This is a genomic window from Microbacterium sp. Root280D1 (assembly GCF_001428975.1).
In the GTDB taxonomy this organism is placed as follows: Bacteria; Actinomycetota; Actinomycetes; order Actinomycetales; family Microbacteriaceae; genus Microbacterium.
The window spans coordinates 56131-281391 of record NZ_LMJK01000003.1 but is presented as its reverse complement, the minus strand read 5'-3'; the positions used below and the strand labels follow the sequence as shown (position 1 = coordinate 281391).

General features: G+C 67.1%; 224 protein-coding genes, 1 tRNA gene and 3 pseudogenes (2 of these 228 cut by a window edge). 106 read left to right on the top strand and 122 right to left on the bottom strand.

Annotated features, from left to right (window positions below):
* The 7 genes from ASE34_RS17925 to ASE34_RS13780 form a co-directional block, all read left to right on the top strand.
* Positions 1-147, top strand: partial view of a Rho termination factor N-terminal domain-containing protein gene (locus ASE34_RS17925; RefSeq protein ID WP_056279581.1) — the 3' portion only. The gene continues 120 nt to the left of window position 1, outside the view; only the last 147 of its 267 coding nucleotides appear in the window; its start codon lies beyond the left edge, outside the window; its stop codon occupies positions 145-147.
* Positions 148-157: 10 nt separating this feature from the next.
* On the top strand, positions 158-1228 hold the full coding sequence (locus ASE34_RS13805) for a YbdK family carboxylate-amine ligase (RefSeq protein ID WP_056279579.1): 1071 nt from the start codon (positions 158-160) through the stop codon (positions 1226-1228).
* A gap of 38 nt (positions 1229-1266) precedes the next feature.
* Positions 1267-2673: an MFS transporter gene (locus tag ASE34_RS13800; RefSeq protein ID WP_056279577.1), complete on the top strand. Its 1407-nt coding sequence runs from the start codon at positions 1267-1269 to the stop codon at positions 2671-2673.
* 61 nt (positions 2674-2734) lie between these two features.
* Positions 2735-3430 carry a DUF899 family protein gene (locus ASE34_RS13795; protein WP_056279575.1) on the top strand — a complete coding sequence of 232 codons (696 nt, stop codon included), beginning with the start codon at positions 2735-2737 and terminating at the stop codon, positions 3428-3430.
* Between the two features lie 32 nt (positions 3431-3462).
* On the top strand, positions 3463-4245 hold the full coding sequence (locus tag ASE34_RS13790) for an endo alpha-1,4 polygalactosaminidase (protein ID WP_414855536.1): 783 nt from the start codon (positions 3463-3465) through the stop codon (positions 4243-4245).
* 37 nt (positions 4246-4282) lie between these two features.
* On the top strand, positions 4283-4984 hold the full coding sequence (locus tag ASE34_RS13785; protein ID WP_157538273.1) for a hypothetical protein: 702 nt from the start codon (positions 4283-4285) through the stop codon (positions 4982-4984).
* A complete protein-coding gene (locus ASE34_RS13780; protein WP_056279570.1) occupies positions 4981-5538 on the top strand; it encodes a hypothetical protein in 558 nt (185 codons plus the stop codon). The genes ASE34_RS13785 and ASE34_RS13780 overlap by 4 nt, the downstream gene beginning before the upstream one ends.
* A gap of 350 nt (positions 5539-5888) precedes the next feature.
* Here ASE34_RS13780 and ASE34_RS13775 read toward each other — a convergent pair whose 3' ends face one another.
* On the bottom strand, positions 5889-7172 hold the full coding sequence (locus ASE34_RS13775; RefSeq protein WP_056279568.1) for a hypothetical protein: 1284 nt from the start codon (positions 7170-7172) through the stop codon (positions 5889-5891).
* 39 nt (positions 7173-7211) lie between these two features.
* On the opposite strand from ASE34_RS13775, the gene ASE34_RS13770 reads away from it, so the two are divergent.
* Together ASE34_RS13770 and ASE34_RS13765 are read left to right on the top strand one after the other, a co-directional pair.
* Complete coding sequence (locus tag ASE34_RS13770; protein ID WP_230100416.1) at positions 7212-7802, top strand: hypothetical protein; 591 nt, start codon at positions 7212-7214, stop codon at positions 7800-7802.
* Positions 7799-8779 carry a cation transporter gene (locus ASE34_RS13765; protein ID WP_056279566.1) on the top strand — a complete coding sequence of 327 codons (981 nt, stop codon included), beginning with the start codon at positions 7799-7801 and terminating at the stop codon, positions 8777-8779. Before ASE34_RS13770 ends, ASE34_RS13765 begins: the two co-directional genes overlap by 4 nt.
* Positions 8780-8892: 113 nt before the next feature.
* Here the strand turns inward: ASE34_RS13765 and ASE34_RS13760 are convergent, their stop codons facing one another.
* Complete coding sequence (locus ASE34_RS13760) at positions 8893-10245, bottom strand: cytochrome P450 (protein ID WP_056279564.1); 1353 nt, start codon at positions 10243-10245, stop codon at positions 8893-8895.
* A 175-nt stretch (positions 10246-10420) separates the two neighbouring features.
* On the opposite strand from ASE34_RS13760, the gene ASE34_RS13755 reads away from it, so the two are divergent.
* On the top strand, positions 10421-10858 hold the full coding sequence (locus ASE34_RS13755; protein ID WP_053097622.1) for an SRPBCC family protein: 438 nt from the start codon (positions 10421-10423) through the stop codon (positions 10856-10858).
* A gap of 62 nt (positions 10859-10920) precedes the next feature.
* Positions 10921-11745 (top strand): CPBP family intramembrane glutamic endopeptidase, encoded by an 825-nt coding sequence (locus tag ASE34_RS13750; protein ID WP_056279562.1) that lies wholly within the window; start codon positions 10921-10923, stop codon positions 11743-11745.
* 3 nt (positions 11746-11748) lie between these two features.
* Here ASE34_RS13750 and ASE34_RS13745 read toward each other — a convergent pair whose 3' ends face one another.
* A complete protein-coding gene (locus tag ASE34_RS13745; protein ID WP_056280245.1) occupies positions 11749-12933 on the bottom strand; it encodes an alcohol dehydrogenase catalytic domain-containing protein in 1185 nt (394 codons plus the stop codon).
* Positions 12934-13125: 192 nt separating this feature from the next.
* Here ASE34_RS13745 and ASE34_RS13740 point away from each other — a divergent pair, with 192 nt between their 5' ends.
* Together ASE34_RS13740 and ASE34_RS13735 are read left to right on the top strand one after the other, a co-directional pair.
* Positions 13126-13470 carry a hypothetical protein gene (locus ASE34_RS13740; protein ID WP_056279560.1) on the top strand — a complete coding sequence of 115 codons (345 nt, stop codon included), beginning with the start codon at positions 13126-13128 and terminating at the stop codon, positions 13468-13470.
* Positions 13471-13536: 66 nt separating this feature from the next.
* Positions 13537-14940 carry a threonine/serine ThrE exporter family protein gene (locus tag ASE34_RS13735; RefSeq protein WP_053097625.1) on the top strand — a complete coding sequence of 468 codons (1404 nt, stop codon included), beginning with the start codon at positions 13537-13539 and terminating at the stop codon, positions 14938-14940.
* 19 nt (positions 14941-14959) lie between these two features.
* Here ASE34_RS13735 and ASE34_RS13730 read toward each other — a convergent pair whose 3' ends face one another.
* From ASE34_RS13730 to ASE34_RS13680, 11 genes are all read right to left on the bottom strand, one after another.
* Positions 14960-15304: a cupin domain-containing protein gene (locus ASE34_RS13730; RefSeq protein WP_053097626.1), complete on the bottom strand. Its 345-nt coding sequence runs from the start codon at positions 15302-15304 to the stop codon at positions 14960-14962.
* 60 nt (positions 15305-15364) lie between these two features.
* Positions 15365-16453 (bottom strand): alkene reductase, encoded by a 1089-nt coding sequence (locus tag ASE34_RS13725; protein ID WP_082297876.1) that lies wholly within the window; start codon positions 16451-16453, stop codon positions 15365-15367.
* A gap of 62 nt (positions 16454-16515) precedes the next feature.
* Positions 16516-17151, bottom strand: a complete 636-nt coding sequence (locus ASE34_RS13720; RefSeq protein ID WP_056279558.1) for a DUF1684 domain-containing protein — start codon at positions 17149-17151, stop codon at positions 16516-16518.
* 32 nt (positions 17152-17183) lie between these two features.
* Entirely contained in the window at positions 17184-17759 is a 576-nt protein-coding gene (locus ASE34_RS13715; RefSeq protein WP_053097629.1) for an NADPH-dependent FMN reductase, read from the bottom strand.
* Between the two features lie 92 nt (positions 17760-17851).
* Positions 17852-18325 carry a MarR family winged helix-turn-helix transcriptional regulator gene (locus ASE34_RS13710; RefSeq protein WP_056279556.1) on the bottom strand — a complete coding sequence of 158 codons (474 nt, stop codon included), beginning with the start codon at positions 18323-18325 and terminating at the stop codon, positions 17852-17854.
* Between the two features lie 84 nt (positions 18326-18409).
* Positions 18410-19357, bottom strand: a complete 948-nt coding sequence (locus ASE34_RS13705; RefSeq protein WP_053097631.1) for an ABC transporter substrate-binding protein — start codon at positions 19355-19357, stop codon at positions 18410-18412.
* Positions 19354-20124, bottom strand: coding sequence for an ABC transporter permease (locus ASE34_RS13700; RefSeq protein ID WP_056279554.1), 771 nt, complete (start codon positions 20122-20124; stop codon positions 19354-19356). The genes ASE34_RS13705 and ASE34_RS13700 overlap by 4 nt, the downstream gene beginning before the upstream one ends.
* Positions 20121-20855, bottom strand: a complete 735-nt coding sequence (locus tag ASE34_RS13695; RefSeq protein ID WP_056279551.1) for an ABC transporter permease — start codon at positions 20853-20855, stop codon at positions 20121-20123. The genes ASE34_RS13700 and ASE34_RS13695 overlap by 4 nt, the downstream gene beginning before the upstream one ends.
* A 124-nt stretch (positions 20856-20979) precedes the next feature.
* The gene (locus tag ASE34_RS13690; protein WP_053097635.1) at positions 20980-21435 is read right to left on the bottom strand and encodes a MarR family winged helix-turn-helix transcriptional regulator; all 456 of its coding nucleotides are present in this window, start codon (positions 21433-21435) and stop codon (positions 20980-20982) included.
* Between the two features lies 1 nt (position 21436).
* On the bottom strand, positions 21437-23158 hold the full coding sequence (locus tag ASE34_RS13685) for an MDR family MFS transporter (protein WP_082297877.1): 1722 nt from the start codon (positions 23156-23158) through the stop codon (positions 21437-21439).
* A 107-nt stretch (positions 23159-23265) separates the two neighbouring features.
* Positions 23266-24156: a helix-turn-helix transcriptional regulator gene (locus tag ASE34_RS13680; RefSeq protein WP_053097636.1), complete on the bottom strand. Its 891-nt coding sequence runs from the start codon at positions 24154-24156 to the stop codon at positions 23266-23268.
* Between the two features lie 102 nt (positions 24157-24258).
* Between ASE34_RS13680 and ASE34_RS13675 the strand changes: the two genes are divergently transcribed.
* Complete coding sequence (locus tag ASE34_RS13675; protein WP_056279549.1) at positions 24259-25503, top strand: multidrug effflux MFS transporter; 1245 nt, start codon at positions 24259-24261, stop codon at positions 25501-25503.
* Positions 25504-25544: 41 nt separating this feature from the next.
* Complete coding sequence (locus ASE34_RS13670) at positions 25545-26570, top strand: zinc-dependent alcohol dehydrogenase family protein (RefSeq protein WP_056280243.1); 1026 nt, start codon at positions 25545-25547, stop codon at positions 26568-26570.
* Positions 26571-26635: 65 nt separating this feature from the next.
* Here the strand turns inward: ASE34_RS13670 and ASE34_RS13665 are convergent, their stop codons facing one another.
* The 4 genes from ASE34_RS13665 to ASE34_RS13650 all read right to left on the bottom strand — a co-directional run bounded on the left by ASE34_RS13665 (position 26636) and on the right by ASE34_RS13650 (position 28839).
* Positions 26636-26992, bottom strand: coding sequence for a hypothetical protein (locus ASE34_RS13665; protein WP_056279548.1), 357 nt, complete (start codon positions 26990-26992; stop codon positions 26636-26638).
* 95 nt (positions 26993-27087) lie between these two features.
* Positions 27088-27900: a DUF1206 domain-containing protein gene (locus tag ASE34_RS13660; RefSeq protein ID WP_053097639.1), complete on the bottom strand. Its 813-nt coding sequence runs from the start codon at positions 27898-27900 to the stop codon at positions 27088-27090.
* Entirely contained in the window at positions 27897-28571 is a 675-nt protein-coding gene (locus tag ASE34_RS13655; RefSeq protein WP_056279546.1) for a phosphatase PAP2 family protein, read from the bottom strand. The genes ASE34_RS13660 and ASE34_RS13655 overlap by 4 nt, the downstream gene beginning before the upstream one ends.
* A gap of 7 nt (positions 28572-28578) precedes the next feature.
* A complete protein-coding gene (locus tag ASE34_RS13650) occupies positions 28579-28839 on the bottom strand; it encodes a DUF6458 family protein (RefSeq protein WP_053097641.1) in 261 nt (86 codons plus the stop codon).
* A 116-nt stretch (positions 28840-28955) separates the two neighbouring features.
* Here ASE34_RS13650 and ASE34_RS13645 point away from each other — a divergent pair, with 116 nt between their 5' ends.
* Both ASE34_RS13645 and dinB read left to right on the top strand, forming a co-directional pair.
* Entirely contained in the window at positions 28956-29618 is a 663-nt protein-coding gene (locus tag ASE34_RS13645; RefSeq protein WP_321163941.1) for an ArsR family transcriptional regulator, read from the top strand.
* Between the two features lie 60 nt (positions 29619-29678).
* The gene (gene dinB, locus ASE34_RS13640) at positions 29679-30875 is read left to right on the top strand and encodes a DNA polymerase IV (RefSeq protein ID WP_056279542.1); all 1197 of its coding nucleotides are present in this window, start codon (positions 29679-29681) and stop codon (positions 30873-30875) included.
* Positions 30876-30885: 10 nt separating this feature from the next.
* On the opposite strand, the gene ASE34_RS13635 is transcribed toward dinB, so the two are convergent.
* Genes ASE34_RS13635 through ASE34_RS13620 form a run of 4 tightly spaced genes read right to left on the bottom strand, consistent with a single transcriptional unit; the run spans position 30886 to position 34418 of the window.
* Positions 30886-31179, bottom strand: a complete 294-nt coding sequence (locus tag ASE34_RS13635; RefSeq protein ID WP_053097644.1) for a hypothetical protein — start codon at positions 31177-31179, stop codon at positions 30886-30888.
* Between the two features lie 16 nt (positions 31180-31195).
* Entirely contained in the window at positions 31196-32521 is a 1326-nt protein-coding gene (locus ASE34_RS13630) for a glycosyltransferase family 2 protein (RefSeq protein WP_235567512.1), read from the bottom strand.
* The gene (locus ASE34_RS13625; protein ID WP_056279538.1) at positions 32518-33492 is read right to left on the bottom strand and encodes a hypothetical protein; all 975 of its coding nucleotides are present in this window, start codon (positions 33490-33492) and stop codon (positions 32518-32520) included. The genes ASE34_RS13630 and ASE34_RS13625 overlap by 4 nt, the downstream gene beginning before the upstream one ends.
* Positions 33489-34418: a WcbI family polysaccharide biosynthesis putative acetyltransferase gene (locus ASE34_RS13620; protein ID WP_056279536.1), complete on the bottom strand. Its 930-nt coding sequence runs from the start codon at positions 34416-34418 to the stop codon at positions 33489-33491. The genes ASE34_RS13625 and ASE34_RS13620 overlap by 4 nt, the downstream gene beginning before the upstream one ends.
* A gap of 85 nt (positions 34419-34503) precedes the next feature.
* Here ASE34_RS13620 and ASE34_RS13615 point away from each other — a divergent pair, with 85 nt between their 5' ends.
* From ASE34_RS13615 to ASE34_RS13595, 5 genes are read left to right on the top strand one after another with little or no spacing between them, the layout of a single operon-like run.
* Positions 34504-35604, top strand: a complete 1101-nt coding sequence (locus tag ASE34_RS13615; RefSeq protein ID WP_056279535.1) for a glycosyltransferase — start codon at positions 34504-34506, stop codon at positions 35602-35604.
* Positions 35601-36740 carry a glycosyltransferase gene (locus ASE34_RS13610; protein ID WP_056279532.1) on the top strand — a complete coding sequence of 380 codons (1140 nt, stop codon included), beginning with the start codon at positions 35601-35603 and terminating at the stop codon, positions 36738-36740. The genes ASE34_RS13615 and ASE34_RS13610 overlap by 4 nt, the downstream gene beginning before the upstream one ends.
* Complete coding sequence (locus ASE34_RS13605; RefSeq protein ID WP_056279530.1) at positions 36737-37747, top strand: glycosyltransferase; 1011 nt, start codon at positions 36737-36739, stop codon at positions 37745-37747. The genes ASE34_RS13610 and ASE34_RS13605 overlap by 4 nt, the downstream gene beginning before the upstream one ends.
* Entirely contained in the window at positions 37744-38586 is an 843-nt protein-coding gene (locus tag ASE34_RS13600; protein WP_056279528.1) for a galactosyltransferase-related protein, read from the top strand. The genes ASE34_RS13605 and ASE34_RS13600 overlap by 4 nt, the downstream gene beginning before the upstream one ends.
* Positions 38587-38638: 52 nt before the next feature.
* The gene (locus tag ASE34_RS13595; protein WP_233277240.1) at positions 38639-39166 is read left to right on the top strand and encodes a hypothetical protein; all 528 of its coding nucleotides are present in this window, start codon (positions 38639-38641) and stop codon (positions 39164-39166) included.
* 7 nt (positions 39167-39173) lie between these two features.
* Here the strand turns inward: ASE34_RS13595 and ASE34_RS13590 are convergent, their stop codons facing one another.
* A complete protein-coding gene (locus ASE34_RS13590) occupies positions 39174-39776 on the bottom strand; it encodes a TetR/AcrR family transcriptional regulator (protein WP_053097652.1) in 603 nt (200 codons plus the stop codon).
* Between the two features lie 154 nt (positions 39777-39930).
* Here ASE34_RS13590 and ASE34_RS13585 point away from each other — a divergent pair, with 154 nt between their 5' ends.
* Positions 39931-40647: an SDR family oxidoreductase gene (locus ASE34_RS13585; protein WP_056279526.1), complete on the top strand. Its 717-nt coding sequence runs from the start codon at positions 39931-39933 to the stop codon at positions 40645-40647.
* A gap of 80 nt (positions 40648-40727) precedes the next feature.
* On the opposite strand, the gene ASE34_RS13580 is transcribed toward ASE34_RS13585, so the two are convergent.
* The 3 genes from ASE34_RS13580 to ASE34_RS13570 form a co-directional block, all read right to left on the bottom strand.
* On the bottom strand, positions 40728-41723 hold the full coding sequence (locus tag ASE34_RS13580) for an NADP-dependent oxidoreductase (protein WP_056279524.1): 996 nt from the start codon (positions 41721-41723) through the stop codon (positions 40728-40730).
* An 87-nt stretch (positions 41724-41810) separates the two neighbouring features.
* A complete protein-coding gene (locus ASE34_RS13575; protein ID WP_053097655.1) occupies positions 41811-42431 on the bottom strand; it encodes a cyclodeaminase/cyclohydrolase family protein in 621 nt (206 codons plus the stop codon).
* 17 nt (positions 42432-42448) lie between these two features.
* Positions 42449-42841 (bottom strand): hypothetical protein, encoded by a 393-nt coding sequence (locus ASE34_RS13570; protein WP_053097656.1) that lies wholly within the window; start codon positions 42839-42841, stop codon positions 42449-42451.
* Between the two features lie 109 nt (positions 42842-42950).
* Between ASE34_RS13570 and ASE34_RS13565 the strand changes: the two genes are divergently transcribed.
* From ASE34_RS13565 to ASE34_RS13555, 3 genes are read left to right on the top strand one after another with little or no spacing between them, the layout of a single operon-like run.
* Entirely contained in the window at positions 42951-43220 is a 270-nt protein-coding gene (locus tag ASE34_RS13565) for a hypothetical protein (protein WP_056279522.1), read from the top strand.
* A 1-nt stretch (position 43221) separates the two neighbouring features.
* Positions 43222-43950, top strand: a complete 729-nt coding sequence (locus ASE34_RS13560; protein WP_072591776.1) for a histidine phosphatase family protein — start codon at positions 43222-43224, stop codon at positions 43948-43950.
* Entirely contained in the window at positions 43934-44797 is an 864-nt protein-coding gene (locus ASE34_RS13555) for an NAD(P)H-hydrate dehydratase (protein WP_056279519.1), read from the top strand. Before ASE34_RS13560 ends, ASE34_RS13555 begins: the two co-directional genes overlap by 17 nt.
* Positions 44798-44800: 3 nt before the next feature.
* Here ASE34_RS13555 and ASE34_RS13550 read toward each other — a convergent pair whose 3' ends face one another.
* The 6 genes and pseudogenes from ASE34_RS13550 to ASE34_RS13530 form a co-directional block, all read right to left on the bottom strand.
* Positions 44801-46465: an alpha-amylase family protein gene (locus tag ASE34_RS13550; protein ID WP_056279517.1), complete on the bottom strand. Its 1665-nt coding sequence runs from the start codon at positions 46463-46465 to the stop codon at positions 44801-44803.
* Positions 46462-47427 carry a TIGR03885 family FMN-dependent LLM class oxidoreductase gene (locus tag ASE34_RS13545; RefSeq protein WP_056279514.1) on the bottom strand — a complete coding sequence of 322 codons (966 nt, stop codon included), beginning with the start codon at positions 47425-47427 and terminating at the stop codon, positions 46462-46464. The genes ASE34_RS13550 and ASE34_RS13545 overlap by 4 nt, the downstream gene beginning before the upstream one ends.
* A gap of 93 nt (positions 47428-47520) precedes the next feature.
* Positions 47521-47946, bottom strand: coding sequence for a LuxR C-terminal-related transcriptional regulator (locus ASE34_RS13540; protein ID WP_230100435.1), 426 nt, complete (start codon positions 47944-47946; stop codon positions 47521-47523).
* Between the two features lie 217 nt (positions 47947-48163).
* Positions 48164-48379, bottom strand: a pseudogene (locus tag ASE34_RS18365) (DUF5979 domain-containing protein); the annotation flags it as partial.
* Between the two features lie 81 nt (positions 48380-48460).
* Positions 48461-48934: a BLUF domain-containing protein gene (locus tag ASE34_RS13535; protein WP_056279513.1), complete on the bottom strand. Its 474-nt coding sequence runs from the start codon at positions 48932-48934 to the stop codon at positions 48461-48463.
* A complete protein-coding gene (locus ASE34_RS13530; RefSeq protein WP_056279511.1) occupies positions 48927-49187 on the bottom strand; it encodes a hypothetical protein in 261 nt (86 codons plus the stop codon). Before ASE34_RS13530 ends, ASE34_RS13535 begins: the two co-directional genes overlap by 8 nt.
* A 99-nt stretch (positions 49188-49286) precedes the next feature.
* Between ASE34_RS13530 and ASE34_RS13525 the strand changes: the two genes are divergently transcribed.
* Positions 49287-49604, top strand: coding sequence for an NIPSNAP family protein (locus tag ASE34_RS13525; protein WP_056279509.1), 318 nt, complete (start codon positions 49287-49289; stop codon positions 49602-49604).
* A 67-nt stretch (positions 49605-49671) separates the two neighbouring features.
* Positions 49672-50025 (top strand): hypothetical protein, encoded by a 354-nt coding sequence (locus ASE34_RS13520; RefSeq protein WP_056279507.1) that lies wholly within the window; start codon positions 49672-49674, stop codon positions 50023-50025.
* Positions 50026-50042: 17 nt separating this feature from the next.
* Here ASE34_RS13520 and ASE34_RS13515 read toward each other — a convergent pair whose 3' ends face one another.
* The 3 genes from ASE34_RS13515 to ASE34_RS13505 form a co-directional block, all read right to left on the bottom strand.
* A complete protein-coding gene (locus ASE34_RS13515; protein ID WP_056279504.1) occupies positions 50043-50555 on the bottom strand; it encodes a GNAT family N-acetyltransferase in 513 nt (170 codons plus the stop codon).
* Between the two features lie 32 nt (positions 50556-50587).
* Entirely contained in the window at positions 50588-51448 is an 861-nt protein-coding gene (locus ASE34_RS13510; RefSeq protein ID WP_056279502.1) for a CPBP family intramembrane glutamic endopeptidase, read from the bottom strand.
* Between the two features lie 130 nt (positions 51449-51578).
* Positions 51579-52229 (bottom strand): hypothetical protein, encoded by a 651-nt coding sequence (locus tag ASE34_RS13505; protein ID WP_056279501.1) that lies wholly within the window; start codon positions 52227-52229, stop codon positions 51579-51581.
* A gap of 141 nt (positions 52230-52370) precedes the next feature.
* Between ASE34_RS13505 and ASE34_RS13500 the strand changes: the two genes are divergently transcribed.
* Both ASE34_RS13500 and ASE34_RS13495 read left to right on the top strand, forming a co-directional pair.
* The gene (locus ASE34_RS13500; protein WP_056280240.1) at positions 52371-53738 is read left to right on the top strand and encodes a D-alanyl-D-alanine carboxypeptidase family protein; all 1368 of its coding nucleotides are present in this window, start codon (positions 52371-52373) and stop codon (positions 53736-53738) included.
* Between the two features lie 163 nt (positions 53739-53901).
* A complete protein-coding gene (locus tag ASE34_RS13495; protein WP_157538271.1) occupies positions 53902-55509 on the top strand; it encodes an MFS transporter in 1608 nt (535 codons plus the stop codon).
* 6 nt (positions 55510-55515) lie between these two features.
* Here ASE34_RS13495 and ASE34_RS13490 read toward each other — a convergent pair whose 3' ends face one another.
* Positions 55516-55818: a hypothetical protein gene (locus tag ASE34_RS13490; RefSeq protein ID WP_056279497.1), complete on the bottom strand. Its 303-nt coding sequence runs from the start codon at positions 55816-55818 to the stop codon at positions 55516-55518.
* 995 nt (positions 55819-56813) lie between these two features.
* On the opposite strand from ASE34_RS13490, the gene ASE34_RS13480 reads away from it, so the two are divergent.
* Entirely contained in the window at positions 56814-59597 is a 2784-nt protein-coding gene (locus tag ASE34_RS13480) for a DUF4365 domain-containing protein (RefSeq protein ID WP_056279493.1), read from the top strand.
* A 131-nt stretch (positions 59598-59728) separates the two neighbouring features.
* Entirely contained in the window at positions 59729-62557 is a 2829-nt protein-coding gene (locus ASE34_RS13475) for a TrlF family AAA-like ATPase (protein ID WP_414855538.1), read from the top strand.
* Positions 62558-62595: 38 nt separating this feature from the next.
* Here ASE34_RS13475 and ASE34_RS13470 read toward each other — a convergent pair whose 3' ends face one another.
* Both ASE34_RS13470 and ASE34_RS13465 read right to left on the bottom strand, forming a co-directional pair.
* Positions 62596-63735 (bottom strand): site-specific integrase, encoded by a 1140-nt coding sequence (locus tag ASE34_RS13470; protein ID WP_056279489.1) that lies wholly within the window; start codon positions 63733-63735, stop codon positions 62596-62598.
* On the bottom strand, positions 63735-63962 hold the full coding sequence (locus ASE34_RS13465; protein ID WP_056279487.1) for a helix-turn-helix transcriptional regulator: 228 nt from the start codon (positions 63960-63962) through the stop codon (positions 63735-63737). The genes ASE34_RS13470 and ASE34_RS13465 overlap by 1 nt, the downstream gene beginning before the upstream one ends.
* 1990 nt (positions 63963-65952) lie before the next feature.
* On the opposite strand from ASE34_RS13465, the gene ASE34_RS13460 reads away from it, so the two are divergent.
* From ASE34_RS13460 to ASE34_RS13410, 11 genes are all read left to right on the top strand, one after another.
* A complete protein-coding gene (locus ASE34_RS13460) occupies positions 65953-67122 on the top strand; it encodes an endonuclease NucS (RefSeq protein WP_162253864.1) in 1170 nt (389 codons plus the stop codon).
* A gap of 180 nt (positions 67123-67302) precedes the next feature.
* Entirely contained in the window at positions 67303-67587 is a 285-nt protein-coding gene (locus ASE34_RS17840) for a hypothetical protein (protein ID WP_056279483.1), read from the top strand.
* A 330-nt stretch (positions 67588-67917) separates the two neighbouring features.
* Positions 67918-69006 carry a GIY-YIG nuclease family protein gene (locus ASE34_RS13450; protein ID WP_056279481.1) on the top strand — a complete coding sequence of 363 codons (1089 nt, stop codon included), beginning with the start codon at positions 67918-67920 and terminating at the stop codon, positions 69004-69006.
* Positions 69003-69269, top strand: coding sequence for a hypothetical protein (locus ASE34_RS13445; RefSeq protein ID WP_056279479.1), 267 nt, complete (start codon positions 69003-69005; stop codon positions 69267-69269). Before ASE34_RS13450 ends, ASE34_RS13445 begins: the two co-directional genes overlap by 4 nt.
* 518 nt (positions 69270-69787) lie before the next feature.
* Positions 69788-70960: a hypothetical protein gene (locus tag ASE34_RS13440; protein WP_235567511.1), complete on the top strand. Its 1173-nt coding sequence runs from the start codon at positions 69788-69790 to the stop codon at positions 70958-70960.
* A gap of 447 nt (positions 70961-71407) precedes the next feature.
* Complete coding sequence (locus ASE34_RS13430) at positions 71408-72337, top strand: ATP-binding cassette domain-containing protein (RefSeq protein WP_056279474.1); 930 nt, start codon at positions 71408-71410, stop codon at positions 72335-72337.
* 215 nt (positions 72338-72552) lie between these two features.
* The gene (locus ASE34_RS17920) at positions 72553-73179 is read left to right on the top strand and encodes an ABC transporter permease (protein WP_162253863.1); all 627 of its coding nucleotides are present in this window, start codon (positions 72553-72555) and stop codon (positions 73177-73179) included.
* Between the two features lie 20 nt (positions 73180-73199).
* Positions 73200-74441, top strand: coding sequence for a sensor histidine kinase (locus tag ASE34_RS13420; RefSeq protein WP_162253862.1), 1242 nt, complete (start codon positions 73200-73202; stop codon positions 74439-74441).
* Positions 74441-75130 (top strand): response regulator, encoded by a 690-nt coding sequence (locus ASE34_RS13415; RefSeq protein WP_056279468.1) that lies wholly within the window; start codon positions 74441-74443, stop codon positions 75128-75130. The genes ASE34_RS13420 and ASE34_RS13415 overlap by 1 nt, the downstream gene beginning before the upstream one ends.
* 295 nt (positions 75131-75425) lie before the next feature.
* Positions 75426-75713 carry an MGMT family protein gene (locus tag ASE34_RS17650; RefSeq protein ID WP_082586657.1) on the top strand — a complete coding sequence of 96 codons (288 nt, stop codon included), beginning with the start codon at positions 75426-75428 and terminating at the stop codon, positions 75711-75713.
* A complete protein-coding gene (locus tag ASE34_RS13410; RefSeq protein ID WP_321163940.1) occupies positions 75643-76296 on the top strand; it encodes a uracil-DNA glycosylase family protein in 654 nt (217 codons plus the stop codon). Before ASE34_RS17650 ends, ASE34_RS13410 begins: the two co-directional genes overlap by 71 nt.
* A 471-nt stretch (positions 76297-76767) precedes the next feature.
* Here the strand turns inward: ASE34_RS13410 and ASE34_RS13405 are convergent, their stop codons facing one another.
* The 4 genes from ASE34_RS13405 to ASE34_RS13390 all read right to left on the bottom strand — a co-directional run bounded on the left by ASE34_RS13405 (position 76768) and on the right by ASE34_RS13390 (position 78718).
* Positions 76768-77082 (bottom strand): hypothetical protein, encoded by a 315-nt coding sequence (locus ASE34_RS13405; RefSeq protein ID WP_056280235.1) that lies wholly within the window; start codon positions 77080-77082, stop codon positions 76768-76770.
* A gap of 56 nt (positions 77083-77138) precedes the next feature.
* Positions 77139-77687, bottom strand: coding sequence for a DUF488 family protein (locus ASE34_RS13400; protein ID WP_056280232.1), 549 nt, complete (start codon positions 77685-77687; stop codon positions 77139-77141).
* Positions 77688-78017: 330 nt separating this feature from the next.
* Positions 78018-78230: a hypothetical protein gene (locus ASE34_RS17835; protein ID WP_157538265.1), complete on the bottom strand. Its 213-nt coding sequence runs from the start codon at positions 78228-78230 to the stop codon at positions 78018-78020.
* A 281-nt stretch (positions 78231-78511) separates the two neighbouring features.
* Positions 78512-78718, bottom strand: coding sequence for a hypothetical protein (locus tag ASE34_RS13390; protein WP_056279464.1), 207 nt, complete (start codon positions 78716-78718; stop codon positions 78512-78514).
* A gap of 526 nt (positions 78719-79244) precedes the next feature.
* Between ASE34_RS13390 and ASE34_RS13385 the strand changes: the two genes are divergently transcribed.
* The gene (locus ASE34_RS13385; RefSeq protein ID WP_056279462.1) at positions 79245-79574 is read left to right on the top strand and encodes a TraR/DksA family transcriptional regulator; all 330 of its coding nucleotides are present in this window, start codon (positions 79245-79247) and stop codon (positions 79572-79574) included.
* Between the two features lie 778 nt (positions 79575-80352).
* Positions 80353-82758, top strand: coding sequence for a right-handed parallel beta-helix repeat-containing protein (locus ASE34_RS13380; RefSeq protein ID WP_162253861.1), 2406 nt, complete (start codon positions 80353-80355; stop codon positions 82756-82758).
* Between the two features lie 81 nt (positions 82759-82839).
* Here the strand turns inward: ASE34_RS13380 and ASE34_RS13375 are convergent, their stop codons facing one another.
* Positions 82840-84219: an ROK family transcriptional regulator gene (locus ASE34_RS13375; protein WP_157538261.1), complete on the bottom strand. Its 1380-nt coding sequence runs from the start codon at positions 84217-84219 to the stop codon at positions 82840-82842.
* Between the two features lie 610 nt (positions 84220-84829).
* On the opposite strand from ASE34_RS13375, the gene ASE34_RS18170 reads away from it, so the two are divergent.
* Positions 84830-85114: a hypothetical protein gene (locus tag ASE34_RS18170; protein WP_056279456.1), complete on the top strand. Its 285-nt coding sequence runs from the start codon at positions 84830-84832 to the stop codon at positions 85112-85114.
* 234 nt (positions 85115-85348) lie between these two features.
* On the opposite strand, the pseudogene ASE34_RS18360 reads toward ASE34_RS18170, so the two are convergent.
* From ASE34_RS18360 to ASE34_RS13345, 6 genes and pseudogenes are all read right to left on the bottom strand, one after another.
* A pseudogene (locus tag ASE34_RS18360) lies at positions 85349-85486 on the bottom strand (winged helix-turn-helix domain-containing protein); the annotation flags it as partial.
* Between the two features lie 162 nt (positions 85487-85648).
* Positions 85649-88672: a glycoside hydrolase family 2 TIM barrel-domain containing protein gene (locus ASE34_RS13365; RefSeq protein ID WP_162253859.1), complete on the bottom strand. Its 3024-nt coding sequence runs from the start codon at positions 88670-88672 to the stop codon at positions 85649-85651.
* Positions 88665-90041 (bottom strand): alpha-L-fucosidase, encoded by a 1377-nt coding sequence (locus ASE34_RS13360; protein WP_056279452.1) that lies wholly within the window; start codon positions 90039-90041, stop codon positions 88665-88667. Before ASE34_RS13360 ends, ASE34_RS13365 begins: the two co-directional genes overlap by 8 nt.
* Positions 90041-90916, bottom strand: a complete 876-nt coding sequence (locus tag ASE34_RS13355; RefSeq protein ID WP_056279450.1) for a carbohydrate ABC transporter permease — start codon at positions 90914-90916, stop codon at positions 90041-90043. Before ASE34_RS13355 ends, ASE34_RS13360 begins: the two co-directional genes overlap by 1 nt.
* Positions 90916-91908, bottom strand: coding sequence for a carbohydrate ABC transporter permease (locus tag ASE34_RS13350; protein ID WP_056279449.1), 993 nt, complete (start codon positions 91906-91908; stop codon positions 90916-90918). The genes ASE34_RS13355 and ASE34_RS13350 overlap by 1 nt, the downstream gene beginning before the upstream one ends.
* Before the next feature lie 64 nt (positions 91909-91972).
* The gene (locus ASE34_RS13345) at positions 91973-93373 is read right to left on the bottom strand and encodes an ABC transporter substrate-binding protein (protein WP_056279447.1); all 1401 of its coding nucleotides are present in this window, start codon (positions 93371-93373) and stop codon (positions 91973-91975) included.
* Between the two features lie 376 nt (positions 93374-93749).
* On the opposite strand from ASE34_RS13345, the gene ASE34_RS13340 reads away from it, so the two are divergent.
* The 5 genes from ASE34_RS13340 (at position 93750) to ASE34_RS17830 (ending at position 97504) form a co-directional block, all read left to right on the top strand.
* Positions 93750-94961, top strand: a complete 1212-nt coding sequence (locus ASE34_RS13340; protein ID WP_056279446.1) for an ROK family transcriptional regulator — start codon at positions 93750-93752, stop codon at positions 94959-94961.
* Between the two features lie 186 nt (positions 94962-95147).
* Positions 95148-95360: a uracil-DNA glycosylase family protein gene (locus ASE34_RS18355; protein ID WP_082586652.1), complete on the top strand. Its 213-nt coding sequence runs from the start codon at positions 95148-95150 to the stop codon at positions 95358-95360.
* A 190-nt stretch (positions 95361-95550) separates the two neighbouring features.
* The gene (gene rarD, locus ASE34_RS13335) at positions 95551-96456 is read left to right on the top strand and encodes an EamA family transporter RarD (protein WP_268778173.1); all 906 of its coding nucleotides are present in this window, start codon (positions 95551-95553) and stop codon (positions 96454-96456) included.
* A gap of 78 nt (positions 96457-96534) precedes the next feature.
* Positions 96535-96822, top strand: a complete 288-nt coding sequence (locus ASE34_RS13330; protein ID WP_157538259.1) for a hypothetical protein — start codon at positions 96535-96537, stop codon at positions 96820-96822.
* Positions 96823-96850: 28 nt separating this feature from the next.
* The gene (locus ASE34_RS17830) at positions 96851-97504 is read left to right on the top strand and encodes a hypothetical protein (protein ID WP_056279440.1); all 654 of its coding nucleotides are present in this window, start codon (positions 96851-96853) and stop codon (positions 97502-97504) included.
* A gap of 147 nt (positions 97505-97651) precedes the next feature.
* Here the strand turns inward: ASE34_RS17830 and ASE34_RS13320 are convergent, their stop codons facing one another.
* The 3 genes from ASE34_RS13320 to ASE34_RS13305 form a co-directional block, all read right to left on the bottom strand.
* The gene (locus tag ASE34_RS13320; RefSeq protein ID WP_082586649.1) at positions 97652-98959 is read right to left on the bottom strand and encodes a signal peptidase I; all 1308 of its coding nucleotides are present in this window, start codon (positions 98957-98959) and stop codon (positions 97652-97654) included.
* 37 nt (positions 98960-98996) lie between these two features.
* The gene (locus ASE34_RS13310) at positions 98997-99611 is read right to left on the bottom strand and encodes a hypothetical protein (protein WP_056279434.1); all 615 of its coding nucleotides are present in this window, start codon (positions 99609-99611) and stop codon (positions 98997-98999) included.
* Between the two features lie 142 nt (positions 99612-99753).
* Positions 99754-100521: a universal stress protein gene (locus ASE34_RS13305; protein ID WP_082586648.1), complete on the bottom strand. Its 768-nt coding sequence runs from the start codon at positions 100519-100521 to the stop codon at positions 99754-99756.
* A 145-nt stretch (positions 100522-100666) separates the two neighbouring features.
* On the opposite strand from ASE34_RS13305, the gene ASE34_RS13300 reads away from it, so the two are divergent.
* Together ASE34_RS13300 and ASE34_RS13295 are read left to right on the top strand one after the other, a co-directional pair.
* A complete protein-coding gene (locus ASE34_RS13300; protein ID WP_056279430.1) occupies positions 100667-102181 on the top strand; it encodes a GAF domain-containing sensor histidine kinase in 1515 nt (504 codons plus the stop codon).
* Entirely contained in the window at positions 102178-102825 is a 648-nt protein-coding gene (locus ASE34_RS13295; protein WP_056279427.1) for a response regulator, read from the top strand. Before ASE34_RS13300 ends, ASE34_RS13295 begins: the two co-directional genes overlap by 4 nt.
* Positions 102826-103076: 251 nt before the next feature.
* Here the strand turns inward: ASE34_RS13295 and ASE34_RS13290 are convergent, their stop codons facing one another.
* Together ASE34_RS13290 and ASE34_RS13285 are read right to left on the bottom strand one after the other, a co-directional pair.
* The gene (locus tag ASE34_RS13290) at positions 103077-103571 is read right to left on the bottom strand and encodes a hypothetical protein (protein ID WP_157538257.1); all 495 of its coding nucleotides are present in this window, start codon (positions 103569-103571) and stop codon (positions 103077-103079) included.
* 94 nt (positions 103572-103665) lie between these two features.
* The gene (locus ASE34_RS13285; protein ID WP_056279422.1) at positions 103666-103977 is read right to left on the bottom strand and encodes a hypothetical protein; all 312 of its coding nucleotides are present in this window, start codon (positions 103975-103977) and stop codon (positions 103666-103668) included.
* 176 nt (positions 103978-104153) lie between these two features.
* On the opposite strand from ASE34_RS13285, the gene ASE34_RS13280 reads away from it, so the two are divergent.
* Both ASE34_RS13280 and ASE34_RS13275 read left to right on the top strand, forming a co-directional pair.
* The gene (locus ASE34_RS13280; protein WP_056279420.1) at positions 104154-104492 is read left to right on the top strand and encodes a hypothetical protein; all 339 of its coding nucleotides are present in this window, start codon (positions 104154-104156) and stop codon (positions 104490-104492) included.
* A 114-nt stretch (positions 104493-104606) separates the two neighbouring features.
* The gene (locus ASE34_RS13275; RefSeq protein ID WP_056279417.1) at positions 104607-104894 is read left to right on the top strand and encodes a hypothetical protein; all 288 of its coding nucleotides are present in this window, start codon (positions 104607-104609) and stop codon (positions 104892-104894) included.
* Positions 104895-105147: 253 nt separating this feature from the next.
* On the opposite strand, the gene ASE34_RS13270 is transcribed toward ASE34_RS13275, so the two are convergent.
* Complete coding sequence (locus tag ASE34_RS13270; protein ID WP_157538255.1) at positions 105148-105516, bottom strand: hypothetical protein; 369 nt, start codon at positions 105514-105516, stop codon at positions 105148-105150.
* Positions 105517-105935: 419 nt separating this feature from the next.
* Positions 105936-106316 carry a cupin domain-containing protein gene (locus ASE34_RS13260; RefSeq protein WP_056279408.1) on the bottom strand — a complete coding sequence of 127 codons (381 nt, stop codon included), beginning with the start codon at positions 106314-106316 and terminating at the stop codon, positions 105936-105938.
* A gap of 824 nt (positions 106317-107140) precedes the next feature.
* Between ASE34_RS13260 and ASE34_RS13255 the strand changes: the two genes are divergently transcribed.
* Positions 107141-107323, top strand: a complete 183-nt coding sequence (locus ASE34_RS13255) for a hypothetical protein (protein WP_056279407.1) — start codon at positions 107141-107143, stop codon at positions 107321-107323.
* Positions 107324-107391: 68 nt separating this feature from the next.
* Here ASE34_RS13255 and ASE34_RS13250 read toward each other — a convergent pair whose 3' ends face one another.
* Positions 107392-108009: a TetR/AcrR family transcriptional regulator gene (locus ASE34_RS13250; protein WP_056279405.1), complete on the bottom strand. Its 618-nt coding sequence runs from the start codon at positions 108007-108009 to the stop codon at positions 107392-107394.
* A gap of 157 nt (positions 108010-108166) precedes the next feature.
* On the opposite strand from ASE34_RS13250, the pseudogene ASE34_RS13245 reads away from it, so the two are divergent.
* The 3 genes and pseudogenes from ASE34_RS13245 to ASE34_RS13235 form a co-directional block, all read left to right on the top strand.
* Positions 108167-109840, top strand: a pseudogene (locus tag ASE34_RS13245) (amidase); the annotation flags it as partial.
* Between the two features lie 419 nt (positions 109841-110259).
* On the top strand, positions 110260-113142 hold the full coding sequence (locus ASE34_RS13240) for an aminotransferase (protein ID WP_056279401.1): 2883 nt from the start codon (positions 110260-110262) through the stop codon (positions 113140-113142).
* A gap of 60 nt (positions 113143-113202) precedes the next feature.
* Positions 113203-114231 (top strand): agmatine/peptidylarginine deiminase, encoded by a 1029-nt coding sequence (locus tag ASE34_RS13235; RefSeq protein WP_082586695.1) that lies wholly within the window; start codon positions 113203-113205, stop codon positions 114229-114231.
* A gap of 228 nt (positions 114232-114459) precedes the next feature.
* On the opposite strand, the gene ASE34_RS13230 is transcribed toward ASE34_RS13235, so the two are convergent.
* From ASE34_RS13230 to ASE34_RS13200, 7 genes are read right to left on the bottom strand one after another with little or no spacing between them, the layout of a single operon-like run.
* The gene (locus ASE34_RS13230; RefSeq protein WP_056279396.1) at positions 114460-115182 is read right to left on the bottom strand and encodes a substrate-binding domain-containing protein; all 723 of its coding nucleotides are present in this window, start codon (positions 115180-115182) and stop codon (positions 114460-114462) included.
* Positions 115179-116153: an aldo/keto reductase gene (locus tag ASE34_RS13225; RefSeq protein WP_082586647.1), complete on the bottom strand. Its 975-nt coding sequence runs from the start codon at positions 116151-116153 to the stop codon at positions 115179-115181. The genes ASE34_RS13230 and ASE34_RS13225 overlap by 4 nt, the downstream gene beginning before the upstream one ends.
* A complete protein-coding gene (locus tag ASE34_RS13220) occupies positions 116150-117103 on the bottom strand; it encodes a Gfo/Idh/MocA family oxidoreductase (protein WP_056279395.1) in 954 nt (317 codons plus the stop codon). Before ASE34_RS13220 ends, ASE34_RS13225 begins: the two co-directional genes overlap by 4 nt.
* Positions 117100-118473, bottom strand: coding sequence for a protocatechuate 4,5-dioxygenase subunit alpha/beta (locus tag ASE34_RS13215; protein ID WP_082586646.1), 1374 nt, complete (start codon positions 118471-118473; stop codon positions 117100-117102). The genes ASE34_RS13220 and ASE34_RS13215 overlap by 4 nt, the downstream gene beginning before the upstream one ends.
* Positions 118474-118475: 2 nt before the next feature.
* A complete protein-coding gene (locus tag ASE34_RS13210) occupies positions 118476-119426 on the bottom strand; it encodes an amidohydrolase family protein (protein WP_056279393.1) in 951 nt (316 codons plus the stop codon).
* A 2-nt stretch (positions 119427-119428) separates the two neighbouring features.
* A complete protein-coding gene (ligK, locus tag ASE34_RS13205; protein WP_056279391.1) occupies positions 119429-120121 on the bottom strand; it encodes a 4-carboxy-4-hydroxy-2-oxoadipate aldolase/oxaloacetate decarboxylase in 693 nt (230 codons plus the stop codon).
* Positions 120122-120134: 13 nt separating this feature from the next.
* Entirely contained in the window at positions 120135-121166 is a 1032-nt protein-coding gene (locus ASE34_RS13200; protein ID WP_056279389.1) for an amidohydrolase family protein, read from the bottom strand.
* A gap of 106 nt (positions 121167-121272) precedes the next feature.
* Here ASE34_RS13200 and ASE34_RS13195 point away from each other — a divergent pair, with 106 nt between their 5' ends.
* The gene (locus tag ASE34_RS13195) at positions 121273-122190 is read left to right on the top strand and encodes a LysR family transcriptional regulator (RefSeq protein WP_056279387.1); all 918 of its coding nucleotides are present in this window, start codon (positions 121273-121275) and stop codon (positions 122188-122190) included.
* Here ASE34_RS13195 and ASE34_RS13190 read toward each other — a convergent pair.
* Positions 122187-122843, bottom strand: a complete 657-nt coding sequence (locus ASE34_RS13190) for a nucleotidyltransferase domain-containing protein (protein WP_056279384.1) — start codon at positions 122841-122843, stop codon at positions 122187-122189. The two genes, ASE34_RS13195 and ASE34_RS13190, sit on opposite strands and share 4 nt — an antisense overlap.
* Before the next feature lie 103 nt (positions 122844-122946).
* On the bottom strand, positions 122947-123408 hold the full coding sequence (locus ASE34_RS13185; RefSeq protein ID WP_056280225.1) for a MarR family winged helix-turn-helix transcriptional regulator: 462 nt from the start codon (positions 123406-123408) through the stop codon (positions 122947-122949).
* Between the two features lie 104 nt (positions 123409-123512).
* Here ASE34_RS13185 and ASE34_RS13180 point away from each other — a divergent pair, with 104 nt between their 5' ends.
* From ASE34_RS13180 to ASE34_RS13165, 4 genes are read left to right on the top strand one after another with little or no spacing between them, the layout of a single operon-like run.
* Entirely contained in the window at positions 123513-124442 is a 930-nt protein-coding gene (locus ASE34_RS13180) for an SDR family oxidoreductase (protein ID WP_056279382.1), read from the top strand.
* Between the two features lie 4 nt (positions 124443-124446).
* The gene (locus ASE34_RS13175; protein WP_056279380.1) at positions 124447-125331 is read left to right on the top strand and encodes an amidohydrolase family protein; all 885 of its coding nucleotides are present in this window, start codon (positions 124447-124449) and stop codon (positions 125329-125331) included.
* A gap of 49 nt (positions 125332-125380) precedes the next feature.
* On the top strand, positions 125381-125833 hold the full coding sequence (locus ASE34_RS13170) for a MaoC family dehydratase (protein WP_056279378.1): 453 nt from the start codon (positions 125381-125383) through the stop codon (positions 125831-125833).
* A gap of 37 nt (positions 125834-125870) precedes the next feature.
* Complete coding sequence (locus ASE34_RS13165) at positions 125871-127379, top strand: acyl-CoA synthetase (protein ID WP_056279375.1); 1509 nt, start codon at positions 125871-125873, stop codon at positions 127377-127379.
* Positions 127380-127381: 2 nt separating this feature from the next.
* Here the strand turns inward: ASE34_RS13165 and ASE34_RS13160 are convergent, their stop codons facing one another.
* Together ASE34_RS13160 and ASE34_RS13155 are read right to left on the bottom strand one after the other, a co-directional pair.
* Positions 127382-128365, bottom strand: coding sequence for a PDR/VanB family oxidoreductase (locus ASE34_RS13160; protein ID WP_056279373.1), 984 nt, complete (start codon positions 128363-128365; stop codon positions 127382-127384).
* Positions 128366-128367: 2 nt separating this feature from the next.
* Positions 128368-129456, bottom strand: coding sequence for an aromatic ring-hydroxylating dioxygenase subunit alpha (locus ASE34_RS13155; RefSeq protein ID WP_056279371.1), 1089 nt, complete (start codon positions 129454-129456; stop codon positions 128368-128370).
* Between the two features lie 125 nt (positions 129457-129581).
* Here ASE34_RS13155 and ASE34_RS13150 point away from each other — a divergent pair, with 125 nt between their 5' ends.
* The 3 genes from ASE34_RS13150 to ASE34_RS13140 all read left to right on the top strand — a co-directional run bounded on the left by ASE34_RS13150 (position 129582) and on the right by ASE34_RS13140 (position 132252).
* A complete protein-coding gene (locus ASE34_RS13150; RefSeq protein WP_056279369.1) occupies positions 129582-130160 on the top strand; it encodes a PadR family transcriptional regulator in 579 nt (192 codons plus the stop codon).
* A gap of 60 nt (positions 130161-130220) precedes the next feature.
* Positions 130221-130973, top strand: coding sequence for an IclR family transcriptional regulator (locus ASE34_RS13145; RefSeq protein ID WP_056279366.1), 753 nt, complete (start codon positions 130221-130223; stop codon positions 130971-130973).
* 97 nt (positions 130974-131070) lie between these two features.
* The gene (locus ASE34_RS13140; RefSeq protein ID WP_056279364.1) at positions 131071-132252 is read left to right on the top strand and encodes a 4-hydroxybenzoate 3-monooxygenase; all 1182 of its coding nucleotides are present in this window, start codon (positions 131071-131073) and stop codon (positions 132250-132252) included.
* Positions 132253-132504: 252 nt separating this feature from the next.
* On the opposite strand, the gene ASE34_RS17825 is transcribed toward ASE34_RS13140, so the two are convergent.
* The 14 genes from ASE34_RS17825 to ASE34_RS13070 all read right to left on the bottom strand — a co-directional run bounded on the left by ASE34_RS17825 (position 132505) and on the right by ASE34_RS13070 (position 148830).
* Positions 132505-133041, bottom strand: a complete 537-nt coding sequence (locus ASE34_RS17825; protein WP_157538253.1) for a MarR family winged helix-turn-helix transcriptional regulator — start codon at positions 133039-133041, stop codon at positions 132505-132507.
* Positions 133042-133099: 58 nt separating this feature from the next.
* Positions 133100-133558 carry a DUF3237 domain-containing protein gene (locus tag ASE34_RS13130; protein ID WP_056279360.1) on the bottom strand — a complete coding sequence of 153 codons (459 nt, stop codon included), beginning with the start codon at positions 133556-133558 and terminating at the stop codon, positions 133100-133102.
* A 95-nt stretch (positions 133559-133653) separates the two neighbouring features.
* Positions 133654-135291 carry an amidohydrolase gene (locus ASE34_RS13125; RefSeq protein WP_056279357.1) on the bottom strand — a complete coding sequence of 546 codons (1638 nt, stop codon included), beginning with the start codon at positions 135289-135291 and terminating at the stop codon, positions 133654-133656.
* 33 nt (positions 135292-135324) lie between these two features.
* Complete coding sequence (locus tag ASE34_RS13120) at positions 135325-136743, bottom strand: alpha/beta hydrolase domain-containing protein (RefSeq protein ID WP_056279355.1); 1419 nt, start codon at positions 136741-136743, stop codon at positions 135325-135327.
* Between the two features lie 126 nt (positions 136744-136869).
* Positions 136870-137655, bottom strand: a complete 786-nt coding sequence (locus ASE34_RS13115) for an ABC transporter ATP-binding protein (RefSeq protein WP_056279353.1) — start codon at positions 137653-137655, stop codon at positions 136870-136872.
* Entirely contained in the window at positions 137652-138635 is a 984-nt protein-coding gene (locus tag ASE34_RS13110) for an ABC transporter ATP-binding protein (protein ID WP_056279352.1), read from the bottom strand. The genes ASE34_RS13115 and ASE34_RS13110 overlap by 4 nt, the downstream gene beginning before the upstream one ends.
* A complete protein-coding gene (locus ASE34_RS13105; protein ID WP_156784795.1) occupies positions 138632-139531 on the bottom strand; it encodes an ABC transporter permease in 900 nt (299 codons plus the stop codon). Before ASE34_RS13105 ends, ASE34_RS13110 begins: the two co-directional genes overlap by 4 nt.
* Positions 139528-140532 carry an ABC transporter permease gene (locus tag ASE34_RS13100; RefSeq protein WP_082586645.1) on the bottom strand — a complete coding sequence of 335 codons (1005 nt, stop codon included), beginning with the start codon at positions 140530-140532 and terminating at the stop codon, positions 139528-139530. The genes ASE34_RS13105 and ASE34_RS13100 overlap by 4 nt, the downstream gene beginning before the upstream one ends.
* A gap of 102 nt (positions 140533-140634) precedes the next feature.
* A complete protein-coding gene (locus ASE34_RS13095; protein ID WP_056279345.1) occupies positions 140635-142176 on the bottom strand; it encodes an ABC transporter substrate-binding protein in 1542 nt (513 codons plus the stop codon).
* A gap of 525 nt (positions 142177-142701) precedes the next feature.
* Positions 142702-143853, bottom strand: a complete 1152-nt coding sequence (locus ASE34_RS17915) for a flavin reductase (RefSeq protein WP_162253857.1) — start codon at positions 143851-143853, stop codon at positions 142702-142704.
* Positions 143854-143959: 106 nt separating this feature from the next.
* Positions 143960-145681 carry a CocE/NonD family hydrolase gene (locus ASE34_RS13085; RefSeq protein WP_157538251.1) on the bottom strand — a complete coding sequence of 574 codons (1722 nt, stop codon included), beginning with the start codon at positions 145679-145681 and terminating at the stop codon, positions 143960-143962.
* Complete coding sequence (locus ASE34_RS13080) at positions 145656-146963, bottom strand: LLM class flavin-dependent oxidoreductase (RefSeq protein ID WP_056279341.1); 1308 nt, start codon at positions 146961-146963, stop codon at positions 145656-145658. The genes ASE34_RS13085 and ASE34_RS13080 overlap by 26 nt, the downstream gene beginning before the upstream one ends.
* Positions 146964-147059: 96 nt before the next feature.
* Positions 147060-147596 carry a nuclear transport factor 2 family protein gene (locus ASE34_RS13075; RefSeq protein ID WP_056279339.1) on the bottom strand — a complete coding sequence of 179 codons (537 nt, stop codon included), beginning with the start codon at positions 147594-147596 and terminating at the stop codon, positions 147060-147062.
* A 670-nt stretch (positions 147597-148266) separates the two neighbouring features.
* Positions 148267-148830: an aldehyde dehydrogenase family protein gene (locus ASE34_RS13070; RefSeq protein ID WP_230100475.1), complete on the bottom strand. Its 564-nt coding sequence runs from the start codon at positions 148828-148830 to the stop codon at positions 148267-148269.
* Here ASE34_RS13070 and ASE34_RS17630 point away from each other — a divergent pair.
* Both ASE34_RS17630 and ASE34_RS13065 read left to right on the top strand, forming a co-directional pair.
* Positions 148814-149005 (top strand): substrate-binding domain-containing protein, encoded by a 192-nt coding sequence (locus tag ASE34_RS17630; protein WP_082586642.1) that lies wholly within the window; start codon positions 148814-148816, stop codon positions 149003-149005. The genes ASE34_RS13070 and ASE34_RS17630 overlap by 17 nt on opposite strands.
* A gap of 196 nt (positions 149006-149201) precedes the next feature.
* The gene (locus ASE34_RS13065; protein ID WP_056279336.1) at positions 149202-149738 is read left to right on the top strand and encodes a hypothetical protein; all 537 of its coding nucleotides are present in this window, start codon (positions 149202-149204) and stop codon (positions 149736-149738) included.
* A gap of 98 nt (positions 149739-149836) precedes the next feature.
* Here the strand turns inward: ASE34_RS13065 and ASE34_RS13060 are convergent.
* Positions 149837-149926, bottom strand: a tRNA-Ser gene (locus ASE34_RS13060).
* 147 nt (positions 149927-150073) lie between these two features.
* Between ASE34_RS13060 and ASE34_RS13055 the strand changes: the two genes are divergently transcribed.
* Positions 150074-150850, top strand: a complete 777-nt coding sequence (locus tag ASE34_RS13055) for a hypothetical protein (protein WP_056279334.1) — start codon at positions 150074-150076, stop codon at positions 150848-150850.
* A gap of 292 nt (positions 150851-151142) precedes the next feature.
* On the opposite strand, the gene cydC is transcribed toward ASE34_RS13055, so the two are convergent.
* The 5 genes from cydC to ASE34_RS13030 form a co-directional block, all read right to left on the bottom strand.
* Entirely contained in the window at positions 151143-152816 is a 1674-nt protein-coding gene (gene cydC / locus ASE34_RS13050) for a thiol reductant ABC exporter subunit CydC (RefSeq protein ID WP_082586641.1), read from the bottom strand.
* Positions 152813-154480: a thiol reductant ABC exporter subunit CydD gene (cydD, locus tag ASE34_RS13045; RefSeq protein ID WP_056279332.1), complete on the bottom strand. Its 1668-nt coding sequence runs from the start codon at positions 154478-154480 to the stop codon at positions 152813-152815. Before cydD ends, cydC begins: the two co-directional genes overlap by 4 nt.
* Before the next feature lie 106 nt (positions 154481-154586).
* The gene (gene cydB / locus ASE34_RS13040; RefSeq protein WP_056279330.1) at positions 154587-155609 is read right to left on the bottom strand and encodes a cytochrome d ubiquinol oxidase subunit II; all 1023 of its coding nucleotides are present in this window, start codon (positions 155607-155609) and stop codon (positions 154587-154589) included.
* A 14-nt stretch (positions 155610-155623) separates the two neighbouring features.
* The gene (locus ASE34_RS13035; protein ID WP_053097727.1) at positions 155624-157039 is read right to left on the bottom strand and encodes a cytochrome ubiquinol oxidase subunit I; all 1416 of its coding nucleotides are present in this window, start codon (positions 157037-157039) and stop codon (positions 155624-155626) included.
* A 93-nt stretch (positions 157040-157132) separates the two neighbouring features.
* On the bottom strand, positions 157133-157813 hold the full coding sequence (locus ASE34_RS13030; RefSeq protein WP_056279328.1) for an ArsR family transcriptional regulator: 681 nt from the start codon (positions 157811-157813) through the stop codon (positions 157133-157135).
* 100 nt (positions 157814-157913) lie between these two features.
* Between ASE34_RS13030 and radA the strand changes: the two genes are divergently transcribed.
* Entirely contained in the window at positions 157914-159281 is a 1368-nt protein-coding gene (gene radA / locus ASE34_RS13025) for a DNA repair protein RadA (protein ID WP_056279326.1), read from the top strand.
* Positions 159282-159594: 313 nt separating this feature from the next.
* Here the strand turns inward: radA and ASE34_RS13020 are convergent, their stop codons facing one another.
* From ASE34_RS13020 to ASE34_RS13005, 4 genes are all read right to left on the bottom strand, one after another.
* A complete protein-coding gene (locus tag ASE34_RS13020) occupies positions 159595-160005 on the bottom strand; it encodes a hypothetical protein (RefSeq protein WP_053097730.1) in 411 nt (136 codons plus the stop codon).
* 279 nt (positions 160006-160284) lie between these two features.
* Positions 160285-160944 (bottom strand): hypothetical protein, encoded by a 660-nt coding sequence (locus tag ASE34_RS13015; RefSeq protein ID WP_056279324.1) that lies wholly within the window; start codon positions 160942-160944, stop codon positions 160285-160287.
* Between the two features lie 9 nt (positions 160945-160953).
* Positions 160954-161457 (bottom strand): amino-acid N-acetyltransferase, encoded by a 504-nt coding sequence (locus tag ASE34_RS13010; protein WP_042539928.1) that lies wholly within the window; start codon positions 161455-161457, stop codon positions 160954-160956.
* A 124-nt stretch (positions 161458-161581) separates the two neighbouring features.
* Entirely contained in the window at positions 161582-164107 is a 2526-nt protein-coding gene (locus tag ASE34_RS13005) for an ATP-dependent Clp protease ATP-binding subunit (RefSeq protein ID WP_053097733.1), read from the bottom strand.
* A gap of 226 nt (positions 164108-164333) precedes the next feature.
* On the opposite strand from ASE34_RS13005, the gene ASE34_RS13000 reads away from it, so the two are divergent.
* From ASE34_RS13000 to ASE34_RS12980, 5 genes are all read left to right on the top strand, one after another.
* Positions 164334-164954, top strand: a complete 621-nt coding sequence (locus tag ASE34_RS13000; protein WP_056279323.1) for a DUF2975 domain-containing protein — start codon at positions 164334-164336, stop codon at positions 164952-164954.
* 2 nt (positions 164955-164956) lie between these two features.
* Positions 164957-165592 carry a hypothetical protein gene (locus ASE34_RS12995; protein WP_056279321.1) on the top strand — a complete coding sequence of 212 codons (636 nt, stop codon included), beginning with the start codon at positions 164957-164959 and terminating at the stop codon, positions 165590-165592.
* A complete protein-coding gene (locus ASE34_RS12990) occupies positions 165589-165819 on the top strand; it encodes a helix-turn-helix domain-containing protein (protein ID WP_053097736.1) in 231 nt (76 codons plus the stop codon). The genes ASE34_RS12995 and ASE34_RS12990 overlap by 4 nt, the downstream gene beginning before the upstream one ends.
* 128 nt (positions 165820-165947) lie before the next feature.
* On the top strand, positions 165948-166286 hold the full coding sequence (locus ASE34_RS12985; RefSeq protein ID WP_053097737.1) for a hypothetical protein: 339 nt from the start codon (positions 165948-165950) through the stop codon (positions 166284-166286).
* Positions 166287-166427: 141 nt separating this feature from the next.
* The gene (locus ASE34_RS12980) at positions 166428-167855 is read left to right on the top strand and encodes a dicarboxylate/amino acid:cation symporter (protein WP_056279319.1); all 1428 of its coding nucleotides are present in this window, start codon (positions 166428-166430) and stop codon (positions 167853-167855) included.
* Between the two features lie 63 nt (positions 167856-167918).
* Here the strand turns inward: ASE34_RS12980 and ASE34_RS12975 are convergent, their stop codons facing one another.
* Both ASE34_RS12975 and ASE34_RS12970 read right to left on the bottom strand, forming a co-directional pair.
* Positions 167919-169649, bottom strand: coding sequence for a cation:proton antiporter (locus tag ASE34_RS12975; RefSeq protein WP_056279316.1), 1731 nt, complete (start codon positions 169647-169649; stop codon positions 167919-167921).
* 75 nt (positions 169650-169724) lie between these two features.
* Positions 169725-170009 carry a MerR family transcriptional regulator gene (locus ASE34_RS12970; protein WP_053097740.1) on the bottom strand — a complete coding sequence of 95 codons (285 nt, stop codon included), beginning with the start codon at positions 170007-170009 and terminating at the stop codon, positions 169725-169727.
* Between the two features lie 123 nt (positions 170010-170132).
* Between ASE34_RS12970 and ASE34_RS12965 the strand changes: the two genes are divergently transcribed.
* From ASE34_RS12965 to ASE34_RS12920, 10 genes are all read left to right on the top strand, one after another.
* Entirely contained in the window at positions 170133-170555 is a 423-nt protein-coding gene (locus ASE34_RS12965; RefSeq protein ID WP_053097741.1) for an Hsp20/alpha crystallin family protein, read from the top strand.
* Between the two features lie 65 nt (positions 170556-170620).
* Positions 170621-170857: a DUF2795 domain-containing protein gene (locus ASE34_RS12960; RefSeq protein ID WP_157538249.1), complete on the top strand. Its 237-nt coding sequence runs from the start codon at positions 170621-170623 to the stop codon at positions 170855-170857.
* A gap of 63 nt (positions 170858-170920) precedes the next feature.
* Positions 170921-171961, top strand: a complete 1041-nt coding sequence (locus tag ASE34_RS12955; RefSeq protein WP_157538247.1) for an LLM class flavin-dependent oxidoreductase — start codon at positions 170921-170923, stop codon at positions 171959-171961.
* A 176-nt stretch (positions 171962-172137) separates the two neighbouring features.
* The gene (locus ASE34_RS12950; protein ID WP_053099248.1) at positions 172138-172347 is read left to right on the top strand and encodes a hypothetical protein; all 210 of its coding nucleotides are present in this window, start codon (positions 172138-172140) and stop codon (positions 172345-172347) included.
* Between the two features lie 108 nt (positions 172348-172455).
* Positions 172456-173688, top strand: a complete 1233-nt coding sequence (gene glp, locus ASE34_RS12945) for a gephyrin-like molybdotransferase Glp (protein WP_056279309.1) — start codon at positions 172456-172458, stop codon at positions 173686-173688.
* Positions 173685-174422, top strand: a complete 738-nt coding sequence (locus ASE34_RS12940; RefSeq protein ID WP_056279308.1) for a molybdenum cofactor guanylyltransferase — start codon at positions 173685-173687, stop codon at positions 174420-174422. The genes glp and ASE34_RS12940 overlap by 4 nt, the downstream gene beginning before the upstream one ends.
* Positions 174419-174703 carry a DUF6457 domain-containing protein gene (locus tag ASE34_RS12935; protein WP_056279307.1) on the top strand — a complete coding sequence of 95 codons (285 nt, stop codon included), beginning with the start codon at positions 174419-174421 and terminating at the stop codon, positions 174701-174703. The genes ASE34_RS12940 and ASE34_RS12935 overlap by 4 nt, the downstream gene beginning before the upstream one ends.
* A gap of 125 nt (positions 174704-174828) precedes the next feature.
* Positions 174829-176220: an MFS transporter gene (locus ASE34_RS12930; RefSeq protein WP_056279305.1), complete on the top strand. Its 1392-nt coding sequence runs from the start codon at positions 174829-174831 to the stop codon at positions 176218-176220.
* 2 nt (positions 176221-176222) lie between these two features.
* Positions 176223-177767 carry an FAD-dependent oxidoreductase gene (locus tag ASE34_RS12925; protein ID WP_056279303.1) on the top strand — a complete coding sequence of 515 codons (1545 nt, stop codon included), beginning with the start codon at positions 176223-176225 and terminating at the stop codon, positions 177765-177767.
* Positions 177764-179860, top strand: coding sequence for a molybdopterin oxidoreductase family protein (locus tag ASE34_RS12920; RefSeq protein WP_056279300.1), 2097 nt, complete (start codon positions 177764-177766; stop codon positions 179858-179860). Before ASE34_RS12925 ends, ASE34_RS12920 begins: the two co-directional genes overlap by 4 nt.
* Here the strand turns inward: ASE34_RS12920 and pheA are convergent.
* The gene (gene pheA, locus ASE34_RS12915) at positions 179838-180788 is read right to left on the bottom strand and encodes a prephenate dehydratase (RefSeq protein WP_056279298.1); all 951 of its coding nucleotides are present in this window, start codon (positions 180786-180788) and stop codon (positions 179838-179840) included. The genes ASE34_RS12920 and pheA overlap by 23 nt on opposite strands.
* A gap of 62 nt (positions 180789-180850) precedes the next feature.
* On the opposite strand from pheA, the gene pgm reads away from it, so the two are divergent.
* The gene (gene pgm, locus ASE34_RS12910) at positions 180851-182494 is read left to right on the top strand and encodes a phosphoglucomutase (alpha-D-glucose-1,6-bisphosphate-dependent) (RefSeq protein WP_056279296.1); all 1644 of its coding nucleotides are present in this window, start codon (positions 180851-180853) and stop codon (positions 182492-182494) included.
* A 486-nt stretch (positions 182495-182980) separates the two neighbouring features.
* Here the strand turns inward: pgm and ASE34_RS12905 are convergent, their stop codons facing one another.
* The 7 genes from ASE34_RS12905 to ASE34_RS12875 form a co-directional block, all read right to left on the bottom strand.
* Complete coding sequence (locus tag ASE34_RS12905) at positions 182981-184081, bottom strand: glycerate kinase (RefSeq protein WP_056279295.1); 1101 nt, start codon at positions 184079-184081, stop codon at positions 182981-182983.
* The gene (locus ASE34_RS12900) at positions 184078-185136 is read right to left on the bottom strand and encodes a LacI family DNA-binding transcriptional regulator (RefSeq protein WP_082586640.1); all 1059 of its coding nucleotides are present in this window, start codon (positions 185134-185136) and stop codon (positions 184078-184080) included. The genes ASE34_RS12905 and ASE34_RS12900 overlap by 4 nt, the downstream gene beginning before the upstream one ends.
* Before the next feature lie 71 nt (positions 185137-185207).
* Complete coding sequence (locus ASE34_RS12895) at positions 185208-185966, bottom strand: sugar phosphate isomerase/epimerase family protein (protein ID WP_056279287.1); 759 nt, start codon at positions 185964-185966, stop codon at positions 185208-185210.
* Between the two features lie 569 nt (positions 185967-186535).
* A complete protein-coding gene (locus ASE34_RS12890; protein ID WP_056279285.1) occupies positions 186536-187399 on the bottom strand; it encodes a sugar phosphate isomerase/epimerase family protein in 864 nt (287 codons plus the stop codon).
* On the bottom strand, positions 187396-188568 hold the full coding sequence (locus ASE34_RS12885; RefSeq protein WP_056279283.1) for a dihydrodipicolinate synthase family protein: 1173 nt from the start codon (positions 188566-188568) through the stop codon (positions 187396-187398). The genes ASE34_RS12890 and ASE34_RS12885 overlap by 4 nt, the downstream gene beginning before the upstream one ends.
* Positions 188569-188570: 2 nt before the next feature.
* The gene (locus tag ASE34_RS12880; RefSeq protein WP_056279281.1) at positions 188571-189734 is read right to left on the bottom strand and encodes a Gfo/Idh/MocA family protein; all 1164 of its coding nucleotides are present in this window, start codon (positions 189732-189734) and stop codon (positions 188571-188573) included.
* 259 nt (positions 189735-189993) lie between these two features.
* Positions 189994-190947 carry a LacI family DNA-binding transcriptional regulator gene (locus tag ASE34_RS12875; RefSeq protein ID WP_056280219.1) on the bottom strand — a complete coding sequence of 318 codons (954 nt, stop codon included), beginning with the start codon at positions 190945-190947 and terminating at the stop codon, positions 189994-189996.
* A 158-nt stretch (positions 190948-191105) separates the two neighbouring features.
* Between ASE34_RS12875 and galT the strand changes: the two genes are divergently transcribed.
* From galT to galE, 3 genes are all read left to right on the top strand, one after another.
* The gene (gene galT / locus ASE34_RS12870) at positions 191106-192326 is read left to right on the top strand and encodes a galactose-1-phosphate uridylyltransferase (protein WP_056279279.1); all 1221 of its coding nucleotides are present in this window, start codon (positions 191106-191108) and stop codon (positions 192324-192326) included.
* Positions 192323-193519 carry a galactokinase gene (gene galK / locus ASE34_RS12865; protein WP_056279277.1) on the top strand — a complete coding sequence of 399 codons (1197 nt, stop codon included), beginning with the start codon at positions 192323-192325 and terminating at the stop codon, positions 193517-193519. Before galT ends, galK begins: the two co-directional genes overlap by 4 nt.
* Before the next feature lie 93 nt (positions 193520-193612).
* Complete coding sequence (gene galE / locus ASE34_RS12860) at positions 193613-194590, top strand: UDP-glucose 4-epimerase GalE (RefSeq protein ID WP_053097760.1); 978 nt, start codon at positions 193613-193615, stop codon at positions 194588-194590.
* Between the two features lie 6 nt (positions 194591-194596).
* Here the strand turns inward: galE and ASE34_RS12855 are convergent, their stop codons facing one another.
* The 3 genes from ASE34_RS12855 to ASE34_RS12845 are packed head-to-tail and all read right to left on the bottom strand — an operon-like array spanning position 194597 to position 197963.
* Entirely contained in the window at positions 194597-195922 is a 1326-nt protein-coding gene (locus ASE34_RS12855) for an MFS transporter (protein ID WP_056279275.1), read from the bottom strand.
* Entirely contained in the window at positions 195919-196827 is a 909-nt protein-coding gene (locus ASE34_RS12850) for a polysaccharide deacetylase family protein (RefSeq protein WP_056279274.1), read from the bottom strand. The genes ASE34_RS12855 and ASE34_RS12850 overlap by 4 nt, the downstream gene beginning before the upstream one ends.
* A complete protein-coding gene (locus ASE34_RS12845) occupies positions 196824-197963 on the bottom strand; it encodes an ROK family transcriptional regulator (RefSeq protein ID WP_056279272.1) in 1140 nt (379 codons plus the stop codon). Before ASE34_RS12845 ends, ASE34_RS12850 begins: the two co-directional genes overlap by 4 nt.
* Before the next feature lie 157 nt (positions 197964-198120).
* On the opposite strand from ASE34_RS12845, the gene ASE34_RS12840 reads away from it, so the two are divergent.
* Complete coding sequence (locus tag ASE34_RS12840; RefSeq protein ID WP_056279270.1) at positions 198121-198408, top strand: hypothetical protein; 288 nt, start codon at positions 198121-198123, stop codon at positions 198406-198408.
* A 14-nt stretch (positions 198409-198422) separates the two neighbouring features.
* On the opposite strand, the gene ASE34_RS12835 is transcribed toward ASE34_RS12840, so the two are convergent.
* The gene (locus tag ASE34_RS12835) at positions 198423-199856 is read right to left on the bottom strand and encodes a gamma-aminobutyraldehyde dehydrogenase (protein ID WP_053099251.1); all 1434 of its coding nucleotides are present in this window, start codon (positions 199854-199856) and stop codon (positions 198423-198425) included.
* Positions 199857-199956: 100 nt separating this feature from the next.
* On the opposite strand from ASE34_RS12835, the gene ASE34_RS12830 reads away from it, so the two are divergent.
* Genes ASE34_RS12830 through ASE34_RS12820 form a run of 3 tightly spaced genes read left to right on the top strand, consistent with a single transcriptional unit; the run spans position 199957 to position 202218 of the window.
* Positions 199957-200424 (top strand): Lrp/AsnC family transcriptional regulator, encoded by a 468-nt coding sequence (locus ASE34_RS12830; protein ID WP_053097765.1) that lies wholly within the window; start codon positions 199957-199959, stop codon positions 200422-200424.
* 28 nt (positions 200425-200452) lie between these two features.
* On the top strand, positions 200453-201859 hold the full coding sequence (locus tag ASE34_RS12825; RefSeq protein WP_056279268.1) for an NAD(P)/FAD-dependent oxidoreductase: 1407 nt from the start codon (positions 200453-200455) through the stop codon (positions 201857-201859).
* The gene (locus tag ASE34_RS12820) at positions 201856-202218 is read left to right on the top strand and encodes a cupin domain-containing protein (RefSeq protein WP_230101256.1); all 363 of its coding nucleotides are present in this window, start codon (positions 201856-201858) and stop codon (positions 202216-202218) included. Before ASE34_RS12825 ends, ASE34_RS12820 begins: the two co-directional genes overlap by 4 nt.
* Here the strand turns inward: ASE34_RS12820 and ASE34_RS18290 are convergent.
* Entirely contained in the window at positions 202206-202337 is a 132-nt protein-coding gene (locus ASE34_RS18290; RefSeq protein WP_268778170.1) for a hypothetical protein, read from the bottom strand. The genes ASE34_RS12820 and ASE34_RS18290 overlap by 13 nt on opposite strands.
* A gap of 24 nt (positions 202338-202361) precedes the next feature.
* Between ASE34_RS18290 and ASE34_RS12815 the strand changes: the two genes are divergently transcribed.
* Genes ASE34_RS12815 through ASE34_RS12800 form a run of 4 tightly spaced genes read left to right on the top strand, consistent with a single transcriptional unit; the run spans position 202362 to position 204404 of the window.
* The gene (locus ASE34_RS12815; protein ID WP_157538245.1) at positions 202362-202922 is read left to right on the top strand and encodes a hypothetical protein; all 561 of its coding nucleotides are present in this window, start codon (positions 202362-202364) and stop codon (positions 202920-202922) included.
* A gap of 7 nt (positions 202923-202929) precedes the next feature.
* Positions 202930-203343, top strand: coding sequence for a hypothetical protein (locus tag ASE34_RS12810; protein WP_056279265.1), 414 nt, complete (start codon positions 202930-202932; stop codon positions 203341-203343).
* A gap of 23 nt (positions 203344-203366) precedes the next feature.
* Positions 203367-203978: a hypothetical protein gene (locus ASE34_RS12805; RefSeq protein ID WP_056279263.1), complete on the top strand. Its 612-nt coding sequence runs from the start codon at positions 203367-203369 to the stop codon at positions 203976-203978.
* Positions 203979-203996: 18 nt separating this feature from the next.
* On the top strand, positions 203997-204404 hold the full coding sequence (locus ASE34_RS12800; protein ID WP_056279261.1) for a hypothetical protein: 408 nt from the start codon (positions 203997-203999) through the stop codon (positions 204402-204404).
* Positions 204405-204428: 24 nt separating this feature from the next.
* Here ASE34_RS12800 and ASE34_RS18350 read toward each other — a convergent pair whose 3' ends face one another.
* The 14 genes from ASE34_RS18350 to ASE34_RS12730 form a co-directional block, all read right to left on the bottom strand.
* A complete protein-coding gene (locus ASE34_RS18350; protein ID WP_056279259.1) occupies positions 204429-204680 on the bottom strand; it encodes a PASTA domain-containing protein in 252 nt (83 codons plus the stop codon).
* An 81-nt stretch (positions 204681-204761) separates the two neighbouring features.
* Positions 204762-205145, bottom strand: coding sequence for a hypothetical protein (locus ASE34_RS12790; RefSeq protein WP_056279257.1), 384 nt, complete (start codon positions 205143-205145; stop codon positions 204762-204764).
* Between the two features lie 149 nt (positions 205146-205294).
* The gene (locus tag ASE34_RS17625) at positions 205295-205720 is read right to left on the bottom strand and encodes a VOC family protein (RefSeq protein WP_082586638.1); all 426 of its coding nucleotides are present in this window, start codon (positions 205718-205720) and stop codon (positions 205295-205297) included.
* A 12-nt stretch (positions 205721-205732) separates the two neighbouring features.
* Positions 205733-206284 (bottom strand): GNAT family N-acetyltransferase, encoded by a 552-nt coding sequence (locus tag ASE34_RS12785; protein ID WP_056279255.1) that lies wholly within the window; start codon positions 206282-206284, stop codon positions 205733-205735.
* 820 nt (positions 206285-207104) lie between these two features.
* Entirely contained in the window at positions 207105-207971 is an 867-nt protein-coding gene (locus ASE34_RS12780) for a WD40/YVTN/BNR-like repeat-containing protein (protein WP_082586637.1), read from the bottom strand.
* Positions 207972-208030: 59 nt separating this feature from the next.
* Positions 208031-208621 (bottom strand): DUF305 domain-containing protein, encoded by a 591-nt coding sequence (locus tag ASE34_RS12775; protein WP_056279253.1) that lies wholly within the window; start codon positions 208619-208621, stop codon positions 208031-208033.
* Positions 208622-208703: 82 nt separating this feature from the next.
* The gene (locus ASE34_RS12770; RefSeq protein WP_230100905.1) at positions 208704-209165 is read right to left on the bottom strand and encodes a DUF6153 family protein; all 462 of its coding nucleotides are present in this window, start codon (positions 209163-209165) and stop codon (positions 208704-208706) included.
* A gap of 51 nt (positions 209166-209216) precedes the next feature.
* Positions 209217-211319 carry a heavy metal translocating P-type ATPase gene (locus ASE34_RS12765; RefSeq protein ID WP_235567510.1) on the bottom strand — a complete coding sequence of 701 codons (2103 nt, stop codon included), beginning with the start codon at positions 211317-211319 and terminating at the stop codon, positions 209217-209219.
* Between the two features lie 55 nt (positions 211320-211374).
* The gene (locus tag ASE34_RS12755; RefSeq protein WP_056279247.1) at positions 211375-211704 is read right to left on the bottom strand and encodes a heavy-metal-associated domain-containing protein; all 330 of its coding nucleotides are present in this window, start codon (positions 211702-211704) and stop codon (positions 211375-211377) included.
* Between the two features lie 31 nt (positions 211705-211735).
* Positions 211736-212017, bottom strand: a complete 282-nt coding sequence (locus ASE34_RS12750; RefSeq protein ID WP_056279245.1) for a metal-sensitive transcriptional regulator — start codon at positions 212015-212017, stop codon at positions 211736-211738.
* A 273-nt stretch (positions 212018-212290) separates the two neighbouring features.
* The gene (locus ASE34_RS12745) at positions 212291-212863 is read right to left on the bottom strand and encodes a GNAT family N-acetyltransferase (protein ID WP_056279243.1); all 573 of its coding nucleotides are present in this window, start codon (positions 212861-212863) and stop codon (positions 212291-212293) included.
* Positions 212864-213038: 175 nt separating this feature from the next.
* Entirely contained in the window at positions 213039-213713 is a 675-nt protein-coding gene (locus ASE34_RS12740; protein ID WP_162253855.1) for an acyl-CoA thioester hydrolase/BAAT C-terminal domain-containing protein, read from the bottom strand.
* Positions 213714-214004: 291 nt separating this feature from the next.
* Complete coding sequence (locus ASE34_RS12735; protein WP_082586635.1) at positions 214005-214472, bottom strand: GNAT family N-acetyltransferase; 468 nt, start codon at positions 214470-214472, stop codon at positions 214005-214007.
* Positions 214473-214710: 238 nt separating this feature from the next.
* Positions 214711-215280, bottom strand: coding sequence for a TetR/AcrR family transcriptional regulator (locus tag ASE34_RS12730; RefSeq protein WP_056279238.1), 570 nt, complete (start codon positions 215278-215280; stop codon positions 214711-214713).
* A 146-nt stretch (positions 215281-215426) separates the two neighbouring features.
* Here ASE34_RS12730 and ASE34_RS12725 point away from each other — a divergent pair, with 146 nt between their 5' ends.
* From ASE34_RS12725 to ASE34_RS12690, 8 genes are all read left to right on the top strand, one after another.
* Positions 215427-217085 (top strand): CocE/NonD family hydrolase, encoded by a 1659-nt coding sequence (locus ASE34_RS12725; RefSeq protein ID WP_056279236.1) that lies wholly within the window; start codon positions 215427-215429, stop codon positions 217083-217085.
* Entirely contained in the window at positions 217082-217516 is a 435-nt protein-coding gene (locus ASE34_RS12720) for a DUF3237 domain-containing protein (protein WP_056279234.1), read from the top strand. The genes ASE34_RS12725 and ASE34_RS12720 overlap by 4 nt, the downstream gene beginning before the upstream one ends.
* Positions 217517-217589: 73 nt before the next feature.
* Entirely contained in the window at positions 217590-219239 is a 1650-nt protein-coding gene (locus ASE34_RS12715; RefSeq protein WP_056279232.1) for an ABC transporter substrate-binding protein, read from the top strand.
* A gap of 30 nt (positions 219240-219269) precedes the next feature.
* Positions 219270-220217 (top strand): ABC transporter permease, encoded by a 948-nt coding sequence (locus ASE34_RS12710; protein ID WP_056279229.1) that lies wholly within the window; start codon positions 219270-219272, stop codon positions 220215-220217.
* The gene (locus ASE34_RS12705; protein WP_056279225.1) at positions 220214-221077 is read left to right on the top strand and encodes an ABC transporter permease; all 864 of its coding nucleotides are present in this window, start codon (positions 220214-220216) and stop codon (positions 221075-221077) included. Before ASE34_RS12710 ends, ASE34_RS12705 begins: the two co-directional genes overlap by 4 nt.
* A complete protein-coding gene (gene nikE, locus ASE34_RS12700; RefSeq protein WP_056279224.1) occupies positions 221074-222771 on the top strand; it encodes a nickel ABC transporter ATP-binding protein NikE in 1698 nt (565 codons plus the stop codon). Before ASE34_RS12705 ends, nikE begins: the two co-directional genes overlap by 4 nt.
* On the top strand, positions 222768-223235 hold the full coding sequence (locus tag ASE34_RS12695; RefSeq protein ID WP_056279221.1) for a DUF3237 domain-containing protein: 468 nt from the start codon (positions 222768-222770) through the stop codon (positions 223233-223235). Before nikE ends, ASE34_RS12695 begins: the two co-directional genes overlap by 4 nt.
* A gap of 4 nt (positions 223236-223239) precedes the next feature.
* Positions 223240-224916, top strand: a complete 1677-nt coding sequence (locus ASE34_RS12690; RefSeq protein WP_230100898.1) for an amidohydrolase — start codon at positions 223240-223242, stop codon at positions 224914-224916.
* 42 nt (positions 224917-224958) lie between these two features.
* Here ASE34_RS12690 and ASE34_RS12685 read toward each other — a convergent pair whose 3' ends face one another.
* Positions 224959-225261, bottom strand: the end of a protein-coding gene (locus ASE34_RS12685) for an ABC transporter ATP-binding protein (protein ID WP_056279219.1). The gene runs 1281 nt beyond the window's last position; 303 of the gene's 1584 nt are visible here — the last part of the coding sequence; its start codon lies off the right edge, out of view — the gene reads right to left on this strand; its stop codon occupies positions 224959-224961.

Below are 225261 nucleotides of genomic sequence, written 5' to 3'. Positions count from 1 at the left end.
AGCACGGTCGGGCGCCGAGGCGGCGAGCACGGCGACTACGAGGACTGGACCGTCGACGAACTGCGCACACGCGCCAAGGAGATCGGCCTCACCGGTTACAGCGGCAAGCGCAAGGCCGAGCTCATCTCGGCGCTGCGCGATCATTAGGTCCGCGTCTGTGGCCCGGTTCGGTGTCGAGGAGGAGTTCGTCCTCCTCGACGAGCAGACACTCGTGCCGTCGGCCATGAGTCCCGAGACGCGCGAGCGCATCCTCGACGCGGCGGGCGCCGGTCTCACCCCTGAGTATCTGACCTGCCAGCTCGAGTCGGCGACCGAGCCGTGCGTCACGCGAGCGGATGCCGAGGGGCAGCTGCGTCGCACGAGAGGGATTCTCGGCGAGGTCGCTGCGAAGCAGGGATCGATCGTGGCCGCCTCCGGCACCCCCTTCATCTCGCCCAACCGCCTCGTGGTCTCGTCGTCGCCCCATTACGACGCGGTGTCCGCCCAGCTCGTCGAGATCACGCGTGAGCACGAGGTCAACGGGCTGCACATCCACGTCGAGGTGCCGGACGAGGAGGAACGCGTCCGCGTGGTCAACCGCGTGCGGGCCTGGTTGCCTCCGTTGCTCGCCATCACCGGCAATGCGCCGTTCGCGCACGGGCGGGATTCGGGCTACGCGAGTTGGCGCAGCATCCTGATCCGTCGACTTCCTGCCTCGTGGAGTCCTCCTCTCTTCCAGGATCTGGGCGACTACCGCTCGCACGTCGATCAGCTGGTCTCGATGGGGGCCATCGCCGAAGCCAGCTCGCTGTCATGGACCGTCCGCCTGTCCGAGAGGTTCCCCACCGTCGAGGTGCGCGTCTTCGATGCGCAGCTGACGGTCGACGACACGCTGCTCGCCGTGGCCCTGACTCGCGCGCTGCTGGTGAGCGACGCCCTCGACGACTGTCACGGTCTGAGCCTCGACGCGATCGACGCCTCGCTGTGGACCGCGGCCAGATACGGCACGGATGCTCGCCTCGTCGACCCGGTGGACGGATCGATCGAACCGGCCTGGACGATCGCCGACCGGCTGCTCGAACGGCTGCGCCCGGCGCTCGCCCAGCTCGGCGACGACGATTTCGTGGTCGACGGCCTCGCCCGCCTCCGATCCGAGGGCACCGGCGCCCAGCGCCAGCACCGCGCCTACGCGGATGACGGCGCCGCCGGACTCCGCGAGCTGTATCGGACGAGCACCGCGACCCGCTGACCGCCCCGGAGGTCTCCTGGCGGCAGTAGTGTCGCCGTGTGGCATCCTCTCGCTTCGCGCCGCTGCAGCGGCTCGTGATATCCGTCGCCGTCCTCGCGTCCTTCGTGACCTTCCTCGACGGCACCGTGGTGACCGTCGCCCTGCCCGCGATCAGCCGAGAGCTCGGCGGCGGCATCACCACTCAGCAGTGGGTGGTCGACGCGTACCTCATCACCCTCAGCGCGCTGATCCTGCTCGCGGGGTCGCTGTCGGACGCCTACGGCCGGGTGCTCGTCATGCGCATCGGCCTGATCGCCTTCGGCGTGGCATCCGTCGCGGTGGCCGCCGCACCCGATCCCCTCATCCTGATCATCGCGCGCGCGGCGCAGGGCGCCGCGGGTGCGCTGCTCGTGCCCAGCTCGCTCGCGCTGATCACGGCGACGATGCGCGCCGACGTGCAGTCGCGGGCGATCGGCGTCTGGACCGCGTTCACGACGGCGGCACAGCTGGTCGGCCCCCTGCTGGGCGGGCTCTTCGTCGACTTCCTCTCGTGGAGATTCGTCTTCCTCATCAACGTGGCGCCGATCGCCGTCACGCTCGTGCTGCTCTCGCGCCTGAAGCTGAAGGAGCACCCCAGCGGTGTGCGGGTCGACTGGCTCAGCGGGGCGCTGTGCGCGATCGGTCTGGGCGCTGTGGTCTTCGCGCTGATCGAGCAGCCGAACCTCGGGTGGCAGTCCCCCGCGATCTGGATGCCCGGCATCGCCGGAGCGGCGCTGTTCGCCTGGTTCCTGGTGCGCCAGCAGCGCTCGGCCTCCCCGCTGATGCCGCTGTCGCTGTTCCGGGTGCGCGACTTCGCCTGGGGCAACCTCGCCACCCTCTTCGTCTACGCCGCACTGTCGCTCAACGGCTTCGTCGTCGGCGTCTACCTGCAGCAGGGCGCAGGTCTCAGTGCCACGGCGGCCGGCCTCGCGAGCCTGCCGATGACGATCCTGATGATCCTCGTCAGCTCGCGCGCCGGATCCTGGGCCGGTCGTTTCGGGCCCCGCATCTTCATGACCGTCGGTCCGCTCATCATGGCGGTCGGCGCGCTGATGCTGCTGCTCGTCCGCGAGGACTTCGACTACTGGTGGCAGGTATTGCCGGCGATGATCGTGCTCGGCCTCGGGCTCTCGCTCACCGTGGCTCCGCTCACCTCGGCGATCCTCGGCGCCATCGACGAATCCCGCTCGGGCATCGCCTCCGCGGTCAACAACGCGGTCTCCCGCGTCGCCGGGCTGCTCGTCGTCGCGATGCTGTCGACCATCATCGGCGGCACGCTCGATCTCGCGGGCTTCCACAACGCGGCCTGGGTCACCGCCGCGCTGCTCGTGCTCGGCGGTGTGGTGTCGTGGATCGGCATCCGCCGCAATCCGGCCGAGGAGGCCGAGGCTCCGGCCGTCGACGGGGCACCCTCGCCGATCGGTTGACGATGTCGGTGGTCGGGCGCACACTGGGGGCATCGTCCTACCGAGCACCCGGAGGTCCACCGTGAGCACGCCCCAGACGCCCCTTCCGCCCGTCGTCGACGTCGACACGTGGCGTCGCGAGCTCGACGCACTGCGCGTGCGTGAGAAGGCGGCGACGCGAGAACTCGATGCGATCGCGGCACAACGACGACGACTGCCGATGGTCGAGCTGCCCGACTACACGCTCGTCGGCGAAGACGGGCCGGTGCGGCTGCCCGAGATCTTCGGCGAGCACCGCCAGCTCATCGTCTACAACCACATGTGGACCGACGGCAATGAGTGGCAATGCCCCGGCTGCACCGGCTTCACGTCGCAGTTCACCCGCCTTGACTTCCTCGAGCGCTACTACGACGCCCGCTTCGTGATCGTGACGAACGGACCGATCGATGAGGCACTGGCCTACCGCGACAGGGTGGGCAACCGCATGACCTGGTATTCGACCGCCGACAGCACCTTCGGTGCCGACATGGACGCCGGGCCGAACGAGGGCTTCGGCGTGAACGTGCTGCTCCGCGACGGCGACACGGTCTATCGCACGTGGCACACGAACGGCCGTGGCACCGAGCGCATGAGCCAGCTGCAGGGTCTCGTCGATCTGCTGCCCTTCGGCCGACAGGAGGAGTGGGAGGACTCCCCCGCCGGCTGGCCCCAGCATGAGACGTATTCTCAAGGGATGGGTTCGAAAGAGATCGCCGCACTGTACGGGGCCGGCCACTGAGGCGCGCGACGGTCGCGGTCGCCGCCATCGCCGTGCTGGTCCTCACGCTCACAGGGTGCGTCACGACCATCTCCGACCCTCCGGCGCAGTTCGCCCTTCCCCCCGCGGGGGCGACCCCCGACTATCAGCTCGGCGGCGGCTACGACCCCGCCGACGGAGTCGGCATCGTCGGCCGGGACCGCTCGGATGAGCCCGCCGACGGGCTGTACTCGGTCTGCTACGTGAACGGATTCCAGACCCAGCCGGGCGAGCTCGACACCTGGCCCGACGACCTCGTGCTGCAAAGCGACGGCGAGCCGGTGTTCGACCCCGATTGGCCCGATGAGGCTCTGCTCGACACGTCGACGGACGCGCGCCGCGAGCGCATCGCCGAGATGGTCGGACCGTGGATCGAGGGGTGCGCCGAGTCGGGATTCGACGCGGTCGAGTTCGACAACCTCGACTCGTACACCCGCTCGGACGACGCGCTCACTCTCGACGACAACCTCGCCCTCGCGGCGCTGCTGGTCGACGTCGCCCACGACTCCGGACTCGCGGCCGGGCAGAAGAACGCCGCCGAAGACGCACCGGTGCTGCGCGAGCGCGCGGGATTCGACTTCGCCGTCGTCGAGGAGTGCAGCGTCTTCGACGAGTGCGGGGCGTTCACCGACGTCTACAGAGACGCCGTGATCGACATCGAGTACTCCGACGAGCTGCCGCGGTCGTTCGACGAGATGTGCGCCGACGACGACGCCCCCTCGTCGATGGTGCTGCGAGACCGCGACCTCGTCACGCCGTCAGACGACGGGTACGTGTTCGAGACCTGCGATCGCTGACCGTCGCCTCAGCAATGCACATCGATATGCTGGCCCCGTGAGCATGACGGGGGATCACGGTGGCGCCACGCCTGCGGCCGCGCGCCCGGTGCCCGCGCAGGTCGTGCGGCACGCTGTCTCCCGGTGGACGCGCGGGATCGCCGAGCTGCCCCGATGGATCTGGTTCGCCGCAGTCGCAGTCGCCGCCGTGGCCATCGTCGTCGCGGCGATGGGCGGGTTCACCCGTGCAGAGGCTTCGCCGACGCTGCTCGGCGCGGATGAGGAGGTGCGCACCTCGCAGTACGCGATCACCGTGCTCGACGCCGAGTTCGTCACCGAGGTCGAGTCGGAGTATCTCGAGGCGGAGCCCGGCGAGAAGCTGCTCGTGATGAGCACGCGCATGGAGAATCTCTCGGATGCTCCGATCGGAGTCGGCACCACCGTCGACCGCATAAGCACCGGGTTCGTCAACACCGGCCGTCCGCTTCTCGACCTCGCAGGCGTCCCCGCGAGTGACTCGGTGGCGGTCTGGCGAGCGGACGGGTCATCCGGCCAGGTCATCCTGCAGCCGGGCGTCCCCAGCCAGGTGACCTTCGCCTGGACCATACCCGAGGACGCGTTCCTCGACGGTTCTGTCGCGCTCGACGTGCACGAGGTGCAGATCCAGCGTGGAGCGGTGATCCTCTCCTCACGAGCGGTCACGTGGCGCCCCGCCGCCCTCAGCGCACGCATCTCGGTCACCGCCCAGGAGACACGATGAGACGCGCGACCCCCTGGCTGGTCGGCGCTGCGCTGGTGGTCGCGGCCGGCGTGCTGACCGCCGTCACCCCGAGCGATGACGACGTCATCGGTCCGACCGTAGTGCGTGGCGCCTTCGGCGACCCCGTCGCATCCCGCACTCTGATCGCGGCAGCGACGGACGCGACGTTCGCGGACAAGGTGGCGGTGTCCGGTGGCGACTGGAGCGCGGAGGGGAACTGGCTCGTCGTGACGGTGATCGCCTCGGCGCCCCGCACGGAGGTGGATGCCGCCATCCAGCTCGCGACGCTGACGATCGACGATCGCGTGTTCCAGGCCAGCGAGCGACCCGACGCGACGCTGACGTCGACCCCGCTGCGACTCGGCATCGACACGGTCGGGACGCTGGCCTTCGAGCTGCCACCGGATCTGACATCGGGGCAGGCGGACCTGCGTCTCATCTCCTCGTACTTCACCGCCGAGCTCGACGACGTGATCGCGATCGCGGTCGAACTGGACGACCTTCCTCGCACGCCGAGTCTCGAGCTCGATGACCCCGAACTGCGGATCCCATGAGCTGGTGGCGGACGCAGCGGACCGGGCTGATCGCGTTGGCGATCGCGGCCGTCGCGATGGTCAGCGCCGCGGCATGGCTCGACATCGCGCCGAGCATCCGGCCGACGGATCGGGTGATCGACGCCGACACGACGGTCGACATCGCCGGACAGACCCTCACGCTCGGGCCCACGGAATGGGCGGAGTTCGAGGCGCCTGCGGGGACCCGCACCCTCAGCGTCCGACTGTCGTCGAGCGGCGGATCCGCGGCATCGCTCTGCGGACAGACGACGCTCACAGAGATCGACGCCGATCGCACCTGGCTCAGCTCTCGCGCAGACCTCGATGTGCCCTACGACGAGGGCGAGAGCTCATGCATCGCCGAGCCGGCGTCGTACCGCATCCTGCTGACCTTCCTGCTTCCCGACGACGCCGATGGCCCGTTCCTGCTCGATATCGAGGGCAGTGACGACGACCTCGCCCGCTTCCGTATCGAGCCCTGACGGGCGGGTGTCGAGGCCAGACCGGGGCCGGCCGATGACGGCGTCATAGGCCGTGGCGACGATCGCCACCCTGAGCGGTTCGGCGACGGCACCGATGGCGACGGTGACGAGCGGGAAGAACCCCGCCCAGAACGACGATTCGTGGCCCCCGATCAGCAGCAGGACTCCCCGGGTGCCCGCCTGCTCGGCGAAGCCCCACGCGGCGTAGGCCAGTGCGTAGACGCCGAAGAGCAATGGCCCGCCACGCCAGATCACCGCGACGGCAGCCCAGAGGCCCTCGAGTCGCATCACCAGCGTGCGCGCGATGCTCAGGGCCGCCCCTCGCGCCGCTCCCCCGCCGACGCGTGCGAACGGCGGAGTCGAGTCGAAGGTCGTGCCGAAGATCACACCGGCGACCGTGAGCCAGGCCGCGGGGACGAGGAGTGCGGCGACGAGGATTCCGGCCAGCCAGGTCGCCCCTTCCCATACGGCGGCGATGGGTTCGATGTTCACCGAGAACCAGTCGCCGAGGCTCTGCAGCCACCCGGCCGCCTCTCGTTCACCGAACCAGTCCAGGACGCTGACCCACCACCGTGCGACGAGTGTGAAGAGCATGAAGGTCCACAGCACCTCGGCATAGGTGGCCAGGATGATCGTCCACCGCGGCAGCCGGTCGGCGAAGCGCGTGAAGAGCAGTCGTGCGATCAACGCGATCACGAGCACCGTCACCGGCAGCACGCCGACCGCGATGACACCACCGCGATCGCCCATCTGGACGAGGTCGTACCCGGAATCGGCCAACGCGATCGCGCTCGCGATCTGGAAGAACTCGATCTGGTCGGCATCGAGCAGACCCCACGCGGTGTAGAAGGCGAAGAACGGCAGGATCGCGGCGAGAGTCGCGGAGGCGAACTCGCGGAGGCCGCCGGCATCCTCCCTCCGGCTGTGCGGCAAGGAGGGGCGCACAGTGAGATACATCGCGACGTACGCGACGAGTCGGGCGGCGACCGCCAGCGGCAGCAGCAGCAGGCCCCCGAGCGTGGTGTGACCGCCGACGAAGCCGGCGAGCTCGATCAGTACGCGATGCAGCGCCTCGCCCCCGAGATACCAGGCCATGAGCGCAGGCCAGTGTCGGGCGAGGATGCGCCCGAACGTGCGGAGGGCCTGTGACATGTGCCCTACCGTACCGGTGGATCACCGTCGTCGAGCGGCATGAGGACACCGACCCCGGCTCACGCCAGCGGCATACTCCGCGCCACATCGGGCGTCAACCCGGTTCTCACCGCCGCCCTGCGGGGGCACCATGGCGTCGTGAACGCATCGACGTGGACTCCCCGCCGCGCGGTCTCGGCCGCAGTGGCGCTGCTGCTCGCCGCCGCACTCTCGGGCTGCGGCCTGACCATCCCGGCCGACCCGGACGGCACTCTCGCGTCGGCGACCGGCGCTGACCTGAGGGTCGGCGTCTCGGCCGATCCCGGGCTGGTCGACACTGATCGGGACACCCCCACAGGAAGCATCGCCGACCTCGTGACAGGCTTCGCCGACAGCATCGACGCCGACATCGACTGGACCTACGGCTCGGAGGAGACGCTGGTCGGGATGCTGGAGCGCGGCGACCTCGACCTCGTGGCGGGCGGCTTCACCTCTGACACCCCCTGGATCGACAAGGCCGGGGTCACCCGCGGCTATCCCGAGATCGACGGAGCCGACGGTCGCGAGATCGTGATGCTCGTGCCACTCGGCGAGAACGCGTTCCTCAGCACTCTCGAACGTCACCTCGACGAGGCGGTGGGGTCGCGATGACCGTGCAGCGGATCGGCCGCACCGAGCTGCCAGACGAGCAGCGCACAGCGCTCCGCCGAGCGATCGGGTGGGAATGGTTCACCATCGCCTACACGTCGGTGACGATCGCGGTGATCGCCCTGGTCGTCGGCAACTCGCAGGCGATGCGCACCGCGTGGATCGAGGACATGCTGTCGCTGATCCCGCAGATCGCCTTCCTCGTCGCGCTGATCTTCATCCGCAAGCGCCCCTCGGTCAAGCATCCCTACGGCCTGCACCGCGTGATGGGAATCGGACACCTCGTGGCGGGCGTCGCCCTGCTGGCGGTCGGACTCAATCTGGCAATCGAAGCGGTGACCGGGCTCATCGCCCGCGAGCACCCGACCATCGGCACGGTGCAGCTGTTCGGGCAGACGATCTGGCTCGGCTGGCTGATGGTCGCCGTGATGGCCGTGGTCATCGTCGGCCCGGTGTTCTTCTACGGACCGGCGAAGGCGAAGCTCGCGCCCGTGCTTCACAACAAGCTGCTCTTCGCCGACGCCGACATGGCCAAGGCCGACTGGCAGACCACGGTCGCCTCGATCGTCGGCGTGCTCGGTGTGGGCGCCGGCGTGTGGTGGCTCGACGGCGCTGCGGCTCTCGTGATCTCGCTCGGGATCGTGTGGGACGGCTGGCGCAACACCAAGACCGCCGTGATCGATCTCATGGACCAGCGCGCCAGGACGTACGACAGCAAGCACCCGCATCCGCTCGCCGGTGACGTGATCTCGACCATGCGCTCCCGCCCCTGGGTCACGGAGGCGGGAGTGCGGATGCGGGATCAGGGGCAGGTCTTCCACATCGAGGCGTTCGTCGTCCCGCATCGCGGAAAGGTGTCGATGGGCGACGTCACCGACCTCGCGACGCGCATCACCGACCTCGACTGGAAGGTGCAGGATGTCGTCGTCGTCCCGGTGGAGGAGCTCCCCCAGGGCGTCGACACCTCGGGCCGCGACTGACCGTGCTCGGAGCGAGACCCCGGACGGCAGGACGCCCACCGCACCAGTTAGGGGGAGTCCGTGCCGAGGCGGAGCAGCCGATGCGCGCCCCTTGACAGAACGCGCTCACCCACTCAGTGGAAGGGGCACCCACGGGACGCGGGTGCCGATGCCGATACGGATGCCGCCGAGCGCACCGCGCCGCCGGACCGCGGCTTGGTGGGCAGCCGACGCCGGTCGACGTCGAGCCCTTCGTCGAGGATGCGCAGGTCGGGGTCGCTGAGCACCGTGATCGCCGCGGCCAGCCCTGCGATCGCGAGCTTCTCGCCCGGGCAGCGGTGCCCCGTCGGGACGTCGGCGCCACCATGAGGAACGAATGCGGCGAGCGCTTCGTAGTCCTCGATGTCACGGAAGCGCTCGGGGTCGAAGCGCTGGGGACGCGCCCAGAAGCGGTCGTCCGTGTTGGTGCCCTGCAGGTCGAGGACGACGCGTCCTCCGGCATCCACCGTCTGACCGTCGATCTCGATGTCCGCGGTGGCCCAGCCGGGAAGCATCGGCACGAAGGGAGAGGTGCGACGGATCTCCTGCGCGAACATGATCGACAGCGGTCCGCCGACGAGCGACCCGCGCTCGACGGCCTCGGCGGCGATGCGCTCGCGCCAGTCGGGACGCTCGTGCAGCTCCTTCGCGGCGAAGGCCACGAACCGGGCGACTGCGATCATCGGACGGATGCTGTTCTGCAGCTCGACACCGGCGACGCGCGCCGGGAGCAGTTCGCCGTCCTCGTCGCGGTGATGCGCCCACACCTCGAGCGCCGTGCCCGGTTCGGCGCGCAGCGAGCCGTGCCGCACCGCCTCGATGAGCCGAGCGGAATGACGGTCCGACCACCACCGGTTCGCCAGGGCGGCGATGTACACCGGCGAGTACGGCGAGCCGAAGCCGTCGACGATCTGGGCGAGCCGCGCCGCCCATCGGGTCTGGGCCGCCGGCGTGCCCGGCACACCCGCCCAGCCCATGATCGCCCGGCCCAGCGCGCCGACGGCCGCGTCGTAGGCGCTGCGGGTGCCGCCGTCGAGCCACGCCCGGCGCTCGCTCTGCCATTCGCGCTCGAGCCAGGGCGTGAGTCGTGCGAGCTGCTCGTCCTCATAGAGGGCGCCGACGAAGGCGGCTTTGCGGTGCCGGTGGGCTGTGCCGTCGAGGCTGTGCACGGAGCCGTGCCCGAACAGGCTCTCCTGCACGATCGCGGGCATGGCTCCGGAGCGCGCGATGCGGGTCTCGTCGTAGAAGAGCTCGACCCCCTCCACTCCCCTGACGAAGACCGCGTCACTGCCGAGCAGCCGCATCGGCGCCGATCTCGCACCCGGCGCCACCCGTCGCCAGATCCGTGCCCCGAACCCGTAGCCGCGGGTCAGCAGGGTGGGAGCGTCGTCCTGTGCCAGTGCGCCGAGCTTTCGCGCCGCACGCGCGGGGATGTCGATGAGTGCCATGCTGCGACGTTCGCAGAGACGTGGTCGCCGAACCAGGGGGAGGCGCGAGCGGGGCCTCTGTGCTAGTGCCTCACTCGTGCGGCGCTACCCGCACTCCCCCGCGCGCGGTCGTCAACCCCCTGTCTGCGAATCGGAAGCCACGCGATCATCGTCACGACGCGAGAGGAGTTCCGACATGGCGAAGAACGTGCGCACGATGGACTGTCAGCCCGACGATGTCTTCCGGGTGCTGGGCAACGGTTGGCTGTACCCGGCGTGGGTGGTGGGCGCCTCGCGCATGCGCGACGTCGATGAGTCGTGGCCGCAGCCGGGCGCTGAGCTGCATCACTCGGTCGGCGTCTGGCCCGCTCTGCTCGACGACACGACCGTGGTGGAGGAATGGTCGCCGCCGAACCGCATGGTCATGCGCGCGAAGGGTTGGCCTATCGGCGAGGCCCGCGTCACTCTGCGGGTGCGGTCGTATGACGGCGGCACGATGGTGCGCATCGACGAGGAACCCGTGAACGGCCCCGCCACGCTGCTGCCCGGGCTGCTGACCGCTCCCCTGCTGCGCTGGCGCAATTCCGAGACCCTGCACCGCCTCGCCTACCTCGCGGAGGGGCGCGCGTCCTGACCCGCTCCTGCCCATATATTGGGTCGTGAGCCGCGACCTCCGCGGATGCGGAGGGTTGCACGATGACCGATGTGACGCAGTCCGCCTGGCGACGCTTCTGGGAACAGGGCGGCTGGTGGCGGGCCGTCATCCTCGTGGTCGTCTACTTCGTGCTCTACAACGGGCTGTCGCTGCTGTTGACCCCGTTCGCGGCTCAGATCGAGGATCCGCAGAGCGCGGCGGGGATCCTCGTGTTCTACGCGATCCCGGTTCTCGTCGGCTGCCTGCTGCTCATCGGCTTCGCGGCATCCGTCGGCTGGCTGGGTGAGATCTTCCGTCCGCAGCCGATCCGCGGACGCGGATGGATGTGGATCGCGGTCGCCGTCGTGCTCCTCTTCAACGTGCTCCACCTGTTCGCCATCGACTACGGAGCGGCCGGATTCGAGGTCGTCGCGACCTGGCTCCTCGCCGGACTGTTCATCGGCTTCGCCGAGGAGGTGCTGACGCGCGGCCTCGTGGTGAACCTGCTGCGCAAGGCGGGTCAGCGCGAGCTCGTCGTCGCGGTGATCTCCTCGGCCCTGTTCGCCCTGCTCCACGCCGGCAATCTGCTCACCGGCCAGTCCCTGTTCGCGACCCTCATCCAGCTGGCCTACACCTTCGCGTTCGGCATCTGCATGTACCTCGCGATGCGCGTGACCGGGACCATCGTCGCGCCGATCCTGCTGCACGCCAGCACCGACCCGAGCATCTTCCTGCACACGACCTACCCGGCGGAGAGCGCGTTCGGCTCGATCGCGAACCTCGGCAACATCGTGGTGATCGTCGTCGGCGTGATCTGCCTGTTCTTCATCCGCGGTCGCGTCGAGCAGACGCAGGCGGCGGCCCCGGGTGTCGGGGCCGCCGCCTGACCCTCACGCGGCAGACGGTCGCAGCACGACCTTGATGCAGCCGTCCTCCTTGCGCTGGAAGGTGCGATACAGCTCCGGCGCATCCTCGAGCGGAGCATCGTGGGTCATCAGATCCATCACGCCGAGGGGGTCGGAGAGGTCTTCGACGAGCGGCATCAGATCGTCGGTCCAGCGCTTCACGTTGCACTGGCCCATACGGATGCCGATCTGCTTGTCGAACAGGGTCTTCATCGGCAGGATGTCGGCATCGCCCGCGTAGACGCCGCTGAGCGACACCATGCCACCCCGGCGCACGACGTCGATCGATGCGTACACGGCGGCGAGTCGGTCGATCCCGGCCTTGTCGAACACGGCGCGGGCGGCCGGATCCGGCAGCAGTCCGACGGCCTTCTGCACGAGGGCGACGCCGGCGTTGCCGTGCGCCTCCATGCCCACGGCGTCGACCACGGAATCCGCGCCGCGCCCGTCGGTGAGGTCCCGCAGCTCGGCCACGACGTCATCCGTGAGGTCGAAGACCTCGACTCCGTGGCGTGCCGCCATCTCCCGGCGTTCCGCGACCGGGTCCACGGCCAGCACCCGGTATCCGCGGTGCGCTCCGATGCGGGCTGCGAACTGCCCGACGGGGCCGAGCCCCATCACCGCGAGCGTCCCGCCCTCCGGCACGTTCGCGTACTCCACACCCTGCCAGGCCGTCGGCAGGATGTCGCTGAGGTACAGGTACCGCTCATCGGGGAGATCGGACGCGATCTTGATGTGGTTGTAGTCGGCGAGCGGGACGCGCAGGTATTCGGCCTGCCCGCCCGGCACCTGGCCGTAGAGCTTGGTGTAGCCGAACAGCGCGGCGCCGCTGCCGTACTCCTTCACCTGCGTCGTCTCGCACTGCGACTGCAGGCCGCGCAGGCAGAAGAAGCAGTGCCCGCACGAGATGTTGAAGGGGATGACGATGCGATCGCCGACCGCGAGGTCGCGCACACCGCTGCCCACCTCCACCACGACCCCCATCGGCTCGTGGCCGAGGATGTCGCCCTTGTCGAGGAACGGTCCGAGCAGTTCGTAGAGGTGCAGGTCGGAACCGCAGATCGCCGAGGAGGTGATCCGGACGATCGCATCGGTGGCGTGCTCGATGGTCGGATCCGGTACCTCCTCGACCGCCACGTTGCGCGTTCCCTGCCAGGTGAGTGCCTTCATCGTCATCCTCCTCGTTACGTGTCGAAGGGCCACCCTCCATCGACGGCGCGCGAAGGGACAGAGGGTTGACAGGCGGTTCCTGAACGTTCGACAGTCGCGGTGCACATCGGAATATGGGAAACTGGACCCACCATCGGTGATCATTCGATACGCCTCGTCTCGCGGGCACTGTGGCGTACTGGGGAGATCATCATGGGCAAGTTCATCTACGAGGGCACCGTCAAATCGGACATCGAGGACAGGGCGCTCACGCACCTGCAGCTCGTGATGACGGCGAAGCTCAGGAGAGGCGAGCCCTTCTCGTTCTCCTGGCGCGAGGACATGACTGTCGGCGGCGGTCGGACGACTGTCTGGGTGCACGCCGGCAGCTCCCTCGTCTTCAAGTACAGCGGGAGCCGTCAGCCGCAGATCAACCGCGCGTGGATCGAAGCGCTGGCATTCACGGCGAACGCCCCCGGCGGTCTGCGCCTGGTGAGCGAGCCGGCCGAAGGCACGGCGCCGCCGGTCGAGCGCGTCGAGGTTCCGGCGCAGGCCTGACGGATCTTCTCCTCCCCAGTCCTCGCGGCGTCGGATGCACCGGTCGCGAGGAGGAAGAATGGGATCGTGTCCCCGAATCCCCAGCGGCGACTGCTCGCCTCCGTGCGCAGGATCCTGCACACCGACCCCTCATCCGTCGCCCACACCGAGGCGATGCCGATCATCGACGAACGCACCGTGCCGCGTGTGCTCGACCTCGCGACCCGCATCGGCGAATCGATGTTCGGGGTCGGCGCCTCGGCGCACGAGGTCACGCTCGCCATCACCCGCATCTGCGCCGCGTACGGCATGCGGGACGTGCAGGTCGATGTCACCTACAACTCGATCACGGTCTCGTTCCACCTGAGCGGCGAGGTCTGGCCCGAGACGCTCGTGCGGGTCGTGCGCGTCGCCGCCCCCGACCACGCCAAGCTGCAGAGAGTGCAGGCCCTGGTCGCCGACATCGACGACGGACTGGATCTCGAATCGGCCCGCTCGACGTTCCGCGCCCTGCGGCGCGTGCCCTTCGGCTACCAGCAGCCGGTGGTCATCGTGGCACGAGCGCTGCTCGCCGTCGGAGTGAGCATCATGCTCGGGGCCTCGCCGCTCATCGTCGGGCTCACGTTCATCGCGGCGCTCTGCGCGGCGTTGACCCAGGCCGGCCTCGCGCGCGTGCGCGTTCCGCTGTTCTTCAGTCAGATCGCCGGAGGGTTCGTCACCACGGTCGTCGCGGTCGCCGTCTCGGCCCTCGGGGCCGCCGGCATCGAGCCCTTCGTCGGCATCCGACCATCGATCATCGTCGCGTCGGGAATCGTGCTCATGCTCGCCGGACTCACCGTGGTGGGGGCCGCTCAGGATGCGATCGACGGATTCGCGCTCACCGCAGGCGGACGCATCCTCGATCTGACGATGCAGACGCTCGGAGTCGTGATCGGCATCCTCGTCGGCCTCGAACTCGGCAGCGTGCTCGGCTTCACGATGGGTCTGCCCGATGACCCGGCCCCGTTCGGTCCGCTCCTGAACCAGTTCGCGGGGGCGATCATCATCGCGATCGCCGTCGCCGTCTTCAACGGCGCGGGTCTTCGGATCATCCTCGTCAGCGCGCTGCTCAGCGCCGTCACCATCGCCGGCTATTCGACGATGGTCGGTCTGAACCTGCATCCGGCTGCGGCGAGCGCGATCGGCGCCCTGCTCGCGAGCTTCATCGGGATGCTGATCGCGGTGAAGCTGCACGTCCCGTCGGTCGCGGTCACCACGGCCGCGATCGTGCCGCTCGTGCCCGGTGTCGCGGTGTTCCAGGGCCTGCTCGAGATGATCCACGCGGCAGGGTCGGCATCCGGGGTCGTCGGCATCGGCGGCTCTCTGGTCGATGCCGCGGTGATCGGAATCGCACTGGCTTCGGGCGCATCGCTCGGCCTGTATCTAGGAACGCCCGTGCGCGCCACCCTCAGCAGCGTCGCGAAGAACCGGGCGCGGGTCGTCCGGCGCTGAGCCGAACGACGCGCGCGCCTCAGACCTGGGGTCCGAGCGCGCCGCCGCCGGGCTCCCCCGCGGCGTCGCCCTTCAACTCGACGAGGATGGTGTGCGTCGACGTCGCCCCCGTGTTCTCTCCCCAGTGGCGTTGGGCCGGCAGCCAGACGGCCTGACCCGCGGTCAACGACGTGTCGAAGGTGCGCTCCCCCGCTGACAGACGGCGCGAGAAATCGCTGAGGGTCACCATCACGCTGTTCGGATGATCGTGAGGAGTCGTGCGGTCGCCCGGCTCATCCGTGTACTCGAGCACGCGCACGAGATCGTTCTCCCAGAGCGTGCGGTAGTGATCGGGGTTGGTGACAGTGGGATCGTCGGTGACCATGCGGTCACAGTACGCCCCGATATTCCGCGCCGACAGGGGTACTTCGCGCAGCCGCGCGCGTCAGGCGTCGGCGCGCACGGTCTCGAGCGACGGGTAGTCCGTGTATCCCTCGGCCGTGCGTCCGTAGAACAGCGCAGGGCGCGGCTCGTTGAGCTCGGCGTCCTGACGCCAGCGCTCGACGAGGTCGGGGTTCGCGATCACCGGACGACCCGCTGCCACGGCGTCGGCCCATCCCTCCGAGACGAGCATCTCGGCCTCGTCGCGGGTGGTCTGTGCGGCGAATCCGGAGTTGACGATCAGCGGGGCACCCGCCGTGCGGCGGATGCGCTGCACGAGCTCGCTGGTCGGCACGGCACTGAGCACGTCGATGAATGCGAGGCCGAGCGGTGCGAGGCCCTCGGCGACGGCGAGGTAGGTGGCGAGTGCGTCGGCGTCGTCCTCCTCGAGGACGCCCTGGATGTTGTGCTGCGGCGACAGACGGATGCCGGTGCGGTCGGCCCCGACCGCCTCAGCCACCGCCGACGTGACCTCGATCGCGAACCGCGCGCGGTTCTCGGGCGATCCGCCGTACTGATCGTCACGGATGTTCGACACCGGCGAGAGGAACTCCTGCACGAGGTAGCCGTTCGCGCCGTGCACCTCGACGCCGTCGAAGCCCGCGGCGATCGCGTTGCGTGCGGCCTGCACGAACTGCTCGACGACCATCGGGATCTCGTCGAGCGTGAGAGCGTGAGCGACCGGCATGTCGACCTTGCCGACCGGGGTGTGCGTCTGGCCGGGGGCGGCGAGCGCGCTCGGGCCCACGACACGCGGCTCACCGGAGATCTCGGGGTGCGAGACGCGGCCGCCGTGCATCAACTGCATGACGATCGTGCCGCCGGCCTCGTGCACGGCGTCGGCGATCCGCCGCCATCCGTCGATCTGCGCGGGAGTGACGATGCCGGGCTGCCCGGAGTACGACTTGCCCTCGGCAGCCGGCCACGTGCCCTCGGAGATGATGAGACCCTGGCCCGCGCGCTGGCGGTAGTACTCCACCATCGTCTCGGTGGGCACACCGTCGTCGTCCGCACGGGTGCGGGTGAGCGGCGCCATGACGACGCGGTTGGACAGCGGGAGGGCGCCGAAGACGGCCGATTCGAAGAGGGTCACGCTCAGGGACAAGCGCCCTGGGGTGCCGAGTATTCCCCTGCGGAGATATGCAGACCGGATGCTCAGTCGGCGACGCGGCCGTACATCTCCCCCACGGGCACCGCGACCTCGAGCACATTGCCCGGCTGGGCGAGCGGGCAGGCCCACGCCGGGTCGTAGGCGCACGAGGGGTTGTAGGCGAAGTTGAAGTCGAGCACGATCGTGCCGCGCTCGGCATCCGACCCGAGGTCGGCGCCCTTGATCGTGTCGATCAGATAGCGGCCGCCTCCGTAGGTTCCTCCCGGACGACCGGCGAGAGCGTCGCGCACGGGGATGAAGATCCCGCCGCCGTAGGTCGTCAGACGCCACACGTCGAGCGACCCGGTGTCGGGGACCTCGACCCTGCCGATGCGCTCGAAGGGAACCACGCCGTCGGTGCCGGTCGCGAACTCGAAGCCCCCGGGCTCGGCCTCGAGGATCGGCAGCTCGAAGCGCCACTGCGGATCGTACGACGCGATCGGGAGCCCTTCGAACAGCGGTCGATCGTCGGCCATCAGCGGGGTCGCCGCATGGTGCAGCAGCAGGTCGTCGCGCTCGATGCGCCAGAGCTCGTGCGCGTCTTCGGCGGAGTCCGCCCGACGCACGGCGTCGTAGAGGGCGAAGACACGGCGTCGCCAGTCGACGACCTCTGCGGCGGTGCGGGCTTTCGTGAGCGTCATGTGGTTCAGGCTACGCGGCTCGCGCCCCGGGTTCACACGTCGGTGTCGCGCGGCAGCACCGTGAGCACGCGTTCGATGTGGTCTCGGAACTCGACCAGGTAGTCGCGGAGGAAGGTCGCGGTGCCCTCGTTGTGGACCGTCCCGTCATCGGCGAAGGTGTCGGGCGAGAACTGGATGTAGGCCTCGGGCGCCGTCATCTGACGGGCGTTGCAGAAGCTCAGCACCCCGCGCAGGCTCTGCTGGGCGACCGCCGTGCCGATCGCGCCCACCGAGGCGCCGATCACCGCGGCGGGGATGTGGTCGAAGGAGTTCTGCCCCCACGGCCGCGACGCCCAGTCGATCGCGTTCTTGAGGCCGCCGGGGATCGAGCGGTTGTACTCGGGCGTCACGAAGAGCACGGCATCCGCCGATGCGATGGACTCCTTCAGATCGACGGCCACCGCGGGGTAGTCGGCGTCATAGTCCTGGCTGTAGAGGGGGAGGTCTCGGATCGGGATCTCGAAGAACTCGAGATCATCCGGCGCCAGCCTGATCAGCGCCGTCGCGAGGATGCGGTTGATCGAGGTGGACGAGAGGCTTCCGACGAAGTATCCGACCCTGTATGCCATGACTGTTCCTCATTCCCGTAGTCGTGAGATCAGTCTCGTCCGGGCTCGCGTCTGCGTCCAGCCCCCGTGGCGAACGGTCCGCCGCCTTCGGCTCAGTCGCCGAAGGCGGCGAGCAGCTCCGCGAAGTGGTCGAGATCCTCGGCCGTCCAGCGGCGCAGCCTCTCGCCGAGGCGCTCTTCGTACCGAGCGCGGGCGAGGGCCACCCGCTCCTGCGCCAGCTCCGTGGCGACGAGCACCCGCGCGCGGCGATCGTCCGGGTCGGGGACGCTCTCGACGAGACCGAGCTGCTCGAGTTGGCGCACGTGCCGGCTGACGGCCGACTTGTCGGTCTGCAGGCGCTCGATGATGGCGCCGGCCGAGGTCGCCTTGCCGGTGGCGATCGACGTGAGCACCTGGTATCCGAGAGGTTGCAGGTCGGGATGCACGGTGGTCGCGGCTTCGCGCCAGCTCACCCGGATGCGGGCGAAGAGCCTGCCCAGCTCGTGCTCGACCCTCGAGATCGCCCGATCGAGGTCAGGGGTTGCGGCGCCGTCTTTCGGGGCGACTTCGTCGGACGAGGCACTCATGCTCGCCAGCTTACGATGAAGCCCCGCCGGCGCTGTGCCGGCGGGGCTTCGATCAGATCACCGACTCGTGATCCGTCCGCACGATCACTTGTCGAGCAGACCTGCGGTGGTGAGCCATTCTTCCGCCGCGGTCGCAGCCGACGCCTTCTCGTCGCCCTCGACCCGTTCGCGCAGATCGATCAGGTCGTCGGTGGTGAGCTTCGCGGAGATCGCATTGAGCACCTCGGCGAGCTTGTCGGTGTAGATGTCCTTCGAGAGCAGCGGGATGACGTTCTGCGCCGAGATCATGTTCTCCGGGTCCTCGAGGACGACGAGGTCCTCGGACTTGATCGCCGGCGACGTCGTGTAGATGTCGGCCACCTGCACCGTGCCGTCGACGAGCGCCTGCACCGTGTCGGGACCGCCGAAGTCCTCGTACGGGACGAACGTGACCTGTCCCGCTTCGACGCCCACGCCGTAGACGTCGCGCAGCCCCGGGATCCCGTAGCCGAGTTCGCCGAACTGCGGGTTCGACGCCAGGGAGAACGGCTCGAGAGCCTTCAGGTCGCCGATGGCCGTCAGGTCGTTGTCCTCGGCGGTCTTCTTCGTCACCACGTAGGCGTCCTTGTCCTCGGCCTCGGCCGAGTCGAGCACCTGCAGGTCGTCCGCGCCCACCGCATCCGGCAGCGCCGCATCGACGTCCTCGGTCGTCCGCTCCTCGTACGCCGTGTCGTAGTACGCCAGCAGGTTGCCGTTGTACTCCGGGATGAGGTTGATGGACCCGTCCTGCAGCGCGGGGATCGTCTGCTGGCGCGGACCGATGTTGAACTTGGTCGAGACGTCGAAGCCCTCGGCCTCGAGCGCCTGCGCGTAGATCTCGCCGAGGATCTCGCTCTCGGGGAAGGCGAAGGAGCCGACGACGATCGCGTCGCCCTCGGCGGCGTCACCGCCCGAGGACGTCGGGTCGGCGGTCGCGCAGCCGGCGAGCGCGACGGTGGTGCTGACGGCGAGCAGGCAGGCCGTCAGCCAGGTCTTACGGGCTCGAGAGGTCATGCGGGGGTCCTTTCGTCGACGATCGGCGCCACAGCGGCCTCCGACCTGTTTCGCTGCACACTGCGGAGGGGACGGCTCGTCTGCCCCCGAGTACGGGTGAGGCGCTGGAGGAGCGCGAAGACGCCGTCGACGCTCAGCGCGAGAACGGTCACCAGGAGCGCCCCGCCGAGGATCACGGTGTAGTCGTTGAGGCCGATGCCCGACGAGATGATCCGCCCGAGGCCGCCGAGTCCGACGTACGACGCGATCGTCACGGTCGCGATGACCTGCAGCGTGGCCGAGCGGATCCCGCCGATGATCACCGGCAGCCCGAGAGGGATCTCGACCTTGCGGAGGATCTGCATCTCGGTCATCCCGATCGCGCGCGCCGCATCGATCGACTCGCGGCTGACGCTCTCGAGCCCGGCGTAGGCGCCGGCGAGCAGCGACGGGATCGCCAGCAGCACGAAAGCGATGACGGAGCCGACGAGCACGGCCGGAGTGGTGCTGAGACCGGAGCGCAGCACCATCGTGAGGAAGAACAGGAGCCCGAGCGTCGGGAGAGCGCGCATCGCACCGGTGAAGCCGATCACGAACTGGCGACCGTGCCCGGTGTGCCCGATGTAGAAGCCGAGCGGCAGAGCGATCAGCATCGCGATGACGAGCGAGACGCCCGAGTAGATGAGGTGCTCGACGAGTCGGTCGCCGATGGGCAGCGGGCTCTGCGAGCCCGGCACCCAGTTGGCGGGGTCGAGGATCCAGGCGATGGCGTCGAGGAAGAAGTTCATCGGACACCGGCCCCCGGGGGCGCGAGCACTCGACGGGTGCTGACACTGTCGGTCGCGGGGTCGGGGTCGGTCGGTGCGCCGCTCTTGCCGCGCACGCCGGCGGCGCGGCTCCAGGGCATGAGGACCCGCCCGATCGCCACGAGGATCAGGTCGAAGACGAGAGCGATGAGCAGGCTCATGACGATCCCGACGACGACCTCCTCGAGGATGCCGCGCTGCTTGCCGTTCTGGAAGAGGTAGCCGAGATTCTCCGAGCCGATGATCACGCCCACCGAGACGAGGGCGATGGTCGACACGGAGACCACGCGGAGGCCGGCGATCAGCACGGGCCCGGCGAGAGGGAACTCGACGCGCCAGAACCGGCCGCTGCGCGAGAAGCCGATGGCCTTCGCCGACTCGATGATCGACCGATCGACCGATCCGAAGGCGTCGGTCGCCGAGCGCAGCATGATCGCGACCGCGTAGATCGTCAGCGCCACGACCAGGTTCGTGTCATCGAGGATCCGGGTGCCGAGGATGACCGGCAGGATGACGAAGAGCGGCAGGGACGGGATCGTGTAGAGCAGGCTGCCCGTCGTGATGATGAACGTCCGGGCGACGCGATTGCGGCTGGCCACCCAGCCCAGCGGCACCGCGATCAGGAAGCCGAGGATGATCGGGATGATCGCCAGACGCACGTGGTTGATCGTCAGATCGACGATCAATCCGAGGTTGGAGGCGATCCAGTTCATCCGAAGTACCGTTCTTTACGGTCTTGGGACGCCGAATCGCGAAGTCAAGACATTCGACTGAACCACAGAATATCGCTCTCGACAACCCGGGCCGACACGTCGCGTGATCGGCCCGGGCTCTCGGTCAGACCTCTGAGAGCAGACGGAACACCTTGGATGCCGCGTGGATCTCGTCCTGCGTGAGCTCGGCCACGACCGTGCGCAGGCGCGAGGCGTGGTCGCTGCGCAGCTCGGTGAGGGCGGAGCAGGCCGACGGCGTCGCCGTCAGGACCCGCAGCCGGCCGTCACGCTCGTCCGGCCTCGACTCGATCAGGCCCAGCTCCTCCAGCATCCGCACCTGGCGACTGATGACGGACTTGTCCATCTCGAAGCGCTCGGCGAGCTCGTGAGCGCTGGCGGAGCCCGCCCGATCGATGAAGGTCAGCAGCTTGTAGCCGCCCACCTGCAGCTCGGGGTCGATGCGCGCCGCCGACTCCCTCCAGAGCGTCCGAGTCCTCGCGAAGATGAGGTTCAGATGCGTCTGGAGGTCGCCGAGGGCGGTGTCGACGTCGGCGGGCGCCGCCGCTTCGGAGGTGACCATGTCAGCGCCCCGACTCCCGCTCGTCGCGCTCGAGCACGGTCGTCACCGAGCCGGTCGAGGGTGAGGCGGACTCGGTGCCCGAGATGCGGATGGCTCCGGTCGACATGGTGGCGCCGACCTCGGCCTCGGAGACCTCGAGAACGGACTCCTCGGCCTGCTCGCGCAGCTGCTCGGCGGCGTTCTTCGTCGACAGCGGCTTGTTCTTGATGAACGCGATCGCGATGATGGCGATCACTGCGAGCGGGATGGCGATGATGAACGCATCCGCGATGCCGTGGCCGTAGGCTCCCTCGACGATCGTGCGGATCGTGTCGGGCAGCTGCGTGACCTTGGGCACATCGCCAGAGGCGAGGTGCTTCAGCGCGTCGATCTCATCGGGCGTCGTGGGAGTGAATCCCTCGAGCGCGTCGGAGATGTAGTTGCCGACGCTGGTCGAGAGCGAGGCACCCATGACCGTCACGCCGATGGTGCCGGCGATCGTGCGGAAGAAGTTGACGTTCGACGAGGCGGCGCCCAGCTGCTGCGGCGCGGTGTCGTTCTGCACGATGAGCGTGAGGTTCTGCATGACCATGCCGAGACCTGCGCCGAGCACGAACATGTAGGTCGCGACCAGCGGGAACGGGGTGTCGTAGCGCAGGGTCGCCATCAGGCTGACGCCGATCGTGGTCAGCACGGAGCCCGTGAGCATCCATCCCTTCCACTTGCCGAAGCGGCTGACGAGCTGGCCGATGATGATCGACGCACCCATCTGTCCGACGATCATCGGGATCGTCATGAGGCCGGACTCGGTCGGTGTGGCACCGCGGGCGAGCTGGAAGTACTGGGCGAGGAACACCGAGGTCGCGAACATCGAGACGCCGATGGCGATCGACGCGATGACCGACAGCGTGAAGGTGCGGTTGCGGAACAGCGACATCGGCACGATCGGTTCCTTGACGAAGAACTCGACGGTGATGAACGCGGCGATCGCGACACCCGCGGTGACGGCGAGCATGATGCTGGTCGAGGAGTCCCAGTCGAACTGGCTGCCGCCCATCGAGACCCAGATGAGCAGGGTCGAGACGCCGACCGCGAGCAGCACGATGCCGAAGTAGTCGATCGACACCTTGCGGTCGCGCTGGGGCTTGGGCAGGTGCAGGGTGAACTGCAGCAGCACGAGGGCGAGGATGGCGAAGGGCACGCCGACGAAGAAGTTGGAGCGCCAGCCCCAGACGTCGGTGAGGAGTCCGCCGAGCAGCGGGCCGCCGATGGTGCCGAGGGCCATGATTCCGCCGACGACGCCCATGTACTTGCCGCGTTCGCGCGGCGAGATGATGAGGGCGACCGCGATCATCACGAGCGACATCAGTCCGCCGACGCCGATGCCCTGGATCACGCGGACCGCGATGAGCATGTTGGTGTCGGTCGAGAAGCCGGCGATCACGGTGCCGACCGTGAAGATGATGAGCGACAGCTGCACGAGGATCTTGCGATCGACGAGGTCGGCGAGCTTGCCCCAGATGGGGGTCGAGACGGCGGTCGCGAGGAGGCTGGCGGTGATGACCCAGGTGTACTGCGACTGGGTGCCGCCGAGGTCGGCGATGATGACCGGCATGGAGGTCGACACCACGGTGCCCGAGAGCACGGCGACGAACATGCCGACGACGAGGCCCGAGATCGCGGTGAAGACCTCGCGAGGCGAGCGCACCGCGTCGCCTGAGGAGGTGGGTGAGATGTGTGTCACAGTGGAGAGCTCCTGTGTAGAAAGTTGATAAGAGTCAACTATACGCCTATTGGTTGCGAAAGTGCAACTGTAGACCGGAGGCAACCATCTGTCGATGGAGTGGGGCGCTAGCCGCGGCTCTCGTCCCTGGTCGGCTCGACGACGCGCTGGTCCAGGGACCACGACGCGAGCAGCGCGAGACGCTCGGCCGAGGGCGAGCCCGGCTCGGCCGAGTAGATCAGCAGCACGTTGCCCGGCTCGGCGGTGATCGCGAGCTCCTCATACGCCAGGGTCAGCTCGCCGACGAGCGGATGCCGGAATCGCTTCGTGCCCGCGCCGTGGATGCGCACATCGTGCGCCGCCCACAGCCGGCGGAACGTCTCGCTGCGCGTCGACAGCTCGCCGACGAGATCCTGCAGACCCTTGTCGTGCGGATCCCGCCCGGCTTCGGCTCGCATGATCGCGACGCACATCTCGGCGAAGAGATCCCAGTCGGGATAGAAGTCGTGCGCTGCCGGGTCGAGGAACTGGAAGCGCGCGAGATTCGGGGTGCGGCCGCCGTCGCCGATCACCGGCGAATAGAAGGCTCGGGCGAGATCGTTCGTGGCGACCAGGTTCTGGTGGGGGTCGCGGACGAACGCGATCGCATCGGTGATCGACGACAGCGCCCACTGCAGGCTGGGTCGTGCAGCCCCGGGCTTCGCCGACCGGCGACGCGAGCGGCCGCTCGACGGGATGCCGTCGGCGGCGCGGGCGAGATCGAGCAGATGCGCGCGCTCGGCGTCGTCGAGTTGAAGGGCTGACGCGAGCGCGTCGAGCACCGCGGCGGAGGCGCCGGCGATCGCGCCGCGCTCGAGCTTCGCGTAGTACTCGACGCTGACTCCGGCGAGCGCTGCGGCCTCACTGCGCCGCAGGCCGGCGACACGTCGGTTCCCTCCGGCCGGGATGCCGACCGACTCGGGCGCGACGCGCGCGCGGCGGGTCATCAGGAACTCGCGGACCTCGGATCTGTTGTCCATGCTCAGGACGCTACCCCCGACCGTGCTTCGCAGGGAGGTTCTCGCAGTACACCCCTCGACAGGGACTCCCTCGGAGCACCCGACAGGCGCAGAGTGGACAGCATGACATCCGCAGCCCGCCCCTCCGTCGACCGGGTGCTCCCCGCCCTGCTGCTTCTGCTGACCGTCTTCGGGCCGATCTCGATGGACCTCTATCTGCCCGCTCTTCCGGCCCTCACGGCAGCGCTGGGCGCCGCCACGTCGGTCGCGCAGCTCACCGTGACCGCCTGCCTCATCGGTCTGGCGGCCGGTCAGCTCATCGCCGGGCCGGTGTCGGATCGATACGGCCGCCGCGGCGTCCTGCTCATCGGCATCGTGGCGTACATCGTCACGTCGATGCTGTGCGCGATCAGTCCGACGGTCGAGCTGCTGATCGCCGCCCGATTCGTGCAGGGACTCGCCGGCGGCGTCGGCATCGTGATCGCCCAGGCGGCCGGGCGTGACGTCTTCTCCGGCGGGACGCTGATCCGCTTCTACGCGCGGCTCACCGTCGTCGGCGGCTTCGCGGCGATCGTCGGCCCGCTGCTCGGGGGCCTCCTCAACACGATCATCGACTGGCGGGGACTCTTCGTCTTCCTCGCCGTCATCGGCGCCGTCATCCTGATCATCGCGCTCGCGCGGTTCGGGGAGACCCTGCCGATCGAGGCACGGACGACCGGCGGTCTGACCCGCACCCTGAGCGACTATCGGACGCTCCTGCGAGACCGCGTCTTCGTCGGCGCCGTCCTGAATCAGGGGCTGATGTACGCCGCGCTCTTCGCCTACCTGTCCGGCGCGACGTTCGTGCTGCAGGACATCTACGGCCTGTCGCCCCTCGGCTACGCCCTCGCGTTCGGCGCGAACTCCGCGGGATTCATGGTCTTCGGCCACCTGGCCGGCCGATTCTCCGAACGAGGGCACGTACACGCCGTCCTCGCCGCCGGTGTCGTGGTCGCGACCGCCGGTGCTCTCGGCCTGCTCGCCGCCGGACTCACGACGATGCCGCTGTGGGTCGTGCTCGCGTCGCTGTTCGCCCTCGCCGCGGGCGTCTCCATCTCGTCTCCCCCGGCCACCACCCTCGCTCTGGTCGGATACCCGCAGATCGCCGGCACCGCCTCGTCGCTTCTCGGGATGGTGCGGTTCGGCTTCGGGGGCATCGCCGCCCCGCTCGTCGGCGTCGCCGGTGCCTTGAGCATCCTGCCGCTCGGCGTGGTCACCGTCTCCGCGACCGTGCTCGCGGCCGTCACCCTGGTGCTGATCGGCACCGCACGCGGGCGCACGCCACGGCACTCGCCGCACCCGACCTCATCCGCCGCCCTCACCCACTGAAGGAGAACATCATGAGCACAGACACCGTCAGCACCCGCACCATGCGCGCCGTCGTCATGCACGCCCCCGGAGACGTCCGCGTCGAGGAGGTCCCCCGCGCTTCCGTCGTCGAGCCGACGGATGCGGTCATCCGCGTCACCGCCGCCTGCATCTGCGGCTCGGACCTCTGGCCCTACCGCGGCATCGAGCCGGTGGACCACCCCACACCGATGGGTCACGAGTACATCGGCGTCGTCGAGGAGGTCGGCGACGAGGTCCGTGACATCGCGGTCGGCGACTTCGTCGTGGGATCGTTCGTCGCGTCCGACAACACGTGCGAGATCTGCCAGGCGGGATTCCAGTCGCGCTGCATCCACCAGGTCATGATGGGCGGCGTCGGCACCCAGTCCGACTACGCCCGCATCCCTCTCGCCGACGGCACTCTCGTCGCCGTCGAGGGCGATCCGACCCCCGCGCAGACGCGCAGCCTGCTCGCGGCATCCGACGTCCTGGGCACCGGATGGTTCGCCGCCGTGGCCGCCGAGGCGGGGCCGGGCAAGACCGTCGCCGTGGTCGGCGACGGAGCCGTCGGCCTGCTCGCGATCCTCGCGGCGAGGCAGCTCGGAGCCGAGCGGGTCATCGCGATGTCCCGCCACGCCGACCGTCAGGCTCTGGCGACGAAGTTCGGGGCCACCGACATCGTCGAGGAGCGCGGCGACGCAGGCGTCGCGAAGATCAAGGAGCTCACCGGAGGGTACGGCGCCCACTCCACCGTCGAGGCGGTCGGCACCCAGGAGTCGATGATGCAGGCGATCCACGCCACGCGTCCGGGTGGACACGTGGGGTACGTCGGCGTGAGCCACGGCGTCGAGCTCGACGGCCTGGACCTGTTCTTCTCGACCGTCAGCCTTCTGGGCGGGCCGGCGCCGGTGCGCCGCTTCCTGCCCCAGCTGATCGACCTCATCATGACCGATCAGATCGATCCGGGGGCCGTCTTCGATCTGACGCTGCCGATCGAGCAGGCGGCCGAGGGCTACAGGGCCATGGACGAGCGTCGCGCCACCAAGGTGCTGCTCACCACCGACTGATCGGAACCCCGACGGCGGCGGGCACCTTTCTCGTGCCCTCCGCCGTCGGCGAAGGAACCTCGCGGTCAGCGTGCCGTCGCGGCCGACCCGTCGAGGTCGAGGTCCACATCGACGTACCAGTCGCTGTGGCCGCCGTGCTCTCCCGAGTCCGGAGAATCGGGATAGAGGCGGTGCGCCTGCAGCTTCGCCGCGTGCTCGCTGAAGTCGGGCTCGTCGTCATCGAACTCGTGCGGCCCGACCAGCAGGTCGTTGCCCACGCCGATCACGAGGTCGGCGCAGTCCTCGCGCCCGCCGACGAGGATGGGGATCTCGACGGCGTCGGCCTCCCCCTCTTTGGCGACGGCTGCGGCGAGAGTCACGAGAGAGTCCGCCACGTCATCCGTGGTCACCAGCTGCTGGCCTGCGTACGAGACGATCTTCATGGATCCATCCTGGCCGACTCGGCCGATCCGCGGTGCAGGGTTGCGCGGCGGCGCACGGTTCGATATGCGGGCGAAGCCCGACCGGCGGGATCAGCTCACATCCGGGCGTAGCGGGCGCGGGCGAAGCAGAACAGGCCGTACAGAGCGAGGCCGGCACCGACCACCCACAGGATGACGGCGCCGAACGGGAGTCCGGCCAGAGCGCGCAGCGCCGAGTCCAGGCCGCCGGCGGTCTCGGGGTCATGCGTGAGCGCCGCGATGACGAACAGCACACCCGCGACGCCGACCGCGATGCCCTTGGCGACATAGCCGGCCGTTCCGAAGGCGGCGATGCCGGATCGCGCTTTTCCGGACGGCACGGACAGATGCTCCATGAACGCGCGAGTGATGCCCCGGACGACGAAGGCGACGCCGACGGCCGCCACTCCGAGTCCGACGAGCACGAGGAGCACGACGCCGGCCGGCACCGCGAGCAGCTTCGCGCTGAACGACTGGGAGGATTCGGACGACTGCGACTGGCCCCCGAGCGCATAGACCAGAGCCGTCGCGCCGATCGCGAGATAGGCGACAGCCGTGCCGAGGAACTTCGCCCGGTGCGCCCACTTCTTCTTCGCGTCGGGATCGCGCTCGACGACCGCCTCGGCGATCTGCCAGATCGCGAGAGCGAGCAGGCCGAGCACGATCAGCCACAGCAGGAACACGCCGGCGGGAGACTCCTGGATCTGCTGCATGGCACCGCCCTGATCGGCGTTCTCGCCGCCACCGCCGGTCGCGATCGAGATCGCGATGCCCCCGATGAGGATGTGCAGGATGCCGAGCACGACGTAGCCGACGCGCGCGAGGACGCGGAAGGCGGTCGAGTCCTGGGCGGCTCTCGCGGTGGAGGCGGCCGAGTCGCGAGTGTTCATGGGTTCACGGTGCTTTCGATCGGTTCTTCGGAGGTGTCGGGAGTGGGGGTCGCAGACGCGAGGCGCCGCGCACGGATCGCCTCCATGCAGGCCCAGACGAATGTCGCGACGGCGACGCCCTCGAGCATTCCCGCGACGACGTCGCTCAGCCAGTGGGCATGCAGGTAGGTGCGGCTCCACATCATGAGGAGCACCCACACGACGCCCACGACCCAGGCCCATCGACGACGGAGCACGAGTGCGAGGACGACCACGACGGTCGTGGCGACAGCCGTGTGCCCGGATGGGAAGGACGTCGCGACGCTCTCGGCGAGCGAGTCCGCCGGTCGCGTGCGCCCGATCACTGCCGCCATGGTCGCGCCGATCGCCACGACGGCGACCATCGCGATCGCCAGCGTCGCGGCATCCCACCGCCGACCGCGCCAGATGAGCGCAGCGATCAGCAGCGCTCCGACGACGATCATGCCGATGGTGCCGCCGACCACCGCCGGGACCCAGGCGACGACGACCCAGATGTCGCTGGTCAGCGCGACCATGAGGTCGTGCCACCAGACGTCGATCGCGAGCGGCTCGTGACCGCCGAGGGCGACCACCGCCCGCAGCACGACGAAGGCGAGGGTCGCCGCGGCACCGACGACGATCGCGCCGGTGCCGCGCTGCACCTCGGTCACGCCGACATCAGGCGAGGGGCTCGTTGTCGCGCATGCTGCGACGGGTCACGCGGTCGCCGGTCGCCGGGTCGACGGCGGTGCGGTCGACGGTCTCGGTGCGACGGCTGCGCATCGTGAGGATGAGGCTGATCAGGAAGACGACGACTCCTGCGCCCATGAGGATGTAGCCGATCAGATCGAGATCGACGTAGCCGCCGGTGTCGATGTTGAGTGCGAAGACCAGGATCGCTCCGATGACGAAGAGCGCGATGCCGCTGCCGATGCCCATATGTCCATTCCTCTCCGAGACCGCGTCCACGGTCTCGCGACGACCAGAATATGGTCAACACCGATTGAGTCAATACCCGTGGACACGTCCGTCATCCCGTGATATGGATGGGAACGATGACTGATCTCGAACGCCGCGTGGCGATCTTCGCCGCACTCGCCGATCAGACGCGCCTGCGCATCGTCGACCTGCTCACCCTGGGCGACCTCTCGTCGTCGGAGATCGGCACGACGCTGGACCTGAGATCGAACCTGATCGCCCACCATCTCGGCGTCCTCGAGTCCGCGCGCATCATCACGCGCACGCGCTCGGAGTTCGACAGGCGGCGCAGCTACATCGGGCTCCGCCCCGAGGTGTTCGACACGCTCGCACCGCCGAGCGTCGCTCCCCCGCGCCGGGTGCTGTTCGTGTGCACCGCGAACTCGGCACGATCGCAGCTCGCCGAGGTCATCTGGCGCGACATGAGCGCGATCGACGTGGCCTCCGCCGGCACCCAGCCCGCCTCCGCGGTGAACCCCCAGGCGCTGGCGACAGCCGAACGCCACGGGCTGATCATCGACCCGGCCCGGCCACCCCGCCACGTCGACGAGGTGCGCACCGACGACGACCTGGTGATCACGGTGTGCGACGACGCGCACGAGCGGATGCTCACGGGCGACGACCTGCACTGGTCGGTGCGGGATCCTGCCAGGGTCGGCACGGCCGCCGCCTTCGAGAGCGCCTTCGACACGCTCTGCCAGAGGATCCGCGCGCTGTCGTCGCGGCTGATCGCGGCCTGACAGCCCCGGCCCGGATGTCCCCGGCCCGTGCGACGATCTGCACGTCGACGGGAGAACACGATGCGGGGCGAAGCCACCGTGCTGCACGCCGATCTCGACGCGTTCTACGCCTCGGTCGAGCAGCGCGATGCGCCTGCTCTGCGCGGCCGGCCCGTCATCGTCGGCGGCGGCGTGGTGCTGGCGGCGAGCTATGAGGCCAAGGCCCGAGGGGTGCGCACCGCGATGGGCGGCCGCCAGGCGCTCGAGCTCTGCCCGGATGCCGTGGTCGTCCCGCCGCGCATGGAGGCGTACTCGGCGGCGAGCAAGGACGTGTTCGCGATCTTCCGCGACACGACCCCGCTCGTGGAGGGCCTCTCGATCGACGAGGCCTTTCTCGAGGTCGGCGGGCTGAGGCGCATCGTCGGCACCCCCGAAGAAGTCGCAGTGCGGCTGCGGAATCGGGTGCGCGCGGAAGTCGGCCTGGCCATCTCGGTGGGCGTGGCGCGCACCAAGTTCCTCGCCAAGGTCGCCAGCGCGGTCAGCAAACCCGATGGGCTGCTCGTGGTCGAACCCGACCGGGAAGAGCAGTTCCTGCTGCCGCTGCCGGTCGAGCGCCTGTGGGGCGTCGGGGCGGTGACGGCCGAGAAGCTGCACCGCTACGGGGTGCACACGGTCGGTCAGCTGGCGGAGCTCGAAGCGGCGACGGCCGAGCGGGTGCTGGGCAAGGCTGCGGGCTCGCACCTGCACGCCCTCGCCCGCCTGCGCGACCCGCGCCCGGTCGACACGACCCGGCGCCGCGGCTCGATCGGCTCGCAGCGCGCCCTCGGCTCGCGCGCCCGCACAGCGGACGAGCTCGACCTCTTCCTCACGCAGATCATCGACCGGCTCGCCCGCCGGCTCCGCGACGGCGAGCGCGTCTGCCGCACGGTCGTGCTGCGCCTTCGCTACGGGGACTTCGCCAAGGCGACCCGATCACGCTCTCTCCGGGCGCCGACCGATCGCACCGCGATCCTGCTCGACGTCGCGCGGACTCTGCTTGCCGCGGCCTGGCCCGAGATCGAGGCGCGGGGCATCACCCTCATCGGGATCTCGCTGTCGCAGCTCGACCGCGCCGAGAACGCGCCACCCGAACTGCCGATCGACTGGGGCGACGACGAACGACTCGACACGGTGCTCGACACCCTGCGCGGTCGCTTCGGCGCGGCATCCGTCTCGCGCGCCGCTCAGCTGGGGCGCGACCCGGGGTGGTCGAGTCCGATCCTCCCCGAGCACGAGTGAGCGCTCGACGTCAGAGCTGGTCGAGCACCAGTTCGCCGCGCGAGTTCAGCTGATCCATCATGTGGGCGACCCGTTTGGGGTCGATCGCGGGCATCGTCGGGTCATCGAACTCGAGCACCAACGGGATACTGGGGTGCACCCAGATGGTCATGCGGCCGGACGATGCCTCGGGCTTCGAGAGCCAGGTCATCATGAAGCTCTCATTGCGGCGCAGCTTCGTGCCGATCACGATCTTCACGTGCGCCAGAGTGGCGTCCTCGATCTCGATCGCGGGCCGCGAGCTGTTGTACTCCAATTTCCCCATGATGAGAACTGTACGCTCAGCGAAACCGATCGGGACCGCCCCACCCTCCGACCCATGCCTCCACGTGCGGGTTCGAGCGCAGCAGATGCACGCCTTCCGCACGGACGGTCAGGGTCTCGAATCCCTCTGCCGTGCCCCATCGCGCGGCTCGCCGCAGCGCTCGTCGCGAGTGCAGCACACCGGCGGACGAGCCGGCGGAGTCGACGAGATCGACGGTGCCGACGTCACCCGCACCGAGGCCCGCGACGATCTCGGCGATCCCTGCCGACTCGAGGACCACGACCGGGCGGTCGAGTTCCCAGAGCACCCTGGCCTCGGGCTCGTCGCCGTCGCCGTCGCCGTCGCCGTCGCCGTCGATCACGATGCGCGGGTCGTCGATGTCGAGTCCGGACGTCGCATCGAGCATCACGCGCGACCGCGGGAACGCGGTGAGGATCGAGTCCACCGCGATGAACAGCGCCTCCCGGGTGTGCGTGCCGCGCAGCCGGACGACGAGATCCGGGACCGCCGACAGCAGTCCCCGCGGAGCCGAGCCGTCGACCGGGATCGACGAGACGAGTGTCATGGTCTGGGCGTTCGCGCGCTCGAGCCCGGAATCCGTGCGCTCGGCCCACTCCGGCCCGTCGTGCCAGGCCACGGCCGTCGGCACGTGCGCCAGCACGGCGCCGGCCTGCCACATCCGATGCGCCCACTCCCAGTCCTCCCCGCCGTAGGTCGAGAACGACTCGTCGAAGCCGCCGGTCTCCTCGAACAGGCGACGCGAGCAGGCGATCACCGCGCCGATGACGAACCGGTACGAGCGGTCGTCGGCGTCGAGCAGGTCACGGCTGCGCGCGTACTCCTCGGCGAGCCAGGCCGGCTCCGGGAGCTCACGGCCGATCACCGCCTCGATCACGGGCGTCTCCGCATCGATGCCCGAGAAGTCGGCGTGGCGACGCCGTCCGACCGTGACCGCCTCGGGAAGCAGCGCCGGAAGACGGGTGAGAGCCCGCACATACCCGGGTTCCGGGGCGGTGTCGGCATCCAGAAAGCAGAGCACGTCCCCGGTGCTCGCTCGTGCGCCGAGATTGCGTGCAGCGGCGAGGCGGAAGCCCCGGTCGTCCTGCCGCACGAGGGTGACCCCCGGCGGCACGAGGACATCCCCGGCGGAGCCGTCGTCGGCGACGACGATCTCGAGGAGTTCGCGCGGATAGTCCTGCGTCGACAGCGCCGACAGCGTGCGGGCGAGCTCCCCGGGCTGCTCGTAGTGGGCGACGATCACCGACACTTTCGGCAGCGTCTGCGGCCGGACCCCGTCGAGCGAGTCCCACCTGTTGCCGACGACCCACGGGCGCCGTGTCACCACGCCAGCCCGCCCCACCAGCGCACGTAGGCCTCCGCCGCGTCCGGCCACGACATCGGCAGCCGAGTGAGTCCGTGCCAGGTCGTCTCGGGTCGTTCGAACGCCGCCCGCACCGCGGTGGCGAGCTCTGATCCGTCGACGGTCTGCACGGTTCCCGGACGCAGCGCCGCCATCTCGTCCATGTAGCGATTGCGCACGGCGACGGGACGGCGCCCCCAGCCGATCCACGATGCGAGGGACCCCGACGCCGACACATGGCGATGGGCGATCACCGGCACCGACACCGCGCGTCCCCGCCGGGCGATCTCCTCGTCGTCGAGCCAGCCCGTCACGTCGACCTCGACCCCGAGGGCGCCCGCGCGACGGACGAACTCCTCGAGCTCCGCGGCGTGGCCGTCGGACGCCCGGCCGAGAACCGTCATCCTCGTGATGCCCGCGGACGCGGCTGCGCGGGCCGCCTCGTCGTGTCCCTTGCCCGGGTAGAAGTAGCCGAGCACTCCGATCGACGCGTCAGCCGGCGTCCGCGGCACCTCGGGCCGCAGCTCGACGGGCAGCGGGATGCTCACCGCCGGGCCCGTCCACACCCGCTCCTCGCGCAGCAGCGCACGCTCGTGGTCGCTGTTCACCGCCACTCCACGCGCCGCCGCCGCCACCGCCGCGTACGCGGCCCGCCGCCGGGGCAGGTTGCGCTCGCCGTCCGACGCCTGCGGCACATCGTGCAGGGTGACGCTGATCGCGCGCCCGGCGGCGAGGTCTCCGAACGCCTGCGCCGCCTCCTCGGGAGAGCGCCCCCAGAGCCGGTCGGTGAAGTGCACGTGCAACGGGTCGCGGTCGTCGTCCGCATCCAGGCCGTGCGGTTCCACGGTGCGGATCGACGGGTCCGCGACGCGGACCGCATCGGCCATCTGCCGTCCGTACATGGCGACGCCGTGCGTTCCAGGGTGGACGAGCAGCAGCGGGGTGACGCTCATCGTGCTCGCCAGACGTCGAGAAGGGGCGCGAGACGGGTCACGGCGGCGTCGACGAACTCCGGGTGCGTGGCGTACCACTCGCGGTGAGCGGCACGCACCTCGGCGTCGTCGACCGCAACGCCGTCGACGATCCAGTGCGCGCGCGGCTCGTCCGCCAGCCCCCACGCGTCGACGACCTCCGGCTCCAACGGCGCGCGCACCGAGTTCAGCAGCGGGCGCCCGGGATCGGTCGGGCCGCCCGTATGGCCGAGCATCTCGAGCATGCGGGCACCCAACGGCATCCACACCGCATCGCCCGGATGATTGACCGTGCGCATGTGATCGGCCGTGACGGAGTCGAAGAGGTCGGAGACCGCCACGTCGGCGCTCTGCTCGCGCAGGCGCAGCGTGTCGATCGACGTCTGTCCCACGGCCCGCACCTCAGCGGGCGCGAGCGCGGCGACGACCGGGATTCCCGCGGCGGCGGCGAGAGTGCGCACGTCGTGGTACGCCACGACGGGCGGATCTCCCTCGACGCCGGGAACCCGGAAGGCGGATTGAAACGGATGCAGTCCGGCGAAGCGCACCGGGGGCACGGTCATGACCCGGGCATCGGTCACCGCGGCGATCTGCTGCGTCCCCAGCGGCAGATCGCGATAGTCGTCGCGGATCGGCTGGCTCACCACGACGTCGGCGAGGCCGGCGATCTCGTGCAGGCGCGCGGCGTCGGCGGCGGTCATCTCGTGCACGGCGGGGACGCGCACGAATCGGTGCTCCGGCGCATCCATCACCACGCGCAGCGACTCGGCCTGGCAGTTGCCGAGGACGACGCCGAATCGTTCGGGAAGCGGGGTGAGCCCGTAGAACTCCGAGTAGTGCTTCTGACGCGCTAGCACCACGGAGCCGGTCGGCGCAACGCCCGTGCGCGGTTCGGGATCGTGGCTCATGATTCGAACGTACCCCCTTCGATCGCATCAGTCGTGCGCCCCCTTTGCTGTGCGGTCACCCCCGTCATCGCGACCCCGCACGTCGATGCTCTGCCCGCCCACGGAGAACCACATCGTCACCGAACCCGCCCTCATCCGCGTCGCCTCGATCCCGGCCACCCATCCCTACGTGCGCGCCATCGCCGACACGGAGCGAGTGAAGGTCCTCCCCGATCCGCCCGTTCCCGGCGCAGCTGCGGGCGTCTGGTGGCCTCCGGTGACTCTCACCCCGCAGTGGCTGGTGTCGCACGCAGATGAGTTCGATGTGCTGCACGTGCACTTCGGCCTCGAATCCTTCTCGCCCGACGAGCTGCGCGAGGCGCTCGAGACCGCGCACCGGCTCGGCCGCCCGGTCGTGTACACCGTGCACGACCTCGAGAACCCGCAGCTGGTCGACCAGGCGCCGTACCGAGAGCTGCTCGATGTGATCATCCCGTCGGCCGATCGCCTGGTCACGCTCACCGCGACCGCGGCGGACGAGATCGAACGACGGTGGCACCGGAGCAGCGAGGTGCTGGCGCACCCCACTCTGCTCGACGATGCGCCGGTGATCGTGCGCTCGGGCGACGCGACCGTGCGGGTCGGCATCCACCTGCGCGACCTGCGTCCCAACATCGACGCGGAGCGTGCGGTCCGCACGGCTGTCGACGCGGCCGGACAGCTCGCCGAGGCGGGTCGCGCCGTCGACTTCGAGATCCTGCTGAACGAGCGCACGCGGGATGACGAGGCGGCAGCCCGCGTGGTCGCCGCCGCGGCCGACCACCCGTCCGTGCACGTGCGGCGCACCCCGCGGCTGAGCGACGCGGACATCGCCGCGTGGATCGGCGGCCTCGACCTCTTCGTCCTGCCGTACCTGCACGGAACCCACTCGGGATGGGTCGAGCTCTGCCACGACCTGGGGGTCCCCGTGGCCGGGACCGAGGTGGGGCACATCGGATGGCAGCATCCCGACGACTTCTTCGTCATCGAGCTCGACGACGCGCGGACGCTGGCCGAGGCCGTGTCGCGCGCGTCGGACGCGCCGCCCCGGCCGCCGATGGACACTCGCAGGTCCGAGAGGCTGGCCGAGCGGCAGGCGGTGCGCACCGCCCATGCGCGGCTGTATGCCGAGGCATGTGCGCGCGTCACCGAGGGGGCCCGCGCATGATCGGTCGCGAGCAGCTGCGGGTGCTGGTCGTGGCGCCCGAACGTCATCCTCTTCGCCAACCGCACGCGGGCGGGCTGGAGGCCGTGGTCTGGAACCGCGTGCGCTGGCTGCGCAGCCGCGGCCACCATGTGGAGCTGTGCGCGGCGGAGGGATCGGACTTCCTCGACGCCGACATAGACCTGCACCTGCCGAGTCCGCGGTGGCACCGGGCGCGGGATGCGTCCGACACCGACTTCCCCGAGGGGCACCGCCGTCTCATGACCGACGCCTTCGCGCGGGTACGGGATCGGCTCGACGCGCCGGAGACCCGCGTCGATGTCGTCGACAACCACAGCCTCCACGGCGATCCGATCCTGTGGAGCCGTGAGATCGGGGTTCCGGTCGTCACGACGCTGCACACCCCTCCCCTCGCCGACATGGTGATCGCGTCGAATGCTCTCGACGGCTCGTCGCCGCACAGGTTCCTCGCGGTCAGCCAGTACACGGCGCGCGCGTGGTCGGCCGAGGGCGTCGAGGCGTTCGTCTTCACCAACGGCGTCGACACCGCACAGTGGAGTCTGGGATCGGGCGGAGGGGACTGGGTGTGGTTCGGCCGGATCGTGCCCGAGAAGGCACCCCATCTCGCCATCGACGCCGCTCGACGCGCCGGCGCGCGGCTGAAGCTCGCGGGCCGCGTCGGCGACGCCGCCTATTTCGACCGCGAGGTGCGCCCGCGTCTCGGCCGGGGCATCGACTACGTCGGCGCGCTGCGACAGCCTGAGCTCGCCGAGCTCGTCGGGGCCTCATCGGTCGCCCTCGTGACACCGGTGTGGTCGGAGCCCTTCGGGCTGGTGATGGCCGAGGCGCTCATGACCGGCACGCCCGTCGCCGCGTTCGACTCGGGAGGCACCAGTGAGGTGCTCGCCGGAATCCCCGGCACCGCCGTGGTGCCGTCCGCCGACACCGAGGCGCTCGCGCGCGCCGCGACGAGCCTGGTCGCGCAGTCGCGCAGCGGACTGCGCCGACGGGATGTGCGCGACGCCGCCTCCGCGCGGCATTCGCTCGACCATCGGCATCGCGAGATCGAACGGGTCCTCACCGTCGCGGCTCAGAGCGCGATGCCCGCCCACGAGTTCGTGGAGGCGGTCGGAGCATGATCGCCTGGTACGTGCACCATCACGGGTGGGGCCACCTGACGCGGATGCAAGCGATCCGCCCGCACCTCGCCGACGAGGTCACGGTGTTCTCGAGCCTGCCTGAGCCCGAGTCCCTGGCACCGCGGACGACATGGGTTCAGCTGCCCTCCGACTCCGACCCGGTCGTCGGGGCCGACGGAGTGCGCCGAGAGGCGCACGAGCTCGGCGATGTCACCGCGAACGGCAGCCTGCACTGGGCACCCCTCGGGCATCCCGGGCATCAGGCTCGCCTCTCGGTGATCGCCGACTGGGTGGCCGTCCACCCGACCGCGGCCTTCGTCGTCGACGTCAGCGTCGAGATCACGATGCTCGCCCGCCTGATGGGCGTGCCGACGATCGTCTTCGCTCAACCGGGCGAGCGCACCGACGCCCCGCACCGGCTCGGATACGACCTCGCCGACCTCATCCTGACGCCGTGGCCGCAGGGAACCATCGAGGCGACGGCGCTCGTCGGCCGCGAGCGCGTGCGAGCGGTCGGCGGCGTGTCTCGCTATGACGGCCGAGCCCGCGTCGACACCGGCGATGAGCACCCCCGTCGCGTGCTGTTCCTCGGCCGCGCTCTCGACCGTGACGGGCTCTCCGAGACCGTCGAGCTGCTCAGAGCGGACGGGTGGGACGTCGAGAGCGCCGGCGCGAACGACGACGATCGGGTCGACGACGTCTGGCCCCTGCTGTGCCGCGCCACGGTCGTGGTGAGCGCGGCGGGCCAGAACAGCATCGCCGACCTCGCCGCCGCCGATGCCCGCGCCGTCGTGATCGCCCAGGAGAGGCCCTTCGGCGAGCAGGAGGACATGGCCCGCGTGCTCGCCGCACAGGGCTTCGCCCAGAGTCTTCCGGTCGATGCGGAGCCCTCCCAGGTCGTGGACGGCATCCGCCGAGCTGCCGAGACCGCTCCCCGGTGGCACGCGTGGCAGGTGCACGGGGCTGCCGCCCGCGGCGCGAGCGCGATCGAGGAGGTGGCGCGATGAGCGTCCGCGTCGCCGTCATCACGCCGGCTTCGGTCAACCGTCTCGACCATCTGCAGCGTCAGCGGCGGTTCCTCGACGAGGTCAGCACGCCCGGCGTCGAGATCGTCCGCATCGAGGCGTGGCTGGATGCGGACGCGCCGCCGTCACCGCCCGCAGCCCGGTTCGTGCATGTGCCGCCGGGCGACCACGGCATGCGCGTCGGCGCGGCGCGAAACGCGGCGGCCTCGCTCGCGCTCGCTCAGGACGTCGACCTGCTGGTGTTCCTCGATGTCGACTGCCTGCCGGGACCGGGACTCGTCGAGCGATATATCGGTGCCGCGCGAACGCACCCGCAGGACCTCCTCTGCGGCCCGGTGACCTATCTCCACAGTGTGCAGCGCCCGTCGACACCGCACGATCTCGGCATCCTGACCCGTCCGCACCCCGCTCGCCCGCTGCCCGCGGGTGACGCCGTCGTGGCGGCGACCGATGACGAGTTCGACCTGTTCTGGTCGCTCTCGTTCGCGGTGACCCCCGAGACCTGGACGCGTCTCGGCGGATTCGACGAGGTGTACGAGGGCTATGGCGCCGAAGACACCGACCTGGGTCGACGCGCACGGGCGCGTGGCATCGGGCTGCGCTGGGTCGGCGGCGCGCATGCCTACCACCAGTGGCATCCGGCCGGCTCTCCGCCCTGGCGCCACCTCGACGACATCCTGCGCAACGGCGCTCTGTTCGCCGAGCGATGGGGCGAGTGGCCGATGCGCGGCTGGATAGACAGCTTCATCGAGGGCGGTGCCGTGGAACCTCACGGCGACGGCTTTCGCCGCGTCGATCGCGCGAGCGCATCCCGTCGTTGAACCGCTCGACGGGAGGTTCGGATGCCGGGGAATCCGCACTACGCTCGGCAGCATGACGGCGTCTTCCCCCGATGAGCACCCGCTGCTTCGCGCGCACCGCACCCTGCGTCCGGGATTCGGCACCGAAGCGGCGGTCTACGGAACGATCCTCGTGAGCGGACTGATCGCCGTCTCGTCCGCACACGGAGAGACGTCTGCCGCGGTGCTCCTGTCGGTCGGAGTGACCGTCATCGTCTTCTGGGCGGCGCATGTCTACGCGGGTGCCGTCGCCCGGCTCGGCCGAGACGATCCCGAGCAGATGGGCGTGCGCACGGCCATCGGCCGCTCGGTGCGCCATTCACTCGGGATGCTGAGCTCGGCCGGGATCCCCGCGCTCATCCTCGTCGCCGGCACGACGCGGGTCATTCCCGACGATGCCGCGAACGACGTCGCCCTGTGGTCAGGAACCGTCATCCTGGCCTTCCTCGGCTACGTGGCCTTCCTCCGTCGGGGCAGCTCCATCCCCGTCCGCATCCTCGGGGCGCTGAGCACAGCGCTGTTCGGGGTGGCCTTCGTCGTGCTGAAGGCGTTCGTGCACTGACGTCCGGTCAGGCCGGCAGGATCACTCTGATCTGCGCGGCGACCTCGTCGACGATCTGCTCGACCGAGTGAGCGATGTTGATCGTGGCGGACATGGTCAGGAACATGACGGCCGAGACGATGCGGGCGAGCGCCGCGGCCTCGTCGGCCGAGACCCGCGTATCACGGGCGATGACGTCGGCGACCAGCTGCTCGGTCTGCCCCGTGAGGGCGAGCGCCTCACCGTGATGCGGTTCTTCGGGGTCGCCGAACACGATCTCACGCAGGTAGGTGCGGCCGTTGTCGATCTGGGTGCGGTTGCATTCGATGACCGGCCGGATCACCGCCAGCACACCCTCGAGAACACCGTCCGCGTCGGCGGCGGCGGCGCGTCCGCGCTCGAGCGCCTCGGCGTACATCGAGTTCTGCACGAGCAGCAGCAGCTCGCCCTTGGTCTTGGCGTAGAGGAAGAGCGTTCCCGTGCCGATGTCGGCGCGATCGGCGATCTCCTGCGTCGTGACGTCGTCCACCCCTCGTTCGGCGAAGAGCTCGCCGGCAGCGGTCGTGATGCGCTCGAGCTTGTCGAGCTTGTTGCGCTCACGTCGACCGAGAGGGCGGGAGTCGACAGTCATGACGTCCTTCGGAATAAATAATGATCACGCTCAGTTCTGATCATAGTCACCAGGGCGTGGGCTCGGTTCGCCCATTCTCCCACGAGCGCCTCATCGATCCACGGTGAAGCCGTGACGGCATCCGTTCGATCCCTCCCACAGAAAGCCCACCCTCATGCCTTCTCTCTCTGGAGCAGTAGTCCTCGTCACCGGCGCGAACGGAGGGATCGGCACGCACTTCGTCCGCGAGGCCCTCGCGCGCGGCGCCTCGAAGGTCTACGCCTCCGCACGCACGCCCCGCGAGTGGGACGACGAGCGCATCGTGCCGCTCGCCCTCGACGTCACCGACCCGGCATCGATCGCCGCAGCCGTCGCTGCCGCGCCCGACGTCACGGTGCTCATCAACAACGCCGGCGCCTCGCCCTCGAGCCCCGGCATCCTCTCGCACAGCGACGAGGAGATCCGCGCGAACGTCGAGACCAATTTCCTCGGCCCGCTGTTCCTCGCTCGCGCCTTCGCGCCGATCCTCTCGGCCCAGCCGCAGTCGGCGCTCATCGACATCCACTCGGCCTTGAGCTGGTACGCCGTCGCCGGCATCTACAGCGCGACCAAGGCGGCGCTGTGGTCGGCGACGAACTCGCTGCGCCTCGAGCTCGCCCCGGCCGGAGTGCACGTCGTCGGGGTGCACGTCGGATACGTCGACACGGCCATGGCGGCGAACGTCACCGACCCGAAGCTCGACCCGGCCGTGCTCGTGACCAAGGTGCTGGATGCCACGGAGGCGGGCGAGTACGAGGTGCTCGCCGACGACACCTCGGTGCAGGTCAGGGCCGCCCTGAGCGCCCCGCTCGAGGCGCTCTACCCGCAGCTGGCGCGCGCCTCGGCGCAGTAGTCCACACGGCGAAGGCCCCGGGAGCGATCGGATCGCTCCCGGGGCCTTCGTGCGTCCGGATGCTCTGCAGCGATCAGGACTCAGGCTCCCCTGATCACGACCTTGCCGCGGATTCCGCCCCGGGTCAGCGACGCGATGCCGTCGGCGGCCTCCTCGAACGGGAGCACGCGACCGACGATCGGGCGGATGGCTCCCGCGTCGACGAGTTCTGCGATCTGGCGCAGCTGTTCCCCGCTCGCCCGCATGAAGAGGAACGTGTAGGCGACGCCCAGGCGCTTCGCCTGGGCCCGGACCTTGCGGCTGAGCACGGCCATGGCCAGTCGGAGCAGTGGATTGAGGCCGGCTGCGCGGGCGAACTCGGGTGTGGGCGGACCCGAGATCCCGACCGCCCTGCCTCCCGGCCGCAGGATGCGCAGCGACTTCTCGAGGTTCTCGCCGCCGAGGCTGTCGAGCACGACGTCGTATCCACTGAGGACCTCCTCGAAGTCCTCAGACCGGTAGTCGACGACATGGTCGGCGCCGAGCATCCTCACGAAGTCAGCGTTCGCGCCGCTCGCGGTCGTCGCCACCTCCGCGCCCAGGTGCTTCGCGAGCTGGATCGCGATCGATCCGACGCCACCGGCTCCCGCATGGATCAGCACCTTGTCGCCCCGCCGCACCTCGCCGATCTCGACCAGGGCCTGCCAGGCCGTCAGCGCGACGAGCGGCAGCGACCCCGCCTCGTCCATCGTGATCGACGCGGGCTTCAGCGCCACGTCGCTGTCGTCGATCGCGATCCGCTCGGCGAAGGTCCCGATGCGACGATCGCGCGGACGCGCGTAGACCTCGTCGCCGATCGCGAAACGGCTCACGCCGGCGCCGACGCGGATGACCGTGCCCGCGACGTCATGCCCGAGGACGATCGGCAGACGGTACGGCAGGATCGCTCTGAACTCGCCGGCGCGGATCTTCTCATCCAGCTGGTTGACACCCGCCGCCTGCACGCGGACGAGCACGTCGCGCTCGCCCACGGAGGGCTCGGGCACGTCGGCCGCGTGCACGGCGGTGTCGTACTTCGAGAGGACGAAAGCTCTCATGGGTGATCTCCGGAATCCGTCGCAGAATAACGACTGAACTCTATTATGAGCGCACTCAGTTTTCTTGTCAACCGCGGCGAAATGTTCTCAGTCGAGTCGAGAGGACAGCTCCTCGATGATCTGCGCGACCTCGCGTCGCGCATCCGCCAACCGTTCGATCTCCGCGTCGAGGCCGGCGAGCGCGGTGTCGGACGATCCGTGACGGCGTGCGATCTGCAGGTTCGCCCGGATGTTCAGCGACGCCCCCGACAATCCGGCGCCCAGGGCCTCTGCGGCGACGGCGAGATCAACGGCGATGTGAGGGTTGCCCGCCTCGACGAGCACCCGCACGTCGCGCAGCATCCGCACGCCGATGCCACCGACCTGGGCCGCGGACTCGGCCGCCTCGACGGCCGCCTCGCGGACGCGCTCGTCGCGGGACGGGTCGTCGCTGGGCAGTGCGAGGGCAGCTCCGAAGCGTGCCGAGACGACGCCGTCCGCCTCGACCGCCCGCAGCGCCTCGACGCGTCGCCCGGTGAGCGGATCGAGGCGCTCCGATGCTCGAGGGTCGTCATCGGAGTACCCGCCCACCATGCTCATCAGCGAGGCGGCGATCGCGAGCATCACTCCCGACGCGGCGCCTCCCCCGGGAGAACCGGTCGGACGACTCAGCGCGTCGAACCAGTCGTCCATCGGGGTGGATGCGGGGATGTCGGCGGAGTCCTCCATGACCGTCACCCTACGAGCTACGACCAGAGCAGCGGGAGCAGCGACACCACGAGACCCACGAACCCGACGCCGGCGAACACGATCCCGAGGGTGAGGACGACGCGGCGTGCATGCGGCGGCTCCCCCACCCGCGCGTGGGAGGGGTTGTTCGCGCTGACCACTCCGTCGGCCCAGCCGGCCTCCGCGGTCGCCGATTCCTGCCGGCTCAGCGGTCGCTCATGGAAGTCTCCGCCGGCGAACCAGCGGGCGAGCAACGCCCCGTCGCGCTCGATGACGGCGATCTCTGCGGGCAGCCACGGCCCCTCGATCGTCCGGATGAGGACGCCGATCAGCAGCATCGGCAGACCGAGCCCGAGGCCGACCCACGACAGCACCTCGCCGACGAGCGCGAGGGTGTCGAGCATCTGCATGATCTCATCGTAGAGAGTTCGGTTAACCCTCGTCGGCCTCTGACGCAAGGCCCTCGGCACACTCGCTTCGATCGCCTAGCGTCGGCCACACGAGAGGGAGGAGCGCACCATGAGCACGAACATCGAGATCGACGGCCGGAATTTCGTGCTGCGTGACGATCGCCCTCTGAGGCAGGTGATGGACGAGATCGAGGCCGCCGCATCCGCAGCGCCGACCTTCATCACCCTGTCGGGCGACGACCGCAGCATCAGCGTGCTCATCCGCCCCACGACGCGCGTGGTGATCTCGGTCGAGAAGGCCGCGCACGTCGATACGACCGGACACATCGAGCCGGACCACGCCTCATGGGATCTCCCGTTCGAAGACTGGGAGATGTGACGTGCAGGAGCTGTGGCTCGTCAGGCACGGAGAGAGTGTCGGCAACGTCGCCGCGACAGCCGCGGAGACCGCCCGCGCCGAGGTGATCGACCTCGCGACCCGAGACGCCGATGTGCCGTTGTCGACCACCGGTGCCGAGCAGGCGCGAGCGCTGGCGGCCGCGTTGCACGGCGGCCCTGTCACGCCCCAGGTCGCCTGGTTGTCGCCGTACGTGCGAGCCCAGCAGACGTTCGCGCTCAGCATGGAGGGCGTGGAGGGCGTCGCCGGCGTCGAGCGGGTGCTCACCGACGAACGGCTGCGCGACAGAGAGCTCGGCATCCTCGATCTGCTGACCCGGTGGGGCGTCGCCGCCCGGCATCCCGAAGAGGCCGACCGTCGGGCGCGACTGGGCAAGTACTACCACCGGCCGCCCGGAGGAGAGTCGTGGGCCGATGTGTCCCTGCGCCTGCGGTCGTTCCTGCGAGATGCACTGGCCGACGACGCCCGCGTCGGTCTCGTCGTCGCGCATGACGCCGTCGTGATGCTGCTGGTCGCACTGCTGACCGGGATGGACGAGACGCGCCTCATGCAGTTCGCCTCGACGAACCCGGTGCTCAACGCCTCGGTGACGCGGCTGCGCCTGGACGGCCGGCAGTGGCAGCTCGAGGACTTCTCCGACGTGCGCCACCTCGCGCAGCTGGGCGCCGACATCACCGTGCACCCGGGAAGCCCCGATGTCGGCCCGGGATGAGCCGACGCGGGTGACGCCGCAGCTGCTGCAGGAGTGGGGTCTGCCCGACCCCGGCGACTCGAAGAAGTCCCGCGGCACGGCGATGATCATCGGCGGCTCGTCTCTCTCGGCCGGCGCGGTCGTGCTGGGCGGGGAGGCCATGCTGCGCGTCGGAGCGGGCAAGGTCGCGGTCACGACCGACGCCTCGGTCGCGGATGTCGTGCGGATCGCGTTCCCCGAGGCCGGGGTCTACGAATCGCCCGGTCCGGGCGAACCGATGACCGACGACCTGCGCAGCGCCTGCGAAGGAGCGGATGCGGTGCTGGTCGGGCCGGGGCTGGACGACCCCGACGATGCCCTCGGGTGGCTGCGGCGGCTGGCGGGCCACGACATCTCCTGCCTCGTGGTCGACGCCTTCGCCGTCGGTGCACTGCGCGACGTGCCGCGCTCGGATCTTCCGGCGTCCCTGATCGTCAACGCCAATCTCGACGAGGCCGAGCTCCTGCTGGGCCGCCCCGTCGACGACCTCTTCTCGGACCTGCCGGGACTCGCTCAGGAGCTCGACGCCGTGATCCACTGCTACTCCGCCGTGGTCTCACCCTCGGGCACCGCATGGCGACTCGACGACGGCGGCCCCGGCCTCGGCACGGCCGGATCGGGCGACGTCGTCGCGGGCGCCATCACCGGCTTCGCCGCCCGAGGACTCGCCCCGGAACGCGCCGCCGTCTGGGGAGCATGGGCGCACGCCCGCGCAGGAGACCGACTCGCCGAGCGCAGGGGTCTCGGCTACCTCGCCCGCGAGCTGGTGCGCGAACTCCCCGCCGCCGTGCTCGACGACGTCGACGGGGCTCGAGGCGACGTCGACTGAGCCTCAGGTCACGCGTCCGTCGCCCGGTCGCGAGACCCGGAGCCAGCGGTAGCCGTATGCCGGCACCTCCAGTTCGACCTCGCCGTCCGGCCCCAGCGCGATCTGGGCGGGATCGAGCAGATCGACGAGCCTCGTGCCCTCAGGCTCGTCCTCCACCCGGAACGACGTGGTGACCGGCACCTCGGCGAAGTTGTGGAGGGCGATCATCCTGCCCACGTCCGCGGCGAGCGAGTGCGCGAGGAGCGAGGCGGCCGGCTGGTCGATGATCTCGAGCGTTCCCCAGCCGAGTTCCGGCGAGATCCGATACGCCGAGGTGAGCGCCCGCACGAAATACAGCATCGACTCGCGGTCACCCAGCTGCGCGGCGACGTTCACGTGCTCCGGCGCGTACCCGTCGGACGGTGGCCGAGCGACGAGCCGGCTGGGCGCGGCATCCGAGAATCCCCCGTTCTTGTCGACCGACCACTGCATCGGCGTCCGCACCGCTTCGCGGCCGGGGATCTCGATGTTCTCCCCCATGCCGATCTCCTCGCCGTAGAACAGCACCGGGGTGCCGGGCAGGGTGAAGAGCAGGCTGTAGGCCATGCGGATGCGACGAGGGTCGCCCTCGAGCATCGGAGGAAGGCGGCGGGTGATGCCCCGCCCGAACACGCGCTGGCGCTCATCGGGCGCGAAGGCGTCGAACACCTCCTGACGCTCGCTGTCGCTGAGCTTGTCGAGGGTCAGCTCGTCGTGGTTGCGCAGGAAGTTCGCCCACTGCACCTCGGATCCGAGCACGGGTCGAGCCCGCAGCGCCTCGATCAGCGGAGCGGGGTCCTTGCGGGCGAACGACAGGTACAGCGACTGCATCCCGACGAAGTCGAACTGCATGGTGAGCTCGTCCTCATCCTCACCGCCGAAGTACTGCACCTGCTGGTCGTAGGGCAGGTTGACCTCGCCGAGCAGGATCGCCTCGCTCGACCGGCGCTGCAGGAAGCGGCGGATGTCGCGCAGCAGATCGTGGGGCTCGGGGATGCCGGAGCCCTCGGGGATCTCGAGCAGGAAGGGCACCGCATCGACGCGGAAGCCGGAGATGCCCAGCTGCAACCAGAAGCCGATGACCTTCGCGATCTCGTCACGCACCCGGGGGTTGGCGATGTTCAGGTCGGGCTGGTGCTCGTAGAAGCTGTGCTGGTACCACTGCCCCGACTTCTCGTCCTTGCCCCAGATGCCGTTCGCCTGCCCGGGGAAGACGGCGTTCTTCTGTCCCTTCGGAGGTGCGTCGTCACGCCACACGTAGTAGTCGCGATACGGCGAATCCACGCTCCGTTTCGCGGCGACGAACCACGGATGCCGGTCGGAGGTGTGGTTGATGACCAGGTCGACGATCACCCGCATCCCGCGGTCCCGTGCAGTGCGGATGACCTCGACGAAGTCGCCGTGGGTGCCGAGTCGCGAGTCGATCCCGTAGAAGTCGCTGACGTCGTAGCCGTCGTCGCGGTCGGGCGTCGGATAGAACGGCATCAGCCACAGGCAGGTGACGCCGAGCTGCGAGAGGTAGTCGATGCGCTCGGAGAGGCCCTGCAGATCGCCGACGCCGTCGCCGTTCGAGTCGAGGAACGTCTCGACGTCGAGGCAGTAGATGACTGCGGTCTTCCACCAGAGGTCGCTCGTGTCGGTGATCTTCACAGTCGCTCCTTCAAGGCGGGGATGAGCTCGGATGCTGCGGCGTCGAGGTATCGGGACTGCTCGGAGCCGACGTGATGCAGGTAGACGCGGTCGAACCCGATCCGAACCAGATCCGCGATGCGGTCGGCCAGTGCGGTCGCGTCGTGGTCGATGAGGACGGCCTTGCGGAGCCCCTCCTCATCGATCCCGACCAGCGCCGCCTCGAAGTCCTCCGGCTGCTCGAGATCCCAGGTGACCGGAGGCGCGAGCAGTCCGTTCCGCCACTGCTCGCGCGCGATCGCGAACGCCGCATCGTCGCTCTCGGCCAGGCTGAGATGCACCTGCAGGATGCAGGGACCCGTGCCTCCTGCACCCCGGTAGGCATCGACGACGCGCTGCAGTGCGGCCGGTTCCTGCGCGACCGTCGCGAGGCCCTGCGCCCACGACGCCGCCCACTCCGCCGTCTCGGCGCTCACAGCGGTCGCGAACAGCGGCGGCGGTTCAGCCGGTCGGCTCCAGACCCGCGCGCGATGCACGCGCACCAGACCGTCGTGGTCCACCTCCTCTCCCCCGATCAGTCGGCGGATCACGTCGACGCTCTCGCGCAGTCGGTCGTTGCGGATGCTCTTGTCGGGCCATCCGTCGCCCGTCACGTGCTCGTTGACCGCTTCACCGCTGCCCATCGCCGCCCAGAAGCGGCCGGGGAACATCTCCTCCAGCGTCGCGAACGCCTGCGCGATCATCACCGGGTGATACCGCTGACCCGGAGCATTGACCATGCCGATCGAGAAGCGGGTGCGGGCGAGCGCGGCGGCGATCCAGCTCAGGGCGAAACCCGACTCGCCCTGAGCCGTGGTCCACGGTGCGAGGTGGTCGGAGCACATCGCCCCGTCGAACCCCGCGCGCTCCGCCTCGACCACGGCCTCGAGCAGGGCGCTCGGGGGGATCTGCTCGTGCGATGCATGAAAACCGATGAACACCATGCGCCGAGTCTGGCAACGAACAGCGCGCGGCGGCAGTGGTGGACACTCCGGAACGAGTCTGGCAAGATGCGACGCCCGGACCGGCCCGCGGTCTCAACTGCCCGGGCTCACGATCCCGAGTTCGTAGGCCAGGATCACCGCCTGGACGCGACTGGGCAGATCGAGCTTCACCAGGATGCGGCCGAAATGCGCCTTGACCGTCGACTCGCTCAGATGCAGCGTCTGCGCGATCTCGCTGTTGGTGAGGCCGCGCGCGACCTGCAGGAAGACGTCACGTTCCCGCTCGGTCAGCGCCGAGAGCGCGCCCTCCCGGGCCCCGGGGTTCGGCGGCGCGAGGTGCGGCAGGGCGACTTCGATGAGCTTCGCGGTGATGCGGGGTGCGACCACCGCATCCCCGGTGGCGACCGTGCGGATCGCGGCGACGAGCTCGGCCGGTCTCGTGTTCTTGAGCAGGAACCCGGCGGCCCCGGCCTGCAGGGCTCCGAAGGCGAACTCGTCGAGATCGTACGTGGTCAGCACCAGCACCCTGGTCCGCGGCAGACGCGCCGATCTGCGCCGTCGCTCGGTCCGGTCCACCGATCTCGTACGACGAGTCGAGGACGACGAGGCCGGGTTCCGGGTGGGACGAATCGATGAGCACGCATGTCACCTGCACCGGGAAGAGCCGGGAGACGGCGTCCGCACCCGATCCGTCGACGATCTTCGTGATGCGGAGATCACCGGTGGTGAACACGTTGGTGATCGCCACAGACGTCTGATCCGAGGAGTCCACATCCGGGAGCGGTGCGAGCTCCGCTGTGGTTCCGGCGACGGCGTCGCCTGCCTGTGCGCCCTCGGTCACGACCAGGGTGGTGTAGTCGGCATCCGCCGGATCGGTCTCCGTGACTCCGCACTCGGCGCCCTGCGGAAGCTCGGTCCACGTGATCGTCTCTCCATCGGCGATCGCCCTCACCCTGCCGGGGTGACACCGGGTGGTGGCGCGGCGAGCGTGCTCATCCGCCTCAGATGACGGCTAGCGCGCCTCAGATGACGGCTAGCGCGACGGGGCTTCGCTCTCGACGGGCTGCCGACTGGCCGACTCACGCACTCGGAACCACAGCGTCAGCTCCATGATCGCGCGACCGATCATGTCGTGATCGCCCATGCGGAGATCGTCGAACGAGTCGCGATATCCCGAGGCCGTTCCAGGCTCGGGAGCGACGAGGGCCTGATATCCCATCGTCCAGTCCCGGAAGCGCCGTTCGTGCAGCGGTTCTTCGATCAGCACGCGGACATCCGTGTGGCGCGGGTCGCGGCCGATCCGCTCCATCAACGCCTCGACGTCAGACCTGGGCCCCTCGAGGATCTGCACGAACTCTCCGCCGCGGTAGAGCAGCATCCCGGTGATGTCGCGGTCGCTGTTGCGGGCGCGACTCACCGCCAGCAGTTCACCGAGCTCGTGTTCGCCGAACGGCTGCGTGGCGCTGCTGCAGTAGACGAGCGAGACGAGCGGATTCTGTTCAGTCATTCCGCACCCCGTCCCTGCCGTGGTGAGCCGACCGATGCGCGCTGACCTCGACGGTGGCCGTCACCGCTGCCATCGCTCGATGGTGGTCCGCGAAGTCGCCGATGGAGCGCGAGGCCGCATCGAATGCGCGCCAGACGCCGTCGGACAGACGGTCGACGTAGCCGAGGAAGGAGCCGTCCTGGCTGCCCACGTAGAAGCCGTCTGCCACGCTCGCCCAGAGCGGGCGAACAGGCGTCGGCGATTGATCACCCATGCTCTCAGCGTACCTTCGAGATTCCGGGCGGGCTCCGGATCATCCTCCAGGCGGAGTGACGATCGGAACACGCGGTCCGGCCCTGGCAGGATCAAGGACATGATCACGGTTCACCTGCGCTACGAGATCGACCCCGACAAGCTCGATGACTTCACCGAGTACGGCCGGGCATGGATCCGTCTGGTGGCGAACCACGGCGGGACCCACCACGGCTACTTCATGCCGAGCGAAGGCGACAGCGATGAGGCGTTCGCGCTGTTCACGTTCCCCTCGTTGGCCGAATACGAGGTCTACCGCACGGCATCGAAGACCGACCCCGAGTGCATCGAGGCCTTCGAGTTCGCGCGCAGGACCCAATGCATCCGCCGCTACGAGCGCCGCTTCCTCAGCCCCGTCTTCTCGGCCGACGCCGGCTGAGGAGGATGCTCCCGCCCGGTGCGTCAAGGGGGTTCGACGGTGCCGCTCTCCGTCCTAGCGTCTGCGCATGGCTATCGAACTGAATCACCCCGCCCTCCGACACGCCCGCTCGCTGGTCCGCGACGGCAAGGTCGTCCGCGACGAGCGCGACGACTGGTCGGAGGCCGCGCCCAGCGCTGACGACGAGAACCGCTTCATCGAGCAGCACGGATGGACCGAGTTCTCCCACTGGCACCTGGGCATCGACAAGAGCGAGAACCCCGAGACGAAGAAGGCGTACTCCTTCCCCTTCGGGGATCTCCGCTCGGTGCGCCGCTCGGGAGTCATCTCCGGTGAGAGCCGTGCCGGGCAATACGACCACACCGGGATCCGCGACGAGCTGCGCAAACTCCTCGAGCTGATCGACGCCGACCGCGACTAGCTCGGACTCCGGATGCCTCAGTCCGAAAGCGACCGTTTGCCGGGATGTTCGGCCCCGCCCGTGGCCACGGGCCGCGACATCATGATCTCGATCCGTCCGTCGGGGAACGTCTCGCTCGCCCCATCGGGCGTGAATCCCAGGCGCGTGTACGCCGCGATCCCCCGGGGGTTGCTCTCCATCACACCGAGATGGATCGTGTCCGCTCCGCGGGAGGAGACATAGTCCACGCAGGCGACCATCAGCGCGTCGACGGCTCCCTGACCCCGGTGCGCCGGTGCGACCCAGACCCCGTTGACCACCCAGCGGCCACTCATGTCGTAGACGCCGCCGATCCCGACGTCCTCGCCATCGATGCTCGCGATGAATGCTCCGGGATGAGTCGAACGGCTCCGCCAGACGTCGTCGCCGAACGCGGACTCCCGCTGCAGCGTCGACCCGAACATCTCCGGGGACTCTGCGAGCGCGGCCAGCCGAAGGTCTCGGTAGCGTTCCCACGTCGCAGACGGCGCCGGAGTGATCGTCACATGCATGCCAGAAGCCTGCCAGAGCGCGGGACGCGACGTCAGATCCGGTCGCTGACTACGGCCCCCGCGTCGTCGCTGAGCGCGTTCCGCTTGTCGCGTCGGCTCTCCCGAATGACGCTGATGACGCTGATCGCCAGCAGGATCAGAAGCAGGCTCTCCACGTACCCGAGTGCTCCGGTCCCCGAGTCGTCCGCAAGCGAATGCTGCACGGGGACCGATGCGGACGGAAGCCCGACGTCGGACCCGACGTAGAGGACCCAGTCGGTGAGAGCGTGAATGAGCATGGCGACCCAGATGCGCCCGGTGACGCGACGGATCCAGTAGTAGGTGACGCCGGCTGACATCAGGGCGATCACATTGAAGGCGATGATGAAGAGCGGCAGACCGCTGAACAGATAACCCGGAATATGGGCGAGCGCGAACACGAAGCACGTGAGGAGGAACACGGCGAACTCGCCGAAGCGCGCGCGGACCGCTGTGAGCAAGACGCCCCGGATCACCAGCTCCTCACCGAACCCGACCATCAGCGTTCCCAGCGCCACGACGACCAGGAAGCCGAGCGAGCGCCCAGACCAGGGCACGTCGAACAACTCGACCACCGGCACGGCGAACGCGAGCACGGGAATCGAGATCAGCCACCACCGGCGAGGGGTGAGGGTCGGGGTCGGTCGCTCCCTCCACACCTCGGCACCCCAGCCTGCCCACCGCAAGAACAGCAGAACGCCGCCGATGCCCACAGCGAGGGGGATGAAGTGACCGAGGGAGAAGTCCGCCAACGAGCCGTCGTCGCCGACCAGCCCGCTGAGGAGGTTGCCGAGCCCCCATGCGCAGAGAACGTAGAAGACCACGACCCCGAGTGCGAGCCAGATGCTGCGGGGACGTCCGATTGCGGTCTTCATCCTGAGGCTCCCCTGATCCGGCGGGCGGCGCCCCGTCGACGCCGCATGCGAGCGAGCTTCCGGTCTCCGAGGCAATCCTAGGGTTGCGGAACCTCCGCTCGTCGTTCGCCGACTGACGCAGAGAGGTCGCTCACCCCTTCGGAGCGAACGAGCCCAGAGCCGACCGATACTGCGCGCTGTCGCTGCGCACCTCATCGGTGACCAACAGCGCGTGAGGGCCGATCTGTCGCACGTGCAACTCGCGGCACGGGATGGTCACGACCTTCAGCAGGCCGCGACGCCAGGCATCCGCGAGCGGCTCGACGTCTCGATGCTCGGGACTCTCGGCGAGCGTCGTCGGTCGTGTCTCGACGTGAGAATCGAAGCCGCGCCGCTCCCAGTCCCGATATGCCTCATCGTCGAAGACATCGCCGCCGAAGTCGTCTCGCCATGCTGGCCCGACGAGCTCGCGCAGAAGGCGCTCCCGCTCCGTCGAGCTCAGGTCTGAGCTGAACACCGCATCGAGCAGACCTCGGTCGGGTTCGACGGCGGCGTGCGCGAGCACGTCCTCCCAGATCCGCGACCAGGCTGCCGACCAGCGGTCGCGGGTGACGGCATCCACCGGGTTCGCCGCAGCCGCGGGCATCTCGATCAGCCTCGGCGGCAGCGTCTCGCCGACGGGACGCAGATCGTGCGCCTCTCGAATCCAGAGCAACTCGAGCAGGAGCTGTGGCCTGTCCTCCACGGTGATGGACATGTCGTGCGGCCAGGGGTTGCCCGGCATCGGAGTCGTCGATCGCATCCCGTCAGTCCATCGGATCGCCGTTCGGCTTTCAACCGGTTGCTGTCCCCCGAACGGCGGATACCGGAGGATGCCGGCATACGAGAGGATGGCCTTTTCTGCGGAATGCGAGCGACGGGTGGACGCGATGAGGGGCTCTCGATGACGGCACCCTGGCAGCCGGTGGATGGGCTGTCCGATTTCGCGGAGCTCATGGCGCATGAGCAAGAGTTCAGCGGTGATCGGGTCGACCCCGCGGTGCGCAGAAGACGCCGGCGACGAGGACTCATCATCACCGCCGTCTGCGTGGTCCTGTTGCTGGCCGTGACCGGAGGGTACGTCGGGTGGGCGCTCACGGCTCCGGTGGATCCGCCGGCCGTGACCGCACGCGCACCGCAGGTCCCGGTCGGCGACGCGGCTGCCGTCGCCACGCATACGGCTGCGGCATCGGCGATCAGCGTGTCCGGCGCCGACGCGTACCTGGGCGAGGGAGCGAGCGGCACGTGGTCGGTGACGGGGACGGGCGAGCCGCTCCCGATCGCGAGCATCACCAAGCTCATCACCGCCCTCGTCATCCTCGACGCGTCACCGCTCGCCTCCGCAGACGACCCCGGACCGACCATCACGTTCGGCAAGGCCGATCACGACCTCTACGACCAGTACTACGTGCAGGGCGCGACCATCGCTCCGATGCCCACCGGCACCTCGATGTCGTTGCATGATGCCCTGGCCGTCATGCTCATCCCCTCCGCGAGCAATTACGCCGACGCGCTGTCCTCCCGGATCTTCGGGTCGCAGAGCGCTTTCCTCAGTGCGACGCGCGCCTGGCTCGCATCCCACGGCCTCACCGGAACGACGGTCACCGAGCCCACCGGCATCAGTCCGCGCAACACGAGCACGCCCGCCGATCTGCTGGCCATCGCGAAGCTCGCCGCCGCGCATCCGGCGATCGCTCGGATCGTCGCGACCCCCTCGGTCTCGATCCCCGGCGCCGGTCAGCTGATCAACACGAACGCCCTCCTCGGCACCGCCGGTATCACGGGACTGAAGACCGGCAACCTCGGCGAGGGCACGCACAGCCTGCTGTACACGGCGACGCTCGACGTGGGCGCGGCCGATCCGCTCGCGATCACCGGCGTCGTCCTCGGCGGATCATCGCGCGAGTCGGTGAATGCCACCGTGATCGCCGAGCTCGAGAGCATCCGCTCCGGCTTCCATCAGGTGCCCGTCGCGAGCGAGGGCCAGGAGATCGGAACGATCTCGACACCCTGGGGGTCTACCGCCACCCTGGTCTTCGGCGAGGACGCATCGATCTTCACCTGGTCGGACACGCCGATCGAGCTGACGATGGACATCGACACCCCTCCCACCTACCGCGACGGCACGGCCGTGGGGACCGTCACCTGGACCGCGGGACCGAACACCGTCACTGCGCCGGTGACCATCGCAGGGACCATCGATCCGCCCACCGAATGGTGGCGGCTCACCCACCCGTCCGAGCTCGGCTCTGCGACGGATGCCGAGGGCTGAGGCCGCTCGACCGCGCATCGGAACGCTGCGTGCCGACCTTCGGACGAAAGTCGAAAGATCGACCGATCGACCTCCGCCTGCGTTCTCCGGCTATACGATCTGCATCGAGGCGCCAGGCCCGATGTGCTCTGCGGAAGGACAGCCGGATATGTCAGCAGACCCGATGACCTCTCGACCTGAGGCGCCGAGATCCGGCCCCGTATCCGCATGGGCACCGTTGGCGATCCCGGCGTTTCGGGTGCTGTGGTTCGCGCAGCTGGGCAGCAACATCGGCACCTGGATGCAGACCGTCGGCGCGCAGTGGTATCTCGTCGACGCCGCGGCCAGCGCGACGATCATCGCCCTCGTGCAGACGGCGAGTCTGGCCCCGGCCGTGCTGTTCTCCCTCCCCGCGGGGGTGCTCGCCGATTCCCTCGACCGCCGCAGACTGCTGATCTGGGGGTCGGTGGCGAGCGCCGTGATCGCCGCGGCGTTGACCGTCATCGCCGCCCTGAACGAGCTCACTCCGTGGACGATCCTCGGCTTCACGTTCCTGCTCGGGATCACCTCCACACTGACGTCTCCGGCCTGGCAGGCGATCCAACCGGAACTCGTGCCCCGCCCGCTCATCGGTGCGTCCTCCGCGCTCGGCGGCGTCACGGTGAACGGTGCCCGCGCCGTCGGCCCCGCGCTCGCTGGCGTGCTGCTGTCGCTGTTCGGCGCACCCGTCGTCTTCGGCATCAACGCGCTCAGCTTCATCGGAGCAGTCGTCGCCCTTCTGTGGTGGCGACGGCCGCCGCAGAGCGGACTCGACGACAGGGAACCGTTCACGGCCGCGCTGCGCGCAGGAGTCCGGTACGTCTCATCCGCCCACCTCGTGCGCCGCATCCTTCTGAGATCGGCCCTCTTCGCCCTGCCCGCCAGCGCACTGTGGGCGCTGCTTCCCGTGACCGCCAAACGGCTCGACCTCACCTCGAGCGGATACGGCTTCCTTCTCGGAGCGCTCGGCGCCGGGGCCGTGCTCGGCATCTTCGTTCTGCCCGTCGCCCGCAAGAGGTTCTCGGACAACGCGGTGATCGCGGTGAGCGCTCTGCTGTTCGCAGCCGGCACGCTCGCCGCGGCATGGCTGCCGTTCGTCCCCCTGCTGCTGCTGCTCGTTCTCGCCGGAGTCGCCTGGATCGGCACGCTCACCGTGCTGAACGCCGCACTGCAATTGACCCTCCCGCAGTGGGTGCGATCGCGAGGAGCATCGATCTACATCCTCGTCTTCATGGGAACGATGGCCGTCGGGTCGTTCGGCTGGGGCGCCCTGGCCGGAGCAGTCGGCACGGCGACATCGCTGGCCGTGGCCGCGGCGCTGCTCGTCGTCATCGCAGCCAGTGTGATGTGGCTGCCGCTTCTGCCGGGCACGAGCACCGTCGACCGGACCGTCTCGATGTCGTGGCCCACCCCGACCCTCGTCCTCGACCCCCAGCCGACCGACGGCCCCGTTCTCGTGCAGATCACCTACACCGTGCGACCCGACAGCATCGACGCGTTCCGAGAATCCATGCGACTGGTGGAGAGTTCGCGGCGGCGAACCGGCGGGTACCGATGGACGCTCCTCCGCAACGGCGAAGAGCAGGACCTGCTGCTCGAGTCCTTCATGGTCCCCTCCTGGGGAGAGTACCGACGACAGCAGACCCAGAGACTGACCGGTCGCGACCGTGAGATCCAGGCGACCGCGCGGGCGCACACCGACGGCGAGCCCACAGAGGTGCACTACTTTCCCGAGCCCACGCCGCCCCGCTGAAGAGGCTCAGGGCTGAACGACGCGCACCCATGCCCGATCGACGTCATCAGCATCCAGGAGGTTCACCTGCACCACACCGGCGTACGGCAGCCGATACGAGAACTCGCCGGTCGGCGGATCGTCGCATCTGAAGTCCCCCTCGGCGAGTACCCGCCTCTCGGCATCGGCGGTCACCACTTCGAACCCGACGCCGTCTCCCTCGCAGCGCCCCTCGATGGTGAACTGTCGGTCCTCGACGAGCGCGGCGGGGCCCGCGATGATCTCGCCCGAGGGGTCGTTGCCTTCCCCGTACTTGAGAGCGATGGCCACCTGAGTGGGGTCTGTCTTATCGGGATACGCGAATCCTCCCGCGGGAGGCGCTGTCGTCGCCGATGGCGTCGATGCGGATGTCGTTTCTGGTGCGACCGGCTCCGGCGCTGCGCTCGAAGTACAGCCGGTGACCACAGAGGCAAGAACGACCAGACAGACCGGAACGACCGTGAGTGCGCGGATGCGAGTGTCCATCGCTCCACATTACGACGCCCGGGGACCAGGGAATCCTGTGACCTACATGGCCGGAACCGACATCATCTGGGCAGTGACGATGACGACCTCGACGAGCCGCCGTACGAATCATGCGGTTGATCGCGAGACTTCATCATCTGCGTCCACTCGGCGCCCTGGTCCGCTGAGGAACGGTCGTGCACACTGAAGAGCATGAGCGACCCCGGGGCGACCGATGCAGGCACGGCGGAATACACCACGTTCGGGGTGCTGTCCGGCATGTTCGTCGCGATGGTGCCGACCCCACTGAGTCGATCAGCGGCGACAACCACGATTTGGCTCGCGTTACCGCTGGGTCAGCGCCGTCAGGGCTCGTGCAAGACGAAGGCCCCGCTTCCCGGTCAAATCACCGGGAGTCGGGGCCTTCGTGGTGGCGGTGACGGTGGGATTTGAACCCATATCGTGGTCCAGTCAGAGAGAACCGGGGCCCCAAGAACCCAGGGCAAGCGAGGAACCGTCGCACACCTGCGCACATCCACTCACGGCGACTTGCTGGCATTCCGTTACCGTTGCGTTACCGCTGGGTTGTCTTTCGCTGGGATCAGATGCTCCTGAGTCGGCTTGCAGGGCCGCCTCGATTGACCGCCCGGGGAAACGGATACGCATGCCCGCTGGCGTAGACAGGCTGACTGAAGCATCGGGCAGCGAGGGGAGGGCACCGGACTTCGTCGGCAGCATGTCGACAGCAAAGTGAGCCTCCCGTGTGAAGCAGTCAAGCCCGGAGCACACTATGGTTTACTCGCGGAGGCAACGGAGGCCCTATGTCGATACAACAGCCCGCGACCGTTCAGCTCGGTGAGTTCGGCGAGGATATGGCCGCCGCCTTCTTTTCCATGATCGGATGGGGCCCGCTCCGAACTGGCCGCCAGGACCTGGGCACCGATGTCTTCGTTCAGCTTCGCACCGACGAGTTGGTCGATCTTCGAATGCTGCTAGGCGTGCAGGTAAAGACCGGAGGGACCTGGTTCAGCACCCCTGCCACCGTTGAAGGGCGATCAGGATGGTGGTACCGGGAGAACGACAAGCGGCACGCCGAGTACTGGAAGAATCATCACGTTCCTCATATTCTGGTTCTGCAAAGCGAAGACATGAGCACGCGCGTGTGGGCGGTTCTGGACTCAAACACGATTGAAGATACGGGCCAGGGCATTCGCGTCTTTGTTCCAGATGATCAAATACTTGATGCAACGTGGAAGCCACGATGGATTGACCTCGTCTCGGAGGCACGTAAATTACTCTCCTTCGAGGGGTCGAGGTGGAACTTCTCTATCTCGCAAGTGCCCGAAGACGCTCGACTCCGGTACGCGATGTTGGTCCCGCGGCTCGTCGCCCCTCATCCGAACCGAGGCGCTTCTGCCGCCATCACGTGGACGGAAGCCATTGCTTCGTGCATTAGCGGGGATCCTCGGACTTGGGCACGGATCGCTCACGAGCGCGCCGACGTTCCGGGACCTACCGAAGCAGCTACGCATGAGGAGCTTGGTTGGCGCACCGCCGGTGCTATCTATCAGTGGGTCTTCGGCGAGGACGCGGGCCTAGCGAGCGTGCACGAGGAATCGACTTCGCAACCAGGTGGCTCGGCGATTGCAATCTGCCGCGCCCTCACCGCGATCGACCGGTACGAACTGGAGAACGCCGCCTCGTACTTGGAGCTTGAACTTCGTCACGACGATCTCGATGCCGATCAAGTTTGGCTCCGGATCCACCTGGCGCAGATTCAACGCCTCCGAGGCGAAACCGCATCAGCGCGCTCGATGCTCGAAGAGGCTCTTATTACCTCGGCCGGTCTCGCCTACGACATCACTACCTCTGCACTGCGATCCGCTTGCGTCCTCGGGCTGTTCGAGCTGGCGCCACTTCTTCAGGGAGATGTGGCAGCCGCGGTCACTGCTGCCGATAATTCGAGCGCCTGGTGGCGCACGCAATCCGTAGCTTCTGGCCTCGAAAGCTATGCCAAGAAGAGCTTCAAGAAATGGGCTCGGGATAAATCGATCACGTTCGGCGGCGAGGGCGCCGCGCACAACAGTCTCCACTCCGCTGCAATGACAGCGCGACTGGCGGGTGACTTCGGAGGGTGGCGGGGATACGCGAGTTTGCTGGCTCAAACTGATCTTGTCTCGCCGCCAGACGAGTCTCACAGCATCGCGAACAGCCTCGATAGTTTGCGATCCGTTGGCGACAAGGCAAACCTGAGGCTGGCACTTTCCAAGGTCCTTCACGACGGGCCGATGCACGCTGTGGCCGAGCTCGCGGATCGCGCGACTCCGGAAAACTCGACATCGGCATCGATTGCAGCAGACCTGGCTCTCCTCAACAGAATGGGCTCGCACCTGAGTCACGACCAAGCTCGTGCCTGGATCTCGCTGCTGCTGCAGGCTCTAGTGGAGCCGCAGCAGTTCTACGATCGTTTCGCGATACGCAATTGGGCGTTTCACGACATAGCGGCGGCCTTGAGCGGTCTCGTTCGACACCTGAACGTCGAAGATCAGGCGTCACTGCTCACCTTCGCGAAGTCACTTCCCGCAGGCACGTCACAGTTGCTCGAGGCTCCTCTTACCGAGCTATTGCACGAATTCGACGCGGCCGTCATAGACGAGCATCTCGGTGGAACCGACATTGATGCGCAACCAACCGCTTGGCTGGCCATCCTGTTCCGTGATCTTCTCGCACCTCGCTCTGAGGAAGCGAGACTAGCGGTTCGCGCGGCTCTCGAAGCGGGAGATCTTGGTGCTCTGAGCGGCGCAGCCGACGCGACCACGCTCGAATCTGGCGAAGCCACAGTCGTCCTTGACCATTGCGAATCGGCGTTCGAGAAATTCCGACAGCCGACAAACGGACTCACGATTGGCGGTGACGACCCGTATCGTTTGGCCATCGTGCTGGCTCTCCACGGCCCCGCGGACCAACGCGAACGAGCCTGGAGATTGGTTACTACGGCACTAGCCGACAACGTTGACGTTCAGGAACGCAAGCACGCGGCCTTTGAGATCATCACAGAACACCCACACCAGGTTCCCGTTGAGCTTCGCGGCGAACTCATCGCGGGGGCACGGGCAGCACGAGGTGTTGGGCCTAGCCAGTATTGGCGAAACGACGGATTTCTCAACCGTATCGAGCCCGTTGCCACTGCAACGGTACTTGCGCTTGATACCAATGCGCCCGACTGGGAGGAACTATTCGCAACGTTGATCGCTGGCGATCCGGATTCAAGACGGTATGCATGTATCGTGATGGCGCACTTCACTGGTTATGACGCGATGCTCACCGCCCTAACCCGTGATCCAGACCGCGCAGTGGCAGCTCGCGCCGCTAGAGCACTGGCCAAACGCGCTGCGATCAACGACGACGTCTCTCCCGCATACCTCTCCGCGCTAGTCCAGCTGATGAGAGAAACGGGCGAGGCCCTTCCGTTCGCGGTGCTCTCGGGGGTCGCAGCAGCCACCGCCCGAACGAGCGCCGGTGATCGGATCCTAGACGCGCTCGCCGAACACGCCTCGCCAAATGTCCGTAGTGTCGCGGCTGAAGTCAAGGCGCGGCTCGTCTGACAGGTGGCGGCTCGAATCCGCTGTCAGCTTAGGTCACGGCAGTTGACGGCGACACCCCGGGGATACAGAACAGCAATCGACGTTAGTCCCGGATAGCGTGAAGTCGATTGACTGCAAAAGATGGGGATGATGTGTCGAAGTGGTGGAAGTGCGATTTCCAGGTTGCGACTCCAGGGGAGCCACGATTTCGAGGTCAATCCGACTGGAATCTAACGACCGCTGAGGGGCGGACCGCAGCCGCCGACGACTATATGAGAGCAGCGCGGGACGCTGGACTCGAGGTTCTCGGCCTAGCAGACCACAACAGCACCGCTTGGGTCGACGAGATGAAGCAAGCGGGCGCTCGACACGGAGTCGTTGTGTTTCCGGGATTCGAAGTTGGGACGAGTAGTGGCTCAGACGGCGTCCACCTCATAATTCTTGGGGACCCTACTAAAAGTGCCCGTGACCTGGAGCTACTGCTTTCAACTTCTTGCGGATTTGACGATGATCATCCTCGCTTTCAACCGCATGACGCAAGTTCCCCAGCGACCGCGCCTCGCACCATCGCGCAGATTCTGGACGCACTCCCGGCGGGGTACCTCGCCATTGCACCCCACGCCTTTTCCGAAAATGGGATCGCAAGCGCGACCACGGGCGACATCAGGTGGAAGGCTCTGCACCACGATCGTTTGGGGGCAATTGATGTTGGAGACGTCGACTTTCACCTCGGCGAAAGTGACTCAACCGCCTCCTACAAGAAGCGTTTCATTCGTCGCCAACTCCAGGGGATTCCATGCCTTGCTGATCTACCCTTCGTCTCTACCAGCGACGCATACTCGATCTCGAGTCTCGGCGATCGCTTCACCTGGATTCGAATGGGAAATCCATCAATCGAAGCTCTTCGACAGGCCTTCCTAGACCACGAGGCGAGAGTTCTGTGCGACTGGCATCCTCGGGTCGCATCTCAGTCGTCAGACCCAAATACCGTTGACCACGCATGGGTTCAACGACTGCAGGTGAAGGGGCACGCGACCGCGGACGACTCTCTCGACATCGAGTTTCATCCGAGACTGAACGTCGTGATCGGTGGCCGCGGATCTGGAAAATCGACTGTCGTTGCCGCGTTGCGAAACCTCTATGGGGAGGTGGACGGCCTCCCTAGCCCACTCCGCGATGAAGCACGAGGATTCAACGACGCTGTGTTCGGGAATGCAGAGCTTCTAAGCGCTCACGTCTTGGCCTACAGCGGAGAGCGACAAACTGCACAATGGACCCCTCAGGAGGGGTCACGTACGACTCACGAAAACGGCCAGCTTGATTCGAACTTCCCAATGCGAGTTGTCGGTCAGAAAGAACTATTCGAGCGCTCGGTGGGCAGTCAGGGTAGTTCTACCAATCTTCGGTCGCTCGTCGACGATGCCCTCACCGCTTCAGGTTCTTCGACGCCCAATCGTCACCGTGAGACCATCGCTGACGCAGTGAGCATTTGGGGGTCTGCGGTCAGAGCAGCCCGGTCCGAACAACTTTCGTGCGGCGAAGTCGAAGGGATTCGGGCGAAGGTCGCAGAGCTGAAAAAACAGGTCGCAGCGTTTGATGACGCAGCGAATCTCGAGCGACGCCGAAGGAACGATCTCTATTTGGCGGAGCGGCGCGAGATGGAGGCAAAGGAGTCGGAGGTCAACGCAGCCGGAGTGGCAGTCCGGAGCCTTGCCGACCGGATCCTCGTGACCGAGCCTGCTGCGCTGGCTGGACAGCGCTCGCCCGACTATCCGGACGAGTTCGTCCGGAACCTGGACCGCATCAAAGACGTACTGGCGCAATCGCTGCGGGACGCTGCAGCCAACGCTGATGCAACCCTCGCGGGCGAGCGCGCTGCTCTTGATGCTTCTGAGTGGGGGCAAGCCGTCAGGGATTTCACGGCTGATTCCGATCTCTATCTACAAGAGCTGTCCGCACTTGGGGTGGATCCGACGGAGTACTCCGCCCTCCGCGCTCTGCTGTCTAGTCAGAGCCAGGCGCTCGAAGATCTCGAACAACGCGTCCTTGCCCTGCCAGAATTCTTCTTAGCGTCAGACGCAGCGTGGTCCTCCTTAGAGAGGGTGCATGACGAACGCCGCCTCGCGCGTCGATCGCTGCTCGAGCAGGTCCAGGAAAGGAGCGGCTCGCTTCGCTTCGCCGTCCGGGATCGCGAAGATACGGGGATGTGGGTCGCACAGGTGCGAGAGCTCCTCGGGTTGCGTTCCGATGGATACCTCGATGATGTCCCTTCGCTCGCGGAATGGCTTTGGCTTGGCCCCACCGCAGAACGCGAGACCCGCGAGCAGCTCTGGAGAGTCGCCTGCGTGTCAGGCGACTTCCGTGATCTCGGTGTTCAAGCCGGGCTTCGCGCCGCATTCACGACCCGTCTCGGTTCCGCGGACCCCCTTGTATTGACACGCGTCGCGGCCGAGATCCCCGACGATCAGATCGACGTCGAGTTCTTGCGATCCCGTGGGACGGACGGGGCTGCTCAGTGGGTCCCCTTGAGCTCAGGATCGCCAGGACAGCGAAGCTCCGCGATGTTGAGTTTCGTTTTGCATCAGGGGAGAGAACCGCTCGTCCTTGATCAGCCTGAGGACGACCTCGATACGGAGTGGATCACCCAGTTGGTCGTGTCCCAATTGCGCGAGAGCCGCTGGCACCGTCAGGTGATCGTCGTGACACATAACGCCAATATTCCGGTCAACGCCGACGCAGAGCGGGTGATCGTGATGGAGGCGTCCGCGAGCGGAATTCGGGTTCGATCGGAGAGTTCGGAGAATGGTGGACCGCGGGTGCCGCACGCGGGGGCAATCGAAGATCTCTTGGTTCGCGCCGATATCCAACGAATTATAGAAGGCGGCGTGGAAGCGTTCGTGCGGCGAGAACGTCGCTACAACAACGAGCTCAACAGCTACCGTACTGCTCTGCGTCAGGTGACCGACCGCGCCAGCAGTTGACCATCGTCCTTGTCTGCGCTGTTACACGGTCAGCGCCGTCATCGCTGAAGTGCGGCCGCGCGGTGCCGATCGAGCGCCAGTGCGACGTCATCGAGATCGTCGTCGAACAGATCGGCATACGTGTCGAGGGTCATCGCTGCGCTCGCGTGTCCGAGCATCCTCTGGACCGCTTTGACGTTCGCCCCCGCGCTGATTGCTAGTGAAGCGGACGTGTGTCGAAGATCGTGAGGCGTCACGCGCGGCATGACAGCACGAAGCACCTCTCCGCGCGCCCTTGCCTCCGCAGCTTCGGTAGCATCCTCCAGCCGAGCACGCTTGCACGCGCCGGCGAACCACCCGGACTGCGAGTTCCCAGGCCTCAGATGCCCTCCGCTCTCGGCTGGGAAGATCAGCTCGTCCGGTCGCTTGAGCGTGATCGCGCGAGCCATCGCCGCATCCAGGAAGGCCGGATAGACAACGGTACGACGTTCGTGCGTCTTCGGCGTCCCGACGATCACATGTCCGTTCACGATCACGGCGTTCGATGAGATGTTCAGCCGGCGTCGCGCCACATCGACATCTGCGACCGTGAGTCCCGTCGCTTCCCCCCAACGGAGCCCCGTATAGGCGAGGAAGCGCACGATGTCGGGATACAACGACGCCGTTGCGAGCCGTTCGACCTGCTGATGTGTGAGGTACGCCCGCTGCTTCCTAACCTTGCGCGGGGTCTTCACCTCCCTCGCGGGGTTGGACTGGAGCCGACGATCGCGAACCGCCCCATCAAGAATCGATGCGAGAACCCCGTGGCAGCGCTTCACAGTCGTCGCTGAACGCTCGACGCTCAGCTCGGCGATCCAAGCAGAGATCTCCGTGTGCCGGATGGTGCCAACGCGGCGCCCGCCCCACGCAGGCTCGACGTGCACGCGCCACGCGCTGTCGTCGCTGTGGAACGTGGACGGCTTCACCGCGACGGCGTGCGCAGTCAGCCAGGCAGCACCGAGTTCACCGACGGTGACTCGAGACTCCCCCGGGGCAATGTATGCGCCCTGCAACTTTGCAGCCTCCACCGAGGTGATGTACGCCTCAGCGTCCCGCTTACGGGCAAAGCCGCCCTTGCGAGCTGTCTTTCCGTCGGGCTTACGGTATCGCGCCTCCCAGCGCTTGCCGTTCTTCGTGTCGTATGAGTACGCGCTGCCCATCAGGCGGCTTCCTCCGAGGTGCTCGCATACTCCTGTGCGAGCAACCATTCGTCGACCGCCTCAGGACGATAGCGGGGGCTGCGGCCGATTCGGATGAACTTCGGCCCGCGGCCAGTGATACGCCATTCGCTCAGGCTGCGCTCGGTCGTGCAGAGGCGGGCGGCGAGCGTTGCTGGCGTGATCAACGAGTCCAGCAGGCTCGTGCTCACGGGGGTGGAAAAAGACATGGATCTCCCTTAGAAGTCAAACTCCCAAGAGGACCTCATAGCCGAACCCGTTAGCGGTTGCTTGGCGTATCCACCGGTCGGACCTGCTTTGGCCCTGCCCTTTTACTGTCATTCAGGCTTGCTCACGACTGTACACAGCACCGCCGACACTTCGCCGCGCACACCGATGCCAACCGTCGATGCGTTGCCACTCGCGTTCACTGCTCCGCTCACGGCAAGCGTGTACCTGGTGCGTACCTGCGGAATCAGGGCTTCCAGTTACACCACCAGTTACATCAAGATCGGCGTCTTTCTGCACCCTCGAAGCTTCTCTTCCCCGGTGTGTACCTGGTGTACCTGGTCTAAATAGAAAAGGAGAAAGACATTGTCGTAGTCCCCATCTCCATCTCGTCTGAGCCAGTGGGCCTCCTATATAGAGGTTTGCGTTCGAGGGCAGGTACACCAGGTACATTTGTGAAAATCGCAGATCAGACCCAAATAGCGCAGAACCTGCATCACCTCGTATCAACGGCCCGAAAACCTCCCGCGAACTGGGATTTCTGCCCCTCGAGTACGTACCTGGCGTTGCAGGAACAGGTGCAGGTACACGCGCTCATCAGCGGTCAACCTGTCCGCCGAGGACCCGCATATCAAATCCCGAGATTCTTGCAAAGTGACCTGCCACTGGAACCTGCAGCGATGGCACGGAAGTCACGACGAACAACTCCCCACAGCGAGAGGACGTTGGACGAAGCTTGCGGAACTTCTGTCCGTGAGCCTTCGACAAGTCAGATGAAGAGCGGGTGGAGAGATCTACAGCGTCAGCGGGCCGAGCGAAGCGACAGCCAAGCGCCCTGGGAGGTGTCGGCTACGCCGACCACCGGTCAAGTTTCTGGCGAGCGAAGCGAGGCGGGAAACGCAGCCCGGTGCCACCTCCTCTTATGCTCTTCCCTTCTTTCGACCCCGAGACCGAGCTTCAGCGAGGAATCGGGATCTGATCTGCTGCTTGATCGGGACTTTCGCCTTGACTCAACCTCGTTGTTGACGCGCTGACTCAGGACGAAGGACGGAGCCAGCGCGTTAACAGGCATGTCATTTTGCCCCGGAAAGTCGCGGATTCGTTGTTCACAAGCTTGCGAACGAAGTGGCACCTTGTGAACAACGAATCCACGACGGGTTTTCGCGGAAGCAGCAGATCACTTTGAGCACAATCGTGTCCCCATCATCCATGTCCCCATGGCCGAACCCGTAGGGCCCGCAGGGGGTCATGGGGACATGGCGACGCTTTTGGCCTGGAAAGTCCGGGGTCGCTTCCCCCCCCTGCTTTAGAACGCAGTGGCACCAGGGGGACAAGCCTGGAGCGAAGCGATGAAGCGCCTGTTTCCAGTCTTCGCATCATGCTTGCTCGCCCGACGCGACCACCTGGAAACGGTCGCCTGAGGCCATCTGTTCACCGCTTGCTTGCCGCGACCACCACACTCATCCGACCGCTGGAAGAGACACCGCCGCTCCCGATCGCCGCGACGATCTAGAGCAACTCGAGACAGACCGAGGGAGACAGCATCCGAAGCGCGAGCGCGTATGAGCCGACACGTTCCTCCATCGAGCGCACGGATCGCAAAGTGTTCCCGCGACCGGCGGGCGGCAAGCAGCGGTTGAGATCGACCTTGGCGCCAGGAAGTATGGGTTGGTCGCCGAGTGGCCTCGGAACGGTCACCTGTGGGCGGCTAGTGACCACATAGTGGCCGGTAGATGGCCTCGCGGCGGACACACTTGTTTATCGCATTGAGCTGGCCGTTTGCTGGTCTCTTCCTGGCCTCTTCCTGGCCTATTGGTGGCCACACGGAGGCCCATCGAGGTCCGGCGATCCACATAATGGAAGCGCTTCGCAACCACGTGCGCGTTTGGACTGCTCGCTCTCGCTGGGGACGGTCGGTCTATGCAGGCCACGCGGAACGGGGGAGGTCCGTGGGCCGACGGAATGTCCGCAGTGTCAGTTACTGTCCTGGCGATGAGCACCAACGGCACCTCCTCCCAGCACGATCCAACATCGCAGAAGTCCTCGCGTCGACGTCGAGGCATCGGCGGGCGCTCAGGGGCTCCGCGTGCGGCGCACGCCCTCCCGCTGTGGCGACTGGCGGGCGATGGTCTCGTGCCGGTACTCCCCCAACCTTTCGCTCTCGAGACCAATCTCGAGGACTTGATCGAGTCCACACCTGAGTTAGTAGGCGAGAGGGTCCTGATCATCGGTCGACAGGTCAAAACACCATTCGGTCGTGTCCTGGATCTCCTCGGGCTCAGAGAAGACGGCTCCACTAAAACGATGGAGCTGAAGCGGGATCGCGCGAAGGATCTAGAGGTTGGTCAAGTCATCTCCTATGGCGCGTGGGTAGATGGCCTCGATCGAGCATCGCTGGAAGCCGTCTTCGAGGAGTACATCCTCGAGCGCAACCAACGGTTGAGACGAGAAGCGACGGTCGCCCCTTCTCTCGCGCAGGCATTCACTGAGTATTTCGGTAAGCCGATGCCAGCGGTCCTCAATCAAACTCAGACGATGTCTCTCGTCGCCCGACAGATCGATGCAGCCACTTTGCAGGCGGTTAAGTTCCTGCGCGAGAAGGATCTACCGATCAGCCTCTATGTGGTCGGTGCTTCTCGGCATCGCGGTGACACCTTTGTGACAGCCAGCGAATGGATCGACCTTGGCTCCAAACAGAAACAGATCAGCGTGCGCGCGCAGCTCGAGGAACTTCACCTGGCAACGGTCGCTGCGGTTGAGCACAGCACCAGCCAGTTGCTCAGCCACATCCACAAGCAGCGGCCGGAGCGCTCCCGTTACGACGGACCATTCTTCACGAAGGGCTCGCACGGCGACATCCTGTGTTTCGCGCAGCTCTTCATGCCTCGCTTCACCACTTCGTTTGTCCCCTACCCGCTCCTGAACTCGCTTTACGACTGGTGGATCAACGAGCAAGCATCTGTCGGCGTAGAACGGTTGAAGCCCACGCACGGGTTTGCACACCAACTGAGGAACGCCGTCAGTATGGTCGGAGGCTGGCGCAAGGACAGAAAGTACTGGGACGAGGATCCATCCCTCGAACATGAACGACTTCGCCTGCTCGTTGGTGGCTGGCCGTTGCCAGCCCCAGGTCAGCTGCTCAGTGGTTACGCTCGCATGTGAGATCGACTCCGCCGCGCGCGTCGCTCCGAGCACTCATCGGATTAGCGCGGTCACCAACCCGAGATTCGGGCGTCGGGACAGGGGGAAGAAGGATGGACCAGCAACCTCTGACCGAGGCCGAAGTCATGCGCGCCTTAGCTCTGATTCAAAAGGGGCAGCAGCTCGGAGGGCATCAGCCGAGTGCCCAAGATCTCGACCGCGCTCGGCGCATCCTCACTGGAGAGCTATCCCCGGAAGACGCGCGAGTCGAGGTTCAAGCGGCACTTCAGGCGCTCGTCGACGGCGAACGGGGGCATCCGCCTACCCGGTGAATGTGTCTTCCACCAGCGCCTGAGCAGCGCCAACAACCTCGTCGAATCGGCCCTCGCGGATGGCGGTAATGGCGGTGTCCTCTCCTCGAAGGAAGGGATTCGCGCCGATGAACCACAGCCGCGCTACGTGCTCCCCTTCAGCGTCACTGACTGAGCGCCAGACCGCATCCGCACACTCCAAACGTCTGATCGCTTCTGTGTCAGGGCGAGGACCGCTATCTTCACTCCACCTCTTCGCAGCTTGCGTGTCTTTCGCCCCAGCCAACGTCGATACGAGCGTCGGACCCAATACGGCGGTCAGACGACGAACGAGTGGTACGTGGCTAGACACGATCATGCTGAGATCCTATTCGTGCCGGTCCGACTCTCGTGATTGGGAGTTCAATCGAGCCAGCACCTCAGCAATGGAGGATCCTGTTTCCATGACTCCGAAGTACACCAGAGTTCACAACGTACATAGGAGTTCACAGCCCGGAGGATAACCATGGAACTCGAGATCACCGTCACCCCGCGCGAGACTCTCGTGTGGGCGCCAGCGGAGCGAGACGCGCAGAAGCTGCGCCACGAGCTCACTGAGTCCGGCTACCTCGTGCGGGACGCCGACCCGTTCGAGCTGACCAGCGTCGGTCTCATCCCCGAAGGCGAGCACCTCGAGTTCGACTCCGCGCGCATCTTCGACGTCGGCATTGGCCCGAACGCGAATGCGACCCTGCATGCGCTGACGGACTCCGGGCACTCGCTCGTCTGGCACCGATGGCAGACGCGGCTCTCACGGAAGGTCTGGGGCGTGCCTGTGGCGATACCGCGCAAGGGCCGACCGCGCGCCGTCGGCATCGAGAGAGCCACACATTTCGGCACGGCGGTGCGCAGTCACTTCGGGCTCGGACTCCGCATCTCTCGCGAGACCTACGCGACGATCAACAAGCGCTCGTCGCTGCCGCGATGGCGCCGTGAGGACAACCCCGAGCTGTGGGACTCCCTCGACTGGTCGTACGAAGACGCCGAACACAGCTTCCACTCCGACGAATGGTGCGAAGAGCATCGCGAGAGAGCGCTGCAGAGCTTCGACCTGAACATGGCGCACTTCGCCTCCCTCGATCGCGAGGAGTTCGAGCGCGCCTTGCAGTCGGCTGTCGCCAGCCGGCGCGGCATGGTGGAAGTCACGGACCTGACGAAGTGGGACGGCGTGCCCGGGCTCTACATCGTGGTGCTCGACGAGTTCGCCCAGGTCTACGTCGGGGTCGCCAACTCATCGACGGGGATCGCGAAGCGCATCCGCCAGCACTGGACCAACCAGAAGCAGTTCGACCGACTCATCTGGGGTGACGTCACCTCATCGATTCTCTCGATCGACAGCTTCCGGGCCCTCGACACCACCCGCATCTTCGCTCTAAAGACCGAGCACACATTCGACGACGAGAACCCGCTCCTCGAGCAGTTCCCGAGGAAGTTCACGCTGAACCGCGTCATGGGCGGCAACGACGTCGTCCACCTCGCCAGCTTCCTCGGCGTCGCGGCCGTCATGCGGACCCGCGAGTTCGCAGCCCCGGCCTCCGAGTCGCAGGCGCCATGACCCGCGAGATCCACGCCCTCCGCGACGACGCGGCCGCCTGGTACAGCGGCGCGCTCAACAAGGTCACAGCTGCGCTCTCGTCATCCGTCGAGCATGCGCGCACGCCCCTTGAGCCGATCGCCGGCGAAGTGTGGATGGGCAGCCTCAACCTTCACGGCGTGACCGCGGCCGGGGGTAGGTGTGACTCCCAACGCGGGTCAGGATCCAACGACGCTGTGGCACCGCCGCACTTTGGCGACCGCGACATCGCGCGACGTCACTGACGCTGACGCTGATGAATTCGGGCTATGGCAAGCCTGATCATCGGGCCAGCTATCGCGGAGATGATCAAGACGAGCGCCGCGGCCCCAGCTGCGAAAAAGACCCAGGCATTCCTCCCCCAGAGGCGATTCTGGCTAGCGACGAATAGATTCGTCAATGCTCCCCCGCACGCTCTTGTGCCGACCCGTCGCGCCGACGCGGCGACCTCCCTCGCCGCTCAACGCCAACTCGGAGAGAATCGTGGCCGAATGGAACCGACCGATATAGCTGTGCGTCCTTGCGAGCGTGGACGCACAGCATGTTCGCCCCGGACCCTGATGCGCACGCATAGTGGAACGATGCCGAAGGTGCGGCAGCTTCTCCTCGCGCTCCGCGACCATCACCGCTCACCTCGCGACACGGTGCGACAGCTGGTATCCGCATCCGTGGCCTGTGCTTGCATGGCAGGGTGACAGACACGAGCGATAGCGCGGTCGAACCGGTCGAAGTAGACGACACGAACGACGGCGTCGGGCGTCGAGTGATCCCGAAGGCCTCTGACATGTCCCGCGCCATCTTCGGCACGCCTCCGCGCTCAACGCTGCGGATTATCGATGAGGTGAACAGACTGCAGCCGATGTTCTCGGTGTCTGAGAACCTGAAAAGCGTCCTTGGCTCAGTCCGTATGCCCTCATACGTACTGGATCCTGCGCTGCAGTCGGCCGCCTCCGCGGCCCTGCGTGCATCGTCGCTCACAGGATCGCAGGGATTCAAGGGCATTCTCGGATCGATACAGACGCCGTCGTACCTGTCAGACCCGATGCTCAAGTCAGCCGTCTCGAAAGCGCTCGAGGTGTCTTCGCTGTCAACCGGCCTGACCAACATGCTCCGCGGCTCGTCGATGATCAACCCGAAGATCGACGGGCCCGCCGGTCTCGGCTTCCCGGTCTCTCTCTTCGCGCCGATGCAGTCGATCGTCGATACGCAGCTGACATCGCTGAAGGGGTTCACTGGCCTGCAGGCCAGCCTCCTCGGTGATCTGAGCTGGATCAGCGAGCTCACGAAGGGACTCAAACTCGGTCGGCCCCACCTGCCGTCGAACTGGCGCGGCGTGGAAACCGAGCCCGACGAGCTCGAAGACGAAGTGCGCGCGATCCTCGAAGAAGGGATCCCCCTCGCGTGGGTGCCCTCCGCGCGCGTGATAGAGCTGCTACTCGCGGCCCCCGATGCCTCGAGCCGGCGTCGCGTCATCAGCAACAATCACAAGGGCATCGTGACCAGCTGCGAACGGCTGGTTTCCCGCCTGGCGCAGAAGCGCGCCCTGCTCTATGGCGACATGATCCGCAAGGCGATCAATGCACTGCGGGACGGTCACGTCGAGGCTGCGCAGTCCCTAGCCACGAACGTGCTCGACACTCTCGTGACACAGCACTCGAAGGCCGCCTTGCAGGCGCCTCTGGGAGTCGTCACGAACGTCGCCTCATACAAGAAGTTCCGCAAACGTAGCTGGCGTCTCACGCTCGCGGTGCACCCCGTCACCACCATCATGAGCGGGCGCTACACAGTGGATGATCGCCCCGACGGATACCGGCGCAACGCGACCGCGCACGCGATCACGCGGCATCAGTACAACCGCATCAACACCGTGCTCGCGATCATGAACGCCACGTCGCTGCTGACCTGCTTCGTGCGGGACACTCCTGCGTTCGACTAGCGATCGCCTGGCCGCGCACCCTGGCCGTCGTAGGCTGACTGCGACTTCTTCGGGAAAGCCACCGTCTCGCCGGGCTCTAAAGTCATGACCTCGCCCGACTCCAGCGTCACCTCCGTTCCAGCCCTCGAGTGTTCGACGCGTTCGACGACTCCGTCGACTGAGGCCCGACCGATGTCGGCCGCTCCCAGAGACTCGGCCTTCTTCCGATAGGCAGGCACCGGGTCCGGCCCCTCCGGGGCGTCCTGCTGCTGCCAGCGCACTGTTGAGTAGTGCGATGATCTGCTCGCCGATGCCAGCCCTCATGTCTTCGCGGAGGGCTCAGACAGCCAGTACATACGAACTAAGAGGGTATGGACCCTGGTACTGCCTCGTGGCTTCTTCAGGACCCCAGCCCGATGTGCCGATGCGACTTCGTTCATAGCGTCGTACATGAACGAAAGGCAAGTGATGATTCGAGTTCAATCTCTGACGAAGCAGTATGGATCGAAGGTCGCGGTCGATGGAATCAACTTCACCGCCGAACCCGGCAAGGTGACGGGCTTCCTAGGACCAAACGGCGCGGGAAAGTCGACGACGATGAGGATGATTGTGGGGCTGGACCGACCGACCTCGGGCATCGCTGAGGTCAACGGGCGTCCATATGTGGATCTGCCCGCCCCGCTTCGCGAGGTCGGTGTGCTGCTCGACGCGCGTTCGGCGCACAAGCACCGCTCGGCGTACAAGCATCTGCTGGCGATCGCGGTGACCCACCAGATCGGCGCGGCACGTGTGCGGGAGGTCCTTGACCTGACCGGCCTGGATGCGGTGGCAGGTAAGCGAGTTGGGGGGTTCTCGCTCGGGATGAACCAACGGCTCGGTATCGCGGCGGCGCTGCTCGGAGATCCGCACACGATCATCCTCGATGAACCGGTCAACGGTCTCGATCCGGATGGGATCCTGTGGATTCGCGGGCTGCTGCGCCATCTCGCCGCGGAGGGGCGGACGGTGCTGCTGTCGTCGCATCTCATGAGCGAGATGACGCAGACCGCTGATCATCTTCTCGTCATCGGGAGGGGCAGAATCCTGGCAGATGGCCCTTTGAACGACGTGGTCGGCTCGGTGACTACCTCAATGGTTCGGGTTCGTACCCAAGATGTGGAGCAGTTGACGCGCGTGGTCATCGGGAACGATGTGACGGTGACGACGCGGGGGGATGATGTGGTGGAGATCACGAACCTCGGAGCGGAGAGTGTCGCGCGCGCAGCAGCGGCCGCTGGCATCGTCCTGTATGAGGTCTCCACCGTCGAGGGCTCTCTCGAGGACGCGTATCTCGCACTCACCGCGCAAGACACGGAATACCGCGCAACAGTGCGGGAATCACAAGGAGGAGCACAGTGAACGCCGTCGTCGCACACCGCGGCCGGGCGGACTCCCGGACTCTTCGTCCGGCGTTCGTCCACGTACTCCGTTCGGAGTGGATCAAGCTCCTCAGCCTGCCTTCATCCGGTTTGGGGCTCCTCGGAATCTTCGTGATCGGAGTCGGCGGCAGCCTTTTCTTGGGCGTATCCCTGGAGTCGTCCGGTGCACCGTCGGTCTTCTCGGTGGAACGCACGATGGCTGATGTGACCGTCCCGACCGTGGTGATCGGGCAAATCATCGCCGGCGTCATCGGGGTGATGGTGATCGGCTCCGAGTATTCGTCGGGTGGCATCCAACCGACCTTCGTCGCGGTACCAGATCGTCTGCGCGTTCTTAGCGCGAAGTCCATGGTGGCCTTCACCGCGTGTACCGCCACTGCTGTCGTCACCGTTTTCAGCGCATGGGCGATCACCACGCCGATCTATGCGCAGTTCGGACTGGCGGCACCGCTGAGCGCACCGGGAGTCCTCCTGGCACTGTTCAGCTCCGCGATGTACCTGGGTTTCTGTGCGCTTTTCGGAGTCGGGGTGGGAACCCTCGTGCGATCCACGACCGCGGGATCCATCATCGTGTTCTTGACCACCTTGCTTCTTCCCGTGGCGGCTTCTCTGCTTCCCTTCGGGCTGGCATCGCGGATCCTGCGCATCATCCAGTTCGGAAACGCCGGCGATGCCATGACCAGAATCAGCCCCGCAGGCTCACCCTTCCTCGACCTGTGGGCAGGCCACATCAGCGTCGGGGCGGGGTGGATGATCGCCTCGATCTGGGCTGCGGTCGCACTCGCGGCCGGCGCGATCGCGCTACGGTCGAAAGACGTATGAGAATGAATCCGCTGTCACTGTTGGGCGCCGCCGAGACGGCGACGCCCAACAGTGGTGTCGCGGGCAGCGTCGAAGACCGTCCTCTGCGACGGGCGACTTTCCTCGTTCTTGCCCTCTATGTGTGCGTCACGCTGATTCTCGGATACCTGTCTCTCGAGTCCCCGTTGAAGACACCGGTGTGGTCACTGCTACTGGTCTTCGTCGCTGGAATCGCGGTCATATTGTCTATGCAGCGGAAGCCGCGCGCGGCGTTCATCGCTGCGCTCATCCTTCTGCCGGCGTCGTTTGCGAGCGGATCGGGAGCCGAAGCCGTATTGGTCTGCGCCGCTCTGTACACAGTCGGAGTGTTCGCGCAGCCCCGTCAGGCGTGGGGCAATTTCGCTCTCGCCATCGCATCCTGCACGGTCGCAGCGCTGGTGCTGGCATTGCGTGTTCGCCTCGGCCCGCCGCTGTTGGGTCTGGCGCCTCGTGTGGACGGCGACGCATGGGCTGTGGACTGGCTCAGCGCGACTGTGGTCGCCGTGGTGGTGTCGCTGATCTGTACGCTGTCGGGGCTAAATATCGGGCACCGTCGGAACGAGGTGCGCAGGCTTACCGAACGCGCAGAGCAACTCCGCCGTGAACGGGATCAGGAGGCGTATATCGCCGCCGTGCAGGAACGGGAGAGGATAGCGAGGGAGATGCACGACGTGATCGCCCACAGCCTCGCCGTCATGATCGCCGTCGCTGATGGAGCACACGTATCCGCCGAGTCCCGGCCCCAAGAGTCACGCCGAGCAATCGCTCGAGTAGCCGAGACCGGAAGACAGACTCTCACCGAGATGCGCCGACTGCTCACCTCGGTGCGAGACGACGAACCGTCGCTGCACCACCCGTCCGCGCCGCCGGGCGTCGACCGTCTACCCGCCTTGATCGAGGAATCCCGGTCGGCAGGACTGCCGATCCGTGTCGAACAGACAGGGCAACTCGCCGCAGACGCGGTCGCAGGTCTGACCGTCTATCGCATCGTGCAGGAGGCGCTGACCAACATCCTGCGCCATGCACGAGGGGTACAAGACGTTCTCGTGAAGCTCTCCTTCGCCGAGAGGAACATCTCGATTCTGGTGGAGGATCGATCCGAGTCCGTGCTTCCGGTCACCGATCCGGGCACAGGCCTCGTGGGCATCCGCGAACGAGCCGAATTCTACGATGGTCACGTCGAGGCAGGCCCATGCCCAGGAGGCGGCTGGCGGGTCTTCGTGCAACTTCAGATGGAGCCCTGATGATCGCAGATGACACAACACACCCACGCATCCGCGTGCTGATCGCCGACGATCAGGAACTCGTGCGCTACGGACTGCGGCTCGTACTCGAAGCGGAGAACGACATACACGTCGTCGGCGAGGCGTCAGACGGAGCGTCTGCAATCGAGGTCGCCTCACGGCTCTCCCCCGATGTCATCCTCATGGACGTGCGGATGCCCGGCATGAACGGAATCGACGCAACACGTGAGGTCGGCACGCGACTTCCTCATGCTCGAGTACTGGTTCTCACCACATATGACCTCGACGAGTTCGCGTTCGGAGCGCTCCGCGCGGGAGCCGCCGGCTTCCTCCTCAAGAACACCAGACCAACCGAACTCGTATCCGCGATCCGCACCATCGCGAGCGGCGACGCGGTGATCTCCCCTCGGCTCACGGCCAAGCTCATCGAGGTCGCGCTACCCCAACTCGCACCCCGAAGACACCGGCGGCCGCAGCGCGAGCTCTCGGAACTCACCGATCGCGAACGAGACGTCTTCCTCCATGTCGGCCGGGGCTTGACGAACACAGAGGTCGCGAATGCGCTCCATCTGAGCGAATCCACCGTCAAGGCGCACTTCGGCCGGGTCCTGGTGAAGCTCGACCTACCCAACCGTGTCCAAGCAGTCATCCTGGCCTACGAGCTCGGCATCGTGAACACGAGCAACTAGGTCCAGGCCATTCTTGGTTGAGAGATTGGTGAGTGCACCGAGAAGGACGCTTACGTCTCCGCTGCAGGAACGGAATCACTGTACGAGTATTTGATCAACTGGCCCTACCCGTCGCGCAGACGACTGCCGGGGCGATGTCCGATACGAGCATCGGCACGTCTGCCACGCGCCGTCCTTCGCAGCGGCTAACGAAGTCGCGGAATTGCGGGGATCGTCTGCGGCCGCTGCCCGCAAGAGCACCGTTCGCTAACGTGGAGGAGGCACGCATCACGCCCCGGCGATAGGAGGTGGCCACATGAGTCTTCTGGATGACGTTCGAATAGTTGTCGACGCAGTCCCAGCGGGAGAAGTAGTTACTTACGGAGAGGTTGCCGCGCTTGTCGGTATTGGTCCCCAACAAGCGGGCGGGATTGTGGGTCGGCTCGATGAGGACAGCCCCTGGTGGAGAGTGCTCTACAGCGATGGGACTCCCGCGAGTTGCCACCGGGGCACGGCCCCCGTGCTTCTTCGGAATGAGAAGACACCGATGCGTGATGGCCGAGTGGATATCGGGAGAGTCCGTGGGCAACGATCGGCACCTTGACGCGTTCGCTGTCGTTCGTCATGAGTTGATACACGATGCGGCGAACGTCGCACTGCGAGAGCAGGGCATGGATCCGATTTATACGGCGGGTGCTGCTGCGCGGGTCGCCGTCATCGGTCAGGCACCAGGACGCCGGGCACAAGCAAGCGGAGTGCCATGGGATGACGCGAGTGGTGTCACTCTCATGCAGTGGCTGGGTGTCACCGAAGGACAGTTCCGAGACCCGGACAAGTTCGCTCTCTTGCCGATGGACTTCTACTACCCGGGTCCAGGTCGCGGCGGGTCAGGGGATGCGCCGCCCCGGCGAGGCTTCGCTGCCAGGTGGCATCCACCACTGTTCGCTTTGATGCCTAATATCCGTTTGACGCTCTTGATCGGACGCTACGCGCAGCAAGCGTATCTCCCGATCGCAAGGGCCGAGACCCTGACCGACACGGTGCGAAGGTATGAGCAATTTCTTCCTGAGCGGTTCCCACTGGTCCATCCTTCCCCGCTCAACTTTCGCTGGCACGCCCGGAACCCGTGGTTTGCCGCGGAGGTCGTTGAGGATCTTCGCCGACACATCGAGACTGCGCTGCGGTGAGACCGTTCCAAGAGCCTGAATCAGGTTGTCTAAGGCGCAGATGAAATCGAGCACCCAGCAGGCCCTGACACGGCTTGTGCCGGTTCGGAGAGTTATTTCAGGCTCCGACCTGTTCTTGATCACGCACCTTGGTGCGGCCCAACACACGACTTCGGTAATCTTTGCTTGGTAGCTGGGGCTACCTGCGAAGCGTCTGGGGCGCTGCGCCACGCGACGAGGCGGTGTCACGTTTTCTTGTGACGAGCCCTCTCGGAGCCTCGGTTCTGGGGAACTCAACGTTTCGAGAGGGCAACCGCCTCGGACGCAGCTGACTCCGCTGACTCCGCTGACTCCGCTGACTCGACCGTTCATGTTTTCGGCCTGCCTGTCGACCGATCTGTTTCTGCTACCGCGAGTTAGGTCGTGCGGATCGTTCACGTGCGTGCAAGAGATGCACGACGGGCCAGACTAGCCGGTCCGAACCTGTGGCAGTCACCCCGTCGGCGTTTCCAGCACCTCTTCGAGGAACGTTATGCCTCCGGAACTGTTCGCCGATTGCATGAGCGCTTGGACCCACCGCATTTTGAGCTGCGGGGTCTCGAGCTCGTCGAAGGTGAAACGAAGCGGGATGGAGGGGTGCAACCAGATGGTGCTGAGCCCTTCTACGTCTCCTTCGGGATGCAGCCACGACAGGGTGAACGATTCGTTGCGGCGCAGCTTGGTCGCGACCACGACTTTGAGATGTGCGAGGGCGCGCTCCTCGATATAGATCGAGGCCTCCGACCCGCCGTAGTGAAGTGTGCCCATGGCGGACAACATCCATTCTTTGAAGTGGTCTCAGCTATCCGAAGGCGTGCACATGTTCACGGTTGCTCTGTCAGGTTAGTGGGCGGATACCACAGCCGTTGACCGTTCACCTTGGCGAAGGAGGTGAGAGTGTGCGGTTTGGTGGAGGTGGCGCTCATGATGTCTTTCACGGTGAGGTGACGAACGAGCAACGCGTCGGCGATCAGGGATCGGTGGCAGCGCCACGGCACTGCTTCCGCACACATGATCGCCACACTGTTCTCTCTAGCGAGGGCGATCAGGGCGTCTATTCCGCGAGTAAAAGGCTCAGTTTGCATGTAGTCGGCGTAGCTTCGGAAGCTCTTGTTACGCCACGCGCCGTTGACGCTCTCCACTTTCGCCGGCGTGTGTCGCAGTCCGCCGAGTTCCTCCATCCGCGCATACCCCAGGTCGGCTTCGTTCAGGCTTTGTTCGAGGGCCTGCGCTCCGAACTGCGGGTTGTGCCGTGAGCCGGGAACGGTTCGCACGTCGACGAGTTGTTGGACCCCGTTGTTTCGCAGCAGGGTGATGAACTCGTCGATGGGGTGCGTGGAATGACCAATGGTGAACACTGTCGGCTGTTGCATCATGCTCCTGGAACGTTGCGAGATAGGGCTGACTGGCCGGGGGCTCCTCGCACCCAAGGAGCCCCCGGCCAGGCGGTCAGCGGGTCGCTCCCTTGCGTGGCTTGAGGAAGACGTCCGGTTCGCGCTTCTCGCGTTTCGCCGCTCGTTTTTCCTTGATCGACAGTTGAGGAGCCTTCTTCGCTCCACGTGTGCTTGGTGACTTACCGGACATCGGTACTCGCTTCCCCTATGTGGCTGGCGCATGAACCACTGACCGTAGCCGTCTTCCAGGGGAAGTCAACTCGGCTCCTGAGCGGACACAATCGCATTGCTGTGCCCGGATTTGATGTCTCAGATGAAATCGTTGGTCGACGCCTGCGCGATGGAGCATGAGCGGATCTCACGCATGGTGTGTACCGCGGCAGGGTTCACTCCGGGGGGCCGCTGCGCAAGCTCCTCGATCCGCTCGAGGATGAGGTCCGGATAAGTGTCCCTGTCCACCAGAAGCACGGTCACGTCGGCATCGATTCCTCGTGCACGTTGGATGCGCCGATGAATGGACATGGCCCATCTGTGCACGTTCGCGAAGGCCCATGGTTCGTTCTGGGCCGGGGGCTCTACGACAGCAATGACGTGGGACACCGACGCGGGGATGCGTGACGCATTCCGTTTATGGCTCCGGAGCACGGCCGCGAAAGCGGCCTTGCTCTGGGCACTGCTTCCGTCTACTCCAACAACGCGCAGATCTGGCGAGTACTGGGAGGTGGCGGTAGTTTCTGCAATGACGTTCAAGCATCGCAATGGGTCGCCGATTACCTCGATGATGCGCGCGCGCCGTCTCTCTGTCAGCCGCATGTAAGTCCCACCTCGTCGATGAGGACTTCCTTCGTCCCGTCGTTGTTGGCATGGCGGCGGTGCACGTCCGCGTGGACGCGCTGATTGACTGCAGATTCGTGTTCCTGGCGGAGGCCACGGAGCGTGTCTTGCAGAGCTGTGATGCGTGCTGTCGTGGCTCGCTCGATGAGCAGCGCCGGGTTGTGTTCAATGGTCATGGCTTTCCTTAGATCCGGCGTGGAGCGCGACGCAAAGACACACAGCGCGCACGGTAACGAGGGCTACTCGTTTCCCGGCGGAGCCCGTCGAACGCGTAGTAACCACCGCGCGTCCCCGAACGGAAACGGCACCGCGAGAAGGAAAGCAGCAGCCAACTCTGCGAAAGAATCGCGACAGAAGGTGCTGGGTATCATGCCCTCACCATAGCCAGGACCGGGGTTAATGCAACCGGCTCTCCTGTGCGTGATGGCGACTTGCTTTTTCTGTAGGTGCGGCTATGGTGAGGGCCATGACCACCGTCGTTGACCGCACTCACTCGGAGCGTCTTGTGGACGCGTCTGTGCTGGCGAGCGTGGTCGACTTTGCGGGCGCGCGGCACGAGGTTCTTCCGCCCCGTCGAAGCAGCGGCGGCGACCTGCTTTTCCGGTCCGCTCTCCGCGCTGCTTCGCCGTAGACCCTTCAGGGCTATCCGGTCATCCAGCGCGTCGCAGCAGCGGCGCTTTTTTTGTACCCAAAGGAGCAGTCATGACAACCCACACCACCCCCGAGATTGCGGTCACCACCCCCGACACCGCGGCCATCCAGAAGCACCTCGAGCAACGACTCGAGGAACGCCTGACACTACTCCAGGACCTCGAGCCCCGCGCGCTGCCGACCATCGACCCGGTCGCCTACCAGACGGCAGAAGCACACCGTCTCACGATCCAACAGATCAGCGCGGCTCTGAACCGGCTCGACGCGGGCACCTACGGCCAGTGCGCACGATGCGGTGGCCAGATCGCGCCGGCACGTCTCGAAGTCGTCCCTCACGCTTCCGCCTGTATCGATTGTCAGAACCATGCCGAAGCCGCGTAGTTGTAAACCGATCGAGATCCCCTCGGTCCACCCGGACCCCAGAGGAATCCGAGTAGTCGTCATTCATCAACGAACCCTCGGCGCGACCTCACATTCGGAGCAAGAGGATGCGCGATTCCGAAACAACAAGCCGCCCGGCGGGCCGCTGAGCCTCCCTAGGGATGAGGTCCACGCGATCGCAGCCTGAGCGCGTAAGGGTATGCGCGAGCGGCGCAGGACGCGCGCAGACAAGAATAGATGGGAATCACATGTCAATCGCACACCGGTGGAGTGCGACCGCGGTCGTTGGTGTTGTCGCGGTCGTGATGATGCTCTCGGGGTGCACCGGGGTGCCCGCGGACGTGGACGGCACGCTCCGCGATGTACAGGGCGGCGACCTGAGGGTAGGCATCACTCACAACCCGCCGTGGACGGACACCACTGACCCGGACAAGCCATCCGGGCAGGAGGTTCGCCTCGATCCGGAATGTGATCGAGCGCCGATACTTCAAGTAGTGGCGATCCCGCCACTCGCTACCACAGCACGCCGTGATCTACCGTTCCGCCGTCGTGTTGAACGACGTCATGCCTGAACCAAGGCATCGTCAGACACGCCCTAGTTCGCCGGAGGGTCGGGCCGCAGCGTAACGCTGGTCGAACGCGAGGAGGGGATCAGCGTTTGCGTTTGCGTTCGCGATTCACGCGGAACTTGGTTCGTGGTGTTGACAAGTAAGGCTCCTACTAGAAAACTGGGTCCGGCCAAGCGGCTACCCGTAGTGCAACTCGATGAGGAGTTTCAGTGAGTGCTGAAAGAATAAGATTGTCGCCCGAGGCGCGAGTCGCGAGACCCGCCCTGATGCTCCGTTCGCGGTCAGCTGTTGCACTCGCAACAGCAAGTCTGCTCGTCGGGGCCTTCCTGTCAGCCACCACCGGCGCCGATTCCGCAGCAGCCGCAACTACGACCTATTACGTTTCCGAGTCGGGCAACGATGCAGCGTCCGGTACTTCAAGCACGACACCGTGGCGCTCGCTTACGAAGGTTAACGCCGCCGTTCTCAATCCCGGCGACGCCGTCCTCTTCGAGTCAGGCGACTCCTGGACTGGACAGCTGGCACCGACGTCGTCAGGATCCCAAGCAGCGCCCATCGTCTTCGGGGCGTACGGTACCGGCAACCCTCCCGCAATCAACGGCGCTGGCGCGCAACCTGGCACCATCGTGATAACCCGCAACTCGAACCTGAGCTTTCGAAATCTCGATATCTCCAACCGCTCGGCTACTGCCGCTCTTCGTAGCGGGATTGTCATCGATAACGCGCTCACCACGCCACTCACGGGCATCTCGCTTACAGACCTCACCATTCATGACATCAGCGGCGTTCCATACAACGGTGGCAACAATGGCTGGGTGGAGCCCGGTGACGGTGGCATCATCGTGACTGGTCGCGCGGACAGTGCAACGTCGCGGGTCGACAACCTCCTGATTCAGGATGTGGACATCAAGACCGTCGACGACGCGGGGATCCGGATCAACACGCGAAACAACGACGCGCGCGCTATCAACGTGCGCGTGAACCGTGTCACTGTCGACAACGCAGGCGGCAACGGCATCATGATGGCGAACACGACTGACGGCGTCGTCGAGCACAGCAAAGTTACCAACAGCGGAACCCGCTCGACCGCCGACGCGGGCATTTGGGGTGCTTTGAGCGTCCGTCCCGTGTTCCAGTACAACGAAGTCTCGGGGCAGTCCACCCTCGGGGGTGATGGATTCGCCTACGACTTCGACTGGGGCATCACTGACGGCGTGTTCCAGTACAACTACTCGCATGACAACCCGGTCGGTTTCATGCAGTTCTTTCTACAGTCGAATGGCATTGTCCGGTACAACGTTAGCCAAAACGATGGCGGTGCGGCCTTTGCGTTCTACAACGCTGTCGACAATATGAAGATCTATAACAACACGGTCTTCATCTCTCCCGGCTCTTCGACGAAACCTGTTGAAAAGGTCCAAGCGGGCGCCCCCACGAACACTACTTTCACGAACAACTTGTTCGTGAACTGGGGAACAGGCTCCTTCGACCCGATCGCCTCGTACAGCAACAATCTGATCTTCGGCAATCACACTGGCGCCGACCCGTCTGACTCCAACCTCATCACCGCCGATCCGCTACTCGTTGCGCCCGGCACCGCGACCACGATTAACGCACCTGAATACAAACTGCGCCCGTCCTCCCCCGCGCTCGGAACCGGAGTTTTGGTTCCGGGAGCGCCGGCCACGGACTACTTCGGCAACACCATCAGCACGACGGAACCGCCGAATATTGGCGCGTACGCTGGTGCGGGTGTCTCCGCCCCGCAGCACGCAATGACCGGCCTCGCAGTTGACGACTCAGTCACCGGTACGGCCAACCGTCAGTGGAACTATCAGGGGAACTGGGGACACTGCAACCCGTGCGCTGGTGACTCCTCAGTCAAGTCGCAGTTCAATCAGAGCAACAGCTACTCCCAGACTACGGGTTCAACCGCATCGATGACCTTTGTCGGCACACGAATCACGCTTCGTGCGGTCATCGCGCCGGATGCGGGAATCGCTGCCGTTTCCATCGACGGAGGCCCCGCGCAGAACATCGACCTCTACGGCTACTCCCGGCTGGGCGACAGACCAGTCTTTACCTCGAATGAACTCGCGCCCGGCTCCCACACGGTAACCGTCCAGGTCACAGGGACCCATGGCGCCGCATCCACCGGCAACTGGGTACTGCTCGACCGTGCTGAGGTCACGCGGGTACCCGTCACCGTAGACGACACGTTCACTGCAAGCGGAGCTAACAGCCTCACCTATTCGAGCGGATGGAGCAGCTGCAAACCATGCAGCGGCGCCCAGGGCAATCCTCCCCAGTACCTCAACTCAAACCACTGGTCTGCGACCGTCGGCGCGACCGCAACGCTAACATTCTCGGGCACACAGGCCGCGTTCTTCGCGGTCAAGGACGCGAATGAAGGGCGAGTCGGCGTTTCAGTCGACGGCGGACCTGAAGTCATCATCGATCTCTACTCTGCTTCTCGTATCGGTGCGGTGTCCGTCTTCACGACGCCGATCCTGGCGTCAGGAACACACACCCTGAAGGTTAGGGCACTGGGCACCAAGAACGGCTCGGCCTCTGGGACGTATGTGGTTATCGATCGCTTCGATATCTATTCCTAACCCGTTAGCGCAATCGCGAGTTCCGCTACCCCGCACCCGGACTGTCGTGGTGCGGGGTAGCGTGCGATCGATGACAGCAGGTCAGGGAACGATAAAAGGTTGAGCCGAGTTTGAACGTCGCTGTCGCAAGACTTCTCCACCTCCCCAGATCGCATCACGAGCCAGCTTGCGTCCGAGTTCAATACCGCCTTCGAGCTCGGCATGCTCCTGGTATGCACCCGGTCTCACGGTGGCGCTCAGCGGCGAGATCTCTGTAAATCTGTCTTGCACCCGCTGCGCGAGCTCGGCTCCTCCCGCCATCGCAGTCGACCCCTGAAGAACAAAGACACCGGGATCGACGACCGATGCCATGGACGCGCACGCGATCGCGATCCTGCGCGCGACTTCATTGAAGTAGACCTGAAAGAGATGGTCAGCTGGCCCAGCTCCTTGCCGCAGCAATGTGGGCACGCTCTGGCTCGGTAGCCCAACTTTCTTTGCAAGCGCACGGAGCCCCTGCCCGCCGATTAATGCTTGGAGATCCCCCTGGAACCCGCCGGTACGAGGCCGAACCTGGGGCATCGGCGCCTCCGGGACCGGCGTATACCCGATCTGACCGGCGGCGCCAGACGCCCCCCTGAGCGGTGTCCCATTTACCATCAGACATGAGCCGACGCCGGTGCCGATCCAAAGGAGGGCGAAGATCGACCGCTGTTGCAGATCTGCTCGTGTACCTTCGGCGACCGCCGCCAGGTCTACGCCGTTTACTAGCTGGACAGGCGAGCTGACAACCGCTTGCAACGAGGACAACAGGCTCCCACTCAGATTACGCAAATCCCACGAGAAGCCGAGATCGCCCGTGGCGAGATTTACGACGCCCGGTACGCCGACAATTGTTTGGACCACCCGTTCCCATCCAAGCCCCACGCTCAAGAGCAAGGCCTCGACGGCGGCGTGTATCTGCCGCGCGAGCGGGCGATCGTCGATCCGGCGATCTGCTGACGCGACTGAGGGTCCGCCCGTGATGTCCGCGATTAGTACACCGATGAAACGGTCGCGAACGTTCACTGCCGCAATGAAGTGCTCTCCAGACGCCAGGCCAAACACGGCAGTCTTCGGACCGCGTCGTGACTGAACCTCCTGCTTAAGCTTCGTCAACATGCCCGCCTCGGTGAGGCGTCGAACGAGGTCAATTGCTGTCGGCTGGGTAACACCCATCATGTCCCGCAATTGTGTGCGACTCAGGCTGCCATGTTGGGCGAAAAGCTCGAGCGCAATCCGATCATTCAGCAGACGGGCACTCCCGGGCATTCCGTGAAAACTCTTCCCCGACGTTCCTGGCTGACGGTCCATCGAGCTCTCTACGTTCGCCTCTCGAGTCCTGCGTGTTCTCGGTTCAGGGTAACGCACGTTCGCTGAAGGATCGAGCGTGCTGTCAGCTGCTGCGATGTCATCGCTCGGTCCCGGAGTGGTGTCGTTCAAGGAACCGCCGAGGACGCGCACCCGAACATGGCGGCCTTCGCGCAGTTCGCCGAGATCTTGTGTTGGCGTAGCGTGCGATGGTCTGATTCGTCGGTTGTAACGATGGCTGCTCCGATCCTGGCGATCCCGGCGGCCTGTTTGGTGAAGTCATATCTGATGTGTCACCGGATCTGATGCGCAGCTTGGGCGCTGATGATCAACGCGCTGTTCGCGGGGACGGACGCCGAAGCCCTCAACCTTGACCGAATCGCTGGGCAATCATACGAACTGCAGCACCCTGAAGGACGGCCTGTTTCAATGAGCTGCATTGAACGACGGGATTGGGTTGGCAATCAGCCAGAGTCAACAGCGTCGAGGCGATTGCATCGCTTAGGTCGCGCCGAAGCATGCTGGCGGGTCCGCTAAGAACAATTTTCGGCGATCCGAGCGTCGACGAGAGGACTGCCAGTGGAACTCCCAGATGCGCACCGGCCTCGCGCAGAACTCGGCCATGATCGCTGACAGGCCGCGCGAGCAGTCGCCTCGAGACGGTAGGGGCGGATGACCAATGGTGGACGCAACCCGAGCGCGCGCAATCGCATGTTGCATCACTGCTTCTCCCGGTCACAATATGCGGGAGTTCACGTGCGGGCCCGAGCGCGAAACAGCTTACTGGGTCTCCGATGTGAACGCGGACCGCGGTTCGGACTCGCGCTCCCAGCCGAACGAGGAGAAACGGTGCTGCAGCGGCGCCGAACACCATCTCGGCGTCCGCTGCAAGATCGGCGTCGTCTCCGACGAATACGTCTATACCGAGCCTCTCTGCAAGCCGCTCACCGAGGCCACCGTAACGGGAGTGCCCACCGGGCGCGCCGATTCCCACACCGAGGGCGCGACCATCGACTTGGCGCAGTAGCATCGCTGCAACCTCGACTATCACGGCCTCAAGATCGTCATCCCTCCCGTTTGGATGATCCTTGAACACGGCACTTCGGAGCCGCCCATCCGGGAGCGCGAGAGCCCCAGATAGGCGCGTAGTGTCGCTGAGATCGAAGGCGATGACCTGTGTCACGTTCAAGTCGAAATCGAGGAGAGTGCCAGGCTTGCCCGGACCAATAGGCTGCGTTCGCGCACCTTCCCTGACGGCACCCTCGGTGATCAGTTCCTTGACAAGCTCTGACACGGTGGGCCGAGAAAAACCTGTCTGCCTCGCAAGGTCCGCGCGGCTGAGGGGTGCGTCGGTCATCATGGCTCGTAGAATGGCCTCACGGCTGGCTGCGCGGCTCACCTGCTGTTCTCCGTGACGGCTACGAGATCAATACCGTCACTCATGAAACGTCTCTTGCTGACCGTTGACGGACATCGTTCGAACAGGTCGGCACAGACTCAGATGTCCGTGTGCGGCATTGTTTCTGAGATCTCTCTGCTCCTTCGCATACGGGCTGTGATCCTACCCACTGGTCGAGAACTCTAGGGTGACGCCGAGTCGACGCGGCCTCAGTTGATACTCCGGACGCACATCGGGCCCGCATGACCGCGAACCGAGGCCATGCATCGCCAGATCGAGGATGAGATGGGCGCTGCGTGGCGGAGGCAGCTCATATGGATGTTTAGCAGCGGTGATCTCCATGGGGCTCCACGAGCGGAGACTGAAGCCGAGTTCTCCTGCGACACGTCGAATCCGCACGCGCTCAGACATCTCAGGGGCCGACAACACGATCTCTCCGATATCAGAGCGGTGACCCGCTTCCTGGGGATGTACCTGAGGAGGCGTTAGTTCCGCGATCGGCAGGCGATGCCTGCCTACGTATGTCGACTCCCGCATGTCCGGATAGCTCTCGTGAGGGCCAAGGCCAAACCATTCCGCATCCCAACGGTGCTTCGGCAGTTGGAGATGAACGCCGATCCGCGGCCAAAATACGTTCCAAGCACCAATCGGTCGGACCTCAAGCTGTAGCGTAGCGACGCCCTCGCGCACAGTCGTCCATCGACGAACACATTCGATCGCGGTGTTTGTGCCCGCGGCCGCCCAGAGTGTTCGGGTGGTGGCGGCTACGCCATCGTCCGTGGCGGCGACCGTGGACGGCACAAGACGATTGAGGCCTGCCTCCAACCATCTGTCAGCCGATGAGGGCCCCCTTTGTCCGGCGCCAGCGCCGAGCGTTTCCTGAGGAGCATGATCGAGATAGTCAATGGCACCATGGCCACGGTCGTTATCGGTAGGAGCACGCCAGACGGTTAGGCCAGCGTCGGAAACGTTCAATGCACCGATCCGGAGTATCGAACCTGTCCTGCGATCAATTTGCACGGTTCCGAAGACTGCTGTCTCGAGCCCGCCCGGGTGTCTCTGCAGACATGATTGCTCGTTCAATGCGAGCTGGGGTTTGGTCCCTTCTCGATCAGCCCGAGGCTGCGCGGGATAGTCCAATCTCTCTTGTGTGCGATGTATCACCGCGCCACGAAGCCATTTCGGAGCTTCCCCGCTGTGACGAACCTCCCAAGTCATCCATGCTTCCTGCGCGTGCAATGTCGCTGCCCGCGATAGAGCAGTGACGAGGTCAGGCTTAACCGGGACGGGGGTCACGGTGTCCGGGGCGACCTGCAACGAACGGACGGAACCAGAATCGATAACGTGGCCGTCGGCCTCGATCCGCCAAAGCACGTCCACGACTGCTGCTCCGTGCTGAAGTGTCGACCCCACGCGAGCGCGCCCCTCGCCCGATTCAACTCGGATGGGAGCGACGCACTGGGCCCATTCGAGGAGTCCTGATGAGGGTACTCCCTCGGCGGAGATCAGGCCATCCGCGATGAATGTCCCGTCGTGCAGCTCCTCGCCGAAATCACCGCCGTACGCTAAATAACTCTCACCGTCTGCGGTGTGAGCGCTCAGCGCGTGGTCGCGCCACTCCCAAACGAAGCCGCCCGCGATCCGGGGCTCGGCGGAGATCAGCCGGTGATAGTCGGCAATGCCGCCCGGCCCCGTGCCCATGGCGTGCAGATATTCTACGAGGATGTAGGGCAGGCGACGCGCTCGGGCGGCTTCTTCCGCATCCACGCAGGCGGATGGGTGATGAGCCGCGGCGATCGGTCCTGAGTCGGACAGAAAAGCTTGAACCTCCTCGAGCGCCGGGTACATACGGGAGTACAGCTGCGTGTATGCGGCACGGTGGTCGCCCTCATAGTGGACGAGTCGACTGGGGTCGCGCTCTGCGGCCCATTCGGCGATCATCGCGAGGTTACGTCCTTCCCCGCTCTCGTTTCCGAGCGACCAGGAGAATACGCATGGGTGATTCTTGTCGCGTTCTACGGTGCGCACAATGCGGTCCATAAAGTGGGCTGACCACGCCGGATCATCCGAGGGGTTGCCCTGCCAGTCGACCAACTCGAAGCCGTGCGTCTCGAGATCGCATTCGAGCATCACCCACAGCCCGTACTCGTCGGCCAGATCCAGCAGCCGCGGGTGCGGGGGGTAGTGGGCCGTGCGGATGGCATTGACGTTGTGCCGCTTCATCAGCTCGAGGTCGGCACGCGCGTCCGCCTCATCGAACACCCGGCCGCGCTCGGCGTGGATCTCATGGCGATTGACCCCGCGCAGCTTCAGCGGGCGACCGTTCGCCAGCAGCACCCCGTCTCGGACCTGCACCGAGCGGAAACCGGTCGACAGGCGCACTTCCTCACCCGACGAGGAGATGATCACCTCATACCGCGCTGGATCTTCGTCGGACCACGGCCGCACCGCCGGAACACGGATCTCGCGGACCTCTGCGGCATCGCCGTACTCGACGTCGATCTCCAATGACGGAACCCGCAGGCGGATCGGCCAGCTCTCGACCGCCGCACGGAACTCCGGGCGAATCCACCCCTCCTTCAGGCCGGCGTCGTAGGAGGCATCGATCCAGACATCGTCGAGACAGCCGCGTGGACGATGGCGAAGGGTGACGTCCCGGAAGATGCCCGGCAGCCACCACTGATCCTGATCTTCGAGGTAGGTGCCGACCGACCACTGCCGGACGACGATGCGCACCTCGTTCTCCCCCGCCGTCATCAGATCCGTGACGTCAAGTTCATGCACCAGTCGCGACCCGAGGCGGGATCCCGCCGCGACGCCGTTGATGAAGAACTCGGCGGAGGACTCGACGCCGTCCGTGCGCAGAAGCATCCGTCCTGAGCCGGTCCACTCCGCGGGGACTTCCACGACTCGTACGTACTCGGCGGTCGGATTGTCATCGGGCACGTGAGGCGGCGCGACGGGGATCGGATAGACGAGGTTCGTGTAGATCGGATTGCCCCGGCCCGCATTCGCCGGCAGCACCCAATGCGACGGAACCCGTATGGTGCCGACTGTCTCCGGTCTCCCGATCAGTCGAAAACCCCACTCCCCGTCGAGGGTGAGCTCCGGTGCATCGGTCGATACCCGCGCCGACGGTGTCACCACGCGTGTCGGATCGGGCGCGGGAATGGTGAACTCAGCCAACCGCCGACTCACTCCCCCCGCTTTCGAGCACGATCACGACCACCGAAGCGTCGGTCGCAGGAACACGCACGACGGCGCCACGACCGGTGTCGTCGACCGGGAGAGCACCGTCGCCCAGCCGCCGGGCGCCGATGAAGCCCTCAGGCAGAGTGATGGTCTGCTCCGGCGTCGACGCGCCCTGCCGGGCGATCCCGAACGCATAGGTGAGGCCACCGCTGCTCGTGGTCGCCCAGGCGAGGTCTGTTGACTCGATCGCCAGCGTCGACGGTCGAGTGCCGTACACTGCGTCACCGTTGACCTCGAGCCACTCGCCGAGCTGGGCGAGGCGTTCGGCGACGGAGCGTGACAGGCGACCGGTCGCATCCGGGCCGACACCGATGAGGTAGTTGCCACCACGAGTGACAACCTGAGCGAGCTCCCGCAGGATGTCGGCGAACGGTCGGGCCTCCTCATCGAGCACTACGGAGCACCAGTGATCCGTCATCGGGATGCACGACTCCCAGGGGGTGTCCATTTTGCGCGGCGGGATTACCTCCTCCGGCGTGCGGTACATCTCGTGTGGACCGTGCACGGTGCGATCGACGATGAGAAGATCCGGCTGCGCCGCGAGGGAAGCTTCTGCGATCGCTGCCATCCCGATCGGTTCGACGGGTTCGCGCACCCATCCGGCGTCCAGCCAGAGCGCGTTGACACGTCCGTACCTCGTCATCAGCTCGTCGATCTGCGCCTGCGTGAAGTCGACGAACGACTGCCACTGGCCCGGGCGTTCACTGCGGTCGTAGTTGTGGAAGCGATCTGTGATCGGGAGCGCGCGGTCCCAGTACCCGGGATGGTTCCAGTCCGCCTTCGAGAAGTAGACCCCCACCTCCATCTCTTTGGCACGGAACGCATCGAACGTCTCGCGCAGAACGTCGCGTCCGAGTCCACTCTCCTCCGACGTCGCCTTGAAGTTCGAGAAGCGGGTGTCGTACATCGCGAACCCGTCGTGGTGCTTCGCGGTGAAGATCATGTACCGCGCCCCGCTGCCTGCACAGGCAGCCGCCCATTCCACCGCGTGGTAGTCCTGCCCGCGGAACGAACGTGCCTGATCGCGATACCAGTCGTGGTACTCCGCGTCCGAACCCACCCAGTCCGCGGGCGGGTCGGTGAAGTCGCCGAGGTGGTCCCGGTGCAATGACCAGGATCCGGCCTGCCCCACGTGTGAGTAAATGCCCCAATGCATGAGCACACCCACCTTCAGGTCCTGCCAGTGCTCGAGGGCAGCGCGCGTGCGTTCGTTCGCGGGCCAGACGTAGTCGACCACTTCGATGCCCAGGTCGATCTCGACGCCCTCGATGCGGGGCGCCTCCGGAGTAGCGTTCTCAGCCATCAGAACTTCAGTCCTCCCTCTTCAATTCCGCGAAAGAAATGTTTCTGCGCGAAGAAGAACACCAACGCGATCGGGACGAGTGCGGTGATCGCTCCGGCGAGCACGACCCGATAGTCCGTTCCGAAGGATGACTGCAGCTGCGCGATCGCGAGCATCATGGTCGTGTTCTCGGCGGACTGGGTGATGAGCAGCGGCCAGAGGTAGTCCTGCCATGCCGCGATGAACGCTGTCAGCGCGACGATCGTCAAAGAGCCCTTCACCTGCGGCAGGAAGACGCGCCAGAATCGCTGCCATTCGCCGGCGCCGTCGAGGAAGGCGGCGTCCTCGACCTCGTCGGGAATCCCGAGGAACGCAGCGCGCATCAGCAGCAGATGGAACGCCCCGAGCATCATCGGCAGCCAGATTCCGGGCAGGGTGTCGTAGAGGCCGAGCCCACGCACCTGGGCGTACAGCGATAGCATGATCGACTCGAATGGGAAGATCATCGTCGCCAGCACCACCACGAGGGCGATCCCGCGGCCGGCCCATCCGCGTCGAGACAGCATGTATCCGCCAACCGTGGCCAACAGGAGGGAGGACACGACGGTCAGCAGACAGACGATGAGCGAGTTGCCGATGGAGCGGAGGATCTGAGTGCGCGTGAACAGGTCGACGAATGCCGCGAACGACCACTCCTGAGGGAACAGCGTCGCTCCTTGCCCGAAGACCGGCTCCCCCGGTGCCTTGAAGGCGGCGAGCAGAGGCAGGAACAGCGGACCGAGCAGCAGGAGTCCGACGACGACGAGCATGATGTACCGGCGCACGAGCGCGTTTCCGGTGACGGTCCCGAACGACGTCGAACGGCGGCGACGAGGTGGACGGATCGCGGTGGACATCACTGCTCCTCCGCCTTTCGATTGAGACGCTGGCTCATCAGGAGCAGGCCCAGCGTGAGGAGGAAGAGGAAGACGGAACCGGCCGCACCCTGGCCGAGCGAACCGTAGGTGGGGTCGAGGCCCACTGCGCGGATGTACATCGTGAGCGTCTCGGACTGCCCGCCGATGCCGCCGGACCCGTTGGAGAGCAGATACACCTCGGTGAAGATCTTGATCGAACCGATCATCGACAGGATCCCCACGAGCGAGAGCATGACGCGCACGCCGGGAACCGTCACGGTGAAGAAGCGACGCACTGGCCCCGCGCCGTCCATCGCGGCCGCCTCGTACAGCGACCGGTCGACGTTCGACAGGGCGGCCAGGTACAGGATCATGTAGTACGGCAGCCCCTGCCAGATGGTGACGGCCATCGCGGAGAAGAGTAGGAACCAGCGCCCCGTGAGGAACGGCAGCGGATCGTCGATGAGGTTCAGGTCGATCATGAGGTTGTTGATCGCGCCGTCATCCTTGAGTAACGCCGTCCATGCCAGTGAGACGACGACGAGCGAACTGATCGCCGGAATGTAGAACAGCGCGCGGAAGACGCCGATGCCGGGGACCTTGTCCTTCAGCAGCAGGGCGAGTAGCAAGGGCAGGATCACCATCAATGGAACGACGCAGATCGCATACACGAGGGAGTTGCCGACCGCATTCCAGAATCCGGGATCGTTCACCAGGAAGACGTAGTTCTCTAGGCCGACGAAGGCGCCCCGACCCGACAGCGGGCTCGCGTCGGTGAACGACAGGAACAGGATGTTCGCGAACGGGTAGAGGTAGAAAGCCGTGATGACTCCGATCGGGGCGATCAACCACAGCCACGGCACCCAGGCCGGGCGGAACCGGGCAGCGCCGTTCAGGTCGCGACCGTTGCGGGCGGATGCCGCGCCCTGACGCGGCCGAGGGGTGCGCTCGCGCGCCGGAGCCGGTTGTTCGGCTTCGTGGAGGAGAGACATGCGGGCCTACTTTTCTCGTGCGCATCACGGGGTGGGCGACCGAGACGGCGCCCACCCCGTGAGATCAGTCGGCGAGGAGACGTGTCAGCAGAGAGTTCATCTCTGCCTCTGCGGCTACAAGCGCTTCTTCGGGATCAGCCTGGCCGGCGATCGCCAGGTTGATGTTGTCGACGAGCGCACGCTGCACGGCACCCGTGACATAGAAGTCCGGGGCGTACGCCGTAGATTTCTGTGCCTCTTCTGCCGCGACCGCACGCGCCTGGTCCATCGGGTCGGTGCTGGTGTCGTCCGCCGCTTGCAGCTGATCGAGCGCATCGGTGGCGACGGGGAAGATGACGGTGGTCTCGGTCTCGATGCCGTAGTTCACCCACGCGAGCTCCTGCTCGGCGGAGGTGATGTGCTCGGCCCACGCCACGGCGAGAGGGGAATTCTCCGTCGTCACTGACACTCCGATGTACTGACCGGAGAATAGGAAGTCCTCTCCGGTGGGCACGGTGTCGGGTCCGACGCCCGTCACGCTGTACACCTCGGCATTGTTCTCCTTCACACTGCGCAGGAACGAGGCGTTCGGAGTGCCGAAGGCAAGGTTGCCGGCGTTGTAGGCCTTGGACTGATCAAGATCTCCGATGATGGAGTCCTTCGGGATCCCGCCCTTCTCGTAGAGATCAGCCATCTGCGTGACCCATTCGAGAGCGCGGTCGTCGTCGGCGAACGTGAACTCGGTGGCGTCTTCGTTCATCATCTCGACGCCCATGTTGCGCCACTGGTTGAGCAGGTACCAGTCGGTGTTGCCGTAGATCGCGTAGTCCCCGTTGTCAGCATCCGCGATCGCGTGGGCGTACTCGAAATACTCACCCATGTCAGCGGGAGGGGTCTCGGGGTCCAGACCGGCACGCTCGAATACCGCCTTGTTGTAGGTCGTGATGAAGGGGCCCCAGTACCATGGAAGCGCGGTATGTGCGCCATCGTGACCGAGCCCGATCGAGTCCCACACCGTCGGGACGAACTTGTCTCCGATGCCCGGAGCCTTGGTGTCGTAGTCCAGAAGCAGGTTCGCCTGTGACAGGGCGAGAATCGTGGAGGACGGCACGTTGATCACATCCGCCATCGAGCAGTTGGCCGCCTGCGTCACCATCTTGGTGTCGAAGTCGGCATCCCCACCCATGTCGGTCCATGTGATCGTGGTGCCGGGATTCGCGGCTTCGAACTCCTCGATCTGCGCCGTGAAAAAATCATCGAAAGAGCCTTTGAGGCCCTGTGTCATGAAGGTGATCTCACCCTCGATCTCATCGGTGTCGACCGTCGAATCATCGAGGTTGACAGCAGGAACCTCACAGTTCACATCGGGAGCGGGGATCTGATCCCCGTCCGCAGTGTTTCCGGTAGCTCCAGTACATCCGACCAGTACTAGGCCAGCAACGGCGATCAATGCCGTGCCGCTGGCGACAGCGGGGATTCTCTTCATGGCTCTCCTTCAGGCGCGTGTGGCGCGGGGATTCATCGGTTGACCGTCATGGAGGATGACGTCCTTGTCACTTCAGGCGGCCCGATTCGGCTCGGGATCGCAGGAACAGATTATTTGTTTAGACGGCTGCGTTTCAACAGACATCCGATCTTTTTATATCACGATTAGGTAACCTAGTGACTTGATACCAGGTCCCTCACCTGCTGAATCTCGCCTGTGGAGCGGACTTCTAGCTCTAACCAGTAGATTCGTAACTAAAAAACTACTAGTTGAACCAGCGTTCGATCGGATCTTCCCGCCTCACGCCCGCCAGCCAACCTCAATGGATTCGGCGCGTTAGGATCCTGTACAAACGTCCTTCGCGGAACGAGCATCAATGTCGTCACAGTCCACGTCCGCTGAAAGCGGCTCACGAAGCACCGCTACCCCGCCGCGCCAGATCAAAGAGCGAAAGGTTCTCGACCTGATCGCCGCACACGGCGCGATGAGTCGCCCTCAGGTTCGTGATGCACTGGGCATCGCACAACCTACGGCGATCGATGTCTTTAAGAGGCTCGAGGATGCCGGACATATTCAGGTCGTTGGCGAGACCCGGCAGACGCGGCCCGGCCCGCGCGCGATCTTGTACGGACTTGTTGCCGGCCGCAGCTTTGTCGCCGGCGCAAACGTTCGCGATCGCCGGATCACCGCTGCCCTCGGTGATATCGCCGGGGGACCGGCGGTTGAGACAATATCCCGCCGCGTCGATCGCCGTCCGCTCGCGGATCAGATCGCCGATGCGATCGAAGTGTCACGGCTTCAGGCGGGAGTGCCCCTGGATCGTATGGCACGAACAGTGATCGGTGTCCCCGGTATTGTGAACCCTTCATCGGGAGACCTGGGGTTTTCTTGGGACCTCCCCCGCCTGGAGGGCAAACTGCTCGCACCTCTGACAGCCCAGGTCCCAACTCCCGTCGAGATGCTCAACGGCGTCCAACTGGCAGCACTCGCCGAAGGTCAGTTCGAGCCCCTGCGGAACCGGCGAACGTTCGCCCTGCTCTGGATTGGAGCCGGGGTCGGAGCTTGCCTCATGATCGATGGATCTCCGATTCCCGGGGCTTCAGGAGCCGCAGGGCAGATCGGCTATACACCCGTGCCTGGCGCACCCATGCTCCCGGTTAGCCCACGTGCGGGTGGATTCGACGGCGATCTGCAGGGACTTATTGGGGCCGCCGGGCTTCGCACGCTCGCGACAGATCTAGGCCTCCCCGCAGGAGCCCCTGGGACTCTCTTGCGCAAAGCTGTTCAGTCGATCAATGAGCAGTCACAGGCATACCTCACCGAGGTCGCCCGCCGCATCGCCGTGGCCTGCGCCTCGATCGCCTCGGTCGTCGACCCGGGGCTATTCGTCCTACAGGGCGCCACCGCCATCGCCGGAGGCGCAGAACTCGCGCAACGTGTGGAGAAGGAGTTCACCAAGATGTCACCGCTGCAGGCGAGCGTGTGCATCGGCCGGATATCTGAAGATCCAGAGCTCCACGGAGCACTGGAGCTCGGCCGCTCGAAAGCCCGAGACAACAGGTGGGGTGGCAGAGTTCGAGCTGATTAGACCCGTTCTCAACGTTGTGCCCCTACCGGTACAGAATTCATGGTCTCGATAGTCTGCTCCCTTCTCGATGGGCTTCCACTACCCCGTACAAGGGCGTGGCGGTTCCGGAGACGCGCCGCGGGTCGAGGGTTCACGGTCTGCTAGCACTCGCCACTGTGGACTGATGTCCGAGATGCGGTTGGCCCTATGGTCGGACGACACGCGCAGCAGGGCTACTTACCGATCACGAGCGCCGAGACCCTGACCAACACAGTGCGGAACTATCAAAAGTTTCTTTCCGAACGGTTCCCGCTAGTACATCCCTCGCCGCTCAACTTTCGCTGGCATGCCAGGAACCCCTGGTTCGTCACGGACGTCGTAAAAGATCTGCGTCAACACATCGACACTGCCCTGCGGTGAGACCCCCCTGTGGGTTCCGGCTCAACGGTGTCGCTGGGCCTAGCTGATCGAGCAACCTCCCGCCCTATTGCATCGACGGGTTCGAAGCACAAGGAGAGACGAGAATAGCAGAGGGCCAAGCTGACATCGTGGTGCGGTCCAGTTGGCTTCGGAGGGCCTGATCGACGCAAAAGAAAGCACTCGAGTTGGAGTGGTCGCATCTGTGACCGCATCCGTGCTCTTTGGCGTCCTGTTCTACCTTCCGCCACTGGTGACTCCGCTGGGGGCGGACAGCATCTTTGCTTGGCGCGTCTTCATCACTATTCCACTGGTGGTCCTGGCTTTCCTCGTCTCGCGAAAGTCGCAGGATCTCCTCAGAATCCTCGGACGAGTTCGTCGCCGCCCCGCGCTGCTGCTGGTCATCCTCTGCAACGGGCTGTTGCTGGGGGTGCAGCTCTGGATCTTCGGATGGGCGCCGATCTCCGGACACGGATTAGAGGTGGCGCTCGGCTACCTGCTTCTTCCGCTGATGATGGTCGTCACCGGACGTGTGATCCATGGTGAATCATTGCGCCCTCTGCGGCTTGCTTCCGTCGTGGTCGCAGCCGCAGGGGTAGCAAGCGCGATTGTGCTGGCTGGAGGAATCTCGCCGGCAACGATGGTCGTCGCGCTCGGCTATCCCGTGTACTTCGAACTCCGTGCCCGCTTTGATCTGAGCAGTCCAGGAGCCCTGGGGCTGGAACTGGCAGTTCTGCTCCCTATCGCCGTGTGCTTGAGCATCTGGCACACATGGCCGACCACCGATGGTCCGAGGATCATCGTGGGGCTGCTTGTAATCGGGCTGGTCAGTGCCTTTGCTTTGCTCCTCTACCTCCGCGCGAGTGAGTTGCTTCCTTTCGGGCTTTTCGGTCTCCTGACCTATGTTGAGCCTCTGCTACTCGTGGCGGTGTCGATCGTGCTTCTCGGGGAACCTCTGTCGGTTGTCGACCTTCTCGTCTACGGACCGATCGCCGTTGCGTTGTGCCTGCTGGGCATCGAGACCGCGAGGGCGTCGCGAAACAAGCGCTTCCCCTCGACGGGGCCTAGCAGCGACATCGGACAGTCCGAGTCGCAGTGATAGAGCGAACGAAGCCGCGGCGCGGTCGGTGCCCACATTCGCTCATCCCCGGGAGCGGTGGCTTAAGGTGGAGTCACGATGCCAGTTCCTCCCGTGTTCCCGTTCCGTCGCACGGGCAGGGTAATTTACAGCTCCCGCGGACTTTACGGCGGAGCCGTCGCCATCCTGGTGCTCGTCGCGCTGATCGGCACCGTGGTCGTCGTGTATGCGGAGAAGAACTCCCCGGCAACCATCGTTCTGGCGTGGTGTTTTTTGGGTGTGCTGTTGGCCATGGCGGGCTGGTGCATCTACTGCGGACGCCGCGTGCGACTGTGGGAGCGCGAGTACGAGCGTGTGACGGGTCACCGTTTCAGCGGAAGCCCCTGAAGCGTCCGGGTGGTTGATGATGGGCGTGATGGCGCTGACCATCCCGCTTCCGATCTACTTCGGTCGAGTCAAGATGCGGCTGGCGAAAGACCTCCACAACAAGGTCCTCTACGCCGACGCCGACATGAACAAAGCCGACTGGATGACCGCGGCCGGCTCCATCGTCGGCGTCGGAGGCATCGGCCTAGGGTACTGGTGGGCAGACTCGGCCGCAGCGACGTTCATCGCCGGCAGCATCCTCTGGGACGGACTGCGCAACACCCGCGCTGCGATCACCGACCTCATGGACACCCGCGCCACCACGTTCGATGATCACAAACCGCACCCCGCAGCCGACGCCGTCCTCGACTATCTCGTCACACTGCCGTGGGTCCGCGACGTGGCGGTTCGAGTGCGCGACCAGGGCCAGTTCTTCCACCTCGAAGCGTTCATTGTCCCCGTCGACTGCGCAATGCCCGCCCTTGCGGAGCTGCGCGCGGCGCAGCAGCGATGCCAAGAGCTGGACTGGAAACTCATCGACGTCGTCCTTGTCCTCACCGCAAAGCTGCCGGATCACCTCAAGAGTTCCACGATCGGCACCGGTGAGGAGCAGGCTGGTTCAGGTGTCATTTCGGGCGACACGGCTCGAACGTCCCGCGGAGTGCTTAAGGGTGCTGCAGCGCGATGGATCGCGCTCGGATAGACGGGATCGCTGTCTTGCCGACCGTCACCGTCACCAGAATTCCTTTTAATCTCGCGGAGGACTCGGCTGCGGTGCGGGAGCTGACATCGAGTAACAGCAGTGTCTGCCCCGGGGTGGCGGCAATCTCTATATCGTCGAACGTGATCTCTACGGTTGGCTGATCGTGTACCGGTTGGCGCTGATCGATCCGTTGAAGGAGATGAGGCGTCCGAAGACGGTCGCTGTGTTGGCCGTGATCGCACCGTCCGCGAGCAGCGTGCCACGCAGCGTGCTGGTATTCAGCGTCGCACCGCCGCGAATGCGCCAGTACACGTTGGTGGCCGTGGCGCCGTTCGCGAGGACGACGTTCGTGTTGTTTGCGACGGTCAGGCTGTTGGCGATAAAGACGAATCGTGCGCTCGGGTCTCGCCCGGCGTCGAGGGTGATGGTGCCGGAGGTGCTGAGCGCGTTCCACGAGTAAGTGCCGGGGGTCACGCGTCCGGTGAGGATTCCGGTGCGCGGTGTCGCGGGTCGCGCTTCCAGCGCGGTGGCGAGCGTGCGCGCATCGGCCATGGCCACGCGTGCGGCGCTCGTGTTGCGCTCGAGTGATCCGTACCGGTCCAGCACGCTGAAGTTGGAGATCGTGGTGCCGGGGGCCGTGCCGATGCTGCCGCTGATGTCGGTGAAGGTGAACAGACCGTCCGAGACCGACGTGGCGGCCAGGAGCGAGAAAGGCTCGGCGCGTCCGACGGCGATGGGCGGGAGCGCGGCCGCGCCCCAGGTCGCCGAGGTTGTGGTGCGCGCGCTGAACGCGGCATAGGCGTGCGCGGACGGGGATGCCGCTCCGGCGACGATCGCGGCAGCAGCGAGGGCGGCGATCACGACCTGCTCGGAGCGCCGTGCGCGTGAGGGCGTCGGCAGTGCGAGTCCGATGGCCACGAGGGTGCCGAGTATCCATGCCGCCAGAGCGAGCGGGTCGCGTCCCATCCAGTAGACGGGCAGTCCGATGAAGGGGACGAGCAGCCGGCCGGCGCCCTGGATCTCGCTTTCAGTGAGAGTGCCCGAGTCGCGATCTGCGTTGGCGTCGCCCTGTGTGACGAACCCGTCTTCGCGGGTCTCGACGATGCGGTGCATCTTGATGATGGGCTTGTCGTCGACGGTGACGGTCTCGAACGCGACCACCATCCCGTCGCCGTAGGTCTGTCCGGTCGGGACGTCGGAGATGAGGACGACGTCTCCCACCGAGATCGTCGGCTCCATGGAGCCGCTGAGGATGATCATGGGACGCCAGCCGAGCAGGATCGGCAGCAAGGCGATAATGGCGAGTGTCGCCATGACGGTGAGGTATCCGCGGGAGACGAGCAGTAGTGCGAACCTGGCCCAGCCGTCCCTCCCGAAGGGCCCGGACGACGGTTCAGGAGTCGGGTGCTCCGGAACAGACGCGTCGGCGTCCTTCGGGGGGAGGGTGGTGGTCATGGTTCGCCTCGCGGCCCGGCTCCTGTGAAGTGGGCGATCAGTTATCGGTGGTCTGGAGCTCCCAGACCACGTCGAGTCCCACCCGCGCGCCCTGCAGGGCGTCGATCTCGGCCTGCGTCATGCCGGTGGTGTCGAACGACCAGGTCGCGCGGTACGTCTTGGACTCGCCGGCCGTGCCGGTCGTCGTCCAGCCGTTGGCGCCCGTCGCCCAGTCGGTGTCGGCGGCGGCGAGCTGCGCGAGTGTGCCGGTGAGGGGAGCTGCACCCGAGTCGGGGGTGAAACCGGTGCAGTCGTTGAAGGACCCGCCGGTGCCCTTCTCCATCGAGATGAGGATGTGGTTTTCGAGGCCGCGGTCCTTGAGGAGGTCCTCGACGTAGGTGCGTACCTCGCCGGGGACGTTCGAGTTCGTGGTGACGACGACGCACTTCTCGCCGCGGTCGCCCGGGACCATGTTCTCGACCGTGAGGGCTGCTGCGCCCCGGTCGTCATCGGTCAGGGTCACGCGACCGGTGCTCCAGGAGTTGCCCGAGTTCTCGGTGCGAGCGGAGAAGGCGGCGTACGAGCTCTGCCAGACGAGCCCGCCGGCGAGGAGGACGGAGACGGGGATGACGAGAGCGGCGATGGCACGGTTGCGGCGGGAGGAAGACGGCATGGGAGAACCCTTCGAAGGAAGTGGGGCTGGGGAGAAGGAGAAGCGACGCGAACGTGCCGCCGGAGCGCGGCGGACCGCAATGCTCGATGATTCACGGTAGAACGGCTACCGGTGGAGCAGTAGGGACTAAAGTCCCATGGGTTCAGCCCGGTGGCAGAAGCAGCACGGGCGCGGTGGCGTTCAGGAGCACGGTGTGCGTGACGGCGCCGATCGGGGTCCCGGATGCGCTCCGGGATCCCCGGCCGAGGACGAGGAGCTCCTTGTCGAGCGAGGCGTCGAGCAGAGCGTCGGCGGCCGGCGTCGACAGGATGCGTCGTCGGATATTGATGGTCGGGTCGATCGCCAGGAGCGCTCGCTCGGCGGCATCGAGCCCGTCGGTGCAGTGCTCGCGGCAGCCTCCATGGATCAGCGTGAGGGGCGCGCCGCGGTCACGCGCTTCGACATATGCGGCCTCGGCCACCCGGCGAGCGGTGTTGGCAGCGCCGATTCCGGCGACGACGCCCCGACGGAAGCTCAGATCTATGTCGGGAATCGCCGCGACGGCGCACTGTGCCGTGATGGCCAGCTGAACACTCAACGCACCGCTCACCCGGCTGCGCCCGAGGCCTTTAGTGTCGGTGCCGATCACGATCACGTCATCGGGCTCCGCGATCTCGCTGAGCGCCTTCCAGACGGGGCCTTCAAGATGCAGCGGCTCGGCCGCGAGGCCGGCATGCTCGGCGTCGATGATCGCCCGCGCGTCTTCCAGGACGGATACGTCCGACTTGCCCAGAGAGGGACCGACGTGTGCGAGAAGGAGTGGCGCGCCGTCGTCCGTGCTGCGGCGTGCAGCCCACCGCAGCGCGGTCTCGGCCGTGGCGGTCCCATCGACCCCCACGATTCGGCGGGCCCGGGACTTCGCTCTGCTCATGATCTCTTCACTCTCGCGTTCAGGTGCCGTTGTCAACAGGGTCGAAGGTCCCACCGTCCCTCCGGTATGGTCCTGCTACACGAGGGGGTGAGGAACAGTGTCGGAGATTCGTCTGCAAAGACTGCTCGAGGCACATCGCGCCGTCATGGAGTCGTTGGACGTCGATGTTGTTCTGCGACGAACGGTCGACGCCGCGGTGTCCCTTCTCGACGCTCTCGACGGTGCAATCGTCCTGTTCGATCGTCGGGGACTCGCGGACCGCGTCATACACGTCGCCGGCTCCGCCTCACGCGGCCCGCTGGCTGACTTGGACAGTTCCGATCTGACGCCGCTCACGGGGGTCGAACGGGAGCCTCGACGCGCCGGCATCTCCATGGACGACGGTCCCGAGTTCCTCGCCGTTCCCCTTCGCTCCCACGGTGACGCGTACGGGGCGCTCTACCTGACGGGGAGCCCTGGGGGACCCTTCACGCCCGACGACGAGGAGATGATCGTCGCGCTGGCGGGAACGGCCGCGGTGGCGCTGGAGAACGGTCAGCTCTACGACGAGCTCCAGCGTCAGCTCCGCTGGAGCACGGCGCTGACCGAGGTGTCATCGGCACTGTTGTCTGAGGATGTCTCCGACGCCGTCGGCGTGGTCCTCGCTCGTGTGGGCACTGTGGTCGCCGCTGCCGTCATCAGCGTCGTGGTTCCCGACCCGGACTCTGACTTGCTGCTCATCCACACCGCACGCGGCAGCGGTGCGGAGCGATTCGAGGGACGTCGGTACGAGCGTCGCGGCAGTCTCGTCGACCGCGCGCTGCGCAGCGGACGCGTGGTTCTGTCAACCGCGGGCACGGCTTTGATCTCTCTGGAAGCCGAGATGGGGCCCAGCATGGTGCTGCCCGTCGTGGTCGCCGGCGAGTCGATCTGCGCGCTCGCGCTCTCGCGATCCCGCGGGACCGCTCCGTTCACGGCCGACGACGTCGACATGGCCGCCGAGTTCGCCACCCAGGTCGGGCTGGCGATCGAAATCATCCGAGCCCGCGGCGACCGGCACCGAGTGGAGCTGGCCGAGGAGCGCAGTCGGATCGCTCGCGATCTGCACGACCACGTCATTCAGCGCCTCTTCGGCACCGGGCTGTCGCTGCAGGCGGTAGCCGCCCGCTTTCCGCAGGCGGAAGGCGCCCTCATCGAACAGGTCGACGCCATCGACGAGGCGATCGACGAAATCCGCACCGCGGTGTTCGCGCTGACCTCCCGCCGGCGCGCATCCACCGGGTCGGTGCGGCACCGCATCCTCGACGTCGTGAGCGAGATGAGCGATTCGCTGCGCGTGAGCCCGCAGCTCACCTTCCGCGGCCCGGTCGACCTGATGCTGACCGGCACAGTGGGAGACGACGTCATCGCCGTCGTCCGGGAATGCCTCGCAAACGTCGCCCGGCACGCCTGTTCCGACGTGACGACGGTGATGGTCAGCGTCGATCAGGGCTCGGTGGAAGTGGTGGTGACCGACGACGGCGTCGGGGTGTCGCCGGATGCCGTGCGCCGCAGTGGCACAGGCAATCTCGCAGACCGTGCTCGACGGCGCGGAGGCGACTTCACCATCTTCTCCGCGGCAGAAGAAGGAACGCGGGTCGTCTGGTGGGCACGCCTCGTAGCGGAGAGGAGCAGGGTATGACTCGCGTGTTCCTCGTCGACGACCACGAGATCGTTCGGCACGGCGTCGCGGCTCTCATCGACGTGCAGCCCGACCTCAGCGTCGTCGGCGAAGCGGGCACCGTCCGAGAAGCGCTCGCGCGCATCCCCGCGACATCGCCCGACGTCGTGGTTTTGGATCTGCGTCTTCCGGACGGCGACGGAGTCCAGCTCTGCCGCGCCATCCGTTCGGCCCAGCCCCGGATCCGCTGCCTCATGCTCACCGCCCACGACGACGACGACGCCAGTGTGGCCGCAGTGTTGGCTGGTGCGTCCGGGTACGAACTCAAGAACATCCGCGGGCACAACCTCGCGGATGCGATCCGGCGCACCGCCCGAGGCGAATCACTGGTATCCCGCCACGTCGCCGACCGCGTCGTACAGGCGATGACCGCGGCGCCCGCGCAGCCGAACGCTGACAACAGGTTCCCCGCAACGGACCTCACTCTGCGTGAACGGCAGGTACTAACATGCATCGGCGACGGCCTGACCAACCGCCAGATCGGTGATCGCCTCGGTCTCGCCGAGAAAACGGTGAAGAACTACGTCTCCAGCCTCCTCGCCAAGCTGGGCATGGAACGCCGCACTCAGGCCGCGGTCTACGCCACATCACCCCTCAAGCCCTGACTCTTCGTTCACATTGCTCTGTCAAGACAGCGTTCATCCCACACCTGGCCCGCGGTGTCCGAAGTTCTTTGGACACGTAGCGCATCATGAGGCCGATGAATGCAGCAGGGCCAACTCGGGATCCGCACCAGGCCCGCGGCGGGCGCACTGTTTTCGACAGGTCGCCAGCCACGCTGGCAGGGCATCCGCCCGACCGGGCCTCGGCGACACGAGGGGCCGAGACTCGGCGCACACCCCGCGGCGGTTGTCGCTCAGAGGTACTGCTCCATCCGTGAACTCAGGTCCGTACGGTGATCGTCGAGCCGGCGGCTGGTTTCGAGCGTGCTGAGGCCGTCACGTCCGGGGGCGAGGAGATCGAGATCGTCGCGCGCGAAAAGGACCTCGTAGAACGGCGCAAGCTCCTCGTCGGAGTACTTCAGCGCCACCGCGAGCGTCTGCAGCGGCGTGCCCCACCGCGCAGCATTGGCGTTCACGTCCGCCCCGCCCTCCAGGAGACGCTCCACAAGCGGCACCTCGGCAACGAAATCATGAGAGGTCTGAGAGAAAAGGATGTGCAGCGTCGAGTAACCCTCCGGAGCGACGACTGCTCCCGCATCCGCCCCATCGTCGAGCAGCCGACTCGAGATCGCCAGTCGGGCGTCGAGGTGGCGGTTTCCGAGCGCACGATGCAGAAGGGTCAGGCCCGAAGAGCTGACAACGTGAGCGTCCCCGTCGTAGAGAGCGACAAAGTCCTCGTAGGAACCCATCTTCGCCAATCCGTGAGCGCTGGGCATGACTTGTCTCCTATCTGGCTCGCAACTCCGTCGCACCGCCCTCAGCGCGAAAATTGAGGGCGGTGGTCTACTCGCCCGGAGTCTCGAGTACCTCGTCGGTGAGACTAATGCCCCCGGTAGAGCTCGCAGAGTGCATGAGCTGCTCGATCCACTGCGCATTGAGCTGAGGTGCTTCCGCGTCGTCGAATGTGAACCGCAGCGGAATAGACGGATGCAGCCAGATCGTCGAGCGGCCTTCCGGGTCACCCTCGGGGTGACGCCACGACAGGGTGAAACTCTCGTTGCGCCGCAGCTTCGTAGCTATGACGACCTTGAGATGAGCGAGCGCGCGATCCTCGATGTGGATCTCGTTTCCACCGCCGTATTGGATGTATCCCATGCATTGAACCCTATCCGGGAGAGCACGCAGCTCAACGGCTGAAGACTCCGGCGGATATTCACGGTCACACGCAAGATCATGATTGATGGACGCATGTCAGAATTGGGTCAACCACGATGCGGACATCGTCAGCCGCGCCTCGTTCGAGGATCTCGTGGCAGAGCAGAAAGCACCCGATGGGCAAGTTCATCTACGAGAACGGCGTCAAGACCGAGATCGAAGACCGTGCGCTGACGCATCTCCAACTGGTCATCACCGCGAAGCTGCGCCGCGGTGAGCCGTTCCCCTTCACCTGGCGCGAAGACACCAGCGTCGGCGGTGGCCGAGTGACCGTGTGGGTGCACGGGGGCAGCTCCCTCGTGTTCAAGTACTTCGGCAGCCGCCAGCCCGCGATCAACCGCGAATGGGTCGACGCTCTCGCCTTCACGGCGAACTCACCGAGCGGTCTCTACCTCGTTCCCGAACCGGCCGAGAACACGTCCACTGATCGCATAGCGGTTCCCGCTCAAGCCTGATCGGCCCACAGAGGGTGCCACAGCGACTGCCTCAGTCGGTCGATCGTTACAACTCGTCGTCGTCGGATGCAAGCCCCTACGCATGAGCCGCCGGGCTGGAGCTACCCTCGCGGGATGACCGAGACGCGAGTGGAGACGAAGACACAGGTCACGATCGACGGATGGTCGTTCCGGTTGCAACCGGAACACGATCTCGCCGACCTCATCGGCCGTATAGAAGCTGCCGCCACCACCGGTCCGTCCTTCGTTCAACTGCAGGACGGCGAAAGCATGGTGAGCGTTCTGGTAAGCCCTCAATCCAAGGTCCTCATCATCGTGTCGCCGCGCGAAACGAACGGCACCGGAGACACTCCAGCGTTCGAGCCCACGCTCTCCACGGACATGACCGACTGGGAGCTGTGATCGCCCCACCCGCCGAACGGGACGAATCAGTCCTCGAGGCGAACCGGTCTCAGCTGCCGTCCGGATCGGAGGGCCGCGGCCCCGGACGTGACCGAGATCGCCTCACCAGCCACACGGCCAGCCCCACACCAACGACCACCAGCACGGCCAAGACGATTCCGCCTATCAGCAGCAGGTCCGGGATAGACGGCAACAAAGGATTCCGTTCCATGCGCCGATCATAAGAGCACGGAGACCCTCACGTCCGGCGCACTCAGTGAGGCAAGAGCAGCACGAGCGCGATGATCGCCACTACTGCCGCGCACAGAGTGACCCATCCCAGAATCACGCGACGACGCGGCGGCTCCGGTGGATGGCGGGTCGGCTCGCCGAGTCGAGCGCGGATCACGTCAGCTTTGCGCTCGAGCTCATTGGCCCGCTCCGCGAGCTCGCCGTTCCCCACACTCACCATGCCGATCGTCGACGAGAGAAGCGCAGCGTGCTCTTCCTCGATCCGGAGCAACTGGCCTCTCAGCTCGTCTTCACTCTGAGCATCGCCATCATTGGGAGGCATCGGCGCTCCCGTCGTCAGCGGCATTGAGATGTCGGTTCGGCCCTGTGCCCCACTCGCGACCACCGCCACGTCGCCGAGCCTGCCCGACCTGAAACCTGAGCAGCGCTGCAGAGCCGAAGACGAGCAACCCATAAACAATCCATTGGAGTGGGGAGTTGTCGGTGCCGAGTTGGACGGTCCATGTGAGGAGCCCGATCATATATCCGAACAGGACGGCGCTGATGCCGAGCATCGCGCGATGGAACCGAAGGCTCCGCTGATCGATCGATCCCACCATGCGTCGAGGGTACGACGAACAGCCACTGTCGCACCAGGCGCGCAACCCAAAGCCGGCCCGGTGCGGGACGCCTCGCGCGAGGGAGGAAGCGCTGATGCGAGGCGTCCCAAGTGACGCCGATGCCCGCCAGAGCCACTCCGGCCAGATGATCGCCCCCCGGCGCCATCTGGCAGGTTCAGGATCGTCGATCGGATCTTTTTCCGCAAGAGGGCTACGACTCCAGCGACGCGGTGACCTCAGCGGCGACGTCGAGAGCGCGTCGGTCTCCACGAGTGTTCGGCGTGCTGATCACGAGGAACCGCGTCTCCGTGTCTCCAGGGTTGAAGAATCGGTGCGCAAGCCCGGGCGGGAGCTCCACGCCCTGTCTGGCCGCGAGGTCGACAGTACCGTCGACGGTCTGCATCTGAGCTGTGCCCTCGAGCACGTAGAAGAACTGCGTCGCCGTGTCGTGCACGTGCCACTCTTCACCGGCGCCGGCCGGCACTCGCTCCTCGATCACTGACAGTCCTGGGTTGTCGAGCAGTCGCCACCCATCGGAGACCTCGCCCCACACGTAGTGATCAGCGGTGGTGACCTCGACTGGTTCGGGCATTCTTCGATCCTCCCAGACGCATCTACTTTGCAGACGCTCGCACCCTCGCGATCCCACTCCACCACTGCTCAAACGTCGCTCACCTACTCAGCCTCATCTCACTTCAACGTCTGGCCCATTGGCCACGATAAGACCACTTATCCCGACTATCGGCGCGAACGCCTTCAACTCAGGGGTCTATGATCGCTAGTCCTCAGGCACCCTGAGCAGTGCGGCGCAGTTGCGATCCTGACCGAAGCGGCTGCGGCACACCCCGCTCAAGGGGGAAGCACTGAAGCGAAGCACCCCGGAGTGACCCCAATGCACGCCGGAGCCGCTCTGAGTCAGACGAACACGCCCCGGCGTCATCTGACAGCTTCAAGATGCTTGGTCGGGTCTACTTCCACAATCCGCCGAACGGTTATCGTCACGTGTTCGCTCGTCGAAGTCATCATAGGCAGCTCGGGCGCAACCGACTGAGCGGTCTACTCGGCAGGCGTCTCGAGCATGTCATCGACCAGCTAAACGATCCACTTCTCGTTCGGCCGCGGTGCCTCGGTTTCCGGTCCGAGATCTGCGAGTCAATGTCGCTGTGTTCGTTGAGAGACGCGAGGTACTCCACGTGGCCGCGCATCGCCGGCTTGTACCGCTCGAGTTCCTCAACGTGCACATGATCCGCACGGTCCGGCCACCATCGTCACCGGCATCCTTTCGGAAGTGCTGGGCGCCGGCGGCGGCGGCGTGGTCCCGGCAGTTATGTTCTTCTTCGGCGCCAACGACCTGATCGCAAAAGGGGACCTCGTCTTCATGATGATCCCGGGGTCGCTCTCGGCCACGCTGGGCACATGCGCCGCAAGAACGTCGACCTGCGCGGCGGACTGTTCGTGGAAGTCGCCGCGTGCCTCGCATCGCCGCTCGGCCTATTCACCACGACGGCGATCACACCGCTCTGGTCGAACATCGCGTTCTCGGTGCTAATCGCCGAGATAGCGGTGCAGCTGATCCGGCGAAATCTGCGGCGTCGCTGACACGCATGATCTTCACCAACACCGTCTGTTGAATAGCCCGAATGGCGCGAGGCGAACGCGACGGCGCGTTAGAGCCCCGGTGTTGCGCGAGCGTCGGGGCGGGCAGAAGCGATCAGCATGCGCAGGCCCATCTCAAAGGCCCGCGTGGCGACGGGATCACCGGGATCCTCGCGCTCCAGCGTAGCGAAGGCAGCCGCAAAGCGCGGGAACTCCTCCTCCTGTCCGGTCGGATCGAAGACCACCGGGGGTCCCGACATGTCGAGGACGCTGCCGAGGATGAAGGACTCGAAGGCGGTGAGCAGCGGGAGCACATCTCCGCTCCCCCAGCCCGCCCGCTCGGCGGCCGCCACGAAGTCCTCGTATTCCGCCAACAGGACCGGGGCCGAAGCCTTCGTCGTCATGAGCAGTGGGATCGTCCGTGAGTGATGCGCGAACGCGCGCCGGTACGAGTTCGCCCAGGCCCAGAGGCCCTGCTCCCAGGGGCTTTCCCTAAGCGGCCGGGAGTCGATCAGCGCTGAGACGAGAGCTCGCACGTCTTCGATCATGGCTGCCCGATCGGGTACGTGGTTGTACAACGAGGCGGGATTGACGCCCAACTTGGCCGCCACCCGACGGATGCTCGCACCCTTTACACCCTCCTGATCGATGAGCTCGAGGGCGGTGCGAGCGATGAGGTCGCGGTTCAACAGTGGCTTCGACGGTCGTGCGATGAGAGTCTCCTTCGGCCGCCCCAGCCTACGCCGTGAAAAGTCTGGTGCTTAAGAAACAAACGCTGTATGTTTTATCTCGCCACGCCTGTCCGGCGGTGCAGAGAGCGCTCACGGCGCCAGCGGAGAGAGAATCATGGACCACTCGACATTCACTGTCGTCGAAGCCGACATCGCGCAGCTGCACGCCGCCCTCGAGACCGGGATCGTATCGAGCGTCGAGCTCGTTGCCCGCTACCTCAACCGCATCGCCTTCTACGACCGCTCGGGCATCCGTCTGAATTCGGTTCCTGTCCTGAACCCCGCCGCGTTCGACGAAGCTCGGGAGTCCGACATTCGGCGGGCCCGGGGCGAGTCCCGGGGCGTGCTCGACGGGATCCCGTTCACTGCGAAGGACAGCTTTGCCGTCTCGGGGCTCACCGTCGCCTCCGGATCCCCCGCCTTCGCCGACCTCGTCGCCTCGGAGGACGCCTTCGCCGTCGCCCGCCTGCGCGTGGCCGGGGCGGTTTTACTCGGCCTGACGAACATGCCTCCGATGGCGGCGGGCGGGATGCAGCGCGGGGTCTACGGTCGGGCGGAGTCCCCGTACAACGGCGACTACCTCACTTCGGCGTTCGGGTCCGGGTCCTCCAACGGCTCGGGCACGGCGACCGCGGCGAGCCTCGCGGCCTTCGGTCTCGGCGAGGAGACGTGGTCGTCGGGCCGAGCGCCCGCGTCGAACAACGCCCTCGTCGCCTACACCCCGTCGCGTGGTGTGATCTCGGTGCGCGGCAACTGGCCGCTCGTCCCCACGATGGACGTCGTCGTGCCGCACACCCGCACGGTGGCCGACATGAAGATCGTGTTGGACGCGGTCGTCGCCGATGACGCCGACGCGCACGGCGACCTCTGGCGCACGCAGCCGTGGATCCCCCTTCCCCAGCCGTCCGCGCTGCGTCCCGAGTCCTTCGCCGAACTCGACGACCTTTCCCTCGCCGGCCTCCGCTTCGCAGTTCCTCGGATCTACATCAACGGCGACGGCGCCTCGTCTTTTCCCATCGAGACTCGCGAGAGCGTGATGGCCCTGTGGGCTCACCTGCGAGACGATCTCGAATCCGCCGGCGCCGAGGTCGTCGAGACGGCGTTTCCCGCGGTCGACAATTACGAGAAGCTGCACGCACAGGACCGCGACCTCGTCGAGCGCGGGTTCGTCACCCCCCAGTTCCTGCAGGACGAGGTCGGGGCGCTCGCGATCTGGGCGATGGACACTTTCCTGCGCCAGAACGGCGACCCCGCCCTGGAGCGGCTCGCTGACGCACAGGCCTCTCAGATCTTCCCCCACCCGCGCGAAGCCCTGCAGGACCGCTACGGCATCCTTCCCTTCGACATCGCCTACGACATCGGCGACTATGTGGCGGTGGCCGCGGAGCGCGAGCCCGACTGGAGGCGAATCCCGGGCCTGGAGGCCGGGCTGCGCGGCCTGGAGCACGCCCGCCGTGTGGACCTCGAGGAGTGGATGGATGCCGAGAACCTCGACGCGGTGATCTTCCCCACCGCGGCCGATGTCGGCCCCGCTGATGCCGATGTGAATCCGCGTTCCGCGGACATCGCCTGGCGTAACGGTGTCTGGGTGTCGAACGGCAATCTGGTGCCGCGCCATCTGGGGATCCCGACCTTCACGGTGCCCATGGGCATCATGTCCGACACTCGGATGCCGGTGGGGGCGACAATCGCCGGCCGCGGTCATGATGACGTGCGACTGCTGCAGATCGCCTCGGCGGTCGAGGCGCTGCGCGTGCGCCGAGCGGCGCCGGTGCGCACACCGGCACTGGCCAACGAGGCCCTGTTCCGCACCGCGGTCCCGACGGCCGACGGCTCGATAGCGGTGCAGATCGACACCGTGACCCTCGACGCGACTCCGGGCGGAGACGGGCTCGTCCGCTTCACGGCGACCGTCACCGGCGGGACCCTCGACGAGTGCGCCGCCTCGGTCGACGGCATCCCGGTGCCGACGACGACGGACGGCGAACGGATCACAGGCGAGCTGTTCGTGCCCGCAGACGCCTACGAACCGCGGCACAGCGAGTGGCGTCCCGGGTACGGCCCGCTCGTCGTCGTCATCGTCCGTAACGCCGACGGCGCCACGGCAGGCCACACCGCCACGACGACCGCCACCCCGTTCTGACACCTGACATAGCCGACGTCGCGGGCGCCCGACCCGGCCGTCGCAGAGAAGCGAGAAGAGAGACCATGTCGCACGAGTTCTTCGACTATTTCGAGCACGTCGAACTGCCCTCGCCGACCCTCGACGACGCCGAGGTCCGGCGTCTCTTCGCCGGCACCTTCGGCATCGAGGTGGATCTGACATCGCTCGGCAGCCAGCAGGACCAGAACTTCCGTGTCTTCCCGCGCGACTCGTCCGTGCCTCTCGGCGTCCTCAAGCTGAGCAACCCGGTCTTCAGCGAGCCCGAGATCGAGATGCAGGACGCGGCGGCCGCGACCGTCGGCGACCGTGACCCCGGACTCCGCGTGCCTCGCGTGGTCCTGGGGCCCCGAGGCCCCCTGTCGTCCTGGTGGAACACATCGCAGGGGCGGATCCACGCCCGGGTGATCGAGAATCTGTCTGGTCGCACGCTGATGGGGTCGCGCCACCTCTCCCCCGCCGTGGTCCACCGCATGGGCGAGCTGTCGGCGCGGGTCAGTCTCGCACTGGCCGACTTCGAACATGTCGCGAGCGGGCGGGTGCTGCAGTGGGATCTCCGCCACGCCGGTCGCGTCATCGACACGCTCCTCCCTCTTGAACCGGACACCGCCGTGCGGGAATTCGTCCGCGCCGCTGCGGATGACGCGCTGCGCACGCTCCGACCGGTGGAACAGTCGCTACCGACGCAGGCCGGGCACTTCGACATCACCGACGACAATGTGCTGCACCGGATGGAGGATCCGCTGCCGGATGCCGTGATCGACTTCGGCGACGTGGTCAGCTCTTGGCGCGTAGGCGAGATCGCGACGACCGTGTCGTCGCTGCTGCACCACGACGGTGCGACCCTCGCCACGACCCTCCCCGCGATCCGGGCGTTCCATGAGCTCCGCCCGCTCGACGCGAACGAGCTCACCGCGCTGTGGCCTCTTGTCGTGCTGCGAGGCGCCGTGCTCGCCCTCAGCGGTCGTCAGCAGGTGCGCCTCGACGACGCGAACTCCTATGCGGGCGATGCGCTGGAGCGCGAGATGCTCATTCTCGAGGTCGCGGCATCGGTGCCGTCACGAGTGATGAACGCCGTGATCCGGGATTCGCTGGGCCGCCGGGATGCGCCCGACGAGGTCTGGACCGGCGCCCCGCTCGCCACGTTCGATCGGGTGACCGCGCTCGACGCCGGGACGACCTCGCCCCTGAACGACGAGGGACGCTGGTCGGCGCAGGGCGCTCTCGACGACGCGGCGCTCGCATCACTGGACGACGGGGCCGACGCGGTGTTCCTTCCGGCGTGGCGGCCCGTGCTCACCGAGGCGCCCGCGCGCACCCCGGAAGCGCCGGCGACGATCCCCACCGGCGTCACCGTCTGGCTCGCGCAGCCGACGCCGATCTCCCGGATCGACGACACGACGACGATCCGACCGGGCACGATCGCCGTGTCCGACGGCGGCGAGACCCTCACGATCTCCGGACTTCCCTCCTCCGGCGACGACCGGGTCCTTCCCGCTCGCACGCGCCTCTTCGTGCAGCGGCAGGGGGCCGATGTCGTGGCGGCACCGGAGCGCGTCACTGCCGAGATGGCGGCGGGGTGGAGAACCGTACTCGGCGACCCTGCCGCGGCGTTCGGCCTCACTCCCCCGGCCGCAGCCGACGCGGACGGCGAGGACATGCTCGGCCGCCGCGAGGCCGTGCTCGCCGAGGTCCAGGAGCACTACTACACGCACCCGCCCCAGATCGAGCGGGGATGGCGCGAGTACCTCATCGACATCGACGGCCGCGTGTACCTCGACATGGTCAACAACATCGCGTCGGTGGGCCACGCCCACCCCCGCATCGCCGAGGCCGCGCACCGGCAGCTGCGTCTGCTCAACACCAACTCCCGATTCCACTACCGGGCGATCACCGAGTACGCCGAACGGATCGCCGCGACCCTGCCGGATGAGCTCGACACCGTGTTCTTCGTGAACTCGGGCTCCGAAGCGGTCGACCTCGCCATCCGCCTCGCCCAGGCCTCGACCGGCCGACAGGATATGGTCGCCATGCGCGAGGCGTACCACGGGTGGACCTTCGCCAGCGATGCGGTCTCCACCTCGGTGGCCGACAACCCCGCAGCCGTCGGCTCGCGCCCGGAATGGGTGCACACCGTCGCGGCTGCCAACCCGTATCGCGGCACACACCGCGGCGCCGACGCGGTGAACTACGCCCCCGAGGCGGTGCAGGTCATCGAAGGGCTCGCAGATTCCGGGATGCCCGCCGCCGGTTTCATCTGCGAGTCGTACTTCGGCAACGCCGGAGGCGTAGCTCTGCCCGACGGCTATCTGCGCGACGTGTACGCCGCGGTCCGCCGTCAGGGCGGGATTGCCATCGCCGACGAGGTGCAGGTGGGTTTCGGGCGACTCGGAGAGTGGTTCTGGGGCTTCCAGCAGCAGGACGCCGTTCCCGACATCGTCGCTGTCGCGAAGTCCATCGGCGCCGGTCAGCCCCTCGGCGCAGTCATCACCCGTCGAGAGATCGCCGACCGCTATCGCACACAGGGCTACTTCTTCTCCTCCACCGGCGGCTCTCCGTTGTCGTCCGTGGTAGGCCTGACAGTGCTCGACATCATCCGCGACGAGAACCTGCAGGAGAACGCACGACAGGTCGGCGCTCACCTGCGCTCGCGCCTCGAGGCGCTCGCCTCCGAGCACCCGATCATCGGCGCCGTCCACGGATCGGGACTCTACCTGGGACTCGAATTCGTCCTCGACCGCGAGACCCTCGAGCCGGCGACCCGCGACACGGCCGCGATCTGCGACCGACTGCGGGAACGAGGGGTGATCATGCAGCCGACCGGCGATCATCTCAATGTCTTCAAGATCAAGCCGCCGCTGTGCGTCACCCGCGAGTCGGTCGACTACTTCGCCGATGCCGTCGCGCACGTCCTCGCGACCGGCTGGTGACCTCCCCTCGCTTCGCACTCCCGACAGACATCCCCCGAGATAGGAACGACCATGTGGCGCATGCCGGCAGAGACCGCAGAACACACCCGCACCTGGATGGCCTTCCCTCGCCAGGGCTTCACGCTCGGCGACACCGCCGCGGCGCGCGAAGAGGGCTACGCGGCCTGGACGGCCGTCGCCCACGCCATCATCGAGTTCGAGCCCGTGACGATGGTGGTCGATCCCACCGAGATCGCCCGTGCACGGCGCATGCTCGATTCCTCGATCGAGATCCTCGAGGCACCGGTCGACGAGTTCTGGATGCGCGACATGGGCCCCACCTTCGTCGTCGACGACGACCGGCCCGACGTGCTCGGGGCGGTCGACTGGATCTTCAACGGCTGGGGAGCCCCGGCGTGGGCCGAGTGGCAGAAGTCCGCGCAGATCGCCCGCACCGTCAGCGAGGCGATCGGCGCGGAGGTCATCTCGTCCCTCCTGGTCGCCGAGGGTGGCGGACTGCACGTCGATGGCGCCGGGATCGTGCTTCTGACGGAGACGGTCCAGCTCGACCCCCGCCGCAATCCGCTCGCCGACCGCGCGCGCGTCGAGGCAGAGATGGCGCGCACGATCGGCGCCGACCAGGCGATCTGGCTCTCGCAGGGGCTGACGCGCGACTATGACGACCTCGGCACGAACGGGCATGTCGACATCGTGGCCACGTTCACCGCTCCGGATCGGGTGCTGCTGCACGACCAGCTCGACGCCGCGCATCCGGACGCGCAGGTGATGAAGGTTCTGCGCGGCGAGTTGGAGTCGCAGTTCTCGGCACTCGGACGCACGGTCGAGATAACGGCACTGCCGGCACCGTCGACGCTGCGCGATGACCACGGATTCGTCGACTGGAGTTACGTGAACCACCTCGTCGTCAACGGCGGCGTGATCGCGTGCGGCTTCGGCGACGACGTGTCCGACGCCCGCGCCCGCGCCATCCTGAGCGAGTCCTACCCAGGCCGCGCGGTCACCACGGTCGATGCCCGTCCGCTCTTCGACCGTGGCGGCGGCATCCACTGCATCACCCAGCAGCAGCCCACTCTGCCCGCCGCGGACTGAGCATCGCGTCCCCTCGCAATCAACCCGGCGATGATGCCGGGCCGCACTGGCGGCCGTCCTGTTCGCCGTAGCCGCGGTCAACCCGCTGGGAAGTGCGGAATATACGGTTTCTGGCATCCTGCTGCCTGCTCGTGCCTTCTGCGTGCCACTCGCGGTTCTCTTCCGCTCTGGCCGCAGTCGCGGACCAGGATCACACACCGAGTTAACTTGTCGCAGCCCGAAGCGCGTTTACCTAGACTTGAGGGACGGTCGCGGCGGGTGGACGAAACTGTGCGCGTCTTTGATCGACACGACGGCGTCGGAGGCGAAGAACGAGAGCGCCGCGCGCGATGCCGCGGGGTCGGTCGACGTAGTCGCGACGGCCCCGGCGAAGACCGTGTCGATGGCACAGTCCGGCGGGAGCGCCCCCAGTATCCGGATGCCCTCCTGTCCGACCATCTCGCTGAGCTGCTGGAAGCCGACGTCGACCTCGCCGTCGGCCACGAGACGGGCGACCGGCATCCCGGGCCGGGCCTGCACGAGTCGACCACGCAGTTCCCCGGCCATGCCCCAGTCGTCGATCTGCCGCAGTATCGCCGTGCCGCTTGGCCCGGTGGAGTAGCCGATGCGCCCGGCATTCCGCAGGGCGGCACGCACGCCCGCCGCATCATCGAAGGCGTGGACGGCGGGTGCGCTGGCCTCGCGGCTTCCCTCGGAACGGACTGCGATCGCGGTGCGCGACAGCACGAGCGGCGTCACCGAAGACGCGGCGACGTGTCCGTGGTCGGCGAGTTCCTGCAGCGCTCCGGATGCCAGGAAGACGAGGTCCAGCTGCTCGCCCGCCGCCACCCGGCGTGCCGCGTCGACCCCACCCACCGACTCGATCTCGGCGCACGGCAGGCCGGCCTCGGCCGCGGCCGTGGCGAGGTCGGCGAGCAATGCTCTGGTGGCCATCGACGAGAGGGCCTTCATGCGACACTCTCGAACGACTCCGCGTCGACCTCGGTCGCCTGCGCCGCGCTGTATCGGGGGCCGGAGACGGATGCCGTGTCGATCAGCTCGCCCGCCCGCCGCAGCAGCCCGGCGTCGACGGCGAGTTCCGCCGCCGCGAGATCGTCCCGCAGGTGCGCGGTGCTCGTCGTCCCGGGAATGGGCACGACGTGCGAACCGCGCGCGAGCACCCACGCCAGCGCGAGCTGAGCCGGCGTGCAACCGGCCTCTGCCGCGAGGGCGCGCCACGACGGGAGCAGCGCGGCGTTGGCAGTCCAGTGCTCGCCCTGGAACCTCGGCAGCGTGCGACGGATGTCACGGGGAGCGAGCCGGTCGGGATCCTGTATCGAGTCGCCGAGGAAACCGCGCGCCAGCGGCGAGAACGCCACGAGCGCGATGCCCAGCACCGCCGTCGCCTGCAGCATCCCCAGCTCGGGGTTGCGGCTCCACAGCGAATACTCATTCTGAACGGCCGCGATGGGCGTGACGTCCTGCGCCTCGCGGAGCCGTGCCACCGAGACCTCGGACAGGCCGATGGCCCCGACCTTCCCGGCATCCGCCATCTCGGCCAGCGCGCCGACACTGTCGCCGATGGGCACCGTCTTGTCCCACCGGTGCAAGTAGTAGAGGTCGATGTGATCGGTGCCGAGACGCTTCAGCGAGGCGTCGACCTGTGATCGCAGAGTCGCCGGGCGCCCATCGATCCTCTTGACACCGTCGACGAGGGACATCCCGCCTTTGCTGGCGAGGACGACCTCGTCGCGGCGCCCGGTGATCGCGCGACCGACGAGCTCCTCGTTGCGACCGCCGCCGTAGAGCGTGGCGGTGTCCAGCATCCGCACGCCCTCGTCGAGCGCGGTCCGCAGCAGACGCAGGCCGTCCTCCTCAGAGGGCGGCACACCGTACGCGTGGCTCAGCGACATGCAGCCGAGTCCGATGCGCGGCAGCGTCACGAGAGCTGCTCCTCCAGCCGGCCGAGCACGCGATAGCAGTCGATGACCTGCCGGATCGACGAGTTCGGCTCGCGACCGTCGCGGATCGCGCTGATGAACTCGCGGTCCTGCAACTCGATGCCGTTCATGCTCACGGCGACCTGCGACACGTCGATCTGCTCCTCCTTGCCGTCGAAGAGGTCGTCGTACCGCGCGACGTACGTGCCGGTGTCGCCGATGTAGCGGAAGAAGGTGCCGAACGGGCCCTCGTTGTTGAACGAGAGCGACAGCGTGCAGATGGCGCCGCTCTCGCTCTTCAGCTGGATCGACATGTCCATCGCGATGCCGAGCTCAGGGTGGATCGGCCCCTGGATCGCATTCGCCTGCACGATCCTGCCCGCCTGGTAGGCGAACAGATCGACGGTGTGGGCGGCGTGATGCCACAGCAGGTGGTCGGTCCACGACCTCGCCTCGCCCTTGGCGTTCGTGTTCGACCGGCGGAAGAAGTAGGTCTGGACATCCATCTGCTGCACGGCGAACTCCCCGGCCGTGATCCGCTCGTGCACCAGCTGATGCGAGGGATTGAATCGCCGGGTGTGTCCGACCATCGCGATGCGGTCGGATGCCTCGGCGGCCGCCAGTGTCGCCTCGGCATCCGCCACCGAGTCGGCGAGCGGGATCTCGACCTGCACATGCTTCCCCGCGGCGAGGACCGCCTGGGTCTGCCCCGCGTGCAGTCCGGTGGGGGTAGCGAGGATCACCGCGTCGACGTCGTCCCGTTCGAGCACCGCCTCGAACCCGACGAGGGCGTTCGCCACGCCGTACTGAGCGGCCACGGCATCGGCCTTCTCCTGCGAGGTGGCACTGACCACGGTCACCTCCGCGTCCTCGATGTGCGCCAGACCGTCGAGGTGCTTCATCCCGAAGGCGCCGGCGGCGCCGACGACGGCGACACGGGTGCGATCGCTCATGCCGTCGCCTCTTCGAGTTCCTGATCCGCCGATGCGTTCGCCGGTGCGGATGCCGCGAGGTGCGGCGCGACCTCGTTGCTGACCACCAGGTGGCCGACCGCGGTGTTGGATGCCGGCACATGGTAGAACCGGTGGTCGACCTCGGGGGCTCCCCCGCCGAACTGGTCGTCCATGGCACCACGGGCGATCAGCCAGTCGACGAGCTCGATGCCCTCAGAGCCCGCCTCATCGACGTACTCCATGTGCTGCCATCCAGTGAGGCCCAGCGGGTCGGCGATCAGGTGATCGAGGAAGGCGTTGTCCCATTCCTTGTTGATGAGCCCGGCGCGCGGACCCTGCAGCTGATGGCTCATGCCGCCGGTGCCCCAGATCTGCACGTTCAGCTCAGGACCGTCCCACTTGTCGATCGCGCGGCGCAGCGCCTTGCCGAGCTCGTAGCAGCGGCGACCGGACGGCACCGGGTACTGCACGACGTTGACGGCGAGCGGGATGACCTTGACGGGCCACTTCTCGTCCGTGCCGAACTCGCCGTAGACGAGCGACAGCGGCACCGTGAGACCGTGGTCGACGACCATCTCGTTGACCAGGGTGAGGTCGAAGTCGTCCTGGATGATCGACTGCGCGAGGTGGGCCGCGAACTCGGGATAGCCCTTCACGTCCGGCACCGGGCGCGGACCGTATCCCTCATCGGCGACCGGGTAGTGGGCTCCGGTGCCGAGCACGAACGTCGGGATGATCGAGGCATCGAACGCCGTCGCGTGGTCGTTGTACACGAGGATGACGACGTCCGGAGTGTTCTCCTTCGCCCAACGGCGGGTCCACTCGTACCCGTCGAACACCTTCTTCCAGTACGGCTCCTCGGTCTTGCCGAGATCCATCGCCGCGCCGATCGCCGGAACGTGCGAGGTGAACACGGCCGACGTGAACTTCGCCGGAGCATCCGGACGCATCGTCGTCGCCTTCTCGGTGCTCGGCGGCGTCCAGCCGTCGAGATCCTTGAGTCGTGCCCCCTGGGGGTTGCGACCGCCGCCGATCATCATGTCGCGATAGGCCGCCTCGGACATGCCGGTCATGGAGCCGGCCATCTGCTGGAAGCTCAGACCGTGCGTCGCCCCGATCTTGGCCAGGAAGTAAATGTTGCCGCCCTCGCCGATCATGGCGTTGAGGTCCATGTCGAGCACGGCCTGCCGCTGCACCGGATTCAGCGGCCATTCGTCGAGGTAGGCCGCCTCGTCGGCGAGGAAGCGCTCACGATTCTCGGGTGTCATCAGCGACATCGCGAACTGGTTGAGGTGGTACCCCTTGCGAGCCTGGTCGGCGTCGTAGATGGTGGTGCCGGGAATGTCTCTGTACGGCTTGTCGAGTGACATCGTCATTCTCCTTCGGTGGTGTCTGAGTCCGCCCAGTAGAGGCGGCGCGGATTGTCGACGAGCAGCTTCTGCTGCAGGGCCGGCGTCGTCGCGATCTGCGGGATGTAGTCGACCAGCAGCCCGTCGTCGGGCATGTGGTCCTTGAGGTTGGGATGGGGCCAGTCCGTGCCCCACAGCACGCGGTCGGGGAACTCCTCGACCACACGGCGGGCGAACGGCACGACGTCGGTGTAGGCGTGCTGCTCGCCGTCGAGCGCGCGCGGGCCGGTCGCGCTGAGCCGCTCGGGGCAGGAGACCTTGGTCCACACGTTCGGGTTCTCCCGCAGGAATCGCAGGAAGAGACCGAACTCCGGGCCCTCCGGATCCTTCGCCACGTCGGGTCGGCCCATGTGGTCGACGACGACGCCGGTCGGGATGCGGGAGAAGAAGTCGTAGAGCTCCGGAAGGTCGTCGGCCTCGAAATAGATCACGACGTGCCATCCGAGCGGCGCGATCCTGGCGACGATGTCGTCGAGCGAATCGGTGGGCACCCGGTCGACCAGCCGCTTCACGAAGTTGAAGCGCACACCGCGCACGCCCGCGGCGTGCAGCTCGGAGAGTTCCTCGTCGGTGACATCTCTGCGGACGGTCGCGACGCCCCTTGCGCGACCTTCGCTGCGGCGGAGCGCGTCGACGAGCGCGCTGTTGTCGGCACCATGGCACGTCGCCTGCACGATCACGTTGCGGTCGAAGCCGAGGTGGTCGCGCAGGGCGAAAAGCTGATCCGCCGATGCATCGCAGGGCGTGTACTTGCGCTCAGGCGCGTAGGGGAACTCGGCACCGGGTCCGAAGACGTGGCAGTGCGCGTCGACCGCGCCCGTCGGCAGCCGGAAGGTCGGCGTGGTCGGGCCGTCGTACCAGTCCAGCCAGCCGTCGGTCTTGGTGAATCCACCGGTGGTGTCGCCGTGCGCCATCGTCAGTCCTCCACGTATTCCAGGCCGGCCGCGGCGAGCGGCTCGCGCATGCCGTAGAGATCGAGGCCCAGCACGCCCTCGCGGAACTTCTGCCGCTTCGACTCCTCGGCGTCCTCGCGCGTGCGGCTGGCATCCGCCACGGCGCCGACGAGTTCGCGCGGCACGACGACGACTCCGTCGACGTCGGCGACGACGACATCTCCCGGGTTGACGAGCGCGTTCGCGGCGACGACCGGTACGTTCACCGAGCCGAGCGTGGCCTTCACGGTCCCCTTGGAGCTGATGGCGCGGGAGAAGACCGGGAAGCCCATCCTCTCGAGGTCGGCCACGTCACGGACACCGCCGTCGATCACGAGTCCCTTGCAGCCGCGCGCGGTGAGAGAGGTGGCGAGCAGTTCTCCGAAGAAGCCGTCCTCGCTCTCGGTCGTGCAGCCGGCGACGATCACATCGCCGGCCTGGACCTGCTCGGCCGCGACGTGGAACATCCAGTTGTCGCCGGGCTGCAGCAGCACCGTCACCGCCGGGCCGCACAGTCGCGCCCCGGTGTAAGCGGGACGGATGTAGGGACGCATGAGGCCGACGCGCCCCATAGCCTCGTGGATCGTGGCGACCCCGAACTGCGACAGGCGGGCCACGTCGTCCGGGTCGGGACGCTGGATGTTCGTGCGGACGATGCCAAGATCGTTCAGTCGCATGGTGTGATCCTTCTCAGAGCCCGCGGGCGGTCAGGGCGCGGTCGAGCCGCGGGTAGACGCGACGGGCGTTGCCCTCGAACACCTGGGCGCGCGCGGCATCCGACAGATGCCGAGTGGCGTCGACATAGCGTTTCGTGTCGTCGAAATGGTGACCCGTGCGCGGGTCGATGTCGCGGACTGCGCCGATCATCTCGCTGGCGAACAGGATGTTGTCGGTCGGGATGACGTCGGTCAGCAGGTCGATGCCCGGCTGATGATAGACGCACGTGTCGAAGAAGACGTTGCGCAGCAAGTGCTCCTCGAGCTCAGGCTTGCCGAGCGCCATCGCGAGACCGCGGAACCGACCCCAGTGGTACGGCACAGCGCCGCCTCCGTGCGGGATGACGAGTTTCAGGTCGGGGAAGTCGGCGAACAGGTCGCCCTTCAGCAGCTGCATGAACGCCGTAGTGTCTGCACCCAGATAGTGGTCGCCCGTGGTGTGGAATACGTCGGGGCGGCAGGTCGTGCTCACGTGCACCATCGCCGGGATCTCGTACTCGACGAGCTTCTCGTAGATCGGGTACCAGGAGCGATCGGTCAGCGCGGGGGCGGACCAGCGGCCGCCCGACGGGTCAGGGTTGAGGTTTACTGTCACGGCGCCGAGCTCTTCCACCGCTCGGGTGAGTTCGGCCACCGTCGTCGACGGGTCGGCACCAGGCGTCTGCGGCAGCATGGCGCCGGTGAGAAAGCGGTCGGGGAACAGCTCGCCGACCCGCGCGACGAGGTCGTTGCAGATGCGGGCCCAGGTCTCGCTGACGGCATAGTCGCCGATGTGGTGGGCCATGAAAGAGGCGCGGGGGCTGAAGACGGTGATGTCGCTGCCGCGCTCTTTCATCAACCGGAGCTGATTCGCCTCGATCGTCTCGCGGATGTCGTCGTCGCTGATGCGGAGAGACGCCGGATCCGGCGCGTCGCCGTTCCCCTCCGCGAAGGCGATCTGGAGATCACGCCAGGCACCCAGTTGCGCGGGCGCCGTGGTGTAGTGGCCATGGATGTCGATGATCAACGCGTGTCGTCCTTGTCACTCGGATGCTGTCGAGCACGACTCTAAGTCGGGGGCTGTATATAGTCCAATAGATGTATACGACGTAACCCATAGAGGGGATCGATGCATGACTCTCGCTGATCTGAACCAGTTGCGCACCTTCGTCGTGCTGTACGAACTCCGGAGCGTGACCGCGGCGGCGGAACGGCTGCATGTCACGCAGCCGACAGTCAGCTACACCTTGCGACGCCTGCGCGAGACCTTCGTTGACACGCTGTTCCGGCGCGAGGGCAACGACATGGTGCCGACCGCGAAGGCCACGCAGCTCTTCGGCCCACTGCATGAAGCCCTCGCGCAGATCGATCAGACGGTGAGCGAGCCCGACGCCTTCGATCCGGCGGGGTACAGCGGCGAGCTCTCGCTCGGTCTCACCTCGATCGGCGAGCAGACGTTTCTTCCGCCGATCATGGCCGCGCTCGCCCGCGCAGGTGCGAGTCCGCATCTGCAGGTGGCTCGGCTGGACTCCGATCAGGTCGAAGACGGATTGATCAGGGGGACGATCGACCTCGCGATGACCGTGTCGATGATCGGCAGCCCTCGACTGTGGCGAACGCACGTGCGCGCAGTCGAGTACGTGGCACTCTCCTCGGGACAGCATCCGCTTCCCCCAACGGGGCCGGAGATGTTCGACGACCGCCGCTTCGTGCGCGTCTCGGCGCGCGGCGGGCATGTGTTCCCTCTGCAGGCCCTGACCGAGCATGGCCTGATGCCGCAGGTCGCCCTGACGGTCGAGGAGTATGCGACCGTTCCGGCCGTGCTGGAGGCGACCGACCTGGTCGTGCTGCTCCCCCGCCACGTCGCCGAGGTCTTCAGCGGGTGGTTCCCGGGTCTCCGGATCGCCGATCTGCCATGGCCGGGGCAGAGCACGCCGGTGTCGGTGTACACCCGCCGCGAAGCGAACCTGTCGGCTGCCCAGAAGTGGTTCCGCTCCGTCGTGCTCGATGCCGTCACCGCGGGCGAGTACCGGACGGCTCGCGCGGACTAGCTCTTCTTGCGATTCCAGCTGGCCTTACCCGGGGCGAAGGGACTCCGGACATGGATCGACCAGCTCGAATGCGGATGGATCGACAAGATCGCGCGCTCGTACCACGCACGGGCCTCATCGGAGAGCTCGGCGACCACCGCATCCTTGTCGACGTCGTCCTCCGTCCGCGGCCGCAACGCCTTCCAGACCAGCTGCACCTCGGGGGCACCGGTCGGGATGCCGTCGATGTCGAGCACTGCCCGATCCCAGGGAAGCTGAAGACGCGGGTCGCGCTTGTAGACCCAGACGCGCGGCGCATCGTCCTCGACATTCACCTGGAGCACCCAGACGCTCCGTGCGTCGTCGTGGATGAGGACCGGCTGCAGGTCGGCATCCGAGGGTGCATCGACGAACGGAGTGGCGATGCCGTCTCCGTCCGGCGGCATCCAGGCGGTCAGCCCCGCGGGTAGCGCCTCCACGAGCGCTGCGAGGTCAGCGGCGGTCACACTCACGTCGATGTTCGCACGCGGACGGATCGCCCGACCGAGCCAGCGGTCGAGAGCCACACCGCCCGAGAGCCACCAGCGGACGGATGCCGGCGCGAGGAGCCGTGCGACCGCCTCCGCGTCCAACGGCGCCCAGGGTGTCGCGGAGGTGGGAGCGGTGGGGGGCATGGGACGAGGCTACCGCTCCGTGGAACTGGGTGATCGCCGTCGCGATCATCATAAAACTTGATGATTGAAAAGTTCAGCTAAACACTGCAGACGGATGCTCCGGTCATCCACCCGGGAAGGCCACCCGCCGGAGCAACCGCGTTAATTGCGCGTGCTCGCTATCATCGAGTGAGGAGTGGGCCGACCGCTCGGAGTCCCGCGCCGCCGCCTGAGCCGCCGCGAACACGGTACGGCCCGCGTCGGTCACCATCACCACGTTCGCCCGGCGATCCGCGGGGTCAGGGCGCCTCTCTACCAGCCCCCTCCGCTCGAGGTCGTCGACCAGCGGAACCACCTGGCTGGGGTCGAGCCGCAGGAACTCGGCGAGCTCGCGCTGCGTCGGCTGCGCTCCCTCGGCGGATGCCAGCGCGAGGACCGAATACGACCGGACGCGGAGTCCGTGCGGGGCGAGAGCGGCATTGCCCGCGGCCAGCGAGAGCGCATTGGCGCGGGCGAGCAGAAAGCTGAGATCGTCGCCGAGGGCGGATGCGGCCAACCGCCCGTGCAAACCCACCGCGTCTGTCATGAGCCGATGGTAGCAAATCGTGCCAGAAGCAATCATTGACATTCTCAATCATTGTGTGATCTGATCATGCTGAACGTCAGACGGTGCGGAACGAAGGAGTCACCATGTCACTCGAAGGCAAAGTCGCCGTGGTCACGGGATCCGGGCGCGGTCTCGGCCTCGCATACGCGCAGGAGCTCGCTCGCCAGGGAGCATCCGTCGTCGTGAACGACGTCGACGCCGACACCGCGGCCGCCGCCGTCGCGACGATCGTCGATGCCGGAGGTCGAGCAGTCTCCGTCGTCGCTCCCGTCGGACCCACCGCGACCGCCGACATGCTGGTCAGCACCGCGGTCGAGGCCTTCGGGCGCCTCGACATCCTCGTCACGAACGCCGGCGTCCTGCGCGACACGGTGCTCTGGAAGATGAGCGACGACGATTTCGACACGGTGATCAACGTGCACCTGCGCGGCACCTTCACGACCGTGCGCGCCGCAGCCGTCCACATGCGCGAAGCGGGCGAGGGCGGACGCATCATCTGCATCGGCTCCCCGACCGGTCAGCGCGGCAACTTCGGCCAGACGAACTACGCCGCGGCCAAGGCGGGCATCGTCGGCATGGTGCGCACCTGGGCCCTCGAGCTGAAGCGCGCGGGGATCACCGCGAACGCCGTCATCCCCGTCGCCGCGACCGCCATGACCGCGACCGTGCCCTACTTCGCCGCGGCGGTCGAAGCCGACACCGCGGGACGGCCCATGCCCGACTTCTTCCGGCACGACCTCGGCTTCGGCACGGCGGACGATGTCGCAGGACTCATCGCCTACCTCGGATCCGATGCCGCCTCCGATGTCACCGGGCAGGCGCTCGGCGTCGGCGGGGACCGCCTGCAGGTGTGGTCGCATCCCGAAGCGGTCGTCACCGCCTACCGGACCGGCGGCTGGACGTACGACGCCCTCCAGGAATCGTTCGCCAGCGAGTTCGGCTCCGCGCTCCAGACCGTCGGCGAGAGCTTCCCTCCTCTGCCGGAAGAGCTGCAGCGCCCTGCGGCGTCCTGAGCAGATGACCCGCTACGAAGCCGCCATCGACGTCGAGGCGCTGACCGCGATCGACGTCCACGTGCACATCGAGGTCGACGGCCACGGGCATGCCTCGCTGCCCGGAGACCTGGCGGAGGCGGCCGCGAAGTACTTCAGCGCCGATTCGCCGCGTCCCGACCTCGACAGCATCGCGGATCACTACCGCGAGCGGAGGATGGCGGCCGTGGTCTTCACGGTCGACGCGACGACGCAACTCGGACATCCCGCGATCTCCAGCGCCGAGATCGCCGAGGGTGCGGCGCGCAACAACGACGTGCTGATTCCGTTCGGGTCGGTCGATCCGCGGCAGGGTGCGGCAGCCGTGGACGGCGCACGTCGACTGATCGACGAGAGCGGGGTCCGCGGATTCAAGTTCCATCCGACCGTGCAGGGCTTCGGCCCCAGTGACGAGGCGCACTACCCCCTCTACGCGGCGCTGGAGGAGGCGGGCGTCGTCGCCCTCTTCCACACCGGGCAGACCGGGATCGGGGCGGGCATGCGCGGCGGACGCGGGTTCCGCCTGGCGCTGTCGAACCCGATGCTGCTCGACGGCGTCGCCGCGGACTTCCCCGACCTGCAGATCATCATGGCGCACCCTTCGGTGCCCTGGCAGGACGAGGCGATCTCGGTGGCGACGCACAAGCACAACACCTGGATCGACCTCTCCGGCTGGAGCCCGAAGTACTTCCCGCCGCAGCTCGTGCGCAACGCGAACTCCCTGCTGAAGCGACGGGTGCTCTTCGGCTCGGACTTCCCGCTGCTGACCCCGGACCGGTGGCTGCGCGATGCCGAGCTCACCGATCTGAAGCCCGAGGTCATGCCCGGCATCCTCAAGGACAACGCCGTCCGCCTGCTGGGCCTCCGCTGATGATCGAGCCCGACCGCACCCTGCCCGCCCTCTGACAAGGAGAACACTCATGACCACGACCGCCGCCTATGCAGACGCCCCCGGCCTCGCCGGCACCGACCTCGGATTCACCGACTGGATCGAGGTCACCCAGGATCGGGTGAACCTGTTCGCCGATGCCACGGACGACCACCAGTGGATCCATGTCGACCCGGAGCGCGCCGCCGAAGGGCCTTTCGGAGCACCCATCGCGCATGGATTCCTCTCGCTGTCCCTCGCGGTGAAGTTCTGGTCCGAGCTGTTCGAGCTCGAAGGCGTGACCACCAAAGTCAACTACGGACTCGACAAGGTGCGGTTCGTCTCCCCCGTCAAGGTCGGCTCCCGCGTGCGGATGAACGCCGTCATCGCCGAGGTGACCGAGGTCCCCGGCGGATACCAGTTCGCCGTCGACCAGACGATCGAGATCCAGGACGCACCGAAGCCGGCACTCGTGGCACGAGGGATCTACCGCTTCTACGCGTAGACCCATCGGCTGCGGACGCACTCAAGGGAGAGCGCTCATGCACAATCGCGGACTGGGTGGATGGATGGTCAAGCGACGGATGAAGTCGCCGGACAAGACCGCCCTAATCTTCGACGACACGTCGATCAGCTACCGCTCGCTGGCCGACGACGCCGACCGCATGGCGGCCGTGCTCTTCGAACGCGGCGTGCAGAAGGGCGACCGCGTCGCGTTCCTCGGTGACAACTGCCCGGAGTTCCTCGTGACCCTGTTCGGCGCCGCCACGCTCGGAGCCGTGTTCGTCCCGGTGAACACCCGGCTCGCGCCGCCCGAGATCACGCACGTGCTGGAGGACTCGGGGGCGCGCGTGATCGTGCACGATCCGGCAGCGACCGCGACCGTCGCGTCGCTCGACCTCGAGATCGATCACGTGCTGGAGACCGGTGCCGACGGGCTCGAGGCGATCCTGGCGGAGACGCGCGCGGGACATGTCGACGTCGCGGTGTCGCTCGAGGACCCCGCCGTGATCATGTACACCTCTGGCACCACCGGTCGCGCGAAGGGTGCGGTGCTCACGCACGGCAATCTCACCTGGATGGCGATCAACTGCGTGATCGACTACGACATCGTCTCGACCGATGTCGCGCTCATGATCTCTCCCCTCTTCCACGCCGCGTCCCTGGGCATGGGGGCTCTCCCCTGTGTGCTAAAGGGCGCGACCCTCGTGCTCGAGAAGGGCTTCGACCCGGAGCGCGCACTGCGCCTGATCCCGGGGTACGGCGTGACCATGCTCAGCGGCGTGCCGACCACGTATCAGCTGCTCGCGGATCACGAGCTGTGGCCGGGCACCGATCTCTCGTCCCTGAGGAAGCTCACGTGCGGCGGGTCCCCCGTGCCGACGCGCATCATGAACGCCTACGAGGAGCGCGGGCTGTCGTTCTCGCAGGGCTATGGGATGACGGAGTCGTCTCCCGGCGCGACCTCGCTCGCCCCCGCGATGTCCCGCGCCAAGCAGGGCAGCGTCGGCCTCGGGCACTTCTTCACGGATGTGCGCGTCGTCGATGTGAACGGCGCGGTCGCCGCGCGCGGCACCGTGGGCGAGATCGAGATCATGGGCCCGAACGTCTTCGCCGGCTACCACAACCTGCCGGAGGCCACAGCGGCGGCCTTCTCGGACGACTGCTGGCTGCGGTCCGGCGACATGGGATACCTGGATGCCGACGGCTACCTGTTCATCTCGGACCGCCTCAAGGACATGATCATCTCGGGCGGCGAGAACATCTACCCGGCGGAGCCGGAGAACCTCATCAACGACATCGAGGGGGTCACCGGGGTCGCCGTCATCGGCGTTCCGGATGATCGATGGGGCGAGGTGCCGTGGGCCGTCCTGACGGTGCGCGACGGAGCTGCCGTGACTCTCGAGGACGTCCGGTCCCACCTCTCCGGCCGGATCGCCAAGTACAAGATCCCGAAGAACGTGATCGTGGTCGAGGCACTGCCGCGCACGGCATCCGGCAAGATCCGCAAGGCTGAGCTGCGGCTGCGCTATGCGCGGTCACGCGCGTAGCGTTAGCTGAGCTCGAGCGTGATCTCCCGCGCGCCTCCCGCCGGTGCGCAGACCCGTGAGACGCAGACGCAGATGCGCGAGCTCGCGTCCCGCTGTCGTTCGCTGTAGAAGACGTCGCGGTGGTCGATAACCCCTTCGAGGTCGATGACCCTCGCCTCGCACAGGCCGCACTCGCCCTTGCGGCAATCGAACAGCGCATCGGCCCCGGCCGACTCGAGGGCTTCCAGCAGCGTCGATGACGTGGGCACCACGGTCTCCAGCCCGAGTGCGGGCACGCGCACCGTGAAGGCTTCCGGTGCGAACCAGCCGCTGTTGCCGAAGGTCTCGAACCGCAGACGCGACGGAGCGTGCCCGCGTGCGATCCACGCGCGCCGCACGGCATCCATCAGGCGGATGGGCCCGCACATGTACAGCTCGTCCTCCGGCGCGATGCTCTCGACCAGAGCGATGACGTCCAGCGACGTGCCCTCCTCCCGCACATGCACCTGCAGCCGGTCGCCGTGGTCCGCCTCGAGGTCGCCGAGATAGGCCATCTGCCGACGCTCGCGTCCGCAGTAGACGATCCGGTATTCGGCGCCGGCCGCTGCGAGCGCCGAGGCCATCCCCGTGATCGCCGTGATCCCGACGCCGCCGGCGAGAAGCGTGTATGTCGGGGCGCCGAGCCGCAGCGGGAAGTCCTGGAGTGGCTGCGTGACCTCGATGACGTCGCCCTCCCGCAGGGCGTGCATCACCGCGGCCCCTCCGCGCGAGGCTTCCGAGTCGAAGACGCTGATGGCGAGCGCGGCTCCGGCGGATTCGCTGTCCACGATCGAGTACGACCGCGTGACGGTCTCGGTCCCGATGCGCATGCGCACGTCCAGGTGCGAGCCCGGAGGGGCGGGGACCGGATGCTGCGGCCGCATCACGATCCGTCTGATGGCCGGCGTCAGTTCGGCACTGCCGATCACCGTCGCCCGCTGCCAGACGATGGAGTGCGCGCTCGCCACGGTCAGCTTCCGACCGCGGCGGGCACGGCCATGCGGCCCTCGGCCTCCAGCATCCGTTCGAGGAGGCGCCGCACCCACATGCCTCCCGCGTCGATGTTGAGGCTGTAGAACTCGTAATCCGGGTTCGCGTCGATGGCGGCCTGCTGCGCCTGGAGCATCACCTCATCCTCGCTGAAGACGCCGTGCACGCCGTTGCGCAACTGGGTTGTGATGAGCTGACTGTCGAGCCGGTAGTTGCGCTGGAACGACCAGAAGTAGTGACTGGTCCGGTCGGTCTCCGGCGTGATGGTGTTCATCACGTAGCCGTTGACGCCTGCGCTGCGGTCCCCCTCGGGTGCTCCGGTGCCGGTGGCCGCCACTCCGACGTCCAGGCAGATCGTCGACGGCGCCTCGAAGTGGATGATCTGCCAGCGGTCGACTCGGCCGGAGAAGCCGGGGAACTTGTCGCGCATGTTCTTCAGCCAGAACGGCGGCGCCTCGATGTCGATCATCCATCGCTCGACCGTCACCGTGGTGTCGGTGTGGCTGGTGACGAACTCCGACTCGCTGAGCGCGTCCTGGCCGATGCTCGAGGTGTGGACGAACTCCTCGTGCGTGAGATCCATGAGGTTGTCCACGACCAACTGGTAGTTGCACTCGGCGTGGATGAGTTCTCCGTCGCCGGTCCACTCGGGCGATGTCATCTGGTGCATGTCGGGGATCGTGGATGGATTGGCGAGCGCCGCATCTCCGACCCAGACCCACACGTACCGGTACCGGTCGACGATCGGGAAGGAGGGGACCATCGCGCTGGGGTTGATCGTCTCCTGGGCGGGCATGGCGGTGCACCGGCCGGTGCGGTCGTAGCGGATGCCGTGGTACGGGCACTGCAGCTCGTCGCCGATGACCTTTCCCATCGAGAGCGGAGCGAGGCGGTGCCAGCACGCGTCCGCGAGCGCCACCGGTGCGCCGTCCTCCGTCCGGAAGAGGGCCAGCGGCCGCCCCGCTATCGTGCGCGCGAGCGGCTTCCTGGTGACTTCGTGATCCCAGGCCGCGACGTACCAGGCGTTTCGCGGATATTCGAAGATCTTCGCCGTCGTCGTCTCTGCCATCGCCACTCCTTCGTGTCGGGAATTTACCTATCTCGATAGGTATTTGCAGCTTACGAGCGAACGGTCCTCCCGCGCAAGGGATCGGCGCCTCCTGATACGTTCCTGGAGACGACGAGAGAGGTTCGATGTCACTGAGATATGCGCTGCTCGCCCTGTTGCGAGTGGGCCCGCTGTCGGGGTACGAGCTGCAGAAGCTGTTCTCGGAATCCGTCGGTCACGTGTGGCATGCGCCCGACTCGCAGATCTACCCCGAGCTCCGGCGCATGGAGGCCGACGGGTTGCTTCTGGCCGAGGAGCAGACGCGAGGCGTGCACGGACGCCGCCGCATGTACCACGTGACCGAAGAGGGCGCGCGGGCGTTCTCCGACTGGTTCGACGAACCGCTGGAGTATTCGCGCGTTCGCGACCCCGCGCACCTCCGCGCCGCGTACCTCGAATCGGCCGAACCCCGAGCCGCCCGCGAATTCCTCGACGCCCATGTGCGCCAGCACACGGAGCTGCGGAACAGGTGGCAGAGCGAGATCGACCGCATCCGGTCGGGCGCCCATCCGATGGTCGAACGGCGCCTCGCCGCGATCCCCGAAGCCGAGCGGGAGCGCGCGGTCGCCTTCAAGGTGTTCGCGTACGAGGGCCTGATGGAGCGCGCGACGGCGGAGATCCGCTGGGCCGAGCGCGGCCTCCGGCTTCTCGACGACCTCGGGTGACAGCCGCCATGCCGATACCCGATCAATGGGAATCGCGCTTCACCGTGTCAGACTCACCACATGGCGAACTCCTCCACCGGCGACTCGGTCACCGAACGGTTGATCCGCGTGCTCGAGACGTTCACACCCGCCCGGACGGTGCAGACTGCGGCCGAGATCGGGCGCCGGGCCGGACTCCCCGCCTCGACCGCGCACCGCATCGTCGGCGAACTGGTGGATGGCGGGATGCTGGAGCGCGACGATGACAGGCGCATCCGCATCGGCATGCGCCTGTGGGAGCTCGCGACACGCTCGTCCCACGCGCTGCGGCTGCGGCAGGTGGCACTGCCGTTCATGGAGCGCGTGCAGGCGCGGGTGCGCGAGCACACGCAGCTCGCGATCCTCGAGCAGGATGAGGCGCTCTTCCTCGAGCGGCTGAGCGGACCGGATTCCGGCGCGAACGTGACCAGGGTTGCCGGGCGCCTCCCGCTGCACGCGTCGTCATCCGGTCTCGTGCTGCTCGCCTACGCCGATCGGGCACTGCAGGAGCGCATCCTCGCGGGACCGCTTCCCGCCGTCTCGGTCGAGACGATCACGGACCCGGCGGCCCTGCGGCGAAAGCTCGCGGAGGTGCGCGCACTGGGGTACGCGAGCGCGCCGGGGTACATCGAAGCGGTGTCGACGGGTGTGGCGGTGCCCGTGCGCGACGAGGCGGGAGACGTGACTGCCGCACTCTCCGTGGTGCTCCGTCGTGACGACGCGGTCGAGCCGGCTGTGCGCGAACTGCTCGCCGCCGCACAGGACATCGAGCGCTCTCTCGGCGGACGACGCTGAGGTTCAGCAGACTACAGTCCCGTTCAACGGGAACCCCGACGCGCCCTCCGCGAGATGCAAGCAGACTGGCTGCGACCCACTCGTCGAAGGAGACGCCATGCCCCGCACCGTCCGCACCAGGGTCGTCATCGTCGGCGCCGGTCCCGCAGGCCTGCTGCTCTCGCATCTGCTGGCCGACGCCGGTGTCGAATCGGTCGTGCTCGACCGTCGCAGCCGCTCGGATATCGAGTCGACCATCCGTGCCGGCATCCTCGAGCAGGAGACCGTACGCGTGCTCCACGAGTCCGGAGCGAGCGAGCGGGTGCTGACCACCGGCAACCGTCACGACGGCATCGAATTGCGGTTCGACGGCGAGGGTCACCGTATCGATTTCCCGTCTCTCGTCGGTCGCAGCGTCTGGCTGTATCCGCAGCACGAGGTACTCAAGGACCTCATCGCCGCGCGTCTGGCCGCAGGCCAGGACCTCCGGTTCGAGACCGAGGTCAACAGCGTGGGCGACGTCGAGACCGAGCACCCCTGGGTGACCGCCACGACGGCCGACGGTGACGAACTGCGCATCGACGCGGACTTCGTGGTCGGCGCAGACGGCTCGCGGAGCGTCGTGCGCCCGACCGTCGCCGGTCCTTCGACGGGTAATTACTTCCGCGAGTACCCCTTCGCCTGGTTCGGCATCCTCTGCGAAGCGCCGCCCAGCTCGGAGGAGCTCATCTACAGCAACTCCCCCGACGGTTTCGCGTTGATTAGTCAGCGCAGCGCCACCGTGCAGCGGATGTACTTCCAGTGCGACCCGGCCGCCAACCCCGACGCGCTCTCCGAGGCGGAGATCTGGGACACGCTGCAGGCCCGAGTGCCTGGCACCTCTCTCGCCACCGGACAGATCGTGCAGCGTGACGTCCTCCGCTTCCGCAGTTTCGTCGCCCGCGAGCTGCGGCACGGGCGATCCGTGCTGGTCGGCGACGCCGCGCACACGGTTCCCCCGACCGGCGCCAAGGGCATGAACCTTGCGGTGGCCGATGTGGTCCTGCTCGACTGCGCCCTTCGCGCGCTGCTTCTGGAGAACGACGCGCGCCTCATCGACACGTTCGCCGAGACCGCCTTGAAGCGCATCTGGAAGGCGCAGCACTTCTCCTGGTGGATGACGAGCATGCTGCACACGGCGGTCGACGCCTCCCCGTTCGATCAGCGCCGACAGGTCGGGGAACTGCGATCCGTGGTCGAGTCGGAAGCCGGCCGCACGTTCCTCGCCGAGGCGTACACGGGGTGGCCCCACGAGGGATGAGGGGAATCGACTCGACCCTGACCTGGCCCGCGACGAGACTCAGCCGATCAAGCGGCGGCGAGGCCGCGATCGACTGCACGGCGCCAGGCCCGCCGTGCGACCGGTTTGTGGCTCGCCGTTCCTACGGTCCACAGCACCGCCACGAGGTCTTCGCGTGAAGTCCGGAGAAAGAACGCGCGCGGTGTAGGCGTCCTCGACAAGCTCCTAGCGACACGAGCCACCTAGTCCGCCGCGGCGAGCGGAACCGGTGCTTCACCCGTCGGAGGCGGTCGAAGCATCTTCCTCGTCGCCTACAACCTTTCCGAGAAGCCCCACGAGCAGGTGTTGCTCGGGCAGCGTCAGCGCATTGAGGGCTTCGGTAGCGTTCCGCATCGCACGTTCGTGGATCTCCAGGACGAGGTCGGCGCCTTGCGGTGTCAGCGACAGGAGAATGGATCGCTGATCGGTGGACGAGCCGACCGACGTCACCAGCTGGCGGGATTCGAGGGGCTTACGGGCAGCGGACACGGCCGCCCGGCTCATGGACGTGAGAGATGCAAGGCGGTGGGGCTCAAGTGGCCCGGCAACCCACAACGCGAAACAGACTCGGAAGCCTGCCCAAGTGAGGCCATCGGGTAACACCACGCTATCGCTGTCCGCCAACTGTCGCGTGACGCGACGCGTGAGCAGTGTCAATAGCACGGTGGGTCCGCTTCCGAGATGCCCGAGTTCGGCTGCGGTGCGATCACCAGCCAGCTTCACGAAGTCCAGAAACCGGTCTTCAGGAAGACTCGCTCTTGACTGTGTCATTGCCTTACCCCCTTGGTGATACCCGAGCTGATTCGGGTATCACCGTTCATGTCGTCCACTACGTCAAACGGTAGAAGCGGACCTTGATCGACTGAGAGAAACGAGCGCCCGTGCTCACGAATATGTTGTCGTTCATCCATCCGTATCGTCCTGCGGGGGCCGAGAACTCGGGAACGCATCGGAAGTAGTACTCGTCAGCGTCGACCTCCTCGCCTGCCGCAAGACGTTGCATCACCGCGGGGTCGCCATGACGAAGACCGCGGTTGCGACACCGCAAGTGCACACCGTCATCCGTTTCCAGAAGGTAGAGCGCATCGATGACGGTGACCCCATCCGGGCGCGTCAGCTGCCAATCATATCCACCGACCATCTTGCCCCGGATGTGCGGGCCCTCGAAAGGCCCGCCAGGGGGGATGGGAATCACCCGTTCCAGTCCATTCGGGGTGCTCCCGATGGTCACAGCAGCTGAGAGATCACCAGTCGCTTCGAAGAGAAGTTCCAGGCCTGGATCACGCATGCGGGTTCCTCATTCCTATTGGATCTGCGGTTGTGGAAGTCGCGAAGCAACTGCCTGCTCCGGATCTGACACGATCGAGCGCTCGCCTGCGGCGCTCAGAAGCGAGCATCGTGTGAGTAGACTTCTCGTCCGTCGACCCAGGTCGATACCACGCGGGCCTCCCCGATCTGCTCGGGAGGTGCGGTGAACGGGTCAGTGTCGAAGATGGCGAAGTCGGCGTCATAGCCCACGGAGATTCTGCCGGCTCGGTCCTCGAGGCCGTTCACATAGGCAGAACCCGCCGTGTACGCATCCCAGATCGACCTTAACTGCATGGCCTCTTCCGGCAGGAACGGGCCCGGGTTCGGCGCTCCCGTCGCGTTGCGATTCACGGCGACGTGCATCCCCGCGACCGGACTGATGTCAGAGACGGGCCAGTCACTCCCTGCTGCGATTCGGGCACCAGCCCGCTCCAGCGTCCCAAATGGGTACTGCAACTCGCGTAGCTGAGGATCGAGGAACGGAATGGTCAGGTCATCCATGTACGCATCGCTCTGCGCCCACAGCGGTTGGAGGTTCGCGATCGCACCGAGCATCGAGAAACGATCCGCGTCGTCCGGCTGCACGATCTGCAGGTGCGCAAGGTGGTGTCGCTGCAAGGAAGGGCGCGGCAGCGACGAGATCGCATCGAGCGCATCCCGAACCGCTTGATCGCCCAGCGCGTGGAAGTGCATCTGGAAGCCGGCTGCGTCCAGTTCCTTGGCGGCGGACCCGAGTTGCTCGAAAGGCACGAGTCTCATCCCATGGTTCTCGGTGGCATGACCGTGACCATCGTGGTACGGCTGGGTGAGGAGCGCGGTGAAGTTCGCGCAGGTCCCGTCCAGCATGATCTTGATTGAATCGGCGCGGAAACGCGGCGCCCAATCGCGCGCACGATTCCGGCGCTCGATCAATTCGCCGACCTGGTCCAGTCCGCGGTTCCTGTCCCACCACAAGGCGCCCCGGACTTTCGCCTGCAGGTCGCCGCGTTCCAGTGCCTGAAGGTATACGTCGAGCGCATCGATACCGTTGTCGTGCACACGCAGAATGGCGTCCTGCCACCCGGTGATTCCGTGTGAGAAGCAGTGATCCTGGGCGACGAGCAACCCGCGGTACATGGCACCGAAATCGGGTTCGGGTGCGACGGACTGCACGAGCATTATGGCTCCCTCGTGCAGGGTGCCGGATGGATATCCGTCTGCTTCTCTCTCGATGCGCCCATCGGATGGATCAGGCGAGGTCACTCCGATGCCCGCTGCGCGGAACGCCGCGGTATTAGCCCACGCACTGTGCCGCTCCCCGCTGCGCAGGATGGCCGGACGACCGCCTGTCGCCGCGTCGAGCTCCTGGCGCGTAGGAAGCCCATTCGGAAAAACGTCCTGCCTCCATCCCCCACCGGTCACCCACGCGTCCTCCGGCAACACCGCTGCGAACTCAGCGACGATTCGAAGAACCTCTTCGCGGGTCGCCGCTTGGTTGAGATCGCACTGACCACGTTCCGCCCCTCCCATGATCGGATGCAGGTGGGCGTCGATGAAACCCGGACTGAGCAGGCCGCCGGCAAGGTCGATCTCATCGGCCCGCCCGATTCGATCGCCCACCTCGCCTCTGGTCCCGATCGCAGCGATGACACCGTCTACGACGCCGACCGCAGCCGGCCGCGAACCGACCCCCGTCACGTAGATCGAACCGTTTACAAAGATCTTGGAAGCCATTTCTTGTTCCTCTCAGGACTCGTGCTCGGACACTCAGAAGTCGATGCCGTCGAGGGCATGGTGCAACGCGGCCGGCACGTGCTCAGGCAGATACCAACGCGCCTCGACGAGCTCCGCCAGCCGCCTTTCGACGCGTTCTCTGTAGACCTCGATTGAGCCGTAGAGGCCTCGCATCTCACCTGGGGAAAGGACCCGATGCTCCCAGTGCTTCATCGTCAAGGGGCCATCGACATCGGCAGCCATGAATGTGCGAGGCAGGTCGACGTCGAGATAACGGACCCCGCCTCGAGCGTGCCCTGAGGGGTCTTTCACCGAGCGCAGCGCTCCGTAGTCCACACCCGCCATGTCCCGGACGTACGACGCCGGAATATCCACGACGATCGGATCGGCGCGGGGCGGTGTCACACCCCTGGTCCAGAGGACGATGTTGTCGAGGGCCGCTGCGAGAAGGAAGATCGTCGATACATGTTCCGGCTCATCAGCCAGATCACCCTCTGGCACCGGACGCGCATCGACGGGCTTCTCGTAATGAACTCTGCGAACCCCACTGATGTGACCGCGACCGGGGATCTGATAGCACCTGTAGAGGTCACCTGGCGTGTCGCTGTCGCCCCGACTGTGCCATTGGTGCTGCATGACCTCATCTTCAGTCATGAACTCCATGACGGGAACCGATGCCCCGCGGACGACGCGCCGCGGGTCGTCGAGCTCAAGCTGATCGAATTCGCCGATCGGCCTCAAGTCTTCGTCGAAGTCCAGTTCGCCATCCCGGTTGATGTTCACATACCCCATCGGCCCGAACCCGCCGCTTGAGACTCCGATCACATAGCCGTCGATGATGTCGTGACCAGCCTCGAGACTGTGCAGTTCGTGGAGATGCTCCGAAAGGTAAGTACGGAGGAAGCTACCCGACTGCGACCATCCGTTCGCAATGATCCGCTCCGCCGGCTTGAGCCCGGGGAGCAGACCGCCGCCCTCGGATGCGCGGAGAGCGCGTCCGACAGCAGCGATCATGTCCCAGAGCAGCCCGTCGTGCCCTATCGACAAGTGCGCGTACCTCGTAGAGGAGCCTGCCTTCAGCGCCTCAACGATCACGTTCTTGCACGTGAGTCCCACGTAAGCATCACCACGCTGGAGGATGTATCCCGCCGCATCAGGCCAGAACATCGATGACTCCATCCCGCCCGAAGGGTTCAGGAGCTCGAAGTGCACGTTCCCGCTAAACTTCTCCGGACTGAGAGGGAAGACGCTGACGACACGACTCGTGAACTCGGAAGTGGCGGTCACCGAATGGGGAAGAGCGCCGTTGCCATCGGCGAAAACGCGCGCCGGAGCCGAGATCGTGTATTCCCGGACGTCGTAGCCTGCGTCACGAATGGTCGCGAGGTTCTGCGAGATCTGCTCGGGGAGGTACGACGGAGATTCTGTCGCACCGGGAATCTCGTTGATCATGCCGGATGCCTTTCTCTAACTGCCTGGTCATTGGTTGAGTAGTGGACGATCACTCATCCCCATCGTCGCCAGTGGGTGTTCCGCAGCGGCAACGGAGTGGCGAGTGCAGCGCCCGTCGGACACGGTTCAACTGGGAAGAACGCGGGGAGGGATCGGCGTGTGGCCGAACGCTGAGAGCAGAGTGCGCGTGTAGGCATGTTGCGGCGCGTTCATGATCTGGTCGGTCGCGCCGCTTTCGACGATCACACCGCCCTTGAGGACCGCCATATCGTCCGTCAAATGATTGATCACCGAGATGTCGTGGCTGATAAACAGGATCGTCAACCCCAGCTCCCGCTGCAGCCCCATCAAGAGATTCAGAATCTGTGCCTGCACGGATACATCGAGTGCGGAAGTTGCTTCATCCGCTACCAGCACCCGAGGTCGACATGCCAACGCGCGGGCGATCACGACGCGCTGTCGTTGACCACCGCTGAGGGAACTGGGAGCCCTCTCTACAAGGGCACCGCTGAGACCGACCTGCGCGAGCAGTTCGATCGCCCGGTCGCGCGCCCTGGCGCGCCCCTGCCGATCTGCGACAGCAACCGCCTCGGTCACAGCGGCGAGCGGTGACAAGTACGGGTTCAGCGCCGCGAACGGATCCTGAAACACCATCTGCACGGATCGGCGCATACCGTTCCTGCGCGAACTGCGATCCCAGCGCCTGCCTTCGATGAGAATATCGCCGTCCGTCGGTCGGCGCTCGTCGACGACGAGTCTGCCCAGGGTGGACTTCCCCGATCCGCTCTCCCCGACGAGCCCTGTGATCGTACCCGCCGGAACCGCGAGGCTGATGCCTTTCAAGACCTCTGGACCGTTTCCGGTGTACCGATAACGCACGTCACGTAGCTCGATCGCTGGGGTGTCGCTCATGCCGCCACGACCTTCTCTGCATGGTGGCACGCGGCCGCGTCGCCCGCGCGCACGTTCCTGAGTTCAGGCACCGACTGGGCGCACACTTCGGTCGAGAACGGGCACCGTTCGCGGTAGACACAACCACCGTCCCGCCAATCGACAGGTGGTCGCGGGGCGCCCGGTATCGCACCCAGAACCGTCTTTCGCGCTGCGAGCGTAGGATCTGCCTGGAGTAGAGCTCTCGTGTACGGGTGGGACGGTGCGGACAAGACAGTCGATGTCGGGCCGAGTTCGACGATTCGACCTCCGTACATCACGGCAACTTGATCGCAGACTCGGCGGATCACACGCATGTCATGCGACACGATGACCATTGCCATGTTTCGTTCCTTCTGCACCTGCTGGATCAAACCGAGCACCTCGTTCTGGACTGTCGCGTCCAGGGCTGTCGTCGGTTCGTCAGCAACGAGGATGTCGGGGTCGCCCGCGAGCGCGAAGGCCAGCATCACGCGCTGCCGCATCCCGCCGGAAAGCTCGTGGGGATAACTGCGAAGCACCCGGTCAGGGTCGCGCATCTGCACTTGTTGCATCAGCACGCGTGATTTGTCGCGCTTCACTATCCGGGTGCCGACGAGGATGTCGTTGAGCTGACTGCCCACCCTGCGCACGGGATTGAGGCCGGCCATGGAGGCTTGCGGCATATACCCGACGCGTCGACGCCGCAGTTGAGCCCAGCGGCGGGTATCGGCTCGCGCGAACTCTTCGCCCTGGAACTCGATCGAGCCCGCGTCGATGGTTCCGCCGGAGAGGCTCAACATTCCCACCAGGGCACGGCAGAGCAGGGACTTTCCAGAACCTGTCTCCCCGACCACGCCGAGGGTCGTTCCGGGAGCAGCTTCCAGCGTGATCGGACCAAGCCTGACGCTGTCTCCCACTGAGAACTCGAGGTCTCGGACTCGCAGGCTGAGCTGCGCTTCCGGCGCCGTGTCCAGAGTCATTCCTGTCTCCTCAGTTTGCGCGAAGTGCGATCGAGCAGTCCGTCGGCGATGACCGACGCTGCGACCGCCGAGATGGTCAACGCGAGCGCAGGGAAGATGACCTGCCACCAGGCGAAGACGATTGAGGAGCGCCCCTCGTACATCATCGATCCCCATTCCGGAGTGGGCGGCGGTACACCAGCTCCCAGGAACGGGAGGCTGGCGACGAATCCGACGATGATCACGGCGTCGGCGACCGCATAGGTCCCGGTCACGGCAATCACAGCAGGCATGATGTGGCGGAACGTGATCCGACCTTTCCCATATCCCATCAACTCGGCGGCGACGATGTAGTCGCGTGATCGGAGGCCAGCGGCCTCGGCACGCGCGAGACGCGCATAGATCGACCAGCCGACGACCACGATCCCGACGAGGATCTGAAACACTCCCGGCGGCGTGCCCAGCACACTGACCTGATTGCCGACGGTGAGCAGAATCAGAAGGATCAGCAGCGGAAAGGGGACGGCGATGAGTGCGTCTGTCACCCTCATCAGGACCGTACCCCAGGTGCGCCGCCTCGCCATGCCGGCCAGAGTGCCGAGGAGTGTCCCGATCGCCAGAGACACGAACGCCCCTACCAGTGCCACGAGGTAGTCGACGTGGACGGCGACGAAAGTCCGGACGAAAACGTCGCGCCCGAGCACATCGGTCCCGAATGGGTGCTCGGGGGACGGTGGCGCCAGAGGCGGCCCGCCCAGCTCGTTAGGGCCGTAGCCGATGAGGACGGGAGCGAGAAAGCTCATGATTACGAAGAGCAGGAGCACTACCGCGCCGGCGATGATCTCGGTGAGACCACGTTCGGCACGGCGTCGTTTCGCCGCGAGAGGAATAGCGGTTGTCCGCGGAATGGTAGTCACTGAACACGCACCCTTGGGTCGGCGATCGTGTAGATCATGTCGGTGATGAGGCTGATCACGACCGTGAAGATGCCTGTGAACACGGTCACCCCGACGATCACGGGATAGTCGCGTTGTCCGACGGCCGTCACGACCACCGAGCCGATTCCCGGAATCCCGTAGAGCGCCTCGATCACCACCGCGCCGCCGATGAGCACCGCCATGCTGAATCCCACAAGGGTGATGATCGGGAGAAGCACGTTGGGCAGGACGTGGCGGACGACGAGCGAGAGCCGCGAGACGCCACGGCTGATCGCGGCCTCCACGAACTCCTCGCCCATCAATCTCGTCGACTCACGCTCGATTGATCGGACGAAGATCGGCGTCATGAATAGCGCCAGGGCCAAGCTGGGAAGCCAGACGTATCGCAGCGTGCTCGGCCATTCCCTCGACCAACCCCCCGCAGGCGCCCAGTGAAGCTGAACGCTGAACAGGATGAGCAGGTAGATACCGATTAGGAAGGACGGGATGGCGATGAGGACGACCATCGACATCCGGAGGACGCGAACGCCTCGAGAGCCTACCCCAAAGGCGGGGAGGAGACCAAGCGGAACAGCGATGACGAGTGTGAAGAGGATCCCCGTCACAACCAAGGAAAGCGTGACGGGGAGGGCTTCACCGACGATGAAGAAGACCGGCTGGTCCGAAGTCATCGACGTTCCGAAGTCGCCGATCAGGAGCCCCGCGAGCTGATTCAGGACCTGAGAGAAGAGCGGTTGGTCCAGACCGAGCTGATCACGCAACGCCTCGAGCGTCTCGGGCGTCGCCTGCATACCCAGAATGGCCTGCGCCGGATCGCCGGGTACGAGCCGGACGAGCACCGCCGTCCCGACCACGATCAGCGCCACCACAATGACGAGCTGCAGGATGCTCTGCCCGACTCTCCGCACCAACCGTGACCATCCGCGTCGTCCCCGGGCAGGGGAGGAGCCTGCCGCGATGGCCTCCGTCGTGGCACTCATGATCTCTCACCCTGAGATGAGATAGAGGCGACTACGAACCCGTCCATGTCTTTTCCTTGCGCGTGAATCGAGAGGCTCGGGCGACGGGCGAGGGCGCGCGGCCTACTGGCCGGCAATCCACAACTCCGAGTTCGGCTGCAGACCGATCACGTCGACGAGGTTGGATCGAACGCCGTAACTGCCCGTCACGCCGGAGACGGGAATGATCGGCGTCCACTCTTCGAACACCTGCAACACCTGGGCAGATGCCGCTTCCTGGTCCTGTGGCGTCTGAGCTCCGAACAGATCATTGAACGCGGGCGCGATCTGTTCGTTCTCGCAACCGGCGAAGATGCACATCGTGGCAGCCGGGTCGAAGTTGCCCTTCGCAGAACTCGGAGCATTGAACTTGCTGAACGTGACGATGTTGAGGTCGAACGCGCCGTCCACCGAGTTCTGAATGAACTGCTGGTCCTCGACGGGCTGGATGTTCATGTTCAGCCCCAGCGGCTCGAGCTGCTGCTGAAGCACAGCGGCCACTCGACCCGCCTCGTCTGAGGCGCTCGCGAAGTAGCTGACGGTGAACGAGCAACCGTTCTCGCAGGCGGTGCCTTGGAGCAGCTTCTCCGCCTGGGCGATGTCCTGCTTTGCATAGACCTTCACCGGTACCGGGTAGTCCGCCACGGCAGGGTACGGCCCACTTTGAAGTATGACGTCCGGCCCGAACGCGGACGTCGCCAGGGCCTCGCGATCGATAGCCCACGCGATCGCCTGGCGGATGCGCACGTCTTCGAACAGTCCACCCGGCCGATTGTTCGGAACGATGAAAAGGCTCGCGAGACCGTCGACCTGCTGAGCCGTCACGTCTCCCGAGAGCTGTGCCGACACTTCGTGCGGCAGCGCAGGAATGAAGTCCACATCTCCGCTCTGGAGGCGCTTGACGCTGGTGGGAGTGTCTGCCACCACACTGAACTCGAGCTTTTCGACCGCGGGGTGGGTTCCTGCGAACGTCTCGTTTCGGACGAGCGAGAACGAGCTCCCCTTGACGTTGCCTTCCGGAACGTAAGGACCGGAGAAGACGGGCTCACCTTGGAAGTAGTCCTCGTCCGTCGCAGCGGCGGCGGGAAGGATACCCATGGCCGGCACGGCCAGCATCTGATCGAAATTCGCAAACGGCATGCTCAGTCCGATGGTCACCGTCCTGCTGTCGGGCGCCGCCAATTCGACGATCATCTCTGCGTAGCTCTGGTTAGGCCCCGGGGTGTCCCGCAACCTGGTGAGGGACGCCACGACGTCTTCACTCGTCAACGGCGAACCGTCGGAGAACGTCAGATCAGGCTTCAAGACCACTGTGTAGATCGTGGCATCGCTTGAGGCGGTCACGCTCTCGGCGAGCACGGGCTCCGTTTTAGTTGCACTGCCCCGAACGAATTGCACGAGTCGCCCACTGGTCAGCGCGACGATCACGGAGTCAGACAGGTAGGGACCCATGGCCGGATCGATAGACGTCACGGACGTGGTGAGATCGACGTGAACTTCGGTCAGGTCAGCCGGCGCCTGGCTTGCACCCCCGTCTCCGGAACATGCGGCGAGGGCCAGCGACGCAGCTGCAAGAACCGACGCCCCCCATAAGACGGTGCTTCTGGACTTCCGACTGTTGACCATCTCTACTCCTCTGTGGTGCGACGGGTGGGTCTCGCTCTGTGTCATGGCTAGGGAACTCGCGCCTTTTCTGTTCGACTCGAAGTGCTTTCGCTGGCCTTCACGACCAGAGTTCCCGCGTTGAGAACAGGCTACCCAGCCATAGTCATATCGTCAACTAGTGAATTAGCTTGAGCTTCCAGAAGATGCCAAATCGGCCGTATTCACAGGCATCGAGGCGCAATCAGGGCAAATGTAGACCGTGGGCAGATTCAGAAGTTAACTTCTCGGCCTGTCGGATCAAGAGCGTCTGACTGTGGTCACTGGGAGAGAACGGCTGATGCCGCTGGCCACGAAGACGAAGATCGACCTGTCACTTTCACTGAATCTTGACCTCGTCAATGTCGCCGTGACAGTGGATACCGAGATCCTGCCGTTGAGGGCGCTCGACATGGCGGCGTCGGGATCCGCGAGGCCCTCGCCAGTCATACGCATCACTCACACGACGGCTCGGGACATGGCGAGAATCTGCACCGGCCGGGAGGTGATTCACAACGCGCCGCCGCCCAGCCTGATGAGTTCCTTCGCGGCGTCCGTGACGAACGAAACCTGAGTGCGCACGAGTTCACTCGCGGTTTCGGCATCGCGACTCTCGATGGCCAGGGCCAGTCTGTGGATCAACGGGTGACCGGACTGGTCGCGCCATAGAGGAGACTGATAGGTCTCGCGCCAGACAGTGGCGAGACTCAATTGCCGAAACTGGAGCTCGAGCTGCCGAGATCCGGCAAGGCTGACAATCGCAGCATGGAAGTCGAGATTGTCACGCAGGAACGCGTCGAGTGCATCGGGAGTGCCGGTTTCGCTCTTGGCCAGGGCATGCCCACGCCGGACAATGTCGAGCACTCGGTGATCTGGGGCGTCGTGCAGGTACGCGTCGAGCACACCGACCTCGATCGTCTGGCGCGCTCCATAGAAGTCATCGACGAACTCCTCAGTAATCGGCGTCGGCGTGAACACGCCTTCCTCCGAACGCAACACGAGTCCCTCAGCGAGAAGCCGTACCAGTGAGTTGTACACCAGTGCAGATTCCGTCTGGAGTTCCCCGGCGAAATCGTCGATATGAATTTCCTCGCCGACGGCTGTGCGTCGCCGCAAGACGAGCTCGCGAACCGATTCGTAGCTGCTGGCTTCGAGTATCCGCTCAAGCGATCCGAATTTTCCTCGAAAGTATGCGAGAGGCTCCCCAGGCCGAGACCGCGCGTCGAGAACCTCTCCGATGAAGACGGTATGAGTTCCGCCGGGAGCCGTGTCTGCCACGCGACATTCGATGCTTGCGAGCGCACCCTCAATGAGCGGCAGTCCTCGCTCGCTTTGAGCGTATGGGACATCGCGGAACTTGTCGGCGCCTTTCGTAGCGAACCGAGTCGCGAAGTCGCGCTGTTCGAGCGCCAAGATGTTGACCGCGAATCGTCCCCGCTCACGAATGGCGTCATGAGTGGAACTCGATTTGTTCAAGCACACCAGCATCATCGGCGGATCCATCGACAACGATGCCACCGCGGAAGCTGTCGTCCCGAAGAGGCGGCTATCGGACTCGGTCGTGATGATGGTCACCCCCGACGCGAAGTGCCCCGCGACGTTCCGAAAGACTCCTTGATCGAGCGCGCCGACGGCGGCGGCGGGATCTGTTGACTGCGACATGACTACTCCTCATTCAAGAATGATCGGGTTCCAGTGCGTGGATGCGCTTCTCAACGAGACCGGCTCGCAACGGCAGAGCGCACTCCCAAGCTGTGTGTGTATGCGTTCAATCCGATTCGACGACCGGCAGGCGAAGAACGCTTTCATGGGCGCCCCCCGTGCAGATACTCCACGTGCCGACGGTCCGCGACTCCTCGTGGAGGATCTGAAGCGGTGGCACGCCACCCGACAACGGTCGCTTCATCCAATCTCGCCCTTGAATGGTCAGCACGAGGCTTTCGCCGGCATGAAAAGTTGTGCCGGATGCCCAGACCTCGATATTCAGGCAGACGGGCACTCCTGGCGTGAGGGGCTGCTCCGCATCATGCGGATGATAAGGGACCAAAGCGGTGGAGCGCGTGAGGTCAAGCGCTCTGTGGCTGGCTCGCAACCATCCGAGCGCGACGGGCCCGTCCGCGAAAAGCGAATTGATGGGAAAGAGCACCTCGGTTCCGTCGGCGCGCAGTTTTCGTACCACGATGAACACGTCTGCGTCCGTGCTTTCGTCCGCGCTCAACCAGATCGACAGCGAGACAGGTCCGATGACGTCCCGGTCTTGTGTGAACAGGTACGCAGCATCAAACGACTCGGTCTGCGGATCGAAAGTCGCAGTGGCTCTGGTCTCGGGCGGGGCGCCCGACAACGACCTGGTCGCGGCGTCCAGATGGAGCGTCTCGAAACGCTCCGCGACGGGCCAGTCAGGCAGTTCCACCCATCGGGATTCGGCGGAGTCGCCCGTGTCACGCAGCTCGGCTCGGACACGAGGCCAGTCGTGGATCCCGGATTCTCGTTGTTTGAGAAAGGTGTCGAAGAACACGCGCTGCCGTTCGACGCTCGCCGGCTCATAGAAGTACTGCCACTTCTTCTGCCCATGCACCTCCAGCCACTTGTTCGGCGAAACCATCGCTGCGAACGCATTGAGCGTGCCGCGGGTGTGCAGCCCATGGTCGCTCCACGATGCGACGACGTATGCCGGCACATCTATAGTGGCGAGATCTCCGTACTTGTCGGCGTAGTACCAGTCATCGAGGGGATGCGCCTCGAGATTGGCCGCAGTGTCTTCGGTGCGGGAAAGGCCATATGACACGTTCGTCGAGACTCGGGGCCGGAATCCGGTTTCGGGGATCCCCCCATGCGTTGCGAACTCCCGATACCAGTCGGCGAAGCACTCCCAAGGGCTGATGGCCTTGAGCGACGGAGGCTTCACCGACGCCGCCTGGTACTGGCTCCCCGCCAAGTACGAAACTCCCAGCATCCCGACCCGGCCGTTCGACCACGTACTGGCTCCCAGCCACTCGATCGTGTCGTAGAGATCGTCGCGCTCTTGTGGGCCATTATGGGAGAAGTCGCCTTCCGAATGCCAGAGTCCCCGGGGGTCGGCATAGGCGACGGCATAACCATGTCGCGTCCAGTAGACCGGGTCCGGCGCCTCGAAGCCGGTATGTGGCGAGATCCACTCCGGATCGACTCCCGACCCGGGGAACGTGGCCTTCGTGACCCAGTGCTTCCCGTACGGGCCCCACGCGAGCAGGACCGGAAGGTCTGTCGCCTCAGAAGTGGGCCGGTAGATATCGAGGTAGATCGTAGTTCCATCGCGAAGTCGGACTGCGGCATCCTTTTCGACGATAAGCCCACCGAGATCGACGGTCTCGTGAAGCAACGGCGGGGGCGCCGGCTTTCCGACCACGCTGGCGGGATCCGCACCCGGGCGATCGATAATCGCATGAGGGTCCAACGGCGATGACATCATGAGTGCTCCCACATCAAAACTGGAGACCGGGTCGCGCAAGTCCGAGATGGTCTCTCAGCTGTGTGCCCTCGTACTCCGTCCGAAACAGACCCCGGTTCTGCAGTTCAGGGACGAGCATGGAACAGATCCGCTCGAACCCCTCGGGGTTATAGGGAGAATTGAGATTGAACCCGTCACATGCGGGGGTTTCGAACCACTTCTGCATCCGGTCCGCGATCGTTGCCGGCGTGCCGGCAATCCACTGATGCCCTGTCGACCGCGCTCGATCGTGAATGAGATCGCGCAAAGACAGTTCCTGCTCGACCGACTTGCGACGATAGATCTCCTGGCGACTGGATCGCTGCGGAATCTGATCAAACCGCTCAGCCGGGACCGGTTCATCGAGGTCGAGGTCAGATAGATCCACCTTGAGGTCGCCTGCAATCTGGAGTCGCCCCTGCTCGACATCGAGGAAGGAGCTCAGCTCGGCCGCAATCTCGTCAGCCTCACGCTGTGTAGATGCGACCACGGGCACGATCCCCGGGATGATCTTCACGGCGTCGGGGTCGCGCCCATTCGCAGCGATCATGGACTTGCTTGAGGCATAGAACGAGACCGCTTGGTCGAAGTCCGGCTGGGCGGTGTAGATGGCATCTGCCACCGACGTCCCCAATGCCATGCCGGGACCGGAGGAACCGGCTTGCACAAGCACCGGGTGACCCTGCGGCGGCCGGGGCATATTCAGCGGCCCCTCCACCGTGAAGTAGTCGCCCGCGAAGTCGATCTTGCGCAGTTTTGCGGGATCGAGCCACCGACGCTCGGAGCGATCCACGACCACTGCGTCATCGGACCAGCTGTCCCATAGTTGCTTGACGACCTCGACGAACTCCTGTGCCCGACGATACCTCTGTGCTGGGTCAGGGACCTCTGCGAAGCCGAAGTTCTGATAGCCATCGCCAGAAGTCACGATGTTCCAACCTGCGCGCCCCGCCGAGAGGTGGTCCAGCGACGCAAGCATCCTCGCAACGTTGTACGGATCCATGAGGGACGTAGACAGCGTCCCGATGAGGCCGATATGGCGAGTTCGCGCCGCCAATGCTGAAAGCGTCGTCATCGGCTCATAGAAGCCGTTCATCATCGTGTCGCCACGCAACGTAGGTGTCGCGTGAACTACGTCACCGAAGAACAGCGCGTCGAGCTTGGCGTTCTCGGCTGTTCGCGCGATATCGGTGAGCAGGTCGAGTCCCGGCACCTCCTCTGCGCGGCTCCCCTGACGACACCAGCTGTTGCGGTGGTAGCCAAGCGGCATCACGAACGTCGTAAGAACCATCATGCGTGTCATGTCTTCAATCCGATCTTTCTGGAAGGGCGGGAGAACACTGAAAAAGTGGCAGAAGTCGTCGCGGGTTCGCGCCCGCTGAACGGCAAGTACTGAGCTTCAACGCCGTCGCAGACCGCCCCCGATGACGCCACCAGCAGCACCGACCTCGACCATCTCCTCGTCATGATCGGGCGCGTGAACGCGGAACCAGAGCTTGGAGATCTTCCATTCCCCGTTCTCCCGGACGTACTCAGTCTCGTAACGGCCTTCCGACCACGGCCCCCAGACGCGAAGCATGCCGAGCGAAGTCTTGAAGTCCGCCTGCAGTCGATGCCACGTCCACGTGCCGCGCGCTGCATCTCCATCGACCACGATGTCCGGCGACGACAGAATGTACCCATCGTTGCTCTGCACGACAGGAACCAAGTCCCTCGTGAACATGGCATCGATGGCCTCACGACCTCGGTGCACTCCGTGATGACGGATGTCGCAGAGCGCGTCCTCGGTGTAGGCGGAAGACACCGCTCGCCAATCGCGCGCCGCCAGGTCACGAATGTACTTGTGATGAAGCGCGGCTATGGCCTGAGTCGACTCGAGATCCTCGACCCTTCGCTCCAGTGCGATCAGATGCCGCGTCAGATCCTCGTGATTCACCGTCTGCCACTCCTTCGTTGCCGACTATTTGGTCACTCGAACGACCAACCAACTCGCCGTCCTGCCTTGACCAGCGTCAATGTCAGACTACGGAACGCGGCGTAGTTCGTCAACTACTGAATTACTTTCGTGCGGTTTCCACCATATTCTCAATACTTTGCCTCCCATGCAATTCACTCGTTCATGATTCGTCAGTCCGCACACCGCACGAAGAGCGAGTCCCACTCACCCTCTCCGCGGAGACCTGAACACCGACTGGCCGTGATTCTGGAGAACTTCCCGACACGCCTCGCTCGTCCGCTGCGGGGAGACCGAACTCGATGGGGTCCCGGGCCGGGTGCCTCTCCCCCTGGCCCTCGGCGTGGAGTCGCGACGAGATCACGGCGATCAGTGGTAGTGCTGGGTCGAGGGTGGACACGCGGGCGTGAGCAGCCTCAACCGGCTCGCGACCGCGGTCGCGATCTCCACCGGAGTGGTCTGGCTCCGCCGGCGCCGTGTTCTCGGCACGATCGCCGTCCTCTCGCCCCGTCCGCCTCTGCCGGCGACTGGTTCCAGGTCGCCGGATGGCACCCTAGTGGCTCTCGATGGCGTCACCCGCGCCGGGTCGTCGTCGGCTCCGACGCCCGTCACTCTCCCCGAGAAGGAAAGGAGTGGCCATAGAGGGTTTTTCTCACCGCGAGATAACCTTCGGGGCCGCGACGGCTTTGAGCCCCGCTACCCCGAACTCCTGGCCGTATCCGGACTGTTTGGTGCCGCCAAACGGAACCTGTGGATTGAGCGCGCCGTGCTGATTGATCCACACAGTCCCAGCCTGCAGACGAGCGGCTACGTCGAGGGCAGCATCGATGTCAGCCGACCAGACGGATGCCCCGAGCCCCTGCGACGAGCTGTTCGCCCGTGCGACAGCGTCGTCGATGTCGAAGTACCGCAGCACGGGAATGACCGGGCCGAACTGCTCCTCGACGACGAGAGAAGCGTCGTCTGCGATGTCGACGACGACTGTGGGCTGGTAGAAGAGCGGACCGAGGCCTTCGGCGGGTGCACCACCGGTGACGACTTTGGCTCCTCCGGACCGCGCCTCGTCGATGAGGCGGCTAACGATGTCGAATTGCCTCTGATTCTGAAGAGGTCCGAGGACATTTCCCTCTTCGAGTCCTGGTCCCATCGGCATCGTCGAGGCGAGCCGAGAGAGGGCATCCACGACCGAGTCGACCTGGATGACCCCCTTGCTCACCACCGTGCGCCAACCGCTGGAACAGCTCGCACAGCTCGCCGTCCAGGCACTCGTCCGGCGAGACCACGGCGACTTCATCGACTCGGACCGGATCGAGCTCTCGACCGAGCTGGTGATCCGTGAAAGCACTGCTCCACCGCGGTGGAAGGCAGCGATCGAGGCGGGTCCGCGGTGACCCCTGGCGCGAAGGCCGTCGCTGTCACGATCGCTGTCGCTGTCGCCGAGGTCGGCGGCGCTGACGCCGACAAGATCAGTGACCCGCGTGGTAATTCTAGGCACATGATCGTTGCTGGGTGCGGTCTTCTCGCGACGTCATCCCGCGCCCGCTGTAGTTCGTCTTCTGGTCCGGAGGCCAGCCAGTATTTGGGTCGGTGCGCCCCGCGCTCCGGCGTCGCGACGTCACCAAGAACGCGGTGGTCCCCCTCGCCAGCGGGCTGCTCGCCCGGCGCGACGACTACTTCACCGCGCTCGGCTCGTACCGGCTCGGCGACCCCGCGCCGCTCATCTTTCTGTTCGCCAAGTCAGCCCGCTTCGTAGCCACCGCGTCCCGCGACTCGATCGCACGGCTCAAAGTCGTGCCCGACGAGTGGCGCGCAGAGCTCAAGCCCCACGCTGGCTCCTCAGCCGAGACCGTCGCGTTCTATGACCACCCCGTCATGTCTATGCACGAGATCGGCGCCGCCACCTCAGGCACCACCACCCGCCAAACGTACAGTGTGATCGATCAACTCGTCGGCGCCGGCTTCCTCGAGGAGATCACCGGACGGAAGAAGGACCGGGTGTGGGCTGCATCCGAAGTCCTTGCCGAGCTTGACGATCTCGACCGCCGCATCCAGGAAGCCATGAAGGCGGAGCAGCGACGGGATTGGGAGTCCTCGAACTCGCAGTCGGCGAAGTGGTCGACCTGAGTTATTCTCGCGTTACCGCTGCGTTACTGCACTACAGCCTCGACACATGACGAAGGCCCCGCATCCCAGTGTTTCCAGGGGATTCGGGGCCTTCGTGGTGGCGGTGACGGTGGGATTTGAACCCACGGTAGGGATTAACCTACACAACATTTCGAGTGTTGCACCTTCGGCCGCTCGGACACGTCACCGCGGACTAGCTTACGACAACCCGCGCCACGGCGCGAATCGAGCAGTCAGGCGAGTACCGGCGCGGGCTTTTGTCCGGTTGCGCTCCCCGTCGGCCATCGAGCCGCCTGGTTAGGATGGCCTAAGGCACCGGGCACGGAGGGGACGCAATGGGCTTCATCACATCAGAGGCGCTGGCTGAGACCGGCTACGTGGTGCTCGACGACCACGACCAGGCGTCCGACCCTGCCGAGTGGCTTGATCTCGAGTACATCGGCTGGCGCTCATCCGGCGTCACCCGCTTCGCGCCGCTCGCGAGCTATGCCGGCGCGATCGAGTGCAACGGCTTCTGGAACCACACCCCGCCCCGCACCGACAAGGACGGCGTCTGGATCGAATCGCAGGTCGCGATCGCCCCGACCCTGCAGCGGCGCGCCCTCGAACCAGGTGCCGGAGTGGGCCGATGCCGCGTCATCGAGCTGCAGCCCAACGAGTACGCGGATGCCGTCTACAACCTGCACCAGGACGACAACAACCGCCTCAACGAAGACGGCACCGGCTGGGTCGTGCGCGGCTACTACAACCTCTCCGACGACACCGACTCGCTGCTCCTGCTGCGCTCCGACCGGTTCGACCCCGCGACCGAGATCCGCCTGCCGCTGCGCGAGGGCTCCCGCATCATCGTCGACACCCAGCGCTTCTGGCACGCGGTCTGGCACCGGGGCACCGCCCCGCGCTACGCCCTCATCACGTCGTGGACCTCGGGCCCCGAGCTCGACGCCTACATCGAGGCCAACCACGGCGACCCGCGCCCGGCCACCGTCGCGCTCGAGCCGCAGCTCGTCGACGACGCGCAGATCGAACTGCACCGACGCATCGAGGAGCGCCGCCGCGTCTTCGAGGCCCAGGGCATCGTGATGGAGCCGCGCGCAGACCTCAACGTCTGATTCGCGATCCCGGAGCGCCCCGCCCCGGTAGCGTCCGCCCACTCCGTCGACTGACCGTCTGCAGGGCCGAAGCACGTCTGCAGGACCAGAGCCCGGTTCTCGACCCGGCATCCATGCCCAGGTCCAGCAAACGGACGCTATGCACGGAGAACTTCGCCGCCGCAGCGAGCACACCTTCGGACCCCGAGACCGACACACCGGACGGGACGACGGATGCCACGGCGCGGCGCCCCCATCATCCGAACTTGTGCCAGCACGCCAGACCCACGGACGGGGACGACGGCCCCCTGACTCACCCCGAAACCGCGCGCCCGTCTTCCAACCTGACGACCCGGTCAACGGTTCCCGCAGGTGGAGCGACATGCGAGATCAGCAGTACCGACTGCTCCCCCGCCGCCTGCAGCAGATCACGCAGCAGAGCATCGGATGCGTCCGGGTCGACTCCCGCCGTCGGCTCGTCGAGCACGAGCACCGGGAAGCCGCGCAGCAGAGCTCGAGCCAGGGCGATGCGCTGCGCCTGACCGCCCGACACGAGGCCACCACGGTCGCCGACTCGCGCATCCAGTCCCCCACGCTCGCGCACCCACGAGCCGAGTCCGACTCTGTCGAGCACGGCGAGCAGCTCGTCGTCGGTCGCCGAGTCACGGGCGAACAGCAGATTCTGCCGGATGTCCTCGTCGAACAGCTGCGGACTCTGCTCGCACAGCCCGATCGTGCGGCGTAGCGCAGGACCCGAGAGCGCCGATGCATCCATGCCGCCGACGGAATACTCACCCTCGACCCGCAGGAATCCGACGAGCGCTGCGGCCAGCGAGCTCTTCCCCGCACCGCTCGGTCCCGACACGAGCACACGCTCGCCCGGATGCAGATCGAGATCGACTCCGCGCAGCGCGGGCGCCCCGCCCGGCCACCACGCCCGTACGCCTCGCAGCCGCAGCGCGGGAACGCCGTCGATCTCGGCATCGTCACCATCGTCGGACCGCAACTCGGAGGGCACCTCGGAAGGAAGCACGTCGTCGATGCGCTCGGCGCTCGACCGCACACTGCGCCAGGATGCCGCGGCGATCGGCACGGCGCCGAACACCTCGAACACGACCATGGGCACCAGCACGGCGACGGCCAGCCACGGGCCGTCGATCGCGCCGGTCTGCAGGCCCGGCGCCGCGACAGCCAGCGCCCAGACCGATGCGGCGCCCGCCACCGCAGAGACGGCCCCCGCCGCGATCGCCTGTGCCAGCGACGCTGTGCCGACGGCGCGGCGGAGCTCGGCATCCGCCTGCCGCACCCGCTCGCGGGCCTGCGGCTCTGCTCCGTAGGTGAGCAGCACGTCGAGCGAGCCGAAGTAGTCGGTGAGCGCCGCCGACAGGTCGCCTCGACGACGCGAGACAGCGGCCTCGGCGCGCGACCCGAACAGCCACCCGAGTCCGATCGCCGCGGCTGCGGCGATCACCAGACAGGCGGCCAGGGTCAGGGCAGCCGGTAGCGACACGAACGCGAGGAACCCCACTGCACCGAGCGCCACGAGCCCCGCCACCGCGAGCGGCTGAACCACGCGCAGCGGCAGGTTCTGCAGATTCTCGACGTCGTCGACCAGAGCCGACAGCACCCGCCCGCGGTCGGTGCGTCCGAGTCCGGCAGGCGACAGCGGAGTCAGCCGCCGCACCATGTCGGCGCGGGTCGACGCGAGCTGCCGCAGCGCCGCGTCGTGTCCGCTCAGCCGCTCGAGATACCGGGTGACGGCGCGCGAGACCGCGAAGAACCGCACGCCCACCACGGCGATCGACAGCGGCACGAGCGAGTCGACGATCGAGGCGCTGACGATGAGCCAGCCGCTCACTGCGAGCAGGCTCACCGCGGCCCCCGCCGACAGGAAGCCCCAGATCGCGCCCGGGAGGAAGCGACGAAGCGGCGGTTGCGCGAGACGCAGGATGCCGCGCACACGCGCGGCGGAGCTGGCGCCGCTCACACGCCCACCCCCAGTTCGACGACCTGATCGGCCACGTCCCGTGCCGACCGGCGGTGCGAGACGAGCAGCACCGTCGCCCCGGCATCCGCCCTCGCACGCAGTGAGTTCCACAGACGCTGCTCGGTCTCCGGGTCCAAGGCACTGGACGGTTCATCGAGCGCCAGCACGGCGTCGGGGCGCTGCGCCTGGCGATACAGCGCCCGCGCGACCGCGACCCGCTGCGCCTGTCCGCCCGAGAGCCCGCTGCCCTGCACACCCAGCTCGAGCGCAGGGTCGAGGTCGTTCGCGCACGCCTCATCCAGGGCACGGCGGATGCCGTCGGCATCCGGTGCCGGATCCCCCAGCGCCACATTCGCGGCGATCGTGCCGCGACTCAGCTGAGGGCGCTGTCCGCTCCAGGCCAGCCACTCCGACGGCGCGCGACCTCGCACATCGACTCCGGCGACCGCAGCCGAGCCTTCGAACTCGACGGCACCGCGCAGAGCCGCGAGCAGACTCGACTTGCCTGCGCCGCTCGGCCCCTCGATCAGCGTGATGGTTCCCGGCTCGGCTGTGAACGAGACCGGCGGCAGATCGCGCACGCGCAGACCGGAGACGACGAGGTCTCGCGCGTCGCCCGTTCGCAATTCAGCATGAACACGGCCAAAATCAGCGCGCAGCTCTTCTCCCGACACCGTGCCACGGTTCCGTGCTGAATTGTGAACGCCGACCTCCCGAGCCCCGGCCGCGTCGAGCACCTCGAACACATCCTCGGTCGCCGCAACCCCCTCGGCTGCCGCATGGAACTGCACTCCGACCTGGCGGATCGGCAGGAACGCCTCGGGCGCGAGCAGCAGCACGAACAGTCCGACCTCGAGCGACAGGTCACCCGACAGCAGCCGGAAGCCCACCGCCACGGCGATGAGCGCCACCGCGAGCGAGGCCAGCAGCTCCATCGCGAAGCCCGACAGGAACGAGAACCGCAGCACCTTCATGGTCTCGCGGCGGTAGTCCTCGGCCGTCTGCTCGATCTGCGCAGCGGCGCGGCGCTCACGTCCGAAGAGGCGCAGCGTCGAGAGGCCCTGCACGGTGTCGGCGAACCGCGCGGCGAGCCGCTGCAGCGTCTGCCACTGCTTGCGCTGCACCGTGCGGGTGGCGATGCCGATGAGGATCAGGAACAGCGGGATGAGCGGCAGCGTGATGACCGCGGTCAGCCCGCTCGGCCAGTCCTGCCACCACATCACGGCCACCAGAACCGGCGTCGCGATGACCGTCAGCACCAGCTGCGGGATGTACCGGGCGAAGTACGAGTCGAGAGCTTCGAGCCCGTGTCCCGCGGTGACGGCGAGCTCCGCCTGATTGCGCTGCGCGAGCCAGCTCGGCCCGAGGCGACCGACGGCGCCGATCAACGCGGCGCGCAACTGCATCCCCGTCTTCGCCGCGGCGCGGGTCCCGGCGGCATCCGAGGCCGCGATCAGCACCCCACGCAGTGCCGCGAGCCCGAGCAGCCACAGCAGCGATGCCGTGACGTCGCGGCCGGCGAGCGCGCCGGTGACGGCATCCGTCAGCATCCAGGCGAACGCGATCGTCACCGCCGTCTGAGCGACACCGATCAGGGCCGAAGCCAGCAGGAATCCGCGCGCCGCGGCGGCATACCGCAGCAGTCGAGGGTCGACGGGCTTCATCGCGCCATCTCCGCAGCGAGGGCCCGACAGGTCGCTCCGGTCGCAGTTCGTGCCGCTCCCCGATCAGAGAGGCGGCACGAACTGCGACCGGAGCAGAAGTCGTGTCTCACGCGTGCGCCGGAGCCCCCTCGATCGAGCTGCGGGTGACGCGCTTGCGGAAGATCCAGTACGTCCAGGTCTGGTACGCGAGCACCAGCGGCAGGGCGATCAGGGCGGTCCAGCTCATGATCGTCAGCGTATACGGCGTGCTCGAGGCGTTCTCGATCGTGAGGCTGAAGGCCGGGTCGATCGTCGACGGCATCACGTAGGGGAACAGCGCCGCGAACAGCATCACGACAGCGGATGCCACGGTGACGGCGCCCGCCGTGAAGGCCCGTCCGTCACGTCCGCGCATCGAGAAGAGCACCGACGCGATCAGGGCGAGCGCGGCGACGAGACCGCATCCGATGACCATCAGCATGAGCGGAGACTCACGATCCCAGGCGATGCCGATCGTCCAGAGCACGGTGCCAGCGGCGGCGAGCACCGTCGGCCCGGCGGCGAGCTTGACCAGACGACGAGCGTCCGCGTGCACCTGGCCGTCGGTCTTGAGCGAGACGAACAGCACGCCGTGCAGGAAGAACAGCAGCAGCGTCGTGATGCCGACGAGCAGCGAATACGGGTTCAGCAGTGCGAAGAACCCGCCCACGTAGATGTGGTTCTCGTCGATCGCCACGCCCTGCACGATGTTGCCGAACGCGACACCCCACAGCAGCGCGGGCACGGCCGAGCCGATCACGATCATCCGGTCGAAGCCGCGCTTCCACTGAGCGCCCTCACGCTGGTGCCGGTACTCGAACGACACCCCGCGCAGGATCAGCGCGAGCAGGATCAGCAGCAGCGGCAGGTAGAACCCGCTGAACAGCGTCGCGTACCACTCGGGGAACGACGCGAACAGGCAGGCGCCGGCGACGATCACCCAGGTCTCGTTGAGATCCCAGATGGGGCCGATCGTGTTGATGACCTGGCGACGCGAGACGTCGTTCTTACCGAGGAACGGCAGCGACATGCCCACGCCGAAGTCGAACCCGTCGAGCACGAAGTAGCCGACGAAGAGGAAGGCGACGATCCAGAACCACATGTATTCCATGACTGATCCCTTTCTCAGTACACGACGGACGGCAGCTGGGCCGTCTCCTCGTGGGGCTGCTCTTCGGTGTCCGGACCCTTCTGGGCCGCACGGATGATGAGGCGGATCTCGACCACGGCGAGCGCGGCGTAGATCGCGGTGAAGGCGATCAGCGAGATCAGCACCTCGACGCCGCTGACGCCCGGCGAGACGCCGTCCTGCGTGGTCATGAGTCCGAAGACGATCCAGGGCTGCCTGCCCATCTCGGTGAAGACCCAGCCCATGATGTTGGCGACGAGCGCGAGCGGGAACGACCAGATCGCGAGCTTCCACATCCACGGCGCCGGCGGGTTCTTTGCGCCCTTGCGGGTGACCCAGAGGCCGACCACGGCGACGAGGGCGGCGGCCATGCCGAGGCCGATCATCCAGCGGAACGCCCAGTACGTGACCCAGAGGATCGGAGCGAACTCGGTGAGTCCGGTGTCGGCGAAGGTGGTGGCGTACTCGGCGTTGAGGTCGTTGATGCCGTGCACGCACGCGTCGAACGTGTGGGTCGACAGCAGCGACAGCAGGTACGGCACGCGGATCGAGAACAGCTCGGAGCTGCCGTCGGGGGTGCCCAGCGTGAAGAGGCTGAAAGAGGCATCCGGGCCGCACACCGTGTTGAAGGTCGCCTCGGCGGCCGCCATCTTCATCGGCTGAGCCGCATACATCGCGAGGCCCAGCTGATCACCCGTGAGCACGACCCCGGCGGTCGAGAAGATCATCGCCCACAGGCCGAACTTCAGCGAGATGCGCATGGTGTCGAAGTGCTGTCCGCGTGCCAGGTGCCAGGCCGAGACCGAGATCACGACGCCGGCGGCGAACATCAGCGCGCCGAAGATGGTGTGCGGGAAGGCGGCGAGCGCGACCGGGTTGGTCAGCAGCGCCCAGAAGTCGGTGAGCTCGGCGCGGTTGGTCTCGGGGTTGAAGACGTACCCGACCGGGTTCTGCATGAAGGCGTTCGCGGCGATGATGAAGTACGCCGAGAGGATGCTGCCGATCGAGACGCACCAGATCGTGGCGAGGTGCAGCTTCTGCGGCAGCTTGTCCCATCCGAAGATCCAGAGGCCGATGAACGTGGCCTCGAAGAAGAAGGCGAGCAGCCCCTCGAACGCGAGCGGGGCGCCGAAGACGTCGCCGACGAAGCGCGAGTAGTCCGACCAGTTCATGCCGAACTGGAACTCCTGCACGATGCCCGTCACGACGCCCATGGCGAAGTTGATGAGGAAGATCTTGCCGAAGAACCGGGTGAGGTGCAGGTACTGCACCTTGCCGGTGCGCACCCACGCGGTCTGGAAGATCGCGGCGACGAGCGCCATGCCGATCGTCAGCGGCACGAACAGGTAGTGATAGACGGTCGTGAGACCGAACTGCCATCGAGACAGGACCAGCGGGTCCAACCATTCCATGAGCCACTCCTTCTTCCGTGCCCTGGGTGCCACGCTAACGACGGGCCTGCCGCCCCCGATGGGCCGCCGACCGTGAATAAGGCAGATGCGCGCCTAGGCGGCGGACATCTCCGTCAGACGCAGCTGCACGGTGCAGTCCGCCGGCAGGGCGGAGGTGCGAACGGCCTCGGCGGCGAGCGGCCCACCGGCTTCGGTGAGCACCCCCTGCATGAGGCCGAGGTGCACGGAGCACAGCATCGGACGGTCTTCGGCGCGACCCGCGGCATGCGGGCACGGGCTGAGATCGACGGTGAGCTGCTCGTCATCGACGACGGGCTCGAAGCCGCTCTCCTCCAAGTGTTCGATCAGGGCGTCCAGCTGGTAGGTCGCATCGCGACCGAGAGAGGATGCCGACGCAGGCAGGACCCGACGCAGCAGATCGCCGCGGACGGCGGCCGCCTTCGCCTTGTTGCGGGCGATGGGACTCGAGGCATCCGCTGCACCGGTCACTGCGCTGTACAGCGTGCGCGGACGGCCGCGAGTGGTGCGGCGCTCACTGGCCTGGATGACGTAGCCGCCTTCGATGAGGCGCTGCAGGTGCTCGCGAACAGTGTTGGGATGCAGGCCGGTGGCCTCGCACAGCTCGCCGATCGTGCGCTCCCCGCGGGTCCGCACGGGTCCGCCGTCGTGCTCGGCGTCGCCATCGATGCGGGGGCCGCCTTCGAACAGCGCGTGCAGGATCTGCACTCGCGAGAAGGTCGAGATCGGCCCGCAGACGGGCCCGCCGTTGGCCATGGATCCAGTATCCCGCGGGGGCTCGGCGCCATGGGGTGGTTCGGCCGTGAATAATGCCCCAGGCGATAGGGATGTCTGATCTCGGCGATAGCCTGGCTGCATGGCCACCCGAAAACCCGCTGCTCCTGCGTACATCTGCACCGAATGCGGGTGGACGACCGCCAAGTGGGTGGGTCGCTGCGCCGAGTGCCAGCAGTGGGGAACCGTGCAGGAGCAGGGCACCCAGACGGGCATCCTGAGCCGGATCACGCCGCTCGCGCCGACCGCGGCGAAGGCCGCGCGACCCATCACGCAGATCACCACCGAAGACGCTCCACGTCGCACGAGCGGGGTCGGCGAGTTCGACCGCGTGCTCGGCGGGGGCATCGTTCCCGGCGCGGCGATTTTGCTCAGCGGAGAGCCGGGTGTGGGCAAGTCGACGCTGCTGCTCGAGGTCGCCGCTCAAGCCGCCCGCTCCGGCCGTCGGGTGCTCTATGCGAGCGCCGAGGAGTCTCCGGCACAGGTGCGCCTGCGCGCCGAGCGCACAGGCGCGCTGCACGACGAGCTCTACCTGGCGAGCGAGACCGACCTCGCGACGATCCTCGGCCACATCGACGAGGTCGCCCCGCAGCTCGTGATCGTCGACTCGGTGCAGACCGTGTCGTCGTCGCTCATCGACGGCGCGGCCGGTCAGCCGAGCCAGGTCCGAGAAGTGGCGGCCACGCTGATCCGCGTCGCGAAGGACCGCGGGCTGCCCGTCATCCTCGTCGGGCACGTGACGAAAGACGGCACCGTCGCCGGGCCGCGCGTGCTCGAGCATCTCGTCGACGTCGTCTGCCACTTCGAGGGCGACCGTCAGACGTCGCTGCGTTTCATCCGCGCGCTGAAGAATCGCTTCGGTCCGACCGACGAGGTCGGCTGCTTCGAGATGACGGGTGCGGGCATCTCCGAGGTGCCCGACCCGTCCGGTCTCTTCCTCTCACAGGGTGCCACCGAGCCGGGAACCTGCGTCGCGATCTCGCTCGAGGGCCGCAGGGCGCTGCCGGTCGAGGTGCAGGCGCTGACGATCACCACCACCGCGCCGAATCCCCGTCGGGTGGTGCACGGACTCGACTCGTCGCGTGTGGCGATGGTGCTCGCGATCCTCGAACGCCGCGCCGGCATCAAGACGAGCAACCTCGACGTCTACGTCTCGACCGTCGGCGGGGTGCGTTTCACCGAGCCTGCGGCCGACCTCGCGATCGCGATCGCTGTGGCGGGGTCGATCCAGCAGATCTCGGTGCCTCGCACGGTCGCCGCCGTCGGAGAGCTCAGCCTCGCCGGCGAGATCCGCCCCGTCACCCAGTCGGCGCAGCGTCGGTCCGAGGCGTCGCGGCTGGGCTACGACCAGGTGGTCGACGACCGCTCGAAGACGCTGCGTGCGGCGCTCAACGACGTGCGTGCGCGGAACACGAGCAGGCGCAGCGAAGCCGACATCCCGCCGTTCTGAGCTCGCGGCGATGAGCGCCTGTCCCGCGCTCAGCCGGGTCGAACACCGTCAAGCGGGCCACTTCCGCACCGCACCGCACGCGGGGCCACTTCCGCACCGCACCGCAGCGCCATGCGGGGCCACTTCCGCACCGCACCGCAGCGCCATGCGGGGCCACTTCCGCACCGCACCGTCAAGCGGGGCCACTTCCACACCCCAAACGGGCGATCGGGATGCGAAACTGACCCCGCACAGACCATCCGGTGCGAAAGTGACCCGGCACGGGCCGCGGGGCCTGCGCCGGTCGCCTGGGCGAGCGAGCTCGCGCCGCTACTCAGGCGTCGAGGGCCTTGAGCAGCTCTTCGGGCGAGGCTTGCATCGGGTGCGGTCCCGCGATGTCGAGGAATACCGTGGTGATCGGGTGCGCGCCGAGGAACTTCCGCAGCCACTCAGCGCTGTAGATGCCGACCCCTGGCGGGAGGTTCGCCGGCTTGTTCTTGGCATCGCTGAACAGCAGCAGCGCCAGATCGCCCGAGTTGGGGTCGCGATAGGTCCAGACCTCGCCACTGTCGAGAGGGTTGTCGCGGGCGCCGGGCTTCACGAGCGGCACGACCGTGGTGCCGTGGCGCAGTGCGAGAGCGACCGCGGCGATGTCCTGCTTCTCCAACGCCTGGGCGAGGGCATCCGACCGGAAATCCTCAGGTGCGGGCTTGCTCTTCGCGGATTTCGACTTCTTCGCTGCCATGCATCCAGCATATTCAGCGGATGCCGCAGCGCGGTCCGAAACCGAGCCGGGAGAAGAAAGGGGCCCTCTCGAGTCATCCATTGGGGACTGGGGTACTCGAGAGGGCCCACGGACCCTCGGGCGGCATGTCGAAGCGCTGGGGACGCTCTGCTCGACGCCACTGGGGATGGCATGCGCCGCAAGTCTGCGAGGGTCACTCCAATGGTATCCCAAAGAAACAGCAGTGTCACCCGAAACTGAGTGCAGGACTGTATTCAAGACCTTTGGCTAGTTTTTGCCTCAATACAGGAGGATCTGCTTCGTCGTCGTGCCCTTGAAGCCGCCGATCTCGACAGCGACGTGATACGACGCTCCGCCGCCGGGAGCTCGCGGCCGATTCTCGTCCGCGCAGGTCTCGACGCTCGACCGCGTGCGGTCCCAGGTGACCGGCACCTTGCTCGTCACGGTCGCGCCGGCGGTGAGCGTGGCGACCATGCTGCTCGGGTTCTCCTGGCAGTCGGTCGACGTCCACCAGACATCGGTGCCGCTCGACACCGTCATCCGCTGAGTCGTCGACCCCACGTCGATCGCGCAGTCGGTCGACCCGCGGTTCGTCAGCGAGATCGACAGCTGCGGCAGCACGCCGGGATCGTACGAATCGGCATCCGTCACGGCAGCCACCTCGACGTCCTTGGCCTCGCACGCGACGATCCCGGGCGTCTCATCGGCCGACGGCTCAGGCGACGGCGACTCGGCTGCGGGTGGCTCGGAGGTCGTGGCATCCGGCGACGGGGATCCCGGGGCCGAGGCGCTCGGCGAGGGCGTCGCCTCGGCGGCGCTGGCCCACGGGCGTGCCAGGAGCAGCCACACCGCGGCGCCGATGACGGCGACGAGCAGGATCGCCGCGACGAGGGTCACCAATCGTCGGCGACGATAGACGGCGGCGGAGTGGCGAGGCATTGATTCAGGTTAGTTGAGGCTCTTCAGCATCCTGGTGTTGCCGAGCGTGTTCGGCTTGACATGCGCGAGATCGAGGAACTCCTCGACACCCGCGTCGCCGCTGCGCAGCAGCTGAGAGTAGACGTCGGGGTCGACGACCTGTTCGCCGATGATCGAGTATCCGCGGCGACCGAAGAAGTCGACCTCGAAGGTCAGGCAGAACAGTCGGCTGAGCCCGAGCTCGCGAGCCTGCTCCTCGAGCGCGCCGACGATCGCGCCGCCGACGCCGTGGTGCAGCCAGTCCCCGCGGACCATGAGGGTGCGCACCTCGCCGAGGTCCTCCCAGAAGACGTGCAGCGCACCGCATCCGATCAGCTCGCCGTCGGCTTCGGCCACGACGAACTCCTGCACGGCGCCGTAGAGCACAGCGAGATCCTTGCCGAGCAGGATGCGCTGCTCGACCATCGGCTGCAGGAGGTTCCGGATGCCGATGATGTCGGCGCTGCGCGCAGGCCGGACGATGTACTCGCTCACACCGTCAAGCCTAGAACCCGTCACCTCCCCAGACCCTGAGCGAGCCCGGAATGCCGGAGTGCTGGAGTCCCCCGGACATGCAGAAGGGGCGGATGCCACAGCATCCGCCCCTTCTGTGATCAGGTCACTCCCCGCTGGCGACCGCCAGGTCGGGGGTGCCGGAGATCGCTCCACCGGTGTTGACGCCGACCGCGACCTTCTCGCCACGGGGACCGTGCTCGAAGAGGAACTCGCCGTCCTTCGCGTCGACCTTCACGTGGTCGCCGGGGTTCAGCTCGCCGTGCAGGATCTTCTCGGACAGACGGTCCTCGACCTCGTGCTGCATCGCGCGACGCAGCGGACGGGCACCGAGCGCCGGGTCGAACCCGATCTCGATGAGACGCTCCTTGGCGGCCTGCGAGAGCTCGATCGTCATGTCGCGGTCGAGCAGACGCTCGCCGAGGCGCTTCGTGAACAGATCGACGATCTGCACCAGCTCTTCCTTCGACAGCTGCGGGAACACGATGATGTCGTCGACACGGTTGAGGAACTCGGGCTTGAAGTTGCGCTTGAGCTCTTCGTTGACCTTGCCCTTCATCCGCTCGTAGTTCGTCGAGTTGACGCCCTCGATCTGGAATCCGACCGGACCACCGGCGATGTCACGCGCACCGAGGTTGGTGGTCATGATGATGACGGTGTTCTTGAAGTCGATCACGCGGCCCTGACCATCGGTCAGGCGACCCTCTTCGAGGATCTGCAGCAGCGAGTTGAAGATGTCCGGGTGGGCCTTCTCGATCTCGTCGAACAGCACCACGCTGAACGGCTTGCGGCGCACCTTCTCGGTGAGCTGGCCGCCCTCTTCGAATCCGACGAATCCGGGAGGGGCACCGAACAGACGCGAGACGGTGTGCTTCTCACCGAACTCGCTCATGTCGAGCGAGATAAGAGCCGCTTCGTCGTCGAACAGGAACTCGGCGAGCGCCTTGGCGAGCTCGGTCTTTCCGACACCCGTGGGGCCGGCGAAGATGAACGAGCCCGAGGGACGCTTCGGGTCCTTGAGGCCGGCGCGCTGACGGCGGATCGTCTTGGAGAGCGCCGCGATGGCCTCTTCCTGACCGATGACGCGCTGGTGCAGCGCCTTCTCCATGAAGACGAGTCGCGAGGACTCCTCTTCCGTCAGCTTGAAGACCGGGATGCCGGTGGCCTGTGCGAGCACCTCGGCGATCAGGCCCTCGTCGACGACCGCAGCGGTCGCGACGTCACCCGAACGCCACTGCTTCTCGAGGCGCAGGCGCTCGGCGAGGAGGCTCTTCTCCTCGTCGCGCAGCGATGCGGCCTTCTCGAAGTCCTGGTCCTCGGACGCGACTTCCTTCTGCTCGCGGACCTTGGCGATCTTCTCGTCGAATTCGCGCAGCTCGGGCGGGCTCGACAGGATGCTGAGGCGCAGGCGTGCGCCGGCCTCGTCGATCAGGTCGATGGCCTTGTCGGGCAGGAAGCGGTCCGACACGTAGCGGTCGGCGAGGTTCGATGCCGCGACGATCGCGCCGTCGGTGATCTGCACCTTGTGGTGCGCCTCGTACCGGTCGCGCAACCCCTTGAGGATGTTGATCGTGTGAGGGAGGCTCGGCTCGTTCACCTGGATCGACTGGAAGCGGCGCTCGAGAGCGGCATCCTTCTCGAAGTGCTTGCGGTACTCGTCGAGGGTGGTGGCGCCGATGGTCTGGAGCTCGCCACGTGCGAGGAGCGGCTTGAGGATGCTGGCCGCGTCGATCGCGCCCTCGGCGGCACCCGCACCCACGAGGGTGTGGATCTCGTCGATGAAGACGATGATGTCGCCGCGCGTGCGGATCTCCTTGGTGACCTTCTTGAGACGCTCTTCGAAGTCACCGCGGTAGCGGGAACCGGCGATGAGCGAGCCGAGGTCGAGCGAGTAGAGCTGCTTGTCCTTCAGCGTCTCGGGCACATCGCCCTTGACGATCGCCTGGGCGAGGCCCTCGACGACGGCGGTCTTGCCGACGCCGGGCTCGCCGATCAGGACGGGGTTGTTCTTGGAGCGGCGAGACAGGATCTGCATGACCCGCTCGATCTCCTTCTCGCGCCCGATGACCGGGTCGAGCTTGTTGTCGCGCGCGGCCTGCGTGAGGTTGCGGCCGAACTGGTCGAGCACCTGCGAGCCGCCCTGGGCGCTCGGGGTGTCGTTCGACTGCGCGCCGACGGCTGCCGGCTCGCGTCCGGGGGCACCCGAGAGCAGCTGGATGACCTGCTGGCGGACCTTGTTCAGGTCGGCGCCGAGCTTGACGAGGACCTGGGCTGCGACACCCTCGCCCTCGCGGATGAGGCCGAGCAGGATGTGCTCGGTTCCGATGTAGTTGTGACCGAGCTGCAGGGCCTCGCGGAGGCTGAGCTCGAGCACCTTCTTGGCGCGCGGCGTGAACGGGATGTGACCGGTGGGCTGCTGCTGGCCCTGACCGATGATGTCCTGCACCTGCTCGCGGACGGCGTCAAGGGAGATGCCGAGGCTTTCGAGCGCCTTGGCTGCGACACCCTCACCCTCGTGGATGAGGCCGAGCAGGATGTGCTCAGTGCCGATGTAGTTGTGGTTGAGCATCTTCGCCTCTTCTTGGGCGAGGACGACCACTCGACGGGCTCGGTCCGTGAATCTCTCGAACATGCTGTGACTCCTTATTCGCACGTGTTGTTCGACACTGGCGAAGACGCGTGAAGCGCTTGTACATCGAGAGTAACCACCGTGCGCAGGCAGTATGCCCGTGTTCGCCGTCGGCATAGTGCCGTGACCGCCGGTGACGCGTCTCCTGGACCACCGGGGTTGACGGACTTATCGACAGTCGTTATGTTAACGATTATCGGTAATAACGACTCTCGATAAGGAGTGGACGATGACCTCGACGAAGGACCGCACGATCTCTCGCGGCGATTCCGGAGCCCTGATCGGCTTCTGCATCGCAGGAGCACTGATCGCCGCCTACATCACGGTGTTCTCGATCATCCGCATCATCGAACTGGCTCGCGGGGTCGACGTGCCCGTGCTGGTCGAGTTCGTCGGCTCGACGGCGCCTGTCGAGCTGCCCCTCAGCACCGGCGACTCCATCACGGTCGGTCTCGACAGTGCGATCATCACCGCCCCGCAGCTTCCGGCGATCGCCGCCGTGCCCGGCATCATCGGGCAGGTCGCGCAGATCCTCACGATCGTCCTCGTCATCGGATGCCTGATCCTGCTGGCGCGGAGCGTGCTGACCGGCCGCGTCTTCAGCCGCCGCAACACCGCTCTCGTCGCGACCGCCGGGATCGCCGGCCTGGTCGGGTTCGCCACCGTGCGCTTCTTCGACAACATGCTGGCCAACGCGACGGTCGCCAGGATCACCGACAACGGGGTGGACAACGCCGTGATCAGCGTCGAGCCGTTCACGTTCGTCCTCGGGGCCTTCGTCCTCGCCCTCATCAGCACGGTCTTCGTGATCGGCGACCGGCTGCAGCGCGACACGGACGGGCTCGTCTGATGATGAGCACAACCACCGCGACACGTTCGCAGACCGCGGATGCGATCACCGTGATCCTCTTCGGCGCAGCCGCTCTGGTCGTGACCGCGATCAGCACCGTCCTCCGCGTGCTTGGAACCTTCCGAGATCAAGGTATCGCGTGGTCCATTCCGATCGACGAGCAGCCGATCGACGCGACCGTCGGCTCAGGATCCGCGTCGGTCGAGGGGATCGCTCGGGAGGCGATGGTGTTCGCCACCGGGGTGGACGCCGCTTCGACCGCAGCGATCATCGGCTCTCTCGTCCTCTGGGCGCTCGCCCCGCTGATCGTCATCGTCGGCGTGATGCTCGTCGCCTGGAACTTCCTCCGCGGACGCTTCTTCGTGCGGAGCAACGCACGGGCCTTCGACGCGATCGGCTGGACCCTCGTGCTCGCTCCGATGTTCGGAGTGCTGCTCGAGAAACTGGGGCTGAAGGGGGTGTCCGCTGCGGTGGGCATCGGCACGGGCGAGCCGGTGCATCCGATCGACTTCTGGTCCATCGTCCCGATCTTCGCGACCGGCGTCGCGGTGGGCCTCATCGCAGCAGCGTTCCGTCAGGGCATCCGCCTGCAGCGCACGAACGCGGCCCTCGAGGATGAGACTCGGGGTCTCGTATGAGCCCGGCGGAGAACGACGACGAGCTCACCGGCATCCACTGCCGACTCGACGAGCTGCTCGCCGAGCGAGGGATGACGCTGACCGAGCTGAGCGCACGCGTCGGGGTGAGCATCGTCAACCTGTCGGTGCTCAAGAACGACCGCGCGCGGGCGATCCGGTACTCGACCCTGCGCGCGATCTGCGACGCGCTCGACTGCGAGGTCGGCGACCTGCTGGTGCTCGCGTAGGGGGGACCGCGATGGGGGCTCCTGTTTCGATGACCGCCCTCGGGTGACGGCCGCGGGACAGCATCACGGACGGCATGCTCAGCGCAACCCCTTCTATGAATCTCCTGTGGGTCGATAGCGTTGACCGCATGAAGCTCAACGACCGGAACCTGCGCACACCCTCCCGCATCCTCATGGCTCTGCCCATCGCCGCACTCGCCTTCTCGCTGGCCGCCTGCGGGGGAACGTCCCGCCCCGCGGTCGACGACGTCGCCGACGGCATCCAGAAGGTCTACGAAGAGCAGGGACTCGGTGATGTCGTGACGGACGACGTCGCGACCTGCTTCGCCGACGCCCTCGTCGACTCCGACCTGAGCAACGAGACCCTCACCTACATCGCCAACGGCGAGGACAAGCAGTCCAGCGAAGAGGACAAGGCACTCACCACGCAGATCCTCACCGACAACCTGGAGAAGTGCGCGGGCTGACCCCCGGGCCGACCACGAAGGATGACGGATGCTGCGGCATCCGTCATCCTTCGTCATCTCCGCCTCCGGTCGCGGGCGCGGCTCCTAGCGTGGACGGATAGCGCGCACACGGCGCGCACCGATTCTGGAGTCCCCGATCCAATGAGCACCACCGTCCGCGCCACGAAGGCGCCAGACACCCGCGGTCCAGTCCGGAAGCTGCTGACGTCGTTCGGCTTCCAGATCCTCGCCGCACTCGTCCTCGGCATCGCCGCCGGCCTGATCGCCCGTCAGCTCGGAGCGACCGGCGACGAGCCGAACGGCCTCTCGGCCACCCTCGACACGATCGGCAGTTCGTACGTCACGCTGCTGCGCACGGCCGTCGTGCCGCTGATCTTCACCGCGATCGTGGCGAGCATCTCGAACCTGCGGCGCGTGCAGAACGCCGCACGCCTGGCCGGTCAGACGCTGCTGTGGTTCGCGATCACCGCGTTCATCGCCGTGAGCATCGGCATCGTGCTCGGACTCGTGATCCAGCCCGGGTCGCGCGCCGGCGACGACCTCGCCCCGAGCGCGCCCTACACCGTGGGCACCTGGTGGAACTTCCTGCTCGGTCTGATCCCGCAGAACTTCCTCGGCCTCAGCGTCAGCACCAACCCCGGCGCGACCGAGGGCACGTTCTCCTCGAGCGTCAACTTCAACATCCTGCAGGTCATCGTGATCGCGGTCGCCGTCGGCATCGCGGCGCTCAAGGCCGGCAAGAAGGCCGAGCCCTTCCTCGAGTTCACGGAGTCGCTGCTCAAGGTCATTCAGCGCGTGCTGTGGTGGATCATCCGCATCGCCCCCATCGGCACCTTCGGCCTGATCGGCGCCGCAGTCGTCGAGTACGGCTGGGAGAAGCTCGCCTCGCTCGGCTGGTTCGCGATCGCCGTGTACATCGGTCTCGCTCTGGTGCTCTTCGTCGTCTACCCGGTGCTCGTGAAGACCAACGGCCTGTCGATCAGGCAGTACTTCTCGGGCGTCTGGCCCGCCGTGCAGCTGGCGTTCGTCAGCCGCTCGTCGATCGGCACCCTGCCCCTCACCGAGCGCGTGACCGAGCGCAACCTCGGCGTTCCCCGCTCGTACGCCTCCTTCGCCGTGCCGTTCGGCGCGACCACCAAGATGGACGGCTGCGCCGCCATCTATCCGGCCATCGCCGCGATCTTCGTCGCGCAGTTCTTCGGCATCGAACTCACCCTCGTGCAGTACCTGCTGATCGTGCTCGTCTCAGTCGTCGGCTCGGCAGCCACCGCGGGCACCACGGGCGCGACCGTGATGCTCACCCTGACGCTGTCGACGCTCGGCCTGCCGCTCGAGGGCGTCGGCCTGCTGCTCGCGATCGACCCGATCCTCGACATGGGCCGCACCGCGGTCAACGTCGCGGGCCAGGCGCTCGTGCCCACCATCGTCGCCAAGCGCGAGGGGATCCTCGACGAGGAGCTCTACAACGCGCCCCGCGAGGGCCTGCCGTTCGCCGACGACTCGGCCGACGACGACGCACCCGAGGCGGATGCCGCGGCATCCGAGACCGAGCCGGCCAGCACCCGCTGACCTCTCTGCGTCACCGCCCGAGCGCCTCGTCCCTTCCGGGGCGGGGCGCTCGTCCGTCTCCCGCTATGCGCGACCCTGCTGGCGGGTGGCACCGCGGGTGTCGAGCGCGAGCTCCTCGGCATCCATCGCCGTCATCAGCTCGCGCATGAGCTCTTCATCGAGGTTGCCCGCGTCCCTCTCCGCGAGAAGGATGTCGCGGCGCACCTGCAGCCATCCCCGGCTCAGGGCAGCCAGGTCGTCGAAGGACGGGCGAGCTGCGGCATCCTCGACCTGCTGCGCGTCGTCGGTGTCCTTCTCGACGCGGGTCATGCGCTTCGTGAACGCATCGAACACTCCCAGGTCGACCTCGCCGTACTTGGCCTCCCACTCGACGCGCTTCTCGGCCAGGAACGCCTTGCCGGCCTCTCGGCTCTTCTCCCGCACCGCGGCGAGCGCACGCTGATCGTCGTCGTGATCGACGTCTCCCTCGATCCCGAGGCGGCGGATCAGCATCGGCAGCGTGAGCCCCTGCAGCAGCAGCGTGCCCACGGTCACCACGAACGCCACCACGACGATCGCGTGCGAGGCCTCTTCGTCGAGCGTCGCGAGATCGGCGGCCGCGAGAGCGATCGCGAGCGTCACGACGCCGCGCATACCGGCCCATGAGATCACCGCGCTGTCCTTCCAGGTCAGCTGCAGCCCGGCCATCTGGTCGCGCACGATGTGCGTGCGCAGCTCGTCGGCCGTGAACTGCCCCCACCGCCGGGACTTCTCGTGACGTTTCTCGAACTCCCCGTTCTCGACGCCGCGATCCCAGCGCTGAAGGCGCTTGCGGTCCTGGAAGTTCGCCCACGCGCTCGTCGGATAGATGTACAGCGGACGCACCACGAGCACGACCAGCAGCACGATGCCCGACAGCACGAGGATCTGCTCGACGGACTCACCGCCGAGGTCGCGGAGCACCCGGGGGAACTGCAGACCGATGTACGCGAACACGAAGCTCTCGAGCAGCAGATCGGCCGACAGCCAGAGCGGCTTCTCCTGCTGGCGGGTCGTGTAGTCGGTGCGAGGCGAGTTGTATCCGACGTACAGGCCCATCGCGACGACCGCGAGCACTCCGGAACCCAGCAGGTGCTCGGCGATCGCATAGGCGCCGAACGGTGCGAGCAGGCCGAAGGTCCCGATCACGACCGCATCGTTGATCCGCATGCGGAGCTGATGCAGCAGGATGCCGAAGACGAGTCCGATCGCGACACCCACGGCGACGGCCAGCAGGAACTGTCCCACGCCGCCCCACACCGACACGGTCGCGCCCGCGAGGATCGCCGCGAACACGCGGTACAGCGTCAGCGAGGTCGCATCGTTGATCAGACTCTCGCCCGAGAGCACGGTCATGATGCGGCGCGGCAGACCGAGCTTGCGGCCGATCGCAGCGGCCGACACCGCATCCGGCGGCGCCACGATCGCGCCGAGCAGCAGGGCGCCCGGCAGGGTCAGCGACGGCATGATCCACCAGGCCACGAACCCCACCGCGAGCGCCGTGAGCAGCACGAGCCAGATGCCTAGCCGGCGGATCTGCGGGAGGCTGCGCTTGAAGCCGACGAACGAGACGTCCAGGGCCGCCGAATAGAGCAGCGGCGGCAGCACGAGGTTCAGCAGCAGATGGCCGTCGATCTCGACATCCGGCACGAAGGGCAGGAAGGATGCCGCGAGCGCCACGACAGTGACGAGGAGCGGCGCCGGCCAGCCGCGCCATCGGGCGATCGCGGCCACCACGACAGCACCGACGAGCACGTAGAAGATCTCGGCATCCATGCCCCTAAAGTACTGCCCTCCCGCGTCGGTCGCGGGGCGCAGCCGCGTCGGTCACGGGGCGCAGCGGGCCGCGGATCAGGGGCGATCGTCGGCGAGCTCGTCGCGGAGGCCGGCGTTCTCATCCTCCAGATCGAGCACGCGACGGATGCCGACGATGTTGATGCCCTCGACGCGGAGCCCGGTCACCCGGCGGATGCGCTCGAGGTCGTCATCGCTGTAGCGGCGCGTGCCGCCCTCGCTGCGCGCGGGCGTGACCAGCCCCTTCGCCTCGAAGAGTCGGAGGCTGGCCTCGGGGACCCCGCTGAGCTGCGCGGCGACGGCGATGCCGTAGACCGGCATGCTCGGATCACGATCACCCATGGGCACCTCCCTCTCGACGCACTTGCATTCTATCTCGCGTTGTTCTATAAAAAATCTATAGCAACGGTTGCAGATAATCTGCACCGGAGAACGCCCGCTCGGGCCACACGAAAGGAGACACTCATGGCCATGTCCTTCGATCCGTTCAGTCAGCTCGACCGCTTCGCTGCGAGCGTGCTGGACTCCGTCCGCGCACCGCGTCTCATGCCGGTGGACCTCTACCGCGACGGCGACAGGTACATCCTGCACGCCGACCTCCCCGGCATCGATCCGGGCTCGATCGACGTCGACCTCGACGGCGGACAGCTCACGATCCGCGCGCAGCGCACGGCCGACGGTCGCGAAGGCGTCCGCTGGCTCGCACGCGAACGCGGGGCGGGCTCGTTCCTCCGCCAGTTCTCGCTCGGGGACGGCGTCGACCTCGACGCGATCAGCGCCTCGTACGAGAGCGGCGTGCTCTCGGTGATCATCCCCGTCAGCGAGCGCGCGAAGCCCCGCAAGATCGAGGTCGAGTCGAGCGACAACCGACAGTCGATCACCGCCTGACCCTTCGGTGGGCCGGGGGCGCACACCCCGGCCCACCCCGCTCTCCCTTCGGAAAGGACGATCCCATGCGCCCCTCTTCTACTCTCGACCGGTTCCTCCGCAGCATGGAGTACCCGGCGACACGAGACGACCTGCTCCGCGAAGCAGCCCGCGACGGCCTCGGCCCCGATGACCGAACGGCCCTCGCCCAGCTTCCCGAGCAGAGCTTCAGCGCCGCCTGGCACATCCGCTATCACCTCACGCGACGCGCGCTCACCGAGGAGTTCACGCCCTCGGCATCCGCAGGTCTCGTCGCTGTCTGAGACGCACCGGCGACGATGGGGCGGACGGGAATGCCCCGCCCGCCCCCGCCGTTGCATTCGGGGATGACTTCCACCGCGCTCTCCGTCCTCGACCTCGTACCGGTTCGCACCGGCCAGACCAGTGCCGAGGCGATCTCCTCCTCCCTCGATCTCGCCGCGACCGCCGACCGGCTCGGCTACCGCCGCTACTGGTTCGCCGAGCACCACAACATGCCGGCCGTGGCATCCACCACTCCTCCGGTGCTGATCGCCGCCGCCGCGATGCGCACGACGCAGATCCGTCTCGGATCCGGCGGAGTGATGCTCCCCAACCATGCACCGCTCATCGTCGCCGAGCAGTTCGCCGCCCTCGAGGCCATCGCGCCCGGACGCATCGACCTCGGCCTCGGTCGCGCCCCCGGCAGCGACCCCGTCATCACCCAGCTGCTGCGTGGATCGGGCACGACCAGCGACGTCGAGCAGTTCCCGCGCAACGTGCAGGACATCGCCGCACTCATCTCGGGCGAGGGCGCCACCGTGCGCTTCACCTCGGGTGGCGAGTACACGGTGCACGCGACCCCGGCCGCCACCGGAAGCCCCGAGGTGTGGCTGCTCGGATCGAGCGACTACTCGGCGCAGCTCGCGGCATCCCACGGCCTGCCCTACGTCTTCGCCAACCACTTCTCGGGACAGGGCCTCGAGCGCGCGCTCGACCTCTACCGCACCGGCTACCAGCCGAGCGAAGAGCACCCCGAGCCGCGGACGTTCCTCACGGTCAACGTCGTCGCCGCGCCGACGCAGGAAGAGGCCGAGGCGCGCGCCCTTCCGCAGCTGCGCATGATGTCGCGCCTGCGCCTCAACAAGCCGCTCATCGCACTCGAGACCGTCGAAGAGGCCCTCGCCGCAGAATCGGATGCCGCGACCGACCAGGTCGTCGAAGCCGCCCGCTCGCGCTGGTTCGTCGGCACCGGCGAGTCGGTCGCCGCCGAGGTGCGCGCGTTCGCCGAGAAGTACGGCGTCGACGAGGTCATGCTGTCGCCCGTCGCCGGTGCATACGAGTCCGAGCCTCGTGACGCCGCCGCTGGCCGCGCCCAGACGCTCGAGCTCATCGCCGCCGCCCTGTAGGCGCCGCGGGCGCCGCTCGCGCTGGTCGCCGCGCGCTGGTCACCGCGCGCGCGCGCGAGCGCCGCATCCGGCGTCCCGGCGGGGCCATGTGGCGAATGCCGCCAAGACTCCGCGTCAGGGGCTGGTATTCCGGTGCGCCGGGGCGTAGGGTCACCCGCAACGGAAGGGGTTCGATGATGAGCACTACCAAGACCCTGGCCCTCTGGGTGGCGTACGGCACGAACGGCGTCGTCGGCAGCATCCGACATGACGACGAGGGATACACCGTCGTCATGGCCGGATCCGATGCGGCGACAGGCACGTACCCGACCTTGGAATCGGCGAAGGGCGCGTTGCATTCGCACATGCTGCCGGGCAGCGGTTGGCCGATGTTCCGCGAGCACTGACTTTCGAACGGGGAAACAAGGGGCAGAGGGGCGGCGCGGTCGCGGGGCATCCCCGCGACCGTCGTACGCTGACTGCATGCGAATCACCACTCCCCTCGCTCCTCCGGCATGCTGACGGTCGAGGAGCAGCGGGCGAAGGTGATCGCCGCCACCCGACCGCTGGATGCCGAATCGGTGCCGCTCGCGCAGGCGGCGGGCCGCATCCTCGCCGCGACCGTGCACGCTCGGGTCGATGTGCCGCTGTTCGACAACTCGGCGATGGACGGATACGCGGTCCTGTTCACCGACGTCGAGTCGGCCACGGCCGAGCACCCCGTCGAGCTCGCGGTGGTCGCCGACCTCCCGGCGGGGTCGGCCGACGAACCCGAGCTGCGTGAGGGACGAGCCGCACGCATCATGACCGGCGCGCCTGTGCCACAGACGGCGACCGTCGTCGTGCCCTTCGAGCACACCCGCGACGGCCTGCAGGCGTGGGACGCTCCTGCGATCGTGGTCACCGCGCCGACTCGCGCGGGTGCCAACATCCGCCGCCGCGGCGAGGAGCTGCGCGCCGGAGCTGTCGTCGCGACAGCCGGCACCACCCTCGGCCCGCTCCAGCTCACGGCCATCGCGGCCACCGGCATCGACACTGTGCCGGTGCATCGTCGTCCTCGCGTCGCGGTCATTTCGACCGGCAGCGAGCTCGCCGACCCCGGCGCCGACCTCGCCCGCGGGCAGATCCCCGAGTCGAACTCGGTGCTGCTCGCTGCGCTGTGCGCGGAGACGGGCGCTGACGTCGTCTCGGTCGACACGGTGACAGACGAGGATGCCGCCTTCACCGCACTCCTCGATCGCGCGCTCGTCGATGCGCGCGTCGATGTCGTGGTCACGTCCGGCGGAGTCAGCGCCGGAGCCCACGAGGTCGTGAAGAACGTGCTGCGCGATCGCATCGAGTTCGTGGCGGTCGCCATGCAGCCGGGCAGACCTCAGGCCTTCGGGCGCCTTGGCGACGCGCTGGTGTTCGGACTGCCCGGCAATCCGGCGAGCGTCGCCGCGTCGTTCGAGGCCTTCGTGCGGCCGGCGCTGCTCGCTCTCCAGGGTCGCGCAGGCCTGCAGCGCCCGATGCTCCGCCTCGCCAGCACCGCAGCGTGGCGCAGCCCGGTGGGACGACAGCAGTACGTGCCCGTCGCCCTCGACCGATCCGACCCGGCCGCCTGGTCGGTGCGCCCGGCGGCCGCCGACGGGTCGTCGGGCGCGCATCTGGCGGCAGGACTCGCCAGAGCGGATGCCTATGCCGTCGTGCCCGCCGACGTATCAGCCGTCGCAGCAGGCGACCTGGTCGATGTGATGCTGCTCTCGTGACCGGGACGCGAACGACCGAGACACCGGACGCCGCGACACCGGCGTCCGGGCCGACTGCCGCGATCATCCTCGCCGGCGGGCGGGCCTCACGACTCGACGGGACTGCCAAGCCGTTGCTCGAGGTCGGCGGCCGCACCCTGCTCGACCGCGCCATCGCCGCCGTCGACGGCTGCGACCCCATCGTGGTCGTTGGTCCGCCGGCGCCGACCCGTGTTCGCGTCGTATGGACCCGGGAGACGCCGGAGTTCGGCGGACCGGTCGCCGGCATCGCCGCCGGCCTCGCTCTCGTCGACACCGCCGACATCGTGCTACTGGCGGCCGACCTGCCGAACGCCGAAGGCGCCGTGGCGCTGCTGCACCGGCATCCGCCCCTCTCCGCCGACGCCGACGGCAAAATCGGCAAGGCCGACGCCGACGGCAAGGACGGCAAGGCCGACGCCCCCAGCACGAATGGTGCGCACGGCATCGACGGCGTCTGCCTGATCGACGCGTCGGGACGGATGCAGTGGCTCGTCGGCCGCTACCGCACCGATGCCCTGCGATCCGCCGCCGCGGCTCTCCCCGACGGCGGCCGCGACGCGTCGTTGCGATCGCTGCTGGCGCGCCTGCGCATCAGCGCGATTCCGGCGGGAGACCTGGCGACGGATGTCGACACGTGGGACGATCTCGAACGGGCCCGCGCCGCGGCACCGATGCCCCCGCGCGACGGAGCACCAGACGAGGAGACGACATGACCGACAAGCCGCAACACCTTCCGGTCGAAGCCCTGGACGACTGGACCACGGCGGTCTGCAGCGCGCTCGGGATCGATCGCGAGTCCGTCGATGTCGCCCTGCTCCTGGATCTCGCCCGGGATGTCGCGCACGGCGTCGCGCGCCCGGCCGCACCGCTCAGCGCCTACCTCGCCGGCCTCGCCGCAGGTCGCGCCGGCGGCAGCCGCGAGGACACCGCTGCGGCGGTCGCCACCATCACCGAGCTGGCCGGGGAATGGCGCGCCGACGACCAGGATTCCTGAAGTTCTCTCATCGCCCACCTCCTCGATGTGATCGAGAAGTAATCGTCCGGTAATCGCACTCGTGCGGCCCTGCAACATCCGCCGCCTACGTTCAGAGCATTCACCTCTCGAACGCAGGAGCCGCGATGTCCCAGATCACCGGAAGAAGCAGCCTCGACACCCCCGCCGTGACCCTCACGCGCCGCCCCGGCCGGTGGATCGACGGCTGGAACCCCGAGGATTCGGCCTTCTGGGCCACCGAGGGCAAGGCGATCGCCCGCCGCAACCTCGGCTGGTCGATCTTCGCCGAGTTCCTCGGGTTCATCATCTGGCAGCTCTGGAGCATCGTCGTCGTGCTGCTCCCCGCCGCCGGGTTCACCCTGAGCACCACCGAGTCGTTCTGGCTGATCTCGCTGCCGAGCCTCGTCGGCGCGACGCTGCGGTTTCCGTACACGTTCCTCGTCGCCCGCTTCGGCGGACGCAACTGGACCATCGTCTCGGCGCTGCTGCTGCTGATCCCCGCCATCCTGCTCGGCATCGTCGTGCAGGATCCCGCGACCCCGTTCGGCGTGCTGCTCGCCGTCGCGGCTCTCGCCGGTTTCGGCGGCGGCAACTTCGCCAGCTCCATGGCGAACATCACCTACTTCTTTCCGCAGAAGGAGAAGGGCTGGGCGCTCGGACTCAACGCCGCCGGCGGCAACCTCGGCACCTCGGTCGCCCAGCTCGCCGTGCCGATCGTCGTGTCGATCACCGCCGCGTCGACCTTCAGCCTGTCGTTCGCCGGCTGGATGTGGGTGCCGCTGATCCTCGTGGCCGTGTGGGGCGCATGGCGCCACATGGACAACCTGTCGTCGGCCAAGGCGGACTTCGCCGGGGCCGCCGCCGCACTGCGCGAACCGCACCTGTGGGTGCTGTCGCTGCTGTACATCGGCACGTTCGGATCGTTCATCGGCTTCTCGAGCGTCTTCCCGAAGCTCATCGCCGACACCTTCCCCGAGTTCTCGACGTTCCAGATCGGCAGCGCCTCGCTGTCGCTGGCCTTCCTCGGAGCCCTCGTCGGCTCGCTCGCCCGCCCCTACGGAGGAAAGCTCGCCGACCGCTTCGGCGGAGCACGGATGACGATCGCCGCGTTCTCGCTCATGATCGTCGGCGCCCTGTCGCTGCTCGTCACTCTCGAGGCGAACAGCTTCGCGCTCTTCCTCGGATGCTTCCTGCTGCTGTTCGTCGCGGCGGGCGTCGGCAACGGCGCGACCTACCGGATGATCCCCAACGTCTTCGCCGCACGCGGTGCCGCGACCGCGGGCGACGCGCTCGCTGTCAGCACCCAGCGCAAGGGTGCGGCCGCCCTGGGGCTGATCTCGGCCATCGGCGCCTACGGCGGATTCGTGATCCCGCAGGTTCTCGCGGCGGCGAAGAGCGGCACAGGTTCGTACGCTCCGGCATTCGGCGGATTCGTCGCCGCCTACATCGTGCTGCTCCTCATCACGGTCTTCGTCTATCTGATGCCTCGGCCCTCGCTCGCCGGACACCGGATCTGACCATGACCGAGCGCATCGTCGTCATCGGCGCGGGGCCTGTCGGCATCCGCTTCGCCGAAGAGCTCCTGCCGCTCGTGGCAGGGGGTCGGGCGACGGTCACCGTGCTGGGCGCCGAGACGGCGGATCCGTACAACCGGGTGCTGCTCGCGGAATACGCCGTGGGCGAGGCCTCGTCCGACGAGCTCACTCTCGCCACTGCCGCGAGCCTCACCGGTGTGGATCTGCGGCTGGGGGCGCGAGCGGTGCGGATCGATCGGGAGGCGCGGGTCGTCGAGCTGGTCGACGGATCGACCGTCGGGTACGACCGCCTGGTGCTCGCGACCGGCGCGCGATCGATCGTCCCGTCGCTCGAAGGCCTCGAGACGCTCGGTCCGGACACCACCGGCCTCGACAGCAGTCTGACCACAGGGGTCTGCGTGCTCCGCGATCTGTCGGATGCCGAGCAGGTGCGCGCCGTGGTCGCACGCGGCGGCCGGGTCGTGGTGCTCGGAGCCGGCGTGCTGGGGATCGAGCTCGCCATGCTGCTCGCTGACGCCGGCGCCGTGCCCTCCGTGGCCCACTTCGGTCCGATGCCGATGCCCCGCCAACTCGACCGGGGATCGGCGAGCATCCTCTCGACCGCTCTCGCCTCGGCCGGCGTCACGCTGGTGCCGCACACCCGTGCCGAGGGCGTGATCGGGGTCGAGGGCGACGACGGCATCCGCCGGTTCCGTGCACTCGCGAGCTCCGACGGCAAGCGCATCGAGGGCGATCTGCTCGTGCTGTCGTGCGGCGTCAGGGCGCGCACCGAGCTCGCCGAGGCCGCGGGACTCCGCGTCGGCAACGGCGTGCTCGTCGACGGCGCACTGCGTTCGTGGTCGGATCCGCGCATCCATGCGATCGGGGACTGCGCCCACATCGCCGACCCCGCCGAGTTCCTGCACGACCGCCAGGTGCCGGGCGGACCGCACGGCCTCGTCGGCCCCGGCTGGCGTCAGGCGAGCTGGCTCGCCGCGGCCATCGCCGCCGAGCTCGACAGTGCCGACGACCACCCGGGCGAGTTCGCCGACGAGCACCCCGGCGTCGTCGTGCTCAAGGGCGAGCTGGTCGACATCGCATCCGCGGGCGACGTCTCGGCCGACCCCTTCGCCCCTGTCCCGGCCGGTGAGGATGCCCCCGGCATCGCCGTCTGGGCCGACCCCGAGCACGGCACCTACGTGAAGATGGCGACGCGCGACGGCATCCTCACCGGATTCGTGGCGGTCGGGATGCCGCGGGCCGCGGCCGAACTGAGCGTGCTGTACCTGCGCGGCGGCGAGCTGCCCGCCGACCGCTCGCTGCTGCTGCGTCTCGATGATCCTGACGCTGATGCGATCGCACCGGCCGGTCGTGACGCGACCCTCTGCATCTGCAACGCCGTCACCGTCGGCCAGATCGAGGACGCGATCGACGACGGCTGCTCGTCGGTGGCTGCGGTCGGTGAGTGCACCCGCGCCGGCACCGGATGCGGAGGATGCCGCGCCCGCATCACCGAGATGCTGCACGCCCACGCGGGGGCCGTCGCATGACCGACACCCACTGCCCCTACTGCGCGCTGCAGTGCGCGATGACGCTGACCCCGACCGTGGGCGCACCGCTGCCGGTCGCCGTCGCCGGACGCGACTTCCCGACGAACCGCGGCGGGCTGTGCAAGAAGGGGTGGACCTCGGCCGAGCTGCTCGCCGACGCCGGTCGCCTCACCACTCCCCTGGTGCGCGGGACCGACGGCGAACTGCACCCGGCGGACTGGGACGTGACTCTCGATCTGATCGCCGCGCGGCTGCGTCTGATCGCCGAGGAGGACGGCCCCGATGCGGTCGGCGTCTTCGGCGGCGGCGGGCTCACGAACGAGAAGGCGTACCAGTTGGGCAAGTTCGCCCGCATCGCGCTGCGCACGTCGCGCATCGACTACAACGGCCGCTTCTGCATGTCATCCGCTGCGGCCGCCGCCAACCGCTCCTTCGGAATCGACCGCGGCCTGCCGTTCCCGCTGACCGACCTCGACACCGCCGAGACGGTGCTGCTGCTGGGATCGAACGTCGGCGACACCATGCCGCCGTTCGTCTCGCATCTGCAGGGCGCCAGGGCCCGCGGCGGTCTCATCGTCGTCGATCCTCGCCGCAGCTCGACGGCACGATTGAGCGCCGACGGCGCCGGGATCCACGTGCAGCCGGTGCCCGGCACCGATCTCGCGCTGCTGCTCGCAGTGATCCATGTCGTGATCGCCGAGGAGCTCTACGACGACGGCTATGTGCGCCAGCGCACATCGGGCTTCGACGCCCTCCGCCAGTCGGTGTCGGCGTGGTGGCCCGAGCGTGCCGAGACCGTCACCGGGGTGGCGGCGCGCAGCATCCGCGATCTGGCACGCAGACTGGCGGACTCCGACTCGACCTACATCCTCACCGGCCGCGGCGTCGAGCAGCATGTCGACGGCACCGACACCGCGACGGCCGCCATCAACCTCGCACTGCTCCTGGGTCTTCCGGGGACACCGGGGTGCGGCTACGGCACGCTGACCGGGCAGGGCAACGGCCAGGGCGGACGCGAGCACGGACAGAAAGCCGACCAGCTTCCGGGGTACCAGTCGATCAGCGACCCGGCCGCCCGCGCCTCGGTCGCGGCCGTGTGGGGCGTCGATCCCGACGACCTTCCCGGGCCCGGCATCCCCGCGGTCGAGCTGCTGCAGAGCGCCGGACTCCCGGGCGGCGTGCGAGCGCTGCTCGTGCACGGCTCGAACGTGTTCGTGTCGGCGCCGAACGTGTCGACCGTGCGCGAGGCCCTGGGCCGGCTCGATCTGCTCGTCGTCTCGGACTTCTTCCTCTCGGAGACCGCGAAGGCCGCCGACATCGTGCTCCCCGTGCTGCAGTGGGCCGAGGAGGAGGGCACGATGACCAACCTCGAGGGCCGCGTGCTGCGTCGCCGCCGAGCGGTCGACGCCCCCGCCGGCGCCCGCAGCGAGCTGTGGATCATGGCCGAGCTCGCCCGTCGCCTCGACGCCCCCGGCACCTGGAGCCTCGTGCCGTCGGAGGTGTTCGGCGAGCTGGCCCGCGCCTCCGCCGGCGGCCGCGCCGATTACTCCGGCCTCAGCCACGAACTGCTCGACCTCGGCATCGAGGCGCACTGGCCCTTCCCGATCGGGAGCCTCGGCACCCCTCGACTGTTCGCCGACCGCTTCGCGCACGCAGACGGGCGCGCGAAGCTCGTCGCCGTGCGGGCTCGGGAGCATCGGACGGCGAGCGCCGACCGGCTCACCCTGATCACCGGGCGCCTGCTCGAGCAGTACCAGAGCGGAGCGCAGACCCGCCGCATCCCCGAGCTCACCGAGAAGCGGCCCGATCTCGTCGCGCAGCTGCACCCTGCGACCGCGCGTCGTCATGGGATCGGCGAGGGCGACGGCATCCGTCTCTCGAACTCCCGCGGCACCCTGCGGGCGCGGGCCGAGCTGACGCACGACATCAGGCCCGACACGGTGTTCCTGCCGTTCCACTACGCGGATGCCGAGAGCGCCAATCTGCTCACCGACGACCGGGTCGATCCGCACTCGGCGATGCCCGAGTTCAAACGGGCTCTGGTCGAGCTCCGCGCCGTGGAGGCGGCGCTCAGTCGTCCGGCTCGCCGCTGAGGATGCCGCGCAGCCAGTCGCGCGCCTCGACGAAGATGTCGTCGGAGTAGCGCTCGGGATACTGCACGATCTGCCGGTCGGCTCGCGGATACGACCCGAGGAACACCACGCGCGGGCTGAAACGGCGGATGCCGAGCAGGGCGTCGGCCATGCGCTCGTGCTCGATGTGGCCGTCGGCGTCGATCACGAACCGGTAGCGGCCGAGCTCGTCGCCGATCGGACGCGACTGGATCAGCGAGAGGTTGATGCCGCGGGTCGAGAACTGCTCGAGCATCTCGAGGAGGGATCCGGGGTGATCGTTCGGCAGCTCGACGATCAGCGAGGTCTTGTCGGCCCCGGTCGGCGCCGGCGCCGGCGTGGTGCGGGTCACGAGCACGAAGCGGGTGACGGCCTGGGCGTTGTCGCCGATGTCCTCGGCCAGCACGTCGACGTCGAGGTGCTTCACGACGCCCGGGGCGGCGATGGCCGCCTGGGCGGGAAGGCCGCCGTCGAGCATGCCGATCGCCGACGCGACGTTGCTCGCCGCAGGCACATGCGAGTGCCGGGGCAGGTGCTCCCCGAGCCAGCCGTGGCACTGGGCGTAGGCGACCGGGTGCGCGGCGATCACGCTGATGTCCGCCAGGGTCGTGCCCCGAGGCGCCACGAGCACGAAGTTCACCGGCACGAGGTACTCGCCGATGATCCGCAGGCCCGGCAGAGTGGCCAGCGCATCCTGCGTGGTCGAGACGCCGCCCTCGATCGAGTTCTCGATCGCGATCATCGCGGCGTCGCTGCGCCCCTCGAGCACATCCGCGAGGGCTTCTCCGACGTTGTGCACGGCACGCCAGTCCTGACCCCGTGCTTCAGCGACCTGTTCGAGCGCCGCTTCGGTGAATGTTCCGGCGGGGCCGAGATAGCTGTAGGTGCGGCGTTCAGTCACGCGTTTCACCTTAGGGCACCGGCACACGCCCAGAAGATGCGCGGATGCCGAGATGGGGGCAGACTGTCTGCATGACGAGCCGCGCCGGCCTCCCTGCCGAGGAATCTGATCTGATCGATGTCGACGAGCTGATCGCCGCTTACTACGACCGCGTGCCCGACCCCGGGGTCGCCGCCGAGCGGGTCGCGTTCGGCACCAGCGGTCACCGCGGGTCGTCGCTGACCAAGAGCTTCAACGAGAACCACATCCTGGCGACCACCCAGGCGATCGTCGACTACCGCGCGAGCCAGGGGATCACCGGTCCCCTGTTCCTCGGCCGCGACACCCACGCGCTCTCGCTGCCCGCCGAGCGCAGCGCCATCGAGGTGCTCGTGGCCAACGGCGTCGACGTCCGCGTCGACTCGCGCGACGCCTGGGTGCCGACGCCCGCGCTCAGCCACGCGATCCTCACCTTCAACCGCGACCTCGCGTCGGATGCCGCCGGCCGCGCCGACGGCATCGTCGTCACCCCGTCGCACAACCCGCCCCGCGACGGCGGCTTCAAGTACAACCCGCCGCACGGCGGACCGGCCGACACCGACGCGACCGGCTGGATCGCCGACCGCGCCAACGAGCTGATCGCCGGCGGTCTCGTCGACGTCAAGCGCGAGCGGTTCGCCGACATCGACTGGGACGCGCTTCCGGGGTACGACTTCCGTGACGCCTACGTGCGCGACCTGGCGACGATCATCGACATCGACGCCATCCGCACCGCCGGCGTGCGCATCGGCGCCGACCCGCTCGGTGGCGCATCCGTCGAGTACTGGGCGCTCATCAAGGAGGTCTACGACCTCGACCTGACCGTCGTGAACCCCGAGGTCGACCCGACCTGGCGCTTCATGACACTCGACTGGGACGAGAAGATCCGCATGGATCCGTCCTCCCCGTCGGCCATGGCCTCGCTCGTCGCCAAGAAGGGCGACTACGACGTGCTGACGGGCAACGACGCGGATGCCGACCGCCACGGCATCGTCACCCCCGACGCCGGGCTCATGAACCCGAACCACTACCTCGCGGTCGCGATCGACTACCTGTTCTCGCACCGCTCCGAGTGGCCGCGCGACGCCGCGATCGGCAAGACCCTCGTGTCGTCGATGATCATCGACAGGGTGGCCGAATCGCTCGGACGCCGCCTCCTCGAGGTGCCGGTGGGCTTCAAGTGGTTCGTGCCCGGTCTGCTCGACGGCTCGGTCGCGTTCGGCGGCGAGGAGTCGGCCGGAGCATCGTTCCTCCGCAAGGACGGCACGGTCTGGTCGACCGACAAGGACGGCATCCTGCTGTGCCTGCTCGCGGCCGAGATCATCGCGGTCACCGGCAAGACGCCGTCGGAGCGGTATGCCGAGCTGGAGCAGGCCTTCGGCTCGTCGGCCTACCAGCGCGTCGACGCGCCGGCGACGCCCGCGCAGAAGGCGACGCTGGGCAAGCTCGCTCCGGATGCCGTCTCGGCGACGACCCTCGCGGGTGAGGAGATCACCGCCAAGCTGTCGCACGCCCCCGGCAACGGTGCGGCGATCGGCGGCCTCAAGGTGCAGACCGAGCACGCCTGGTTCGCCGCCCGCCCCTCGGGCACGGAAGACGTCTACAAGCTGTATGCCGAGAGCCTGCGCGGCCCGGAGCACCTCGCCGAGGTGCAGGCCGAGGCGCGAGCCGTGGTGTCCGCCGCCCTCGGGGGCTGATCCCCGCGTCCTTCGGGCTGTTCTTCTGCCCCCGCACGTCGCCCGTGTGGGGGCAGAAGTGCATCCGGGCGGAACGCTTTCGTGGCGGAACGCCCGCGTGGCGGATCCGGGGGCGGACTGCCCCACGGCATCCCCTCCGTGTGCGTGCGGGGTCAATTACGCACCCGAAACGGCTGATCCCGATGCGAAAGTGGCCCCGGCTGGCGTCCGCGATGCGAAACTGACCCCGACTGGCGGGCGAAAATGCCCTCGCGTCCCCTATCTCGCCGCCCCTGCGTGTGCGGGGTCAATTACGCATCCGAAACGGCCATCCCCGGTGCGAAAGTGGCCCCGGCTGGCGAGCCGGCTGCGAAAGTGGTCCCGACTGGCTGGCGGGCGGATGCTGCGGGGGGCGGGGGCAACCGGGCGGAAGGATGCGGACGGATGCGGACGGATGCTGCGCAACAGCGAACCCCACCGCGGGCCGACGCGCGCGGAGGCGATGCGTCAGACTGAGCGGGCGAGCAGGGCTCCGGCCTCGCGCAACCAGCGGGCGGGGTCGGCGAGCGCGGCATCCGACGATCCGGCGATCTCGGTGAGCGACGCGGATGCCGTGAACAGCGCGGTGTCGGAGTCGGCCGTGATGCGTCCGGCGGCGAGCAGGGCGGTCGCACCGGTCGTCGACGCGAGGCCGGCGATGAACGAGGGCACCTTGCCGTCTCCGGACTGACCGTCGTACGACCCCTCCCCTGTGATGACATGGTCGGCGTCGGCGATCGCGTCGGCGAGGCCGATCAGGTCCGCCACCTCGGCGGCGCCCGGGGCGAGCGTCGCACCCCAGGCGACCAGCGCACCGCCCGTGCCACCGGCGGCTCCGGTGCCCGGCAGTGCGGAGTCGAGGCCGAGCAGTTCGGCGAGGCCCGCGAGTCCGGCATCCACTTCGGCGAGCTCCGGGCCGACGAGACCCTTCTGCGGTCCGAACACGGCTGCGGCGCCCCGCGGGCCGACGAGGGGATTCGTGACGTCGGTGAGCACGCGCACCCGCGGCGCCGTGCGCAGGCCGCTCAGGTCGACGGAGGCGATGTCGGCGAGACCGCGGGCCCCTCGTGCGACCGGCTCACCGGCGGCATCGAGGAATCGCGCGCCGAGGGCGGTCAGCATCCCGGTGCCGCCGTCGGTCGACGCGCTCGACCCGATGCCGACGACCAGTCGCGTGACGCCGTGGTCGAGGGCGGCGGCGATCGCCTGGCCGAATCCGGTGGTGTCGGCATCCCACGGACGCAGTTCGTCGAGCAGTTCGATGCCCGAGGTCGACGCGAGGTCGACGACGGCGGTCCCCCCGGGAGAATCCCCCGAGACGGGAAGCAGCAGCCAGCTAGTCTCCAGCGCCAGCCCCGCGGGTCCGTCGACGACGACCGGCATGCGTCGCGCTCCCGGCACGGCCGCCTCGAACGCGGCGACGGTGCCCTCGCCGCCGTCAGCCATGGGGCGGTGCACGAACGTCGCGGTCGGCTCGACCGATGACCAGCCTTCGGCGAGGGATGCCGCCGCATCCGCCGCGGTGATCGTGCCCTTGAAGCTGTCCGGCGCCAGCACCACGCGGGTCATCGGGTGAGTCCGGGGGTGCTCGCCCGCACGATGACCTCGAGCGGAAGCGAAGCCTGCTGCCAGTCGGCGTCGACCGTCGCACGGAAGGCCTGATATCCGACCTCGCTGAGCGGCACGCGCACGGTGGTGAGCGCCGGGGTGACATCGCTGCTCGAGGGCACGTCATCGAAGCCGCAGACCGCGATGTCGGCACCGACCTCACGACCGGCCTCGCGGATCGCCGCCATCGCTCCGATCGCGACCACGTCGCTCATGCCGAACACGAGGGTGCCGGGTTCGACGCCGTCGGAGAGGGCCGCCGTCATCGCCTGCGCACCCGATTCGCGGCGGAAGTCGCCGCGGATCACCCGCTCGATCACCCCGCCGTCGGTCTCGAAGCCGGCGCGGAATCCGGCGAGACGCTCGTCCGACGTCAGCACTCCCTCGGCCGCTCCGATCGCGATGGCGGAGCGGTATCCGAGAGACGCCATGCGGCGACCGAGCGCTTCGGCGCCGGCGCGGTTGTCGATCTCGACGTGGCGGTTGTCTGCGCTGCCGGCGCCGAACGTGACCACGCGTCCACCGAAGCGGGCGTACTCCGCGAGCTCGCGTGAGGTGTCGGAGTCCGTCGGCTCGTTCGTGCGCGATGCGGCGAGGATCAGGCCCTGGGGTCGCTGCCCACGGAGGGCCCGCACGATGCGCGCCTCGCGTGCCGGATCTCGTTCGGTGATCGCGATCGTCACGACCAGACCCTGTTCGTCGGCTCCGCGGGCGACACCGGCTGCAATGAGTCCGAAGTAGGGGTCGGCGATGTCGGCGACCAGGAGTGCGATCACGGGCGAGGTTCCTCGGGCGGTCGCCTGCGCCGATGCGTTCGCCGTGTAGCCCAGTTCGGCGGCCGCCTGCTCGACGCGCTCGCGGAAAGACTCGGCCACCTTGCGCTCGGATCCATTGAGAACACGGGATGCCGTGGCGAGCGAGACCCCGGCCTCACGGGCGACGTCATGCAGGGTCGGGGCCGCGCCCCGCGAATGCCGCGGCTGACGCACGCGGGAAGGGCTTTCCTGCTGACTCATGCCCTGAGCATACTGCGCGGTGAGGGCGATGCCGGGGAGGGTCCGGCGACCGGGCTGCGGGGGCGCATGGCTCAGAGGGAGAGGTAGGCGCGCAGCGTCGCCGCCTCGCCACCCAGTAGCGCCGGATCATCGCCGGGTACGAACTCGAGCAGCGCATCTCGGGGCGGAGTCGTCGCGGACAGCGCATCCGCGAAGAAGCGGGTCCACAGGGCATCCCTCGCCCGCAACGGAAGCCTCTCGTGATCCGGCCACCACGAGAACACGTGCGCGGCGCTGACCCGGTCGGCGATCGCGCGGTACTCGTCGAGCACCGCATCGACCGTGGCACCGACCGTCGGCTGCCAGTACGAGCTGAGCGTCGGCCGAGCCACCTCGTCGAGCACCCGCAGCGTCGTCGGGGCGGTGTCGGCGAGCGTTCCGGAGTGGAACTCGAGCGCGAGCGAGATTCTCCGGGCGGCGGCCTCATCGACAGCATCCTGCAGTCGGGCGATCGTCGACGCCCAGTCCTGCGGCGACGCCTCGTCGGACCCGATCGGCCCTGCCCAGACGCGCACTCGATCGACACCGAGCGCCTCGGCGGTGTCGAGCACGGGGGTGATCGGCTCGTCGGCACCGGCACGGAAGTACGAGCCGTAGGAGCACGCGACGAGCCCGGCATCCGTCGTGAGCGTCGCCACCCTCGCGGCCTGCTCGACGTCGCCGGGCAGCACGTGCGAATCGGCTCCCCACTCGATGACCTCGAGTCGAGCGTCGGCAGCGAGGTCGACCACCTGTTCGGCGCTCAGCGACCGGAAGGTCACCGAGCAGAGTCCTGGGCGGATCTTCGTCATGACGTCATCCTCTCAATCGTTCGGCGGGGTGTCTCGGGGCTTGCGCCGTGCGCGACCGCCGCGTACAGGTGGGCGGTTCCCGGGTGGGGATCCGGTCTTCGGCGGCGTCCGGACCGGTTCGGTCTTGTCCGGTCCGGTCCGGTCCCGTCGGACGAGAAGACCGCCGTCCCCCGTCCCATCTGCAGGTCCCAGGCACGGATGCAGGACAGAAACCGTGTTACGGCCCTGCATCCGTGCTCGGGTCCTGCACGTGCTCCGGCGAACGGTCCGGTCCGGTTCCGGCGAACGGTCCGGTCCGGTTCCGGTTCCCTCGGCCGGTCCGGTTCGGTCTTGTCCGGTCCGGTCCGGTCCGACGAGAAGACCGCCGCACCGCGTCCCGTCTGCAGGACCCAGGCACGGATGCAGGACGGAAACGGTGTCATGGCCCTGCATCCGTGCTCGAGTCCTGCAGACGGTGGAAGCGTGGCCCACTCGCGGACGTTCGCGGCCGGTGCCCGACCGGATCCCGGTGCCCGACCCGGTTCGCCGGCCCCGACCGAAACCCGACCCCGACCGGATCCCGGCGGCCGTCAGCGCAGATGCGGCGAGATCGCGGTGCCGAAGGTCTCGGCCGTGCGACGGACGACGTGCTCGGGAGCGTCCGCCCAGATGTCGGCGTTGAAGATCTCGACCTCGATGTCACGGTCGTATCCGGTGTCGATCACGGCCCGCGTGAGCGAGCCGAAGTCGATCACGCCGTCACCCGTGTACTGCCGCGACAGCAGCACATCGGCGGCGAGCGGGGTCTTCCAGTCGCACACCTGGTACGTCGCGATGCGCCCTTCGCGGCCGGCGCGCGTGATCTGCTCGAGCACCTGCGGATCCCACCAGATGTGGAACGTGTCCACCGCCGCGCCCACGACGTCGGCATCGAAATCGGCCGCGATGTCGAGCGCCTGCCCGAGCGTCGAGACGACCGCGCGGTCGGAGGCGTACATCGGATGCAGGGGCTCGATCGCGAGCGTCACGCCCGCCGCCTTCGCGTCGGACGCGAGCACGCCGATCGCGTCGCGCACACGCTCGCGCGCGCCGATCAGATCGCGCGATCCCACCGGGATGCCGCCGGCCACGAGCACGAGCACGGCCGTCGATCCGTCGGCGCCCGCGGCGGCGAGGGTCGCGGTCTCCTCGATCGCTCGGCGGTTGTCGTCGAGCGCAGCGATGCGATCCGGCCCCTCCGGAAGGGTGAAGAAACCACCGCGGCAGTGGGTCGTGACGCGCAGCCCCGAATCGGCGAGCATCTGCGCGGCGACGTCGAGCCCGACCTCGTTCACGGGCTCGCGCCACAGGCCGATCGCCTGGATGCCGGCATCCGCCGTCACCCGCAGCGCCGTCGCGAGGTCTGCGTGCTTGATCGTGGCCTGGTTGATCGACAGGCGCGGGTCGACGGTCACAGGTCCACTCCGTTCAGGCGGAGCATCCCGTGCCAGCGCTCGCGTGCGAGTTCGGGATTCTCGAGGGCGAGCGACGCGTTCGCCAGCTCGACGATGCGGCTGAGGTGCGGAAGGCTGCGCGCCGAGTGCAGTCCGCCGACCATCTGGAACGCGGGCTGGTGCCCGTTGAGCCAGGCGAGGAAGGCGACACCGGTCTTGTAATAGAAGGTCGGCGCGGCGAACACCTGGCGGCTGAGCTCTTCGGTCGGGCCGAGGATCTCGAGGTAGAGCTCGGGGTCCCCGGCATCGAGCGCCTGGATCGCCGCGGAGGCGACCGGAGTGATGGCCGCGAACGCGCCGAGCAGCGCGTCGGAGTGCCCGTCACCCTGCCCCACGGTGTCTCCGCCGATGAGGCCGACGTAGTTGAAGTCGTCGCCGGTGAACATGCGCACACCCTGCGGCAGTCGCTCGCGCACCGAGATCTCCGACTCGGCGTTCAGGAGGCTCATCTTCACGCCGGCGACCTTGTCGGGGTTCTCGGCGATCACGTCGAGCAGCACAGCGGATGCCGTCTGCCAGTCGTCCGCTCCGAAGTACCCGGCGAGCTCGGGGTCGAAAGCCGTGCCGAGCCAGTGCAGCACGACCGGGACGGTGGCCGCCGAGAGCACCTCGCGATAGACGCGACGGTAGTCGTCGGCGTTCTCAGCGACACGGGCGAGGTGGCGAGAGGCCATGAGCACCGGGCCCGCCCCCTGCTCCTCGGTGAAGTGCAGCTGCTCCTTGTAGGCGTCGATCACCTGGTCGAGCGAGATGTGCGACTCGGCGACGTGATCGGTGTTGACGCCGACCACGACCGAGCCGCCCTCCTCGCGGGCGACCTCGGCGCTGCGCGCGATGAGCTCGCGCGTCGCCGCGGCATCCAGCCCCATGTTCCGCTGAGCGGTGTCCATGGCGTCGGCGACGCCCAGACCCCACGAGTACACGTTGCGGCGGAACGCCAGAGTCGAGTCCCAGTCGATGTCGGCGGGCTGCCCCGGGGTGTTGTCGGCGTGCACCTTCGGCACGACGTGGGCTGCGGCGTACGCGACGCGGCTCTGCAGCGGAGAGGCCGGACGCGTATACCCGCCGCCCTCGCGCAGCTCGGCATCCGTCACCGCGCCCGCGGCGTCGAGAAGTCGGAGAGTGGTCATGCTCAGCCCAGCGTCAGCGGGGTGAGTGCGACCTTGCGGCCTTCGGCGCTGGAGGTCAGCCCCGCCTCGGCGAACTGCACGCCGCGGGCGCCCGAGAGCAGGTCGAACGGGTACTTCGTGCCCTCGACGAACGAGACCAGGTATTCCTCCCACTGCTGACGGAAGCCGTTGAGGAACACATCGTTGGTCGGGACGTTCTGCCAGTCGGCGTCGTAGTCGTGGCTGTCTTCGAGGTCGGGGTTCCAGACCGGCTTCGGAGTCGCGTTGCGGGGCTGGATCTTCGCGCCGAAGAGTCCGACGACCGCGGATCCGTGGGTGCCGTCGACCTGGAACTCGACGAGCTCGTCGCGGTTGACGCGCACCGTCCAGCTGGAGTTGATCTCGGCGACGATGCCGCCCTCGATCTCGAAGATGCCGTACGCGGCGTCCTCGGCGGTGGCGGTGTAGTGCTCGCCGTTCTCGTCCCAGCGGTCCGCGATGTGCACGGCGGCCTGCGCGTAGACGCTCTTGACCTCGCCGAACAGGTTCTCGAGCACGTAGTTCCAGTGCGGGAACATGTCGACGATGATGCCGCCGCCGTCTTCGGTGCGGTAGTTCCAGCTGGGGCGCTGCGCGGGCTGCCAGTCACCCTCGAAGACCCAGTAGCCGAACTCGCCGCGCACCGAGAGGATGCGGCCGAAGAAACCGGAGTCGATGAGGCGCTTGAGCTTCTGCAGACCCGGCAGGTAGAGCTTGTCGTGTACGACGCCGGTCTTGACGCCGGCCTCGTCCGCGAGACGCGCGAGCTCGAGAGCCTCGTCGAGCGACTCGGCGGTCGGCTTCTCGGTGTAGATCGCCTTGCCGGCCGCGATCGCCTTGCGAAGGGCCGAGGCGCGGGCCTTGGTCACGAGGAAATCGGCGTAGATCTCCCACTTCGGGTCGGCCAGAGCCGCGTCGAGGTCGGTCGTGTAGTCGTCGATGCCGTGCTTCGCGGCGAGCTCGGCGAGCTTGGCCTCGTTGCGGCCGACAAGCAGCGGCTTGACCGTGATGCGGGATCCGTCGGGCAGCTCGATGCCGCCCTGGTCGCGGATCGCGAGGATCGACCGCACGAGGTGCTGCCGGTAGCCCATGCGCCCGGAGACGCCGTTCATGATGATCCCGATCTCGCGGGTTGTCGTCTGCGACATTGCTGGTCCGTTCTGTGGGAAGCCGGTGCGCCGGTCGCCCGATATGGGTAAGCGCTTTCCGTCAGCATGCCACGACTCCGTCGGGCGCGCAAGCGGCGGGTGGAAACCGCTATCCGGGTTCGCGGGGCGGTGGCGTGGCCGCCCCTGCCGCGTGCGTGGTCACAAACGCATCCGAAAGGCGCGATTCAGGTGCGTTTCTGGCCACGCACCGTAGGGGGCGGGGCCGGGGTGCGGGGGCAGAGGGTGCGGGCGGCGCGGCTCAGCGCGTGCTGGAGCGTTCGACCAGAAGCGTCGGCACGACGACAGCGGATGCCGCACCGTCCGCGGCACCCTCGATGTCGGCGACGAGCAGGTCGACGGCGCGGTGTGCCAAGGCGGCGAAGTCCTGACGGATCGTCGTCAGCGGTGGGCGGTAGTTGGCGGCATCCGGCACGTCGTCGAAGCCGATGACGCTGACGTCCTCGGGAACCCGCCGCCCCGACTCGGCGAGCGCACGGAGGAGCCCGAGCGCCATCTGGTCGTTGGCGCAGAAGACGGCGGATGCTGCTCGCAGCGCCTCGCCCGCGGCGAACCCTGCCTCGGCGGTCCAGTCGCCGCGGACGACCTCGGTCGCCACGACCCCGGCATCCGCGAGTGCCTTCCGCCATCCGCGCTCGCGCTCGGCGGCCGCGAACGAGTCGGCAGGCCCGGCGAGGTGGTGCACCGTCTCGTGGCCGAGGCCCAGCAGGTGAGCGGTCGCCGCAGCGGCGCCTCCGACATGGTCGCTGTGCACGACAGCGAGATCCGCAGACCCCGGGGCGTCGACGACCACGAGGCGCAGTCCCGCCGGCCGATCGGCTGCGGGTACCAGCGCCGACGCCTCGTTCAGCACGATCGCGCCGTCGACCTCCTGCTCGGCCAGGCGCTCGAAGGCGTCGGCCACGCTGTCGCCCGCGGTGACGAGGGTGAGGGCGTAGCCGCGTTCGGCCGCGGCCTCGGCGGTGGCCTGCAGCATCCGCGAGTTGCCGACGGTCGCGAGAGTGGTGACGACGAGTCCGATGGTCTGCGAGCGTCCGGTGCGCAGAGCGCGGGCTGCGCGGTGGGGGCGGTAGCCGAGCTCGGCCATCGCGGCTTCGACGCGCCGGCGGGTAGCGGGGTCGACGCGAGGGCTGTCGTTGACGACGCGCGACACGGTCTGACCCGAGACGCCGGCACGGGAGGCGACCATCGCCATCGAGACACGACCGGACGGGGCCTGGCGGCGGCGCGGGCGCGCGGCGCCGCGACGCAGATCATCGTCGCGCAGCAGCTCGTCGTCCACGGGCACCCTCTCTACGCGCTCACAACTCCGGAATGTTGACGTTACCACGGCGCTGTGCGTACCATGTTTACGTGAACACGCCCGAATCTCCTGAGTTGCGAACCGAGACCCTCTCCGCCGGCATCGTCAAGCGCGCGACGACGCTCGCCGACGGCCGCGAACTGATCTACTTCGACGATCCCGACACGACGCTCGGCGCCGACCGCGCCGTCGACAGCCGCACGCTCGACGCCCGCGGCGAGACCGCCACGATGCGCCTCGATGTACTCACCGGCGACTGGATCACGGTCGCCGCCAACCGGCAGAACCGCGTGATGATGCCGAGCGCCGACGCCGATCCTCTCGCTCCGCAGTCGCCGACCAACCCCTCGGAGGTGCCGTCGCTCTACGACGTCGCCGTGTTCGAGAACCGCTCGCCCGCCTTCGGCCCCGCCCTCGCCGAGGCGACCGGCACCGCTCCTGAGGCGAGCAACCCTCCCCGCGGGCTCGACGATCTCGCCGCCCTCGGACTCGGCCGCACCCGCACCTCGGTCGGACGCTGCGAGGTCGTGTGCTTCAGCCCCGAGCACACCGGCTCGTTCGGCACCCAGTCGGTGACGCGCGCCCGCACGGTGATCGAGGCCTGGGCCGACCGCACCGCCGCCCTGTCGAAGCTGCCGGGCATTCAGCAGATCTTCCCGTTCGAGAACCGCGGCGAGGCCATCGGCGTCACGCTCCCCCACCCCCACGGCCAGATCTACGCCTACCCCTACGTGACGCCGCGCACCACGCGCCTGCTCGACTCGATCGACCGCACCGCGCCCGACCTGTTCCAGCACATCCTCGAGTCCGAGCAGGCGTCCGAGAGGGTCGTCTTCCGCGGGGAGCACTGGACGGCGTTCGTGCCCTTCGCCGCCCGCTGGCCGCTGGAGGTGCACCTCATGCCGCACCGCCACGTTCCGGACTTCGCCGAGACGACGGATGCCGAACGCGACGAGCTCGCGCCCCTCTACCTGCGACTTCTCCGCGGTGTCGACGCGCTCTACGACACCCCGACGCCCTACATCGCCGCCTGGCACCAGGCCCCGGTGAACGTCGGCCGAGACAGCGTGCGCCTGCACCTGCAGCTGACCAGCCCCCGCCGGGCGGCCGACAAGCTCAAGTTCCTCGCGGGATCCGAGGCCGCGATGTGGGCCTGGGCCGCCGAGGTCACCCCCGAGCAGGGTGCGGCCCGCATCCGCGAGGCCATCGCGAAGGCCGACGCCGCACACACCGCATCCGCAGACGAGAACGCAGACGAGGCATCCGCATGACCACCACCCAGGACGCCGCGCGCGCACTCTTCACCGACCTCACCGGTCGCACCCCCGAAGGCGTCTGGTCGGCGCCGGGGCGCGTGAACCTGATCGGCGAGCACACCGACTACAACGACGGATTCGTGCTGCCCTTCGCCATCCCGCATCGCACAGTCGCCGCCGTGGGAATCCGTGACGACCGCCGCATCCGCGTCGCCTCGACCTTCGCCGACGAGCCGGTCGAGGTCTCCCTCGACGACCTCGACGAGCTGTTCCCGACCCCGACCGGCACCGCGCCGCGCGTGCCCGAGTGGGCCGCCTACCCCCTCGGTGTCGCCTGGGCGCTGCGCCAGGCCGACGGTGTCGCTCCGTCCGCGGCCACCGGTTCAGGGCTCGACATCGCCATCGCGTCCGACGTGCCCGTGGGCGCGGGGCTCTCGTCGTCGGCGTCGATCGAGGGTGCCACGGCATCCGCGCTCAACGACCTCTGGGCCGCCGGGCTCGACCGCGTCGCCCTCGCCCGCGTCGGTCGGAAGGCCGAGAACGAGGCGGTCGGCGCCCCGACCGGCATCATGGACCAGATGGCGTCGATGCTCGGCGAGCCGGATGCCGCGATCTTCCTCGACTGCCGCTCGCTCGATGCGAACCTCGTGCAGGTCGGCATCGCCGAGGCCGGCCTCGCGATCCTCGTGATGGACACCCGGGTCAAGCACGCGCACTCCACGGGCGGATACGGCGAGCGCCGTGCGGCCTGCGAGCGCGGTGCCGCGATCATGGGCGTGCCGAGCCTGCGCGACGTCTCGGTCGACGACCTGCCCCGCGCCGAGGAGCTCATGGACGACGTGACGTTCCGCCGCGTGCGGCACGTGGTCACCGAGAACCAGCGCGTGCTCGACACCGTCGTGGTGCTGCGCGAAGACGGTGCCCGTGCGATCGGCGACCTGCTCGTGGCCTCGCACGCCTCGATGCGCGACGACTTCGAGATCTCGGTCCCCGAGCTCGACACGGCGGTCGAGACGGCCCTCGCGGCCGGCGCACTCGGTGCTCGCATGACCGGCGGAGGCTTCGGCGGTGCGGCGATCGCGCTGATCGAGCAGGACTCGGTGCAGCAGGTGACGGATGCGGTGTCGGCGGCGTTCGCCGCATCCGGTTTCACTTCCCCCGTGATCTTCACCGTCACGCCGTCGGCCGGAGCGCATCGCGACGCGTGACCGCTGCCCGCTCGACCACGCGTGAACTCGCGGCTTCAGAGTCCGCCGATCGCGACCTGAGATACTGAACACTTCCCCACCCTGAGGAGCACAATGTCCTGGATCGTGACCGGCGGCGCCGGCTACATCGGCTCGCACGTCGTTCGCGCACTGGCGGATGCCGGGCTCACGCCCGTCGTCCTCGACGACCTCTCGAGCGGCGTCGCATCGTTCGTGCCCGAAGGCGTGGCTTTCGTGCAGGGCAGCATCCTCGACCGTGAACTGGTCGAGAAGGCGCTGCGCGATCACGACGCCGAGGGTGTCATCCACGTCGCCGGATACAAGTACGCCGGCGTCTCGGTGCAGCGTCCGCTGCACACCTACGCGCAGAACGTCGAGGGCACTCGGGTGATCCTCGAGGCGATGGATGCCGCGGGCGTCACCAACATCGTGTTCTCGTCGTCGGCGGCCGTGTTCGGCACTCCCGATGTGGCGCTCGTCGTCGAGGAGACCGCCAAGAAGCCGGCGAGCCCCTACGGCGAGTCCAAGCTCATCGGCGAGTGGCTGCTCCGTGACCAGGCGATCGCGACCGCCGACTCCGACAAGCCGCTGCGTCACACCTCGCTGCGCTACTTCAACGTGGTCGGCTCGGCCGACCCGTCGGTCTATGACGTGAGCCCGCACAACCTCTTCCCGATCGTGTTCGAGAAGCTCATCGCCGGCGAGACCCCCCGCATCAACGGCGACGACTACGACACCGAGGACGGCACCAACGTGCGCGACTACGTGCACGTCGGCGACATCGCCGCCGCCCACGTCGCGGCAGCGAAGCGTCTCGCCGGTGGCGAGCCGATCGAGGCCGCATACAACCTCGGCTCGGGCGACGGCCTCAGCGTGAAGCAGATCATGGACGCGGTCGCACGCGTCACGGGCATCGACTTCACCCCTGAGATCGGCCCTCGGCGTCCGGGAGACCCCGACCGCATCGTCGCGACCGGCGAGCTCGCCGCGCGTGACCTCGACTGGAAGATGCGATACACGGTCGACGAGATGGTCCGCACGGGCTGGGAGGCCCGTCAGGCCGCGTCCTGACGTCGGTCAGAGATCGCGCGTGCGGATCGGGTAGAGCCAGAAGCACAGCCACGCGAGGGCGGCGAAGACGAGCGGGACCACCGCGACCATGACGCGGATCCCGCCGTCGACGGCCTCCGGCTGCGCTTCGCCGAGTGAGGCGTCGAAGCCGGATGCCGTGAGCACCACCGCCGCCACGACGGCCTGCAGCACGACCGAGCCGCGCACGACGAAGCCGTTCACCCCGAAGTACGCGCCCTCGCGTCGATGACCGGTGCGCGTGGCGTCCTCGTCGATGATCTGAGCGAGCACGACCTCGAGCAGCTGCAGCAGACCGCCGACGCCGACGCCCACCGCGACGCCGATGAGCGCCGCGGCGAGCACGGTCGACGGCAGCAGGTAGCCGAGCACGGAGATCCCGAACACGGCGACGCTCCACAGCAGCGCGGCGCGGGGTGAGGTGCGGCGCACGATCGCGCTCCACAGCACGATCGACGGGATGGCTGTGACGAAGATCGCCCCCAGCAGCAGGCTCGCCTCTCCCTCGGCGGCGCCCAGCGAGTAGCGCACGTAGAACGGCAGCGCCGCGAGGATGACGGCGATCGAGGTCTGGATGAACAGCGAGCCGAGCACGTAGGGCACGAACGCCCGGTTCGCGAACGTGTACTTCAGCTGGTCGCCCCAGCGCATCGCCTCGGATGCGGCCTCGGGCACTCGACGCTCGATCATGCCGCCGAAGAACGACCAGACGAGCAGCGCGAGGCAGACCGCCGAGAGCACGAGGGCCATTCCCGGCCAGCCGATCGAGTCGTACAACGCAGGGGCACCCGCGGTGCCGAGCACCATGCCGAGGATCGCGAAGATCTGCCGGGGCACGTTGCCACGCGCCCGCTCATCGGTGGTGCGGAAGATCTCGGGGAACAGCGCCGAGATGTTCAGCACGACCACGACGAAGGCGATGTCGTACACCGCCACCACGATCAGGAACCAGACGATCAGCCCGGCGGTCGGCAGCTCCGGCGGCATCCACACCAGCGCGAAGGCGACCACGAGCGGCACGATGCCGAGACCGATCCACGGGATGCGGCGGCCCCACGGCGTGCGGATGCGGTCGGACAGCGCCCCGACGACCGGGTTGAGCACCGCGTTCAGCACGCCGTGCGCGATCATCGCCGCGGCCACCCATGCTGGCGCGACACCGAGGTGGGTGACGTAGAAGTAGACGACGAAAGCCGAGAACGTCTGCGCCATGAGCTGGGTCGGGAACCCCGATGCTCCGAACGCGATGGCCTGAGCCCTCGTGGGGGCGGCGTCGAGTCTTCGGTCGCGCAGCCGCGTCGTCAACGACGTCATGCGCGTCGGCTCCGCTGCAGATCGCGCAGATCGCGCCATCCGAGCCGCACCAGTCCCTCGTCGGCGAACACCTGCAGCACCTCGGGGTCGGAGAGCAGGCGAAGCTCGTGCCCGCGTTTGGCCGCACCGAAGTCGACGGCCGCGCGCAGCTCGTCGTCGTCGACCATCGGATGCAGGTAGATCTCGGTCACTCCGGCCGGAACCGCGCGCAGCAGCGCGATGAACCCGTCGCGCACCTGTTCGTACGACTCGTCCGGCGCCTCTTCGAACGGGTGGCTCCACAGCCGATCGATGATCTCGACGCCGAGCGCATCGGCGGCGGCCGAGGCCTCGGCGAGCTTCGCCTGCAGGGCGGCGTCGTCGCCGGTCCCGTCCATGCTGCGCGGCAGCCGGAACGGCAGGCCGTTGCGGGCGGCGAGCTCGAACACCGGGCCGAGGAAGTCCCGCCCGGTCAGCAGACCGTAGACAGACCCCATGTGGTTGTCGAGATGCGTCACGTCGACCCCGGCATCCAACGCCGTCTGCAGCTGTGCGGCGATCTCGGCGGTGACGTCGTCGACCGACGCGAGCTCTTCGATCGCGAGGACGCCGGCGGGAAAGTACCCCGCGTCGTCGACGAGGGTGGTGTCGGTGCCGGTGAGGGGCCGCCAGCGGTAGTCGGTCCACTCGCTCGTGAGCACGAGGTGCACGCCGACGTCGAGGTCGGCGCGCGAGGCCGCGAAAGCGAGCGCCTCGGGTGCCCACGCGCACGGCACCATGAGCGTCGTCGAGTCGATGTGCCCCGCATCGAGCAGCTGCATGATCGCCGTGTTGGCCGCGTGGCACATGCCGAAGTCGTCGGCGTTGATGATCACGCCCCTGGCTCCCGGCGCGAGGCCGAGGCGATCCGCGAGGTCCGAGGTCATCGCCGACTCCTGTCCGATGCGGGAAGCAACCGCGAGAAGACGGTCGCGCGAAGAGCGGATGCCGCCTCACCGACTGCGCCGACCAGCGGCGCCTCCGGGCCGAACGACGAGACGAGGAGGGTGAGCGGGAGCTGCGGGGCGAGCTCTTCGGCGAAGGCGACCGCCGCTCGGGCCAGCGCCGGGTGGGCGGCCGTGCCGCTGAGGAGGAACGCCTCGGGGTCGAGCACGAGCGCGATGCTGCCCGCGATCAGGGTGAGCCTGCGTCCCATCTCGGCGGCCATGGCGAGTGCGGCCGGATCGCCGGCGGAGGCGGCGTCGAGATGCCGGTCGATCGTCTCGTCCGGGTCACGCCCGTTCGCCACGGCGAGGTCGCGCACGACGGCGTCACCGAGCACGGGAGCGCCGATCGGCAGCGGACTCTGCGGCAGATACATGACCTCGCCGGCCACGCCCGAGAAGCCCCGGTGCAGGGAGCCGTCGATCACGATGCCGGCGCCGAGTCCGTCGTCGAGGAGCAGCAGCGCGAAGCTGCTGAGCGCCGCGCCGGCGCCCTCGGAGAGCTCGGCGAGCGCCGCGAGATTGACGTCGTTCTCCACCCGCACCGGGCAGCCGAGGCGCGTCGACAGGGCGTTCTTGAACGCGCCGCCGTCGGGGCCCTGATCGTCGCGGATGCCTCCGTCGGCGGTGACGATGCCCGGGATGCCGACGACCGCGAGCAGCAGCGGACCGGCCACCGCCCTCTGACAGGCGTCGATGAGCCCGGCGATGTGCTGCACGCGGTCCCCGCGCACGGGGAAGGCGGCGTGGCTCTCGGCCCGCACGGCTCCGGTGGGGTCGACCAGCGCGACGTGGGCGGCGTGGGCGTCGACGTGCACTGCGGCGGCGAGTCCGAGATGAGGATGCAGCGAGACGCGCCCTGCTGCCGGTCCCCGCGTGTCACGGTCGACGCCCGCAGCGGCGACCGCCGACGATGATTCGAGCATCCGCAGCACCTGCGTCACCGCAGTGCGGGAGAGACCGGTCTCGGCGACCAGTTCGGCGCGGGTGAGCGGGCCTCGGCGCGCGAGCGTCTCGAGGATCGCGCGGCCGTTGAGTGTTCGGAGCAGGGTCTGGGGCCCCGCAAGTGGTCGTGCCAAATTGATCCCCCCGGATTCGACGTCCGCCCCAGCTTGACACATCGCGTCATACGTGTCGAGAGATCCGGACCCTGATCCGCGTCATGATCCACGGCCGTGCGCGTCTTGCTTCAGGGAGCCACCGCGGCCCCGTACGACCACAGGGAGGAGGCATCCGATGCGACCGACCATCCCGCACCGGCTCGACCGACGTCCGTCGTCGCGCAGCGACACTCCGACCCCGGCCGTGTACCCCTATGAGGTGACGGCCCTGCTGGAGCGCGGGTGGTGGGTGCTGCACGTCGCCGACCTCGACGTGCGCGGCGTCGCCGCGACGCTCGCCGAGGTCAGATCGGCCGCAGAGCTGCTGCTCGCGCGAGCGCTCGATGCCCCCGTCGGCAGTGTGCCGATGACGATCTCGGTGGTGCGGTTCACGCGAGGGTCGCTCATCCGCTCGCGCTGGTAGCCCGAGACCCGCCGTCAGTCCAGCGCGGACATCACGTGCTTGATGCGCGTGTAGTCGTCGAAGCCGTACTGCGAGAGGTCTTTGCCGTAGCCCGAGTGCTTGAAGCCGCCGTGAGGCATGTCCGAGACGAACGGGATGTGGGTGTTGATCCACACGCAGCCGAAGTCGAGGTCGCGCGAGAAGCGCATCGCGCGGGCATGATCGGCGGTCCACACCGACGATGCGAGGGCGTAGGGCACGTCGTTCGCCATCTCGAGCGCCTGCTCCTCGGTCTCGAACGACTGCACGGTCAGCACCGGGCCGAAGATCTCGCCCTGCACGGCCTCGTCGTCCTGATGCAGACCCGACACGATGGTCGCCTCGAAGAAGTAGCCCTTCTCACCCTGACGCGCACCGCCGGTCTCGATCGTGGCGTGTGCAGGCAGGCGGTCGACGAAGCCCTGCACCTGAGCGAGCTGGGCAGCGCTGCTGAGGGGACCGTAGAGCACGCCCTCCTCGTGCGGGGCGCCCGTGCGGGCATCCGTCTTCGCCTTCTCGACGAGCGCGGCGACGAACTCGTCGTGCACAGACGAGTGCACGAGCACGCGGGTGGCCGCGGTGCAGTCCTGTCCGGCGTTGAAGAACGCGCCGGTGACAATGCCGGATGCCGCCTTGTCGAGGTTCGCATCGGGGAAGACGATCGCGGGCGCCTTGCCGCCGAGCTCGAGGTGCACCCGTTTGACGTCGTTCGCCGCCGATCGTGCGACGGCCATCCCGGCGCGCACGGATCCGGTGATGGCGACCATCTGCGGCGTCGGATGCTCGACCAGTGCCACGCCGGTGTCGCGGTCGCCGAGCACGACGTTGAGCGTGCCGGCGGGCGTGTGCAGCGCGACGATCTCGGCGAGCAGCAGGGTGGTCAGGGGCGTCGACTCGGCGGGCTTCAGCACCACCGTGTTGCCTGCGGCGAGCGCCGGGGCGATCTTCCACACGGCCATGTTCAGCGGATAGTTCCAGGGGGTGACCTGCCCGATCACGCCGATCGGCTCGCGGCGCACGAACGAGGTGTGGCCGGCGAGGTACTCCCCCGCCGCGCGTCCTTCGAGACTGCGGGCGGCTCCGGCGAAGAAGCGCAGCTGGTCGATCGACTGCAGGATCTCGTCGGTCACGAGGCTGGCACGCGGCTTGCCGGTGTCCTTCGACTCGAGGTCGGCGAACTCCTCGGCGCGGGTCTGCATCTCATCGGCGATGCGGAACAGCGCGAGCTGGCGATCGGCGGGAGTGGTGTCGCGCCAGATCGGGAACGCGGCGGATGCGGCGGCGTAAGCGGCGTCCACGTCGGAGGCGTCCGAGACCGGCAGCTCGCCGTAGGCCTCCTCGGTCACCGGGTCGATCAGCGGCATCCGCTTCTGTCCGCTCACGGGAACGTACTGCCCGCCGATGAAGTTCTGTAGGAGTTCTGTGGCCATGCTCGCCATGCTAGCGATCGGATCACGAATACAGAAGAGTGAAGTGATCTTAACGATGGAATCAGTTGCCAGGGAGCGCCGATCCTGTCAATATCGACACATGAGCACCACGCCGAAGCAGCCCGTGTTGGACGACATCTCGAAGCGGATCGTTGAGCTGCTGCAGGAGGACGGTCGACGGCCCTATGCCGAGATCGGTCGAGAGGTGGGGCTCAGCGAGGCGGCAGCGCGTCAGCGCGTGCAGCGGATGACCGAGGCGGGCATCATCCAGATCGTCGCGGTGACCGACCCGATGCAGCTCGGCTTCAACCGCATGTCCATGATCGGCATCCGCGTCACGGGCGACCCGCGACTGATCGCCGAGGAGCTGACGAAGATCACCGAACTCGCGTACGTCGTCGTCACGCTCGGCACGTTCGACATCCTCGTCGAGGCGGTGTGCGAGAGCGACAGCCACCTGCTCGATCTGATCGCGACCCGCATCCGTACGATCCCCGGCATCACGCACACCGAGAGCCTGCTCTACGCAGGGCTCTACAAAGACCTCTACAACTGGGGCACGCGCTGAGGCGCGGGTCCGGAACCAGGAGAACACCATGGGAACCACGGTCTTCGAACGTCGCCGCCCCGCGGATGCCGTGATCGATGCCTCGCTGCGCGACACCGCGTTCAGCGTGTTCTGGCTCGATGACGTCGAGCGTGTCTCGCACCCCGCACTCACCGAGAGCATCACGGCCGACCTCGCCATCGTCGGCGGCGGCTACGCCGGTCTCTGGACCGCCGTGCGCGCGAAGGAGCGCGATCCTCAGCGCAAGGTCGTGCTGCTCGAGGCGTCGCGCATCGCGTGGGCGGCGTCGGGCCGCAACGGAGGGTTCTGCGAGGCGAGCCTCACGCACGGGCACGAGAACGGCCTCACGCGCTGGCCCGACGAGATCGACCGCCTGGAAGAGCTGGGGATCGAGAACCTCGACGGCATCGAAGAGACCGTGAAGCGGTACGGCATGGATGTCGACTTCGAGCGCACCGGCCAGCTGGCCGTCGCCGTCGAGCCGCACCAGGTCGAGTGGCTGCGCGAGGAGGAGGGATTCCTCGACCGCGAGGCCGTGCAGGCCGAGGTGCATTCCGACACGTTCCTCGCCGGCGCCTGGGAGCGCGATGCCTGTGCGCTCGTGCACCCCGCCAAGCTCGGTCTCGAGCTGGCGCGCGTCGCGGTCGAACTCGGGGTCGAGATCTACGAGCAGTCGCTCGTGCGCGAGGTCATCGGCGACGGATCGAGCGCGATCACGCTCGTCACACGTGACGGCGGGCAGGTGCGAGCGGATGCCGTGGCTCTCGCCACGAACGTCTTCCCCTCGCTGCTCAAGCGCAACCGCCTGATGACCGTTCCCGTCTACGACTACGTGCTCATGACCGAGCCGCTGACCGACGAGCAACTGGCGTCGATCGGGTGGTCGAACCGCCAGGGCCTGGCCGACAGCGCCAACCAGTTCCACTACTACCGCCTCACCGCCGACAATCGCATCCTGTTCGGCGGATACGACGCGGTCTACCATTTCGGCGGCAAGGTGCGACCCGAGTACGAGGACCGCGCCGAGAGCCACCGCAAGCTCGCCTCGCACTTCTTCACGACGTTCCCCCAGCTCGAGGGGCTGCGCTTCACGCATCGGTGGGCGGGGGCGATCGACTCGTCGAGTCGCTTCTGCGCGTTCTTCGGCACCGCCCGCAAAGGACGCGTCACCTACGCGACCGGGTTCACCGGGCTCGGCGTCGGCGCCGCGCGCTTCGCCGCCGACGTCATGCTCGACAAGCTGTCGGGCGAGCCGACCGAGCGCACCGAGCTCGCGATGGTGCGCGAGAAGCCGATCCCGTTCCCGCCCGAGCCCGTCGCCTCGATCGGCGTCAACCTCGTGCGAGCCGCGATGAACCGGGCCGATCACAACGAGGGCAAGCGCAACCAGTTCCTCAAGACGCTGGATGCCGTCGGCATGGGCTTCGACTCGTGAGCGAGCTCGCGCCGGGCGAGCTCGCGCCGGGAACCGGAGTGGATGCCGCGGCGCTGCCGCTGATGCACGAACCGCTGCCCGTGGAGGACGTGCTCATCGGTCGCCCGACGACGGCGGCGCAGGCGTTGGGGACTCTGGGTGAGGTCGAGATCGGCATCTGGGAGATGACGCCGGGCACGGCATCGGACATCGAGGTCGACGAGGTGTTCGTCGTGCTGACCGGTCAGGCGCGGATCGAGTTCGTCGACCCCCCGCTGCCCGCCGTCGAGGTCGGCCCCGGGTCGGTCGTGCGCCTCGCCGCGGGGCAGCGCACCGCGTGGACGGTCACCGAGACGCTGCGGAAGATCTATATCGCCTGACGTGCGGCATCGACGGCGACCGCCTGGATGCCGCGCATGAGTGTGTGCCTTCCGTCGGCGAGCTCGTTCCGATCACCGATTCCTCGGTGGATGTTCGGCGCGGCCGTCGATAGTGTCATGGGCAAAGCACAAAGGGGGGCATCGTGTCTCAGACCGCGAGGCGGGACGCGCCGACGACAGAGTCCGCAGTGCCGGGCATGGAGATCATCGCTCGCGTTCGGCGCCTGGTCGTGGTCGCCCTGGTCGCCGCTCTGGGCTACTCGACGTTCATGACGAGCGGAAAGGGATACTGCCCAGGAGGCGTCGCAGCGGACGGCGGTTTCATCGATGCAGCCGGCAAGGCGACCGAGACCGCGCCGACGTGCGTGTATCTCGCTCTGCAGCCCAGCCCGTTGATCCTCTTCGCGTTCGCCGCGATCGCATTGGCGGCGATCACCGCGGTGCTGCGCCGCGCGCAAGACATCCCCTCAGCAATCCGATACCTCGATCGGGCCGCTGCTGCCGTTGCGATCCTCGCCGTCGTCTCGGTCGCGATCAGCCAGATCTGGTTCGCGATGATCCCGATCACCGAGTGGGACGGAACAGGGACGTTCTTCTACCCTTTCCCCTTCGGATCCGTAGAACTCACGACCGAACCGATGTCCTCTGGTCAGGCAATGCTCGTCGAGCTGGCGACGGAGCATGCTCAGAACGCTCACCTATGATCTCTGCATGCGTCGACCTTGGCTGTTCGGTGGTTCTCTGGTGGCGGCCCTGTTGGTGATGACCGGCTGCGGCCTCGTGCCGCCGGCGAGCGGTCCCGATCGCTCCGAAACCGTGCCTGTGCCGGGTGGCACGTGCGAGATCGAATGGTGGCTCAGCCCCGCGGTCGACGATCCGCCCGCCGAGGCCAGCAGCATCGCCGCCAAAGCTCTCGATGAGGCGGCGGTCAGCGAGTCTCAGTGGTCGGAGTGGTATTCGCTACTCGACGATGATCCTGACCTCGACTCCGTTCCCGAGATCAGGCTCCGAGGGTCCGCCTACTTGGAATCCGTGCGGGAGGACGTGCGGGCCGCTCTGGAAGAAGCGGGCTACCCCGATATCGAGCGAGTCATCGAGGTGTATTCGCACCTGTCCTGCTCGTGATGCGTTCGTGAAAGAGAGCGGCGATGAGTGAGCGCACCCTCACGGCATCCGAGCGCCCGCGGATGCTGCAGATTGCGGCGACAGTGGCAGTGGCCGCAGCGACGATCGCGGTGATCGGCGTGGCCGTGGTCGATTCCGCATCCGGTGGCGATGCTCAGCTGCTGCTCGGCACCTTGCCGTCACGACACATCATCGGAGCATCCACGATCCTCGCGTTCATCGCGATCAGCTACATGCTCTGCACCGTCTCGGCGCCTTCCGGCTGGCTCGGACCGATCGTGATCGGGCGACTGCTGTCGATCGGCGGAAACGTGGTGGCAGTGTTCTGGGGGTTTCTGATCATGCCGTGGCTCGTCACCCCCCTACTGGTTGACGGGTGCGAATCGAGATACGTCGTCGAAGAGAGGTCCTTCCTCTTCCTGTCATCGATAGACGTGCTCGAGCAGGATGGGCTGCTCGCCACCCCTGTCCTGCACACGAGCGCGGACGACGGCCATCAGCCGTTCACCGCCGGCGACTACGGCACGCGGGTCGCCGACGGGCAGATCGCCGGATGGTTCGCCCTCGAGCCCGGATCGGCCGCGAGGCTGACCAGGTTCGAGCTTCCGCTGCTCCAGTCGCCGAACTGCCAGTAGCTGTCGCTGCCGACGCCCGTGACTGCGCTCGCGCCCGCCACGTGCCACTATGGGGCCGTGCGGATCGTCGGCAGTGCCTCCCTGACCATCGCCGCGACGCTCATCGGACTTTTCGGGGCTCTCATGCTCGGCTTAGCCGGCCTCAGCTTGGCGGGCCCCGGCCTCAGCTGGGGAGGCCCCGGCGTCACGGTCATCGAGTACGCCGAATCGGACGATACCGAGCGGGCGATCGGTATCGGGATGGGCATCATCGCGCTTGTGGTCTGGCTCGTGCTGCTGCTGTCGGCCGTGCTGGTGGGGCTAGGCGGCGTGCATCCGAAGCGCGAGCGACGTGCCACGGTATGGAGCATCGTGGGGCTCAGCACGGTCCTCGTGATGGGGGCGCTGATCGCCGTGCTGGCTACGCCGCCTCCCCTGTACCACTAACCCGCTACCGACGGGTCCGCTTCGTCAGCGTTCCTCGTGAGGCTCTTCATCGACGCGAATCGCTACCGATGAGTGCCGGGTCACGATCGTCCCGGCAGGGGGCGTCTGATGCAAGACGAGGTAGTTCCGCCCCCATGCCAGTGCGCCGATCGGCGGACCGTCAGGGTCTGGATTGGCGAGGGTCACACCCGCGGCCGAGGCAATCTCTTGGGCGGCCCGGAATGACATGCCCTCGACCAGTGGAACCGTGACCGCTTCTCCCACGCTCTCCCACATGAGATGGACACTACGCCGCCGAAGGCCCACTCGTGTCCGACATCTACCGTGTACGTCAGCAACGACTGATACCGTTTCGCGCTACTGGTTGAGAAGATTCGTTTCGGCGATGAGGTCGAGACGGGACAACAGCAGGTCTCCGGTCGACGCAACGATCGCGAACGCGTTGATGGTGATAGCGACCGCGATGGCGGCGAGAACCGCTATTTGCGTGAGACGGTATCGGCGCTTCCACGCAATTCCGACCACCAAGAATCCGGTCAGAACGGCGATAACCTGGCCGGCGACAGTAGCAAACGCCATGCGCATAGCGCTGTCTTCGGTGAGTGCGCCCCAGCTGTTGAATGCCGTCGCAAAGGCGAGCGGGACGACGACAACGCCGAGTGCAAGGATCGCGATGGGCCGGAGTTGCGGCCGACGATGCGGAGCCGCCGTTGAACCCTGCTCGGCGATCTGGGCTGTCATGAGCCCGACGGTATCAGGGGCAGACGCGTACCCGCCAGAGCACTTCTGGTCAGGGGCCCACAGGCTCTTTGCTGGCAGGTCGCCTGCCGCAGTCGATCGTTTCCGGCGGAGATCGCGGTCAATCTAGGAACGGTTGCCGCAAAGGTGCGTCAGAACCGTAAAGCGGCAGAGGTTTCCGGCGATGGACGGAATTCGTCCGCGACGATCTCTGCTTTGAAGCCTGCGGAGTTCTCAAGCCAGCCCGCGTAGTGTTTTGCTCCACCCGCGTGCGGGTATCGATCGTGATACAGCGGCTGCCACCCATGTGCCACGGCGGTTGCCATGATCGCATCCACGGCGGCGGCGGTACTGGCTTTGAATGCGAGATGATTCACGCCAGGAGTTCTGCGGTCGTGCGTCGATCCGCTCAGGTTTGGTGACGTCGTCAACGTGACGTAAGCGCCGCCCGCTGCCCAGGACTCGCCGTCAGCCCACCTACTCTCACGTTCGAAGTTCAGCTCGCGGAGCAACCAGCCCCATTCGGCGAGCACTGGGGCATCGGCAACCCAGATCTCCACATGGTGTATTCCCGGCACATCGCCAGTCTCTCAGTTCGGTCGTCGCGCTAACCGTGAGTACATGTACATATCGCGCGGTTGGCCGCCCACCCGTTTCCAATTGCGGAGTAGGCCCTCACGCTCGTAGCCCGCCTGTTCGGCTACCCGCCAGGAGCCTTCGTTCCAAGGCTCCACGTACAGCTCGACTCGATCGAGTTCCTCGAGTCTGACGGCCCACGATGTAAGGGTGGTCAAGGCGTCGTGCGCGAATCCCTGGCGTCGACGTGAACTGGCAACCCAATAGCCAGCGCTGGCTCGGGCGGATGCGCCCGGGGTGAAGAAGAGCCCGATGTGGCCGACTGCCTTATCGTCGTGATCAGCGATCGCGAACGCGTAGCCGGCTCCGTCCCGCAGACGTGCATGTTGCCGCTCAATGAAAGCCAAAGCCGCCCTCTCATCCGGAGTCGTCGGCACGCTGGTCAGTTGAGGGATCAAGGGGTCCTGAGAGGCCTCCATGACAATCGCAGTATCCGAGTGGCGCCATGCCCGAAGTGTGACCGTCTCGCCGGTGAGCGTCGGCAGGAACAATGGGATGGAAGTCATCCCTCATGGTGACACGTGAGGGATGACAGCAGGAGGACCGCACAGCAGACGTCCGCCAGAAATGATCGTTTAGGGCGCAGTCGCGTGGAGCGCCGTGGACGCCTTGCCGCAAACGGTGTTCAAAACGTGGTTCTGACAGACGTTTCCGGAGGTTGAGTTTGTCAAGTAGTTCGCATCACAGTACGAGCGGGAACCAGTGTCGATCGCGCAGTTGGGAGTCATCGCCGATGCTCACCCAGGTGCCTTCAGCAATCGGGGCGATCTTTGAGGTCCACACCCCGAAGTGTGCGTGCGGCGTCGGCCAGGCATAGCCATCTTGCGGTGAGTCGACGACATTTCGCACAGCTCCCGCAAACTTGAGTTGAGTACGGTAGCCGGTTATCTGCTCGGCGAGGCTGGTGATTCCGAACGCGCCACTCGGATCGTTGGGTCCGACTAGCCGCATTGGTAGGTCGAGTCGCCCGGTTTCCGGCCGGGGCAAGCAGAAGACCCGGTCTTCCTGCCGGAGCAGAAGCCGGACGACGCACATGGGTGTAGGCGGAGTGCTTCGGCGGATCACTTCGGCACGCCCTCGGGAAGGAAGCCACCCGGCGTCCGGTGTTATGTGAAGGACAATCTCATCTTCAGCAACCACCCCGCGAGCGTAGCTGAGTCAGCGGTGCGCACGCCCACTCGCGCCGACAACGATCGTTTTTCGCAGCAGCAGTTAGTCGGCGCTTGAGGCGTGCCGCTATGGTTCGCCGAAACCTCGTATCGGCAGACAGTTTCGGCGTGTAGCGGGACAGGTGAGCGTCTTTCGCTGGAGATATCGTCCTCTCGTTTACTTGGCTATTGCCGCCAGGCCGCTGTCATCGAAGACCAAGATGTCACCGTCGTTCGTGGTCGCGAGCGCTTGCGCGGAGCCATGAGTGACGCCGGCTGGAACCCACTCGGCTTTGGATCCTGTGCTGGCCCAGATCTGTCCGCCGCGACCGACACCGACAAGCCGTTTGCCGTCAGGTGACACGGCGAGTAGATAGAGCGCAGGCGCCTCGTTCAGAGGTGTAAAAGTGGTGCCCTCATCAGTGCTGATTTGCACCCCGTCTGGGGTGGCGGCGATCAGTTGCCCTTCACTGTCGATGACGAGGCTGAACGCCAGAATTTCTCCGACCGCCGACCAGGTCTCACCGAGGTCGTCAGTGCGGAGGAGCTCCGCAGAGTCCGAGGCGATCCCGTAGAGGGTGTCGTTCTTCCCGACGGCAAGCACGTGGAAGTCTTTCTCGTCGGTGAATGAGACAGGCGTCCAAGATCTGGCGCTGTCGTCGCTCCGGATGATTCCGAGGTTGGGGGAGCCGAGTTCTGGGGCCGTGGTCGGTCCGGGATGCCCGGACGCGAGGAGAGCATCACCGACAGTGATGAGGCCCATTGCGTCGAAGTCGGTCGTCTCGATACGCGAGCCGACCTCCCCATCCGGTGTGGCCGTGTAGATCCCGTCATGGGCACCCAGGAGGTATCCGTCCTCGGAGGGGTTAGGCACGATCGCGTGGACGTGGCTGATGGACGCGGCGTGGTCGTGCCCGGTGGTGGGCTCGGCGGGTGCCGCGCAGCCGGCCAGCACAATGCTGGCCGCGATCGTTGTGGAGAGCGTGAGTGCCGCTCGGTGTCGCTGTCGAAAAGTGGGCAACGTGAGCTTCTTGAGGGTTCGCATGATGGTGTGCGCAACAGATCACGAGGTGGGGTGCGGGAGCCCCGCACCCCACCCAGGGATCACAGAGTTGCGAGGATCTCCTTCATGGTGGCGATCTCGTCGGTTTGCGTGTCGATGATCGTCTCAGCGAGTGCGATGGCGTCGCTGTTTTGACCGTTGTCGACTTCTTCTTGTGCCATGTCGACAGCGCCCTCGTGGTGCTGGATCATCTGCTCGAGGAACAGACGCCCTGCATCGGGACCGGTGGCATCTTCGAGGGCCTGCATGTCTTCTTCGGACATCATGCCGTCGCCATGGTCCATGCCACCCATGTTGCCCATGTCCGCGTCCCAGTCTTCGAGCCACTGATCCATCTTCTGGATCTCGGGCTCCTGAGCGGCCTTGATCTCTTCCGCGAGGGCGACGACGCGCTCATCGACACCGTCCTTGCTGAGCAGGAGATCGGACATCTCGATGGCCTGCTCGTGGTGCTCCTTCATCATGCGGGCGAACATGACGTCGTCGGTGTTCGCGTCGGCGGATGCGGAGGAGCCGCTGCCGTGGTCCATGCCGTCCATGCCGTTATCGGAGCCGGTCGTGACGACGCAGCCCGTGAGGGCGAGCAGGGCAGTGAGGGTGAGTGCGGCGATGGCCGCGGGTCGAATCTTCATGAGTGTTCTCCAAGGGTCGGTGATGAGGCCCGGCTATTGCCGGTGCCAGGGGTGCGTGCCCGCAGAGCGGGCTAGCGCGTTATCACGTGCGACTGATGCAGAGAACCGTGAGAGAGGGGGGTGGCGGAAGGGCGTGGGCACGGGCGGGCCAGCGCATGGTCGCGGCCGTAAGTATTGCGATCAGTGTCGCGTGCCGCCAGCCGAGCCCGATCCGCCCGAGCAGGATCGTGGCGACTAGGAGCGCGAGAACGCACGCCATCCACGTCATTGGGTCCCCGCCCCCGCACGTCGCGCATCCCGCATCCGCCGTCGGTGAGTCCGGCACGGCGGCGGCTGCGGACGTGTCGTGGTGATGGGCAGATACATCGGCCTGGGTGCTGACAGCGACGGTGTCGTGGTGGCCGGCAGTTGTCGCGTGCGAGTTGAAGGAGTGCATCGCCAGCAGACCCGCGATGACGCCCACCGCGACCGCGAGGACGGCCAAGACGGTATGGGTGAGCGTGCGCGGTCCCCGCACCTGTTGTGCGACGTTGATCAGCGACATACTCACCTCCCGTTCTCCTCAGCCTACGTCCGTCACCCTGACCGTTTCTTGCTACTTACCCGCTACTGCGTCCGGGCGGAGATCCAGCCGGCGCAGCAGCTGCGCGTTGAGCGCGACGACGATGGTCGACAGGGACATCAGCACGGCCCCCACGGACATCGGGAGCACGAACCCGATGGGGGCGAGCACGCCGGCCGCGAGCGGGACGGAGAGCAGGTTGTAGCCAGCGGCCCACCAGAGGTTCTGCTTCATCTTCCGGTAGCTGGCCCGTGACAGTTCGATCACCGACAGCACCGACCGAGGGTCGTCGCTGGCGAGGATGACCCCGGCCGAGGCGATCGCGACGTCCGTTCCCGCGCCGATCGCGATACCGACATCCGCCTGCGCGAGCGCGGGGGCGTCGTTCACGCCGTCTCCGACCATCGCGACCTTGCGGCCCTCGCCCTGCAGTTCTTTCACCTTCGAGGCCTTGTCCTCCGGCCGCACCCCGGCGAAGTACCGGTCGATACCCAGCTCGCCCGCCACGGAGGCGGCCACCGCGTCGGCATCACCGGTGATCATGACGACTTGCACACCCCGCTCGTGGAGGGCCTCGACGGCATGACGCGACTCTGAGCGGATCTCATCCGCCAATCGCAGTGCGCCCGCGACCTGACCGTCGACGAGGACGTGGAGGATGATCGCACCCTCATTGCGCCACTCATCGGCAACCGCCAGCTCCTGGGCGTTCTCCTGCTCGAGCATGTACGGCCCACCGACCTGCACGATGTGCCCATCGACACGCGCACGGACCCCGACCGCCGGCGAGGACTCGAAGTCGGACGAGGCAGGGACCGTGAGGTTCTTCTCCTTCGCCGCGTTGACGATCGCGCGAGCGAGCGGGTGCTCAGAGTCGGCTTCCGCGGCAGCGGCCCAGGCCAACAGCTGGTCAGAATCGGTGCCGGACACGGGGTCGATCGCGGTGACGGCGGGGGTGCCCTTGGTGAGAGTGCCGGTCTTGTCGAACAAGACGGTGTCGACGGTGCGCATACTCTCCAACGCGAGACGATCCTTGATCAGCACACCCCCACGAGCCGCCCGCTCCGTCGCGATCGACACAACGAGCGGGATCGCCAGGCCCAGAGCGTGCGGGCACGCGATCACCAGCACGGTGATCGTGCGGATCACCGCGGCGTCGGGCATGCCGACAACCGTCCAGACGATCGCGGTGATCGCGGCAGCGCCGAGCGCGAACCAGAACAACCACCCGGCAGCTTTGTCAGCGAGCCGTTGCGCCCGCGACGACGAGCTCTGCGCCTCGGTCACCAGCTTCTGGATACCTGCGAGAGCAGTGTCCTCGCCGATCGCGGTGATCTCCACCCGCACACCGGAGTCGGTCGCGACGGTGCCGGCGATGACCTGGTCGCCGTCGCTGCGGCGCACGGGCCGGGATTCTCCGGTGATCATCGACTCGTCCATGCTGGCCGAGCCCTGCACGATCCGCCCGTCTGCGGGGACCCGCCCGCCCGGGCGCACCACCACCACGTCACCCACCAGCAGATCAGACGGGGCAACCGTGACGGTTGTATCGCCCTCGATCTTTTCCGCCTCGTCAGGCAGCAACGCAGCCAAGGAATCCAACGCTGAGGTCGTCTGCGCGAGGGAACGCATCTCGATCCAGTGACCGAGCAGCATGATCACGATCAGCAGGGCCAGCTCCCACCAGAAGTCCAGTTCGTGGTGCAGCAGGCCCAGGCTCGCGCCCCATGATGCGAGGAACGCGACCGTGATCGCGAGAGCGATCAGCAGCATCATGCCGGGCTTGCGGGCCCGGAGTTCGCTCACCGCACCGGTGAGGAACGGCGCCCCGCCCCACACATACATGACCGTTCCGAGAACCGGGGACACCCAACCGACCCACGCAGCGTCCGGCAGCGGGTATCCGAGCAGCATCGAGAACATCATCGAAAACCCGACGACCGGAACCGCAAGGACCAGCATGATCCAGAACAACCGCCGGAACTGGCCCACATGATCACCGTGCCCACCATGTCCGCCATGTTCTGGCGAAGCGTCGTGATCGTGACTCATCGCAGCGTGGTCATGCTCCGTTGTCGGCGCCGCGCCGTGGTTCTCGTGTGCGGCGCGATGGCTGTGTTCGTCATGCTGGCTCATCGGAACTCCTTGCTCAGATGCGCCCGGTTGAGCCCGGGTGCAGACGGTTAGCGACTCAGGCCTGGCTGGTCGCGAGGGTATACCCGGCCTCTTCGACCGCAGCCCTCACAGCAGCAGGATCGACCGGTGCTGCGCTGTGGATAGTCACGCGGGAGGTGCCGCCGGCGTTCAGGTCGACGTCGACGGACTCGACACCGTCCACAGCCGCCAGTTCCTTACTGACGCTCGATACGCAATGCGAGCACGTCATCCCCGCAACCAAAACCTCTTCGGAGGCCGAAGATGAGGCCGCAGCAGGTGCGGACGCCTCGGTGTTCGATGGGACGGCGCAGCACGCGCAGCCTGCGTTCGCGTCCTTTAGGCCGAGTTCAATGCGATCAGTCATCGTGTGCTCCTTCAATAGACAGATGTGGCGGTCATGAACGGACCAGACGGGCAATGGCCTCGTTAGCCTCGCGGACCTTCTCTGCCGCAACCTCGCCACCCTCGGCGCTGGCCTCGGCCACGCAATGACTTAGATGATCGCTCAGCAGCGACAACGCCACCGTTTCGAGCGCTCTCGTCGCTGCAGATACCTGCGTGAGGATGTCGATGCAGTACTTGTCTTCGTCGACCATCCGTGCGATTCCTCGCACCTGACCTTCGACGCGACTCAACCGCTTAGCGAGATCTGCCTTGCCGTCGGTGTACCCGTTCATGGTTAAAAGATACCCCCTGGGGGTATCAAACTCAAGGTCGGTTCGCGCATTCCCGCGTGACTCGGTCCTTCTAGCGGTGCGAGCCCGACGAGAACTTGATGCGCCTGCCAAAAACGATCGTTTACGGCGTCTGCGCGGAAGTTGGCTTGGAAAGCCAGTCGCAACCCTGGCCCAAAACCATGATTCGGCAGACAGTTCCGGCGGAGCCGATGCATGTAGGGCGGCGTCTGTATTGTCACCCTGCCGCGGTCATGAGCCCGCCAGCGAGCCCGTTCACTCCAACCTCTTGCGAGCTTGCGACGTCGGCGCAGTGAGAACATGCAACGCGATCGCATCGCCCGGCATCGGTACTCGCCCAATTGAATCGAACTGCCAATTCTTGTACATCGACTGCACTGTGGTCGCGCGTTCGTAGACGCCGATGAACGTCTGTGTTTCGGGACGGCCTCGCAGGAGTTCATGCATGCATGCCCGAGCCACGCCGCGCCCGCGCTCGGACTCTCGAACCGCCAGCTCGTGCACGACGAGCGCGTTCTGCGGTGTCGCAAGCGCGGCCGCTGCCTGCTCGCTGTCCTCTAATTGCGACAGGATGCGCTGCCAGGGGGCGTCGTCGCCTAGTCCATGAGCCAGCGCGAATCCGACCAGTTCTCCGTCTGCTCTCGCCGTCACTAAGCGGCCGTCGCCGGCGAGCATTGACGGACCCCAGTCTGTGATGGTTCGCAGTTCGTTGGGGTCCTCGAAGTAGGGCGCGACGGAGAAGCTCGCGACGAACAGATCCGCGATGTCGTGCCAATCGGCCGTCGATGTCGACTGCGCGAATGTAGTCAACGAGATGGGCCGTGTCATGAGGGAATTTTATGAGCCGTCACTCCCCGCGCTGACATCAGGGAGTGACGACCCTCTGTGCTGCCGCAAACGATCGTTTGCGGCGCGACTGGTAGATCTGCCTCAGAACGGCCTCCACTAACGGCGTCCGTATCCAGGATTTGGCAGGGGATTTCGGCGGGCTGCAGGCCGTCGCCTACAGCTCGGCTATGACCGCTTCCCGAATGGCAGTCCAGGCGAGCGTTCCCAGCTGTGTGTCCGCGGCCTCCGAGCCGCCACGGGCCATCGACACGCCTCCCGTCACAAGCGGTTCCCCGGGGAGTATGGTTCGATGCCCGGCATCGGCGGTTGTCACGACGATCGTGTCGAGGCCGTGGCAGGAGCGGCGCGAGCTGATGCGGTCGGCGCTGTCAACGCTCGGCCAAACCTGGTCATCACCGCCCGCAACCACGACCAGCTTTGAAATGCGCTCGACGGGGATCGTGGCTTCCGCCGCTCGGGCAGCGTTCGTACGGAGCGACTTCTCGTAGAGAGGCCTGAAGCGCGCAGGTGTCTCCGCGACGTAACCGTCCCAATCGAAGGGCGTGTAGGGCAAAGGTCGTCCCTCAAAAGTCCAGTGCGAGGTTTCGCGCTGGTCATCGTAGCCAGCCCAGACCACGTCAGACGGAGCGAAGGCGACCACCCCATCGACTTGACTCGACAGAGCGCCACAGAGGAGGGCTGCTTCGGAACCGAAAGATGTTCCCATCATCCACACCCGATCGCACTCGCGGCTGAGGTCCTCGATGCGGTGCAAGAACGTTTCGAGTGGCACCTCCCATGGGCCGCTGGGCTGCCCATGGCCGCCGAACCATCTCACAGATTCCGCCACGGCGCCCGCCTCAGCGAGAACTCGCGCTCGCGCTTCATCGATTCGACCGCTCGAACCAGCGATAACCAGAACTCCCACGCCAGTTGGTCGTGGTGGAATCCATCGAACGCCCTCTGGGGAACCGATTTCATTTCGACGCATACGGCCAGTTTGCCTCGAAAGTCGGATGCGCCGGAAACGATCGTTTGCGGCGTTGCCGCACAGGGTTGGCGGAACGGGATGCCGCAAAGGTTCTCCAGAACCCGCTTTCGGCAACGGGTTTCGGTGCGCCCGAGCTACCGCTGCTGGCTGTCAGAGCAGCTTTCGTTCGAAGACCACATTGAGTGGGGTGAATCCCTCCGATTCGAAGAACGCGTGAGCGCTCGAATTGAAAGACCACGAGTCGAGCCTCATGGCGTCAACGTTCTCTGCTCGTCCGATAGCCACAGCAGCGTCCATCAGCTCCTGACCGATGCGCCGACGCTGCAAGGCAGGGTCAACCGCGATGTGGTGCACGTACAGGCTCTTGGACGCATGCCGGAATGGATTCGCGGGTCGCGCGCTGATCTCCGCGAGCAGGTAGCCCGCGGCCGCACCGTCAAGCTCGGAAATGAGGAGGATCGCCCCGTTGGCCAGTTGCTCAGCAAGGAACGCACGCAGCACCTCGCGATCAGGCGCTCTGAATAGGTCGGGCCTTCCTTCCGCGTGCAGCCGCTGGATTCCCTCGCTGAGGGAACCCAACCGATCAACGTCTGCCTCTAATGCTCTCCGTACCGACATGACCGAAGCCTATTGACTGCGGCCGCCTTCGGTCGGTCACGCGCAGATCAGCACCGCCGAAAACGATAGTTTTCGGCAGCATGGGCCCGGGTGACCGTCTCGCGAGCGACACACCATCAGGCGAGCCGCCGGAACTCCCCGCCGAAACTGATCCACCGAAACGTCGGCATCAGCGTTTTCGGCAGGACAGCGGCATCGCACCGGCGGCAGACGCGCAACAGCCGCCCGCCGCCCGATCTCAGAGTGCCGCGACCAGCACCTCGACGGCGCGGCGCACCCGCGCTGTCCGCACCTCGTCGGGGTCGAAGTCACCCATGAACACGTTGCCGAGCGCGGCTGAGAGTGTTCCATCGGCGACCAGCTCGCAGGTCGCCGCACCGGCGTTCGGGTACTCCGCTGCCGCGAGCGCGGCCAGGGTGGTGCGCGTGCTGCCGTACGCCTCCGTGAGCACCTCGGCGATCGCGGGGTTCGTACGGGAGAGCTCGACGAAACCGAGCACGACGGCGTTCTCGGCATCCGATCGGGTGAAGTCCTCGCCGAACAGGTAGTCGAGCGCCTCGGTGAACGACGTCAGGGTGGACGGGAGGATCGTCAGCCCGCCCTTCTCATCGGAGAAGACGTGCCGCGCGGTCTCCGCGAGCAGCTGATCGCGGTTCCCGACGAAGTGCCGCACATGTCCGCGCGACATCCCTGCCGCCTCGGCGATGCGGTCGAGTGAGGTTCCGGCGATGCCGTGCTGGGCCACGGTCTGCAAGGTGGCTTCGATGATCTGGTCGCGTCGTTCTGCGGCCACGGTCGGACGTGCCATCGTTCCCCCTTTTCCCTGCATCAGCAGGATACATAGATGTTACAAGTTTTTAGTCTAGTCAGACTTGACTATTAACTTCGACGGACTTACGTTGTGATTCATCGAGCACCGCGGTCTTCCCGGCGCAGAGGTTTCGAAGGAGAGCAATGACCCGCTACATCCGCATCCCCGCGGCACCCGAGAGCGACCTGGCGCGTCCCGCCCGCATCCGGATGCGCGACGGCGTGCTGCTCGCGGCGGACATCTACCTCCCCTCGGACGGCGGCGACCGCGCCGGCGACACCATCCTCATCCGCCTGCCGTACGACAAGAGCGGCACCTACACCTACATCCCGTTGATCGCCGAGTACCTGATGGCCCGCGGCTACCGCGTGGTCGCCCAGGACGTGCGGGGCAAGTTCCGCTCCGAGGGCGAGGCGCTGCTCTTCGTCAACGAGGTGCGGGACGGCGAGGACACGCTCGACTGGATCGTGCAGCAGCCGTGGTCGAACGGCCGGGTCGCGATGTGGGGCGACAGCTACTACGGCTACACCCAGTGGGCGGCAGCGGCCAGTGGCCACCCCGCGCTCAAGGCGATCGCGCCTCGCGTCACCGGCACCCGCCTCGGCGAACCCGTGCATCGCGCACCCGGCGAGCGCGTCTCGGACGTCGAGTGGGCGATCACCTACCTCTATCCGGTGAGCCATTTCCATGGCAACGACACCTACCTGTGGGAGCCGGACTGGACTCGGCGCGACTTCGCCGCCCAGGTCGAAGACTTTCTCGCCGAGGCCGGAGAGCGCTCGATCTCTTATGACCAGTGGTACCCGCGGCCTGTTCACCTGCCGCGCTTCCCGCTCGGCTCGCCCTTCGCCGGCCGTTCGGTTCCGGCGCTGCACACGATCGGCTGGTGGGACAACTGCTCGCCCCTGTCGTGGGCCGATGTCGACGACATCGCGAAGAGTCCGGCGTGGGCCGCTCACCATCACCTCCGCATCGAGTCGATCGACCACGAGGGCTACGAGCTGCTCAGCGACCCGGCCGACCGCGTGGCCGAGCGCACCGACGACCAGGTGCGTGCGCTCCTCCCCCGCACTCTCGACCCCGCGCTCGAGTTCTTCGAGGTCTACCTGCGCGGCCACGGCGCCCCCTCCGACATCCCCGCAGTGCGCTGGAACCTCGCCGGTACGACAGAGGAGCGGACGGATGCGGCGTGGCCGCCCGCCGGCATCCGCACCGTCACGCTGCAGGCGACCGCAGAGGGAGGGCTGCGCACGGATGCCGCAGAGCAGCCGACCGAGCTGACGTGGACGCACGACCCCGACGACCTCGTGCCGTCGAGCGCCGAGGACGCCTTCTCCTTCCTCCTCGAGATGCCGGACGACGCACCGATCGGCGCCCGCGGCGACGTGCTCGTCTTCACGTCGTCTCCGGTCGCCGCCGATGTCGACCTCGCCGGCCCCGTGAGCGCCACCGCGACGGTCCGCTCCGACGGCCCCGTGCTCGACCTGTTCGTCCGACTGCTCGACGTCTCACCCGACGGCACAGCACTGCGCATCGCCCGCGGGCAGCGTCAGATCGCCGAAGCCACGACGCCCGCGACCATCGACATCGGCCTGGGGCAGATCGGATACCGGCTCCAGGCCGGCCACTGCCTCCGCGTTCACGTGTCGAGCAGCGACTATCCCGAGTTCATCCCCCAGACCGGCACCGGCGCCGACCCGTGGGCCTGGGGGCCGACCGCGACCAATCAGCAGCACCTCACCGTCGGGGGCCCCGACGGGCTCACGATCCACCTCCCCGTCCTGGATGGAGAACTGTCATGACCACGAACACCCCTCAGCCCGAGCCGATCCTCGAGTACGCCTTCGAGATCCGGGTCGACGTCGACACCGACATCCACCTGGGCCGTGGACCGCACGAGGTGCTCGCCTTCACCCCCATCACCGGGGGCACGATCGATGGCCCCCTGCTGCAGGGCACGGTTATCGCCGGTGGAGGCGACTGGTCTGTCGAGCGCGACGGCACGTTCCAGCTCGAGGCGCGCTACCTGCTGCGCGCAGCCGACGGTGCGGCGATCGACATCCTCAACCGCGGCTACTACCGCGAAGAGGCCGACGGCTCGTCGTACTTCCGCACCGCCCCGGTCTTCCAGACCGACGCACCCGAACACAGCTGGCTGAGCCGCAACCAGTTCATCGGCCTCGCCCGCGACGAGGACGAGCAGATCTGCATCCGCGTCTACGTCGTCAGATGACCCGCACCGCCCGCACCACCACCCCCGGCGGGGTCGACGACGCTCCCGCTGCACGCACCTGAGAGGACCCGACATGACCCGCACCACCCGACGCCGGTTCACCGTCGCCGCCGCCCTGGCGACCGCGACCGTTCTCGCCGCCACCGCCTGTGCACCGCGCGCCGGCACGACAGACTCGTCCACTGACGAGATCGACGCCTCGTCGCTGGTCACCGCGCTGCCCGCGGCGACCACGCCCGTCGACGAAGTGACGTGGGCGGTCGTCGAGGGCGAACCTCAGACGCTCGACCCGTCGTCCTCTGCCAACATCATCATCCCGAACCTGTGCGACAGCCTGCTCACGGTCGAACCCGACTTCACCCTCGAAGCGGGCATCGCCGAGACGGCCGAGTGGGTCGATCCCGTGACCTTCGAGATCACGGTGCGCGATGGCGTCACCTTCTGGGACGGAACTCCGGTGACCGCCGCGGACGTCGCCTACAGCCTGGAGCGCAACCGCACCCCCGCGTCGCAGTGGTACGCGGCCTTCGCATTGGTCTCGAGCATCGAGACGCCCGACGACGACACCGTCATCGTGCACTTCGCAGCCCCGGACACGACATTCCGCGATGCCCTCGGCGGCGGAGGCGGAGCCGTCATGAGCTCCGCCTTCGGCGCCACCGCGGGTCAGGACCTCGGAACCTCCGGCGGCGGCCTGATGTGCGCGGGCCCCTACCAGCTCGACGAGTGGAAGCCGGGCTCCGAGATCTCGGTCACCGCGAACCCCGACTACTGGAACGGCGCTCCGCTGACCGACCGCATCCGTTTCGTGTTCGTCACCGACGGCCCCACGCTCACCTCCGCCCTGACGGCTGGCGAGATCGACGGTGCATTCACCGTGCCTCCCGGATCGCGGCAGAGCTTCGAGGCCGACGGCGGCGCCGGCCGCCTGATCGCGGGACCCTCCACGGCCTCGTACAGCTTCGGCCCCGCGTCGGCCGACAGCGCGGCCGCCGACCCGCGAGTGCGGCAGGCGCTGAGCCTCGCCATCGATCGCGACGTCTACATCGACACCGTCCTGCAGGGGCTCGGCGAGGTGCAGAAGACGATCGTGCCCCCGTTCGTGTGGAGCGGCATGGAGGCGAAGGACATCTACCAGGATGCCTACGACGCCCTCCCCGCACCCGAGGTCGACCTGGATGCGGCCAAGAAGCTGATCGCCGAGTCCGGCATCGACACCTCGGTGCCCCTTGTGCTCGCGGTGCCTGCCGGCGCGAAGGAGTTCTCGCAGACGGCATCCATCGTGCAGAGCGCGGCCAAGGACATCGGCCTCACCATCTCGATCGACGAACGCCAGCCCGCCGACTTCGGGGCACTGTTCTACACGCCCGAGCTGCGCGAGGGCATCGACTTCGTCGCGACGACCGGATACCTCGAGGTGCCCGGCGTGCTCGGCTACCCGCAGCTGTTCATGCTGCCGGCCGAGATCGGCGGCATCTTCAACTGGTCGGGCTATGCGAACGACGAGGTGACGGCCGACCTCCAGGCGGCGCGCACAGCGACGGATGCCACCACAGCGGCCGACGCGTTCGTGAGCGCACAGGAGATCTTCGCCGCCGACCAGCTGCAGGTCACCCTCGCCGGCGCCTACCAGCTCACCTACCTGTCCGACGACCTCACCGGGATCACCACCTCGGTCGCGATCTACAGCTCCCCCTGGGCGCTGCACCTCGGCGGCGAGTGAGTCGTCCAGGACGACAGAACGGATCCCCTCATGATCAGGATGGTGCTCGGAAAGCTGGGCGGACTCGCGCTCACGCTCTTCCTCGCCAGCGTCATCATCTTCTCGGCGCTGCTGCTGACGCCCGGGGACCCGGTGTCGGCGCTGGCGGGCGGTGCTCGTCCGACCCCGGAGCTCATCGCGGCCATCCGCGCCGAGTACCGACTCGACGACCCGGTCTGGTTGCAGTACCTGCACTGGCTCGGCGGCGTCGTCACCGGCGACTTCGGCCGGTCGTTCGTCTACAAGACCGACGTCTCCGTGCTCGTGGGGGCCCGCTTCGAGGTGACCTTCCAACTGGTGCTGCTCACGACGGCCCTGATCGCGGTGTTCGGCCTCGGCTCCGGCATCCTCGCCGCGGTGAGCGGCCGCCGTACCGACATGATCGTCTCGGTCTCGACGTCGCTCGGCATGGCTCTGCCTACGTTCATCGTCGCGATCCTGTTGATCTGGATCTTCGCCACCTCGCTCGGCTGGTTCCCGACCTTCGGGGCGGGTGACGAAGGACTCGATCGGCTCTGGCACCTCGTTCTGCCTGCGGCGTCGCTCGCGCTGATGTTCATCGCGTACATCAGCCGGGTGACGCGCAGCGCTCTCGTGGCGCAGCTGCACTCCGAGCATGTCGAGACGGCCCGGGTCCGCGGCATCCCGTGGCCGCGGGTGTTCCGTCGTCACGTCTTCCATAACGCGGCGCCGCAGATCCTGGCGATCTCGGGCACGACGATCGCCGGGCTCTTCGCGGCCTCGGCAATCGCCGAGCAGGCCTTCGGCCTCGGCGGCATCGGCTCCCTCCTCACCGAGGCTGCGGCCCGCAAAGACCTCCCGGTCGTGCAGGTCGTCTCGCTGCTGCTCGTCACGCTGTTCGTGGTACTGAACGCGATCGCCGACCTGCTGGCGGCGGCGATCGATCCCGACAGCGCGGGAACCAGGAGGAACGCATGAGCGTCGGTCAGCTCGCCGCGGGGCGCATCCCCGTCGCCGCACGTCGTCTCGCCCGACGGGACCCGCTCGTGGTCGTGGCCGTCGTCGTGCTCGCGGTCATCGCCGTGATCGCCGTCGCCGGCCCCTGGCTCGCCCCCTACTCACCCGACCAGCTCTACGTCGGGCCCACGAACGGCGTGGTCTCCCTCGACCATCCGTTCGGCACCGATGACCTCGGCAGGGACATCCTGTCGCGGGTTCTCGCCGGCGCCTCGGCCAGTGTCGCGGCCCCGGTCATCGTCGTCGTGCTCTCCACCACGCTCGGCATGGCGCTGGCCGTCACCTCCGCCTGGTTCGGCGGATTCGTCCGCGGCACGATCGCGCGCATCATCGACGTGATCTTCGCCATCCCGGGCCTGGTGCTCGCCGTCCTCGCCGTGGCCATGTTCGGCAAGGGACTCGTCGCCCCGGTCGTCGCACTGTCGATCGCGTACATCCCGGTCGTCGCGCGCCTCACCCAGACGGCGGCCTCGCGCGAACTGGGTCGTCCCTACGTCGCAGCGCTGCGGGTGCAGGGGGTGTCGAGCGCGGCGATCTGCTTCCGTCATCTGATCCCCGCACTCATCCCGGTCGTCGCCGCCCAGGCGACGGTCGGCTTCGGCTACGCGATGCTCGACCTCGCCGCGATCTCGTTCCTGGGTCTCGGCCAGCAGCCTCCCGCCGCCGACTGGGGATCCATGATCGCCGGAGGGCAGGCCGCCATACTCGCCGGGGCTCCCGAGCAGTCGCTCTTCCCGGCGGCGCTGATCGTCGTCACCGTGCTCGCGGTCGGCATCATCGGCGCACGCACCACCACCTGGGCAGAGGAGAAGGAACGATGACGGCACCGGTGCTCGAACTGCACGGCCTGGCGATCGGCATGCAGACTCCCGAGGGGCCTCGCATGCTGGTTCACGACTGCACGCTCGACGTCGACCTCGGCGAGTCCGTCGGCCTCGTCGGCGAGTCCGGCTCGGGGAAGACGCTGAGCGTGCGGGCGATCGCCGGCCTCCTGCCCGAGTCCTTCACGACGGCGGGAAGCATCCGCGTCGAAGGCCAGGACCTCGCGTCCCTCGACGACCGCGGGCGACGCGAGCTGCGGGCGCTGCGCATCGGCATGGCGTTCCAGACGCCCCGCGCGCACCTCAACCCGCTGCGGACGATCGGCGACTTCCTCACCGAGGCGCTGGTCACCGTGGCAGGCTTCACCGTCGACGCCGCCGAGCGTCGTGCGATCGAGCTGCTCGACGAGGTCGGAGTCCCCTCTCCCGCCCGTCGACTGCGCCAGCGACCGGCCGAACTGTCGGGCGGCCTGCTGCAGCGGGTCATGATCGCATCCACTCTGGCGATGGATCCCCGTTTGCTGCTCGCCGACGAGATCACCACCGCCCTCGATGTGACCACACAGGAGGAGGTCATGGCGGTGATCGGCGACCTGCGTCGCCACCGCGACCTGTCGCTGCTGTTCATCACCCACGACCTCGCTCTCGCCGGTGCCGTCTGTGATCGGGTCGTGGTGATGAAAGAGGGGCGCACGATCGAGACGCTGCGGGCGGGGAGCATGAGAGAGGATGCCGCGCAGGACTACACGCGCATCCTCATGTCGGCCTCGCTCGACGCCGTGCCGCTGACCGCGGGGCCGTCGAGTTCCGCCGAGACCGAGCCGCTCCTGCGAGTGGACGGTCTCAGCAAGCGATTCCGCGTGCGAGCGGCCCGTGGGCGCGGGCACGAGGTGCTCACCGCCGTCGACGACGTCTCGTTCACCCTCGCTGCCGGAGGATCTCTAGGCATCGTCGGGGAATCCGGGTCGGGTAAATCCACCACGGCCCGCATCATCTGCGGCCTGGAGCGCACGGATGCCGGCACCGTGCACGTCGGCGGCTCCGATTGGAGCACACCCGCCGCCTCGGGCACCGAGCGCCGCATCCGCGCGAAGACCGCGCAGATGGTCTTCCAGGATCCGTATCAGTCGCTCGACCGACGCCAGACCGTGCGACAGTGCCTCACCGAAGCGATCCGCGTGCACCGCCGCGACGACGACCGCGCCGCGCTCTCCGCGCGAGTGGGCGCACTGATGGACTCCGTGCGCCTCGACCCCGCCCTGCTCGACGCGCGTCCGCGCTCGCTCTCCGGAGGCCAGCGGCAGCGTGTGGCGATCGCGCGGGCACTGGCCGCCGAGCCGCGCATCCTCGTGCTCGACGAGGCCGTGTCGGCGCTCGACGTCACCACCCGAGTCGAGATCCTGACGCTGCTCGAACGCATCCGCCTCGAGACCGGCGTCGCGCTGCTGATGATCACACACGACCTCACCGTCATCCGCCGACTGTGCGACGACGTGGTGGTGATGCGCGAGGGCCGCATCGAGGAGCGCGGCGCTACCGGCACCGTGCTCGACGACCCTCAGGCTGAGTACACCCGCCTGCTTCTCGACTCGATCCCGAGCGAGGGCTGGGCGCCGCAGCGGCGCATTCCGGTGCGCACTACTCCGATCCCGACGATCGGACTCGACCGACCGACCACGAGGAGACGGCGATGACCGACACCGAGCTGATGACCCCCGCATTCGAGTTCTGCTTCGAGCTGCAGGTCGATGTGACCCCGCCTCAGCGCATCGGTCGGGGTGAGGGCGGCCATCTGCACTTCACTCCGATCATCGGCGGCCGCGTCACCGGGCCTCGCGCTGAAGGGCGTGTCGTTCCGGGCGGAGGCGACTGGTGGGTCGACCATGGCGTCACCACCCAGCTCGATGCGCGGTATCTGATCGAGATCGACGGCCATCTCGTCGATGTCGTCAACCGCGGCTATTGGCGGGCGAACGAGGCGGCGATCGCGCAGTTCGAGTCGGGCGGACAGCCGTCCGAGCACGATCTCTACTACCGCACGGCGTTCGTGTTCCAGACGGATGCGGAGCCCCTGCGTTGGCTCGCCGAGTCGCAGTTCGTCGGCTACGCGCGACCGGGAGACGACCAGGTCGTCATCCGCGTCTTCCGAGTGGTGTGACGAGATGATCGACGAGCACGACCAGAGCGGCGCAGCCGCCACGACGAGAGGCACGACCATGACCCGCACCCTCACCGCCGACCTGTGCATCGTCGACGGCCACGTGTTCGACGGCCGGGTGGGCACCGCCGACACCGCCGTCGCCATCCGCGGCGAGCGCATCATCGCGATCGGCTCCGACGACGAGATCCGTGCCCTGGCTGGCCCGGACACCCGGGTGATCGAGGCGGCCGGCGGCGGCATCCTTCCGGGTTTCGTCGACGCGCACATCCATGCCGCGTTCGCTGGTGTCGAGCGGCTCAGCTGCGATCTCACCGGCGCGAGCACGGTCGACGAGACGCTGTCGCTGATCGCGGCAGCGGCCGAGGCGACGGATGCCGAGTGGATCACCGGCGGCGGCTGGAGCCACGAGCTGTTCCCGCACCCGACCAGGCAGCTGCTCGACGCGATCGTGCCCGACCGCCCTGTGGCGCTCAGCGACGCCGGGCACCACACCCTCTGGGTCAACTCGCGCGCGCTGCAGCTCGCCGGAGTCGACCGCGACACCCCGGCGCCGCCGAACGGTCACATCCACCATGACGACGAGGGCGAACCGACCGGATACCTCAACGAGACGGCGGCCGAGCTCGTCGGTCGAGCGATCCCGGCGTCGACCGATGCCGATATATCGGCTGGCCTGCTCAACGCGCAGGACTTCCTCTGGACGCTCGGCATCACCGGCTGGCACGAGGCCATCCTCGGCGAGTACAACGGCAAGGCCGACTGCACTGCCGCGTATCTCGCGACCATCGCCGACGGCACTCTCCGCAGCCGCACGTCCGGCGCGCTCTGGGTTCCCCCCGGCACCACCGCCGCGCAGGTGCCCGAGCTGGTCGAGCGCTTCGTCGCTGTGCGAACAGCGAACGCGGCCGCCGGATTCGACACATCGACCGCCAAGGCGATGGTCGACGGCGTTCCCCACGGCGAGACCGCGGCGCTGCTCGAGCCGTACTGCAGCCACGCCGGCAGCGGGGAACTGCACATCGACGCCGAGGCACTGGAGGCACTCGTCGTCTCGCTCGACGCCGCGGGGTTCGCGATGCACCTGCACATCATGGGCGACCGCGGCGTGCGTGTCGCCCTGGCCGCGGTCGAGGCTGCCCGACGCGCCAACGGCACCGGTCAGCGCCATCACTTCGCGCACCTGTCGATGGTCCACCCCGACGATGCCCGCCGCTTCGGCCCTCTCGGCATCACCGCGAACATCCAGGGCCTCTGGGCATCCGTCGACCCGGCCGTCGTGCCGATGATCGGCGACGCGCGGATGCGCGCGGGCTACCCGTTCCGGGCGATCGCCGACAGCGGTGCCGCGATCGCCATGGGGTCGGACTGGCCCGTATCGCCGGCCGACCCGTGGCTCGCGATCCACGTCGCCGTCAACCGCACTCTCCCCGGCCCCGACGGGCAGCCGCGCGAACCCCTCGACGCCACCCAGCGTCTCACCCTCACCGAGGCGCTCGCCGCGTACACCAGCGGATCCGCCGAGCTCGTGCTGGGCGGAGGGGGGATGCTGCGCATCGGCGGCCGTGCCGACATCGCGGTGTCGACCGTCGATCCGTTCGCCATCCCGGCCGAGGCGCTGATCAGCGTGGGCACCGCCGTCACGATCGTGGGCGGAGCCGTCGTGCACACGCGCGAGTGAACCGACGCGGCGACGCACCGTCCCGTGCGTCGCCGCCTCGGTTCACGTGATCGGCACGGGCACCGAGTCGATCAGCAACCGGGTGTATTCGTGCTGGGGATCGCTCAGCAGACGCTCTGTCGCGCCCGCCTCCACGATCTCCCCGCGACGCATCACGATCGTCTCGGCGCAGACTCTTCGCACGACCGCCAGGTCATGACTGATGAAGAGCAGGGTCAGCCCCTGCTCCCGGCGGATCCGGGCGACGAGATCGAGCACCTGAGCCTGCACGGACACGTCGAGTGCGCTCGTCGCCTCATCCATCACCAGCAGCTCGGGTTCGACGGCGAGCGCCCTGGCGATCGC

Excerpts from the sequence above, each read along its gene's own strand:
- ASE34_RS13460 (WP_162253864.1), top strand. The coding sequence starts at position 65,953 with ATGAGCACCAACGGCACCTCCTCCCAGCACGATCCAACATCGCAGAAG.
- ASE34_RS13000 (WP_056279323.1), top strand. The coding sequence starts at position 164,334 with ATGACCTCGACGAAGGACCGCACGATCTCTCGCGGCGATTCCGGAGCC.
- ASE34_RS12855 (WP_056279275.1), bottom strand. The coding sequence starts at position 195,922 with ATGACGTCGTTGACGACGCGGCTGCGCGACCGAAGACTCGACGCCGCC.
- ASE34_RS17920 (WP_162253863.1), top strand. The coding sequence starts at position 72,553 with ATGGCTGATGTGACCGTCCCGACCGTGGTGATCGGGCAAATCATCGCC.
- ASE34_RS13710 (WP_056279556.1), bottom strand. The coding sequence starts at position 18,325 with ATGAGTGCCTCGTCCGACGAAGTCGCCCCGAAAGACGGCGCCGCAACC.
- ASE34_RS12970 (WP_053097740.1), bottom strand. The coding sequence starts at position 170,009 with ATGGGTGATCGTGATCCGAGCATGCCGGTCTACGGCATCGCCGTCGCC.
- ASE34_RS12995 (WP_056279321.1), top strand. The coding sequence starts at position 164,957 with ATGAGCACAACCACCGCGACACGTTCGCAGACCGCGGATGCGATCACC.
- ASE34_RS12715 (WP_056279232.1), top strand. The coding sequence starts at position 217,590 with ATGACCCGCACCACCCGACGCCGGTTCACCGTCGCCGCCGCCCTGGCG.
- ASE34_RS13465 (WP_056279487.1), bottom strand. The coding sequence starts at position 63,962 with ATGTCTTTTTCCACCCCCGTGAGCACGAGCCTGCTGGACTCGTTGATC.
- ASE34_RS13480 (WP_056279493.1), top strand. The coding sequence starts at position 56,814 with ATGTCGATACAACAGCCCGCGACCGTTCAGCTCGGTGAGTTCGGCGAG.
- ASE34_RS13180 (WP_056279382.1), top strand. The coding sequence starts at position 123,513 with ATGTCACTCGAAGGCAAAGTCGCCGTGGTCACGGGATCCGGGCGCGGT.
- ASE34_RS13385 (WP_056279462.1), top strand. The coding sequence starts at position 79,245 with ATGACAACCCACACCACCCCCGAGATTGCGGTCACCACCCCCGACACC.
- ASE34_RS13595 (WP_233277240.1), top strand. The coding sequence starts at position 38,639 with ATGACGGCGTCTTCCCCCGATGAGCACCCGCTGCTTCGCGCGCACCGC.
- ASE34_RS13470 (WP_056279489.1), bottom strand. The coding sequence starts at position 63,735 with ATGGGCAGCGCGTACTCATACGACACGAAGAACGGCAAGCGCTGGGAG.
- ASE34_RS13520 (WP_056279507.1), top strand. The coding sequence starts at position 49,672 with ATGGCTATCGAACTGAATCACCCCGCCCTCCGACACGCCCGCTCGCTG.
- ASE34_RS12965 (WP_053097741.1), top strand. The coding sequence starts at position 170,133 with ATGGCCATGTCCTTCGATCCGTTCAGTCAGCTCGACCGCTTCGCTGCG.
- ASE34_RS13430 (WP_056279474.1), top strand. The coding sequence starts at position 71,408 with ATGATTCGAGTTCAATCTCTGACGAAGCAGTATGGATCGAAGGTCGCG.
- ASE34_RS13610 (WP_056279532.1), top strand. The coding sequence starts at position 35,601 with ATGATCGGTCGCGAGCAGCTGCGGGTGCTGGTCGTGGCGCCCGAACGT.
- ASE34_RS13130 (WP_056279360.1), bottom strand. The coding sequence starts at position 133,558 with ATGCGTGATCCAGGCCTGGAACTTCTCTTCGAAGCGACTGGTGATCTC.
- ASE34_RS12980 (WP_056279319.1), top strand. The coding sequence starts at position 166,428 with ATGAGCACCACCGTCCGCGCCACGAAGGCGCCAGACACCCGCGGTCCA.
- ASE34_RS12745 (WP_056279243.1), bottom strand. The coding sequence starts at position 212,863 with ATGACACGGCCCATCTCGTTGACTACATTCGCGCAGTCGACATCGACG.
- ASE34_RS13700 (WP_056279554.1), bottom strand. The coding sequence starts at position 20,124 with ATGAACTTCTTCCTCGACGCCATCGCCTGGATCCTCGACCCCGCCAAC.
- ASE34_RS13670 (WP_056280243.1), top strand. The coding sequence starts at position 25,545 with ATGCGCGCCGTCGTCATGCACGCCCCCGGAGACGTCCGCGTCGAGGAG.
- ASE34_RS13175 (WP_056279380.1), top strand. The coding sequence starts at position 124,447 with ATGACCCGCTACGAAGCCGCCATCGACGTCGAGGCGCTGACCGCGATC.
- ASE34_RS12775 (WP_056279253.1), bottom strand. The coding sequence starts at position 208,621 with ATGAAGATTCGACCCGCGGCCATCGCCGCACTCACCCTCACTGCCCTG.
- ASE34_RS12930 (WP_056279305.1), top strand. The coding sequence starts at position 174,829 with ATGTCCCAGATCACCGGAAGAAGCAGCCTCGACACCCCCGCCGTGACC.
- ASE34_RS13445 (WP_056279479.1), top strand. The coding sequence starts at position 69,003 with ATGACCCGCGAGATCCACGCCCTCCGCGACGACGCGGCCGCCTGGTAC.
- ASE34_RS12780 (WP_082586637.1), bottom strand. The coding sequence starts at position 207,971 with ATGCGAACCCTCAAGAAGCTCACGTTGCCCACTTTTCGACAGCGACAC.
- galK (WP_056279277.1), top strand. The coding sequence starts at position 192,323 with ATGACCACCACCCAGGACGCCGCGCGCGCACTCTTCACCGACCTCACC.
- cydD (WP_056279332.1), bottom strand. The coding sequence starts at position 154,480 with ATGAAGCCCGTCGACCCTCGACTGCTGCGGTATGCCGCCGCGGCGCGC.
- ASE34_RS13650 (WP_053097641.1), bottom strand. The coding sequence starts at position 28,839 with ATGGGCATCGGCAGCGGCATCGCGCTCTTCGTCATCGGAGCGATCCTG.
- ASE34_RS13410 (WP_321163940.1), top strand. The coding sequence starts at position 75,643 with ATGAGAAGACACCGATGCGTGATGGCCGAGTGGATATCGGGAGAGTCC.
- ASE34_RS12690 (WP_230100898.1), top strand. The coding sequence starts at position 223,240 with ATGATCGACGAGCACGACCAGAGCGGCGCAGCCGCCACGACGAGAGGC.
- ASE34_RS13765 (WP_056279566.1), top strand. The coding sequence starts at position 7,799 with ATGACCGTGCAGCGGATCGGCCGCACCGAGCTGCCAGACGAGCAGCGC.
- ASE34_RS13015 (WP_056279324.1), bottom strand. The coding sequence starts at position 160,944 with ATGCCTCGCCACTCCGCCGCCGTCTATCGTCGCCGACGATTGGTGACC.
- ASE34_RS12935 (WP_056279307.1), top strand. The coding sequence starts at position 174,419 with ATGACCGACAAGCCGCAACACCTTCCGGTCGAAGCCCTGGACGACTGG.
- radA (WP_056279326.1), top strand. The coding sequence starts at position 157,914 with ATGGCCACCCGAAAACCCGCTGCTCCTGCGTACATCTGCACCGAATGC.
- ASE34_RS12735 (WP_082586635.1), bottom strand. The coding sequence starts at position 214,472 with ATGTCGGTACGGAGAGCATTAGAGGCAGACGTTGATCGGTTGGGTTCC.
- ASE34_RS13310 (WP_056279434.1), bottom strand. The coding sequence starts at position 99,611 with ATGCCGTCTTCCTCCCGCCGCAACCGTGCCATCGCCGCTCTCGTCATC.
- dinB (WP_056279542.1), top strand. The coding sequence starts at position 29,679 with ATGCGGGGCGAAGCCACCGTGCTGCACGCCGATCTCGACGCGTTCTAC.
- ASE34_RS12975 (WP_056279316.1), bottom strand. The coding sequence starts at position 169,649 with ATGGATGCCGAGATCTTCTACGTGCTCGTCGGTGCTGTCGTGGTGGCC.
- ASE34_RS12810 (WP_056279265.1), top strand. The coding sequence starts at position 202,930 with ATGCGTCGACCTTGGCTGTTCGGTGGTTCTCTGGTGGCGGCCCTGTTG.
- ASE34_RS13415 (WP_056279468.1), top strand. The coding sequence starts at position 74,441 with ATGATCGCAGATGACACAACACACCCACGCATCCGCGTGCTGATCGCC.
- ASE34_RS12835 (WP_053099251.1), bottom strand. The coding sequence starts at position 199,856 with ATGGCCACAGAACTCCTACAGAACTTCATCGGCGGGCAGTACGTTCCC.
- ASE34_RS13590 (WP_053097652.1), bottom strand. The coding sequence starts at position 39,776 with ATGACTGTCGACTCCCGCCCTCTCGGTCGACGTGAGCGCAACAAGCTC.
- ASE34_RS13775 (WP_056279568.1), bottom strand. The coding sequence starts at position 7,172 with ATGTCACAGGCCCTCCGCACGTTCGGGCGCATCCTCGCCCGACACTGG.
- ASE34_RS13620 (WP_056279536.1), bottom strand. The coding sequence starts at position 34,418 with ATGAGCCACGATCCCGAACCGCGCACGGGCGTTGCGCCGACCGGCTCC.
- ASE34_RS13255 (WP_056279407.1), top strand. The coding sequence starts at position 107,141 with ATGCGCCGCAAGAACGTCGACCTGCGCGGCGGACTGTTCGTGGAAGTC.
- ASE34_RS13780 (WP_056279570.1), top strand. The coding sequence starts at position 4,981 with ATGAGACGCGCGACCCCCTGGCTGGTCGGCGCTGCGCTGGTGGTCGCG.
- ASE34_RS13580 (WP_056279524.1), bottom strand. The coding sequence starts at position 41,723 with ATGAGAGCTTTCGTCCTCTCGAAGTACGACACCGCCGTGCACGCGGCC.
- ASE34_RS12985 (WP_053097737.1), top strand. The coding sequence starts at position 165,948 with ATGAAGCTCAACGACCGGAACCTGCGCACACCCTCCCGCATCCTCATG.
- pgm (WP_056279296.1), top strand. The coding sequence starts at position 180,851 with ATGACGAGCCGCGCCGGCCTCCCTGCCGAGGAATCTGATCTGATCGAT.
- ASE34_RS13770 (WP_230100416.1), top strand. The coding sequence starts at position 7,212 with ATGAGGACACCGACCCCGGCTCACGCCAGCGGCATACTCCGCGCCACA.
- ASE34_RS13300 (WP_056279430.1), top strand. The coding sequence starts at position 100,667 with ATGGAGTCGTTGGACGTCGATGTTGTTCTGCGACGAACGGTCGACGCC.
- ASE34_RS13675 (WP_056279549.1), top strand. The coding sequence starts at position 24,259 with ATGACATCCGCAGCCCGCCCCTCCGTCGACCGGGTGCTCCCCGCCCTG.
- ASE34_RS12880 (WP_056279281.1), bottom strand. The coding sequence starts at position 189,734 with ATGTCGCAGACGACAACCCGCGAGATCGGGATCATCATGAACGGCGTC.
- ASE34_RS13235 (WP_082586695.1), top strand. The coding sequence starts at position 113,203 with ATGCCGGCAGAGACCGCAGAACACACCCGCACCTGGATGGCCTTCCCT.
- ASE34_RS13125 (WP_056279357.1), bottom strand. The coding sequence starts at position 135,291 with ATGGCTTCCAAGATCTTTGTAAACGGTTCGATCTACGTGACGGGGGTC.
- ASE34_RS12725 (WP_056279236.1), top strand. The coding sequence starts at position 215,427 with ATGACCCGCTACATCCGCATCCCCGCGGCACCCGAGAGCGACCTGGCG.
- ASE34_RS13535 (WP_056279513.1), bottom strand. The coding sequence starts at position 48,934 with ATGACTGAACAGAATCCGCTCGTCTCGCTCGTCTACTGCAGCAGCGCC.
- ASE34_RS12960 (WP_157538249.1), top strand. The coding sequence starts at position 170,621 with ATGCGCCCCTCTTCTACTCTCGACCGGTTCCTCCGCAGCATGGAGTAC.
- ASE34_RS12955 (WP_157538247.1), top strand. The coding sequence starts at position 170,921 with ATGACTTCCACCGCGCTCTCCGTCCTCGACCTCGTACCGGTTCGCACC.
- ASE34_RS18355 (WP_082586652.1), top strand. The coding sequence starts at position 95,148 with ATGGTCGGACGACACGCGCAGCAGGGCTACTTACCGATCACGAGCGCC.
- ASE34_RS12905 (WP_056279295.1), bottom strand. The coding sequence starts at position 184,081 with ATGACCCGCGTGGTGCTGGCGCCGGACAGCTTCAAGGGCACGATCACC.
- ASE34_RS13665 (WP_056279548.1), bottom strand. The coding sequence starts at position 26,992 with ATGAAGATCGTCTCGTACGCAGGCCAGCAGCTGGTGACCACGGATGAC.
- ASE34_RS13505 (WP_056279501.1), bottom strand. The coding sequence starts at position 52,229 with ATGCGATCGACGACTCCGATGCCGGGCAACCCCTGGCCGCACGACATG.
- ASE34_RS13220 (WP_056279395.1), bottom strand. The coding sequence starts at position 117,103 with ATGAGCGATCGCACCCGTGTCGCCGTCGTCGGCGCCGCCGGCGCCTTC.
- ASE34_RS13390 (WP_056279464.1), bottom strand. The coding sequence starts at position 78,718 with ATGACCATTGAACACAACCCGGCGCTGCTCATCGAGCGAGCCACGACA.
- glp (WP_056279309.1), top strand. The coding sequence starts at position 172,456 with ATGCTGACGGTCGAGGAGCAGCGGGCGAAGGTGATCGCCGCCACCCGA.
- ASE34_RS12790 (WP_056279257.1), bottom strand. The coding sequence starts at position 205,145 with ATGACAGCCCAGATCGCCGAGCAGGGTTCAACGGCGGCTCCGCATCGT.
- ASE34_RS13740 (WP_056279560.1), top strand. The coding sequence starts at position 13,126 with ATGGGCAAGTTCATCTACGAGGGCACCGTCAAATCGGACATCGAGGAC.
- ASE34_RS13340 (WP_056279446.1), top strand. The coding sequence starts at position 93,750 with ATGTCGTCACAGTCCACGTCCGCTGAAAGCGGCTCACGAAGCACCGCT.
- ASE34_RS12830 (WP_053097765.1), top strand. The coding sequence starts at position 199,957 with ATGAGCACCACGCCGAAGCAGCCCGTGTTGGACGACATCTCGAAGCGG.
- ASE34_RS13095 (WP_056279345.1), bottom strand. The coding sequence starts at position 142,176 with ATGGTCAACAGTCGGAAGTCCAGAAGCACCGTCTTATGGGGGGCGTCG.
- ASE34_RS12765 (WP_235567510.1), bottom strand. The coding sequence starts at position 211,319 with ATGAGCCAGCATGACGAACACAGCCATCGCGCCGCACACGAGAACCAC.
- ASE34_RS13745 (WP_056280245.1), bottom strand. The coding sequence starts at position 12,933 with ATGAAGGCACTCACCTGGCAGGGAACGCGCAACGTGGCGGTCGAGGAG.
- ASE34_RS13495 (WP_157538271.1), top strand. The coding sequence starts at position 53,902 with ATGACCTCTCGACCTGAGGCGCCGAGATCCGGCCCCGTATCCGCATGG.
- ASE34_RS12710 (WP_056279229.1), top strand. The coding sequence starts at position 219,270 with ATGATCAGGATGGTGCTCGGAAAGCTGGGCGGACTCGCGCTCACGCTC.
- ASE34_RS12990 (WP_053097736.1), top strand. The coding sequence starts at position 165,589 with ATGAGCCCGGCGGAGAACGACGACGAGCTCACCGGCATCCACTGCCGA.
- ASE34_RS13355 (WP_056279450.1), bottom strand. The coding sequence starts at position 90,916 with ATGTCCACCGCGATCCGTCCACCTCGTCGCCGCCGTTCGACGTCGTTC.
- ASE34_RS12850 (WP_056279274.1), bottom strand. The coding sequence starts at position 196,827 with ATGACCTCGGACCTCGCGGATCGCCTCGGCCTCGCGCCGGGAGCCAGG.
- ASE34_RS12695 (WP_056279221.1), top strand. The coding sequence starts at position 222,768 with ATGACCGACACCGAGCTGATGACCCCCGCATTCGAGTTCTGCTTCGAG.
- ASE34_RS13120 (WP_056279355.1), bottom strand. The coding sequence starts at position 136,743 with ATGATCAACGAGATTCCCGGTGCGACAGAATCTCCGTCGTACCTCCCC.
- ASE34_RS18170 (WP_056279456.1), top strand. The coding sequence starts at position 84,830 with ATGCGGGAGTTCACGTGCGGGCCCGAGCGCGAAACAGCTTACTGGGTC.
- ASE34_RS13290 (WP_157538257.1), bottom strand. The coding sequence starts at position 103,571 with ATGGGTTCCTACGAGGACTTTGTCGCTCTCTACGACGGGGACGCTCAC.
- ASE34_RS13260 (WP_056279408.1), bottom strand. The coding sequence starts at position 106,316 with ATGCCCGAACCAGTCGAGGTCACCACCGCTGATCACTACGTGTGGGGC.
- ASE34_RS12920 (WP_056279300.1), top strand. The coding sequence starts at position 177,764 with ATGACCGACACCCACTGCCCCTACTGCGCGCTGCAGTGCGCGATGACG.
- ASE34_RS13680 (WP_053097636.1), bottom strand. The coding sequence starts at position 24,156 with ATGGACAACAGATCCGAGGTCCGCGAGTTCCTGATGACCCGCCGCGCG.
- ASE34_RS13155 (WP_056279371.1), bottom strand. The coding sequence starts at position 129,456 with ATGGCAGAGACGACGACGGCGAAGATCTTCGAATATCCGCGAAACGCC.
- ASE34_RS13240 (WP_056279401.1), top strand. The coding sequence starts at position 110,260 with ATGTCGCACGAGTTCTTCGACTATTTCGAGCACGTCGAACTGCCCTCG.
- ASE34_RS12925 (WP_056279303.1), top strand. The coding sequence starts at position 176,223 with ATGACCGAGCGCATCGTCGTCATCGGCGCGGGGCCTGTCGGCATCCGC.
- ASE34_RS13695 (WP_056279551.1), bottom strand. The coding sequence starts at position 20,855 with ATGAACTGGATCGCCTCCAACCTCGGATTGATCGTCGATCTGACGATC.
- cydB (WP_056279330.1), bottom strand. The coding sequence starts at position 155,609 with ATGGAATACATGTGGTTCTGGATCGTCGCCTTCCTCTTCGTCGGCTAC.
- ASE34_RS13730 (WP_053097626.1), bottom strand. The coding sequence starts at position 15,304 with ATGGTCACCGACGATCCCACTGTCACCAACCCCGATCACTACCGCACG.
- ASE34_RS13500 (WP_056280240.1), top strand. The coding sequence starts at position 52,371 with ATGACGGCACCCTGGCAGCCGGTGGATGGGCTGTCCGATTTCGCGGAG.
- galE (WP_053097760.1), top strand. The coding sequence starts at position 193,613 with ATGTCCTGGATCGTGACCGGCGGCGCCGGCTACATCGGCTCGCACGTC.
- ASE34_RS13715 (WP_053097629.1), bottom strand. The coding sequence starts at position 17,759 with ATGGCATACAGGGTCGGATACTTCGTCGGAAGCCTCTCGTCCACCTCG.
- ASE34_RS13510 (WP_056279502.1), bottom strand. The coding sequence starts at position 51,448 with ATGAAGACCGCAATCGGACGTCCCCGCAGCATCTGGCTCGCACTCGGG.
- ASE34_RS13400 (WP_056280232.1), bottom strand. The coding sequence starts at position 77,687 with ATGCAACAGCCGACAGTGTTCACCATTGGTCATTCCACGCACCCCATC.
- ASE34_RS13295 (WP_056279427.1), top strand. The coding sequence starts at position 102,178 with ATGACTCGCGTGTTCCTCGTCGACGACCACGAGATCGTTCGGCACGGC.
- ASE34_RS13360 (WP_056279452.1), bottom strand. The coding sequence starts at position 90,041 with ATGGCTGAGAACGCTACTCCGGAGGCGCCCCGCATCGAGGGCGTCGAG.
- ASE34_RS13660 (WP_053097639.1), bottom strand. The coding sequence starts at position 27,900 with ATGAACACTCGCGACTCGGCCGCCTCCACCGCGAGAGCCGCCCAGGAC.
- ASE34_RS12885 (WP_056279283.1), bottom strand. The coding sequence starts at position 188,568 with ATGACCACTCTCCGACTTCTCGACGCCGCGGGCGCGGTGACGGATGCC.
- ASE34_RS13285 (WP_056279422.1), bottom strand. The coding sequence starts at position 103,977 with ATGGGATACATCCAATACGGCGGTGGAAACGAGATCCACATCGAGGAT.
- ASE34_RS13020 (WP_053097730.1), bottom strand. The coding sequence starts at position 160,005 with ATGGCAGCGAAGAAGTCGAAATCCGCGAAGAGCAAGCCCGCACCTGAG.
- ligK (WP_056279391.1), bottom strand. The coding sequence starts at position 120,121 with ATGCGACTGAACGATCTTGGCATCGTCCGCACGAACATCCAGCGTCCC.
- ASE34_RS13035 (WP_053097727.1), bottom strand. The coding sequence starts at position 157,039 with ATGGAATGGTTGGACCCGCTGGTCCTGTCTCGATGGCAGTTCGGTCTC.
- ASE34_RS13165 (WP_056279375.1), top strand. The coding sequence starts at position 125,871 with ATGCACAATCGCGGACTGGGTGGATGGATGGTCAAGCGACGGATGAAG.
- ASE34_RS12805 (WP_056279263.1), top strand. The coding sequence starts at position 203,367 with ATGAGTGAGCGCACCCTCACGGCATCCGAGCGCCCGCGGATGCTGCAG.
- ASE34_RS13600 (WP_056279528.1), top strand. The coding sequence starts at position 37,744 with ATGAGCGTCCGCGTCGCCGTCATCACGCCGGCTTCGGTCAACCGTCTC.
- ASE34_RS13320 (WP_082586649.1), bottom strand. The coding sequence starts at position 98,959 with ATGACCACCACCCTCCCCCCGAAGGACGCCGACGCGTCTGTTCCGGAG.
- ASE34_RS13080 (WP_056279341.1), bottom strand. The coding sequence starts at position 146,963 with ATGACACGCATGATGGTTCTTACGACGTTCGTGATGCCGCTTGGCTAC.
- ASE34_RS13645 (WP_321163941.1), top strand. The coding sequence starts at position 28,956 with ATGACTGATCTCGAACGCCGCGTGGCGATCTTCGCCGCACTCGCCGAT.
- ASE34_RS13350 (WP_056279449.1), bottom strand. The coding sequence starts at position 91,908 with ATGTCTCTCCTCCACGAAGCCGAACAACCGGCTCCGGCGCGCGAGCGC.
- ASE34_RS13100 (WP_082586645.1), bottom strand. The coding sequence starts at position 140,532 with ATGAGTGCCACGACGGAGGCCATCGCGGCAGGCTCCTCCCCTGCCCGG.
- ASE34_RS17830 (WP_056279440.1), top strand. The coding sequence starts at position 96,851 with ATGGCGCTGACCATCCCGCTTCCGATCTACTTCGGTCGAGTCAAGATG.
- ASE34_RS12720 (WP_056279234.1), top strand. The coding sequence starts at position 217,082 with ATGACCACGAACACCCCTCAGCCCGAGCCGATCCTCGAGTACGCCTTC.
- ASE34_RS17915 (WP_162253857.1), bottom strand. The coding sequence starts at position 143,853 with ATGTCGCAGTCAACAGATCCCGCCGCCGCCGTCGGCGCGCTCGATCAA.
- ASE34_RS13215 (WP_082586646.1), bottom strand. The coding sequence starts at position 118,473 with ATGTCACTCGACAAGCCGTACAGAGACATTCCCGGCACCACCATCTAC.
- ASE34_RS17825 (WP_157538253.1), bottom strand. The coding sequence starts at position 133,041 with ATGACACAGTCAAGAGCGAGTCTTCCTGAAGACCGGTTTCTGGACTTC.
- ASE34_RS13450 (WP_056279481.1), top strand. The coding sequence starts at position 67,918 with ATGGAACTCGAGATCACCGTCACCCCGCGCGAGACTCTCGTGTGGGCG.
- ASE34_RS18350 (WP_056279259.1), bottom strand. The coding sequence starts at position 204,680 with ATGTGGGAGAGCGTGGGAGAAGCGGTCACGGTTCCACTGGTCGAGGGC.
- ASE34_RS13170 (WP_056279378.1), top strand. The coding sequence starts at position 125,381 with ATGACCACGACCGCCGCCTATGCAGACGCCCCCGGCCTCGCCGGCACC.
- ASE34_RS13750 (WP_056279562.1), top strand. The coding sequence starts at position 10,921 with ATGACCGATGTGACGCAGTCCGCCTGGCGACGCTTCTGGGAACAGGGC.
- ASE34_RS13545 (WP_056279514.1), bottom strand. The coding sequence starts at position 47,427 with ATGGTGTTCATCGGTTTTCATGCATCGCACGAGCAGATCCCCCCGAGC.
- ASE34_RS13140 (WP_056279364.1), top strand. The coding sequence starts at position 131,071 with ATGCCCCGCACCGTCCGCACCAGGGTCGTCATCGTCGGCGCCGGTCCC.
- ASE34_RS13565 (WP_056279522.1), top strand. The coding sequence starts at position 42,951 with ATGAGCACGAACATCGAGATCGACGGCCGGAATTTCGTGCTGCGTGAC.
- ASE34_RS13605 (WP_056279530.1), top strand. The coding sequence starts at position 36,737 with ATGATCGCCTGGTACGTGCACCATCACGGGTGGGGCCACCTGACGCGG.
- ASE34_RS13185 (WP_056280225.1), bottom strand. The coding sequence starts at position 123,408 with ATGACAGACGCGGTGGGTTTGCACGGGCGGTTGGCCGCATCCGCCCTC.
- ASE34_RS12770 (WP_230100905.1), bottom strand. The coding sequence starts at position 209,165 with ATGTCGCTGATCAACGTCGCACAACAGGTGCGGGGACCGCGCACGCTC.
- ASE34_RS13110 (WP_056279352.1), bottom strand. The coding sequence starts at position 138,635 with ATGACTCTGGACACGGCGCCGGAAGCGCAGCTCAGCCTGCGAGTCCGA.
- ASE34_RS13005 (WP_053097733.1), bottom strand. The coding sequence starts at position 164,107 with ATGTTCGAGAGATTCACGGACCGAGCCCGTCGAGTGGTCGTCCTCGCC.
- ASE34_RS13755 (WP_053097622.1), top strand. The coding sequence starts at position 10,421 with ATGGCGAAGAACGTGCGCACGATGGACTGTCAGCCCGACGATGTCTTC.
- ASE34_RS12900 (WP_082586640.1), bottom strand. The coding sequence starts at position 185,136 with ATGAGTCAGCAGGAAAGCCCTTCCCGCGTGCGTCAGCCGCGGCATTCG.
- ASE34_RS13530 (WP_056279511.1), bottom strand. The coding sequence starts at position 49,187 with ATGGGTGATCAATCGCCGACGCCTGTTCGCCCGCTCTGGGCGAGCGTG.
- ASE34_RS13115 (WP_056279353.1), bottom strand. The coding sequence starts at position 137,655 with ATGAGCGACACCCCAGCGATCGAGCTACGTGACGTGCGTTATCGGTAC.
- ASE34_RS12705 (WP_056279225.1), top strand. The coding sequence starts at position 220,214 with ATGAGCGTCGGTCAGCTCGCCGCGGGGCGCATCCCCGTCGCCGCACGT.
- ASE34_RS13625 (WP_056279538.1), bottom strand. The coding sequence starts at position 33,492 with ATGAGCGTCACCCCGCTGCTGCTCGTCCACCCTGGAACGCACGGCGTC.
- ASE34_RS12950 (WP_053099248.1), top strand. The coding sequence starts at position 172,138 with ATGAGCACTACCAAGACCCTGGCCCTCTGGGTGGCGTACGGCACGAAC.
- ASE34_RS13330 (WP_157538259.1), top strand. The coding sequence starts at position 96,535 with ATGCCAGTTCCTCCCGTGTTCCCGTTCCGTCGCACGGGCAGGGTAATT.
- ASE34_RS12730 (WP_056279238.1), bottom strand. The coding sequence starts at position 215,280 with ATGGCACGTCCGACCGTGGCCGCAGAACGACGCGACCAGATCATCGAA.
- ASE34_RS12750 (WP_056279245.1), bottom strand. The coding sequence starts at position 212,017 with ATGAACGGGTACACCGACGGCAAGGCAGATCTCGCTAAGCGGTTGAGT.
- ASE34_RS13275 (WP_056279417.1), top strand. The coding sequence starts at position 104,607 with ATGACCGAGACGCGAGTGGAGACGAAGACACAGGTCACGATCGACGGA.
- ASE34_RS13525 (WP_056279509.1), top strand. The coding sequence starts at position 49,287 with ATGATCACGGTTCACCTGCGCTACGAGATCGACCCCGACAAGCTCGAT.
- ASE34_RS13720 (WP_056279558.1), bottom strand. The coding sequence starts at position 17,151 with ATGACGCTCACGAAAGCCCGCACCGCCGCAGAGGTCGTCGACTGGCGA.
- ASE34_RS13210 (WP_056279393.1), bottom strand. The coding sequence starts at position 119,426 with ATGGCGCACGGCGACACCACCGGTGGATTCACCAAGACCGACGGCTGG.
- ASE34_RS13405 (WP_056280235.1), bottom strand. The coding sequence starts at position 77,082 with ATGGGCACACTTCACTACGGCGGGTCGGAGGCCTCGATCTATATCGAG.
- ASE34_RS13150 (WP_056279369.1), top strand. The coding sequence starts at position 129,582 with ATGTCACTGAGATATGCGCTGCTCGCCCTGTTGCGAGTGGGCCCGCTG.
- ASE34_RS13575 (WP_053097655.1), bottom strand. The coding sequence starts at position 42,431 with ATGGAGGACTCCGCCGACATCCCCGCATCCACCCCGATGGACGACTGG.
- ASE34_RS13345 (WP_056279447.1), bottom strand. The coding sequence starts at position 93,373 with ATGAAGAGAATCCCCGCTGTCGCCAGCGGCACGGCATTGATCGCCGTT.
- ASE34_RS13570 (WP_053097656.1), bottom strand. The coding sequence starts at position 42,841 with ATGCAGATGCTCGACACCCTCGCGCTCGTCGGCGAGGTGCTGTCGTGG.
- ASE34_RS12895 (WP_056279287.1), bottom strand. The coding sequence starts at position 185,966 with ATGACGAAGATCCGCCCAGGACTCTGCTCGGTGACCTTCCGGTCGCTG.
- ASE34_RS13030 (WP_056279328.1), bottom strand. The coding sequence starts at position 157,813 with ATGGCCAACGGCGGGCCCGTCTGCGGGCCGATCTCGACCTTCTCGCGA.
- ASE34_RS12875 (WP_056280219.1), bottom strand. The coding sequence starts at position 190,947 with ATGGCGATGGTCGCCTCCCGTGCCGGCGTCTCGGGTCAGACCGTGTCG.
- ASE34_RS12755 (WP_056279247.1), bottom strand. The coding sequence starts at position 211,704 with ATGACTGATCGCATTGAACTCGGCCTAAAGGACGCGAACGCAGGCTGC.
- ASE34_RS12825 (WP_056279268.1), top strand. The coding sequence starts at position 200,453 with ATGGGAACCACGGTCTTCGAACGTCGCCGCCCCGCGGATGCCGTGATC.
- ASE34_RS12785 (WP_056279255.1), bottom strand. The coding sequence starts at position 206,284 with ATGACTTCCATCCCATTGTTCCTGCCGACGCTCACCGGCGAGACGGTC.
- ASE34_RS18290 (WP_268778170.1), bottom strand. The coding sequence starts at position 202,337 with ATGACACTATCGACGGCCGCGCCGAACATCCACCGAGGAATCGGTGAT.
- ASE34_RS13585 (WP_056279526.1), top strand. The coding sequence starts at position 39,931 with ATGCCTTCTCTCTCTGGAGCAGTAGTCCTCGTCACCGGCGCGAACGGA.
- ASE34_RS17650 (WP_082586657.1), top strand. The coding sequence starts at position 75,426 with ATGAGTCTTCTGGATGACGTTCGAATAGTTGTCGACGCAGTCCCAGCG.
- ASE34_RS17630 (WP_082586642.1), top strand. The coding sequence starts at position 148,814 with ATGACCCCCTTGCTCACCACCGTGCGCCAACCGCTGGAACAGCTCGCA.
- ASE34_RS13635 (WP_053097644.1), bottom strand. The coding sequence starts at position 31,179 with ATGGGGAAATTGGAGTACAACAGCTCGCGGCCCGCGATCGAGATCGAG.
- ASE34_RS13280 (WP_056279420.1), top strand. The coding sequence starts at position 104,154 with ATGGGCAAGTTCATCTACGAGAACGGCGTCAAGACCGAGATCGAAGAC.
- ASE34_RS13305 (WP_082586648.1), bottom strand. The coding sequence starts at position 100,521 with ATGAGCAGAGCGAAGTCCCGGGCCCGCCGAATCGTGGGGGTCGATGGG.
- ASE34_RS13555 (WP_056279519.1), top strand. The coding sequence starts at position 43,934 with ATGTCGGCCCGGGATGAGCCGACGCGGGTGACGCCGCAGCTGCTGCAG.
- ASE34_RS13615 (WP_056279535.1), top strand. The coding sequence starts at position 34,504 with ATGCTCTGCCCGCCCACGGAGAACCACATCGTCACCGAACCCGCCCTC.
- ASE34_RS13515 (WP_056279504.1), bottom strand. The coding sequence starts at position 50,555 with ATGCATGTGACGATCACTCCGGCGCCGTCTGCGACGTGGGAACGCTAC.
- ASE34_RS13145 (WP_056279366.1), top strand. The coding sequence starts at position 130,221 with ATGGCGAACTCCTCCACCGGCGACTCGGTCACCGAACGGTTGATCCGC.
- ASE34_RS13055 (WP_056279334.1), top strand. The coding sequence starts at position 150,074 with ATGGGCTTCATCACATCAGAGGCGCTGGCTGAGACCGGCTACGTGGTG.
- ASE34_RS13690 (WP_053097635.1), bottom strand. The coding sequence starts at position 21,435 with ATGGTCACCTCCGAAGCGGCGGCGCCCGCCGACGTCGACACCGCCCTC.
- ASE34_RS13760 (WP_056279564.1), bottom strand. The coding sequence starts at position 10,245 with ATGGCACTCATCGACATCCCCGCGCGTGCGGCGCGAAAGCTCGGCGCA.
- ASE34_RS13190 (WP_056279384.1), bottom strand. The coding sequence starts at position 122,843 with ATGCCCCCCACCGCTCCCACCTCCGCGACACCCTGGGCGCCGTTGGAC.
- ASE34_RS13705 (WP_053097631.1), bottom strand. The coding sequence starts at position 19,357 with ATGACCTCTCGAGCCCGTAAGACCTGGCTGACGGCCTGCCTGCTCGCC.
- nikE (WP_056279224.1), top strand. The coding sequence starts at position 221,074 with ATGACGGCACCGGTGCTCGAACTGCACGGCCTGGCGATCGGCATGCAG.
- ASE34_RS13230 (WP_056279396.1), bottom strand. The coding sequence starts at position 115,182 with ATGAAGGCCCTCTCGTCGATGGCCACCAGAGCATTGCTCGCCGACCTC.
- ASE34_RS13195 (WP_056279387.1), top strand. The coding sequence starts at position 121,273 with ATGACTCTCGCTGATCTGAACCAGTTGCGCACCTTCGTCGTGCTGTAC.
- ASE34_RS12840 (WP_056279270.1), top strand. The coding sequence starts at position 198,121 with ATGCGACCGACCATCCCGCACCGGCTCGACCGACGTCCGTCGTCGCGC.
- ASE34_RS17835 (WP_157538265.1), bottom strand. The coding sequence starts at position 78,230 with ATGTCCATTCATCGGCGCATCCAACGTGCACGAGGAATCGATGCCGAC.